The organism is Streptomyces sp. NPDC036764 (genome assembly GCF_055609385.1).
Map to the genome: position 1 here is coordinate 1 of NZ_JBVJPT010000006.1, position 163749 is coordinate 163749.

Here is a 163749-nt window from a genome sequence, read left to right on the forward strand (position 1 = left end):
AGTTCTCAAGGAACGGACGCTTCCTTTGTACTCACCCTCTCGGGCTTTCCTCCGGGCGCTTCCCTTCGGTCTTGCGTTTCCGACTCTATCAGATCCTTTTCTCGATCCGATTCCCTGTCGGCGGGATTGCCTTGGGGCTTGGGCTTTCGCCCGTCGCCCTTTCGACATTCACTACGTTAGCCGATTCCCCCGCCCGATTCATAATCGGGGTTCCGCGGATTCGAATTCGGGCATGCGGGCACGCCAGAATCGACCCCGCTGAGGGGTTGTCGTAGGTAGTGGGTTGGCCGCTCCGGCTGCTGACTTCGCAGTACCCGGTTCAGCGGCTCGGGCCACGTTACGCGTCCCGTCATGGCGCGTCAACTTGAGCGACGCTTGGGGACGTGAGCCCGATAGGGGCTGACCGTAGGGTCGTTGGCGATCCAGTAGCGCCAGGGGTGGAAGTCGCCGTTGCCCCCGTCACCTGCCACGCCGGTCCGTGGACCGTTCCGTACCTGGTCGGAGGGGAACGGGGTGCCGGTGAGGATCCTCAGCGGGGTCTCGCCGGAGGCGCAGGCGTCCGTGCCGTCCAGGGCTCGGTCCACGTCCAGGGCGGTGGCCAGGCGGGCCGGGCCTTTGGCCAGTTCCTTGTCGTTGCGGGCCGAGAGTCGACGTGTGCGGGCGAGCTCGGCGCCCTCCACGATCTCGCCTGCGCGCAACAGGACCGCGCTCGCCCGGCCTACGGGACCGCACACCAGGTTCATGCAGTGCCACATGCCGTAGGTGAAGTAGACGTAGACGTGTCCGGGGGGACCGAACATCACGTCGTTGCGGGGTGTGCGGCCGCGATAGGCGTGGGAGCCGGGGTCATTAGGACCGTCGTAGGCCTCTACCTCTGTGAGGCGGATGGCGATCGGACCGTCCGGGGTGGTGCGTACGAGGATGCGGCCCAGGAGGTCGGGGGCGACCTCCAGGACGGGGCGGTCGAAGAAGTCCCGTGGCAGGGGCGTACGGTCGGGGGTCGCGATCATGCCGTCCGAGGGTAGTGGAGACGGGTGGTCGCGACGGGGGTGGTCAGGAAGCGTGCGCCTTGCCAGGGTGGTCGCGGAACCGGCCACGGCCGGATCGCGTTTGTAGGGATCAGGGATCCACTCTGAGAAGAGGAGAGTCATGGCGTTCAAGAAGCTGCTCGCGAGCCTGGGGGCCGGCGGTGCTTCGGTCGAGACGGTGCTGACCGAGGTCAACGTCGTTCCGGGCGGTGTCGTCCAGGGTGAGGTGCGGATTCAGGGCGGGTCCGTGAGCCAGAACATCGAGGGCCTGTCCGTGGGTCTTCAGGCGCGTGTCGAGGTCGAGAGCCAGGACTCGGAGTACAAGCAGGACATCGAGTTCACGAAGATGCAGCTCGGCGGTGCCTTCGAGCTTCAGCCCGGGGCGGTGCACGCGGTGCCGTTCGGGCTGGAGATCCCATGGGAGACGCCGGTCACGACGATCGACGGTCAGGCGCTGCGCGGCATGAACATCGGTGTGACGACGGAGCTGGCGATCGCCCGGGCCGTGGACTCCTCCGACCTGGACCCGATCAACGTGCACCCGCTGCCCGCGCAGAAGGCGATCCTCGACGCCTTCATCCAGCTCGGCTTCCGCTTCAAGAACGCGGACATGGAGCGCGGCCACATTCGCGGTACGCGCCAGAAGCTGCCGTTCTACCAGGAGATCGAGTTCTTCCCGCCGCAGCAGTACCGCGGGATCAACCAGGTCGAGCTGAGCTTCGTCGCCGACGGCAACGCGATGGACGTCGTCCTCGAGATGGACAAGAAGCCGGGGCTGTTCAGCGAGGGCAGTGACACCTTCCGTTCGTTCCAGGTGGGTCTGAACGACTTCCACGGGACCGACTGGGCGGCGTACCTCAACCAGTGGCTGTCCGAGGTCGGCAGCAAGCGCAACTGGTTCTAGGCTCGGAACTGCTGATTCCACTGTTTCGTCAGGAGGTATCGAAGTGACCGAGCCCAAGCGGCGGCCGCTGCCCCACGACTTCCATCCGCCCGTGCCGTCCTTCACGGTCACGAGCGAGGATGTCGCGGCCGGCGGGACCCTCAAGGACGCGCAGGTCCACGCGGCCGGCAACACCTCGCCGCAACTGCGCTGGGAGGGCTTCCCGGCCGAGGCCAAGAGCTTCGCCGTGACCTGCTACGACCCGGACGCCCCTACGGGGAGCGGGTTCTGGCACTGGGTCCTCTTCGACATCCCGGCCTCCGTGACCGAGCTGCCTGCGGGTGCGGGCAGCGGCAAGTTCGAGGGGCTGCCGGAGGGTGCCGTACAGGCGCGGAACGACTACGGGTCGAAGGACTTCGGGGGTGCCGCGCCACCGCCCGGTGACGGGCCGCACCGCTATGTGTTCACGGTGTACGCCGTGGACCAGGAGAAGCTCGGTCCGGACTCGGACGCCAGTCCGGCCGTGGTCGGCTTCAACCTGCGGTTCCACGCGCTCGCGCGTGCGCATGTGATCGCCGAGTACGAGGTGCCCGCCGAAGCCTGACGTTCATGGAACGTTTGCCCGCCCCCGGTCATGGAAGTGATCGGGGGCGGGCATTTTTTATTTCGTTGTCCATCTCGGCGTGCCCGGCCAGAGTTGATCCCAGCCCGCCAGGGGGTGGGCAGGTGCGCACGGGAGGTGGGCTGCAATGCGGGACACGCTGGTACTGAACGCGAGCTTCGAGCCGCTGTCGACGGTGACGTTGAATCGAGCCGTCGTTCTGGTGCTTCAGGACAAGGCCGTCGTCGAGCAGGCCCACCCCGAACTGCGTATGCGTGGAGCGGAGGTCGACATACCCGCGCCCCGGGTGATCAGGCTGTGCAGGTACGTACGGGTGCCGTTCCGAAGACAAGCGCCGTGGTCGCGGCGGGGTGTTCTGGTGCGGGACCGGCACCGGTGCGCGTACTGCGGGCGCCGGGCCACGACCGTGGACCATGTGGTGCCGCGGTCGCGGGGTGGGCAGGACACTTGGCTGAATACGGTCGCCTCGTGTGCGGAGGACAATCACCGCAAGGCTGACCGGACTCCTGAGCAGGCGGGTATGCCGTTGCTTCGGGAGCCGTTCGAGCCGACGCCTGCCGATGCGATGTTGCTGGCGCTGGGGGCCGAGGAGTTCGAGGCGCTGCCGGATTGGCTTGCCCGGGACGCTGCGTGACCAATCGCCGTAAGGACTGGGGTGGTTGGTCGGGTGCGGGCCGCTCGTGGCTTGTCGCGCGGGTCCCCGCGCCCCTGAACGGCGTTGGGGCCCGCCTTCCTTGAGAAGGCGGGCCCCTTTGTCGTACGACGAACCGTGCGTCAGTCGATCGACGGCTTCTCTCGGCGTTCCGAGCCGGAGGAGCTGTTGCCGCCTGAACCTCCGCCCAGGCCGCCCAGGTTGCCCATGGCGCCGGAGAGGCCCTTGAGGGCGTCGCCGATTTCGCTGGGGACGATCCAGAGCTTGTTGGCGTCGCCCTCGGCGATCTTCGGGAGCATCTGGAGGTACTGGTAGGACAGGAGCTTCTGGTCCGGGTCGCCGGCGTGGATGGCCTCGAAGACCGTGCGGACCGCCTGGGCCTCGCCTTCCGCGCGCAGGGCGGCTGCCTTGGCCTCACCTTCGGCGCGCAGGATCTGGGACTGCTTCTCGCCCTCTGCGGTGAGGATGGCGGCCTGGCGCGTACCTTCCGCGGTGAGGATCGCGGCGCGCTTGTCACGGTCGGCGCGCATCTGCTTCTCCATCGAGTCCTGGATGGAGGTGGGCGGTTCGATCGCCTTGAGCTCGACGCGGTTGACGCGGATGCCCCACTTGCCCGTCGCCTCGTCGAGGACGCCGCGCAGGGCCGCGTTGATCTCCTCGCGGGAGGTCAGGGTGCGCTCCAGGTCCATGCCGCCGATGATGTTGCGGAGTGTGGTGACCGTGAGCTGCTCGATCGCCTGGATGTAGCTGGCGACTTCGTAGGTGGCCGCGCGGGCGTCGGTCACCTGGTAGTAGATGACGGTGTCGATGTTCACGACCAGGTTGTCCTGGGTGATCACCGGCTGCGGCGGGAACGGCACGACCTGTTCACGCAGGTCGATGCGGTTGCGGATGGTGTCGATGAACGGGACCACGATGTTGAGGCCCGCGTTGAGTGTCCGCGTGTAGCGGCCGAAGCGCTCGACGATGGCCGCGCTCGCCTGCGGGATGACCTGGATCGTCTTGATCAGGGCGATGAAGACCAACACCACCAGAATGATCAGGACGATGATGACCGGTTCCATCGTCGTTCCCCGTATCCCTTCTCCGCTGCGGCAACTTCGGCAGATCTTATGCTTGTTGAAGATCTTGCTGGTCGAGTCTGACAGACCGTCGCGTACACCGTGGCCGTTCGCGCCAGATACGTCGTGCGAGGTCACGGTGCGAGGTCACATGACGATGGCCGTGGCCCCCTCGATGTCCACGACGTCCACTTCCTGACCTACTTCGTAGGCGCGGCCGGTGTCGAGGGCGCGTGCCGACCAGATCTCTCCGGCCAGCTTGATCCGGCCGCCCGAGGCGTCGACGCGCTCCAGAACGACGGCCTGTTTGCCCTTCAACGCCTCGATGCCGGTGGCCAGTTGGGGCCGTTGTGCGCGATGCCGGTTGGCGATGGGCCGTACGACGGCGATGAGTGCGGTCGAGACGACGACGAAGGCCACGACCTGGACGACGGCGTCACCGCCGAAGATGCCGGCCGCCACCGCGGCCGCGACGGCGCCGACCGCGAGCATGCCGAGTTCGGGCATCGCGGTGATCACGAGCCCGATGCCGAGCGCTGCCGCGCCGATCAACCACCAAACCCACGCGTCGATTTCCACATGGTCATGGTAGGACCGCAGGCCCTGTCGCCGACAGGGCGCCGATCGTTTGAAAGGCCCTTCTTACCGGGGTTCTCCACTGGGGTTTCGCGGGGTGAAGGAGCGGGTCAGGAGAGCGGGAGGCCCTGTGCCGTCCAGCGGTCGCCGACCTGTTCGACGACGAGGGGGAGGCCGAAGCAGAGGGAGAGGTTGCGGGAGGTGAGTTCGAGCTCCATGGGGCCGGCGGCGAGGACCTTGCCCTGACGGATCATCAGGACGTGGGTGAAGCCCGGGGGGATCTCCTCGACGTGGTGGGTGACCATGAGCATCGAGGGGGCGATCGGGTCGCGGGCGAGGCGGCCGAGGCGGCGGACGAGGTCCTCGCGGCCGCCGAGGTCGAGGCCGGCGGCGGGCTCGTCGAGCAGGAGCAGCTCGGGGTCGGCCATCAGGGCGCGGGCGATGAGGGTGCGCTTGCGCTCGCCCTCGGAGAGGGTGCCGAACTTCCGGTCGGCGTACTCGGTCATGCCGAGGCGGTCGAGGAAGGCGCGGGCACGCTGCTCGTCGATCTCCTCGTAGTCCTCGTTCCAGGTGGCGGTCATGCCGTACGCGGCGGTGAGCACCGTCTGGAGGACGGTCTGGCGCTTCGGGAGCTTCTCGGCCAGGGCGATGCCGGCCACACCGATGCGCGGGCGCAGCTCGAAGACGTCGGTGCCGGGCTTGCCGAGGGTCTCGCCGAGGATGGTCGCGGTGCCCTTGGTGGGGTAGAGGTAGCTGGACGCGACGTTGAGGAGGGTGGTCTTGCCGGCTCCGTTCGGGCCGAGGATGACCCAGCGCTCGCCCTCCTTGACCGACCAGGAGACCTGGTCCACCAGAGCCCGGCCCTCACGGACCACAGATACGTCCTGAAGCTCCAGAACATCGCTCATGAGCGCGTTGTCTCCCCTTGCAGTGTGACCGGTCTCGGCGTCTCAGTGGTCGCGTGCGCCCGTGGGCGCAGCCCTCAACGAAATCTACGCCACCGGTCCACCCCTTCATTCCATCGGTCCGGTCCTTAGGCTGGGGGCATGCTTTCGGAACCACGTTCAGGACGTCTTGCCGCTTGGGGAAATGCCCTTTTGGCCGGGCTTGTCTCACCGGATGACGCCGTGCAGGAGATCGTCGGCGACGACGCCGCGCACCGGGTGGAGGGGTTGCCCGGCGAGTCGGCGCCCGTGGGGCTCACGCTGGGGTTGGGACGGCTGCGGACGCTCGGGGTGAGCGCGCTGCGGGTCGCGCTGCCCGCGCCGGGGCACCCGCTGGGGCTGAGCGGGCCTCCGGAGTTCAACGCGCGGGCGATGGATGCCGAGGAGGCGGTGATCTGCCACGGTGCCGCGCTCGGGCTGGTGCCGGAGGTGTACGAGGCCGGGCCCGACGGTGATGTGCATGCCGAGGTCGTCTGGCAGGTGCTGCCGGTACGGGAGGCGCCGCCCGCGGACGTGCCGTCGCTGGGTGAGGCCGAGCGGGAGCTGGCGGAGGGCCTGCGGGAGGCGACCGAGGTGCTGTCCCGGCTTGATGTGGCCGGATCGGGGCCGGTGGCCGAGGCGGCGATCGATGCGTACCGGGCGCGGGCCGAGCGGGGGCGGGAGATGCTGGCGCCGGGGTATCCGCCGCGGGCGGTGCGGGTGCTGGAGCTGGCTCAGCGGGTGGGGATGCTGCTGTCGCTGGCGCGGGAGAACGGGCACGGGGGTGCGGTGAGCTCCGCGGAGATGGTGGCTCGGACGGAGGCGTTGCGGCCGGTGGAGCGGGTGGCTCGGCGGGCGCAGGTGGCTGCGTACAACTCCGTTGTGGAGGAGCGGGAGCGGGGCGTGCGGTGAGTGTCGGGTTCTTGGTGCGGCGTTCGTGTGAGCGTGCCTGGGGGCTCTGCCCCCAGGCCCCCGTGTCGGCCCTGAAGGGGCCTCGTCCTCAAACGCTGGACGGGCTGGGGTGTGACTGACCGGCGCTGAGAGGGACCCGCCCCTCGAGACCCGGCCCCCCGTCGACGCAGACCGGCCCCCCGGGGAAACCCGGGGGGCCGGAGGTCACTGCCTGTTTTGGGGGGTCGTCACTTGTTGACGGCCAGGTTGCCGAAGGCGGGGTTCAGGATGCCGACGACGTTCACGCTGTTGCCCGAGACGTTGACCGGGATGTGGACCGGGGCCTGGACGAGGTTGCCCGAGGCGATGCCCGGGGAGCCCACGGCCTGGCCGTCGGCGTGCGCGCCGTCGGTGGCGGAGGCCATTCCGGCACCGGCGGCCAGCAGGCCACCCGCCACCATCGTCACGGCCGCTGCCTTCTTCAGGTTCTTCACTTCTAAGCCCTCCTTGCGATTGCCGCGGCAGTCGCCGCAGCACGCACTGGAGAACGGCGGAGATCCGCGAAGGATGCGCCATCCGGGGGACATTCCCACGACGGTATGAATCTCAGTCCGGAGCGGAACCCTCCGTATTGCCGTCCGTGATGCCGTGCGGAGAGCGTTTCAGCCGGTCACGCCATGGCGTACGGCCCACAGGGCGGCCTGGGTGCGGTCTGCGAGGTCGAGCTTCATCAGGATGTTCGAGACGTGCGTCTTGACGGTCTTCTCCGACAGGACCAGGGCTCTGGCTATCTCGCGGTTCGAGCGGCCGTCCGCGATGAGGCTGAGCACCTCGCGCTCCCGCTCCGTGAGCGATCCCCCTCTCCCCTGCCCCGAGTTGGCCTCCTCCTGGGACAGCAGGGCGCCGGCGACCTCGGGCTGGAGCAGGATGTGGCCGGCGTGGACCGAGCGGATGGCTCCGGCGAGCGCGTCCGGGTCGACGTCCTTGTAGACGTACCCGGCGGCGCCCGCGCGCAGGGCCGGGATCACCGTGCGCTGTTCGGTGAAGCTGGTGACGATGAGCACGCGCGCGGGGTTGTCCAGCTCGCGGAGCTTGCGCAGGGCGTCGACGCCGTCCATCCCCGGCATCTTGACGTCCATGAGGACGACGTCCGGCCTCAGCTCCTCGGCGCGGGCCACTCCTTCGGCGCCGTCCGCGGCCTCGCCCACGACCTCGATGTCGTCCTGCACCTCGAGGAAGGTGCGCAGGCCCCGGCGGACCACCTGGTGGTCGTCGACGAGCAGCACCTTGATTGCGTCAGCCACCGGGGACCTCCATCTCGATCACGGTGCCCTTGCCGGGCGCCGATTCCACGGTCAGCGTGCCGCCGACGCCGCTCGCCCGGTCCCGCATGGAGACGAGGCCCAGGTGGCGTCCGGCACGGCGGATCGCCTTCGGGTCGAAGCCGCTGCCGTCGTCCGTGATACGCAGCACGGCTCCGCTGCCGCGCCGGTCCAGCGTCACGTCGACGTGCTCGCCGCCGGAGTGCCGCAGGGCGTTGTGCAGGGCCTCCTGGGCGACGCGCAGCAGTGCCTCCTCCTGGGAGGAGGGCAGAGCCTTCACGCCGCGGCCGGCGAAGGTGACGCGGGCGGTGTGGGCGCGGTCCAGGACCTGTATCTGGGTGCGCAGGGTGGCGACGAGGCCGTCCTCGTCGAGGGCTGCGGGGCGCAACTCGACGACCGCGGCGCGCAGTTCGTCGGCGGCCTCGGCGGCGAGCGCGGCGACCTGGTGCAGCTCGCCCTTGGCGCGGGACGGGTCGCGGTCGATCAGGGCGGTGGCGGCCTGGGCCGTCAGGCGCAGCGAGAACAGTTTCTGGCTGACCGCGTCGTGCAGTTCGTGGGCCAGGCGCGAGCGCTCCTCGGCGATGGTCAGCTCGCGGCTGCGCTCGTACAGGCGGGCGTTGGTCAGGGCGATCGCGGCGTGCTGGGCGAGGATGGAGAGGAGTTCCTCGTCCTCCTCGGTGAAGCCGCAGCTTCCTTCCGGCTTCGGGCTCGGGGGGTGTGGGGGGTGTCCCCCCACAGAACGCAGCTTGTTCGCGAGGAACAGGGCGCCGATGACCTCGTCGCCGTCGCGGATCGGCAGGCCGAGGAAGTCGGACATGTCGGGGTGCGCCGACGGCCAGCCCTCGAAGCGGGGGTCCTTGCGGACGTCGGCGAGGCGCTCGACCTTGGCGTCCTGGAGCATCGCGGCGAGGATGCCGTGCTGGCGGGGCAGCGGGCCGATGGCCTTCCACTGGTGGTCGCTGACCCCGTCGACGACGAACTGGGCGAAGCCTCCGTGGTCGTCCGGCACGCCGAGTGCGGCGTACTGCGCGTCGAGCAGTTCGCGGGCCGAGGCGACGATCGTCTTGAGGACGTCGCGCACCTCCAGATGCCTGCTCATGGCCAGCAACGCGGAGCTCACCGCGGCTAGGCCGGACCTGGGGGCTTGACTCATGCCCTCACGGTACCGGCGGGGTGTGACAGCCGGATCGGACCTGTGGTGCCGGCCGGCCAGGACCGTGGTCCTAGTCCTTTGGTCCCCCGATCGGCGGCGTAGGTCGAACGTCCCGGGTGCGCGGCTTAGGACGAAGGGCCCCGCGATGTTGCGGCCCGCGTCCGAGGCGGGGCCGGCGGGCCCGTTCCTACGTTGAGGGCACCGCCGATCCGAGGCGGCTGGGACGAGGGGACGGTTGTCATGCCGGTAGCGATCATCACGGGGGCCTCGAAGGGGCTGGGGCGGGCGCTCGCCGAGGCGCTGGCCGCGCGCGGCTGGGATCTGGTGCTGGACGCCAGGACGCCGGAGGTACTCCAGGAGACGGCGGCCGGGCTACGGGACGCGCACGGCACGCGCGTGACGGCCGTGCCGGGGGACGTCACGGACGCCGGGCACCGGGCCGCTCTGGTGGCGGCCGCCTGGAGGCTGGGCGGCGTCGATCTGCTGGTGAGCAACGCCAGCGCACTGGGCGCCGAGCCGCTTCTGCGGCTGGAGGCGCTGCCGCTGGAGGGGCTGCGGCGGGCGCTGGAGGTGAACGTGGTCGCCGCGCTGGCCCTGGTGCAGGAGGCACTGCCGCTGCTGCGGGCGGCCGGGACGGGCGCCGTGATCACGGTCAGCTCGGACGCGGCCGCCGAGGCGTACGAGACATGGGGCGGGTACGGGGCGTCGAAGGCGGCGCTGGACCATCTCGCGGCCGTGCTCGGCGAGGAGGAGCCCGGGCTGCGGGTGTGGGCGGTCGACCCCGGGGACATGGCCACGGACCTGTACACGGCGGCCGTACCGGACGACGACGATCCGCGGCCCGCGCCGGCCAGTGTGGTGCCGGCGTTCCTGCAGTTGCTGGACGAGCGTCCGGCGAGCGGCCGCTACGGGGCTCCCGCTCTGCTGGAGGGGCGGCGATGACGCTGGCGGTGAGGGTGCCGGAGGAGTTGTCGGCGCGGGTTCCCGCCGAGCAGCGTGGACCGGGGCTGGGCCGGGACGCCGTACGGCTGCTGGTGTCGCGGGGCACCGCGGTGTCGCACCACGCGTTCGCTGAGCTGCCGCGGCTGCTGCGGGCCGGGGATCTGCTGGTCGTCAACACCTCGGAGACGCTGGCCGCGGCCGTGGACGGGCGGATCGGGCACGCACGCGTGGTGGTGCACTTCTCCACGCGCGGGGATGACGGGCGGTGGGCCGTCGAGCTGCGCGATCCCGACGAGCGGGGCACCACGCGCGCGCGTGCGGGAGCGCCCGCGGGTACTGAGGTGCGGCTGCCGGGCGGGCTGCGGCTGGTCCTGGAGGAGCCGGTGAGCGCGGGGAGCGAGCGGCTGCGGTGGGCTCGGGTCGCCGGGGCCCTGGGGAGTGGGCGTGCGGACCGTCACAGGCCAGGGGGCGAGGCGGCTCCCTCGGCGGCCGGTGCGGGCTCGGGGATCCTCGGGCTCATGCGGGAGCACGGGCGGCCCATCCGTTACTCCTATACCGAGCGTGATCAGCCGCTGTCCGTGTACCAGACGGTGTTCGCGCTGCCGTCGGCCGATGGTGCGGGCAGCGCGGAGATGCCGAGTGCGGCGCGGCCCTTCACGGCCGGGATGGTGACGGAGCTGGTCAGCCGGGGTGTGCAGATCGCGCCGATCAGTCTGCACACCGGGGTGGCCTCGGCCGAGGCGCACGAGCCGCCGTATCCGGAGCGGTTCGCGGTGCCGGAGGCGTCCGCGCGGCTGATCAACGCGGTGAAGGCCGGGGACGGCCGGGTCGTCGCCGTAGGGACGACGGCCGTGCGGGCCGTGGAGTCGGCGGTGGACGCCGACGGGGTCGTACGCGCGCGTGAGGGGTGGACGGATCTCGTCGTGACGCCGGAGCGGGGGGTGCGGGTGGTGGACGGGCTGCTGACCGGGCTGCACGAGCCTGAGGCATCGCATCTGCTGATGCTGGAGGCGGTCGCCGGGCGGGCCGCGATCAGCCGTAGTTACGAGGAGGCGCTGCGCGGGCTCTACCTGTGGCACGAGTTCGGCGACGTGCACCTCATCCTCCCGGCGGAGAACCCTCACGCAGAGCATTGCTCCAGCAACTGTTGGTGAGACCGATACACGCCTGATGTGAGCCCGCGCATAGGGCCCACATCACGTACGAAAGTCCGTAGTAGGTAGTGACGTCCCTTTTGAGCGGCACAGACGGCCCTGTCTGTCCTATTTTGCCCTTCCTGGCTCCACTATCGGGGATCGTACGTCACACCTTTGCCAGGCAATTTTGCGGCCGCTAACAATGGCTCTCGTCGCTCAGCGCCGTGGGTTCAGCCCGCGGCGTTTGTGCAGGAAGCACCCGTGTCCCGCGTCGGACAACGAGCGACCTCCGCGCTATTCGAAGAGGTCCTACTGCCATGCTCAAGAACGCCAAGAACCGTGGTCTGAGTCGTTCCATCAACAAGCGTCAGAAGATCGCGATCGCTGGTGTCACCACTCTCGGTGCCGCCGCCCTGGCAATCTCCGCCGTACCCGGAAACGCCCAGACGACCACGGCCGAAGCCCCCGCGGGCAAGGTGGCCTACAGCAACGAGCAGATCAAGGACGTCAAGGGCAGCGTCACCGACCAGCTCGCCGCCGACAAGGTGAAGGCCGAGGCGCTGGTGGCCAAGCACAAGGCCGCCGTGGCCGCCGCCAAGCACCAGGCCGCCGTGGCCCACGACAAGCACGTGGCCGCCAAGGCCGCCGCCAAGCAGCGGGCCGGCAAGGCCGCCGCCGCGAAGAAGGCCGCTGCCGAGCGCAAGGCGAAGGAGGCCGCGAGCCGGTCCGCCAAGCGCGCCGCGGTCAAGCCGGTCGCCGTCAAGAAGAGCTACGCCAACAACCTCGACGGCTGGATCCGTGAGGCCCTGGACATCATGAAGAAGCACAACATCCCGGGCACCTACCACGGCCTGCACAAGAACATCATCCGGGAGTCCTCGGGCAACCCGAACGCGATCAACAACTGGGACATCAACGCCCAGAACGGCGTCCCGTCGATCGGTCTGCTCCAGGTCATCAAGCCGACCTTCGACGCGTACCACGTCCCGGGCACGGCCTGGAGCCAGTACGACCCGGTCGCGAACCTGACCGCCGCCGCCAACTACGCGGCCGACCGGTACGGCTCGATCGACAACGTCAACAGCGCGTACTGAGCGAGGTAGGCGCGGGCCTCTGATCCGTACGCCGAAGGGCGGCACCCTCCTGACGGGGTGCCGCCCTTCGGGCGCTGTACGAGGACGGCTACTTGCGCATGACCTCGGGCTCGTGGCGGCGCAGGAAGCGGGCCACGAAGATGCCGCAGATCACGCCCAGGACGATCAGGGCGATCATGTCCATGGCCCAGACGCCGACCGCGTGCTCCCACAGCGGGTCGTTGCTCTCGCCCTGGCCCGGCGGGCTGATCTTGTTGAAGTCCAGCGTGGCGCCCGCGGCGGCCACCGCCCAGCGCGACGGCATCAGATACGAGATCTGGTTGGCGCCGATCGAGCCGTTGAGGGCGAAGAGGCAGCCGGTGAACACCACCTGGATGATCGCGAACATGACCAGCAGCGGCATGGTCTTCTCGGCGGTCTTCACCAGGGCCGAGATGATCAGGCCGAACATCATCGAGGTGAAGCCCAGCGCCATGATCGGCACCGACAGCTCCAGCAGCGTCAGCTTGCCGAAGACGAGGCCCTCCTCCGGGATCTCCCGGCTGGCGAAGCCGATGACGCCGACCATCAGGCCCTGGAGCACGGTGATGAAGCCGAGCACGAAGACCTTGGACATCAGGTACGCCGAGCGGGACAGGCCGGTCGCGCGCTCCCGCTCGTAGATGACCCGTTCCTTGATCAGCTCACGCACCGAGTTCGCGGCGCCGGCGAAGCAGGCGCCGACCGCGAGGATCAGCAGCACGGTGGTGGCCGTGCCGTTCGGGATGATCCGGCCGGTCTGCGGGCTGGGCGGGTTGGGCAGCAGGCCCTTGCCCGAGTCGATGAGCAGGCTCACCGCGCCGAGCACGCCCGGCAGGATCACCATCAGGGCCAGGAAGCCCTTGTCGGACGCGATCACCGACACATAGCGGCGCACCAGCGTCAGGAACTGCGACAGCCATCCCTGCGGCTTCGGCGGCTTCATCGCCTGCATCGGCGGCATCTGTACGGACTGCGGCGCAATCGCGTCGATGTCCGCGGCGTACATCTGGTAGTGCTGCGAGCCCTTCCAGCGTCCGGCCCAGTCGTAGTCGCGGTAGTTCTCGAAGGCGGAGAAGACGTCGGCCCAGGTGTCGTAGCCGAAGAAGTTCAGCGCCTCCTCGGGCGGGCCGAAGTAGGCGACCGCGCCGCCCGGCGCCATCACCAGGAGCTTGTCGCACAGCGCCAGCTCGGCCACCGAGTGGGTGACGACGAGGACCGTACGGCCGTCGTCGGCGAGGCCGCGCAGGAGCTGCATGACGTCGCGGTCCATGCCCGGGTCGAGGCCCGACGTGGGCTCGTCCAGGAAGATCAGCGACGGCTTGGTCAGCAGCTCCAGGGCCACCGAGACGCGCTTGCGCTGACCGCCGGAGAGGGACGTGACCTTCTTGTCCTTGTGGATGTCGAGCTTCAGCTCGCGCAGCACCTCGTCGATGCGGGCGTTGCGCTCGGCCCCCGTGGTGTCGGCCGGGAAGCGGAGCTTGGCCGCGTACTTGAGGGCCTTCTTGACGGTCAGCTCCTTGTGCAGGATGTCGTCCTGCGGGACCAGACCGATGCGCTGGCGCAGCTCGGCGAACTGCTTGTAGAGGTTCCGGTTGTCGTAGAGGACGTCGCCCTGGTTGGCGGGGCGGTAGCCGGTGAGTGCCTTGAGCAGGGTCGACTTGCCCGAGCCGGACGGGCCGATGACCGCGATGAGCGACTTCTCCGGGACGCCGAAGGAGACGTCCTTGAGGATCTGCTTGCCGCCGTCGACCGTGACCGTGAGGTGGCGGGCGGAGAAGGAGACCTCACCGGTGTCGACGAACTCCTCGAGGCGGTCGCCGACGATCCGGAACGTGGAGTGACCGACGCCGACGATGTCGGCGGGGCCGAGGAGCTGCGAGCCGCCCTTGGCGATCGGCTGGCCGTTGACGTACGTGCCGTTGTGGGAGCCGAGGTCGCGGATCTCCATGCGGCCGTCGGGTGTCGAGTGGAACTCGGCGTGGTGCCGGGAGACCTGGAGGTCGGAGACGACCAGCTCGTTCTCCAGCGCACGGCCGATGCGCATGACGCGGCCGATCGAGAACTGGTGGAACGTGGTGGGGCTGCGGTCGCCGTAGACCGGCGGCGCCCCCGCGCCACCGCCGGGACCCTGCTGCTGCGGGATGTGCGCGGCCTGCTGCGGCTGCTGCCAGCCGGCCTGCTGCGCCTGCTGCTGGGGCTGCTGCTGCGGCGGGGCCTGCTGGGCCCAGCCCGGCTGGGCGCCCTGCGCGGCATACGGCTGCTGTTGTGGCTGGACCTGCGGCGTGGCGACGGAGGCCGCGGTGCCGGAGAGGTCCAGGCGCGGTCCGTCGGTCGCGTTGCCCAGGTACACGGCCGCGCCCGGGCCGATCTCCAGGTGATGGATCCGCTGACCCTGCACGAACGTGCCGTTGGTGCTGCCGTGGTCCTCGATGACCCAACTGCGGCCGCTCCAGCTAATCGTGGCATGCCGCCAGGACACCCTGGCGTCGTCGAGCACGATGTCACCCTGCGGATCGCGTCCGAGGGTGTAGGGCCTGGACGCATCGAGCGTCCAGGTCCTTCCATTCAATTCCAGTACGAGTTCCGGCACTCCATGCCCCACTGAGTAGTCCCCCGAGTTACCCCCAACACAGGGAGTCTAGGGATGTCGAACATCGTCGGGAACTATTTCAGGCTCCGCCCCCTGACCGAAAGCCGGGCCTTGTGTGGACCGCGCCCACGCGCTTCGACTGGTTCCGTTGACGGGGTTGAAACCAGCCCGGAGAGTGGTAATCCACGCGAGGGGGACATGCGCGGCGAACGGCCGCGCAGCGGATCGGGGGGTCTGCCATGAGCGCGTCCACGTACGTCGAGGCATCGAAAGGCGCGAGGCTGCCGTGGGGAGACATCCTGCTCTCCGCGATAGCCGCCGTGAGCTGGGCGTTGATCGGGATGGCGGGCACCGCGGCGCTCGGACTCCATCTGCTGGAGGCGGACTCGGCGAGTTCGCTCGGCCCGATGACCGCGGCTGTGGTGGCCCTTGGGGCCGGTGGTTCCGTCACACCGTCCGGGGATGTGTCCGCCTTCGGCTTGACCGGCGCCCAGGCGGCGACCGCCATCGAGATCACGCCACTCGGGGTGAGCCTCGTCGGCGCGGTCCTGCTGTCGTGGTTCTTCTTACGGTCGTTGCGGGGCGCGGGAGTTGTGATCGCGCCGGCCGAACTCCTCGCGCGCGGGGGCACGGTGGTCGCGCTGTTCGTCGCGATGCTGGGCGGCCTGGCGTGGGCCGGGCACGACGTCATCACGATCGACGGGAGCTCGCTGGGGCTGGACGACCTGCCGGGCGGGGGTGGCGGCGGCGGTCTCGAGATCCCCGGAGTCGGCGACATCGGCGGGCTGCTCCCCGACCAGGTCGGCGACCTCATCGACGCCAAGGCCGCGGTCGGCTTCACCGTGGACACGGCGCCGACGCTGCTCGGCGGGCTGGGCTGGTCCGCCGGCATCCTGCTGATCGCCCTGCTGGCCTCGCGCCGCACCCCGCTCCCCCGCGCCTGGGGCGCGGTGCACCGTGTCGTACGGCCCGCCGTGTCCGCCCTCGTCACGGTGCTGCTGGCGGCGGTCGTGGCCGGTCTCGCGGCGGCGGCGTACGCGGCGATCGGCGACGACCATCCCAAGCGGATCGCGGGCGCCGCGCTGCTCGGTGCCCCGAACGGCGTATGGCTCGGCATCCCGATCGGCCTGTTCGTGCCGTTCGACGGCCGGGCGACGGGAGTGCTCGTGGGCCTGCTCCCGGATCCCCTGGACGACCTCCTGAACAGCGGCACCGACCAGTCCGTGACGCTGAGCCGACTGGCCGACCTGGACAGCCGGGTGTGGCTGCTGGGCGTCGCCGCGGCGGTGATGATGCTGCTCGCCGGGGTGCTGACGGCTGTGCGGACGCCGGTGGTCCACGGGGGCGGCTGGGGGGCCGGGTCGGCGGCCGGATCGGGGGCCGGGTCGGTTGGTGGCCCGGGTGCCGGGTCGGTTAGTGGCTCGGGGGCCGGGTCCATAGGGGGCTCGGGTGACTACGGGGGCGTACGGGATCCGGGCGTCCTGCGTTTCGCCGGGCGGTGTGCGCTGCGGCTCGGGGTCGTCACCGCGTTGGCCCTGCCGTTGCTGGCGTGGCTGGCGGAGGTGTCCGTGGACGCCTCGCTGTCGGTGCTGGGCTTCGACGCGTTCGGCGCCGGGGTGGAGCTGCGGGGGAACCTCGGCATGGCGCTGGTCCTCGGGGCGGTCTGGGGCGCGGGGGCGGGTGCCGTGGGTGCGCTGCTGGCCCGCGCGACCGGGGCCGCGGGACAGCGGGCGACGCCGTTGGCCCGGGGGGCGACGGTGGGTGCCGTGGAAACGGCGGGCGCGGGCGGTCATGCGGGTACCGCGGGCGCGGGCGGTCATGCCGGTACGGCGGGCGCAGGCGGTCATCCGGGTGCGGCGGGCGCGAGCGATCATCCGGGTACGGCCGCCGAGGGCCGCGGTGCTTCCGGGCACACCGGCCGGTCAGGGCCGTACGCGCCCGGCACGCCGTACCGGCCCCCGAACCCCGCCACGAACCCTTACCTGCGGGTGCCGGAGGAGTTGCGCGAGCCGGAGGATGCCCGGCCGCCGGGCGGTGACCGCACGACCGATGAGCCCCCGCCCGACCGGGGCGACGACATCTACGGCGCGCCCACGGTCATGCGGCCGTTCACTCCGCCGCCGAGGTCGCCCCGGACCTCCCGGCGGCGTGGGAACGGGTCGTCGCCCGGGACGGGCGACGGGCCGCCGCCTCCGCCGCCACCTCCTCCTGCCCCGCCGCCGAGGAAGCCGAAGGGACGCCCGTGAGGTTCCGGCAGGCGTTCGGCACGTGGCCGTGAGGTGTCGGGCCACAGGTGCTCGTGGGGCGGTTCACAGCCACTGGTGCAGAGGTGTCCGGAACGTAAGGCCCTCGCCACCCGGTCGACACCCAGAGTTCCGTGTCCGCTAGACGGACCTCAGGGGCGGCAGGCACTGGGTGCCGGATACGGTGGAAGCACCATGAGCGCTTCGCAGACCTCAGAGATCCCCGCCGTCCCCACTCTTCTCGTCAAGATCTTCGGGAAGGACGGGCCGGGTATCACCGCCGGCCTCTTCGACACGCTGGCCGCCTACTCGGTCGACGTGGTCGACATCGAGCAGGTCGTCACCCGAGGCCGGATCACGCTGTGCGCGCTCGTGACGCAGCCGCCGGCCGGCATGGAGGGGGATCTGCGGGCGACCGTCCATAGCTGGGCGGAGTCCATGAAGATGCAGGCGGAGATCATCTCCGGCCTCGGCGACAACCGCCCGCGCGGCCTCGGACGCTCGCTGGTGACCGTGCTCGGGCACCCGCTCACCGCGGAGGCGACGGCCGCCATCGCGGCCAGGATCACCAAGTCCGGCGCCAACATCGACCGTATCTTCCGGCTCGCCAAGTACCCCGTGACCGCGGTGGAGTTCGCGGTCTCCGGCGCGGAGACCGAGCCGCTGCGCACCGGCCTGGTGACGGAGTCCGCGGCACTGGGTGTCGACATCGCGGTCGTCGCGGCCGGACTGCACCGCCGGGCCCAGCGTCTGGTCGTCATGGACGTGGACTCCACGCTCATCCAGGACGAGGTGATCGAGCTCTTCGCCGCGCACGCCGGCTGCGAGGACAAGGTGGCCGAGGTGACGGCGGCCGCGATGCGCGGGGAGCTGGACTTCGAGCAGTCGCTGCACGCGCGTGTGGCGCTGCTGGCGGGGCTGGACGCCTCGGTGGTGGAGAAGGTGCGCAGCGAGGTGCGGCTGACGCCGGGCGCGCGCACGCTGATCCGTACGCTGAAGCGACTCGGCTACCAAGTGGGAGTCGTCTCGGGCGGGTTCACGCAGGTCACCGATGACCTCAAGGAGCGGCTCGGGCTGGACTTCGCCCAGGCGAACACGCTGGAGATCGTCGACGGGAAGCTCACCGGCAAGGTGACCGGCGAGATCGTGGACCGGGCGGGCAAGGCGCGGCTGCTGCGCCGGTTCGCCGCGGAGGCGGGGGTGCCGCTGTCGCAGACGGTCGCGATCGGTGACGGGGCCAACGACCTGGACATGCTCAACGCGGCCGGGCTCGGCGTCGCCTTCAACGCGAAGCCGGTGGTGCGGGAGGCCGCGCACACGGCGGTGAACGTGCCGTTCCTGGACACGGTCCTGTATCTGCTCGGCGTCACCCGCGAAGAGGTCGAGGCCGCGGACATGCACGACGACGAGGACTGACGACCCGCACCCCCGGCCGGCCCGTACGACGGCCGGACGGCCGATGTGCGAAGGGGCCCGGCACCGTGACGGCGCCGGGCCCCTTGGTGCGGGTCGGTCACTCGGACGGAGCCCAGTAGTCGAGCAGCGTGGCCACGCCGGGCTCCAGCGTCTTCCAGGTGCCGCTGAAGGACAGGACGGCGAAGGCGGCGGCCGGGAAGCCGCGGCGGCTCATCCGCTCGCGCGCATCACCGTCGGCCGAGCCGGACAGGACGTCGGCGAGGCCCTGTACGCCGGGGTTGTGGCCGATCAGCAGGACGTTCTGCGCGTCGTCCGGGGTTTCGTTGAGCAGGGCGATCAGCTCGCCGGGCGAGGCCTCGTAGATCCGCTCTTCGTAGACGGTTTTCGGCCGGTGCTGGAACTCGTGGACGGCGAGCTTCCAGGTCTCCCGGGTCCGGGTCGCGGTGGAGCACAGGGCCAGGTCGAAGGGGATGGCGGTGTCTGCCAGCCTGCGGCCGGCCTCCGCCGCGTCCATGCGGCCCCGCTCGGCGAGCGGCCGCTCATGGTCGGTCACCTGTGGCCAGTCGGCTTTCGCATGCCGGAAGAGGACGATCCTGCGGGAATCTGCGACGCTCATGAGATCCAGCTTCGCACGAAACAGGCCATGGGGCGCAGGTAGTTGACGGGAGCCTCCGGGGGCGCTCAGTGCGTGATGAGCTGCTGGATGCGCTCGAAGAGCTGGGTGATCGCGGGCTCGGCGCTGGCGGCCTGCGCGTCCGCCGGGTTGAGGATCAGCGTCAGCAGCGTGATGAACGCGAGCGTCGGCAGGGCGAGCGCCCACCAGGGCAGCCGGATCTCGGCACGGCCCGTGGACGCCGGCTGGGGCGGGGTGTGCGTACGGGCCGACATGATGCCTCCGCGGATCTTCGAGTGGTCGGTGCCCGCCTGTCGCGGCCACACTTCGAAGTTACGGACCGATCGGCCTTCAACCCATCCGGTGATCCACCCAGTTGACCCTGACACTCACCCCCTAGGGGATGGTGGTGCTAGCCCCACCATCGGCCGCCGGCGTGTGCCTGGGGACGTCCGTCGGGGACCCTTTTAGGGTGAGGCGATCGTCGCGATGATGCCGATGATCACGAAGATGGCGAAGAACGCGCCGAAGACGAGCAGCAGCTTCTTCTGGCCGTTCTGGGGGTTCGGGTCGAGCACTGGCATACCGGAAGTCTCCCACCCGCCGCCCGTGCCCGCCTCGCCGGGGTGAGGTCAGCGGGCCGCCTCGTCCTCCACGGTGCGATTGCGTCCCGCGAGGACGCCTACCGCCATCTGCGGGATCATCAGGCCGGCCATGAGGGCGATCGGCAGCCCCCAGCCGCCGCTGTGCTGGTAGAGCACGCCGACCAGGAGCGGGCCGGGGATGGAGATCAGATAGCCGGTGCTCTGCGCGAAGCCCGAGAGCTGGGCCACTCCCGCGCTGGACCGGGCGCGCATGCCAACCATGGTGAGGGCGAGCGGGAACGAGCAGTTGGAGACGCCCAGCAGCACGGCCCAGACCCAGGCACCGGAGACCGGGGCGAGGTACAGGCCGGCGTAGCCGACGAGGCCGCAGGCGCCCAGCGCGAGCACGATCGGCCCCTGCTGGGGCAGCCTGGTGGCGAGGCGCGGGATGACGAAGGCCAGCGGCACGCCCATCACCATGGTGACGGCGAGCAGCAGCCCCGCCTTGCCGGCGTGCACGCCGGAGTCCCGGAAGATCTGCGCCATCCAGCCCATCGTGATGTAGGCCCCGGTGGCCTGGAGGCCGAAGTAGACCGCGAGGGCCCAGGCGGTGCGGCTGCGGGTGATGCGCAGCGGGGGCGCGTCCACGCGCGCGTGCCTCTCCCGGGCGGGCGCGCCGGGCGCCTCGCCCCGGTCCCGCACGAAGGGGATCCACGGCACCACCGCGGCCACCGCGAGGCCCGCCCACACCGCGAGGCCGCTGTGCCAGTTCCCGCCCAGCAGATCGGTCATCGGCACCGTCACGGCCGCCGCGGACGCGGTGCCGAGGGCGAGAGCCATCGAGTACAGGCCGGTCATGGAGCCGACCCGGTCGGGGAACCAGCGCTTGACGATGACCGGCATCAGGACGTTGCTGACCGCGATGCCCATGAGGGCGAGCGCGGTGGCGGCCAGGAAGCCGGCCGTGCTGCCCGCGTACGGCCGTACGAGCAGGCCCGTGGCGATGGCGACCATGCCGGCGCACACCACGGCGCCGGGGCCGAAGCGACGGGCCAGGCGGGGGGCCGCAACGCCGAAGAGGGCGAAGCACAGCGGGGGCACGGAGGTGAGGACTCCGGCCACGCTGCCGCTCATGCCGAGCCCGTCACGGACCTCTTCGAGAAGGGCGCCGAGGCTGGTGATGGCGGGGCGGAGGTTCAGTGCGGTCAGCACTATGCCGGCGACGAGCAGCCGCATCGTCCACGCGCGCGTGGGGGGTTCCGAGAGGGTGTGTGGCTCAGGGGTGCGTATGCGCATGGACGTCACCGTCCGGGTTTCCTCGCTTGCCATGAGACCCATCATAGAATCATAGGATGATTGGTTGTCCACCCCCGGGCCACCCGGATCCGGTCCTGACATGCGAAGGTGTGCCATGCCCCTGAGCAACCCCCGCCGCTCGGCACTGTCCGAGCAGGTCATCGCGGCCTTGCGGAACCAGATCGCCTCGGGCGAATGGCCCGTCGGCTCCCGCATCCCGACCGAGCCCGAGCTGGTCGAGCAGCTCGGCGTGGCCCGCAACACCGTCCGCGAGGCGGTCCGCGCCCTCGCGCACAACGGCCTGCTGGACATCCGCCAGGGCTCCGGCACCTACGTGGTGGCGACCAGCGAGCTGGCCGGCGTCATGCACCGCCGCTTCACCGACGCCGACCCGCGGCACATCGCCGAGCTGCGCTCCACGCTGGAGTCGGGGGCCGCCAAGCTGGCCGCCGTGCGGCGCACCGAGAAGGACCTCAAGCAGCTCGACACGCTGCTCGCGCGACGCGAGGAGGCCTGGGAGTCGGGCGACACGGAGGCGTTCGTGGCAGCGGACGCGACCTTCCACCTGGCGGTCGTCGCGGCCTCCCACAACGACGTGATGACCGCGATGTACGCGGACCTGGGCGAGGTGCTGCTGGACTGGCTGCGCGACGACGTCGGCACCGAGCTGACGCCGGAGGCGTACCTGGACCACGCGGGGCTGGTCGACGCGATCCGCACGGGCGACGCGTCCGCTGCCGCGGACGAGGCGGCGGGATATCCGTTCCACTGCCGCCCGGGCCGCGTCAGCCCTCCCGCCGGTGGCTGACCCACACCGAGTCGATCTCCTTCCAGCAGCGCGCGGTCAGCCGCACGGTCTGCGCCGGCTCGGCTTCCACCGGGGAGCCGTCGCTGTCCAGGTCCCACCAGCGGGCGCACTCCACGTGCAGGGTCACGCTGTCGGTCTCCGGATACGGGTTGTGGCAGTACGCGGTGACCCGGGAGCCGGTGACATCTATCCGGCACGCGGCACCGAACGGCTCCCCGGGCTCCGTCTCGGCGGCCGTTTCCGCGGGGTGCACACGCGCGTGGGCTATCGCCGCGCAGGACACAGGCAGTACGAGTGCGACGGCGACGGTCGTTGAGGCCAAGCGGCGGGACAAGCGCACAACGGGACCTCCTCGGCCGTACGGGAGAGGGGTTCGCGTGAGGAACGCGTACTTCAGGGTGCGCGGCCGCCGGCCCCGCCCGCCTCGCCGGATGGGCCGAACGGGTGACGCCCCGCTCCCCGCGCGGCGGCGGGAAACGGGGCGTCGACGACGTACGGGAGATCAGGCGCCGATGGCGTGCAGGCCGCCGTCCACGTGGATGATCTCGCCGGTGGTCTTCGGGAACCAGTCGCTCAGCAGGGCGACGATGCCCTTGCCGGCCGGCTCGGGGTCCTTGAGGTCCCACTCCAGCGGAGAGCGCTCGTCCCATACGGCGGCCAGGTCGCTGAAGCCCGGGATGGACTTGGCGGCCATGGAGCCGATCGGGCCGGCCGAGACGAGGTTGCAGCGGATGTTCTGCTTGCCCAGGTCACGCGCCATGTAGCGGCTGGTGGCCTCCAGGGCGGCCTTGGCCGGGCCCATCCAGTCGTACTGCGGCCAGGCGTACTGCGCGTCGAAGGTGAGGCCGACGACCGAGCCGCCGTTCTGCATCAGCGGCAGGCAGGCCATGGTCAGCGACTTCAGGGAGTACGCCGAGACGTGCATGGCCGTGGCGACCGACTCGAACGGCGTGTTCAGGAAGTTGCCGCCGAGGGCGTCCTGCGGGGCGAAGCCGATGGAGTGCACGACGCCGTCGAGGCCGCCGAGCTCCTCGCCGACGATGTCGGCCAGGCGCCCGAGGTGCTCGTCGTTCGTCACGTCGAGCTCGATGACCTTGGTGGGCTTCGGGAGCTTCTTGGCGATGCGCTCGGTCAGCGTGGGCCGCGGGAACGCGGTGAGGATGATCTCGGCACCCTGCTCCTGGGCCAGCTTGGCGGCGTGGAAGGCGATGGAGGACTCCATCAGCACACCGGTGATCAGGACGCGCTTGCCCTCGAGAATTCCGCTCATGGTGATCAGTGACCCATTCCCAGTCCGCCGTCAACAGGGATGACGGCTCCAGTGATGTACGAGGCGTCGTCCGAGGCGAGGAACCGCACCGTCGCGGCGATCTCCTCCGGCTGCGCGTAACGACCGAGTGGCACCTGCTTCACGATGCCCTCGCGCTGCTCGTCGGTGAGCACCTTGGTCATGTCGGTGTCGACGAAGCCGGGCGCGACGACGTTGAAGGTGATGTTGCGCGAGCCCAGCTCACGGGCGAGGGAGCGCGCGAAGCCGACCAGTCCGGCCTTGGAGGCGGCGTAGTTGGCCTGGCCGGGACCGCCGAACAGCCCGACGACCGACGAGATCAGCACCACGCGGCCCTTCTTGGCGCGCAGCATGCCGCGGTTGGCGCGCTTGACCACGCGGAAGGTGCCGGTGAGGTTGGTGTCGATGACCGAGGTGAAGTCCTCCTCGGACATGCGCATCAGGAGCTGGTCCTTGGTGACACCGGCGTTGGCGATCAGCACCTCCACCGGGCCGTGCTCGGCCTCGATCTCCTTGTAGGCCTGCTCCACCTGCTCGGTGTCGGTGATGTCGCACTTGACAGCGAGGAAGCCGGCCGGCGGCTCACCCGAGCGGTATGTGATCGCGACCTTGTCGCCGGCGTCGGCGAAAGCGCGGGCGATGGCGAGGCCGATGCCCCGGTTGCCTCCGGTGACGAGAACCGAGCGGCTCAACGGATCACCCTTTCGATAGGGGTCTGACACACCCGCCCGGACAGCTCGGTGACAGGCGGCTTCTCCGAAAACCTATCGGTCGCGCCCCGGCCGCGGACATTCGGGCACCGACAGTGGCGTACGGGAGTCCCTGTCGGGTCCCTACAGAAAGGTGCCGACTCCAGCCGGAAACGTGTGGTCCACCGGCCCGCCCGCGCGACATGATCGGTGCCGACAGGCCACGACAGCAGGGAGACCTCCGTGCCTCATACGATCGATGAAGCCTTCACGGCGCTTCCGCTACGCGCCCTGGCCGACGCGGCGCTGGCACGCGCGCGTGCGCTCGGGGCAGAGCATGCGGACTTCCGGTTCGAGCGGGTGCGCAGCGCGTCCTGGCGCCTGCGGGACGCCCGGCTCGCCGGGTCCTCGGACACCACCGACCTCGGCTACGCGGTGCGCGTGGTGCACGGCGGGACCTGGGGTTTCGCGTCCGGGGTGGATCTGACGCTGGACGCCGCCGCCAAGGTCGCGTCGCAGGCGGTGGCCATGGCGAAGCTTTCCGCCCAGGTGATCAAGGCGGCGGGGTCGGACGAGCGGGTGGAGCTCGTCGGGGAGCCCGTGCACGCCGAGAAGACATGGATCTCGTCGTACGAGATCGACCCGTTCGCCGTGCCCGACGAGGAGAAGTCGGGGCTGCTGGCGGACTGGAGCGCGCGGCTGCTGGCGGCGGACGGCGTCAATCACGTGGACGCCTCGCTGCTGACCGTCCACGAGAACAAGTTCTACGCCGACACCGCCGGGACCGTGACCACGCAGCAGCGCGTGCGGCTGCACCCGCAGCTCACCGCCGTGTCGGTCGACGAGTCGAGCGGCGAGTTCGACTCCATGCGCACAATCGCGCCGCCGGTCGGCCGGGGCTGGGAGTACCTCACGGGGACCGGCTGGGACTGGGAGAGCGAGCTGGAGCAGATCCCCGGGCTGCTCGCCGAGAAGATGCGCGCGCCGAGCGTGGAGGCGGGGCCGTACGACCTCGTCGTCGACCCCTCCAACCTGTGGCTGACCATCCACGAGTCCATCGGACACGCCACCGAGCTGGACCGCGCCCTCGGCTACGAGGCCGCCTACGCCGGCACCTCCTTCGCCACCTTCGACCAGCTCGGCAAGCTCCGGTACGGCTCGGACCTGATGAACGTCACCGGTGACCGCACCGCCGAGCACGGCCTCGCGACGATCGGCTACGACGACGAGGGCGTCGCGGGCCAGTCCTGGGACCTGGTGAAGAACGGCACCCTGGTCGGCTACCAGCTCGACCGGCGCATCGCGAAGCTGACCGGGTTCGAGCGCTCCAACGGCTGTGCGTTCGCCGACTCCCCCGGGCATGTGCCGGTGCAGCGCATGGCCAACGTCTCGCTCCAGCCGGATCCGGCCGGGATGTCGACCGAGGATCTGATCGGCAGCGTCGACCGCGGGATCTACGTCGTCGGCGACCGGTCCTGGTCGATCGACATGCAGCGCTACAACTTCCAGTTCACCGGGCAGCGCTTCTTCAGGATCGAGAACGGGCGGATCACCGGCCAGCTCCGGGACGTGGCCTACCAGGCGACGACCACCGACTTCTGGGGCTCCATGGCGGCGGTGGGCGGTCCGCAGACGTACGTCCTCGGCGGCGCCTTCAACTGCGGCAAGGCCCAGCCGGGCCAGGTCGCGGCGGTCTCGCACGGCTGCCCGTCGGCCCTCTTCAAGGGCGTCAACATCCTCAACACCACGCAGGAGGCCGGTCGATGAGCGCCCGTACCAACAAGCCGCACGAGATCGTCGAGCGGGCCCTGGAGCTGTCGCGGGCGGACGGGTGTGTCGTCATCGCCGACGAGCAGTCGACCGCCAATCTGCGCTGGGCCGGCAACGCGCTGACCACGAACGGCGTCACGCGCGGGCGGACGCTCACCGTCGTGGCGACCGTCGACGGCAAGGAGGGCACGGCTTCCGGTGTCGTGTCCCGGTCGGCCGTGACGGCGGAGGATCTGGAGCCGCTGGTGCGGGCCGCCGAGGCCGCCGCACATTCCGCCGGGCCCGCCGAGGACGCGCAGCCGCTGGTGACGGACGTACCGGCGTCCCAGGACTTCGGCGACGCCCCGGCCGAGACGTCGTCCACCGTGTTCGCCGACTTCGCCCCGGCACTCGGCGAGGCGTTCGCACGCGCGCGTGCGGGCGGAAGGGAGCTGTACGGCTTCGCCAACCACGAGATGGTGTCGACGTACGTGGGCACGTCCACCGGGCTGCGGCTGCGGCACGACCAGCCCAACGGGACGCTGGAGCTGAACGCCAAGTCGCCGGACCGCACCCGCTCGGCCTGGGCGGGGCGCGCCACCCGGGACTTCAAGGACGTGGACCCGACGGCGCTGGACGCCGAGCTGGCCGTACGCCTCGGCTGGGCCGAGCGGCGCCTTGAGCTGCCGGCCGGCCGGTACGAGACGCTGCTGCCGCCGACCGCCGTGGCCGACCTGCTGATCTACCAGCTCTGGTCGGCGTCGGGCCGGGACGCGGCCGAGGGCCGGACCGTGTTCTCCAAGCCGGGCGGCCGGACGCGCATCGACGAGAAGCTGAGCGAGCTGCCGCTGACGCTGCGCAGCGATCCGAACGAGCCGGGCCTTGAGTCCGCGCCCTTCGTGATCGCGCACTCCTCCGGGGGCGACCAGTCGGTGTTCGACAACGGGCTGCCGCTCGCGGCCACCGACTGGGTGCGCGAGGGCGAGCTGAAGCACCTCACGACCAGCCGGCACAGCGCGGGGCTGACCGGTCTGCCCCTGGCGCCGGCGATCGACAACCTGATCCTGGACGGCGGCGAGGACCGCTCGCTGGAGGAGATGGTCGCGAACACCGAGCGGGGGCTGCTGCTGACCTGCCTGTGGTACATCCGCGAGGTCGACCCGGCGACGCTGCTGCTCACCGGCCTGACCCGGGACGGGGTGTACCTCGTCGAGAACGGCGAGGTGACCGGCGAGGTCAACAACTTCAGGTTCAACGAATCGCCGGTGGATCTGCTGGGGCGGGCGAGCGAGGCCGGCCGCACGGAGAAGACGCTGCCCAGGGAGTGGGGCGACTACTTCACCAGGGCCGCGATGCCGGCGCTGCGCGTCCCCGATTTCAACATGAGCTCTGTCAGTCAGGGCGTATAACCTCGTAGTCGGCTGTCACCCGACTGCCCGAGATCATCAAGGAGACACGAGAACCGTGACGGACATCGTCGACGAGCTGAAGTGGCGTGGCGTGATCGCCCTGTCCACTGACGAGGACGCATTGCGCAAGGCGCTCGCGGACGGTCCCGTCACGTTCTATTGCGGTTTCGACCCGACCGCGGCCAGCCTGCACGTCGGCCACCTGGTCCAGGTCCTCACCATGCGCCGCCTCCAGCAGGCGGGTCTGCGCCCGCTGGCGCTGGTCGGCGGCGCGACGGGCCAGATCGGCGACCCGCGCCCGACGGCCGAGCGCACGCTGAACGACCCGGAGACGGTCGCGAACTGGGTGAACCGCCTGCGCGCGCAGATCGAGCCCTTCCTCTCCTTCGAGGGCGACAATGCGGCGACGATGGTCAACAACCTGGACTGGACGGCCGGCCTGTCGGCCATCGAGTTCCTGCGGGACATCGGCAAGCACTTCCGCGTCAACAAGATGCTCACCAAGGACTCCGTCGCCCGGCGGCTGCAGTCCGAAGAGGGCATCAGCTACACGGAGTTCAGCTACCAGCTCCTCCAGGGCATGGACTTCCTGGAGCTGTACCGGCGGCATGGCTGCACGCTCCAGCAGGGCGGCAGCGACCAGTGGGGCAACCTCACGGCGGGTCTGGACCTGATCCACCGACTGGAGCCGCATGCGGGCGTGCACGCGCTGGCGACTCCGCTGATGACCAAGGCGGACGGCACCAAGTTCGGCAAGACCGAGGGCGGCGCCATCTGGCTCGACCCGGAGATGACGACGCCGTACGCGTTCTACCAGTTCTGGCTGAACGCGGACGACCGGGACATCTCGAACTACATGCGCATCCTGTCCTTCAGGTCCCGTGCGGAGCTGGAGGAGCTGGAGAAGCAGACGGAGGAGCGTCCGCAGGCGCGGGCCGCGCAGCGTGCGCTGGCCGAGGAGCTGACGACGCTGGTGCACGGCGCCGACCAGACGGCCGCCGTGATCGCCGCGTCCCGCGCGCTCTTCGGGCAGGGCGAGCTGACGGAGCTGGACGATGCGACGCTGGCGGCGGCGCTGTCCGAGGTGCCGCATGTCCAGGTCGGCGAGCTCGGCCCGGTGGTCGACCTGTTCGCCGAGGTCGGGCTGGTGGCCAGCAAGTCGGCCGCTCGGCGCACCGTGAAGGAGGGCGGGGCCTACGTGAACAACGTGAAGGTCGCCGGTGAGGACGCGGTGCCCGCGAAGGAGGACCTGCTGCACGGGCGGTGGCTGGTGCTGCGACGCGGGAAGAAGAACCTGGCGGCGGTGGAGTTCACCGGCGCGTAGCGCTCCGCTGGGGGCGCCGGATCGGGGTGCGGTGGTCTGCGGGCTGCGGCTTTCGTCGTGGTTGATCGCGCCCCGCGGCGGAGCCGCAAATCGATACAGCCCCGCGCCCCTTTGGGGCGCTGCCCCTAAGGGCAGCGCCCCAACGTGCGTTGATCGGTTACGTCTGTTGGATCTTCTTCTTGCCGATCGTTGCCACGTAGAGCATGTCGCCCAGGTACACGATGATCACCGCGGCGACGATCTGGAAGATGTGCCGGCTCCAGTCGATGCCGCGGGTCGATTCGACGCCGAAGGCGCGGGCGATGGAGTTGCCGACGATGGCGCCGAGAATGCCGAAGATGGTGGTCAGCCAGAGGGGGCTGTGCTGCTTGCCGGGGATGATCAGCTTGGCGAGCAGGCCCAGCACGAATCCCACGATGATCGCCCACAACCAGCCCATGGCTGCCTCCTCGTACGGCTCGGGTGAGCAGTACGCCCAGTCTTGGTCCGGCCCTGGTACGCCGCATGCCGGGTACCGCCGTACGCGTTACGGCTCACCGCGTTCCCCCAGGTGGCAGGGGCCCCGGTCTCGTAGGCGGCGGAGGCGAGGCGTACCGTGGACAGTGTCCCGGCCCGGGCCCCCGACCGGGGACGGAGGGGTGCCGGCAGGGGGAGAGTCCGATGCGGGCGGATGGTGGAATGTGATGCGGAAGCTGCACGCGGGCGGCAACACCGAGGTGTTCCGGATCACCGGGGCCCGGACGGGCCTCCAGGAGGATGTGCGCGGCCGGCAGCGCCGGTACATCATCTCGATGTCGATCCGTACGATTTCGGTGATCCTCGCGGCCTCGCTGTGGAACGTCGAACGGCATGTGGCGATCGTGGCGTTGGTGTTCGGCGCGATCCTTCCGTACATAGCGGTGGTGATCGCCAACGCGGGGCGGGAGAATGCGCCGGGTCTGCCGTCGACGTTCGTGAGCGCGCCGATGCGGCCGATGATCACGCCGCCGCGGACGAACGACGGTTTCGCGGAATCGGCCCCGGAAGATGTTGCGGACGACGCGGAGACCGGCGCACAAAGCAAACCGCGCGACGGTGCTTGACGCTGCGGACCGATAGGTTCCGAAAGACGACTCCGCGCCAAGCTCAGGAAAAGCTCAGATCAATAGTGTTGTTCCGGTGCCGGGCGGCGGGTTACCCGTGACATACTTCGTAGGCGCTCCGCATCCCCCGTCGGAGCGACGGACCGACGCCGGGCAGCTCCCCCCGTGGCTGCTCGGCGTCGCCTTTTTGTGTGCGACTTGTGAGACGAATCTGTGAGTGACACGCCCATCTGTTCCGCCAAGGGATGTCGTGCCGATGCCGTGTGGGTGCTGGCGTGGAACAATCCCAAGATTCATACACCGGAGCGGCGCAAGACATGGCTCGCGTGCGAGGAGCATCGTGAGCATCTTTCGCAGTTTCTCGGCGTACGGGGGTTTTTGAAGGACGTTGTCCTGTTGAAGGAATGGGAAGCGCGGGACGTTTGATGTCTTCGGCCGCGGGCCCGGTAGGAGCTGATCGCGCAGTTCCCCGCGTCCCTTGGGAGCGTTTCCCTTAACCGCCGATTGCGGACATCGGCCGGTCCGGCTGGACGAAGGACGGATCGTCGAGGCCCGCGCCCGCCTTCTTGCCCCACATCGCCAGGCGCCAGATGCGGGCGATCTCCTCGTCGGGTGCGCCGGAGCGCAGGGCGGCTCGCAGGTCCGTCTCCTCGGTGGCGAACAGGCAGGTGCGGACCTGGCCGTCGGCCGTCAGGCGGGTGCGGTCGCAGGCCGAGCAGAACGGGCGGGTGACCGAGGCGATCACGCCCACGACATGTGGGCCGCCGTCCACCAGCCAGCGCTCCGCCGGGGCCGAGCCGCGCTTGTCAGCGCCCTCGGCGGTCAGCTCGAAGCGGGTGCGCAGGGAGGTCAGGATGTCCCCGGCGGTGATCATGCCGTCGCGCTTCCAGCCGTGCTGGGCGTCCAGGGGCATCTGCTCGATGAACCGCAGCTCGTAGTGGTTCTCCACTGCCCAGGCCAGCAGGTCGGGGGCCTCGTCATCATTCAGGCCCGGCATCAGTACCGAGTTGACCTTGACCGGGGTCAGGCCCGCGTCGCGGGCGGCGTCGAGGCCCTCGATGACGTCCTTGTGGCGGTCGCGACGGGTGAGGGTCTTGAAGGCATCGGGGCGCAGGGTGTCCAGCGAGACGTTGACCCGGTCCAGGCCGGCGGCCTTCAGTGCGGCCGCCGTGCGCTTGAGACCGATGCCGTTGGTCGTCAGGGACATCTGGGGGCGCGGGGCCAGCGCGGCGACGCGCTCGACTATGCCGACCAGGCCCGGGCGCAGCAGGGGCTCGCCGCCGGTGAAGCGGACCTCCTCGATTCCGAGGGAGGTGACGGCGATGTCGATCAGGCGGACGATCTCGTCGTCGGTGAGCAGGTCCGGCTTGGCCAGCCACTGCAAGCCCTCCTCGGGCATGCAGTACGTGCACCGCAGATTGCAGCGGTCGGTCAGCGAGACTCTCAGGTCGGTGGCCACCCGGCCGTAGGTGTCGATGAGCACGTGGGCCCCCTCCCTCGACGCGACCAGTTTCAACTTCCGTCACCTGTGAGCCTACGTGACCGCACTGACAGCGAGACAGGCCCGATCCCACGACGTACGACGCGGCCGCGTCGTAGGGATCTACGACGCGGCCGCTTGAGGGGGCCTGCTCAGTGGGCGCCGGTGCCGGTCAGGGACCGGACCTCCAGCTCCGCGTACTTGCCGGCGTCGGGCTCCTCCTTGGACAGGACCGTGCCGAGCCAGCCCATGAGGAAGCCGAACGGGATGGAGATGATGCCCGGGTTCTTCAGCGGGAACCAGGCGAAGTCGACGTCAGGGAACATCGCCTTCGGGTCGCCGGAGACGACCGGCGAGAACAGCACCAGGCCGACGGCGACGATCAGACCGCCGTAGATCGACCACAGCGCGCCCTGGGTGGTGAACCGCTTCCAGAAGAGGCTGTAGAGGATCGTCGGCAGGTTGGCGGAGGCGGCGACCGCGAAGGCCAGGGCGACCAGGCCGGCGACGTTCAGGTCGCGGGCGAGGGCGCCGAGCAGGATGGACACGGCGCCGATGCCGATGGTGGCGAGGCGGGCCGCCCTGACCTCCTCCTTCTCGGTGGCCTGGCCCTTCCTGATCACGTTCGCGTAGATGTCGTGGGCGAACGAGGAGGACGAGGCCAGCGTCAGACCGGCGACGACCGCGAGGATCGTCGCGAAGGCGACGGCCGAGATGGTGGCGAGCAGGATCGCACCCCAGGCCGAATCGACGCCGCCGAGGTGCAGGGCGAGCAGTGGCGCCGCGGTGTTGCCGGACGGGTTGGAGGCGATGATCTCGTCCTGGGAGATCAGCGCCGCGGCGCCGAAGCCGAGGGCGATGGTCATCAGGTAGAAGCCGCCGATGATGCCGATCGCCCAGTTCACGGACTTACGGGCGGCCTTGGCGTTGGGCACCGTGTAGAAGCGGATCAGGATGTGCGGCAGGCCGGCGGTGCCGAGGACCAGGGCGATGCCGAGCGAGATGAAGTCCAGCTTGGAGGTGCCGGTGGCGCCGTACTGGAGGCCGGGCTCCAGGAAGGCGGCGCCCTTGCCGCTGTTCTCGGCGGCCTTGCCCAGCAGATCAGAGATGTTGAAGTTGAACTTCAGCAGCACCAGGAACGTAATGAGGATCGTGCCGCTGATCAGCAGGACGGCCTTGACCATCTGGACCCAGGTGGTGCCCTTCATGCCGCCGATGGAGACGTACACGATCATCAGGACGCCGACGAGGGCGACGATGAGGATCTTGCCCGCGTCGGTGGTGATGCCGAGCAGCAGCGAGACCAGGACACCGGCACCGGCCATCTGGGCCAGGAGGTAGAAGATCGACACGACGATCGTGGAGGTGCCGGCCGCCGTGCGCACCGGGCGCTGGCGCATGCGGTACGCGAGCACGTCACCCATCGTGTAGCGGCCGGAGTTCCTGAGCGGCTCGGCCACCAAAAGCAGCGCGACCAGCCAGGCGACCAGGAAGCCGATGGAGTACAGGAAGCCGTCGTAGCCGAAGAGGGCGATGGCGCCCGCGATGCCGAGGAACGACGCGGCGGACATGTAGTCGCCGGAGACGGCGAGGCCGTTCTGGAAGGCGCTGAACGACCGGCCGCCCGCGTAGAAGTCGGCGGCGTCCTTGGTCTGGCGGCCGGCCCAGACGGTGATGAACAGGGTCGCAACCACGAAGCAGGCGAACAGGGTGATGATCAGCGGCCGGTGCTCGCTGGCCTCGTTCGCGGCAAGGGTCATCGCGGGGCTCATGCGCCGCCCTCCATACGGGTCTTGATGGCCTCGGCCTTGGGGTCGAGCTTGGTACCGGCGTGGCGCGAGTACCACCAGGCGATGAGGAACGTGGTGAGGAACTGGGCGATACCGAAGACGAACGCGACGTTGATGTTGCCGAACAGCTTGGTGCCCATGAAGTCGCCCGCGTAGTTGGACAGCAGGACGTACAGCAGGTACCAGGTGATGAAGGCGACGGTCAGCGGAAAGGCGAAGGAGCGGTAGGAGCGGCGCAGTTCACCGAACTCCGCACTCTGCTGCACCTCGGTGAACTCCTCGGTGGAGGGGAGTTTGTGTTGCTCTTTCGAGGGGGGCGGTGCGTCGGTAGCCACGGAGTCTCCTCGCGTTGCGGGCGCTGTTGCGACGGTGGACGGGGACGGTTGGGGGGTCGGGGACGGTTCGGGTGCGGACATGGCGGCTCTGTTCTTCGCAGTGACATGGATCACTTGAGCCGGCTGGCGATGTTAGGGCCCCGGCGCGTGATCCAACAGGGGGCTCGATCGTGCTCGCGCCTCCTGTCCAAGGTCACGGCGCCACGCGAGGACCGGTTCAACTCCCGGGGCTTCTTTCCGAAGTCGCCTCGGCCGGATTGCTGGCCAGGAGGTTCAGGGATAGCTTCGCCCCAGCACCACTCGTCATGTACCTGCCCGAGCCATACGCGGCTCGGGCGGTTCCGGTTCCGGATGATGTGGAGATCCCATGGCTCATCTGCGGTCCAGACGGCGACTCGCCCTCGCCGTCCCGCTCGTTCTGTCGCTGACCGCCTCCCTCGGCTTCCTGCCGACGGCGGCCTCGGCGGCACCGTCCACGGAGCCCGTCGCACAGGCCGCGGACGGGCCCAACCTGGCCTATGTCGTCAATACCAGGCCGGACCGCCGCACGATCGAGTCGGTACGGAAGGCGATCGAGGCGGCCGGGGGGACCGTCGTGATCGCGTACGACCGGATAGGCGTGATCGTCGTCCATTCGGCGCACTCCGACTTCGCCGCCGTGATGCGCAAGGTGCGCGGCGTGCAGTCGGCGGGCGTGACGCGCACGACGCCGCTGACCGCCGCCGGGACGACGGACGAGGGTCCAGTCCAGGTCCTGACGGAGCAGCAGGCCGCGAGGACAGCGCGGGCGTCGAACGCGGCGGGCGACGCCGAGCCGCTCGAGGCCGACCAGTGGAACCTGCGCGCCATCGGCGCCGACAAGGCCGCCAGGATCAACCCGGGCAGCCCGAAGGTGACCGTCGCCGTGATCGACAACGGCGTCGACGACACCCACCCGGACCTCGCGCCGAACTTCTCCGCCGGCCAGTCCGCGAACTGTGTCGGCGGCAAGGCGGACACCGGCGCGGGCGCCTGGCGGCCGTACACCACCGCCGACTCCCACGGCACGCACGTGGCCGGTGAGATCGCCGCGCCCCGCAACGGCATCGGCATCGCGGGCGTCGCCCCCGGGGTGAAGGTCTCCGCCATCAAGGTGAGCGACCCGGTCAACGGCCTCTACTACCCCGAAAGCGTCGTGTGCGCCTTCGTGTTCGCGGCCGACCACGGGGTGGAGATCACGAACAACAGCTACTACGTCGACCCGTGGCTCTACAACTGCGTGGACGACCCGGACCAGCGCGCCATCGTGGACGCCGTCAACCGGGCCCAGCTCTACGCCCAGCACAAGGGCACCCTCAACCTCGCGTCGGCCGGCAACTCCAACCACGACCTCGACTCCGACGCGCTCGTCGACGACAGCAGCCCCGACGACTCGACGCCGGTCGAGCGCACCGTCGACCCGCACAAGTGCTTCGACGTGCCGACCCAGCTTCCGGGCATCGTCACGGTCAGCGCGACGGGCGTGAAGAACCTCAAGTCGTACTACTCCTCGTACGGTTACGGCGTGGTCGACATCGCCGCTCCCGGCGGCGACCGGCTGTACCAGATCCCCGACACGCCGTCGAAGAACGGCCGCATCCTGGCCACCCTCCCGAACAACCAGTACGGCTACCTCCAGGGGACGTCGATGGCCTCCCCGCACGCCGCGGGCGTCGCCGCGCTGCTGAAGTCCCGTTACCCGAGCGCGACTCCGGCCCAGTTGCAGGCGCTGCTGAAGGCGCAGGCGGACAACCCGGGCTGCCCGGAGTCGTACGACCAGAACGGCGACGGCACACCGGACGCGGTGTGCGTGGGCGGCAAGCGGGTCAACGGCTTCTACGGGTTCGGGATCGTGAACGCCCTGGACGCCGTCGACTGAGACCCGTACTGCATAGTGCGGTCATGACTGCACTCGGTACTGCCTGGACCGCGGTGGGCGGCGATGCCGCCCTGCTGCCGCGGGTGTCGACCGTGGTGCGGGAGGGTGCGCTCGACGCGCGCCTTCCCGTACGGGAGCTGGCGCGCGCCTGTGTGGGCGCGTGCGCGCTGGCCGCCGCCGAGCTGGGGGCGCGGCGGGCCGGGCGCGCCGAGGTGCCGCGGGTGCGACTGGACGACGGGGCGGTCGCCACGGCGTTCGTCAGTGAGCGGCATCTGCTGGTCGACGGGCGCGCGCCGGTCTGGTTCGCGCCGCTGTCCCGGTTCTGGCCGACGGCGGACGGCTGGGTGCGCACGCACGCGAACTATCCGCATCACCGGGCCGGGTTGCTGGCCGGGCTGGGGGTGACGCGGGAGGATCCGGACGTCGTCGGGGCGGTGCTCGCCGAGCGGTCCTCGCACGAGGTGGAGCAGGCCGTGTACGCGGCCGGCGGGCTGGCCGTCGCGCTGCGTACGCCCGAGGAGTGGGCGGCGCACGAACAGGCGGCCGAGGTGGCCCGGCGGCCGCTCGTCGAGCACGAGCGGCTGGACACGGCACACGCGCGTGCGCTGCCATCCCTCGACGGCACTCCCCTGCTGCCCGCTGCCGGAGTGCGCGTCCTGGACCTGACGCGGGTCATCGCGGGACCGGTCGCCACCCGCACGCTCGCGCTGCTCGGCGCGGACGTGCTGCGCCTGGACGCGCCGCAGCGGCCCGAACTGGTCGACCAGCACACCGACACGGGCTTCGGGAAGCGCTCGGCGACGCTGGACCTGGCGGCCGACCGCCGCACCTTCGAGGAACTGCTCGCGGCGGCGGACGTCGTCGTCACCGGCTACCGGCCGGGCGCCCTGGACCGGTTCGGGCTGTCGGCGCGGGCGCTGGCGGAGCGACGGCCGGGCCTGGTCGTGGCGCAGTTGTCGGCGTGGGGCGCGTACGGGCCGTGGAGCGGGCGGCGGGGCTTCGACAGCCTGGTGCAGGTCGCCACCGGGATCGCCGCGAGGGAGGGGTCGGCCGGGCAACCCGGCGCCCTGCCGGCCCAAGCCCTCGACCACGGCACGGGGTACCTGCTGGCAGCGGCCGTCCTGCGGGCGCTGACCGAGCGGGCCGAACAGGGCGGCGGGCGTTGCGTACGGCTGGCGCTTGCGCGTACGGCTCGTTGGCTGACCGACGGGATCCGGCCGGGCCCGCAGGGGGACGTGGCCTACGAGGCGCCGGACGCCTGGCTCGGCGAGCGGGACAGCGCGCTCGGGCGGCTGCGGTACGCCCTGTCCCCGGTGTCGTTCGAAGGCGGCCCCGGCGACTGGGCGCGACCGCCCGGGGTGTGGGGCGCGGATCCGGCGCGGTGGGACTGAGCGCCGACAACGCCGGAGCCGTACCCAGGGGCGGAATGCCGTACCCAGGGGCGGAATGCCGTACCCAGGGGCGGAATGACTTAGCCGGAGACGGAATGCCGTAACCGGCGGCGGAATGCCGTGCCCTCACTTGTTTTCCGGCACTTGCCCGGCTCTGCGTTGTTTTGTGAAGATCTTGAGGTGACGTTGACAAGATCCTCCCCCGGTGTGTCCGACGGGAGCGCGCCCGGACCCAGCACCGGCATGGTGCGGGCCGTCGCCGTGGTCGCCCTGGTGGCGCTCGCGGCGCTGATACCGCTGCTCGGGCCTTCGGCCGCGCTGCACGGCACCGGGGAGGCCGCCGCGCCCGGCACGGGCGGCATCGCGCTGCTGCGTGCGGTGCTCTTCGCGGCGCTGTGCGTCCCGCTGGGGGAACTGTTCGTGGACCGGCTGGCCCGCTCCGTGCCCGGCGCTCCCGCGGCCCGGCCGCGCGTCTGGGCGCCGTACGCGACGGCCGTCGGCTTCGTCGCCGCCCTCGGGCTCGCGTCGGTCGTCTCCTCCGGCAACCTCGTGCCGCACAGCCCCGCCGACCTCGACATCGGCGGCCTGTACGCCTCACGCGACGGCAGGCTCGCGCTGCTGGAGGTCAACGCCTTCGCCGCGGCCGGCCTGTGCGCCCTCTCGCGCCGGCCGGCCTCCCAGGTCTGGCCGCTGGCCGCGGTGGTGGTCGCCGAGGCGCTGCGCGCGCACCCCACGACGGAGTACGGCCCGCTGCTCGGCTCGGGTCTGACGCTGGTGCATCTGACCTGCGCGTCGCTCTGGGCGGGCGGACTGCTGTACGCCCTGCGGACCCTGCGCGGGTGGGGCGCCGGCGAGGCGGGCGCGGCGCTGCTGGGGCTCTACGCGCGCGTGGCGGCCGTACTGCTGGCCGCCATCACGGCGACAGGGGTGTGGAGTTCGCTGCGCCGGATGCCGTCGGACACGATCCTCGACCAGCTCACCGGGACGGCGTACGGGCGGGCATTGCTGGCCAAGGTGCTGCTGGTGGCGGCCGTCGCCGCGCTGGCGCTGTGGGCGCGGATCCGGCTGAGCCGCGCGACCGACCCGCTGACCGCCTGCACCCCCGCGCGGGCGGAGGTGGTCGCCCTGGGCGTGGTGGTCACGCTGTCGGGGCTGCTGACGGCGCTGCCGGTGCCGATCCGCTGGTGAACCGTCACCGCCGTCAGCCGGCCCCGCGCCGGGCTCAGTTGGTGACCAGGACCTTCAGGGCGGTGCGCTCGTCCATCGCCTTGTAGCCGGCCGGGACTTCCTCCAGGCCCACGGTCAGGTCGAAGACCGGCGACGGGTCGATCGTGCCGTTCAGGACGTCGGGCAGCAGCTCGGGGATGTAGGTGCGGACCGGCGCGACGCCGCCGCGCAGCGCGATGTTCTTGTCGAACATGACGCCGAGGTCGAGCCCGGTGCCGCTGCCGTGCGGCACGCCGACGAAGCCGATCGCGCCGCCGTCGCGGGTGACGTTGACGGCCGTGCGCATGGACTGTTCGGTGCCGACGGCCTCGACGACGGCGTGCGCGCCCTGTCCGCCCGTCAGCTCGCGCACGGCCTCGACGGCGGCGTCCCCGCGCTCGGCGACGACGTCGGTGGCGCCGAAGCGGCGGGCGATGTCGGTACGGACCTGGTGGCGGCCGAGCGCGATGATCCGCTCGGCGCCGAGCCGCTTGGCCGCGAGCACCGCGCACAGCCCGACGGCACCGTCCCCGACGACGGCGACCGTGGCACCCGGGCGGACCCCGGCGCCGAGAGCGGCGTGATGGCCGGTGCCCAGGACGTCGGACAGGGTCAGCAGGGCGGACAGCAGGTGCTCGTCGGAGGCGGCGTCCTTGGGCAACCGGACGAGGGTGGCGTCGGCGAAGGGGACGCGCACGGCCTCGCCCTGGCCGCCGTCGGAGCCGACGGAGCCCCAGAAGCCGCCGTGCTCGCAGGAGGTCGTCAGGCCCTCGCGGCAGTAGTCGCAGACACCGTCGGACCACATGAAGGGCGCGACGACGAGGTCGCCCCGCTTCACACCGCCCACCTCGGAGCCGGTCTCCTCGACGATGCCGAGGAACTCGTGGCCGATCCGCTGGCCCGGCTGCCGGGCCGCCTCGCCCCGATAGGCCCACAGGTCGCTGCCGCAGATGCAGGCCCGCAGCACCCGGACCACGGCGTCGGTGGGCTCGTGCACCGCGGGGTCGGGCACGTCCTGCACGCGCATGTCGAAGGGGGCGTGAATGGTGGTGGCGCGCATGGCGAGGATCCTTCTCGTCTTTCGTCGTACGAGCGCTCAAGGGGTGGTGAGCGCGTCTCTCACGGTACGTCGCGGTCGGCACCCGGCGCGCTTCGAGGGTGCCGGGTGCGGCGCTGAGCTGCACAAACGGCGCCGGGGATCGGCCCCCAGCACTACGCTCCCGCCACGTCCAGCAGCGACCCCGCCGCATAGGTGATCCCCATGGCGAGCGCGCCGCCCGCCACGTTGCGCAGCATCGCCCGGGCCGGGGCGGCAGCACCGAGGCGGGCGCTGCTCCAGCCGGTCAGGGTGAGCGCGGCCAGGACGGAGACGACGGTGACCGTCAGCCGCCAGTCCGCCGGCGGCAGCACCATGGCCAGCAGCGGCAGCAGCGCCCCGGCCGTGAACGCCAGGAAGCTCGCCCACGCCGCGTGCCAGGGGTTGGTCAGCCGGTCGGGGTCGATGCCGAGCTCCACGCGCGCGTGCGCCTTCAGCGCGTCACGTTCCGTCAGTTGGACCGCGGCCTCCCGGGCCACGTCCCGGGACAGCCCCCGGTGCTCCAGCAGTTGCGTCAGCTCCTGAAGCTCCGCCTCCGGCTGCTCCAGCAACTCCCGCTTCTCCTGGGCGAGCGCGGCCTTCTCCGAGTCGCGCTGCGTGGAGACCGAGACGTACTCCCCCGCCGCCATCGACATCGATCCGGCGAGCAGTCCGGCCAGGCCGGCCGTGAGCAGGGCGGAGCGCTCGTCCGTCGCGCCGGCCACGCCGACGACGAGGCCCGCGGTCGACACGATGCCGTCGTTCGCCCCGAGGACGGCCGCCCGCAGCCAGTTCAGCCGCTCCCCCAGCGCGACGCCGCGTGCCTCGCCATGCGTCGGTTCGGTCATATACGGAGGATCGCACCGCACGGGGCATCGGGGACATACCGACGCTCCACGGCAACGGCGGGTGCCCGCCGGGCGGTTGGCGTTCCCACGTTCGCCTGGCTCGAACAGGCAGGCGGGGCAAGGCACCTGACGGCGAGGACTGTCGGTGGCGGCCCGTATCCTCAATGACCATGCTCGAAGACCGTACGACCGCAGCGTCGTCCCCCACAGCGTGGCCGGCCGCGTATCCCCAGGGGTACGCGGTCGTTGACGTGGAGACCACCGGCCTGGCCCGCGACGACCGGATAATCTCCGCGGCCGTCTACCGGCTGGACGCGCGCGGCGAGGTCGAGGACCACTGGTACACACTGGTCAACCCGGAGCGCGACCCGGGCCCGGTCTGGATCCACGGTCTGACGAGCGACGTGCTCGAAGCGGCGCCTCTCTTCCAGGACATCGCCGAGGAGTTCTCCACCCGGCTCGACGGCCGGGTGCTGGTCGCGCACAACGCCGTCTTCGACTGGCAGATGATCGCGCGGGAGTACGCGCGCGCGGAGCGCGAGGCCCCGGTGCGGCAGCGGCTGTGCACCATCGCGCTGTCCAAGGAGCTGGCGCTGCCGCTGCCGAACCACAAGCTGGAGTCGCTGGCGGCGCACTTCGGCGTCGTCCAGCAGCGGGCGCACCACGCGCTGGACGACGCGCGCGTGCTGGCCGAGGCCTTCCGGCCGAGCCTCAAGGCCGCGGCGGCGGGCAGCATGCGGCTGCCGCTCCAGGAGTGCCGGCCGCTGACCGAGTGGCGGGACACCGCCACGCCCCGGATCGGGCAGCAGGCGGGGGGCTACGGCGGCGGCTATCGGCCGACGAGTTGGCGCCCGTCCCGCAAAAGGCCCGCCTGCCCCTATCCCAACCCAGGCCGTTACGAAGAGGGCAAGAGGCTCAAACAGGGCATGCGGGTGGCCTTCTCCGGTGACACGTCGATCGAGCGCGACCTGCTGGAGGACCGCGCGGTCGAGGCCGGGCTGCATGTGGCGACGAGCCTGTCCCGGCTGACCAGCCTGCTCGTGACGAACGACCCGGACTCGGGCACCTCGAAACTGGTCAAGGCCCGGCAGTTCGGGACGCCGGTGGTGGACGAGGCGGCATTCGGACAGCTCCTGCGGGACGTGGAACCGGCATCGGAGCAGTAGACCGTACGGACGGGTGATTGCCGGGCGACTCGCCCGGGGCCGTCCCGCTCCGCGCCGCGGGGAGCGCTCACCCTGTGGCGCATGGCGACATGTGAAGTCTGCGGAAACGACTACGGCATGACCTTCGAAGTGCACGCGCAGGGCGCGGTGCACGTCTTCGACTGCTTCTCCTGTGCGATCCACCGCATGGCACCCATCTGCGAGCACTGCCGTGTACAGATCATCGGGCAGGGCGTCGAGGTCGACGGTCAATGGTTCTGCGGCGCCCACTGCGCCCGCGCGGAAGGAAAGGCGGGGATCGTCGACAAGGTGTGAGCAGGTACCCGGCTGAGAGCACCCCACGACCGAGTTGTACGGTCGTGGGGTGTACCGCTTCCTGTTGTCCCGGCAGTGGGTGATCCTCACGCTGGTCACCCTGATCCTCATCCCCACGATGATCCGGCTGGGCTTCTGGCAGATGCACCGCTACGAGGAGCGCAGCGCCCGCAACCAACTGGTCGCCGACGCGCTGGAGGCGAAGCCGCTACCGGTGGAGAAGCTGACGTCGCCGGGGCACACGGTCACCACCAAGGAGCGGTACCGCACGGTGACCGCGCAGGGCCGCTTCGACTCCGACCGGGAGGTCGTGGTCAGGCGGCGCGTCAACGCCGACGAGGAGGTCGGCTTCCACGTCCTGACGCCCCTGGTGCTGACGGACGGCAAGGTGCTGCTGGTCAACCGCGGCTGGATCCCCGCCGACGGTCCGAGTCAGACGGCCTTCCCCAAGGTCCCCGCCGCGCCGAGCGGCACCGTCACGGTCACCGGGCGGCTGATGCCGGACGAGACGACCGAGGCGAGCGGCATCAAGAACCTCAAGGGCCTGCCCGACCGGCAGGTCATGCTGATCAACAGCGAGCAGGAGGCCGGCCGCCTGGGTGCCCGGGTACTGGGCGGTTACGTCGTCCAGACGGCTCCCGAGCCCAAGGGCGACACTCCGGAGCTGATCGGCAAGCCCGGCAACGAGAACGCTGCGCTGAATTACGCGTATGCCTTGCAGTGGTGGTTGTTCGCGGGCGGGGTTCCTCTCGGGTGGGTGATTCTGGCTCGGCGGGAGGCGCGGGAGCGGGGGGCTGCCGCCGCCGTGCCGGAGGAGTCGACGCCGGCTGTCGTGTAGCGGTTTCGCCGGGTCGGGTTCTGACTTCGGGCGGCTGCGGGTCGTCTGTGGCCGGTCGCGCAGTTCCCCGCGCCCCTGAAGGTACGTCCGGTGCACCTACTCAAGGGGCGCGGGGAACTGCGCGAGCAACCACGAACCACCCGCAGCCGCCCCCCGGCATCAGCAGCAGCGGCCCTCCGGCCGGCCCTCCCGGTGCCGCAGGCTCAGTACGGCCGTCAGCTCACGCACATACCAACGCACCCATCGCACCGCCCTCATGACCGGACCCCCACCAGCGGCTCGTCCTCCCGCTCGGGTACGTCGAGGCGGGACTCGACGTACGGCACCTCGGCCGTCGGCAGTGGCTCGGGGGCGCGGACCGCGCGGACGCACACCACCGCGCAGTTGACCAGGACCGTGAGGACCAGGAGCAGGAAGATCGCCATGAGGACGCCGTCGACCGTGTTGTTGAGCACGATGGTGTGCATGTCGTCCGTCGTCGTGGCGCCGGGCAGGAGCTGACCGGCCTCGATCGCCTGCGCGTACTTGTCCCGCAGGGCGAAGAAGCCGATCGCCGGGTTGTCCGAGAAGATCTTCTGCCAGCCGGCGGTGAAGGTGACGGCCACGTCCCAGGCCAGCGGGATGCCGGTGACCCAGGCCCAGCGCAGCCTGCCGGACTTGATCAGGACGGTGGTGGTGACGGCCAGGGCGACGGCGGCCAGGAGCTGGTTGGCGATGCCGAACAGCGGGAAGAGCTGCTTGATCCCGCCGAGCGGGTCGGTGACACCGGCGTAGAGGAAGTAGCCCCACGCGCCGACGACCAGGGCGCTGGTGATCCAGATGCCGGGCTTCCAGGTGACCCGGCCGATCGGCTTCCAGACGTTGCCGAGCATGTCCTGGAGCATGAAGCGGCCGACGCGGGTGCCGGCGTCCACCGTGGTCAGGATGAACAGCGCCTCGAACATGATCGCGAAGTGGTACCAGAAGGCCTTCATCCCGGCGCCGCCGAGCACCCCGGAGAAGATCTCCGACATGCCCACGGCGAGGGTGGGCGCGCCGCCGGAGCGGCCGACCAGCGTCTCCTCCTCGACCGCCTTGGCCGCGGCGGTCAACTGGTCCGGGGTGATGGTGAAGCCGAGGTTCTTCACCGCCTCGGCGGCGCTGTCCACGGTGGGGCCGAGCAGCGCGGCCGGTGAGTTCATGGCGTAGAACAGGCCCGGTTCGAGCACGCAGGCGGCGATCAGCGCCATGACGGCGACGAAGGACTCCGTGAGCATGGAGCCGTAGCCGATCAGCCGGACCTGGGACTCCTTCCGGATCAGCTTCGGCGTCGTACCCGAGGAGACCAGGGCGTGGAAGCCGGACAGGGCGCCGCAGGCGATGGTGATGAAGAGGAACGGGAAGAGGGAACCGGCGAACACCGGGCCCGCGCCGGTCGAGGCGAAGTCCGTCACCGGCTCGGTCCTGAGGTTCGGGGCCGCGATCACCACGCCGACGGCCATCAGGGCGATGGTGCCGACCTTCATGAAGGTCGACAGGTAGTCGCGGGGTGCGAGGAGCATCCACACCGGCAGCACCGAGGCGACGAAGCCGTAGCCGACCAGGCAGAAGACCAGGGTCTCGGGGCTCCAGACGAAGTACTCGGCGAGTGCGGAGTCCTGGATCCAGCCGCCGCCGAGGATGGCGAGCAGCAGCAGGGCCACGCCGATGAAGCTCGTCTCCACGACCCGGCCGGGCCGCAGGTAGCGCAGGTAGAAGCCCATGAAGAGGGCGATCGGGATGGTCATGGAGACCGAGAAGGTGCCCCACGCGGACTCCGCGAGCGCGTTGACGACGACCATCGCCAGCACCGCGAGCAGGATGATCATGATGGCGAAGACGCCGATCAGCGCGGCGGCGCCGCCCACCCTGCCGATCTCGTCCCGGGCCATCTGCCCGAGGCTCTTGCCGTCCCGGCGCATGGACAGGAACAGGACGATCATGTCCTGCACCGCTCCCGCGAAGATCACGCCGGCGATGATCCAGATCGTGCCGGGCAGATAGCCCATCTGTGCGGCGAGGACCGGGCCGACCAGCGGGCCGGCGCCCGCGATGGCCGCGAAGTGGTGGCCGAACAGCACCCGCTTGTCGGTGGGGTGGTAGTCGACGCCGTCCTCCAGGCGTTCGGCGGGGGTGGCGCGGGTGTCGTCGACCTGCAGGACCTTGCGGGCGATGAAGCGCGAGTAGAAGCGGTAGGCGATCGCGTACGAGCCGAGGGCCGCCACGACCAGCCAGACCGCCGAGATCTCCTCGCCCCGGGACAGGGCGAGCACGGCCCAGCCGAGGGCGCCGGCGAGGGCGACGGCGGTCCAGATCGCGACGGACTTGGGCGACATCCGTGACTTTTCCGGCGCGGAACGACCGGATTCGGGCATGGCTGATACGGGCATGGCGGCTCCTGACCTGAACAGGCGGGGTGTGAAGCGGAAGGGGACGTACGGCTCAGCGATGTCGATGTCGATGTCGGCGCCGACGGCTGCTCCGGTCCGTCAGCGCGTACGCGGCGAGCAGGCAGAGGCCGCAGCCCGGCACCCAGGCGAGCTGGTACCAGTAGAAGAACGGCGTCCCGGCCAGCCGTGGCCCGGCACCGGCGTACCAGGGGACCCACAGCAGACCCGCGGCGGGCGCCAGGAGCAGTACGGCGATCGCGACGCGCCGTAGCCGGTGATGACCGGTCCGTGCCATGACCTGCGCTCCTCTCCCGCTCGCTGAGGGTCTGTGCAAGAGTTGCCCACCCCCTGGAACCGGTTGACAGCGAGATTCCGGGAAAATTCGCGCCGGTTTCCTGTCCTCCGTTCCGCCGGTTCGCGCAACTCATGCGCAGGGGTACAGGCACACCAAGGACGGTGACCCATGGCCGACGGCGCCATGACCGCGACGTTTCTCGCCGTGATCGGCGGAGCGTCGCTGCTCGCCGTCACCGCGCGGCGTCTCAGCCCGAACGACCGGCTGCCGTCCCTGGAGGGCTGGGCACTGGCCGACCGCAGCCTCGGCCCGCTGTGGACCTGGCTGCTGCTCGGCGGCACGATCTTCACCGCGTACACCTTCGCCGCCATACCGGGACTGGCGTACGGCAACGGCGCGCCCGCCTTCTTCGCGGTGCCGTACACGGTGATCGTCTGCCCGCTGGCCTTCGTGCTGCTGAGCCGGCTGTGGAGCGTGGCCCGCCGGCACGGCTATGTCACGGCGGCCGACTTCGTGCGCGGCCGGTACGGTTCACCGCCGCTGGCCCTGGTGGTCGCGCTGACCGGGATCCTCGCGACGATGCCGTATCTGGCGCTGCAACTGCTCGGGATACGGGCGGTGCTGGCGGCCGGCGGCGTGTATCCGCGGGGTGCGGCCGGTGATCTGATGATGGTGGCGCTGTTCGCGGGGCTGGCCGTGGCCACCTACCGGCACGGGCTGCGCGCCCCGACCGTCATCTCGGCGCTGAAGGCCGTGGCCGTCTTCGTGTCGCTGACCGCGGTGACCTGGCTGGTCCTCGACCGGCTCGGCGGCCCGGGTCCCGTCTTCGACGGCGCGGCCGAACGCCTCGGCGGCCCGGCGCTGCTCCTGACCCCCGAGCAGCAGCCCGCCTACGCCACCCTCGCGCTCGGCTCGGCGCTCGCGCTGCTGATGTACCCGCATGTGCTGACCGCCGGCTTCGCCGCCGACGGCCCGCGCACCCTGCGCAAGGTGTCCGTGGCGCTGCCCGCCTGGACCGGGCTGCTCGCGCTGTTCGGCTTCCTCGGCATCGCGGCCCTCGCGACAGGCGTCCGCGCCCCGGCGGGCGGGGCCGAGGCGGCCGTACCGATGCTGGTGGACCGGCTGATGCCGGCGCCGCTCGCCGGGCTGGTGTTCGGCGCGATCACCGTGGGGGCACTGGTCCCGGCGGCGGTGATGTCGATCGCGGCCGCCACGAGCTTCGTACGCAATGTGTATGTCGAGTACGTCCATCCGACGGCCACGCCCAAGCGGCAGGTGCGTATCGCCAAGGCGGTCTCCCTGACCGCGAAGGTGGGCGCGGTGGCGTTCGTCTTCGGGCTGCGCGACCAGGACGCCATCAACCTCCAGTTGCTGGGCGGGGTCTGGATCCTGCAGATCTTCCCGGCCGTTGCGATCGGGCTGTTCACCGCGCGGCTGCATCCGCGGGCGCTGCTCGCCGGGTGGGGCGTGGGCATGGTGGCGGGGACCTTCATGGTCGTACGGCAGGGCTTCTCGTCGATCGTGCCGCTCGGCTCGGGGCCGGAGATCTACGCCGGGCTGGCCGCCCTGTTCCTCAATCTGACCGTCGTCGTGGCCGGGACCGCGGTGCTCGAACGCCTCGGCGTCCCGCGCGGCGCCGATCTGACCGACCTGCCGTCGCGCCTGAGCGTCGGGCGGCGCCCCGAGACGGGAGCGAACAACCCGTGAGACAGCATCTGAGACCCGACAGCGGCACTCCCCTGCCTGCCGTCCCGCTCGCCCCCGCGGTGAGCGACCCGGCGGACGCGGCACGCGAGGCCGGCCTGGCCCGCCTGTTCGAGCTGCACTACTCCTCGATGCTGCGCCTGGCGGTCCTGCTCGGCGCCGACGATCCGGAGAACGTGGTCGCCGAGGCCTACTACCAGATCTACCGCAAATGGCGCCGGCTCAGGGACGCCGAGGCGGCGGAGGCGTATCTGCGCTCCACCGTGTGCAATCTGACGCGGATGCGGATACGGCACCTCCAAGTGGCCCGCAAGCACGTCGAGAAGCCGGCCGACGAGGTCGTCGCGTCCGCCGAGAGCACCGCGCTCCTGCGTGACGACCAGCGCGTCCTGATCGACGCGCTCCAGCAGTTGCCCGCCAGGCAGCGCGAGGCGCTGGTGCTGCGGCACTGGCTCGGGCTGAAGGAGAGCGAGATCGCCGCGGCGATGGGGATCTCCTGCGGCTCCGTCAAGACCCATACGGCACGCGGCCTCGCCGCCCTGACCCAGGCGATGGAGGCCCGGCGATGACGCATCGAGACACGACCGGGTCGCAGGGCACCTCTGCGGACCGCACCGAGCAGGAACTGCGCGAGGCACTCGCCGCGCTCGCCGGCGGAGTGCCGGACGCCACGCCCGACGCCTATCGCACGGCGCGCGGCGAGTGGCTGCGCCGGGAACGCCGGCGCCGGCTCGTCCTCGCCGTCCTCATCGCGGTCGTGTTCGCCCTGGCCACCCTGATCGGACTGTGGGTCCTCAACCAGGCGCCCGCCCACCCCGGCGTCATCTTCTCCGGCACCGGGTCCGCGACGGCAAGTTCACTCCCCCGGCCCCACCCCTGATTGGCCCACCCGCCCTCGGGGAACCCGCAATTGCGTGCATCCGCGCATCGAGGACTACGCCCTGATCAGTGACGAGCAGACGGCTGCCCTGATCGGCAAGGACGGCTCCGTCGACTGGCTGTGTCTGCCCCGGTTCGACTCGGCAGCCTGCTTCGCCAGACTCCTCGGCGACAAGGACAACGGCCACTGGCGCATCGCCCCCAAGCACGCCAAGGGCCTCTGCTCCCACCGGGCCTACCGTCAGGACACCTTGGTCCTGGACACCGAGTGGGAGACCGACGAGGGCGCGATCCGGGTCACCGATCTGATGCCCCAACGCGACCGCGCCCCCGACCTCGTGCGCATCGTGGAGGGGCTGAGCGGCAAGGTCACCGTGCGCAGCACCCTGCGGCTGCGCTTCGACTACGGCTCGATCGTGCCCTGGGTGCGCAAGTCCCACGGCCACCGGGTGGCCGTCGCCGGCCCGGACTCGGTCTGGCTGCGCAGCGACCCCGCGGTGCCCACCTGGGGCGAGGACTTCGGCACGCACTCGGAGTTCACCGTCGAGGCCGGCGAGAAGGTCGCGTTCGTCCTGACCTGGCACCCCTCGCACGAACCCCGCCCAGCGATGGTCGACCCGTACAAGGCGCTGCACAACAGCATCCGGGACTGGCGCAAGTGGGTGGGGCACTGCCGCTTCGACGGCCCGTACCGCGACACCGTCGTCCGCTCCCTGATCACCCTGAAGGCCCTCACCTACCGGCCGACCGGCGGCATCGTCGCCGCCCCCACCACCTCGCTCCCCGAGGAGGTGGGCGGTGTCCGCAACTGGGACTACCGCTACTGCTGGCTGCGCGACTCCACCCTCACCCTCAACGTGGGCCTGTCCGCGGGCTACCGGATGGAGGCCGAGGCCTGGCGCGACTGGCTGCTGCGCGCGGTCGCCGGCGACCCGGCCGACCTCCAGATCATGTACGGCATCGCGGGTGAGCGCCGGCTGCCCGAGTTCGAGGTGCCGTGGCTGTCCGGCTTCGCGGGCTCCGCCCCCGTACGCATCGGCAACCAGGCGGTGGAGCAGCTCCAGTTGGACGTGTACGGCGAGGTCATGGACACGCTGGCGCTGGCGCGGGAGTCGGGGCTGCCCAGCAAGCCGCACATGTGGGCCATCCAGGTCGCCCTCGTCGAATGGCTGCGCTCGCAGTGGCGCCAGCCCGACGAGGGGCTGTGGGAAGTGCGCGGCGGCCGGCGGCACTTCGTGCACTCGAAGGTGATGGTGTGGGTGGCCGCGGACCGGGCGGTGCGCACCCTGGAGCGCAACCCGCAGATAGGGGGCGACCTCCAGGGCTGGCGGGAGTTCCGCGACGAGGTCCACCGCGAGGTGGTCGAGCGGGGCTACGACGCCGAGCGGAACACCTTCACACAGTCCTACGGCTCCCGTGAACTGGACGCCGCGCTGCTGCTCATCCCGCGCGTCGGCTTTCTGCCGCCCGAGGACCCGCGTGTCATCGGCACCATCGACGCGATCCGCGCCGAGCTCAGCCACCAGGGCTTCCTGCGCCGCTACAGCACCGACGAGGCGACGGTGGACGGACTGCCGGGCAGCGAGGGCACGTTCCTGGCCTGCTCGTTCTGGCTCGCCGAGGCGCTGCACATGACGGGGCGCAAGCAGGAGGCGCGCGAGCTGTTCGACCGGCTGGTGGGGCTCACCAACGACGTGGGTCTGCTGGCCGAGGAGTACGACCCGCTCTCCGGCCGCCAGCTCGGCAACTTCCCTCAGGCCTTCAGCCACATCGGCCTGGTGAACACCGCCCTCGCCCTGTACGGGGGCGACGGGGCAGGATAGAGGCCATGGATCTTGGACTGAAGGATCGGGTGTACGTCGTCACCGGGGCCACCCGTGGACTGGGCAACGCGGCGGCGCGTGAGCTGGTCGCCGACGGGGCGAGGGTCGTCGTGACCGGCCGGGACGAGAAGCGGGTCGCCGACGCGGCGGCCGAACTGGGGCCGAACGCGGTCGGGGTGGCCGTCGACAACGCCGAACCGGACGCCGCGGCCCGGCTCATCGCCGCCGCCCGCGACGCCTTCGGCGGATTCGACGGCATCCTGGTCAGCGTCGGCGGCCCGCCGGCCGGGTTCGTCGCGGACAACACGGACGAGCAGTGGCAGACCGCGTTCGAGTCGGTGTTCCTCGGCGCGGTGCGGCTCGCTCGCGCGGCTGCGGCGGAGCTCGACGAGGGCGGCGTCATCGGGTTCGTGCTGTCGGGGTCGGTGCACGAGCCCATTCCCGGGCTGACCATTTCGAACGGGTTGCGGCCCGGGCTCGCCGGGTTCGCCAAGTCGCTCGCGGACGAGTTGGGGCCGCGGGGGATCCGGGTGGTCGGGTTGCTGCCGGCCCGTATCGACACGGACCGGGTGCGGGAGCTGGACGGGCTGTCCGCGGACCCGGAGGCGACCCGGGCCGCGAACGCGGCACGCATTCCGTTGCGGCGGTACGGCTACCCGGAGGAGTTCGGGCGGGCGGCGGCGTTCCTGCTGTCGCCGGCCGCGTCCTACCTGACGGGAATCATGCTGCCCGTGGACGGCGGAATGCGGCACGGGTTCTGAGGAGTCGGCCCGAGCGAGGCTCAACTGACCCTTTCGGCACCGTGCTTGACGCCCTTCAGGCGGACCTCCGCCGGCAGTGACGCCAGGCCCGCCGAGTTGCGGGCGTGGGCCAGGGCCTGGCCGGTGAGGTCGTTCAACGCCGTTCCCGGGTTCACGTGCGGTGCCAGCAGGAGCCGTACCCGGGTCTCCGGGGCGCTGCGCCTGCCCGTCAGGTGGACGCGGGCTCGTTGGACGCCCTCCAGGCCCGCCGCCTCGTTCGCCAGCACGCTCTCCAGGGCCCGGCCCCGCAGCAGTGCGCCCTCGCCGTCCCCGGTGTCCACCAGAACCTCCGCGAGACGGCGTCGGCGCAGGTTCGCGGTCAGCCACCACAGGGCGAGCAGGACCAGGACGACCAGTACGGCGATGACCGTCGGCCACCACCAGCCGTCGTCGCGCCAGCGTGTCCGCTCGGCGTCGCTGAGCAGCACGTCGTGGCGGTCGTCGTGGATCCACCAGGAGGGAGCGGGGGCACCGAGGCCCACCGCGAGCACCGAGCCACCGATCACGAGCAGCACCAGTCCGACGAACCCGATCAGCACCCGGTTGACGACCCTGAGCACGGCACTCACCCCTTCCGTCCGAGCCGGCGTACATGCACCGAGAGCGCCGGCGGGCGGGACAGCCCCAGGCCCCTGATCGCGTCGGCGAGCGTGGCGTCCAGGTCGGCACGTACGTCGTCCAGGTCGCGGAAGTGCGAGACGGCCCGGACGTCGGCCTTGGCCCGGCGCATCCGTACCCGTACCGCCTGGACACCGGAGACCTCCATGGCGCGGTCGCGCAGCACCAGGGCGGCCAGGTCGCGGTGGAGTCCGGCGCGTACGTCGGTGTGGGTGCGCCGCATCGGCAGCACCCGGCGCAGTCCGGGCGTCGTGGCCAGGATGAGCAGCCACAGCCCGAGGACGGCGGCGACGCCCGCGCCGACCAGCACCCAGATGTCGTCGAGGGGACGCTCGGCGAGCTGGTCGGCCAGTTCCCGGCGCCAGCGCATGGCGGGCCGCTCGGCGCGCACGGAGGCGATGTCGTACAGGAAGACGCCCGCGAGGAACAGCAGCACGAGCGCCGTGATCACGGCCGGGATCCGGCGGGCGGACCAGAAGCGGCCCTCGCGGCCGCCGTCGCCGTCGAGCGCGGGCGGGGGCTCGTAGTCCGCCGCCGATGCCGACTGGTCGAGGGGCTCGGGCCCGGCGTCCTTCTCCAGGACCGGGAGTCGCCTCGTGGTGCCCTCGGACTCCTGGGACTCGCTCATCGCGTCCTCCCCGCTGCCGCGCCCTGTCCGGGCGCCGGGTACAGCCGCTCCACATGCACGGCGACCTCCGGCACCTCCATGCCCACCAACGCGCCTACCCGCTCCACGACCCGCCGACGCACGGCCGCGCACCGGGAACCGATGTCGGTGGGGTAGTCGAGTTCGACGTGGACGCGGACCCGGGCGGCGTCGACGGTGGTCCCCTGCGCGGCCTGGGGGCGCACGACGACATGGGCGTAGGGCCGGGCGGCGTCCTTGGGCAGCCGTCCCACGGCCTCGCGGGCCGCCTGGGAGGCGATCTTCGTGACGACCCGGTCGGCGATCCTGGTCGCCCCACGCTCACCGGCCGGGACGACGGCCGACGGTCTGCCGCTTTCCGTGGCCTCGGCGCTCACGGACCTCACCGCCGGTCGCGCCGGCCGTCACGCTGACGGAAGAAGTCGCCGAGTTCGTAGTCCCCTTCCAGGAACCGGCCGACAACGAACCCGACGGCACCGAGCGCCGCCACCAGCAGGAAGGCGCCGAACCCCCCGAAGTACCCGGCGAAGCCGAGCGCCATGCCGGCGATCATGCCGACCACGGCCATGCTCATGGTCCACTCCGTTCGGTCGTCAGTGCCGCAGGCCCCTCACCCCGTCCCGCGTCACTGGATCCGGGGCTGCGCCGGCTGTTCTTCCTCTTCCTCGGGAAGCTGCACATCACTCACCGCGATATTGACCTCGACGACTTCGAGGCCCGTCATCCGCTCGACCCCGGCGACCACGTTCTCCCGAACCTCCCGTGCCACGTCGGCGATCGACACGCCGTAGTCGACGACGATCTCCAGGTCGAGCGCGGTCTGCAGCTCGCCGACCTCGGCACTGACGCCTCGGGTCACGGACTTCGACGTGCCCGGCACCCGTTCGCGTACGGCGCCGAACGTGCGGCTGATCCCGCTGCCCATCGCGTGCACGCCGACCACGTCGCGGGCCGCCATTCCGGCGATCTTCTCCACGACACCGTCGGCGATGGTGGTCCGCCCGCGGCCTGCCGGGTCCCCTCCGGCGCGCTTGATCGTCTTGCGCGTCGACGCCGCGGTGTCCTCAGGGTTCTGCGTCCGGTTCTGCTCCATTTCGGTCATCGCCGTACGTCCCTTTCGGTATGTCGTTCCTTCCACCACCGTAAGCGCGGTTGCCCCACCTCGCTCCGGGGATGCGGCAGGCTGGACTAATGACGACGGCGGACAGGTGGACGCGAGCGGTCAGGGAACAGGTCGGCCTCGGCAGGCTGCTGCCGCTGGGCGACGCGCACGACGGTGCGTGGATCTACGAGAGGGCGGCCGCGGCCGTGCTGCGGCGCGCGGCCGGGGACATGCGCGGGGTGCATCTGGAGGTGCTGCGGATCGGGCTCAGTGACCCGGAGGAGGCCCACGAGGCCGTCGTGCCGGCACCGCCGAGCGCCCTGCCCCCGGGCGCGCTGCGGGTGACGGCCGACTTCGCGGCGACGGCGAACGAGCCGCTGCCGACGACGGCCGAGAGGCTGCGGGCACTGCTGACCGCGGCGGCGAGGGAGCGCCTCGGCCTGAGGGTGACGGAGGTGGACCTACGGGTGACGGCCCTGCTCGACGAGGATGCCGAGCCGGATTCCGTACCCCCGCCGGAGCCGGCGGGGGCCGCCGAGCCCGCGCACCCCGACGAGGAACGCGTCGCCGCCGCGGCCCTGGCGGTCCCGGGCGTGGGCCGGCTGACCGCCGCCATGGGCGGGTTGGGGCAGGCGGTGCACATCGAGGAACGGCAGGGCACGGCCGCCCTGCCGCACCGGCATGTGCGGGTGGAGATCGCGGTGAGCAGGGACCACCGGGCCCTGGACGTGGCCCGGGAGGTCCGCCGGAGGGTGCCCGAGGCACTGGCGGATCATCCGACGGTGGCGGTGCTGGTGACGGCCGTCGGCTGACCGCCCGCGGCTCACTCGCCGAGGCCGGCGAGATCCCGCAGCCGTCGCGCCTGCGCGGCCCGCTCGGCTCCCCGCTGCTCGTCGTACGTGCGGTCCACGGCACCACGGATCAGCGCCTTGGTCTCGATGACCGCGTCGCGCGGCGCGGCCACGATCGCCCCCGCCAGGTCCCGTACGGCGTCGTCGAGCTGGTCGGCGGGCACCGCGAGGTTGGCGAGGCCGCTGCTCACGGCCTCCTCGGCCAGCACGAAGCGCCCCGTCACACAGATCTCCAGCGCGCGGCCGTAGCCGACAAGACCGACGAGCGGATGCGTGCCCGTCAGATCCGGCACCAGGCCGAGGCTGGTCTCGCGCATGGCGAACTGCACGTCGTCGGCGACGACGCGCACGTCACAGGCGAGTGCGAGCTGGAAGCCCGCCCCGATGGCATAGCCCTGTACGGCGGCGATCGACACGATGTCGTTGCGCCGCCACCAGGTGAAGCCCTCCTGGAACTCGGCGATGGCAGCGTCGAGTTCACCGTCGCTGCTGCGCGCGAGTTCCACGAAGGAAGGCTCGCCCTCGATCCCCTCGGGGGTGAACATCTGCCGGTCGAGACCGGCGGAGAAGGCCTTGCCCTCACCGCGCAGCACAACGACCCGCACGTTGCCCGGCAGGACCTGCCCGGCCTCGGCGAGCGTCCGCCACATGACGGGGCTCTGCGCATTGCGCTTGGCCGGGTTCGTCAGCGTCACCGTGGCGATCGCGCCGTCGACGGTGAGCCGTACGCCGTTCTTGTCGAGCAGGGGAGCGAGTTCCTGGTCGGACGAAGCCATGCGGTGCCTCCGATGCGTGCGGTCATCCTGGATGCCGGAAGGCATCCATTAAGTGACTGCACAGTAACCACCCGGCCAGTCAGACGACCGACCGGGTGGCCACCATCGAAGCCGATGGGCCGCCCGGGCTCAGGACGAAGCGGCCTTCTTGCCCCGCGTCGCCCCGCCACGCCCACGGAGCGTGACGCCCGATTCGCTGAGCATCCGGTGAACGAAGCCATACGAGCGACCGGTTTCCTCGGCCAGCGCCCGAATGCTCGCACCGGAGTCGTACTTCTTCTTCAGGTCTGCCGCGAGCTTGTCGCGCGCGGCGCCGGTTACCCGGCTGCCCTTCTTCAGAGTCTCGGCCACCCGTGCCTCCTCATGGGAAGTGCGCTCTGGTCTCCTCATGATCACCCCTCCGGGGCTTCATGGCCACCCATTCGGCAAGGTCCGTGAGACATGGTTTTGACGACAGGAGCACATCCCCACATGCGGAATCTCGAATTCCGCTGCACCTTGTCCGTACGGCCGAACGGGTTCTTTTACGAAGCCCCAGGTCAGAGCAGTACGACGGCCGAGCCCTTGTCGATAAAGGACTCGGCCGCGAATTCGATGTAGCACACACCTCGGTACGAGGAGATCTCACACAGATGATGGATCACCGATGGGCCGAATGATCCATAGCCTGTTGATCACGCATTCGATCAAGCGAGGGCGACGAGATCCGCGTAATCGGCACCCCACAGGTCCTCGACGCCGTCGGGCAGCAGAATGATCCGCTCCGGCTGGAGCGCCTCGACGGCGCCCTCGTCGTGGGTGACCAGGACGACGGCGCCCTTGTAGGTGCGCAGCGCGCCGAGGATCTCCTCGCGGCTGGCGGGGTCGAGGTTGTTGGTCGGCTCGTCGAGCAGGAGGACGTTCGCCGACGACACCACGAGGGTGGCGAGGGCGAGGCGGGTCTTCTCGCCGCCGGACAGGACACCGGCGGGCTTGTCGACGTCGTCGCCGGAGAACAGGAACGAACCGAGCACCTTGCGGACCTCGACGAGGTCCAGGTCCGGGGCGGACGAGCGCATGTTCTCCAGGACCGAGCGCTCCGGGTCGAGGGTCTCGTGCTCCTGGGCGTAGTAGCCGATCTTGAGGCCGTGGCCGGGGATGACGGCGCCGGTGTCGGGCTGCTCCGCACCGGCGAGGAGCCGGAGCAGGGTGGTCTTGCCGGCGCCGTTGAGGCCGAGGATGACGACCCGGGACCCCTTGTCGATGGCCAGGTCGACGTCGGTGAAGATCTCCAGGGAGCCGTACGACTTCGACAGGCCCTCGGCGGTCAGCGGCGTCTTGCCGCAGGGCGCGGGCTCCGGGAAGCGGAGCTTGGCGACCTTGTCGGAGACCCGTGCCGCTTCGAGTCCGGCGAGCAGCCGGTCGGCGCGCTTGGCCATGTTCTGCGCGGCGACCGTCTTGGTGGCCTTGGCGCGCATCTTGTCGGCCTGCGAGTGCAGGGCGGCGGCCTTCTTCTCGGCGTTCTGCCGCTCGCGCTTGCGGCGCTTCTCATCCGCCTCGCGCTGCTGCTGGTAGAGCTTCCAGCCCATGTTGTAGACGTCGATCTGGGCGCGGTTGGCGTCCAGGTAGAACACCTTGTTCACGACCGTCTCGACCAGGTCGACGTCGTGGGAGATCACGATGAAGCCGCCGCGGTAGGTCTTGAGGTAGTCGCGCAGCCAGACGATCGAGTCGGCGTCCAGGTGGTTGGTCGGCTCGTCGAGCAGCAGGGTGTCCGCGTCCGAGAACAGGATCCGGGCGAGCTCGATACGGCGGCGCTGACCACCGGAGAGGGTGTGCAGCGGCTGGCCGAGCACCCGGTCGGGCAGGTTGAGCGCGGCGGCGATGGTGGCGGCCTCGGCCTCGGCGGCGTACCCGCCCTTGGTGAGGAACTCCGTCTCCTGGCGCTCGTACTGCCTGAGCGCCTTCTCGCGGGTCGCGCCCTGGCCGTTGGCGATGCGCTGTTCGTTGTCGCGCATCTTGCGGATCAGTAGGTCGAGGCCGCGGGCGGAGAGGATGCGGTCGCGGGCGAGGACGTCGAGGTCGCCGGTGCGGGGGTCCTGGGGGAGGTAGCCGACCTCGCCGGAGCGGGTGATGTTGCCGCCGGCGGGGATGCCCTCGCCGGCGAGGCACTTGGTGAGGGTGGTCTTGCCGGCGCCGTTGCGGCCGACCAGGCCGATGCGGTCGCCCTTGGCTACGCGGAAGGTCGCGGACTCGATGAGGACGCGCGCACCGGCGCGCAGCTCGATACCGGAGGCGGAGATCACGGACAGACTCCAGGCGGAAGGTGGGTGGCGGGATGGGCGGCTGAGGACGTTCCCGCCGTCTAATGCGCGAGGAGAATGGCCATGAGGCCAGTCTAACGGGGCCGTGCAACCACTTTTTCTGGGATCGGGCGTTCGACCGGGGGCTCGTGGCACTCCGTGGCAGGCCCGGGCCGTGAGGGGTGCCCTGCCGTGATGTGCGGCACGTTCCGGACCGGCCTCGTGCCGGGTACCCGGCCCTGGTTCACGGGCGCTGTCAGTGGTCGCTGCGAGACTGGGCGCATCCGTCAGAGGTGGGGATCACAAAGGAGTGATCGGCATGGCAGGCACGAGCGGTGGGCGTCCGAGCATCTATCCGACGCTGCGCTACGCGGACGCGAAGGCGGCGATCAAGCAGCTCACGGAGGCCTTCGGGTTCACGGAGCTCGCGGTGTACGAGGGCGAGGACGGCTCGGTGGCGCACGCCGAGCTGGCGCAGGGCAACGGCGCGGTGATGCTGGGTTCGAAGGGCACCGGCAGCACCTTCGACAAGGCGATGCGCGAGGGCACGACCGGGGTGTACGTCGTCGTGGCCGACGTCGACGCACACCACCGGCGGGCCGTGCAGCACGGCGCGGAGATCCTGATGCCGCCGACGGACCAGGACTACGGCTCTCGGGACTACATGGCCCGGGACCTCGAGGGCAATGTGTGGAGCTTCGGCACCTACGCCCCCGAGATCAAGGGCTGAGCGGCGGGCCGGCTCAGCTCCCCCCGGTGTGCACCTGGAAGGCGGCGCGACGCACCGCCTTGGCGAGGGCGGGGTCGGGGTGCGCGGCGGCGAGGGCGACCAGGACCTGAACGGTGCGGGGGTGTCCGACGGCACGCACCTCGTCCAGGAGCGCGGGGACGGTCGGCTGGAGCGCGGATTCCAGGTGCCGGACGAGCATCGGCGCCTCGCCGTGGTCGGTGACGGCGGCGGCGGTGTCGACCCACAGCCAGGTGGCCTCGTCCCGGGTGAGCACCTCGTGGGCGTCCTCGGGGTCCACGCCGTCGTACTCGGCGAGCCACAGCAGGGCGTACGGCCGCAGGGCGGGCTCGTCGACGACGGCGCGTACGTCGGGCTCGGCGGGGGCGCCGACGACGCGCAGCGCTTCGAAGGCGAGGCCGCGCAGGAGGGCGTCGTCGCCGCGGGCGGCGACCAGGAGTTCGGTCACGGCGCTGCCGACGGGGCGGGCGGCGAGCCAGGCGCGGTACTCGTCACGGGCGGCGTTCGGGCGGAGCTGGGCGCAGCCGCGGAGCATGTCCTCGGCGGCCTGCTCGATGTTCCCGGCGGGGCTCTGGGCGGCGACGCAGATCTGCTCCAGCTTGACCCAGACCGCCCAGCTCCCGAGCGGGGTGAGCGTGGCCTGTCCGTCGCCGCAGGTGAGGGCGCCGACGGAGGCGAGGGCGTGCAGAGCCCAGTCGAGGAGCGGGGCGAGCGCCGTGTCCTCGACGGCGACCGGGACGGTGACCGGCTCGGGCCGCGGCCCGTAGGGGATCTCGCACCTCTCGGTGCGAAGTTCGGTGACGCGCTGTTCTAGCAGGTCCAGCAACTGCTCCACAGGGACGGGCCCGGCGGAGAGCTGGAGGAAGGAGAGAACCTGCGGCAGGGCCGAGACGACGTCGGCGACCGCGCCGTGCTCGAAGTCGTCGGGTTCCGGGTGGGCGAGCGACCAGGCGTCGAAGAGGGCCACCCAGCCGCGCAGTACGGCGCTGTCGTCGCGGTCCCAGGCGCGCAGTCGCCAGCCGGGGCGGGCGCTGTCGCCGTGCACCTCGACGAGTCCGGCGAGCCGCGCGGTGTCCCAGTCGGCGCGCACCTGAGCCACGGTCAGGCCCAGGTCTGCGGCCGCCCGTTCGGCGGTCGAGTCGGAGAGGGTGCCTTTGCCGTCGGAGTCGGTGCCACCGCGGCCGGGGCGCAGCGCGGTGTCGGCCCAGTGGGCGACGCGGGCCGCGGCGGCCAGACCCGAGCGAGCCATTCTGGCCAGCTCGGCCCGGGCAGGTGTGCCCTCCGGGGGGCGCGGCGCGGGGCGGCGGGGGCGTCGCTGGTTCACGGCTCGGGGGGCGGCGGCCAGGGGTCGCGGGCGGACGAGTCGAAGCCTGGAGTCGCGCGGGATACGGGACGTCACGGGTGCAGTCTTCCGGTTGACGGTCCGAAAACCCAAACGGAATGTCACGAGGGGCGACGGGGATGGCCAACGCACGGGGTCCTGCGAGCGGCTGAGGGCCGATAACAGGCCACTGGTACGCCCTTAAACGGAATCCTTCGGACCGGTGCCGGAGAGGGGCCGCCGCGAGGGGATGCGGGGGCGGCCCACGCGGCCACCTCGCAGGCGGGCGGGCACGGCGGGTCGAACGGCGGACGGGCGGAGCGCCGACGAGGCACTGGCAGACGGAGATCACCGCACCCCGGGACGCGCGTCCCCGAGGCGTCACATGAGCGGCGTCATGAAGCGGCGCAGGGACTCCTCGTACGACTCGGGGTCGGCGTTCCACATGGCCGCGTGCGGGGCTCGGTCCACCCTCTGGAGGGTCACCAGGTTGGGGTGGGCGTCGGCCAGGCGGCGGGACAGGCCCCAGGGGGCCACCCTGTCGTCGGGGCCGTGGAAGACCAGGGTCGGGACGGTCAGCGGGGCAGCGGCCTCGCCGTCGGTGGCGCGGCCGGCGCTCATGCCGGTGCGGCCCTGTGCGGCGCGGACCGCGAGGGGCAGCAGCGCGCTCGGCGTGTGACGGGCCGTGGCGAGGGCGCGCAGCGTGGTCTCCCAGCTCAGGACCGGGGAGTCCAGCACGAGGCCGGAGACCTGGTCACGCAGTCCCGAGTGCGCGGCGGCCCGCAGCGCCATGGTCGCGCCGGTGGACCAGCCGAGCAGGACGAGCTGTTTGGCGCCGTACCGCACGGCGTAGCGCATCGCCGCGTCCAGGTCCCGCCACTCGGTCTCGCCGAGGTGGTTCAGGCCGTCCGGCGCGCGGGGTGCGCCCAGGTCGCCACGGTAGGCGAGGGCGAGGACCGGGAAGTGGCGGCCGCTGAGGAACCGCATGACGTTCATGGCATGTTCGCGGGTCGTGCCGAGACCGTGCACGGCGATGACCCAGGTCTCCCGGGCGCCCGGGACGAACCAGGCGGGCAGGGAGCCGAGTTCGCCGGGGATGTCGACGTCGGCGTGGTCGAGGCCGAGGGCGGCGCTCGGGTTGCCGACGTAGACGTTCGGGGTGAGCCAGACGCTGTCGCCGGGCTCGAGGGAGCCGTGCGTGACGCGTTCGAGGCGGCGTACGACGGTGTCGGCGGAGTGCTTCGCCGCGGCGAGGACGGGGCCGACGACCGCGTGCGAGCCGTCACCGGACAGGCCGTAGGTGCCGGGGCGCAGGGAGGCGAGGTCGCGGGTGAGCGCGATCTGGCCGGCGGCCGTGGCGTGCACGGTGAGGCGGGGTTCGGTGGGCAGGGGCCTGCCGGGGGGCGCCGTCAGTGCGGCGCCACTGGCGAACCGCCCGGCGGCGACGCTCGCGGCGCCGGCGGCCAGAGCCACGGTGACGGCAGCGGCCGTCGCTTTGACAGTGCGCACCCATCCAGTGTCCGGGCGGACGGGGGGAGCGGCCAGTGGGAGGGCGACTCGGAGTGAGGGGGCGGCGGGTTTCGGTGCCATCCCCGGCGCGTTCCTGGCCGGGGGCGTCGGTGGCACCGACCCCGCTCACCGGTCGCCCAGTCGGCCGTCACGCCCGCGCAGCCACTCACCCGCCGGAGTCGCCCGTCACGCCCGCTGTCCGTACCCCCGCAACCGCTCCCCCACCTCCGCCACCTGTTCCTCGGACAGCAGGTTCGGGGCGAGTCCAGGTACCGAGGACGCCGTCAGCCAGACGCGGCACATCCACTCCAGTTGGGCCGTGCGGTCGTAGGCCTGGTCCAGGGTCGCGCCGAAGGCGATCGTGCCGTGGTTCTGGAGGAGGCAGGCGGTGCGGTCGGTGAGGGCACGAAGCATGTTCTCGGCCAACTCCCGGGTGCCATACGTCGCATATGGGGCGACCCGGACCGGGCCTCCGAGGGCGGCGGCCATGTAGTGGATCAGCGGGAGCTCCGGCACCAGTGTCGAGACCGCCGTCGCGTGGACGGCGTGGGTGTGGACGACGGCGCCGGCGTCCGTGGCGCGGTAGATCGCCAGATGCATCGGCAGTTCGCTGGTCGGCACCAGCGACCCCAGCACCCGGTTCCCGTCCAGGTCGACCCCCGTCACGTCCTGCGGGGACAGCCGGTCGTAGGGCACTCCCGACGGCGTGACCAGCACCGTGTCCCCGACCCGCACCGAGACATTGCCGGACGTGCCGACGACCAGCCCCTCGGAGACGGTCCGGCGTGCCGTCGCCACGAGGGCCTCCCAGGCCTCCGCCTCCTCGGGGCGCACACTCCTGCCCCACGCCTCCCCCACTTCCTGTGCGCCGTCCCGCGCATCCCGCGTTCCCCGCTGGTCCCGCCGCTGCTCAGCCATGCGGCGATCCTGCCAGCCGGCGCGTCGAGGCGGCGTCAAGTCGCCGCCGGGGCGGGGCACTTTAGGGCGGAAGGCAGATCTCCGGAAGAGTGCATAAGGGGTCATATCCCTCGGGCCCCGCCCTTGGCCTGAGAACGATCGACTTTCAACGATCTTCCAGTACTGTCTGGGGGATTTGTCGTGCACGTCGCCATTCCGGGGGGAAATATGGCCCGTGATCGCAAACCGTCCCGTCACCGCTCCCGCCTCATAGCGATATCCGTGGCGGCCCTCACCCTCAGCGGAACCGCCCTCGCCGAGATCCCGGCGGCGGCCGCGAGCAAGCCCAAGGGGCACGACGTCTCTTCCCATCAGAAGAACGTCGACTGGCAGAGCTCGAAGTCGAAGGGCGCCAAGTTCGTCTACGTCAAGGCGACCGAGTCCCACACCTACCGCAACCCCTACTACAGCCAGCAGTACAACGGCTCACGCAACGCGGGCCTGATCCGCGGCGCCTACCACTTCGCGCTGCCGAACAAGTCGTCGGGCAGGACGCAGGCCGCGTTCTTCGTCCGCAACGGCGGCGGCTGGCGGTCGGACGGCTGGACCCTGCCGCCCGCCCTCGACATCGAATACAACCCGTACGGCAAGCAGAAGTGCTACGGACTGAGCAAGGCGAAGATGGTCGACTGGATCCAGTCCTTCAGCAACGAGGTGAAGCGGCTGACCGGCCGCCGCCCTGTGATCTACACCACGACCCACTGGTGGAACACCTGCACCGGCACCAGCCGCGCCTTCGCCTCGAACCACGCCCTGTGGATAGCCCGCTACAACTCGCCGACGGCCGGTTCGATGCCGGCCGGCTGGCAGTTCTGGACCTTCTGGCAGTACGACAACGGCGGCAGCCTGCCGGGTGATCAGAATCTCTTCAACGGCTCCATGACCCAGCTAAGGAAGTTCGCGCGAGGCTACTAGCCCCGCAGCGCACGGGCCGCGCGGCGAACCGCCGGGTCAAGGTCTCCTCATCCGGCCTTCCCGGACACCGCGCGGCCCCCCTCAGTTCACCTTTCGTTCACTCAGGTTACCTACGTTCGTCCAGCCAATGACCTCGAACGATTGCCTGGGTAAATGGAAAACTTCTCGCTGATCCTCGCGATTGTGGTGGTAACCGCACTCGCGTTCGATTTCACGAACGGTTTTCACGACACCGCCAACGCGATGGCCACCACCATCTCGACCGGTGCGCTCAAGCCCAAGGTCGCGGTGGCCATGTCCGCCGTACTGAACCTTGTCGGCGCCTTCCTCTCCGTGGAGGTCGCCAACACGATCTCCAAAGGTCTCGTCGACGAGACCGGCATACGTCCCGAGGTCATATTCGCCGCGCTGGTCGGCGCGATCCTCTGGAACCTGCTGACCTGGCTGGTGGGCCTGCCCTCCAGCTCCTCGCACGCCCTGATGGGCGGTCTGATCGGCGCCACCATCGCCTCGGCCGGCGTCGGCGCGGTCCACGGCGACGCGCTCGTCACCAAGGTGCTGATCCCGGCGATCGCCGCCCCGCTGGTCGCGGGCATCGCCGCGATGCTGGCCACCCGCCTGTCCTACAGCCTCGGCAAGAAGGCCGACGGCAAGGCCGCCGCCAAGGGCTACCGGACCGGGCAGATAGCCTCCGCCGGCCTGGTCTCCCTCGCTCACGGCACCAACGACGCGCAGAAGACCATGGGCATCATCACCCTCGCCCTGGTCGCCGGCGGCGCCGTCGCCCCCGACTCCGACCCGCCCATGTGGGTCATCCTCTCCGCGGGCCTGGCCATCGCGCTCGGCACCTACCTCGGCGGCTGGCGCATCATCCGCACCATGGGCAAGGGCCTGACCGACCTTCAGCCGCAGCAGGGCTTCGCCGCCCAGACCAGCGCGGCCACCGTCATCCTGGCCTCCTCCCACCTCGGCTTCTCCCTCTCCACCACGCACTCCGTCTCCGGCTCGGTGATGGGCGCCGGCCTCGGCCGCAAGGGCGGCGTCGTCCGCTGGTCGACGGCCACCCGGATGTTCGTCGCCTGGGGCCTGACCCTGCCGGCCGCCGCCCTGGTCGGCGCGCTCGCGGAGTACGTGACGGGCTTCGGCACCTGGGGCACGGCCGTGGTCGCCGTCTTCCTGGTCGCCTCCAGCGCCGCGATCTGGAAGATCTCCCGCCGCGAGGTCGTCGACCACACCAACGTCAACGAGACCGACGAGGCGCCCGGCGTGGTCACCACCGCCATCGCCGCCGTGACCCCTCCCCCGGCGGGCACGCCGGCCGAGGACCTCACGGCCACGATCCCGGCCCCGTCCACCGAGCCCGCGCCCTCGCAGGCCACCGTCTGACCCCGCCCTGTTACCCGGATATCCAGAAAGTAGAAGCATGAAGATCGACTGGGCGGCTCTCGGCTCCGTCTTCGGCGTCAGCCTCGTGGTCACCGTGGCCCTGGTGGGCCTGTTCACCCTCGGCGTCGCGGGCCTGTCCCGCCGCGAACGCGCGGTCGCCCAGGGCGACTCGGCCGCGCTCGCGGTCACGGGCGCGTACGCCTGCTTCGCGGCCTGCACGGCGGCGGTGGCGTACGGGATCTATCTGATCGTGGCCTGACGCTCACCGGCACACCACCGCTCTGTGCGGTCCGTTGCGACGGACCGCACAGAGCGGTTCTGTTTCCGGGCACGGACGGGCGGCCGCGATCTAGTCCGCCGGGCAGGGCGCGGTCTTCCGCGCCAGCTCCAGGTCGGGGGCGTCGCGGTGGGCGCGGCTGCCGGGACCGTCCAGGGCCGAGCACAGGGTGCGGTGCCATTCGGCGGGCGAGAGGCTGACGGTCACGTCGTCCCGGTAGCTGATCAGGCGCAGGGCATCGTCGCCGAGACCCCACGCGTCCAGGACGTCGGTCGACGGCTGATCGAGAACGCCCAGCAGTTCGCCGTCGTCCGCGGACCGCAGCTCGACCGTGCTGATGGAGTCGACGACCAGGGTCCCGTCCCGCATCACGCCGAGCAGTCCATCGACCTTCGGCAGGCTGCGGGTGGTGTGGTCCTCTCGCTGTTCGTCGTCCACCCGCCACCACGCCACCCGGGCGTCGCTTCGATCGCGGCAAGCCGGTCACCGTCGGGGGCGAACGCCACCCAGCCGACGGCGCCGTACTTGAGCGGAGGGCCTTCCAACCGGGCCACCCGCGTGCCGCGCCGCGCGTCCCAGACCTCGATCCGGCCGCGCTCCCGCCACCGCCCCAGCACCACCGCCACCTGGCCGGGGTGGCCCGGCCGCAACACGATCTGACCGCTCTCCTCGAAGAGAGCGCGTTCCTGCGGGCTGCGTTCGAGGTGGGCCGGCGCGCCGCTCTGCACCATGGTGCGCGGGTCGATGCGCACGAGACTGTTGCCCAGGCACAGCAGCAACAGGTCGCCGTCGGGCAGTTGGGCGAAGTCCTTCGGTGCGTTCCACGCGGGGCTGCCCTTTCTGCCGCAGTCCCAGGTGATGCTCTCCCCCTCGCCGAGCGTGTCCGCGCCGTACAGCCGCGCGTTGGTGGAGGACTCGGTCCACACCAGCAGCCCGTCCTCGCCCTTGCGGGCGACCCACATGAGGTTCAGGGAGAGGTTCTGTCGGCGGACACGCTCGGGAAGGAGCGTGCTGCGCACCCGGACACCGGGGCCGAGCACCTCCAGCCTGCCTTGGTAGAGGCGTGCGGTGCGCGAACCGTCGGGGGATGTGGTGAGTGCGGGGCCGGTCACCGAGCCGACTCTCGTGCGTGCCTCCAGTGGCAGGGGTACCGGCATGGCCCGCACCCGCAGCAGGGTGTCGCCGTCGGCCGCGAGCAGGGTGCGCGGTCCCCGGTCGCCGCCGGCCACGGCCACACCGATGTCCCCTTTCCCTCCCGGGACGGTGGCCCTCCAGTAGCGGCCGTCGCCTCCGGCGTCGATGACGGTGACGCGCCGGAACTGACCCCGCTGCGCCAGCGACGTCTCGTCCTGGTCGACCAGATACGACCCGGTCTGGTCCACGCTGCGCAGACCGCCCCTGAGAGTGCCGTGCGGCTGGTTCTCTCCCGGCACCACGGAGTACCACCGCTGGTCGCCGCTCGAGTCGGCGGGGTCCCCCAGCGACACCCAGACGCCGCGCCCCCGGTCGGCCGCGGACACCCCCAGACTCCGCACCGACTCGAACACCCGCCGCACGTGCTCGCCGGACGCCGTGTCATGTATGCCCAGGGAGTGGTACGAGACGGGATTCCTGACACCGCCCGTCGTCTCCTCACGCACGACGGCGATCCGGTCCCCGCTGCCCAGCAGCCAGGCCTGCTTCGGCTTCTGGCTGGCCAGGGGCCGCTGGGACACGGTCAGGGCGCGCCCGGTGCCCGGGTCCCACAGGCGCACCAGCGCGTGCCGCCCGCCGTCCTGCGGGCGCGGCGTCTCGAATCTGAGGAGGTTCAGCAGGCGGCTGCCGTCGTCGGAGAAGTCGAGGGACGTGCCGTAGACATCGCCGCGATCCGGCAGGGCGCCGGAGAGCTCGCGCGGGGCGGGCCGCGGTCCGGTCAGGTCCCAGAGCAGGACCTCTCCGTCGGGCCTCGACATCGCATAGCGGCGGCCGTCGTCGCTGACGGCGTTCCTGAAGCTCTCCATGGAGAGGTCGGTCGGCACGCCGTGCAGCCGCACGGCCCGCGGGCTGCCGTCGAGGGCGCCGGTCACGGCCGTGATCTCCAGCCCCGACCCGCCGTCCGGCTGGGAGGTCACCACCAGTGTGCGGCCGTCCGGGGTCGCCGTGACGGCTTGTGCCCTGCCCGGCCACAACCCGCTGTGCGAGGACACCACGTCCTGCGCCCGGACGTACTGTGCGAACAGTGCTTGCCGCGCCTGCGGCGTGTGTCGCAAGGACCAGGCGCTCGCCGCGTAGCGGAAGGAGCTGTCGGGTGACCGGTCCGCCGCCTGTTCGGACATTTCGCCCAGTTCCGCGGCGGCGGCGATCCGCAGCTCGTTCAGGTCCCGTTGCCGCGCCCGGTAGGTGTCCACCGCGAGAGCCGTGGCCACCAGGGCCAGGGTGGTGACCAGGCCGGTGACGGCCCACAGGCGGCGCAGTCCACGCCGTTGCCGCCGTCGGCCCGCCTCCAGGTAGGCACGCTCGGAATCGGTGAGGTCGCCCGCGCGGGAGCGCAGCCACTCCAGGCCCTGGGCCAGGCGTACTCCGTGCGGCAGCAGGCCCGCGGGTCTGCCCCGCGCCTCCCATTCGGCGGCGTCCCGCTCCGTCCGGTCCTGCCACTCGCGGAACTCGGCGCCGTCGCGCAGCCAGCCGGCCACCCGCGGCCACTCCTTGAGCAGTGCCTCGTGGACCACATGCACGGTGCCGTGGGAGTCCTGGTCCCCGGTGGGTTCCCGGACGTCCCAGACCAGGAGGCGGCGTCCGGCCAACGCGCGTGCCAGCTCGGCCTGCCCGGGCGGCAGCCGGTGGATCGGTACGGCACGACGTATGAACCCGCCCTGCCCGTCCGGCCGGGTCAGTTGCTGCAAGAGCCGACGGGCGGCGTCCTCGTCCACGCCGGTGTCCGCGAGGCACTCGTCCAGCGTGGTGTCGGCGTACGCGGCCAGCGCGCCGCCGACGCCACCGATGTCGTCGTAGGCGGCGTGGGTGAGGGTGCCGGCCTCGCGGCGCCGCCACAACTGGGTGAGCGCGAACTGCAGCAGGGGCAGGCAGCCCGGCTCGCCGACGGCGTCGTCCACGAGGCGCCGGCTCAGGCCGTCGGCCAGGCGGAGCCCGGGAACCGCCCTGACCGGTTCCTCCACGGCGCGGGCCAGCGCCTGAACGGTCATCGGCGCGAGCAACGTCACCGCGCGGCTCAGCCCGCCCGACGTGTCGGCCGCGGTGAGCACCTCCAGCGTGGCCGACCGGGCGGTCAGCACCACGCGCAGCCCGCCGCCCTGCGCGGGGTCGGGAGCCTGCGTCAGCGACGACAGCACACGGTAGGCCCGTAACGCACCGTGCGGCACGGCGGCGGCGTACTCCTCGAACTGGTCGAGGAGCAGTACGGCGCCACGCGAACCGACTTCGTCGCAGAGCCGGCCGCGCAGGGCGATCCGCTCGCTCTCCGGCCCGGTGCACGCCTCGCGCACCGCGTCGAACCTGTCCCGGCGGGCGGCGGCGTCGGGAGCGGCGGCCTGCCAGGCGGCGGTGACGGCCTCGGCCACCCAGGCGTCCGCGTCCTCGGCCGCGGCGTCTGCCGAGTCGGCGGGCTGCGGTATGCGCAGCGCGGTGGGCGTCCCCGCGCGCCGCAGTTCGGCCAGCAGCCCTGCTCTGAGCAGGGAGGACTTACCGCTGCCGGATGGGCCGACGAGGACGGTCATGGGCCGGGAGCCGAGGGCGTCGACGAGTTCGCGTGCCTCGCTCTCGCGCCCGTGGAAGTACCGGAAGTCCTCCTCCTCGAACCGGTCCAGGCCGCGGAACGGGCACTGCTGTGGCACGTCCGAGTCGATGATCCGGTCCGCCGGTATCAGGTAGGCGGTGCTGCTGATGCCATGACGGCCGCGTGTGATCAGCATCCCGACCACGGCGTCGCGCTCCACGTCCCACACGGCGGCCCCGCTGAAGCCGCGTCCGATGGCCACCCCCTGCGCCGCCAGGTCGAGTTGGAGGCGATCGGCGCGCTGCCGGCCGCGCAGCACGCCGGTGGCGTTCACTCCGCGCGGTGCGTCCTCGGGGAACCCGAAGGCGCGTATCGGCCTGCCCCACTCGTCGCCCGCCTCGTACGCGAACGGAAGCGGCTCCGTGTTCTCCACCGCGCGGGAGAGCCGCAGTACGGCGATGTCGTCGTCGGGCCGCCAGGAGACCACTTCGGCAGGGACGCCCGGGCCGGGGTCGGCTCCCGCCAGCAGCGGGAAGTCCACGGTCACCGGTCGTCGCGGCCGGCGTCCGTCCGCCTCCTGCACCACATGGGCGCAGGTGCACACCAGTCGATCGGCCACCAGGAACCCGGCGCCCGCGACCACTCCCTCGGAGTCGAACACGCGGGCAGCGCCCCGTTCGTACCGGGCACGCAGCGGTAACGCGTCAAGTGGCATCGGCTGCGCCCCCCACGCTGGCGTCCCATTCCACTCCCACGGTGAAGTGCGCCTCGGCGGCGGTTCTCGCCACGACCACACCGGCCTCGGCGGTCACCTTCACGCCGAACTCCAAAGTGATCCGGTCGGGACGCCGTGGCATGGTGCGAAGCGAGTCGACGATGTCCTGGACGGCCGGGCGCACTCGGTCGACGGCCTCGCGCAGGGTGTCGGCGGCTTCTCCGACGTTCTGCACGACGCGTGGCCGGCCGATGGGCTCGTACGCGTCGTCCGCGGTGGAGGACGACCTGGCGGGCGCGGATTGCGACGGGCCGGGCGCAGTGGTCTCCACGCGCAGCAACGAGCCGTCGTCGAGTTCGATCGTGGTGATGCCTGTCATGGAAATGCTGGACCTGTCCTGTGGTACGGAAGGAGCCGGTGGGACCACACGGTAGCTGCCGGCGATCGAGACGTCACAGCGATCAACACGCTGACCAGGCACCGGAGTTGGCACCGAAGGGAGTGGTCGGCCCCCGCTCGGGGCACGCTCCATCCGAGTGGGCCCGGACACACTCCTTCCTATGGGCCTGCGCACACTCCTCCGTCGCAGGTCAACGGCAAGTTGACGCCCCTCGGAACCCCGTGGTGGACTGCCGGGGCCAAGTACGGCGGCAGAAGAGGAAGCCGGTGTGAGTCCGGCGCGGTCCCGCCACTGTCACCGGGGTAGCAATCCCCGGGAGCCAGGAACTCTCGCCGCCGGTCTCGTCGAACCAGGGCGTGGACACCCTGAGTGAGGACACAACGCGATGCCCGCCTGCCGATCGACACGCAGTAGCAGACCCTCGTCTGACCTCACGGTCGGCTGACCCCGATGCGAGCCGATCGCGTCTTCGCGTACGGCGCCGCCGCCGGGCTCCTCGGTGATCTGCTGCTCGGCGACCCCCGCCGGGGGCATCCGGTCGCCGCGTTCGGACGGGCCGCGGCCGCCGTGGAACGGGTGCTGTGGCGCGACGACAGGGCACGCGGCGCGGTGCACACCGCCGTGTGCGCCGGTGGCGCTGTCGCGCTGGGTGCCGTCGCCGCCCGCGCCGTCCGCACCTCCCCGGCCGCCTCACTCGCGCTGACCGGCGCCGCCACCTGGGCCGTCGTCGGGGGCACCTCGCTCGCCCGGGAGGCCCGGGCCGTCGGGCGTGCCCTGGAGGCGGGGGACGTCGAGGGGGCACGCGCGCGGCTGCCGCATCTGTGCGGGCGGGATCCGCAGGCGCTGGACGCGGACGGGATCGCGCGGGCGGTCGTGGAGTCCGTCGCCGAGAACACCTCCGACGCCGTCGTGGGGGCCCTGGTGTGGGGGGCCGTCGGCGGCGTGCCCGGACTGCTCGGCTTCCGGGCCGTGAACACGCTCGACGCGATGGTCGGGCACAAGTCACCCAGGTACCGGCGCTACGGCTGGGCCTCGGCGCGGCTCGACGACGTGGCCGGCTGGCCGGGGGCGCGGCTGACGGCCGTACTCGCCACCGTCGCCGGCAGCGATCCCCGAGGGGCGCTGCGGGCCTGGCGTGCCGACGCCGACGCGCACCCGAGCCCGAACGCCGGGCCCGTCGAGGCCTCGTTCGCGGGGGCCCTCGGGGTACGGCTCGGCGGGACCCTCTCCTACGGCGGCCGGGTCGAGCACCGGCCCGTGCTCAACCAGAACGGGCGGGCCGTCGGCACCCACGACATCGAACGGGCCGTACGGCTGTCCAAGCGCATCGGTTGGCTGGCGCTCGGCGTCTGTGTCGCCGCGCGCCGCATCGCGAAGGGGCGAACCTCATGACGGGCGGTGGCCTTCTCGTCGCCGGCACCACCTCCGACGCCGGCAAGAGCGTCGTCACCGCCGGGATCTGCCGGTGGCTGGTGCGGCAGGGGGTGAAAGTCGCGCCGTTCAAGGCGCAGAACATGTCCCTGAACTCGTTCGTGACGCGCGAGGGCGCCGAGATCGGGCGTGCGCAGGCCATGCAGGCGCAGGCGTGCCGCGTCGAGCCGACCGCGCTGATGAACCCCGTGCTGCTCAAGCCGGGTGGTGAGCAGAGCAGTCAGGTCGTGCTGCTGGGCAAGCCAGTGGGTGAGCTGAGTGCGCGCGGGTACCACGGCGGGCGGCAGCAGCAGTTGCTCGGGACCGTGCTGGAGTGCCTCGCCGAGTTGCGGGGCACCTATGACGCGGTGATCTGTGAGGGGGCCGGCTCTCCGGCCGAGATCAATCTGCGGCGGACCGACATCGTCAACATGGGCATCGCCCGCAATGCCGGGCTCCCGGTGCTCGTCGTCGGCGACATCGACCGCGGCGGCGTCTTCGCCTCCTTCTTCGGGACCGTCGCGCTGCTGTCCCGTCAGGACCAGGAGCTGATCGCCGGGTTCCTCGTCAACAAGTTCCGCGGCGACGTCTCGCTCCTCGAACCCGGCCTCGACATGCTGCACGACCTCACCGGGCGGCACACCTACGGCGTCCTGCCCTTCCGGCACGGGCTCGGCATCGACGAGGAGGACGGGCTGCGGGTGTCCCTGCGGGGCGCCGTACGGGAGTCCCAGGTCTCCTCCCCCGTCGGTGAGGACGTGCTGCGGGTCGCGGTGTGCGCCGTGCCGCTGATGTCCAACTTCACCGACGTCGACGCCCTCGCCGCAGAACCGGGCGTCGTCGTGCGGTTCGTGGACCGGCCGGAGGAACTGGCCGACGCGGATCTGGTGGTGGTCCCCGGCACCCGGGGCACCGTCCGCGCCCTGGAGTGGCTGCGGGAGCGCGGGCTCGCGAGGGCCCTTACCCGCAGGGCTGCCGAGGGGCGGCCGATCCTCGGCGTCTGCGGCGGCTTCCAGGTCCTCGGCGAGCACATCGAGGACGACGTCGAGAGCCGGCGCGGGCAGGTCGAGGGGCTCGGGGTGCTGCCCGTGCGGGTGCGGTTCGCCCGGGAGAAGACCCTGACCCGGCCCGTCGGCGAGGCCCTCGGGGAGCAGGTCGAGGGGTACGAGATCCACCACGGGGTCGCCGAAATCACGGGGGGCGACGCGTTCATCTCCGATGACGATGGACACAGCTTGGACGGCTGCCGGGTCGGCCAGACCTGGGGCACGCACTGGCACGGCTCGCTGGAGTCGGACGGTTTCCGACGGGCGTTCCTGCGCGAGGTGGCGGCCGCCGCGGGCCGCCGGTTCGTGCCGGCGCCGGACACGTCGTTCGCCGCGCTGCGCGAGGAGCAGCTCGACCGGCTCGGCGATCTCATCGAACAGCACGCGGACACGGACGCGCTCTGGCGGCTCATCGAGTCGGGCGCGCCGCAAGGACTGCCTTTCATTCCACCGGGAGCGCCCGCATGAGCACTGTGTTGTTGTTGTCGACCGCCGACACCGATCTGCTGGCGGCCAGCGCCGCCTCCGGTGCCGACTACCGGATCGGCAACCCGACCCGCGTGGACGTCGAGAGCGAGCTGCCCGCGCTGCTCGACGGCGCGGACCTCGCCGTCGTCCGGCTGCTGGGCGGCAAGCGGGCCTGGGAGGACGGGCTCGCGAAGCTGAAGGCGTCGGGTGTGCCGACCGTGCTGCTGGGCGGCGAGGCGGTGCCGGACGCCGAGCTGATGGCCGAGTCGTCCGTCCCCGCCGGTGTGGTCGCCGAGGCGCTGAAGTACCTCGTCGAGGGCGGACCCGCCAACCTCACCGAGCTCGCGCGGTTCCTCTCCGACACCGTGCTGCTGACGGGCGAGGGGTTCGTCGAGCCGCAGAAGATGCCGCAGTACGGCGTCCACGGCGAGCGCACGTTCAGCGAAGGCCGCCCGACCGTCGGCGTGCTCTTCTACCGGGCCCATGAGCTCAGCGGCAACACCGCGTTCGTGGACACCCTGTGCGACGCGATCGAGGCGCACGGCGCCAACGCGCTTCCCGTGTACTGCGGTTCGCTGCGCGGCGCGGACGAGGGGCTGTACGAGATCCTCGGCAGGGCCGACGCCCTGGTCGCCACCGTCCTCGCGGCCGGCGGCACGCACGCCTCGCAGGCGTCGGCGGGCGGCGACGAGGAGGCGTGGGACATCGGCAGGCTGGCCGAGCTCGACGTTCCCGTGCTGCAGGGTCTGTGCCTGACGTCGTCCAAGAGCGCCTGGGACGAGTCCGACGCCGCGCTCTCCCCCATGGACGCGGCGATGCAGGTCGCCATCCCGGAGTTCGACGGCCGTCTGATCACCGTCCCGTTCTCCTTCAAGGAGCAGGGCCCGGACGACGTGCCCGTGTACGTGGCCGACCCGGAGCGGGCCGGGCGCGTGGCCGGGATCGCCGTACGGCACGCCCGGTTGCGGCACAAGCCGAACGCCGAGAAGAAGCTCGCGCTGGTCTTCACCGCCTACCCGACCAAGCACTCGCGCGTCGGCAACGCGGTCGGCCTGGACACGCCCGCCTCCGCGGTGCGGGTGCTGGACGCGCTCAAGCAGGCCGGTTACGGGGTGACCGAGTACCCGGACAACGGCGACGAGTTGATCCACCGGCTCATCGAGGCGGGCGGGCACGACGTCGAGTGGCTGACCGAGGACCAGTTGGCGTCGGCGCCCGCACGTGTGCCGCTCGCCGACTATCAGGCGTGGTTCGACAAGCTCGACGCGGAACTGAAGGACGCGATGACCGAGGCGTGGGGCGAGCCGCCGGGCGCGCTGTACGTCGACGGGGACGACATCGTTCTGGCCTCCCTGCAGTTCGGGAACGTCGTCGTGATGATCCAGCCGCCGCGCGGCTTCGGTGAGAACCCGATCGCGATCTACCACGACCCGGACATGCCGCCGTCGCACCACTACATGGCGGCGTACCGCTGGCTGGAGAACAGCTTCGGTGCCGACGCGATCGTGCACATGGGCAAGCACGGCACGATGGAGTGGCTGCCGGGCAAGGGGCTCGGGCTCAGCGGCGGCTGCGCCCCGGACGCCGTCCTCGGGGACCTGCCGCTGATCTACCCGTTCATCGTCAACGACCCCGGCGAGGGCACCCAGGCCAAGCGCCGCGGTCACGCCACCGTCGTCGACCACCTCGTGCCGCCGATGGCCCGCGCCGACACCTACGGCGACCTGGCCAAGCTGGAGCAGTTGCTCGACGAGTACGCGCTCGTCTCCGACCTGGACCCGACGAAGGCGCCGGCCGTGCGCGCGCAGATCTGGACGCTGGTGAAGGCGGCCGAGCTGCACCACGACCTGCACGTGGACGACCAGCCGGACGACGACGACTTCGACGAGTTCGTCATGCACATCGACGGCTATCTGTGCGAGATCAAGGACGTGCAGATCCGCGACGGGCTCCACATCCTGGGCGGCGGCCCGGTCGGCGAGCCGCGGGTGAACCTGGTGCTCGCCGTGCTGCGCGCCTCGCAGGTGTGGGGCGGGCAGGCGAACGCGCTGCCGGGGCTGCGGGCCTCGCTGGCCGAGCACTTCGGGCTGGTCGAGAAGGAGTTGCTCGCGGAGCCGGGTGCTCCGCTGAAGGTTCCGGTCGAGCTGAGCGAACTCGTCGAGGGCCCGTCCCGTTCGGCCGCCGACGCCATCGACCTGCTGGAGCAGTTGTGCCGCCGGATCGCGGAGGGCATGGAGGAGCGGGGCTGGGCGGTGGCCGAGAGCCGCTCGCTCGTCCGTGACGTCCTCGGCACCGAACTCCCCGACGCCATCGCCGTGCTGGAGTTCGCCTGCAACGAGGTCGTGCCGCGCCTCGCCCGCACCACGGACGAGATCGGTCACATCCTCAAGGCGCTCGACGGCGGTTACGTCCCGGCGGGTCCTTCCGGTTCGCCGACGCGCGGACTGGTCAACGTCCTGCCGACCGGCCGGAACTTCTACTCCGTCGACCCCAAGGCCATCCCGTCCAGGCTGAGCTGGGAGGTCGGGCAGTCGCTCGCCGACTCGCTGGTGCAGCGGTACCTCCAGGACACGGGTGAGTACCCGAAGTCCGTCGGCCTGACGGTCTGGGGCACCTCGGCGATGCGCACCCAGGGCGACGACATCGCCGAGATCCTCGCGCTGCTGGGCTGCCGCCCGGTGTGGGACGACGCCTCGCGCCGGGTGACCGGCTTCGAGATCATCGGCCTGGAGGAGCTCGGTCGCCCGCGCATCGACGTCACGGTCCGCATCTCCGGCTTCTTCCGGGACGCGTTCCCGCACGTCGTGGGCCTGATCGACGATGCCGTGCGCAAGGTCGCCGAGCTGGACGAGCCCGCCGAGCGCAACTACGTGAAGGCGCACGCCGACGAGGACACCGCCGAGCACGGCGACCGGCGCCGCGCGACGGCCCGTATCTTCGGCTCCAAGCCGGGCGCGTACGGCGCCGGTCTGCTGCCGCTGATCGACGCCCGCAACTGGCGCTCGGACGCCGACCTCGCCGAGGTGTACGCCGTCTGGGGCGGCTACGCCTACGGGCGCGGACTGGACGGGCGGGCGGCGCGCGGCGACATGGAGACCGCGTTCAAGCGGATCGCGGTCGCCGCGAAGAACGTCGACACCCGCGAGCACGACCTCGTGGACGCCGACGACTACTTCCAGTACCACGGCGGCATGGTCGCCATGGTGCGGCACCTGACGGGCACCAACCCCGAGGCGTACGTGGGTGACAGTGCCACCCCCGACCAGGTGAAGACGCGCACCCTCGGCGAGGAGACCCACCGCGTCTTCCGCGCCCGGGTGGTCAACCCGCGCTGGATGGCGGCCATGCGCCGGCACGGCTACAAGGGCGCCTTCGAGATGGCGGCGACCGTGGACTACCTGTTCGGCTACGACGCCACGGCGGGCGTGGTCGACGACTGGATGTACGAGAAGCTCAGCGCGGAATACGTCTTCGACGCCGAGAACCGGGACTTCATGAAGAAGTCCAACCCGTGGGCGCTGCGCGGCATCACCGAGCGGCTCCTGGAGGCCGCCGACCGCGGGCTGTGGGCCGAGCCGGACGCCGACACGCTGGAGCGGCTGCGCGCCACGTACCTGGAGCTGGAAGGCGACTTGGAGGGCGACGACAAGTGACCACTCCCTTCCCCTTTACGGCCGTTGTCGGCCAGGACGACCTGCGGCTCGCGCTGCTGCTGAACGCCGTGTCACCGGCGGTCGGCGGTGTGCTGGTGCGCGGCGAGAAGGGCACCGCCAAGTCGACGGCCGTACGGGCGTTGTCGGCGCTGATGCCCGAGGTCCCGGTGGTCCCCGGCTGCCGCTTCTCCTGCGACCCGACCGCCCCCGACCCCGCATGCCCGGACGGACCGCACGAGGAGACGGGCGCGGGCACGCGACGCCCCGCCCGCATGGTCGAACTCCCCGTCGGCGCCTCCGAGGACCGCCTGGTCGGCGCCCTGGACATCGAGCGCGCGCTCGCCGAGGGCGTGAAGGCCTTCGAGCCGGGCCTCCTCGCCGACGCCCACCGCGGAATCCTCTACGTCGACGAGGTCAACCTCCTCCACGATCACCTGGTCGACCTGCTGCTGGACGCGGCGGCGATGGGTGCGTCGTACGTCGAACGCGAGGGTGTCTCGGTCCGGCATGCCGCCCGTTTCCTCCTCGTCGGCACCATGAACCCCGAAGAGGGTGAACTGCGGCCGCAGTTGCTCGACCGGTTCGGGTTGACCGTAGAGGTCGCGGCCTCGCGGGAGCCCGACCAGCGGGTGGAGGTCGTACGGCGGCGTCTCGCATACGACGACGACCCGGCCGCCTTCGCTGCCCGGTGGGCCGACGAGGAGAGTGCCGTACGTCAACGCATCGTCGCCGCACGGGAGTTGCTGCCGTCGGTGCGGCTCGGTGACGGGGCACTCAGGCAGATCGCGGCGACCTGTGCCGCGTTCGAGGTGGACGGGATGCGGGCCGACATCGTGATGGCCCGTACGGCCACCGCGCTGGCCGCCTGGGCCGGGCGGACCGATGTGCTCGCCGAGGACGTCCGGCAGGCGGCGCTGCTCGCGCTGCCGCACCGCAGGCGCCGCAACCCCTTCGACGCGCCCGGCCTCGACGAGGACAAGCTCGACGAGACCCTCGAGGAGTTCGGGGGTTCCGAGGACGAGGACCCGGATCCCGGCCCGGACGGTCCCGGCGGGGGCGGCGGGCAGCCGCCGCAGTCCGACGACGGCCCCCAGGGCGGCGACACGGCCGCGCGTCCCGAGGCCGGTGAGGACGGGGAGCCGCAGGGCTCCGGGGCCGGCGAGCAGACTCCGGCGCGGGCGTCCGAGCCGTTCCGGACGAAGGCGCTGAGCGTGCCGGGTGTCGGAGAGGGCGGTGCCGCCGGGCGGCGTTCGCGGGCGCGGACCGAGCACGGGCGGACCACCGGGGCCCGGCGGCCCCGGGGGGCGCTGACCAAGCTGCATCTGGCGGCCACCGTGCAGGCGGCGGCACCGCATCAGCGGGCCCGGGGACGGTCGGGGCGCGGCCTCGTGGTGCGCCGGGACGATCTGCGGCAGGCCGTGCGGGAGGGGCGCGAGGGGAACCTCGTGCTGTTCGTGGTGGACGCCTCCGGCTCGATGGCCGCGCGGCAGCGGATGGGCGCGGTGAAGGGCGCCGTGCTGTCGCTGCTGCTGGACGCCTACCAGCGGCGGGACAAGGTGGGGCTCGTGACGTTCCGGGGGTCGGCCGCCGATGTGGCGCTGCCGCCGACCTCGTCCGTGGACGCGGCCGCGGCCCGGCTGGAGTCGCTGCCGACGGGCGGGCGTACGCCGCTGGCGGCCGGGTTGTTGAAGGCGCACGAGGTGCTGCGGGTCGAGCGGCTGCGGGATCCGGCCCGGCGGGCGCTGGTGGTCCTGGTGACCGACGGCAGGGCCACGGGTGGGCCGGAGCCGGTGGCGCTCGCGGGGCGGGCGGCCCGGTTGTTCGCGGCCGGCGCGGTCGCCTCCGTGGTCGTGGACTGCGAGTCGGGGCCGGTGCGGCTGGGGCTCGCGGGGCAGCTCGCGGGTGAGCTGGGCGGTACGGCGGTGACGCTGGACGAGCTGCGGGCGGACTCGATCGCGGGGCTGGTCAGGGATGTTCAGGGTGGGTCGAAGAGGAGGGCCGCGTAATGCCGCAAGGGCAGCCGAGTGTGGTGCCGGACGACGGGCTGACGACACGTCAGCGGCGTAATCGGCCGCTGGTGGTCGTGCACACCGGTATCGGGAAGGGCAAGTCGACGGCCGCGTTCGGGCTGGCGCTGCGCGCCTGGAACCAGGGGTGGCCCATCGGGGTGTTCCAGTTCGTCAAGTCGGCGAAGTGGAAGGTCGGCGAGGAGAACGCGCTGCGGGTGCTCGGTGCCAGCGGTGAGGGCGGGTCCGTCGACTGGCACAAGATGGGCGAGGGGTGGTCCTGGGTTCAGCGGGACTCCCAGATGGACAACGAGGACAAGGCCCGGGAGGGCTGGGAGCAGGTCAAGCGGGACCTGGCCGCCGAGACGTACAGGCTGTATGTGCTGGACGAGTTCGCGTACCCGATGCACTGGGGCTGGATCGACACCGACGAGGTCGTCGACGTGCTGCGCAACCGGCCCGGGACCCAGCATGTGGTGATCACCGGGCGCAACGCGCCCGAGAAGCTGGTCGACTTCGCCGATCTCGTGACCGACATGTCCAAGGTCAAGCACCCCATGGACGCGGGCCAGAAGGGCCAGAGAGGCATCGAGTGGTGACTGCTTCCGTCCCTCGGCTGGTCATCGCCGCGCCTTCTTCCGGCAGCGGCAAGACCACCGTCGCCACGGGGTTGATGGCCGCGTTCGCCGCGCGGGGGCTCGCCGTGTCCCCGCACAAGGTCGGGCCGGACTACATCGACCCCGGGTATCACTCGCTCGCGAGCGGGCGGGTGGGGCGGAATCTGGACGCGTATCTGTGCGGGCCCGAGCTGGTCGGGCCGTTGTTCCTGCACGGGGCGCGTGGATGCGACATCGCCGTCGTCGAGGGGGTGATGGGGCTGTACGACGGGGCTGCCGGGGAGGGCGAGCTGGCGTCCACGGCCCATGTGGCGAAGCTGCTGCGGGCGCCGGTCGTGCTCGTCGTCGACGCCTCGTCGCAGTCGCGGTCCGTGGCGGCGCTGGTGCACGGGTTCGCTTCCTGGGATCCGCAGGTGCGGGTCGGGGGTGTGATCCTCAACAAGGTCGCCTCCGACCGGCACGAGGAGCTGCTGCGGGAGGCCCTGGACTCGGCCGGGGTGCCCGTGCTGGGGGTGCTGCGGCGGGCGGCCCGGGTGGACACGCCTTCGCGGCATCTGGGGTTGGTGCCTGTCGCGGAACGGCACGCTGCCGCTGTGGAGGCGGTGGCGGCGATGGCGGCGCAGGTCTCCGACGGGTGCGATCTGGAGGCGTTGCTGGGGCTGGCTCGGAGTGCGGGTGCGTTGTCGTGCGAGGCATGGGAACCCCCGCTCACCACGACGGAGAAACGTGCGGTGGTCGCCGTCGCCGGTGGCCCCGCGTTCACCTTCTCCTATGCCGAGCATGCCGAGTTGCTCACCGCGGCCGGTGCCGAGGTCGTGCTCTTCGATCCTATTCGGGACGAGCAACTGCCGGACGGCACGGCCGGGTTGGTCATCGGGGGCGGTTTCCCCGAGGTGTACGCGTCCGAGCTGTCCGCCAACGAACCCCTGCGCAAGGCCGTCGCCGCGCTCGCGCAGGGCGGCGCTCCCGTGGCCGCCGAGTGTGCGGGGCTGCTCTATCTGTGCCGGGAGCTGGACGGGCTGCCCATGTGCGGGGTGCTCGACGCGAGCGCGCGGATGAGCGAGCGGCTCACGCTCGGCTACCGGGACGCCGTGGCCGTCGGCGACAGCTCGCTCGCGGTCGCGGGGACGCGGATGCGGGCGCACGAGTTTCATCGGACCGTCGTCGAGCCCGGCTCGGGGACGGCGCCCGCCTGGGGGGTCAGATCCCCTCAGCGCCGGGTCGAAGGTTTCGTACAGCAGGGCGTGCACGCGAGTTATCTGCACACGCACTGGGCATCGCAGCCCGGTGTCGCCCGTCGGTTCGTGGAGAGGTGCCGGACGTCATGAGCAGCAGGTTGATCGGAGTCGGGGTCGGTCCCGGTGATCCGGAGCTGGTGACCGTGAAGGGCGTCAACGCTCTGCGGGAGGCCGATGTCGTCGTCGTACCCGTCATGGACAGCGGAGAGCGGGGGCGCGCCGAGGCGACCGTGCTGCACTACGTGCCCGAGGAGAAGGTCGTGCGGGTCGTGTTCGCGCTGAACGAGCGCACCGACCGGGCCCGGCGCGAGGCCGCCTGGGACGCGGCGGGCGAGCGGGTCGCCGGGCTGCTGACCGAGCACCGTGCCGTCGCCTTCGCCACCATCGGCGACCCCAACGTGTACTCCACGTTCACGTATCTCGCCCAGACCATCGGCGAGCTGGTGCCCGGCACCGTCGTCGAGACCGTGCCCGGCATCACCGCCATGCAGGATCTCGCCGCGCGTTCCGGCGCGGTCCTCACCGAGGGGACGGAGCCGCTCACGCTGGTGCCCGTGACCGCCGGGTCGGCCGTACTGAAGGACGCGCTCGCCGGGCCCGGCACCGTCGTCGCCTACAAGTTCGGGCGGCAGGCGGCCGAGGTCGCCGAGGCGCTGCGGGAGACCGGGCGCATCGACGACGCGGTGTGGGGGTCGGCGCTGGGTCTCGCGGAGGAGTCGATCCGGCCGGCCGCCGAGCTCGACGACACCCCGCTCCCCTATCTGTCGACCCTCATCGCGCCCGCCCGGCGCGACGGCGGCCGGGGCGGCAAGCTCTGACGCCGGCCCCCGCACCCACCAACCCCCCGTACCTGTAGGAGAGGACCGAATCCCCATGGCCGATGCCCCCACCGGCAAAGTGACCTTCGTCGGTGCCGGCCCCGGCGCCGCCGATCTGCTGACGTTCCGTGCCGCGCGCGCCATCGCCGAGGCCGACGTCGTGATCTGGGCGGCCAGCCTGGTCCAGGCGGAGGTCCTCCAGCACGCGCGCGAGGACGCCGAGATCCTCGACTCGGCGACCATGTCCCTGGAGGACGTCGTCGGCGTGTACGAGCGGGCGTGGGCCGAGAACCTCAAGGTCGCCCGTATCCACTCGGGTGACCCGGCCCTGTGGGGCGGCACGCAGGAGCAGCTCGACCGATGCGCCTCGATCGGCATCGCCACCGAGGTCGTACCCGGCGTCTCCGCCTTCTCCGCCGTCGCCGCGCTCGCCCAGCGAGAGCTGACGATCCCCGAGGTCGCCCAGTCCGTGGTGCTGACCCGGCTCGGTGGCGGCAAGACGCCGATGCCGCCCGGCGAGGAGGTGCGGGAGTTCGCCAAGCACGGCACGACGATGGCGATCTTCCTGTCGGCCGCCCGCAGCGGGCAGCTCGTGCGGGAGCTGCTGGAGGGCGGGTATCCGACGTCCACGCCGGTCGTCGTCGCCTACCAGGCGACCTGGCCGGAGGAGCTGGTGGTGCGGTGCACCATCGAGACGCTGGAGGAGACCGTCAAGGAGCACAAGCTCTGGAAGCACACCCTGTTCCTGGTCGGCCCGGCACTCGACGCCCACGGCACGCGCTCGCACCTGTACCACCCCGGCCACTTCCACGGATACCGCAGGGCCGACCCGCAGGCCCGCAAGGCCCTGCGTGAGCGGGGAGCCGGTACGTGATCACCGTCGTAGGCACGGGGACCGGAGAGCCGCTGCCCGGGGACGTCCTCGCCGGGGCCGAGCTGGTCGTCGGCGGGGGGCGGCATCTGGACGCCGCCGGCCCGGCCGAAGGCGTGGCGCGGGTCGTGCTCGGGGCGCTGGCCCCGGCTCTGGACACCATCGCGGAGTACGTCGAGAAGGACCGGCGCGTGGTCGTGCTGGCCTCCGGCGACCCGGGGTTCTTCGGGATCGTGCGGGTGCTGGCCGAGCGGTTCGGGCCGGAGCGGCTCCAGGTGCGGCCGGGAGTGTCGTCCGTCGCCTCCGCGTTCGCCCGGATCGGGCTGCCCTGGGACGACGCGGTCGTCGTCAGCGCGCACGGGCGGGAGCTGCGTACGGCGGTGAACGTGTGCCGGGCCCGTCCGAAGGTGGCCGTGCTGACCGGTCCGGGCTCCGGGCCCGCCGAACTGGGCGCCGCGCTCGCCCGCAAGGCCGACACGCGGGTGCTCGTCGTGGCCTCCGCGCTGGGTACCGAGGACGAGCACGTGGAGCGGGTGACGCCTGTGGAGGCCGCCGCCCGTGACTGGGGCACGGCCGTGAGCGTCGTGCTGTGCCTGGACCCGGCAAGGGCGCTCGGTGGCGTGCGTACGGTCGCCGGGGCGGGCGCCAGGCCCGCCTCGTGGGCGCTGGACGAGGGCGAGTTCGCCCACCGCGACTCGATGATCACCAAGTTCGAGGTACGGGCGCTCGCGCTGGCCCGCCTCGGGCCGCGGCTCGGCGAGCTCGTGTGGGACGTCGGCGCGGGCTCCGGGTCGGTGGCCGTGGAGTGCGCGCGGCTGGGTGCCGCCGTCACCGCGGTGGAGAAGACCCGGGACGGGGTCGAACGGATCCGCGCCAACGCCGTCGCACACGGCGTCGACGTGCACGTGGTGCACGGGGCGGCACCCACCGTCCTGTCCGACCTGGAGGATCCGGACGCCGTGTTCATCGGCGGCGGGGGACGCGAACTGCCGGCCATCGTCACCGTGTGCGCGCGGCGCGCCCGGCGCGCGGTCGTCGTCGCGATGGCGGCGCTGGACCGGGTGCCGGCCGCCCGCGAGGCGCTGACCTGCGCCGGGTTCGACTGTGACGGGGTGCTGCTGCACTCGTCGCGGCTCGCGCCGCTGCCGGGGGATGTGACGCGGCTCGCGTCGACGAATCCGGTGTTCTTGCTGTGGGGTGTCAGAAAGCCCCTGGACCGTGAGGGAGTTGCTCAGTGATCGGCCTCATTTCCGCCACCTCGGCGGGGTCGGCGGCGCGGGACCGGTTGGCCGCGGCGTGGCCGGACCGGGTGCGCGTGTACGACGGGCCCGTCGGGGACGCCGTGCGGCGGGCGTTCGCGGAGTGCGAGCAGCTCGTGTGTTTCCTGGCGACCGGTGCGGTCGTACGGCTGATCGCGCCGATGCTGGGCGACAAGGCGAGCGACCCGGGTGTGGTGTGCGTCGACGAGGGCGGCCGGTTCGCCGTGTCGCTGGTCGGCGGGCACGGCGGCGGCGCGAACGAACTCGCGCGCGAGGTCGGGGAGTTGCTGAGCGCCGAGCCCGTCGTGACGACGGCCACCGACGCCGTGGGGGTGCCCGGTCTTGACACGCTCGGGCTTGCGGTCGAGGGCGATGTCGCCGGGGTCTCGCGGGCACTGCTCGACGGCGAGCCGGTGGCCTTGCGGGCCGAGGTGGCCTGGCCGCTGCCGCCGCTGCGGGCGGGCGCCGAAGGGGCGTACACGATCCGTGTGACGGACCGGCTGGTGGAGCCCGTCGAGCGGGAGGTCGTGCTGCGTCCGCCGTCGCTCGTCGTCGGCGTCGGGGCATCCAAGGGCGCCCCGGCCGACGAGGTGCTCGGGCTGGTCGAGAGCGCGCTGCGGGACGCCGGCCTGTCCCCCGCGTCCCTCGCCGAACTCGCCACCGTCGACGCCAAGGCCGGCGAGCCCGGCATCGTCGCGGCCGCCGAGCGCCTCGGCGTCCCCCTCGTCACCCACTCCGCCGACGAGCTGGCCGTGGTGGAGGTCCCCAACCCCTCCGCCGCGCCGCTGGCCGCCGTGGGCACCCCCTCGGTCGCCGAGGCCGCCGCTCTCGTGGACGGCGGTGAACTCCTCGTACCGAAGCGGAAGTCCGAGCGTGCCGACGGGCGGCCGGCAATGGCGACCTGTGCCGTCGTACGGCGGCCCGGGCGCGGGCGGCTCGCGGTCGTCGGGCTCGGACCGGGTGCCCGTGACCTGCTGACGCCGCGCGCGAAGGCGGAGCTGCGGCGGGCGTCGGTGCTGGTCGGGCTCGACCAGTACGTCGACCAGATCCGCGACCTGCTGCGGCCCGGCACCCTGATCCTGGAGTCGGGGCTCGGCGCCGAGGAGGAGCGGGCGCGCACGGCGGTCGAGGAGGCCCGCAAGGGGCAGGCCGTCGCGCTGATCGGCAGCGGGGACGCGGGCGTGTACGCCATGGCCTCCCCCGCGCTCGCCGAGGCGTCCGACGACATCGACGTGATCGGCGTACCTGGGGTGACGGCCGCGCTCGCCGCCGCCGCGATCCTCGGCGCCCCGCTCGGGCACGACCATGTGTCCATCAGCCTCTCCGACCTGCACACTCCGTGGGAGGTCATCGAGCGGCGGGTGCGGGCGGCGGCCGAGGCGGACATCGTGGTCACCTTCTACAACCCGCGCTCCCGGGGCCGTGACTGGCAGCTCCCCAAGGCGCTGGCGATCCTCGCCGAGCACCGCACGCCCACGACGCCGGTCGGGGTCGTACGGAACGCGTCGCGGCCGGACGAGTCCAGTCGGCTCACGACACTGGGCTCTCTGGACCCGGCGACGGTCGACATGATGACGGTCGTGACCGTCGGCAACACCGCGACCCGGGAGATCGCCGGGCGCATGGTGACGCCGCGCGGCTACCGCTGGCAGGCGTCGCAGGAGGGCCCGAGGTGAACCGAGTCGTCCATCCGATCGAGGTGGAGTCCTATCGGCGGCTGCGCGCCCGGCTGGACACCTCGCACTTCCCGCCGCTGAGCCGGGCGGTCGTGGAGCGGGTCATCCACTCCGCCGCCGACCTGGACTACGCGACCGATCTCGTCCTGGACGAGGGTTCCCTGGAGAAGGCGCATGCCGCGTTGCACGCCGGGGCGCCCGTGGTCGTCGACGTCGAGATGGTGGCCGCCGGGATCACCCGCCGGGAGACCGTCTGCCGGCTCAGGGACGCCGTCGCCGGTCCGGGGCTGACCCGGTCGGCGCACGCCATCCGGCTCGCGTACGAGCAGGTCGGTCCGGGCGCCCTCTGGGTGATCGGCAACGCGCCGACCGCCCTGGAGGAGTTGCTCACCCTCGACGTCTCCCCCGCGCTCGTCATCGGCCTGCCCGTCGGCTTCGTCGGCGCGGTCGAGTCCAAGGCCGCGTTGCGCGAGAGCGGGCTGCCCGCCGTGAGCAACGTGTCCGAGAAGGGCGGCTCGGCCGTGGCCTCCGCCGCGCTCAACGCCCTGCTGTACCACCCCGTTTCGCACTCCGAGGAGAAATCTTGACCACCCCGCCGCCCGCCCTGCTCATCGCCGGTCATGGCACCCGGGACGACGCCGGAGCCGAGGCGTTCCGCGACTTCGTCCGGGAGCTGGGGCGCCGCCACCCCGAACTGCCCGTCGCGGGCGGCTTCATCGAGCTGTCTCCGCCGCCGCTGGGCGAGGCCGTCACGGAGCTGGTCGAGCGCGGCGTCCAGCGGTTCGCCGCGGTGCCGCTGATGCTGGTGTCCGCCGGGCACGCCAAGGGCGACATCCCGGCCGCGCTGGCCCGCGAGAAGGAACGCCACCCCGGGATCTCCTACACCTACGGCCGCCCGCTGGGCCCGCACCCGTCGCTGCTGTCCGTGCTGGAGCGGCGCCTCGACGAGGCGCTCGGCACCGAGGGCAAGCGCACGCCCGGGGACCGGGCCGATGTGACCGTGCTGCTGGTGGGGCGCGGCTCGACCGACCCGGACGCCAACGCCGAGGTGCACAAGGCGGCGCGGCTGCTGTGGGAGGGGCGCGGTTACGCGGGCGTGGAGACGGCGTTCGTGTCGCTGGCGGCGCCGGACGTGCCGAGCGGGCTCGACCGGTGCGTGAAGCTGGGGGCGCGCAGGATCGTCGTCCTGCCGTACTTCCTGTTCACCGGCATCCTGCCGGACCGGGTGCGCCACCAGACCGAGGGCTGGGCGGCTGCCCACCCGGAGATCGACGTGCGCTCGGCGGACGTCATCGGTCCCGAGCCGGAGCTGCTGGACCTGGTGATGGAGCGCTACGAGGAGGCCGTGAAGGGCGATCTGCGGATGAACTGCGACTCGTGCGTGTACCGCATCGCGCTGCCCGGCTTCGAGGACAAGGTCGGCCTGCCGCAGCAGCCGCACTTCCACCCGGACGACGACGACCACCACCACGGGCACGGTCATCACCACCACGGCGCCCACTCACATGCCCACTGAGGCACACGACCTGCGCCATCACGGCGACGCCGAGGTCCGTGACGACGGCTCGGCGCTCGTCGACCTCGCCGTGAACGTCCGCGCGGACACGCCGCCCGCATGGCTGCGCGAGCGTATCGCCGGGTCGCTGGGCTCGCTCGCGGCCTACCCGGACGGGCGGGCCGCGCGGGCGGCCGTGGCGGCACGGCACGGGCTGCCGGCGGAGCGCGTGCTGCTGACGGCGGGGGCGGCGGAGGCGTTCGTGCTGCTGGCGCGCGCCCTGAAGGTGCGCCGGCCGGTCGTCGTGCACCCGCAGTTCACGGAGCCGGAGGCGGCGCTGCGGGACGCCGGGCACACCGTCGACCGGGTGCTGCTGCGGGAAGAGGACGGCTTCCGCCTCGATCCGGCGGCCGTCCCCGAGGATGCCGACCTGGTGGTGATCGGCAACCCGACCAACCCGACCTCGGTACTGCACCCGGCCGCGTCCATCGCCGAACTGGCCCGTCCCGGGCGGACGTTGGTGGTGGACGAGGCGTTCATGGACGCGGTGCCGGGCGAGCGGGAGGCGCTCGCCGGGCGGACGGACGTGCCGGGTCTGGTGGTGCTGCGCAGCCTGACCAAGACCTGGGGGCTGGCCGGGCTGCGGATCGGCTACGTCCTGGCCGCCCCGGACACGGTCGCCGACCTGGAGCGCGCCCAGCCCCTGTGGCCGGTCTCCACACCGGCGCTGGCCGCCGCCGAGGCCTGTGTTTCGTCCCAGGCGCTGGCGGAGGCGGCCCACGCGGCCCACCGCATCGCCGCCGACCGGGCGCATCTCGTCGCGGGACTGGCCGAGTTCGCGCCGGCCGGACTGCGGGTCGTCGAACCGGCCGAGGGCCCCTTCGTGCTCGTACGACTGCCGGGGGCGGCCGCGGTGCGCCGGCGCCTGCGCGACCTCGGGTACGCGGTCCGGCGCGGGGACACCTTCCCCGGGCTGGGCGAGGAGTGGCTGCGCCTCGCGGTGCGGGACCGCGGGACCGTCAACGGGTTCCTGCGGGCGCTGGAGCGTGCGGTGGACCCGGCGGCAGGCTGAGCGCTGCGGTGAACGTGCCCTGATACGCCGTCGTTCGTCCGCGGCGCCCTCGTGACCGGTCACGCCCACGCGGCGGAGCCGCATATCGATACGGCCCCGCGCCGGCGGATCGCAGTCGACTTCACCGCGTCCGCTCGGCCGGGTCCCGCCGGTCCCGGGGCGCGCTCGCGATCAGCTCCTGCGACGCCGCGCCAGCGCCACCGCGCCGCCGCCCGCCAGGAGCAGGACCACCGCGCCGCCGGCGATGTACGGCGTCATGGAGTTGCCGCCGGTCTCGGCGAGGCCCTCGCCGGCGGGCTCGCCCTGGGGCTTCACGTCGCCGACCGGATCCGTGCCCGGCTCGGCCTGCTGCTCGGGCTCGGCCGGGGTCTCGCAGGTCGCCTTCGCCAGCGTCAGGGTGCCCTCGACCTCGGCGACGTTCAGCTTCAGCGGGTTGACGGAGACCTTGAGTTCGAGCGCGGTGGCGGCGGCGGTGCGCGAGGTCTGCTCCGTCTTGGAGTAGTCGAGCCGCACCTCGCCGACGCCGGGAACCTCGACGTTCGTGGTGCCGCCTGCGGTCAGCGTGACCTTCTTGCCCAGCACGGTGACGTCGCCGAGCAGGTTGGAGGAGGCGGTCGGCTCCTTGCCGGCCTCGCAGGTCGCCCTGGAGGTGACCTGGCCGACCTCGATGAGCGACAGCAGCGGCAGACCGGGGACGTGGACCTTGGCGTGGGCGAGGTTGGTGTACCCCTCGGCCTTGCCGTCCTGGACCGTCGCCTTGGACCGGGCGACCTCGGCGTTCAGGACGCTGAAGGGCTCGCCGCCGTCGACGCCGTTCAACTGGGCGGTCAGTGTGGCCTTCTCGGCGCTCCGCGGCGCCTGGACCTCGTTCAGGGAGACCGCGAGCGGGACGTTCACGGTCTTGTTGAGCAGGGAGACGTCGAGCCCCGTACGGAGCACGACGGCGCTCGCGCGACCCTCGTCACCGGTCGCGTGCGCGGGGCCCGCGGCGCCCAGGACCACCGGAGCGGCGGTCAGGGCGGTGGCCGTCGCGACGGTGGCGAGACGGCGTGCGGGCAGGCGGAAGTTCTTGCCGTTCAAGGTGGGGACCCCCAGAGGAGACTTGCTCGGGACCCGGCAAGAATTGCGCACTGAGAGTGAAGAGTCAGCACTCCGGCGGGAGTTCACTCCAACGTGACTCTCCCGTGAAACTTTTCGAATCCCTGGGCACGGATGTTCCTCGAAGTCACCCCCGTACCCCCTTCTGTGCGAGCGCGCGCGTGGCGGCGTCGGCGCACTCCAGGAGCGTCGGGCGGCAACACGGTCCGGCCTCCGTCACGCTGAGTGAGCGAGCGGCTAGCCGACGACCCGCCCGTTGAGCACGATCCGCCGGGGTGCCGCGAGGACGCGGACGTCCGCGCGCGGGTCGGTCTCGTACATCACGAGGTCCGCTGCCGCGCCCTCCTCCAGGCCGGGGCGGCCGAGCCAGGTCCGGGCCGCCCAGGTCGTCGCCGCGAGGGCGTCGACGGCGGGGATCCCGGCGGTGACCAGTTCCGCGACCTCGGCGGCCACCAGGCCGTGCGGAAGGGTGCCGCCCGCGTCCGTGCCGACGAAGACCGGGATGCCGGCGTCGTAGGCCGCGCGGACCGTGTCGTAGCGGCGTTCGTACAGCCGGCGCATATGGGCCGACCAGCGCGGGAACTTGGACTCGCCGCCGTCGGCCAGCTTCGGGAAGGTGGCGATGTTGACGAGGGTGGGGACGACGGCCACCCCGCGCTCGGCGAACAGCGGGATCAGGTCGTCCGTCAGGCCCGTGGCGTGCTCGACGCAGTCGATGCCCGCCTCGACCAGATCCCTCAGCGAGCTCTCGGCGAAGCAGTGCGCGGTGACCCGGGCGCCCAGTCGGTGGGCCTCGGCGATACCGGCCTCGACCGCCTCGCGCGGCCAGGTGGGCGCGAGGTCGCCGAGGTCGCGGTCGATCCAGTCGCCGACCAGCTTGACCCAGCCGTCGCCGCGCCGGGCCTCCTGGGCGACGTAGGCGACCAGGTCCTCCGGCTCGATCTCGTGCGCGTAGCCGCGGATGTAGCGGCGGGTGCGGGCGATGTGCCGGCCGGCCCGGATGATCTTCGGCAGGTCGTCGCGGTCGTCGACCCAGCGGGTGTCGGAGGGCGAGCCGGCGTCGCGGATCAGCAGGGTGCCCGTGTCGCGGTCGGTCAGTGCCTGCTTCTCGGCGACGTCGTCGTCGACCGGGCCGTGCGCGCCGAGGCCGACATGGCAGTGCGCGTCGACGAGGCCGGGCAGGGCCCAGCCCTCGACGGTGCGGACGTCGCGGGCGCCGGCCGGACGGTCGTAGGAGATCCGCCCGTCGACGACCCACAGCTCGTCCCGGACGTCGTCCGGACCGACGAGAACCCGGCCCTTCACGTGCAGCACAGCGCGTTCGCTCATGACTGCACCTTAGTGAGCGGCTAGTCGCCCTTGCCGACCTGGTCGGAGGTCTCCTCCTCCACCTCGGCCATCGCCGGGTCCAGGAGCCGCGACAGGAAGTGGCGGGTGCGTTCGTGCCGGGGGTTGCCGATGACCTGGTCGGGGGCGCCGTCCTCGACGACCACTCCGCCGTCCATGAAGACGACCCGGTCGGCGACCTCGCGCGCGAAGGTCATCTCATGGGTGACGACCATCATCGTCATGCCCTCGTCGGCCAGCATGCGCATGACGGCGAGGACGTCGCCCACCAGCTCGGGGTCGAGCGCGGACGTCGGCTCGTCGAAGAGCATCACCTGCGGGCCCATGGCGAGGGCGCGGGCGATGGCGACGCGCTGCTGCTGGCCGCCGGAGAGGGACGCGGGGTACGCGGTCGCCTTCTCCGACAGGCCGACCCGCTCCAGGTTCTCGGCGGCGACCTTCGCGGCGGCCGCCTTGTCGCGTCCGAGGACCCTGCGCTGCGGCAGCGTGAGGTTCTCGGTCACCGTCAGGTGCGGGAACAGGTTGAACTGCTGGAAGACCATGCCGATACGGCGGCGTACGGCGTCGATGTCGACGTCCGGGTCGGTGAGTTCGGTGCCGCCGACGAAGACCTGGCCCTTGGTGGGCTCCTCCAGCAGGTTGACGCACCGCAGCAGCGTCGACTTGCCCGAGCCGGACGGGCCGATGACGCACACGACCTCGCCCTGGCGGATCTCCAGGTCGATGCCGCGCAGGACCTCGTTGTCGCCGAAGGACTTGTGCAGGCCTCGGACTTCGATCTCCGGGCCGGCCTTGCGAAGGCTCTCGCTCATTTCACGGCCTCCTGGGCCTTCGACTCCATACGGCGTACGACGAAGCCGAGCGGGATCGTGACCAGCAGATAGCACAGGCCCGCGACCAGGATCGGCGTGGAGTTGGCGGTCTGGCTGGCCAGGTCACGGCCGAACTTGGACAGTTCGCGCTCCTGAAGCGTCACACCGAGGAACAGCACCAGCGAGGAGTCCTTGAAGAGCAGGACGAGTTCGTTGGTGAGCGGCGGCAGGATGATGCGGAACGCCTGCGGGATGATGATCGAGATCATGGCGCGGGCGGGCGAGAAGCCCAGCGAACGCGCCGCCTCCATCTGCCCCTTGGGCACCGCCTGGATGCCCGCGCGGATCGTCTCCGCCATGTACGCGGCGGCGACCAGGCCGAGCGCGAGCGCGACCTTGCCGTAGGTGCCGCCCGGGATCTCCGTGCCGGGGAAGGCCAGCGGTACGGCCACACCGATGAAGATGAAGATCAGCAGGGCGGGCAGACCGCGGAAGATCTCGATGTAGACACCGGCGAGCCAGCGGTACGGCCCCACGGACGACAGCCGCATCAGCGCGATCACCATGCCGAGGACCAGTCCGACGACGAAGCCGGACACGGTGTAGAGCACGGTGTTCTTCAGCGCGAGGGTGATGACGTCCGGGAACATCTCCCGGGCGATCGTCCCCTGCGCGAACTGGTTCTTCAGCCGGCCCCAGTCGGCCGCGACCGCGAAGGCGATCACGGCCGCGACGAAGACGACGTACTGGACGCCGCGCGACAGGCTGCGCTTCTGGCGCCGGGTCAGGCCCTTTTTCTTCGGCTGGAGTTGTACGTCCGTGGCGGCCATGGGATCAGGCGGCGGGCGACGGAGAGGCGGCGGACTCGTCGTACGGGCCGATCCACTGCTCGTACAGCTTCTTGTACGTGCCGTCGGCCTTGGCGTCCTTGATCGCCTTGTTGATGGCCTCGCGGAGCTTGTCGTTGCCCTTCTTCACCGTGATGCCGTACTGCTCACCGGTGTTGATCTGCTCGGCGACCTCGAAGGCGGTCGCGTTGGCCTTGTCCTTCAGCCAGCCCTGGACGACCGGGTAGTCGATGACGACGGCCTCGACCTGGCCGGTGCGCAGGCCGTTGAGGACGGCGTCGGAGGACTCGAAGGAGACCGGGTCCAGGCCCTTGCTCTTGGCGTAGTCCTCGCCGGTGGTCTGCGCCTGGGCGCCGACCTTCTTGCCCTTGAGGTCCGCGAAGGAGGAGATGCCGCTCTTCTTGTCGACCAGGACGGCCTGGGTGGCCTCGAAGTACGGGTCGGAGAAGTCGACGTTCTTCTTGCGCTCGTCGGTGATGGTCATGCCGGCGGCGGCGAGGTCGCACTCACCTGCGTTGAGGAAGGCGCCCGTCTTGAAGTTCTCGAAGGGCGTGTCGAGGATCTCCTGCTTCACGCCCAGGTCCTTGGCGACCAGGTCGATCAGGGAGACGTCGAAGCCCTGCACCTTGCCGTCGATCTCCGACTGGAAGGGCGGGTAGGGCAGGTGGGTGCAGGTGGTGAGCTGGCCCGCCTTGACGAGCTCGACACCGCCGGCCGCGGTCTTCGTGCCGCTGCCGCCGTCGTCGTCGGAGGAGCAGCCGGCCACGAGCACCAGCCCTGCTGTCGCGGTGGTGGCGGCCAGAATGCGGGTCCGGCGCCCGAGGGTCGTCTTCACGGGGGGCCTCCTGTGAGGGAACTTTGGGTTCCGATTATAAGGATGAGTTTGAGCTACCCAAACCAAACCGATGGCTGTGGGGTCGCTCGACCTAAGATCGGTGGAGTAGACCTCCACAGAATGAAGCGAGCACGCCCATGACGCACCCCTTCCTGGACCTGGCACCGCTGAGCGCCGCCCGATTCACCGCCGTCGAGGACCGGGTGGCACGGCTGCTCGGGACCCGGCAGGACGTCGTGATCATGCAGGGCGAGGCGCTGCTGCCCCTGGAGGGGGCGATCCGCGGGACGGCCGGGCCCGGCACGACCGCGCTGAACGTGATCACGGGCCCGTACGGGCAGACCTTCGGGGACTGGCTGCGGGACTGCGGCGCGACCGTGATCGATCTGGCGGTGCCCTTCCACACGGCGGTCACGGCGGACCAGATCCGTGCCGCCTTCGCCGAGCACCCTGAGATCGACTTCGTGTCCCTGGTGCACGCGGAGGCGGCCACCGGCAACACCAATCCCGTCGCGGAGATCGGCGAGGTGGTGCGGGAACACGGGGCGCTGTTCTACCTGGACGCGGTGGCGTCGATCGGGGCCGAGCCGGTGCTGCCGGACGCGTGGGGCGTGGACCTGTGCGTCATCGGGGCGCAGAAGGCGATGGGCGGGCCGGCCGGGGTGTCGGCGGTGTCGGTGAGCGAGCGGGCCTGGGCCCGGATGGCGGCGAATCCGCGGGCGCCCCGACGGTCGTATCTGTCGCTGCTCGACTGGAAGGAGCGGTGGATCGACGGCGGGCGCAGGACGCTGCTGCACGCTCCCGCGCAGTTGGAGATGCTGGCGTTGGAGGCGTGCGTGGAGCGGATCGAGAGCGACGGTCTGGAGACGGTGATGGGCCGCCACCGGACCGCGGCACTCGCCACGCGGGCCGGTGCGGTGGCTCTGGGCGGGGGGCTGGAGCCGTATGTGTACGACGAGCGGGACGCCGCTCCCGTCGCGACGACGTTGCGGGTGCCGGCGGGAGTGGTCGCGTCGGAGGTGGTGTCCCGGGCACTGGCGTCGGACCCGGCGCTGCCGCTGGCCGCGGGAGGCGGGGCGCTGGCCAAGGAGATGGTCCGGGTCAATCACTACGGGACGGATGCGACGGCGGGGGCGGTACGGGGATCCCTGGCCGCACTGGGCGCCGCGCTGGCGGAGCGGGGGCTGGACGTGGACGTGGAGGGGGCGTTGCGGGGGGTGGACGGCGGCGGGTGGCGGTAGGGGGTTTCTCGCCCCCGCCGCCCGTCCCACCCTGAAGGGGCTCCGCCCCTTCGACCCCGGCCGGGGGCTCCGCAACGGCCACGTCGACATTCTGCGAGAGCACATCGAAGGCGTTACCGGAGCATGAATTCGGCGTAATTCTGGAATTCTTTTCCAGGGCAGCTCCCCATACTCTTCTGCCCGCTTTCTTCGACCCTAAACGCAAAGATTCCGCGAACACCAACCGCACTAATTCGGGCAGATCTCGTGAGAGTTACATGCCTGTGACGCGTTCCACATTGCGTCCGGTTTGTATGGTATTAAGGGGGCAGAATGGGGCGTATCGCAGCACCTCAAGGGCTTTCCTCACGCCCGCGTGATAACACACCCCTGCGCCACACGTAACCCCTCACGGCCATGCAATTTCGAATTTCCCTCGGTAAATTCAATTCGCATGACTGCCGCACAAGCAGACCTGCAAATCGACCGTCCGGCGGTGGCCGACGGGGCCGCGCTGTGGCGGATTGCCAGAGACTCCAAAGCCCTCGACCTCAACTCGTCGTACAGCTATCTGCTGTGGTGTCGCGACTTCGCCGGAACGTCGGCCGTCGCGCGGGACGAGCGCGGGGAGCCGGTCGGCTTCGTCACCGGGTACGTACGCCCGGACCGTCCGCGCACCCTGCTCGTCTGGCAGGTGGCCGTGGACGACGCGTACCGCGGGCGCGGCATCGCCGCCGCGCTGCTCGACGGACTCGTCGCGCGGGTCAGCGGCGAGTACGGCATCACGAGCGTCGAGACCACCATCACGCCCGGCAACACCGCATCCGATCGGCTCTTCGACTCCTTCGCCGAGCGGCACGGCGCCGCCCTGGAGCGGGACGTGCTCTTCCCCACCAGCCTGTTCCCGGACGGACCGCACGACCCCGAAGTGCTGTACCGCATCGGCCCCCTCTCCCTCTGACACCCCCCACGCAACAAGGAGCGATTCGTCGTGACCATCACCCAGCCCGACCTCAGCGTCTTCGAGACCCTCGAGTCCGAGGTGCGCAGCTACTGCCGCGGCTGGCCCACCGTCTTCGACCGCGCCCGGGGCAGCCGCATGTACGACGAGGACGGCCACGAGTACCTGGACTTCTTCGCCGGCGCCGGCTCGCTGAACTACGGGCACAACAACCCCGTCCTGAAACGGGCGTTGATCGACTACCTGGAGCGCGACGGCGTCACGCACGGACTCGACATGTCCACCAGCGCCAAGCGGGCCTTCCTGCAGACCTTCCAGGACCTGGTGCTGCGCCCGCGTGACCTGCCGTACAAGGTCATGTTCCCGGGCCCGACCGGCACCAACGCCGTGGAGTCCGCGCTGAAGCTTGCGCGCAAGGTGAAGGGCCGCGAGGCCATCGTGTCGTTCACCAACGCCTTCCACGGCATGTCCCTGGGCTCGCTCGCCGTCACCGGCAACGCCTTCAAGCGGGCCGGCGCCGGCATCCCGCTGGTGCACGGCACCCCCATGCCGTTCGACAACTACTTCGACGGCACGGTCGAGGACTTCCTGTGGTTCGAGCGGCTCCTGGAGGACCAGGGCTCGGGGCTCAACAAGCCCGCCGCCGTGATCGTGGAGACAGTGCAGGGCGAGGGCGGCATCAACGTCGCCCGTCCGGAGTGGCTGCGGGCGCTCGCCGAGCTCTGCGAGCGGCAGGACATGCTGCTCATCGTCGACGACATCCAGATGGGCTGCGGGCGTACGGGTGCCTTCTTCTCGTTCGAGGAGGCGGGCATCACCCCCGACATCGTCACCGTGTCCAAGTCCATCAGCGGCTACGGACTGCCCATGTCGCTGTGCCTGTTCAAGCCCGAGCTGGACATCTGGGAGCCGGGCGAGCACAACGGCACCTTCCGCGGCAACAACCCGGCCTTCGTCACGGCCACCGCCGCCCTGGAGTCCTACTGGGCCGACGGCAGCGCGATGGAGAAGCAGACCCGGGCCCGCGGTGAGCAGGTCGAGCAGGGCCTGATCGCCATCTGCGAGGAGAACCTCGCAGATGTGAAGGAGTACCGGGGCCGCGGGCTGGTGTGGGGCATGGAGTTCCACGACAAGGAGCGGGCCGGCCGGGTCGCGCGCCGCGCCTTCGAACTCGGACTGCTCGTGGAGACGTCCGGCCCGGAGAGCGAGGTCATCAAACTGCTGCCCGCCCTCACCATCACCCCGGACGAGCTCGACGAGGGGCTCCGCGTCCTGGCCCGCGCCGTCACCGAGACCGCCTGACCGGCGCCGAAAGACCCCCGGCCGACGGACGGCCCGCCCGATGGGCCGTCCGTCCGGGAGCACCGAGTACACCCCCACCTAGGAGGCATCGCAACACCGTGATCGTCCGTTCGTTCAAGGACATCGAAGGCACCGACCGCCATGTGAAATCGGCGTCCGGCACCTGGGAGAGCAAGCGCATCGTCCTCGCGAAGGAGAGGGTCGGCTTCTCGCTCCACGAGACGATCCTGTACGCGGGTACGGAGACGTCGATGTGGTACGCGAACCACATCGAGGCCGTCGTCTGCGTCGAGGGCGAGGCCGAGCTGACCGACCACGAGAGCGGGCTGACCCACTCGATCACGCCCGGGACCATGTACCTCCTGGACGGGCACGAGCGGCACACGCTGCGGGTGAAGGAGGACTTCCGCTGCATCTGTGTCTTCAACCCGCCCGTGACCGGCCGCGAGGACCACGACGAGAACGGGGTGTACCCGCTGCTCACCGAGCCCGAGGAGGTGTGAGAAACCCATGACCACCGCCATCACCGGAAACGTCACCGATCTCTACCCCAGCCGCGCCGCCACCGAGGTGTCGACGCCGCGCCAGGACCCCGTCGTGTGGGGCGCCCCTGACACCCCGGGCCCGATCACGACCGGCGACCTGCAGTCGTTCGAGCGTGACGGCTTCCTGGCCATCGACCAGTTGATCGGCGCGGACGAGGTGGACGTCTACCACCGCGAGCTGGAGCGGCTGATCGCCGACCCGGCGATCCGCGCGGACGAGCGGTCGATCATCGAGCCGAAGTCCAAGGAGATCCGGTCCGTCTTCGAGGTGCACAAGCTCAGCGAGGTGTTCGCCGCGCTGGTGCGCGACGAGCGGGTCGTCGGCCGGGCACGGCAGATCCTCGGCTCGGACGTGTACGTCCACCAGTCGCGGATCAACGTCAAGCCGGGCTTCGGCGCCAGCGGCTTCTACTGGCACTCGGACTTCGAGACCTGGCACGCCGAGGACGGTCTGCCGAACATGCGGACGGTGTCGGTCTCGATCGCGCTGACCGAGAACCACGACACCAACGGCGGGCTGATGATCATGCCCGGCTCGCACAAGACCTTCCTCGGGTGTGCGGGGGCCACGCCGAAGGACAACTACAAGAAGTCCCTCCAGATGCAGGACGCGGGCACGCCGTCGGACGAGGCGCTGACCGCGATGGCCTCCGAGTACGGCATCAAGCTCTTCACGGGCAAGGCCGGTTCGGCGACCTGGTTCGACTGCAACTGCATGCACGGCTCCGGCGACAACATCACGCCGTTCCCGCGCAGCAACGTGTTCATCGTGTTCAACAGCGTGGACAACGCGGCAGTGGAGCCCTTCGCCGCTCCGATCCGGCGCCCCGAGTTCATTGGGGCACGGGACTTCACCCCGGTGAAGTGAGCCTCACGCAGGTGAGCTTCACAGCCACGCCAGCGACGCGGCCCGCTCCAGTACGTTCCGTACGGCGGCCGCGTCGCCCGTGGTGCCCCTGGGCACCGTCTCGGGGGCGTGCCGTCCGCCGACCAGCAGGCAGAAGTCGTACGGATCGAGGCTGAGTTCGGCCTGTACGGGCTCGTCCGCGGAGCCCAGCACCCATTCCTCGCCCCCGGTGACCGAGAACAGCACCGGGGGCGCGGTGGGTCCCAGGGCCAGTCCGAGGACGCGGACGGCGAGGCGGACCAGCCGCTCCAGGTGCTCCGGCGGCGGCAGCGGGACGGCGAGGCCGAGGGCGCGGCCGAGGTCGTCGGTGTGGATCCACGTCTCGAAGCCGCGTACCAGGAAGTGGTCGGCGACGGGCAGCCGCATCCCCATCAACGTCACGGCCCGCGCGGCGAGTTCGGCGTCCCGGGCCTCGGGCGTGCCGAGGAGCCGGCCGGCCTGCGCGGCCCAGTCGGCCACGGTCTCCTCGGGCGTACGGCCGTGCTCGTGGGCGATGACATCGGCACTGCGGCGGTTCCAGGCGTCCTCCCAGTGCGCGCCCTCCTCGATGTGCGAGGGCGGCACGCGCGCGTCGACGCCGAGCCGGCCGGCCAGGTGCTCGTCGGCGGCCAGGAGGTGGGCGACGGTGGCGTGCGCGTCCCAGTCGTGCACGACCGGTGTGGCCCAGCGTCCCGCCAGCTCGGGCAGCAGCGCCTTGAGCCCGGCGACGGCGGCGGCGTAGGGGGCGGCGTGGGCGGCGACACCGGCCACGGACGGCCGGGTGCGCAGGGCGAGGGAGAGCACCCCGTCGGGCGACCGGGTGGAAGCGGTGAGCGGCGACCCGTCGAGCAGCCGTACCGTCTCCTTCAGCCTCGCCGCCTCCGCGGCGCAGCTCCCGCAACCGGCCAGGTGCGCCGAGACGGTCTCCGCGTCGGCCGGGTCGAGGGCGCCGAAGGCCCAGGCGGCCAGCAGATCAGGTACGGACCCGTGTCCGTCGGTCATCGCGCGCCTCCTCTGCGTGCCCGTTGCCCGCGAGAACCTCGCTCGGCCTTCCTGCGGGTACCCCTCTCGCCATCATGCGCCCCTTTCGAGCGCCGGGTCGGGCGGGTCGGCCAAAGTTTCCGCCAAGGAGCGCAGGGCGCTGCGCAGCCGGGTCTTGGCGGTGCCCTCGGGTATGCCCAGCTCCACGGCGGCCTGCCGGTAGGTGCGGCCGGCGAAGTAGGCGAGGTGCACCACCTCGCGCTGCGGCTGCGGGAGTTCGGCGAGGGCGGTGTGCAGCAGCATGGAGCGCTCGCGGTCGACGACCGTCTCGTCGGGACCGGGACCGGCGTCCGGGATGGCCTGGAGCGCGGAGTCGTCGGCGCCGGCGTCCTTGCGGTGCCGGGCCTCGCTGCGCACCCAGTCCACGGCCCGCCGGTGGGCGAGCACGGACAGCCAGGTGCGCAGCGAGCCACGGCGCGCGTCGAAGGTGTACGGCCGGCTCCACAGATGGGCGAAGACCTCCTGCGCCACGTCCTCGGCGGCACCCGGCGAGCGTGTCACGCGCACGGCGACCCGCCGCACCAGCCCGCCGTACGCCGCGTACACCTCGGCCAGCGCGGACTCGTCGCCGTACACCAGCCGCCGGTGCACCTCCGCGTCGGCAGGCGGCGGTGCGGAGGTAGCGCCCGTGGACTCCACGTGCCCTTCCTAGCGTCCCGGCCGGGCCCGCGCCAGTGGTTCAGGCAGACAGGACGTCGAGCAGACGGTCGACATCGGCGGGCGTGTTGTAGAGGTGGAACGCCGCGCGCAGGTTGCCCGCGCGGTCGGAGACCTCCACTTGGGCGCTGCTCAACTCCGCCTGGCGGCGGCCGAGTCCGGGCACGGAGACGATCGGCGAGCCGGGCGACGGGACGGGCTCGTGACCGAGGGAGGCAAGGCCCGCGCGGAACCGGTCGGCGAGGGCGAGGTCGTGCGCGCGGACGGCGTCCACACCGAGCTCCTCCAGCAGTTCCAGGGAGCGGCGGGCGCCGGCGTAGGAGAAGAGGGCGGGACTCTCGTCGAACCGCCGTGCGGAGTGGGCGAGTTCGTCGATGGGGCCGTAGCACGCGTCCCAGGGGCGCTCCCCCGCCACCCAGCCGGCGAAGAGCGGGGTGAGCCCGCCGAGGTCCTCCGGGACGACCAGGAAGGCCACGCCGCGCGGGCAGACGAGCCACTTGAAGGCGACGGAGGCGGAGTAGTCGTAGGCGTCCGCGTCGAAGTCCAGCCATCCGCTTGCCTGGGACGCGTCGATGTACGTACGCGCCCCGTGCCGGCGGGCCGCCTCCCGGATCGCGGGCAGGTCGGCGACCCGGCCGTCGGCGGACTGCGCGGCGCTGACCGCGACCAGGGCGGTGCCGGGTCGCACCGACTCGGCGACCCGCTCCAGCGGCACGGTGCGCACCTTGAGGTCGGTGCGGACGTGGAAGGGGTTCACAACGGAGCTGAAGTCGCCCTCGGCGGTGAGGACTTCGGCGCCCTCCGGGAGGGAGGCCGCGATCAGGCCGCTGTAGACCGCGACGGAGGCCCCGGCCGCCACCCGGCGCTCGGGCACCGAGACGAGCCGTGCGAAGCAGGCGCGGCTCGCCTCGACGTCCGCGAACATGTCGGTCGGCTGCCCGGCGGCCGCGGCCTGAACCGCGGTCCGCATGGCGGCGACGGTGCGGGCCGGCAGCAGGCCGGTACTGGCCGTGTTCAGGTAGGTGTTCTTCGGCGCGAACTCGGTACGGACGAGGCTCTCGAAGGTCTCCATGGCTCCACTGTGGGCCCCGGAGAACTAACAGTCCATTGACTATTTTTACGTGGTTTCCCTAAGCGGCACTTATAGGTCGGCCGCCACCTGCGCTTTTACTTCTGCGGTACCGCGCACCCGTCGGGGCCGCACGCGTCCGCGTCACCCTGGTCGATGAGCCGAAGCGGCGACCGCTCGCCCCACGCCTGCGTCAGGGCCTGCTCGAAGACCTCGGCGGGCTGGGCGCCGGAGACGCCGTACTTGCGGTCGAGGACGAAGAAGGGCACGCCGTTGGCACCGAGCTCGGCCGCCTCGCGCTCGTCGGCCCGCACGTCGTCGGCGTAGGCGGACGGGTCGGCGAGCACCTTGCGGGCGTCCTCGGCGTCGAGGCCGGCGGCCACGGCCAGCTCCACGAGGCGCTCGTCGCCCTCGGAGAAGACGGACCGCTCCTCGGCGAAGTTCGCCTTGTACAGGACCTGGATGAGCTCGTCCTGCTTGCCCTGTTCCTTGGCGAGGTGCAGGAGCCGGTGCATGTCGAAGGTGTTGCCGTGGTCGCGGCCCTCGGTGCGGTACGCGAGGCCCTCCGCGGCGGCCTGCGCGCCCAGGTTCTCCTCACCGGCCTGCGCCTGCGCGGCGCTCATGCCGTACTTCTTGGTGAGCATGGTGATCACGGGCTGGATGTCGCCCTTGGCGCGCCCGGGGTCCAGCTCGAAGGAGCGGTGCACGACCTCGACCTGGTCGCGGTGCGGGAAGGCGTCGAGCGCCTTCTCGAAGCGGGCCTTGCCCACGTAGCACCAGGGGCAGGCGATGTCGCTCCAGATCTCGACGCGCATGTCTACGGCTCTCTCCAGGTCGTGCGGATACGGAGACACCCTCCGCAGACTGGATGAACGTTCAAGCAGCGGGCTTCATTCCCGCTCGGGTTCACTCCCGCTCGGGTTCACTCCCGCTCGGGTTCACTCCCGCTCGGGTTCACTCCCGCTCGGGTTCACTCCCGCTCGGGTTCACTCCCGGTTCGGTTCGTCCCCCGTCACGAGAAAGCGCAGGTTCAGGTGGTGGTCCCCGTCGGTGGGCGGGTTCTCCGGGTCCGGATGCCAGCCCCGGCCGGCGTAGAAGGTCCGCGCCCGCCGGTTGTCCACGTGGACGTCGAGCACGGCCGTGCGCATGCCGTCGGCCCGCCACTCCTCGACGCAGGCCGCGTGCAGGGCCGTTCCGACGCCACGGCCCCAGTGGTCGGGGTCGACGTGGAACTGGAACAGCTTGACCCTGTCGGCGGGGCCGCCCTCGGGCCGGCGGAAGGACGCGAGGCCGACGATCCGGCCGTTCTCCACCACGCACAGCACATGCCCGTCGGGCCGCTCGATGGCGCCGCGCCAGGCGGCGGACCAGTCGGTGCCGTCGTCGGGGAGCCCGTCCGGGTAGTACGTCGCCCTGGCGCGCGCGTGCAGGGCGGCGACCGTCTCCGCCTCGGCGGGCAGAACGGTACGGATCATCCGGTGCGCGGTCACTCGGTCATTGATCATGCAACGGAGGACGTGACCCCGGCCGCCCCGGTTCCGAGCCGGCTGAACTGCGCCCGGTAGGCGCTCGGCGTCAGCCCCGTGCGGCGGACCAGATGGCCCCGCAGCGAGTCGGCCGTGCCCAGACCGCCGGCGCGGGCCACCTGGTCCATCGGCAGGTCCGTGGTCTCCAGTAGTTCCTTGGCACGCTCGATGCGCTGGTGCAGCAGCCACTGGAGCGGGCTCACCCCGCTCTCGGCGTGGAAGCGGCGGGTGAGGGTGCGCACGCTGACGCCGGCGTGACGGGCCAGGTCGGTGAGGGTGAGCGGCTTGTCGAGGTTGCGCATGGCCCAGCCGCGGGTGTCGGAGCAGGCGTTGCCGCGCTCGGGCGGCAGCGGGGTCTGCGTGAACTGGGTCTGGCCGCCCGGCCGTACGGGTGCGACCAGAGCACGCCGGGCGACCTCGTTGGCGACGGCTGCGCCGTAGTCGGTGCGGATGATGTGCAGGCACAGGTCGATGCCGGCGGCGTAGCCGGACGAGGTGACGTAGGGCCCGTCCTGGACGTAGAGCACGTCTCCGCGCAGGTCGACCTGCGGGTAGCGGCGGCGCAGCTCCTCGGCGTGCGCCCAGTACGTGGTGGCCCTGCGGCCGTGCAGCAGGCCCGCCTCGGCGAGCTGGAAGGCGCCGGTGCACAGGGAGGCGATGCGCTTGCCGGCGGCGGCCGCCTCACGCACGGCGGCCACGATCCGCCCGTCCGGCTCGAAGGGTTCCCCGGTCCCGGCGACGAGCAGCGTGTCCGCGGTCGGTACGACGTCGAGTCCGTGCCGCACATACAGGTCGAGCCCGCCGCTGGTCGGCACCGGTCCCGGCTCGGCCGCGCAGATGACCACCTCGTAGCCGGCGCGTCCGTCGACCTCGACCTTGCCGAACAGCATCTCCGGGATGGCGAGGTTGAACATCGACACGGGCGAGGGCGCGACGACCGCGATGCGGTGCGGTGCGAGCTGCTGGGACATGGCCAGAACCTCCGGCTGCATGGCATTTTGGCCACTACTGTACGACGGCTGCGATCCGCAGCATGGAGGCATGTCGACGAACGTGACGCGCGATGGCATCCAACTCGCCTCTGCTCAGGACGAGTTGATGTCGTCGAAGCCCAAGGAACCCAAGACGCCCTCCGCCGCTCTCACCCTCACCGCCGGACTTCTCGGCTTCGCGCTGGTCTGCCTCGACGCGTCCATCGTGAACGTGGCCCTGCCCGCGATGGGCTCCTCCCTGGGTGGCGGGATGGCCGGCCTGCAGTGGGTGGTCGACGCCTACACGCTCGCGTTCGCCGCGCTGATGCTGTCCACCGGGGCGTTCTCGGACCGGGCGGGGGCGACCCGGGCGTACGCACTGGGCGCCGGCGTCTTCACGCTCGCCTCGGCGGCCTGCGGTCTGGCGCCGAACCTGCCCGCCCTGATCGGCGCGCGGGTCGTGCAGGGTGTCGCGGCGGCCGTGGTGCTGCCGGCCTCGCTTGCGCTGGTGCGGCAGGCGTACGCCGATCCGGCGCGGCGGGCGCGGGCGGTGGCGGTGTGGGCGGCCGGGGGTTCGGCGGCGGTGGCGCTGGGGCCGGTGGTGGGCGGTGTGCTGACGACGGCCTGGGACTGGCGCGGGATCTTCTTCGTCAACCTGCCGGTGGGCGCCCTGATTCTCGTGCTGCTCGTCCGGGCCCCGCGCTCGCAGCGCCGGCCGGCGCCGCTCGACCTGCCCGGCCAGGTGACGGCGGTGGTGGCGCTCACCGCGCTGACGTTCGCGGTGATCGAGGGCGGCACTGCGGGCTGGGCGGCGCTCGCGGTGGCCGTGGTCGCGGCCGGCGCGTTCCTGCGGATCGAGGCGCGTCGACCGCACCCGGTCGTCCCGCTCGGGCTGTTCCGCAACCGGACCGTCGCGGTGACGGTGGCCACGGGAGCGGCGGTCAGCGTCGCCTTCTACAGCATGGTGTTCGTCTTCTCGCTCTTCTTCCAGCAGGTCCAGGGCCGTTCCGCACTCCAGGCCGGGCTGATGTTCCTGCCGATGACGGGCCTGATCGCGGTGACGAACGTGGTGGCGGGCAAGCTCGCCGGACGGTACGGCGCCCGGCTGCCCATGGTGGTGGGCCAGGGCCTCGCCGTCGTCGGGCTGCTCGTGATGCTGTTCGTCGACGCCGGCACGCCCCCGGTCGTGGTGGCGCTGCTCCTGGTCCCGATGGCGCTGGGCTGCGCGCTGACGGTGCCGCCGCTGACGGCGGCGATGATGGACGCCGTGCCCGCCGAGCGGGCGGGACTCGCGGCGGGCGTCCTCAACGCGGCGCGGCAGATGGCCGGGGCGCTGGGCATCGCCGTCTTCGGGGCGCTGGTCTCCGACGGCTTCGTGGCCGGGATGCGGCTGAGCCTGGTGATCAGCGCGGCCCTGCTCGCGGTGACGGGCCTGCTCAGCTTCCGTCTCGCAGGTCCTTCGGCCAGTTCGGCCTGAACTCCAGGTGGTCGTAGGTCACCACGCATCCCTCCCCCAGCGGCGACTGCGTCATGAAGCCGACCAGGGCGGCGCCGGTCTCCTTCTCGTCGCCGAGCGTGAACAGCCGCACGAAGGTCCACCGTTCACCGTCGCGCGAGGCGTGGAAGGCGAAGGCTCGGCCGGTGCGGCTCACCCGCAGCCACACCGAGCTGCCCTCCACGGTGAAGGAGTTGGCGTCGTCGGAGTGGCCCCGGGTGACGACCGTGCAGACGGTGGGCACGTCCGGGGAGTACTCCAGGCACAGCTTGGCCCAGGCCCGCTCGCCGACGTGGACGTACAGGACGCCGGCGTCGAAGGCGCCCGCGAAGCCGACGGTGACGCGGGCGATGAGCTGGAAGTCGCCCTCGGGCGCGCCGAGCAGCCGGGGCGCGTCGGAGGCGGCGTCCAGGGCCTCGCCGGTGGGCGGCACGAAACGGTCCTGCCGGGGGCCGGCCCATCCGGAGAGGATGCCGTCGTCCTCGTAGGACCAGTGGCCGTCGGGGCCGTAGGTGCGCAGCGGGAAGGGGAGTTCGGGGATTTTCAGGTCCATGGCGGGATTCTTCCAGGCCGTCCCCCGTACCGCGCGCCCGAGGGGAGTTCCGGTCAGCGGGACTGGAGCGCGTCCAGGGCGACGGCCTGGGCGATGGCGAGGCGCAGGTCGAGATCGGGCGAGGCCACGTCGAGCAGATAGCGGTCGCGCAGCCCTATCTTCTTGTCGACCTTCATGACCGGCTTCTCGCCCGAGGCGAAGTCGAAGTGGTACGGCCACGCGAACGGCACGAGGTCCAGCGGCAGCAGCTCCCAGACCCGGCGCAGCACGGCCACGAACCGGTTGCGCTCGGTCCCGACGGCGGCGACGGAACCCGGCTGCTCCAGTTCCCAGGTCGAGCGCAGCAGGGAGGCGGCGAACTTCTTGCGGAACGTGCCGACGTGGTTGCCCATCGCGTCGCGCACGTCGTACGAGGCGCCGACGTCGAGGACCTGACGGGCCTTCGCGGTGAACAGCACGCGGTCCCTGGACTCGTCGGTGTAGAAAGTCATCTGCTCCTTGAGTGCCATCCGCTTCTGCTCGGCGAAGGCGACGACCTTGCCGTCGGAGCCGTCCGGCAGCGTCTCGGTCACGACGTACCGGTTGATCATGAAGGTGGTCTTCTGCCGGATGGTGAATCGCTCGTTCGCCTGCGGTCGCGCGCTGTCCACTGTTCTTCTCCCCGTGCCGGTGGGTGGTGGCCGCCGGCGTTCCCGTCCGGCGGATCCATGCTCACCGGGCGCACCGGTCCGGGGCAGTCCTCGTAAGTCGTCATCCGCAGCGACCAAAGATGACGGGTGGGGCGGTGGGCGGGTGTCGACTTTCGTCGTTCGGGACCGCGCCGAAGGGCGGATGCGGGCGCCCTGGGCTCACTGACTATCGTCTGCGCGTGGACGCTGCACAGACACCCCGCACGGACCGGCCGCTCCGCTCCCGGCTCCTCGCCGCCTCCCCCTGGCCCCGTAGGCGGATCGTCGGGGAGAGCGTGCTCGCCGTCGTGCTCGCCGGGATGGCGGGCCTCTTCAACGACCAGGACGGTTTCGGGGCGTGGACCGTCGTCCTCGTCATGTCCGTCGCCGTACTGTCGCCGGCCCGCCGCTCGCTGCCGGCGACGGTGCTGCTCATCTCGTCGGCCATGGCCGGGCTGGTGGCGGGCGGGGTTCCGCTGCTGATGTGCGCGAGCTGGTCGGCGGGCAGCCGGATCATGCGCCCCGGGCGAGCGCTGGCCGCGTACGGCGCCGCGTTCGTGCTCTACTTCGCCGTCGGCTCCTACCAGGCGGCCGATGAGGACTTCCGGGTGTCGCTGCCGGTGACGGCCGTGCTGGCGGCGGGCTCGTTCCTGGCGCTGGTGATCGTGCCGGGCCTCGCCTCCCGCTACCGCGCCCAGCGCCACGCGCTGCTCGACGCGCTGCGGCGGCACAACGCCCAACTGGTGCGCGAACAGGCGATGGTGGCAGGGCAGGCCCGGCTCCTGGAGCGTCAGCGCATCGCCCAGGACATGCACGACAGCGTCGGCCACCAGCTCGCCCTGATCGCCGTGCACGCGGGCGCGCTGGAGGTGGACCCGGAGCTGGGCGACCGCCATCGGGAAGGGGTGGGCATCCTGCGGGAGGCCTCCCGGACGGCGATGCGGGAGCTGCGCGAGGCGGTGGGCATCCTGCGCGACGACCTCGGCGAGGCCGCGGGGCAGCGTCCGGACCCGGCCGACGCCGAGCAGCCGCCGGCCCGGGTGGCGGCCGCGGTCGACGCTCTCGTCGAGTCGTCGCGGGCCGCGGGCGTGGCCGTGGAGCTGCACCGTTCCGGGAACGTACGGCCCCTGGCGCCGGCCGCCGACCACGCGGCGTACCGCATCGCCCAAGAGGGCCTGACGAACGCGCACAAGCACGCGCCGGGCGCCCCGATCACGGTGGCGCTGCGCTATGAACCGGACAGCCTGGTGGTCGAGGTGGCCAACGGGCCCGTGCCGGCCGGGGCACCGGCGGCCCCGTCCGCGATCAGCGGCGGCCAGGGCCTGGCGGGCCTGCGGGAACGGGCGCGGCTGGTCGGCGGCATGGTGCACACCGGTCCCACGCCCGACGGCGGTTTCCGGCTGGCCGGTGTGCTGCCCTACGGCGGTGGCGAGACCCTGCCCCACCCCGAAGGCGCGACCTCCGTCGCGGCGGACGACGACTTTCGGGGGCAGCCCGGCGAGGGCACCGCGGGCGACGGTGGAGCGGTCATCGACCGTTCCGATCCGCAAGGGGAGTTCGCCGCCATCATGAGCAGCAAGAAGAAGGTCGCCCTCGGCTGCGCCGTAACCGCCGTCGTCCTGGTCGTGGGTGTCGTAGCCCTCGGGGCGTGGGGTCTGAAGGCGCTGTGGGACGAGGTGGAGAGCGGCACGATATCGGCCGACGTGTACAAGTCCGCGAAGATCGGCGACGCCGAGGCGGATGTGCAGGCCAAGCTGCCCGAGGGCAGTTCACTGCTCACCGACGGCCAGGAGAAGCACGGCCCGCCGCTGCCGAAGGACGCGACGTGCCGTCACTACCTGGACATCGACGACGACATCGTCTACCGGTTCTGCTTCCGCGACGGGAAGCTGGTCGCGAAGGAGACCTTCGAGGACAAGGTATGACCGGCGGCACGTGATCGCCCCCGGGACCGGATCGGGCATGATGACGGGGCTCCGTCATCCGTACATCGCACCGACACCGCGCAGGAGGCCACGTGATCCGGGTCCTCGTCGCCGACGACGAGCCGCTCATCAGGGCCGGCATCAGGATGATCCTCACCTCGGCCGACGACATCGACGTCGTCGCCGAGGCGGCGGACGGGCGGGAAGCGGTTCGGACCGCCCGGAGCACCGCGGTCGACGTGGCCCTGCTGGACATCCAGATGCCGGTCATGGACGGGCTGACGGCGCTGGCCGAGATGGGCCGGGCCGCGCCGAATGTGCGGGTGCTGATCCTGACGACGTTCGGCGAACGCGAGAACGTGCTGCGGGCGCTCGGCCACGGCGGCGCGGGCTTCCTGCTGAAGGACTCCGCGCCGCAGGAGCTGATCCACGCGGTCCGGGCGGCGGCGGCCGGCAACGCCTACCTCTCCCCGGCCGCCACCCGGCACGTCGTGGACACCCTCGCCTCCCCCGCCGCCACCGCGCGCGGCGAGGAGGCCCGCCGCCGGCTGGCCGGCCTGACCGCCCGCGAACGCGAGGTGCTGGCCCTGCTGGGCGAGGGCCTGTCCAACGCGGACGCGGGCGCCCGTCTGCACATGAGCGAGGCCACGGTGAAGACGTACGTCAGCCGCATCCTGACCAAGCTCGACTGCGAGAACCGGGTCCAGGCGGCCCTCCTGGCCCGGGACGCGGGCCTGGAGTCGAACGCGGGCTGACCACCACCGAAGCGCCCCCAAGGGGCGCGGGCTGTCTCGACATGCGGTTCGGCAACGCCCCAAAGGGGCGCGGGGAACTGCGCGACCGGCCACGACGGAGCCGCGGACGAGCAACGACATGACGCGGCACCCCCAGCGGAGCGCTACCGCTCCAATGCGCCGTTGAACCTCCGAGGCAGCCCCAGCGGATTCTCATCCCGAAGCTCCGCCGGAAGCAGCGCCGCCGGCGCCCCCTGATAAGCCACCGGCCGCAGCCACCGCTCGATGGCCGTGCCGCCCACCGAGGTCGAGGTCGACGTCGTCGCCGGGTAGGGACCGCCGTGGTGCTGGGCCGGTGCCACGGCCACACCCGTCGGCCAGCCGTTGACCAGTACGCGCCCGGCCAGCGGCGTCAGTTCCGCGAGGATCTCCGCGCCGCGTCCCTCGCCGGCCGCCTCCTCGCTCGACAGGTGGACCGTCGCGGTGAGGTTGCCGGGCAGCCGGGACAGCACGGCCTGCGCCTGCGCGTCGTCGTCGTAGCGGGCCACCACCGTGACCGGGCCGAAGCACTCCTCCAGGAGCAGGTCGTACGCGCCCTCGCCGGCGAGCTTCTCGGCCGCGACCGTCAGGAACCCGGCGCTGACCGTGTGCTCGCCGCCCGCACCCGGCGTCACCGGCGTCTGAACGTCCGGCAGTTCGGCGCGCTCGGCGACCCCGGCGACGAAGTTGTCCCGCATGCGGTGGTCGAGGAGGACACCGGCGTCGGTGTCGCTGACGGCGTCCGTGAGGGACTTGAGCAGGCCGTTGCCCGCGGCGCCGGACGGCACCAGCACCAGGCCCGGCTTCACGCAGAACTGCCCGACGCCCAGCGTCATGGACCCGGCGAGGCCCGTGCCGATCGCCTCGCCGCGCTCGGCCGCGGCCGCCTCGGTGATCACGACCGGGTTCAGGGAGCCCAGCTCGCCGTGGAAGGGGATCGGGACCGGGCGGGCGGCGGCCGCGTCGAAGAGGGCACGCCCTCCTCGTACGGAGCCCGTGAAGCCGGCCGCGGCGACCAGCGGGTGCCTGATCAGCTCGATGCCGGACTCGAAGCCGTGCACCAGACCGACGACGCCCGCGGGGATGCCGTGCTCGGCGGCGGCGGTGCGCAGCACCTTGGCGACGAGCTCGGACAGCGCAGGGTGGTCGGGGTGGGCCTTGACGACGACCGGGCAGCCCGCGGCCAGCGCGCTGGCGGTGTCGCCGCCGGCGACGGAGAAGGCGAAGGGGAAGTTGGACGCCGAGTAGACGGCGACGACGCCGAGGGGCACCTTGTAGCGGCGCAGGTCCGGGATCGGCGGGGTCGCGGTGTCGTCGGGGTGGTTGATGACGACGTCCAGGAAGGCGCCCTCGTCGACGATGTCCGCGAACGCCCTGAGCTGGTAGCAGGTGCGGGCGAGTTCGCCGGTGAGGCGGACCGGACCGAGCGCGGTCTCGGCGTCGGCGGCCTCGACGAGCTGGTCCTTGGCAGCCTGGAGCCGGTCGGCGGCGGTGCGCAGGAACGCCGAGCGGACCGTGCGGTCGGCGAGGGAGCCGCGGGCCTCGTGCGCGGCACGGACGGCGGTGTCCACCTCCTGGGCTGTGGCCTCCACCGCAACCTGCTCACGCTGCTTCCCGGTTCGGGGGTCGACACTCCAGACTGGTGCTGCTGCCACCGCGGGTCCCTCCACATGTATTGCCGCAGTACTGGGTCATCCACCAGGTGTGTTCGATATACTGAACACTGTCTCTGATGATGAATACGCTGTCGGAGACTATTTCCCGTCGAACGAAGGGGTCAAGGGCGATGTCGGCAGGCGAGACGGGCGGCGGAGCGCAGGTCAAGTCCGCGGTACGGACGGTTGAACTGCTCGAATACTTCGCCGGGCGCCCCGGCATGCACTCCCTCGCGGCGGTCCAGGAGGCCGTCGGATACCCCAAGTCCAGCCTCTACATGCTGCTGCGCACGCTCGTCGAGCTGGGCTGGGTGGAGACGGACGCCACGGGCACCCGTTACGGCATCGGCGTACGGGCGCTGCTGGTCGGCACCTCGTACATCGACGGCGACGAGGTGGTCGCGGCGGCCCGTCCCACGCTGGACCGGCTGTCGGACGACACGACGGAGACGATCCACCTGGCGCGTCTGGACGGCACGAACGTCGTCTACCTCGCCACCCGTCAGTCCCAGCACTACCTGCGCCCCTTCACCCGGGTCGGCCGCCGGCTGCCCGCGCACTCGACGTCCCTGGGCAAGGCGCTGCTGAGCACCTACTCGGACGAACAGGTCCGCAAGATGCTCCCGGAGACGCTGCCCGCGCTGACCGAGAACACGATCACGGACCGCGAGAAGCTCATCGAGGAGCTCCACCAGGTCCGCGAGCAGGGCTTCGCCGTGGACCGTGAGGAGAACACCCTCGGACTGCGCTGCTTCGGCGTCGCGATCCCGTACCGCACCCCCGCCCGCGACGCGATCAGTTGCTCGGTGCCGGTGGCCCGGCTGACGCCCGCGCACGAACAGATGGTGAAGGACGCACTGTTCGACGCGCGGGACCGGCTGACGCTCGCCACTCGTAGGCTCTGACTCCATGGATGTGGAACTGCGCGCGGTACACGACAGCGATCTGCCGGTCTTCTACCGGCAGATGAACGACCCGGAGGCCCTGCGCATGGCGGCCTTCACCCCCAAGGACCCGGCCGACCGGGACGCCTTCGAGGCGCACTGGAGTCGGATCCGGTCCTCCCCGGACGTGCTTCGCACGATCCTGGCCGACGGTGACGTGGTGGGGAGCACGGCGGTGTACGGGGAGCCCGGCGAGCGGGAGGTGACCTACTGGGTCGACCGCGCGTACTGGGGCCGGGGCGTTGCTACAGCGGCACTGCGCGGGCTGCTCGTCGAGGTGCCCGAACGCCCGCTGTACGCACGGGCGGCGGCGGACAACGAGGGCTCGCTGCGGGTGCTGGCGAAGTGCGGCTTCGAGGTCAGGGCCCGGGCCCGGGGGTTCGCGAACGCACGGGGCGAGGAGATCGAGGAGCTGGTCCTGGCGCTGGAGGGCTGAGCGGGCCTCCCCCGTGCGGCGGAGACGGATCACCGTCGCGCAGGAGGCGGTCCGCCGGCGCCGCGCGGGAGCGTGGACGCATGACGCAGACGCTCGCTCCCGACTCAGAGACCGACCGCGCAGGATCCGGCGGGACCGGCCGGCCCCGCCGGATCCTGCGGGCCCTCGCCATCGTCTCGTGCGTGCCGTATCTCGGGCTCAAGGCCGCCTGGATCGCCGGTAGTCACATCGGGATCCCGGACGGCAGCTCGCTGCTGGAGCACCGTGTCGCCATGGCGGTGGCCAACAGCGTCTCCGTGCTGCTGGACAGTGCCGTCATCGTGCTCGCGCTGGTGCTGACCCGGCCGTGGGGGCTGCGGGTGCCCGCGTGGCTGCTCGCCTTCCCCGCCTGGGTGGCCACCGGGCTGCTGGCGCCGATCATGGCCGGATTCCCGCTCCAGCTCGTCGTGCGGGCGTTCGGCGGGGGCGGCCACCGCGGCCCCGCGGGCGAGCCCTTCCTCGACGAGTGGGTGTTCGCCGTCGTGTACAGCGGGTTCATCGTGCAGGGGCTCGCCCTGGGAGCGCTGTTCGCGCTGTACGCACGGGACCGCTGGGGCCGTCTGTGGCGGGGGCGCGTGTGGGAGCTGCCGGTCAGTGTGATCGGCCCGGCCCAGCGGGTGACCGCCGTCGCCGCCGGAATCCTCGCGCTGTTCCCGCTCACCGTGCACCTGCTGTGGGCGTGCGGCGGCACGGCCGGGCTCAGCGAGGGCGGGACGGACGAGGCGACCGCCGACTTCCAGATCCTGGAGGTCATGTACGTCGTCTTCCTCCTGGCCGCCGCAGCGGGGGCCTGGCAGCTCGCCTTCCGCCGCGGGTGCGCCCTGCCCGTCCTCGTGCCGCTGGCCCTGGCCTGGGTCGGCTCGGCGGCCGTCGCCTGCTGGGGCGGCTGGCTGTCGCTGGCCTCGCTGGGCGGCGTCGACGACATCGCCGACCGCCCGACGCAGCTCATGAACCTCACCTACGCTGGCCAGATGATCGTCGGCATCCTCGTCGCCGGCCTCGGCGTCCACTTCCTCGCGGAGCGCTCGGCGAGGGCCAAGTGCCGTACCGCGTGAACGACTTCGCGCGCCGGCTCTTCGGCCGACGGGCGCGGCTGCGCTGGATCCATCTGATCCTCGGCGGCGCGCTCGCCATGCCGTACGTCTTCGTGGGCCAGCTCGTCGTGGGCCCCGCCATGGACTCCCGGTACGTCTTCAACGACCTGCCCCTCCAACTGCTCTCCTTCGCCGTCGGGTTGCCCCTGGCCACCGTCACCGCAGCCGTGTTCCCGCTGACCCGGCCCCTGGAGTCGGGTGCCGTGCGGTCGCTGTGCGGTGTCGAGGCGGACCGGCTCGCCTACGGCCCCGCGCGGACGTGGGCGGCAAAGAGACGTGCGGCGGCCTGGTTCACGCTGCATCTCGGGTTCGGCGGGGTCATCTCCGGGATGTCGCTGGCGGTGCCGCCGTTCGCCGGATTCCTGACGGCGCTGCCGCTGCTCGTGTGGCTGGGCGGGGCCGAACTCGTCGAACTGCCCGAGTACCTCGACCACACCTGGGTGCTGGCGCTCGCGCCGGTCGCCGGCGTGGCGACGCTGCTGGCGCTGGCCGGCTGCGCGGCGGTCGGCGGCACGCTGCTGGCCCGCTGGGCGCCCGCCCTGCTCGGGCCGGCGCCGGAGGACCGGCTCGCGGCTGCCGAGGCGCGCGCCGCCGACCTCGCGGTGCGCAACCGGCTCGCGCGTGAGCTGCACGACTCCGTGGGCCATGCGCTGAGCGCCGTCACCCTCCAGGCGAGCGCGGCCCGTCGGGTCCTCGACACCGACCCGGAGTTCGTCCGCGAGGCCCTCGCCGCGATCGAGGACACGACCCGGCGCACGGTCGGCGAACTCGACGCCGTGCTCGGCGTGTTGAGAGACGGCGACGCACCCGGCACGGCGCCGGCGCCCACGCTCGTCGGCGACCTCGGCGGCCTGCTGCGTCGCACGCGCGCGGGCGGGCTGCGGGTGACCGCCACGGTCGGCATCGACGCGGAGGCCCTACCGCCCGTCCTCTCCCGTGAGGCGTACCGCATCGTGCAGGAGGGGCTGAGCAACGCCCTCAAGCACGCCGGTGACCGCACGAGTGTGACCCTGCGCATCGAGATCGCCGACGGGCATCTGGAGATCACCGTCGAGAACCCGCTGGAGCGCGCCCCGTCCTGCCGCCCCGGCGGCGGTCACGGACTGCGGGGCATCGCCGACCGGGCGCGACTGCTGGGCGGTACCGCCGGGGCCGGGCCCGCCGAGGGGACGTGGCGGCTGCACGTACGACTGCCCATGAAGGGACCCGCATGACGACCTGCCCGCCCGTCCGGATCGTCCTCGCCGACGACGAACGCATGGTGCGCACCGCCCTGCGCGCCATCCTGTCCGCCGAGCCGGACCTGGAGGTCGTCGGCGAGGCGGCGACCGGGGCCGAGGCCGTGTCCGTCGTGCGGGAGCTGCGGCCGGACGTCGTCCTCATGGACGTCCGGATGCCGGAGATCGACGGCATCCGGGCCACCGAGCAGATCCTGGCCACGCTCGACGATCCGCCCCGGGTCGTCGTCGTCACCACCTTCGAGAACGACTCCTATGTGTACGACGCGCTCAGAGCCGGGGCCGCCGGGTTCCTGCTGAAGCGGGCGGAGGCCGACGCGCTCGTCCAGGCCGTACGGCTGGTCTCGCACACCGACACCCTGCTGTTCCCGTCGGCCGTGCGCGCCCTCGCCGCCGAGCACGCGCGCGCGTACCCCACGCCGCCGCCCTGGGTGGCGCGGCTCACAGGCCGGGAGAGCGATGTGCTGCGGCTGATGGCGCAGGGCCTGACCAACGCGGAGATCGCGCGGCGGATGGACGTGGGTCCGGCCACCGTGAAATCGCATGTGGCGGCGGTTCTGGCGAAGACCGGCACCCGGGACCGCACCCAGGCGGTGATCGCCGCGTACGAGGCGGGCTTCATGAACGCCCGATGAGAAAACGGGGCGCGGGGGAACGATGGCCCCCAGCCTGATCGTCCTTGAGTGTGGGATGAACAAGACGATCAGGCGGGCGTCCGTCTTCACGCTGCTGCTGGTGTTCGCTCTGCTGGTCAGGGCGACCTGGGTGCAGTACTACGACGGCCAGGCACTCGCGGACGACAAGGACAACCGACGGAACACGATCGCGCTGTACAGCGAGCCGCTCGGCAACATCGTCGTGGGCGGCGAGTCGGTCACCGGCTCGGCGCGCACGAAGAGCGGTGACCTCGCGTACAAGCGGACGTACACGGACGGCTCGCTGTACGCCGCCGTGACCGGGTACAGCTCGCAGGCGTTCGGCGCCACCCAGTTGGAGGGCATCTACCGCGACCTGCTCGACGGCACCGACAACCGGCTCAAGAGCGTGCTGGACACGGTCACCAACAAGCGGTCCGAGCCGGGCAACGTGATCACCACGATCGACCCGGATGTGCAGAAGGCGGCGTACGACGCGCTCGGCGACAAGAAGGGCGCCGCCGTCGCGATCGACCCGGCCACGGGCAGGATCCTGGCGGTCGTCTCGACCCCGTCGTACGACCCGTCGCGGATCACCACGGGCGACTCGGACGCCTGGAAGCAGCTCACCAAGGACTCCGACAAGCCGATGACGAACCGCGCGCTGCGTCAGCCGCTGCCGCCGGGTTCGACGTTCAAGCTGGTCGTGGCGGCGGCCGCACTGGAGGACGGGCTGTACTCGTCGGTGGACGAGAAGACGGACAGCCCGGACCCGTACCCGCTGCCGGACTCCAGCAGCGAGCTGACGAACGAGAACCCGTCCGCTCCCTGCGAGAACGCCTCGATCCGGGTGGCCCTGCAGTACTCGTGCAACAACGTCTTCGGCGGCCTGGCCATCGATCTGGGCCAGGACAAGGTGCGGGCGATGGCCGAGAAGTTCGGCTTCAACGACGACTCGCAGGACGTGCCGGTGCGCGCGTACGAGAGCGTCTACCCGAAGGACATGGACAAGGCGCAGACCGGGCTGTCCGGCATCGGCCAGTTCGACGTCACCGCCACGCCGCTGCAGATGGCCATGGTGTCCGCCGCCATTGCCAACGACGGCAAGCTGGTCTCGCCGCACATGGTGTCGCAGATCACCGACAGCGGCGGCAATGCGCTGGAGAACTACGACGACGCGGCCGACACCACGGAGATCGTCAGCTCCTCGACCGCCGAGCAGCTCCAGTCGGCGATGCAGACGGTCGTGGAGGACGGCACCGGCACCAACGCGCAGATCCCGGGCGTGACGGTCGGTGGCAAGACGGGCACGGCCCAGCACGGCGAGAACAACAGCAAGACGCCGTACGCCTGGTTCACGTCCTACGGCAAGGCCGACGGCAAGGAGGTCGCCGTGGCGGTCCTCGTCGAACAGTCGAACGCGTCCCGCTCGGAGGTCAGCGGCAACGGCCTGGCGGCCCCGGTGGCCAAGGCCGTGATGAAGGCGGCGTTGCGTTAGCGCGCCCCTTCAGGGGCGCGGCGAGCTGCGCGACCGGCCACGACGAACCCGGACCGGCCGCGCAGCGTCCCTCACTTCACGCCGAGAATCTGCTCGATCGGATTGATCGCGAAGTACACCAGGAACAGCACCGAGGTCCCCCACATCAGCCAGTGGATCTCCTTGGCCTTCCCCAGCACCGTCTTGATCAGGACGAAGGCGACGAAGCCGGCGCCGATGCCATTGGTTATCGAGTAGGTGAACGGCATCACGGCGATGGTCAGGAACGCCGGGATGGCGATCTCGTACTTGTCCCAGTCGATGTGCTTGACCTGGGTCATCATCAGGAAGCCGACGGCGACCAGGGCGGGGGCCGCGGCCTGGAGGGGGACGATGGTCAGCAGCGGGGTCAGGAACAGGGCCAGGGCGAAGAGACCGCCGGTGATCAGGTTGGAGAAGCCCGTGCGGGCGCCCTCGCCGACGCCGGCCGCCGACTCGATGTAGGAGGTCGCCGAGGACGCCGAGGCCGCGCCGCCGGCGGCCGCCGCGGCACCGTCGATGAGCAGTACCCGGCCGAGGTTCGGCACCTTGCCCTCCTCGTCGAGGAGACCGGCCTCCGCGCTGACGCCGACGACGGTGCCCATGGTGTCGAAGAAGTCCGACAGCACCAGCGTGAAGATCAGCAGCACGACGGTCAGAGCGGTGGTCTCGCCGAACGCCCCGAACAGGCTGAAGTCGCCGACGAGCCCGAAGTCCGGGGTGTCCACCACCTTGTCGGGCCAGGCGGGCGTGGTCAGGCCCCAGGCCTTTATGTCGGCGACCGAGTTGATGATCATCGCGAGGGCCGTCATCGTCACGATGCTGATCAGGATCGCGCCCTTCACCTTGCGGGCGAGCAGCGCGATGGTCAGCAGCACTCCGAGGCAGAACACGAGGATCGGCCACCCGGTGAGCTGCCCTGTGCCGCCGAGCTGGACCGGCACGGTGGTGTTCGCGGCGTCCGGGATCCGGCTGACGAACCCGGCGTCGACGAAGCCGATGAACGCGATGAACAGCCCGATGCCCACGCTGATCGCCTGCTTCAGCGGCTGCGGGATGGCGTGCATGACGGCCTCGCGCAGCCCGGTCACCACCAGCACGCAGATCAGCAGGCCTTCGAGGACGATCAGGCCCATCGCGTCGTCCCACGCCATGAGCGGGGCGATCTGGAAGGCGACGACGGCGTTCAGGCCGAGGCCGGCGGCGAGCGCGAGCGGCAGGTTGCCGCCGACGCCCATGATGATCGTCATGACGGCGGCCACCAGGGCGGTGGCGGTGGTGAGTTGGACCGCGTCGAGCTGGTGGCCGAACTTGTCCTTGGCGCTGCCGAGGATGATGGGATTCAGGACAAGGATGTAGGCCATCGTGAAGAACGTGGCGAAGCCGCCCCGTATCTCACGGGCGAAGGTGGATCCCCGTTCGGAGATCTTGAAGTACCGGTCGACGCTGTTCGCGCCTGACGGCGGGGCACTTGACCGGTCGGCCACCTTCTGCGATTCGGACATGGCGGTAACTCCTTGTTGCCTGGTTGATCGATGTGCGGATGCTGGCTGGATTGTTCCCGCGTTGAACGTGTTTCAGGTTTTCTCCGTGTTACGGAATCAGAGCTGCTCATGTGCGAGGTACCACACGGTGTTCGAGGGCCCGTACGAAAGGAGCCTTCGAACGCTGCTACGCTTCCGGATCCTGACCGGATGATCGCGAAACGATCGCCGGACGATCACACGTCATCCACACGTCACTTCGCAGGCAGAAGGGGTCGCCCGTGGGTACGGTCGTCGACGACGCCGCCTCCGTGGAGTTCCACGCCTTCTTCGAGCGCCACTACGCCGAACTCTCGCGTCTGGCCCATCTGTTGACGGGCGAGGCGGACGCCGCCGACGACCTCGCGGCGGACGCGCTGCTCGCTCTGTGGCACCGCTGGGACCGGGTGCGCGCGACCGACCACCCGGCCGCCTACGCCCGAGGGGTCGTGGCCAACCTGGCCCGCACGAAGATCCGCAGCGCGGTCAGGGAGCGGCGGCGGGTGGCCCTGTTCTGGTCGCAGCGCGAGGAAAAGACGGAGAACCCGGACATCGCGGGCGTCGTCGACGTCCAGGGGGCGTTGCGTAGACTTCCGTTCCGCAAACGCGCCTGTGTGGTGCTGCGGCACGCGTTCGACCTGTCCGAGAAGGACACGGCGCTCGCCCTGGGCATCTCCGTCGGTACGGTGAAGAGCCAGACCTCGAAGGGGATGGCCGAGCTTCAGCGGCTGCTGGGGTCGCAGGGCGCTCCGCTCAAGGTGCATGCCGCGGCGATGGCCCGCACCGGGGACGCCGGAGAAAGGAACCGATGATGCGGCGGGACGTGCACGACGAACTGCGTGCCCGGCTGCACGAGGCGGCCGAGGCGCACGAGCCCGCCCGCGAGCGGATCCTGGCCCGCGTCGAGCGCGGCATGGCCGAGCAGACCCGCCCCGACCACCGGGCGACCCGTCCGCCGGTGTACGGCTGGTTCCGGGTGGTGACCGCCACGGCCGCGGTCGCCGGCGTTCTCGCGGTCGGCGGCTACGCGGTGGCGTCCGCCGTGAAGGAGGACGGCCCGCAGCAGACGGTGGCCACGTCGCCCACGCCGGCCCCGTCCCCGTCCCCGGACTCCACGAGCCGTGCCCCGGTACCGCCCGTCTCTTCGTCGGATCCGACGCCGGAGAGGACGCCCGGGTCCCGCGAGACGACGAAGGCACCGACACGACAGCCCGCCGGCACGCCCGAGCCGTCCGCCGGCGAGGGCGCACAGGACGGCCCGCTGTGGTCGGACGGGGCGGTGGACCCGCACAGCAACGACTTCTGGGCGCAGAGCAATCTGACCCTGCGCACCAGCGAGCAGCTCACCGCGCTCACCGTCCGGTTGATGGTCGCGCAGACCGGCGGGGTCACCTCGACCGGCACCTGGCGCGCGCTGCCGGAGGACGACTTCACGCTGACGGTCGAGGAGAAGGACGGCTTCCTCGTCCACACGTGGGTGCTCAAGGAGGGCCGCACGGTCCCCGTGGGCGAGTGGGTGTTCGCGGGGCAGTACGACCATGAGCGCGGCGGCCGGGACGCGAAGGACGACAGCTACGCGATCACGGCGACCGCGGGCGGCGAACAGCTCTCCGTGGCGGGCGACTTCGCGGCGAACGACGACAAGGACCCGGCAGCCGGCGGGGATTCATAAGGGGTAGCGGTGCTGACGGAACCTCCTGCAGGTTCTCGTCATCTGACATCACGTACCAGTGAGCACGCTGGCAACAGGCCTGCTGGCCTGAGCCCCCCTCGGTCAGCAGTGGAACGCCCCCGCCGGTGACGACCGGCGGGGGCGTTCGCGATCCAAGGGGCGGCCACTCAGTTCATCGTCGACCCGATCGTCTCCGACCCGGTGGTCAGGAACGTGGTCGCCGGCAGTGCCCCGCTCGCCCGCCGGGAGGCATACGCGGTGGTCGCGTCGGTCGAGACGAACGACGGAGTACGGACGCCGGCGTCCCAGTTGTTCGCCGCCGACACGGTCGAGGAGCCAGGCTTCGCGGGGCCCTTCTTGTTGCCGACGGCGAGGTTGCGGGCCAGTCGTGCCGTGCCGGTGGCGAAGTAGAACCCGGTCTCGGCGTTGGCGTACGCCGTGTTGCGGTTGAGGACGATCGCCCCGGTGTTGGAGTTCTCGGTGAACCCGTGCAACGTGTTGTCCCAGGCCGCGTTGTTTTTGACCACATGGGCGACCGAGGCGCCCCCGCCGCCGAGCTTGAAGCCGTTGCCGTTGCCCTCGAAGGCGGGGTCGGACCACCGGTTCCTGCCGTTGCCGAAGGCCCAGGTGTGCTCGACGGTGACGGGCGAGGAGAACTGCCAGAGGTCGAGGCCGTCGTCGGAGTTGTCGTACAGGCGCGTCCCGGTGATCCGGTTGCCCGTCCCGGAGCCGAACTTCACCGCGATCCCGTCGGCGTTCTGACCGTGCCCGGCCGGGTCGTAGTTGCCGTGGCTGTCCAGGTTCTCAACGAGGTTGCCGGTGGTGCCGTCCCCCCGGAGCGTGAACCCGGAGTCGCCGTTGTCCGCCGTGACGAGGTTCTTGAAGACGCCGCCCACGGACGAGGTGGCGACGAAGCCCTGGGCCGGGGAGTTCTGGAAGGTGAGGTTCTGCACGCTCCAGTAGTCGCCGTAGATCCCGGCCAGCCAGGAGCCGGGCGGCAGCTCGGACCCGTCGATCGTGACCTTCTCGCCGCCGTACGCCCGCAGCGTGATCCGGGCCGAACTCGTGCCGTTCGCGGCGGACTTGAGGGTGGCCGACGGGGTGTACGTGCCGCCGCGGACCTGGATGGTCGTACCGGCGGTCGCGCCGGCCACGGCCGACTCGAGCTGAGCGGTGGTGGAGACGGTGACCGTCGTGGCGGCGGCCTGGGCGCCGCCGCCCGACAGGCCGAGGTGGACACCGCCCGCCCCCGCGGCCACGGCGACCGCCGCGGCGAGGGAGAGGGTGCGGGTCCGGCGGTGGCGTCCGGTGCTGTGACGCACGGGGCGTTCCTTTCCTGGGGGACGGGACTGCCCTGCTGTCGTCGCCATGGCCGGACGAGGTTGCCGCGCGCCGCCGAAAGGGAGCGAAACTTTCGCTCGCCCTCCTCGCCCGCTCACCGATTGACGTGCTGTTTCCCGCTGGTGACACTCCGAAGGCGCCACGCCGTGATCACGACACCGCCCGGTTCCGGGCCGTGATCACCACACCGCCCGGTTCCGCCTCTCAGGAGCGCCACCCGTGAAGCAGCCCCAGTACGCCGGCTATCTCTTCGCCTACTTCACCGGCGAGGACACGGCCGACGGCGAACAGATCCGCTACGCCCTCAGCCGGGGCGACGACCCGCTGCACTGGCGGGAGCTGAACCGGGGCAGGCCCGTGCTGACCTCCGCCCTCGGCGAGAAGGGGCTGCGCGACCCGTTCGTGATCCGCTCACCCGAGGGCGACCGGTTCTATCTGCTCGCCACGGACCTGCGAATGTACCGCGACAGCAGCGGCGGTTGGGACGAGGTCCAGCGGTACGGCAGCAGGTCGATCATGGTCTGGGAGTCCGCCGACCTGGTCCACTGGACCGACCGGCGCCTGGTGGAGGTCGCCCCGGACAGCGCGGGCAACACCTGGGCGCCGAAGGCCCACTGGGACGACTCGCTCGGTGAGTACGTCGTCTTCTGGGCGTCGAAGCTGTACGCCGCCGATGACCCCGACCGCACCGGACCGACGTACAACAGGATGCTGTACGCGACCACGAAGGACTTCCGCGCCTTCGGCGAACCGCAGGTGTGGCACGACCCAGGCCACTCGGTCATCGACTCGACGGTCGTGCGGCACGGGGAGACCTACTACCGGTACACCAAGGACGAGCGGGACCCCGGCTCCGCGGGCCCGTGCGCGAAGTTCATCACCGCGGAGAGGTCGACGAACCTGACCGCCACCTCGTACGACTTCGTCGCGGACTGCATCGGCGGCGGAGCCGTCGAGCGCGGTGAAGGGCCGGTGGTCTTCAAGTCCAACACCGAGGACAGGTGGTACCTGTTCATCGACGAGTACAGCGGTCGCGGCTACGTCCCCTTCGAGACGACCGACCTCGACTCGGGCAGGTGGACCCCGTCGACGGACCACCGGCTGCCCGCCGGTTCCCGGCACGGCTCGGTGCTCGCGGTGACACGGGAGGAGTACGACCGGCTGCTGGCCGCGTACCCGGCGAGCCCCGCCTCGATCGTGGACGCGACGGCCGAGGACCTGAAGGGGTACGCGATCGTCACCGACGGCGCCGGCAAGGTCGTACTGCCCATGCGGCCGGACGCCGACCTCTCGCGCCTGGCCCCTGAGCTCCATGCCGGTGCGGGCGCCACGATCAGCCCGCCCTCCGGCACCCGGCGCGACTTCCGCGAGCCGCAGACGTACACGGTGACGGCCGCGGACGGGACGCGACGCACCTGGACGGTCGAGGCCGTTCCGATGCGCAGCCCGGTCCTGCCCGGCCTGACCGCCGACCCGGACGTGCACCATCTGAACGGCAAGTACTGGATCTACCCGACGACGGACGGCTTCCCGGGCTGGGGCGGCACCCGGTTCAAGGCGTACTCGTCCGGGGACCTGGTCCACTGGACGGACCACGGCGTCATCCTGGACCTGGGCGCGGACGTCTCCTGGGCCGACAGGTACGCCTGGGCCCCGGCGGTCGCCGAGCGCGAGGGCAGGTACTACTTCTACTTCTGCGCCGAGCAGCAGATCGGCGTGGCGGTGGCCGACTCGCCGGCCGGCCCGTTCCAGGACGCGCTGGGCAAGCCGCTGGTCGCCAAGGGCGGGGCCTGGGGCGGGCAGATGATCGACCCCGCGGTCTTCACGGACGACGACGGCCGGGCGTATCTGTACTGGGGCAACGGCCGCGCGTACGTCGTCCCGCTGAACGACGACATGGTGTCGTTCGAGGCGTCCGAGGTCCGGGACATCACCCCCGCCGACTTCCGCGAGGGCTCCTTCGTGATCAAGCGCGAGGGCACCTACTACTTCATGTGGTCCGAGGACGACACCCGCAGCGAGAACTACCACGTCGCCTACGCCACGGGCCCGTCCCCGCTCGGCCCGTGGACCGAGCGGGGCACGATTCTCAGCAAGCGCCCCGAGTACGGGATCCTCGGCACCGGCCATCACTCGGTGGTCAACACCCCCGGCACCGACGACTGGTACGTCGTCTACCACCGCTTCGCCCTCGACGGCCCCGGAAGGCCGGGCGGTGACGGCACGCACCGGGAGACGACGGTCGACCGCCTCGAGTTCGCGGCCGACGGCACGATCCGGCCCGTGACACCGACCCTGGAGTCGGTCGCACCCGTACGGCGGTGAGGCTCAGCTCACGAAGTACGTCGGGTTGGGCAGCTTGTACGTGCGGTCGGCGTACCCGCCCTCCAGGTCGCTGTACTGGTCGCCGAAGTTGGCGACGATCTCGTAGCCGAGGTCGTCCTCGATGTGCTGCCGGGTGCCGGACTTGTACTGCACGGTCGTGCAGTTCCAGGCGCCCGGCGTGGCGCACTCGGCGAGGTAGGCCGGCGGGTTCGCCTTGTCCTTGAGGAACATGTGGCCGGCGTCGAGGTTCACGTCGGCGCCGGTCTTCTTCAGGTTCTCGACGGCAGCGGAGCGCTGCGCTTCGCTCAGACCGGAGTTGTAGAAGACCTCGACGCCCTTGGCCTCGGCGTACCGGACCAGCTCCGGGCTGCCGAAGACGGCCGGCCGGTCGGCCTTGTTCACGTACTCGGCCCACGTGGTGCCGTTGTACGTGTAGTTGGTCTTCTTCTCGTAGTCGAGGCTGAGCAGCAGCGTGTCGTCGATGTCGAAGACGACGGCCGGCTTCTCGCCGTGGTGGCGTGCCTTGCGGGCCGCCTTGTCGATGTACTTGCGCGCGGCGGCGTCGATCCGGGCGAGGTCCTTGGCGTACGGGCTGTCCGGGGATGCCTGGTACACGCCGTCCGCGCCGAGCGTGGTGCCGTAGTAGGTGTCGATGTCCTTGGTGAGCAGACCTATGTTGTAGGGCTCGTGGGTGCTGTTCGCGGTCGACTGTCCGGCCGTGGCGGCGCCGGCGCCGTACAGGGCGGCACCGGCGACGGCACAGGCGGTGGCGACGGCCGCGATTCGCAGTGTTTTATGCATGACAAAGATTTCTACGCGCGTCACCCCGGCGAGCGCGAGACCCGTTGCCCGATCTTTACCTGCCCCGTGGACAGACGGGCCCCGCGCCGCCACCCGCGGGTCAGTCCATCGTCGCCCCGATGGTGGTACCGCCGGTGGTCAGGAAGGCCGTCACCGGCAGCGAGCCGTCGGACCGGCGGGAGTTGTAGGTGGTGGAGGCGTCGGTGGAGCGGAACGCCGGGGTGGGGATGCCGGAGTCCCAGTTGTTGCCGGCCGAGACCACCGAGCCGCCCTTGCTGACCGGCCCGCTGCCGTTGCCGACGGCGAGGTTCTTCCCGAGCCTCGCCGCGCCCGTGGCGAAGTAGTGGCCCCACTTGCCGTTGGCGTACGCCGTCGTGCGGTTGATGACGATGGCGCCGGTGTTGGAGTTCTCGGTGAAGCCGTTGCCGGCGTTGTCCCAGGCGGCCGAGTTGTTGACGGCGTGCGCGACGACCTCGCCGTCGCCGCCCAGCTTGTAGCCGTTGCCGTCGCCCACGAAGGCGGAGTCGGACCAGCGGTTCCTGCCGTTGCCGAAGGCCCAGGTGTGCTCGACGGTGACGGGCGAGGAGAAGGACCAGAAGTCCAGGCCGTCGTCGGAGTTGTTGTACAGGCGGGCCCCGGTGATCAGGTTTCCGGTGCCGGAGCCGAACTTCACGGCGACCCCGTCGGCGTTCTCACCATGGTTGGCGGCGTCGTAGTGACCGTAGGAGTCGAGGTTGCGGACCGTGTTGTTGACGGTGCCGTCCCCGGTGAGGGTGAAGCCGGAGTCGCCGCCGTTGATGGTCTTGACGTTGTTCCAGTTGGTGCCGGTGCAGGACTGGCAGACGACCGCGCTGTCCGGGGAGTTCTGGAAGGTGATGCCGGAGACGTTCCAGTAGTCGGCGGTCAGCTTGAAGATCCAGTCGCCGTCCGGGAGGTTCGACCCGTCGATCTTCACTGTCTCCGAGCCGTACGGGGTGAGCGTGATGGGCGACGACGAGGTGCCGTTGGCCGTGGACTGGAGGGTGGCCGTCGGGTAGTAGGTGCCGCCGCGGACCTGGATGACGGTGCCGGCGGTGGCGTTCCTGATGGCGTTGGACAGGTCGGTCGAGTTGCTGACGACCACGGTCGCGGCCTGGGCCTGGGCGGGGAGCACGGCCAGGCCGGCGCCCAGGGCGAGGGCCGTCAGGGCGGCGCGGGCGGTACGACGGGACATGGGGAGCGGTTCCTTTCTCGTGCGGGTGGGGGGACTGTTCACAGGACGGGGTCGGGCCGGGCGAAGACCTCGTCCTGGGCGCGGTGAAGAGTGCGTTGGCGCATCTCAGCGGCCCCGCTTCCATGGCGTCCACTCGCCGAGGTACGTCTCACGGGTCGCCGACTTCGCCTGCTCGGCGGTGAGTTGGGGCCGGTTGGCGGGGACGGCGACGACCGCGCCGGGACCGGTGTTGCGGTACTCCGCGAAGCGCTGGTCCTGCCACGGGAAGCCGTCCGACATGTTGGTGTAGGGCGCGAGCGCGTCGATGCCGGGGCCGAGGTGGGTGTCGCGGACGGTGAGCGCCGGGTGGGCGGCGGGGTCGGAGCTGGGCACCCACGGGCGGGCCAGCTTGTAGTAGGCGTCCGGGGCCTCGCTGGTGAGACGGCCGCGGATCACCAGGAAACCGTGCGGGTTGGCGACGGCCGTCGAGGGGGCGAAGACGAAGCCGTACGGGGCCGAGGGCAGGTCGGTCCGGGCCAGGGTCCGGAAGTGGCAGTGCTCGAAGACGGCGGTGCCCCGGCCGAAGACGAAGTCGACGTCGCCCTCCACGTAGCAGTGCGCGAAGTACTGCCGGGCGAAGACGCCGAGGGCCATGGAGTCGGCGTACAGAGTGTCCTGGTGCCCGAGGAACCGGCAGTGGTGGAACGCGGACCGGTCGCCCTGCACCTTGATGGCGACGGCCTGGGTGCCGCTGATGCCGGGGTGGTCGGCGCGCAGCCAGTCGTTGGCGAAGGTGATGCCCTGCGCGGTGAATCCGTCGGCCTGGACGAGGGTGGTCGCGGAGCCGGTGGTGCCGTAGGTCCCGCCGCCCGGTCTGGGGGTGCCGGCCGCGTTGTCGTACACGATGACGACGGCGCGCGGGTCGTCGCCGGCCCCGATCCAGGTCAGGTCGGTCCGGGTCGGGTCGACGGCGACCGTCTCCCGGTAGGTCCCCGGCCCGATGACCAACGTCCAGCCGCCCCCGCTCACCGAGGTCACCGCGGCCTGGACGGAGGTGAAGTCGCCGTGGCCGGCGGCGTGGACGTACAGCGTCTTCGGGGTGAGGCGGGCGGCGGGTGAGCCGTACCGGCCGAAGGGGCGGGGCCCGGCTCCGGTGGTGGCCCACGCGGGTGGCGTGAGGGCGAGCGCGACTGCGGTGCCTGCCGTGAGGAATCCCCTCCTGGACAGGGGAAGTCGGACGCGGTGGTGCGAGGGCATACGGGTGCTCCTTCGCGAGGCGGATCTGCTGGGTTGCCGGGAAGGGGCGGGCGGTGTCCGCCGAGCGCCCCTCCCCCGCCGGGTGGGTCAGCGCAGGCGGCCGGCGCCCGCGCGGTGCTCGACGATCCCCGGGACCGCCCTGGGGTTGTCGACCTTCGTCCGCAGGGTCGGCGTCCACCCCGCACCGGACTGGAGGGTCTCCCCCGGGATCTCGGCGTTGTGGACGGCGATGAGGTCCGTCAGCTTGCCGTTGACGTAGTTGTTCTCCGCGGTCAGCGGTGCCTCGTTCCACTTCTTCAGCGCCTTGCCGACGCTGACACCCGAGGCCAGCGACAGGGCGTTGTGCGTGGCGTACAGCCGCGAGGAGGCGCCGACGCCGAAGACGTACGCGAAGTTCTGGCCCTTGGTGACGACGAAGTGGTTGTTGTACGAGTCGACCTGCCCGAACCGCACGCGCGGCGCCCGCTCGACGATGCCCTCGAAGCGGTTGTGGTGCAGGGTGACCCTGAGCTTGCCGGTGTCGGTGGAACCGGCGCTGTCGCTGTTGCCGATCAGCATGGTCTTGTCGTGGTCCTGGAAGGAGTTCCAGGACACGGTCACGTGGTCGGCGCCGCGCACGACGTCGAGGAGTCCGTCGTGCTGCTGGTAGACCTTGCCGAAGTACGACGGCAGGGAGCTGTCGGGGTAGCGGCCGTCGGTGAGTGTGTTGTGGTCGATCCACACATGGGTGGAGCCGTACACCACCACCGCGTCGTATTCGGAGTTCCAGGCGCCGGTCCTGTTGTCGTCGGTCGGGTCCCACTGCGGGAAGCAGTCGACGGGGGCCTCGATGGTGAGGTTGCGCAGGACGACGTTGTCGACGCCCTTGATCTGGAGGCTGCCGCCGAGGATGCCGGAGCCCCTGCCGACCCCGACGATGGTGGTGTTGGCGGGGACGTTCGCCTTGATGGCCTTGTCCTGGTCGGCGGCGGACGCGGCCCGCAGATCCTCCTGCACACCGCTGACCGGGACGTCGTGCCCCCACACCGCCGGGTCGTAGTCGGCGAGGTACCGCTGGAAGTCGTATCCCTCGGCCGCGAAGGCGTCACACCCCTCCGAGACGGCGTCGATCATGCCCTTCACCTGGATGATCTTCGGCGCGCTGCCGCCGTCGGCGAGCGCCTGCCGGAACTGCGCCCAGGTGGTGACGGTGTGGACGTGCGCGGCGTCGGCGGCCGACCCGCCGGTCGTGCCCGCACCCTCCGAGGCCCAGCCGTCACCCGCGGCGAGGACCTCACGCCCGAGGTCCCGCGCCTGGTCCGCGCCGCCCCGGTCCCGGCCTCCGGCCTGCGCTGCCCCGGTCCCGGTGAGGCCGAGCACCAGCGCGGTGCAGCCGATCAGGACGGCAGCCTTGTCTATGGCATGCCCATGCCATTTCTGTGTGTTCATCGTGCGGCTCTCTCTTCCATGGTCAGGGGGTCAGGGAGCTATGCGGTGGCGGTGGCCTGCGGCCAGGTGATCCACGACTCCGGGATCTCGTCGTCCAGCCGGCACACGTCCCACGCGCTCAGCACACGCGTGCGCACCAGCTCCCGTGCGACGAGCCGCGCCACGGCGATCGCGCCCGGCGGATTGAAGTGGGTGTTGTCCTGCTCGGTGGCGGTCCAGTTGAAGTACGTCTTCGTCCCCTCGACCCCGAGCTCCTGCCACAACGCGAGCGACAGCGCCTGGATGTCGAGCAGCGCGACGCGCTCCTCGCGGGCGAGCGCGCGCATCGCCGCCGGATAGTCGCCGTGGGTCGGCACGGGGTTGCCGCCCGCGTCGAACCTCCGCCGCTCGACGGCGGTGGCGAGCACGGGCCGAGCACCCCGTGCACGGGCGCCGTCGACGTAGACCCGCAGGTAGTCCTGGTACGTGGACCAGGGCTCGGTGTACCGGGTCGGATCGGTGTCCTTCTCGTCGTTGTGCGCGAACTGGATCAGCAGGACGTCCCTGGGACGGACGGCGGCGAGAACGGCATCCAGCCGCCCTTCGTCCACAAAGCTCTTCGAACTGCGCCCGTTCACCGCGTGATTGGAAACGGCGAGCTGCTCACGCAGAAAGAAGGGCAGCGCCATGCCCCACCCGGTCTCGGGCGCGGCGTCGGCGAATTTCTGGGCGGCGGTGGAATCGCCGGCGATGTAGAGGGTGCGGCGGCGCTGACTTGCCTGGGCGGCACCGATGCCCGAGAGGGCGAGAGGAACGGCGGCGACGGCCGCCAGACCGACCTGTCTGCGCGTAAGAGACACAGGGGTGCCTTTCAACAGGGTCGAGTTTTCCCACCTGGGGGCGCGAGGCTGTATCGATTTGCGGCTCCGCCGCGTGGGCGCGACCAGCCACAAACGACCCGCAGCCGGCCGCGCGGCAAAAGGACCGAGCTCTCAGCCGTTGCGCGAAGTCCACTCAGCCTGAGCCTCATTCAACTCACCGGCCATGGTGTCGAGGAACTCCTTCGCGCTCATGTCCCCGTTCAGCACCTTCTGAAAGTTCGGCTCGTTGTCGGCCTTGGAGATCGTGTTCCAGTCAGGCAGGTAGTACGGAAGCTGCACGATCGTCGTCGACCCGTCGGTCAACGCCGCGGCCGCCAGCTTCGTGGGCTCGGCCTGCGAAATCCACGCGTCCTTCGCGGCGTCGTTGTTCGACGGCACCTGCCCGGCCGCCTTGTTGAACTTCGAGTTCTCGTCGTGCGACGTGGCGAACTCGATGAACTTCCAGGCGGCGTCCTTGTTCTTGGAACTCTTGAACAGGCCCATCCCGTCGACGGGGTTGGACACCTGCACCCGCTTGCCGCCGGAGCCGACCGGCTGCGGAATGCCCCGGAACTTCTCCGTCCCCAGCGCCTTCACATGGTCCTGGTACGACCCCAGGTTGTGGTTCAGCATTCCGATCGTGCCGGAATCCCACTGGGCGACCATCTTGGTGAAGTCGTTGTTGAGGTCGGCGGCCGGAGTGACCTTCTTGAACAGTGCGGCGTACTTCTCCAGCGCCGCCACGTTCTTCGGGTCGTTGACGGTCGTCTTCTCCCCGCCGGCGTCCCAGAAGGAAGTGATCCCGGACTGTCCGTACATGGCGTCGAGCGCCTGCGCGATGGAACCCGCCCCACCACGGATGGTGTAACCGAACTCGTTCTTACCGGAGTTGGTCAGCTTGTCCGCGGCGGCGTAGAACTTGTCCCAGGTGGTCGGCGCGTCCAGCCCGGCCTTCTTGAACAGATCGGTGCGGTAGTACAGCACACCGTTGTTCGCGGAGGTCGGAATCGAGTACAGCTTGCCGTCACCGCCGCCGGCGGCCGTCAGCGAGGTGACCATGTCCTTGTTGAGCTTGCCGTTCAGGGAAGATGCCGCGAGCCGCTCGTCCAGCGGCTCCAGCGCGTTCTGCGCGGCGAACCCGGCGAGCATGGCCGCGCCGACACCGCCGACGTCCGGCAGGCCGCCGCCCTGGATGGCGGTGTCGACCTTGGACTGGTAGTCGGTGGACGGGATCCCGACGTACTCCACCTTGATGTCCGGGTTCGCCTTCTCGAAGTCGGCGATGATCTCCTTCCAGATGTCGGTGCGGACACCGCCGTTGTTGTCCCAGAAGACGATCTTTCCGGTGCCGCTGCCGTCGGCGCCCTTGTCGCCGCCCGCGCTGCTGCCGTCGTCACCGCAGGCGGTGGCGGTCAGGGCGAGGACGGACCCGAGGGCGACGGCCATCGCGGCGCGCCTGGTTCTGCGAATGCTGATCTTCATTGGTCGGCTCTCTTCTTCTGGATCCAGCGGGTACATGCAGGTGCGGCCGAGGTTCTGCCGGCGGCTCGTTCGTCGGTGTACGTCTCGGCGGTCACTGGCTCACCGCCTTGCGGACCAGGGCCGCGGCTTCCAGTCGGCCGATCCGGCCGTCGGCGACGACGGTGACGATCCGGCGTACGGCGGTCTCGCCGGGCGGGATCGGCAGGCGTTCCCGTGAGGCGAGGGAGGAGCCGACGCCGGGATACTCCTCGGCGCGCACGAACCACGGGTCACGGCGGGTCTGTTCGGTTGCCCCGGCGAAGATCAGCGTCCAGGTGGAGCCCACCAGGGCCACCCACGGCGCGACCCTCCCGTGGATCTCCCCCTCGCCCTCACGGTCGACGGTGAACACCTGCGGCGCCGACGCCTCCTTGCGGGCCCGCCAGAAGAAGCCGCCGTACGCCGCGCCGGGGCGGCCGTTGGTGGCGGGGCTGCCGATGGACAGCGGGCCGGAGGTCACGTTGGTCAGGGAGAAGGTGACGTCCAGCGCCCAGGCGAACCGGGTGAGTTCGGCGGCGGCGACCGTACGGCGCTCGCGCAGCAGCTCGGTCCCGGCCGCCACCCAGCGCAGTTCCTCGACGAAGCCGTCGGGGTCGCGCAACTGGAAGGCGGTGTGCCGCTGCGCGCCGTGGTTGTCGAGCTCGGTCGGGCCTTGGCCCCGGACGAAGGTGCGCCCGCCCCAGAAGTTGGACCCCTCGACGTCGGGAACGGCTACACCGACGCCGAGGTGGTGGATGTGGTCGGCGGGGCTGAGCTCGGTGACCGCCGTGCCGGCCAGGGTGGTGACGGGGTGCAGATACGGGCGCGGGGCGAGGCGGGCCGGCAGTTCGGGCCGGGTGACGTACCGGCCGACCGGCCGGCCCGCGACGCGCAGCACCGCGGTGTCGTGGGGAGTCATCAGGTGCTCACCTCTTTCGTTCGCGCCGGGTCGGCCCAGGGGGCGCCCAGCTCGGAGTAGAGGGCGAGGGTGTCGGCGGCGGCCGCGACCAGGCCGTCGATGCCGGGCACGACCCGGCGCCGCTCGTCGGGGAGCAGGTGCCAGGCGCCGGCGGGCAGCGGGGCCGGGTCGGGAGCCAGTCGGATCGCTTCGACGACCTTCATGAAGGCGCCGGTCACCTCGGGCGTGACCAGCAGGTCGGCGCCGTCGACAAGGTGCTCGACGAGGTTCTCCAGCAGGTCGGTGCGACCGTACTCGAACTCCTCGGGGCCGCGGCCGGCGCGCTGGAGCAGGACGCGGTCCTGCTTGTACCAGAAGGTGATGCGGCCGCGGTCGCCGTGGACGACGACGTACGGCTCGTCGGGGTCCTCGGCGCACAGCGTCGCGGCGACGACGACCGGGCGGTCCTGCGTGGTGCTGACGCGGACGCAGGAGGTGTCGTCGGACTCGATGTCGTTGGCGCGCAGCAGCTCGGTCTCGACGGCGGTGACATCGCCGGCCCGCTCGGTGCCGTTCAGGGCGAGTGCGGTGGCGACGGCGTGGGCGAGCGGGTTGGTCAGGGCGCCGTCGATGACGTCGACGCCGTTCAGCCTGCGCCTGCCCGCCCAGGGGGCGCGCCGGTAGTACGACTCGGGCCGCGACCAGGCGCCCGCCCCGCCGATGCCGACGATCTCGCCGATCGCACCCTCGGCCATCATGGTCCGGATCGCGGGCAGGGCGTGCGAGCCCAGCGACTGGAAGCCGATCTGGCAGGCGACCTGGGCCGCGGAGACTCCGTCGGCCATGCGCCGGTACTCGGCGTACGACGGGGCGGGCGGCTTCTCCAGCAGCAGGTGCACGCCCCTGCGGGCGGCCGTCAGCACCAGGTCTGTGTGGGTCGGGATCGGCGTGCAGATCACCGCGACGCGGGCGCCGGTGGAGTCGAGGAGGGCGCCGAAGTCGGCGGACTGCTCCGCCGAGCCCAGGCCCTCGGGGAGCTCGTCCTCGCCCAGCGGGGTCAGCTCGCAGATCCCCGCGAGCCGCACGATGCCCTTGTCCTGGAGCCGGCGGATGTTGTCGAGGTGCCACCGGCCGTGGCCGCGCGCGCCGGCCAGCACGATGGGTACGGCACTGCTCATGAGAACCTCCCTGCGCCCACGCCACGGGCCGCCGCTCGGTCGGCCGTCTCGGCGCTGTCGATCTTTGTGTGCAGGGTAGGTGTCCAGCCGCCGTCGCCCGCGAGGTCGCGCTCGCTCAGCGGGCCGGGCGCTGCGGCGCCCCTAAGGGGCGCGGGGAACTGCGCGACCAGCCACGACGGCGCCGCAGACGACCGACGGCGTCTCATCCCTTCACCGCCCCTGCACTGAAGCCCGTGATCAGCCACTTCTGGATGAAGGCGAACACGATCACCACCGGCACGGCCGCGATGATGCCGCCCGCGGCGAGCGCACCCAGGTCCACACTGTCCGCGCCCATCAGGGTGTTGAGCCCGACCGGGATGGTCTGCTTCTCCTGGTTGTTGAGGAACATCAGGGCGAACAGGAAGTGGTTCCAGGAGTGCACGAAGGCGAAGGAGCCGACGGCGATCAGACCGGGCCGCAGCAGGGGCAGGACGACGATCCTGAACGCCGTCATCCGGTTGCAGCCGTCGACCCAGGCCGCCTCCTCCAGGGAGTACGGCACGTTCTTGATGAAGTTGCTGATCAGGATCATCGACAGCGGCAGTTGGAACACCGTCTCGGCGATGATGACGCTGCCCAGCGAGTTGATCATCCGGAGTTCGGCGAAGATCTCGAACAGCGGCACCAGCAGCAGCGCGCCGGGCACGAACTGGGAGCACAGCAGGGCGAGCATGAACGCCCGCTTGATCTTGAAGTCGAAGCGCGCGAGGGCGTAGCCGCCGGCCAGGGCGACGAGGGTCGTCATCAGCAGGGTGACGACGCCGACCAGCACGCTGTTCTGGAAGTACGTCCCGAAGCTCCGCTCCGTCCAGACCTTCTCGAAGTGGTCGAGGGTCACCGGCCAGGGCACGAGCGAGGTCGAGCCGGCCGGGCGCAGGGAGAACAGCAGGATCCAGTAGAAGGGGATGAGGGTGAAGAGCAGGTAGACCGACAGCGGGAGATAGATCTGCCAGCGCGGGACCTCGTCCCAGGCGCGGTGCCGCTTCGTCGGACGCGGCGGCTCGGGACTGGCGTGCATCGGCGCGGGCACGGCCCTGGTGGCTTCCTTCACGCTCACTTGTCCTCACCTCCGAACTTGCTCAGCCGCAGATAGACCACCGAGCAGAAGAGCAGGATCACGAACGCGACCGTGGTCAGGGCCGACGCGTAGCCGAAGTTGTGCGCGTCGACGCTGGTGTTGGCGATGTAGAGCGGCAGGGTCGTGGTCACTCCCGCCGGGCCGCCGCCGGTCAGCGTGTAGAGCAGGTCGACGTTGTTGAACTCCCACACCGCGCGCAGCAGCGTGGACAGGACGATCGCGTCCTTCAGATGGGGCAGCGTGATGTACCAGAACTGCTTGATACGGCTTGCCCCGTCGACCTCCGCCGCCTCGTACAGGTCCTTCGAGACGGACTGGAGGTCGGCGAGGATGAGGATCGCGAAGAACGGCACGCCGCGCCACAGGTCGGCGACGATCGCCGCGGGGAAGACGGTCGAGGTGTCCGACAGCCAGCTCGTGCCGTACGAACCGATGCCCGCGTCCGCGAGGTAACGGGTGATGCCCGTCTGGGAGTTGTAGAGCAGCACCCAGATCGCCGACGTCAGCACGCCGGAGACGGCCCACGGGGAGAACACGAGCGCACGGCCCAGCGCCCGCCCCACGAAGGTCTGGTTGACGATCAGCGCGAGCGCGAGCCCGAACAGCAACTGGAGTCCGACCTCGACGAACACCCACTTGGCGCTGAAGACCAGCGTGTCCCAGAACAGCGGGTCGTCGGTGAAGGCGTGGACGAAGTTGTCGAGGCCCGCGAAGCCGTTCCGCCACGGCTTGGTGGGGTTGTACTCCTGAAGGCTGTAGTAGAAGACGCTGATGACCGGGTAGGCGATGAAGCCCAGCATGAGCAGGGCCGCCGGGGCGATCAGCAGATACGGGAGCCTGCGCGGCGTGGCGGAGGCACGGCGTCGCCGGGGTGGCGCGGGCGGTTTCGCCACGGCTGCGGCTTGGGCCATGACTGTTCTCCGTTCTCGTACGTCGTGCGTGCGTGGTGCGGGTGTGCGTACGTCGTTCGGGAAGCGCTTTCTCGCAGTGCAGAGCGGTGCAGGGCTGAGCAAGGCCGTGCGGGCTGTACGAGGTGGTGCGGGGCTGTACGAGGTCGTGCCGCCGGTCAGCCGGCGTGGGGATCCGCGGCTTTGCCCGGCCGGGCGAGGAACTCGAAGTCGCAGCCGGTGTCGGCCTGGGTGATCTGTTCGTTGTAGAGCGCCCCGTAGCCGCGCTCGTAACGCGTGGGCGGCGGCGTCCAGTCCGCCCGGCGCCGCTCCAACTCCTCGTCGTCCACGTGGAGATGGAGGGTGCGTGCCTCGACGTCGAGGGTGATGAGGTCCCCGGAGCGGACCAGGGCGAGCGGTCCCCCGACGTACGACTCGGGCGCGATGTGCAGCGCGCACGCGCCGTAACTCGTGCCGCTCATACGGGCGTCGGAGATCCGCACCATGTCCCGCACACCCTGCTTGAGCAGGTGGTCCGGGATCGGCAGCATGCCGTACTCGGGCATGCCCGGACCGCCCTTGGGCCCGGCGTTGCGCAGCACCAGCACGCTGTCGGCGGTGATGCCGAGCGACGGGTCGTCGATGGTCCGCTGCATGTCCTTGTAGTCGTCGAAGACGACCGCGGGCCCGGTGTGAGCGAGCAGGTGCCGCTCGGCGGCGATGTGCTTGATGACGGCGCCGTCGGGGCAGAGGTTGCCGCGCAGCACGGCGACCCCACCCTCGTCGGCGACCGGGTTCTCGCGGGTGCGGATGACGTCGTCGTCGTGGACGACGGCACCCTGGAGCTGCTCCCGCAGGGTGCCGTTCACGGTCGGCCGGTCCAGGTGCAGCAGGTCGGTGATCCGCGAGAGGAAGGCGGGCAGGCCACCGGCGAAATAGAAGTCCTCCATGAGGTACGTCCGACCGGCGGGGCGGACATTGGCGAGCACCGGCACCGTACGGGCGATGCGGTCGAAGTCGTCGAGGGTGAGAGGGACTTGGCAGCGTCCCGCCATGGCGATCAGGTGGATGACCGCGTTGGTGGAGCCGCCGAGCCCGAGCACCGTGGTGACGGCGTCCTCGAAGGCCTCTCGGGTGAGGATCCCGGACGGCCCGAGCCCGGTCCAGGCGAGCTCCACGGCGCGCCGCCCGGAGGCTGCGGCCATCCGCTCGTGCCCCGAGTCGACGGCCGGTATCGAAGAGGCGCCCGGCAGCGTCATCCCGAGGGCCTCGGCCGCCGCGGTCATCGTGGAAGCGGTCCCCATGGTCATGCAGTGACCCGGCGAACGCGCCAACCCGCCTTGGAGCTCGCGTAGTTCACAGTCCGTCAGGTTGCCGGCGCGGTGCTCGTCCCAGTACTTCCACATGTCGGTACCGGACCCGAGCGTCTCGCCGCGCCAGTGCCCCGGCAGCATCGGCCCCGCGGGAACGAAGATCGACGGCACGTCGGCCGAGGCGGCGCCCATGAGCAGCGCCGGCGTCGACTTGTCGCAGCCCCCGAGCAGCACCGCCGCGTCGATCGGATACGACCGCAGCAGCTCCTCGGTCTCCATCGCCAGCAGGTTGCGGTAGAGCATCGGGGTCGGCTTCTGAAAGGTCTCCGAGAGCGTGGCGACCGGGAACTCGAGCGGGAAGCCACCGGCCTGCCACACCCCCCGCTTGACCGCCTCGGCGCGCTCACGCAGGTGGACGTGGCAGGGGTTGATGTCGGACCAGGTGTTGAGGACGGCGATCACCGGACGGCCCCGGTACTCCTCGGCCTCGTATCCCAGTTGGCGCATGCGGGCGTTGTGCGACCAGGTGCGCAGCCGGCCCTCCGTGCCGTACCACTGATGGCTTCTGAGTTCCTCCGGGCGCCTTCTGCCGGTCATGCTGACCACCCGGCGGCTATGGCGGCGACCTCGGCGCGCTCATCCTCGGGCAGTTCCCTGCTGGGCGGGCGGACGTCGCGGCGGCACAGGCCGAGCGAGGCGAGGGCCTCCTTGACGACGGTGACGTTGTTGGCGGAGCCGTTCGCGGCGCGCAGCTCCTCGAAGCGGCGGATCTGTTCCCAGACCTTCATGGCGGCCGGGTAGTCACCGGATCGAAGCGCTTCCATCATGTTCAGCGAGACGGACGGGGCGACGTTCACCAGCCCGGAGGTGAAGCCGGTGGCGCCCGCGGAGAAGTACGAGGGTGCGTACGGCTCGGCGAGTCCGGCGACCCACACGAAGCGGTCGTGTCCCGCGTCCCGTGCGAAGGCGGCGAACTTGGCGGCGTCCGGGACGGCGTACTTCACGCCGATGACGTTCGGGCAGGCTTCCCCGAGTTCGGCGAGGCGGGCGCCGGCTAGCTGGGCGTTGCGGATGTACGGGACGACGCCGAGCTCGGGCACGGCCGCGGCGATGGCGCGGTGGTAGTCGACCCAGCCGCTCTGGGAGACGTAGGGGTGGACGGGCTGGTGGACCATCACCATCCGGGCGCCGAGTTCACGGGCGTGCCGCGCGGAGGCGACGGCGGTGGGCACGTCGTGGCCGACGCCGACGAGGACCGCGGCACTTGCGCCGGCCTCGTCGACGGTCAACTCGGTGACGAGGCGGCGCTCTTCGGGGGTGAGGGTGTAGAACTCGCCGGTGTTGCCGTTGGGGGTGAGCGTGGTGACGCCGCCGTCGAGCAGACGACGCAACAGGGCCCGGTGGGCGTCCTGGTCCACGCTGCCGTCCTCGGCGAACGGGGTCACCGGGATCGCCACGACATCGGCCAGGGCCGTCCGCTGAGACTCGAACGTCGTCGTCATGCCGGACCGTCCTCTCCCGGGGCCTCGACTCCCGCGTCCGGGAAGGCCCGTCGCACGAACGACGCGATATGGGCGTGCAGGGCGCGCGCGGCGCCGTCCGCGTCGCCTTCGAGCGCCAGCCGCAGGATCTCCCGGTGCTCGCCGGCCTCGCGCTCCCAGGAGGGGGAGGCGGCCCAGGCGACGGCGGAGACGAGGGCCGCCTGGTCGCGGACCTCGTCGAGCATCCGGCCGAGCAGCGGGTTGCCGCACGGCAGGTACAGGGCGCGGTGGAATTCCCGGTTGGCGAGGGAGCGTTCGGCGGTGTCGGCGGCCGCGTCGGCACGGGTCAGCGCGTCACGGGCGGCATCGAGGGAGGCCCCGCGCCGGACGGCCCGCTTGAGCGCCTCGGGCTCCAGCAGCAGCCGCACGTCGTAGACCTCGCGCGCCATGTCCGCGTCCACCATGCGCACCGTGACGCCCTTGTACTGGCTCATCACGACCAGCCCGGTCCCGGCCAGCGTCTTGAGCGCCTCGCGCACCGGGGTCTTCGACACCCCGAACTGTGCGGCGAGATCGGTCTCCACCAGGGCCTGACCCGGCGTCAACTGGCCGGTGAGGATGCGGCGTTTGATCTCCTCCAGCACGAACTGCGTGCGGGAGGGGATCGGCGTGGGCACAGAGGTCATGCGCGCCTCTCGGATCTTCGCGGGATCGGATCTCGCGTATGGGATCTCACGTATCGCGTCTCATATATGACGTACGAGGTACGACGCGATGAAGGTAGGAGGGGCGCTGTGTTTCGTCAATGCTTCTGACAGAAGCAAGTCGGGGAATTAGCGGGGACGTTGAGGTACGGAGACTGTGTGCGCTCCCGACGATCCGGCCCCGAGCCGCGCGGACCGGGCCCTCGCGCGGCCGGGGCCGACGGGGCACGTGACTCGTCCTGGGCGTTCGGTCTCCGCCCTACGAACCCCGCTTCCAGCCCGGATCCCGCCCGCTCAGCCCGACCGCGCGGTCGAGCAGGGGCGCCTCGTCCGGTACCGGGACGACGGGGCCGAAGATGCCGCCGCCGCGGTCGCCGGCGTCGGCCGCTGCGCGCAGGAAGTCGTGGGACATCCGGAGGGCGGCCGGGTCGGGGGTGTACGGCTGTCCCGTGGCGACGGCCAGGTCCCAGGCGTGGATCACCAGCTCGTCCACGGCCACCGCGCCGGCGACGGCACCGGGCAGGTCGACGCCGCCCGCGCGGGTCATGCCGGTCCACGCGTCCGGGGCGCGCCACACCTCGCCCAGTTCGTCGAGCACCTTGGACAGCTCCTCACGCCAGCCGGCCCCGATGTCCGGGACGACGGAGCCCGGGTCGGTGTCGGTCGTGGCGCCCAGGTCCTTGCGGGCGGCGTCACGAAAGGCGACGGACAGGCCGAGCAGGTGACCCAGCAGATTGTGCACAGCCATCTCGGGGCAGGGCGTCGGCGCCGAGAGCTGTTCGTCGGTGACGGCCTCGGCGAGCCGGGCGACGACGCGGGTCTGCGGTCCGAGGTCGATGGTCGGGTCGGTCATGGGCGGGCTCCTCACAGATCTGTTCCTGAAAGGTGGACCGGCCGGGGCGGCGAAACTCATCGCCGACGGGCGAGTCGATCCGGCACCGGTGACCTGGCAACCGATCAGCCCTGCACGCCGGCCGCCCCGACCTCCGGCTCCCCCACCGCGGCCTCACCCCCCGGCGCCGCGCCCTCCGACTCCCCCGACCGGGCCTTCTCCCCCGGCGCCGCGCCCTTGCGCCCCCTGGCCTCCCGCGCCCACGCCGACAACTCCCTCGGCGTCCTCCCACCCGCGAAGCACCACAGTGCGATCACCGGGTCACAGATCGCACACCCCAGTGATGACGTGTGGGCGAAGGGGATGATCGGGTTTCCCTTGATGTGGTGGACGATGTCCCACGCGGTGTGCAGCAGCCAGGCGACACCGATGAAGGCCCACGAATCCAGGCCGCGATAGGCGACGTAGGTGACCACCGCGGTGAACGCGAATTCCCAACCGCCGAGCCCGCCGCCGCTCAGATAGGCGGCGCCCGCCCCGGCGACCATGACCGCGTTGAAACGCCGCCGGTGCGGTTCACGGATCAGGGACATCAGCAGGGCGTACAGGAGACCGACACCGATCGGTGCGACGTATTGCATGGGAAGTGCCTTTTCCAACGGGGTGACTCGACCGGCTCACCACGCTATGACCGGCTTCCCACCCACCCCAGAGCCTGAACCGCCAGCTTCCAACGGATTCCCGCCGCCGTCAGAGGAACGCACCCTGTGCGGGCCGAGTTGCGCAAGGCAGCGCTACGGGGCGCCTTGAGATTCCCGGCAGGGCAGATGCCTCAGTTACCCAGTCCCGCCATCGGGTTGGGCTCCTTCTCCAGCAGACGGGAGATCCCGGCTTGTTCAGCCCTGGCTCGGCGTTCCGGGTCAGCCTGGGCGCGTTCCGAGGCGAACTTCTCCCAACCCGCAGGCTGCAGGAAGAAGAGGTCGCGCGTGCCGGGCACGATCATGACTCCGCCGAACGCGGGATCACCGGCGAACCAGGCACCCTCGCTCTCCCCGCCCTCGGGCCACCGGCGGACGGTCGATGCGTTCACGGCCCTCATGGAGGGTGCGCCGTGCTGACCTCGAACCGAGAGCTTGACGGTGTGTACATCGCCGAGCAGCAACCGCTGGGACTGCTTCTTGACCACCCGAGAGCGGTACTCCAGCGGATAGGTACGCAACACCTTTTCGCATACCTTGAGCCGTCGTCCAAGGCCGACCCGGAGATAAAGAAAGAACAGGAGGAACAGACCGGGGACAATCGGCAGCACGGTGAGAGTGGAGACGGAGATGCCCGCAGCCTGCAACACGAACGGGAGAGCGACGAGTGCGACGCCAAGGGCGAGTCGGGCCGATACGTGCCTGGCCATGACCTTTCTGTTGTGCCGGAGAACCTGGTCCACATCCGGTGGCACAGACGCCTGAGTCATCCGAAGTCGCTCCTTATCGCCGCTCCGGCAGAACCAGCTTCGGGTGCCCCGCCCTGGCCGCTGCCTTCGTCCGGCTCGTTCGGATCGGTGAAGGTGAAGGTGTGCGCGATGCCAAGCAGAATGTCCCGGTAGGTATCTCCGAACTCCACAGCGGGCGTAACCATCTGGATCACGATGACCTCCGATCCACGCCCGGCGATACCGACTGTGCCCTGCCAGACTTCTCCCATGGGTGAATCGGCTCTGTCAGCACCAGGTTGTCGGCCCGGTGCGGCCATCTTCCGCTTCTCCTCGGAGAGGTAGCCGAGTCCGCTGGGCAGCTCCAGTGGGATTACACCCGAATCAGCCGTGCCTTCTGCGGCTGCGGCCAGACCTGCCACAGCCAGCTTTGCGTTGCCGGGAGTCGTGACGGTGGAGAAGGTGAGCACGGAGAAGACCGGGTCACCTTCTTCGTCAGGGTGCATGCCGAACAGGCAGGCCAGCACGCCCTCGGCGTTCATGGAGGAGACTAGACCGGCGTAGAACCTCAGCACCCGTTCGGCCTGATCGCGCCGATCTGCCGGCAGCGAAAGAACTCGTGCGATCAGGGCTTCGATCTGCTCGACGGGAGGGTCCAGGTCGAGTGGGATGTAACCGTGGGGGATCAGGTACCAATAGTCGGGCTTGGACTCGCTCGTGGCTGCGGGGGCAACCTGCGAGTTCCCACGGTCGACCGTCACAGCAGTCCTCGCAGCCGTGCGATGCCGTATGCGCCAACGCCCGCCTTGGTATCTTCCGCTGCGTTGTGCGACGCGCCTTCCTCCGGTAGGTGACCCTCTTCCTCCATCGAGGTCACCAGGTTCGCAGCGACGTTGAGGCCGTTGGCGGACAAGTCACCCATGAGTTGGGCAGAACCCTTGAAGCTCTCGCCGGCAGCCTCCCACATGCCATAGGAGCCTTCGCGCGCCGCGCTTCTGTAGAGCCCGCCGAACTCCCTGCCGAACTCAACGGTCTTCTCCCAACGACTCACCTGTACGCCCATCTCGCTCGCCATTTGCAGGCCGTCTCGCAGCTCTTTGCCTGCCATGCCGACCAGGCGCGCGCCCGGCACCATCCCCAGAATGTCGCCGCCCACGGACGCCCATGCGGAAAACATGTCCATTCCGCCGTCCTGGCCGATCAGATCCCCGAGGAAGTCCGTGTCGGTGAGGTTCTTGTACATGGAGAGGGCGCTTGCGCCAATGGCGATGCCGGCGAACACGGGAGCCAACGGGGTGGGCAGCAGGGCGAGGAGACCGGCAATGGCGCCGATTGTTCCCGCATGCGTCTTGAGGAACTCCCAGACGCCTGAGATGACATCGCCGACCTTGTCCCAGAAGCCGGGCTCGTCCGGGGCGGCCTTCGTGGAGTCGTCCAGGGCCTTGGCAATGGTCTCGGCCTCGCTGGTGTGCTCGACCTCCAGCGCCTTGACCTTGCTGTCGAGGGACTCGTACTCGGCGTTGGCCTTGGTGAGAGCCACGCTCGCCTCATTCAACTCCCGCTCGGCGGAGCGCAGTCGCGCGGTCGCTGCGTCGGCCTCCTCCTGTGAAGGGAAGGTCTGGTTCGCGAGCTTGAGGTCGGGATGCTGGGCGGCCTGGTCGTACGCGTTCTTGGCCTTGCCGGCCTCCGCCTTCTTCTCGGCCATGGCGGCGTCGTACTTCTTCGCCAGTTCCCGGTTGGAAGTCAGGTGCCCGTCCCACTTATGAAGATGGGTCGCTGCGGCACGCAACGAAGAGGCAGCGTCCTTGATGTACTTCGGGAGGTCGCCGTCGAGCGTGGTGCGGAACTTCTCCGCTGCGTCGCCTTCCCAATAGCTGCTCTCACTCGTCAGCTTCGTCAACTGTCGATGGGTGTTCTCCAGCGCGGTAGCGGCTGCCGCCACCTTCTGCTGGAGCTTCGTGACCTCTGCGGGGATTCCTGGTACGGGATTCCAGCCGATGCTGGGGTACGGGTTCGCGGCCACTACTTACCGCCCCCGTTGCCACCCGAGGTGCTCGTGTCCGCGATCTGCTTGAGGGCCTTCTCCAAGGCTTCCTCGACCTCTTGATAAGCCTTCTTGTTGGACTGGACGCCCTCTTTGACAGCGTCGATCATTTCCTTGGTTTTGTCGGACCCGTACTTCCACTCTTGCTGGAACTTGTCACACGCCTCGTCGAGCCGGGCGGTGCCGATCTGGTCGGCACGCACGTGGTCGAGGGCTGACCGGGCCTCGTTCAGCTCGTCGACGCATCTCTCCAGATTCGTCAGGAACTGCTCGAGTTGCCCGATGTCCGTCTTGAAGTGGTCCCCCATGGGCCGGCTACTTCCCCTTCGGCTCTGGATGCGTCGGGCCCGGCCGACCTCAACTGATCGTCAGGCCTCCTCGGCACCATACATGCACTGGCTGAGCGCCTCTCATCACGGCTGCGCAGCCCTTCGGCAGCCGCCGCCTTCGCGCTCGGTCATAAGGTCCTCAGGACCGATCCATCTCATTGCGTCAGCCCGCTGTAAGGCACTTCCCCGATCCCCAAGCCCCCGCCTTAGCAACACAGTGGCCCGACATGACGACCATCACCACCTGGGCGCTCCCGCCCGTCCTGCGCGATCGCAATTCCGGGCTCTATCTCGCCGGGGTCGTGGTCTCCGGCTTCGGCACCTCGGCGTTATGGCTGGTTTCCGGCGTATGGGTCAAGGACCTCACCGGTTCCGACGGACTGGCCGCGCTGTGCATGCTCGCCATGTGGGCGCCGACCCTCGCCGGGCCGCTCCTGGGCACGCTCGCCGACCGCGCTCGCCGCAAACCCCTGCTGATCGGCGTGAACCTGCTTCTCGCCGCGCTGCTGCCCACCCTCTTCGCGGTCGACTCGGCGGACCGGGTCTGGCTGGTGTTCGCGGTGCTGTTCGTCTACGGCGCCGCGGGCGTCGTCCATGACGCCGCCGAGTCCGCCTTGGTCGCCGGCGCCGTCCCCACGCCCCTGCTCGGCGACTTCAACGGGCTGCGAATGACGGCCAACGAGGGCATGAAACTGCTCGCCCCGCTGGCCGGCGCCGGCCTCTACGCGGCGTACGGCGGCCCGAGCGTCGCCCTGCTCGACGCGGTCACGTTCGTGCTCGCCACCGGCCTGTACGCCTGCCTGCGGGTGCGCGAGAGCAGTCCCGAACCCCCGGCGGGCAACTGGCGGCGGCAGACCGCCGAGGGCGTCCGCTACCTGTGGACCCATCCCGTGCTGCGCCCGCTCGTCCTGGCCGGCGGCACCACCATGCTGTTCGCCGGGCTCAGCGGGGCGCTGCTCTACGCCGTCATCGACGGCCTCGGGCACGACCCCGCGTACGCCGGCGTGCTGTACGCCGTCCAGGGCGCCGGTTCGGTGGCGATCGGGCTGCTCTCGGGGCCGGCGTTGCGCCGCCTCGGCGAACGCCGCTTCGCCGGGTACGGCATCGCCCTGACGGCCGTCGCGGTCGGCCTGCGCGCGATCCCGTCCGACCCGGTGGCCCTGGTGTGCAGCGCGGCGATCGGCGCGGGCCTGCCCTGCGTCCTGATCGCCGCGCTCACGGCCGTGCAGCGCGAGACACCGGACGCGCTGCTCGGGCGTACGGCCGCGACTGCCAACACGCTCGTGTTCGCGCCGAACGTCGTCGGGCTGGCGGCCGGTGCCGTCCTGGTCGAACTGCTCGACGTACGACTGGTGCTGGTCGCCCTGGGGGTGCTGTGGCCGGCGAGCGCCGTACCGCTGCTTCAGAGCGCGGCGAGGCCCTCCCGTACCGCCTCCAGGTCCCCGTCCGACGCCAACCCCGCGTGATAGAGCCGGATCTCGGTGGCTCCCAGCTCACGCGCGCGTGCCGCGTCCGACGCGAGCGTGCCCGGGCTGCCGCCCATCCCGGAGACCACACCGAGGTTGGCGGCGACGACCGCGTCCGCGCGCTCCTGTTCGGCGAAGGGCGCGAGCAGTTCGGGGCCGCCCGCGCAGGGCACGACCACGCCGTCCGCGACGGACAGGATGTGCGCGGGGTCGACGCCGGCGTTGGCGCCGACGTGGTAGGTCACGGGGTCGGCGTGCAGCAGGATCCGGAACCCGTCGGGGGCGGCTTCGCGGACCGCGCGTACGGCCGCCTCCTGGAGCGTGCGGGCGGTCTCGTCACGCCACGCGCGCGTGGCCGCCGCCGTCCGCGCACCGAGCAGCTTCTCGACGCCCGCCCAGCCCCCGTCGTCCGGCGTTCCCTGCCACAGCGGCTCCAGGGCGTCCCGTACGGCGGCCGCCAGCTCGTCGGCGTCCAGGCCCTGGGCGCCGTAGCCCTGCTTGCAGACCGGGCAGAAGCAGAGCGCCATCAGGTAGTGCCCGGCGTCCCCGAGCGGGACTCCGGCGGTCTTGTCGTGGGCGTGCAGATGCTGCAGCCCGTACCAGCCGAGGGACTCCAGCTCGGTGCCGCGTGCCCCGGGCCGTACCGCGGCCTCGGCGGCCAGGTCGACGAGGTACGCGCGCGTGGCGGGCTGCGCGATGCACGGGGCCCACGGGTAGCGGTCGCCGTAGGCGTTGGCGACGGAGGTGTCCGGATGGTCGGCGCCCATACGGGAGTTGTGCGCGAGGACCACCCAGGTGTGCACCTCAAGACCTGCGTCCGTGAGCGCGGCGGCGGCTTCGCCGAAGGCGTCGCCGGGCGCCCAGTCCCCGGCCGGGTACGGGCGCAGCGCACGCCCCTCCCAGCGGCCGTCGGTCGGGTACAGCACGGCCGCGTGCTCGGCGGTGACGATGCGGTGGCGCGGGTGGCGGGGGGTGAGGGCGCGGGTGGAGTGGTAGGCGGCGGCGAGCGTCACCTGGCGCACGCCGAGGGCGGCGATCCTCCCGGGTGCCTCGGGATCTCCGTTGACGTCCCAGGGGTAGAGGAATGTCGACGCCTTCACTTGGTCTCCTCCGGATCCTGCTCCAGCAGCGCGTAGCCGCGCTCGATGACCTGGGCGAGCTGCTTGACATGGTCCTCGCCGGGCTCGTGCAGCGGCGGCCGCACCTCCCCCACGTCCAGGCCGCGCAGCCGTACGCCCGCCTTGACGAGCGCGACGGCGTATCCGCGGCCCTGGGCACGCAGTTCGACGAACGGCCGGTAGAAGCCGTCCAGGAGGCGGTGGACGGTCGCGTCGTCGCCCGCCTCCAGCGCCCGGTAGAAGGCGAGAGCGATCTCCGGGGCGAAGCAGAACACCGCGGAGGAGTACAGCGTGACGCCGAGGGCGCGGTAGGCGAGCTGGGTCTGTTCGGCGGTCGGCAGACCGTTGAAGTAGAGGAACTCGCCGGGGAAGTCGGTGCGTACGGCGCTGACGATGCGCTGCATGAGGTCCAGGTCGCCGAGGCCGTCCTTGAGGCCGATGACGCCGTCCGTACGGGCCAGTTCGACGACGGTCGCCGGGGTGAACACGGCGTTGTCGCGCTGGTAGACGATCACGGGGAGCGAGGTCGCCGCGGCGACCTCCCGGTAGTGCCGCAGCAGCCCCTCCTGCCCGGCGACGACGAGATACGGCGGCATCGCGAGCAGCCCGTCCGCGCCGGCGCCCTCGGCGAGCCGCGCGTACCGCACGGCGAGGGCGGTGCCGTACCCGGCGCCTGCGACGACCGGCACCCGGCCCTGCGCCGCCTCTACGGCCGCCCGCACGCACGCCTCGTACTCCTCGGGCGTGAGGGCGTGGAACTCGCCGGTGCCGCAGCAGGCGAACACGGCGGCGGCCCCGGCCTCGACGCCGCGGCGCACATGGGTGCGGTAGACGTCGAGGTCGACCGAGCCGTCGGGGCCGTAGGCGGTGACGGGGAAGAACAGCGGCCCGCCGGGGATGCTCAGGCGTGCGGCGAGAGGGGCTGGCGTCACGGGCTCTCCCTAGAACAGGCGCTCACGTTTCTGATCCACGTCTACATTCTTGAACAAGTCCAGCCTATGGAGCCCATCGAGGCCGGTCAAGCGCACGAACCGGCAACTCACCGGCGGATTCCCCGACCGCGCGGGACACTTGACGTGATCGGCGGGCGATCCTTAGCGTGTCCATGCATATGAATACCGTCCACGCATGCGGTCACTGACGCGAGCTGCACCACGCCCAGCCGAGCCACGCCGAGCCCTGCCGAGTCAAGGAGCCCCGAGGATGCCCGCACCCCGCACCGTTCTGCTCACCGGCGCCGCCGGCGGCCTCGGCACCCTGATGCGGGACCTGCTCCCGGCATACGGCTACGAGCTGCGGCTGCTCGACCTGCGCCCCATCGAGGGCGAGCCGGACGCGATCGTCGCCGATCTCGCCGACCGGGACGCGCTGCGCGAGGCCGTGCGCGGCGTCGACGCGATCATCCACCTCGCCGGAATCTCCTTGGAAGCCCCGTTCGAGAAGATCCTCCGGGCGAACATCGAGGGCACGTACAACCTGTACGAGGCCGCCCGCCAGGAGGGCGTCGGACGGATCGTCTTCGCCTCCTCCAACCACGCGGTCGGCTTCACGTCCCGCCCCCAGGGCGACGACCCCCTCATCCCCATCGACACCCCGCGCCGTCCCGACACCTTCTACGGACTGTCCAAGTCCTTCGGCGAGGACCTCGCGCAGTTCTACTGGGACAAGCACGGCCTGGAGACGGTGTCCGTGCGCATCGGCTCGTGCTTCCCCGAGCCGACCAGCGTGCGCATGCTCTCGGTGTGGATGAGCCCGGCCGACGGCGCCCGCCTCTTCCACGCGGCCCTGACCGCCGAGAACGTCGGGCACACGGTCGTATACGGCTCCTCCGCGAACACCCGCCTGTGGTGGGACCTGACCTCCGCCCGCTCCCTCGGCTACGACCCCCGGGACGACTCCGAGCCGTACGCCGGGAAACTGATCGCCGAGCAGGGCGAGCTCGACCCAGGCAACATCGCGCACGCCTACCTGGGCGGCCACTTCGTGAGCGACCCGCCGATCTGGCCGTACTGACCGAAACGGGTTGGCGCGAAACGGCGGGCGGGCACCGAACGGGCCCGCCCGCCCCCGTATTCGGGCGCCGCACCCGCCCGATCTCACGCGTCCCGCCACAACCACGCAGGTCCGAGACGGGCACAGCACACGGTGAACGGGCACACACGGGCAGCATCGGACCTGCAACAGACCTGGTCAGTGCCGGACACCCGCTGTAGAACTTCCCCCATGGGCCTCACCGGGCCCGAACGGGCAGCGAAGCGGAAGGCAGGTGTCGGCATGAGCACGAAAACGGCGGAAGAACGCCAACGCGAGATCGTGCTGGCCGCACGCCGTGACGGCTCGGTCGACGTCACCGCGCTCGCCGCCGAGCTGGGCGTGGCGAAGGAGACCATACGCCGGGACCTGCGCGTCCTGGAGGACCACGGACTGCTCCGCCGTACCCATGGCGGCGCCTACCCCGTGGAGAGCGCCGGCTTCGAGACGACGCTCGCCTTCCGCGCCACCAGCCATGTCCCCGAGAAGCGCCGGATCGCGTCCGCCGCGGCCGAGCTGCTGGGGGACGCCGAGACGGTCTTCGTCGACGAGGGCTTCACCCCGCAGCTCATCGCCGAGGCCCTGCCGCTGGACCGGCCGCTGACCGTGGTCACCGCGTCCCTGCCGGTCGCGGGCGCGCTCGCCGAGTCCGAGCACGCCTCCGTGCTGCTGCTCGGCGGCCGGGTACGGTCCGGCACCCTCGCCACCGTCGACCACTGGACGACGAAGATGCTGGCCGGCTTCGTCATCGACCTGGCGTTCATCGGCGCCAACGGCATCTCCCGCGAGCACGGCCTGACCACCCCCGACCCGGCCGTCAGCGAGGTCAAGGCGCAGGCCATCCGGGCCGCGCGCCGCACGGTGTTCGCGGGTGTGCACACCAAGTTCGGCTCGGTCAGCTTCTGCCGGTTCGCGGACATCGGCACGCTGGAGACGATCGTGACGAGCACGCTGCTCCCGGCGGCCGAGGCACACCGCTACTCACTCCTGGGACCCCAGGTCATCCGCGTCTGAACCACGAACCCACTCCCCCCGGGGGCGCGCATACGCCCTCGCATGCCCTTTATCTCCTTGTAAATCCCTTCCACAGACCTCCACTTGTACATCCCTCCCCACACCTCCCCTTTCCCTCCATCCCCCCATACGTCCAGGAGCGATCCATGCGAACCCAGAGCCGTCGACGGCCCAAGCGAGCCACGCTCGCCACGGCCGCCGCAGGGACGCTGCTCGCCCCGCTGCTCTCCGGCTGCTGGGTCGGCGCCGGCGGGGCGGGGTCGGGCGGCAACTCGATCAACGTCCTCATGGTCAACAACCCCCAGATGACCGAGCTGCAAAAGCTCGCCCCCCGCTTCACCGAAGAGACCGGCATCAAGGTCAACTTCACCGTCCTGCCCGAGAACGACGTCCGCGACAAGATCAGCCAGGACTTCGCCAACCAGGCGGGCCAGTACGACGTGGCCACGCTCTCCAACTACGAGATACCGATCTACGCCCGCAACGGCTGGCTCCAGGAGATGAACTCCTACGTCGCCAAGGACCCCGGCTACGACGAGCAGGACGTCCTCAAGCCGATGCGCCAGTCCCTGACCGGCGACGACGGCAAGCTCTACGGCCAGCCCTTCTACGGCGAGTCGTCCTTCCTGATGTACCGCAAGGACATCTTCGAGAAGGAGGGCCTGACGATGCCCGCGCATCCCACCTGGCAGCAGGTGGCGGACCTCGCCGCACGGGTGGACGGCGCCGAGTCGGGCATGAAGGGCATCTGCCTGCGCGGCCTGCCCGGCTGGGGCGAGGTGATGGCCCCGCTCACCACCGTCGTCAACACCTTCGGCGGAACCTGGTTCGACAAGGGCTGGGCGGCCCGCCTGAACTCCCCCGAGTGGAAGGAGGCGACGAAGTTCTATGTCGACCTGGTCCGCGAGCACGGTGAGTCGGGAGCCGCCCAGTCCGGCTTCGCCGAGTGCCTGAACAACATGACCCAGGGCAAGGTCGCCATGTGGTACGACGCCACCTCCGCGGCCGGTTCACTGGAGGCGGCGAACAGCCCGGTCAAGGGCAAGGTGGGCTACGCGCCCGCACCCGTCGAGAAGACGGAGTCCTCCGGCTGGCTCTACACCTGGGCCTGGGGCATCCAGCAGGCGTCCCGCAACCCGGACAAGGCCTGGCAGTTCGTCTCCTGGGCGTCGGGCAAGAAGTACGAGCAGTTGGTCGGCGACGAGATCGGCTGGTCCAACGTCCCGGCCGGCAAGCGCGCCTCCACCTACGCCAACCCGGCGTACCGCGAGGAGGCGGCGGCCTTCCAGGAGATGACGAAGGAGGCCATCGAGGGCGCCCGCCCGAACGACCCCGGCGTGCAGGCACGTCCCGCGCCCGGCATCCAGTTCGTCGGCATCCCCGAGTTCACCGACCTCGGCACCAAGGTCTCCCAGGAGATCAGCGCGGCCATCGCCGGACGCCAGTCCGTCGAGTCGGCCCTGAAGAAGTCCCAGCAGCTCGCCGACGAGATCTCCGAGGAGTACGAGGGGCGATGACAGCGACGACAACGGCCCCCCTGGCCACGACTCCCGTGCGTACGACCCGTCCGCCCTCCGCCAAGCTGCGCGCCTGGGCGACCCGGGCGCCCCTGCTGCCGGCGCTGATCTTCATGATCGCGGTGACCCAGTTGCCGTTCGTGGCCACGCTGGTGATCTCGTTCTTCGACTGGAACTCCCTCTACCCCGACGCCCGGCACTTCGCCGGCCTGGACAACTACCAGGAGGTCCTCACCGACGCCGATCTGCGCCAGTCGGTGTGGACGACCGTGCTCCTGACGGTCGCGGTGGTGCTGGCCAGCCTGATCCTCGGCCTGGTGCTGGCCCTGCTCCTGGACCGCAGGTTCAAGGGCCGGGGTGTGGTGCGCACCCTGCTGATCGCCCCGTTCCTGGTGGTCCCGGTGGCGGCGGCCCTGCTCTGGAAGCATGTGCTCTACAACCCCGAATACGGCCTGTTCAATGGGTTGTTGCACTATGTGGGCGGCCCACAGCCGGACTGGATATCCAACACCCCGCTGCTCGCGGTGGAGGCGTCCCTCGTCTGGCAGTGGACACCGTTCATGATGCTGATCCTGCTGGCCGGCCTCCAGAGCCGCGACCACGAGCAGATCGAGGCGGCCCGCGTCGACGGCGCGAGCGACTGGCAGATCTTCCGCCACCTCACGCTCCCGCACCTGCGCCGCTACCTCGAACTCGGCGCCCTGCTGGGCTCGATCTACATCGTGCAGAACTTCGACGCGGTCTTCACGATCACGTCCGGGGGCCTGGGCACCGCCAACCTCCCCTACACCGTCTACCAGAGCTTCTACCAGGCCCATGAGAACGGCCTCGCCTCGGCCGCGGGCGTCCTGGTGGTCATCGGCTCGATCATCATCGCGACCTTCGCGCTGCGCGTGGTGTCGTCCCTGTTCCGCGAGGAGGTGTCGCGCGCATGAGTGCAGTTGCCGTACGACTTCGCAACCGCCGCAAGGGGGCCGGCCTGGGCCTCGTGGCCTGGCTGCTCGGGATCGCCTTCTTCCTGCCGATCGCGTGGATGGCCCTGACGTCCTTCCACTCCGAGCAGGACGCGGCGACCAACCCGCCGTCCTTCGCCGCGTCGCTGACGCTGGACGGCTACCGCGAGTTCTTCGGCGCGGGCGGCGGCGCGAGCCCCTGGCCGGCGCTGATCAACTCGACGGTGGCGTCGGTGGCCTCGACGCTGTTCGTCCTGGTGCTCGCCCTCCCGGCGGCCTACGCCCTGTCGATCCGGCCGGTGAAGAAGTGGACCGACGTCCTGTTCTTCTTCCTGTCGACGAAGATGCTGCCGGCCGTGGCGGGCCTGCTGCCGCTGTACCTGTTCGCGAAGAACACGGACATGCTCGACAACATATGGCTGCTGGTCATCCTCTACACCTCCATGAACCTGCCGATCGCGGTGTGGATGATGCACTCCTTCCTCGCCGAGATCCCGGTCGCGATCATCGAGGCGGCCCGGGTGGACGGCGCGAGGCTGCCGACGATCCTCACGCGCGTGGTGGCCCCCATCGCGCTCCCCGGCATCGCCGCGACGTCCCTGATCTGCTTCATCTTCAGTTGGAACGAGCTGTTGTTCGCCCGAGTCCTGACCGGCGTGGTGGCCGAGACCGCGCCCGTCTTCCTGACCGGCTTCATCACCAGCCAGGGCCTGTTCCTGGCGAAGGTGTGCGCCGCGTCGCTCGTCATCTCCCTGCCGGTGCTCGCCGCGGGGTTCGCCGCTCAGGACAAGCTGGTCCAGGGCCTGTCGTTGGGAGCCGTGAAATGAAGGCCGCCGTCATCGAGTCCGTGGGCAGGGCCGTCGTCGCCGAGGTCCCGGACCCGACGCCAGGGCCGCGCGAGGTCGTCGTCGAAGTGGCGGCCTGCGGGCTGTGCGGCACCGATCTGCACATCCTCCAGGGCGAGTTCGCGCCGAAGCTGCCGATCGTGCCCGGGCACGAGTTCGCCGGCGCGGTCGTCGGGGTCGGCACCCAGGTCACCGAGGTGGCGGTGGGCGACCGGGTCGCGGTCGACCCGTCGCTGTACTGCTTCGAGTGCCGCTACTGCCGTGCGGGCCACAACAACCTCTGCGAACGCTGGGCGGCGATCGGCGTGACCACGGCCGGCGGCGCGGCGCAGTACGCCGTCGCCCCGGTGGCGAACTGCGTGAAGCTCCCCGAGCACGTCCGCACCCAGGACGCGGCCCTCGTGGAGCCCCTGTCCTGCGCGGTGCGCGGCTACGACGTCCTGAAGTCCCGCCTCGGCGCCCACGTGCTGATCTACGGCTCCGGCACGATGGGCCTGATGATGCTGGAGCTGGCCAAGCGGACCGGCGCGGCCAGCGTGGACGTGGTGGACGTGAACCCGGCCCGCCTGGAGACGGCACGCAGGCTCGGCGTCTCGGCCTCCGCCGCGAACCCCGACGAGCTGGACCGTCCCCAGGGCTGGGACCTGGTGGTCGACGCCACCGGCAACGCCGCCGCGATCCAGGACGGCCTGGACCGGGTGGCGAAGGCGGGAACGTTCCTACAGTTCGGCGTGGCGGACTACGCGACGCGAGTGACGATCGACCCGTACCGCATCTACAACCAGGAGATCACCATCACGGGCTCCATGGCCGTCCTGCACAGCTTCGAGCGGGCGGCGGAGCTGTTCGCGAACGGTGTCCTCGACCCCGAGGTCTTCATCAGCGACCGCATCCCGCTGGAGCGGTATCCGCAGGCCCTGGAGCAGTTCGCGTCCGGGGTGGGCCGCAAGATCGTGGTCGTTCCGTAGGCCGGCGGGCGGGGGCTGCCGCACCCGTGCCACCCGTTTGCCGGGTAAGGGAACGGTAAAGCGCCCCCGCTCGTTCACGGGTCATGACAGCTATGACCCCCGGCTCGAACATCCCTCTCTCCACCGCGCGCGTGACGGTGGACGTCGCCGCCCCGGTGCGGCTCGACGTATCGGGCCTGCTGCTCACCGCCGACGGCAAAGTGCGCTCCGACGACGACTTCATCTTCTACAACCAGCCCAGCGGCCCGGGCGTGACGTACCGCTCGGGCGGCGGCACCTCCCCCGACGCGATCACGGTCGACACCACGGCCGTGCCGCCCGGCATCGAGAAGATCGTCGTCACCGCCAGCCCGGACGCCGCCGGCCAGACCTTCCAGGGCATCGAGCCGACGGCCACCATCCGCAGCGCCGACGACAACGCCGTCCTGGCCACCTTCACACCCCCGCAGCTCGGCTCCGAGACGGCACTGGTGGTCGTCGAGATCTATCTGCGCAACGGCGCCTGGAAGGCCCGCGCGGTGGGCCAGGGCTATTCCAACGGCCTGGCCGGCATCGCCACCGACTTCGGCGTCTCGGTCGAGGAGCCCGCCCCGGCCGTCCCCGTGGCCCCGCCGCAGCCCACCATGGCACCCCCGGTCGCCCCGCCGGCCCCGCCGGTGTCCGCTCCGGCCGCTCCCCCGGCCCCCGCGGCGCCGCCCGCCCCGCCCGCGCCCGGCGCCGGCAAGATCAACCTCGACAAGGGCCGCGTCAGCCTCCAGAAGAACCAGACCGTCTCCCTGATGAAGGGCGGCCGCCCGCTGCTCTCGCAGGTCCAGATGGGCCTCGGCTGGGAGCCGGCGTACCGCGGCAAGGACATCGACCTCGACGCCTCGGTCATCGCCTACGGCCCGCAGCGCAACCACATCGACAGTTGCTACTTCGGCAAGCTCCAGATCGTGAACGGCGCCATCCGCCACTCCGGCGACAACCTCACCGGCGAGGGCGGCGGGGACGACGAGGTCATCACCGTCGACCTCGGCCGCCTGCCGCAGGACGTCACCGGTCTGGTCTTCACGGTCAACTCCTTCTCCGGCCAGAAGTTCACCGAGGTCGCCAAGGCCTACTGCCGGCTGATCGACGCCCAGTCCGGCGAGGAGCTCGTCCGCTTCGACCTCACCAGCGCCGAACCGCAGACGGGCGTGCTGATGGCGAAGCTCATCCGCCAGTTCTCCGGCGAGTGGGAGATGACGGCGATGGGCGACTTCGTGAAGTCCCGCACGGTCAGGGGCATGGTGAAGCCGGCGGCACAGGCGCTGTAGTCGGCGGTACGACGTCCAGGGCGCCCCCGCTCCGAGGGGCGCCCGGCACGACCGGGGCCGTCATGTCTTCGTGGCGCCCGCCGAGTGCCGTCAGCGGACCGGTCCGGGCGCGTCAGGCGGAAGCCCGCACCACCAGTTCGGGGACCACCGAGGCGTCGGCGCCGTTCATCGGCTCCTCCCCCGCCCGCAACCGCGCCACCTGCTCCACGGCCAGCCGCCCGAGCCGGCGCTTGTCGATGTGCAGCGTGGTGAGACCCGGGTCGACCAGCTCGCCCAGCGACAGCCCGTCGAAGCCCAGCACGGCCAGGTCGTCCGGCACCCGCCGGCCCCGGCGCCGGGCCGCGCGCATCGCGCCGACCGCGATCAGGTCGTTGAAGCCGAACACCGCCGTGATCTCGGGCCGTGCGTCCAGCAGTTGCTCCATGCCCGCCTCGCCGCCCGCCACACTGTGCTCGGGACACATGGCGATCCAGCCGTCGTCCACGGGCAGTCCATGTCGCCGGGCCTCCGCGAGGAAGGCACGCCGCCTGGGGGAGGGCCCGTGCACGCCGTCCAGCATGCCGATACGGCGATGCCCCGCGCCGACCAGATGGGCCATGCCCCGTTCCAGACCGGCCTCGGCGTCGATGCCCACGGCCGCGAAACGGGTCGGCTGCGGGCCGCGTTCCAGCAGCACCAGCGGTACGCCGCCGAGGTGGCGGGCGAGTTCGTCGTCCGGGCTCTTGAAGTAGCCGATGACCGCGTCCGCCTGGTGGGAGAGCACGTCGAGCGCCTCCCGCTCCCGGGCCTCGTCGGTGCGCGAGTCCCACACGACCACCTGCCAGCCGCGCTGCTCGGCGGCCTCCAGCACTCCGGCGGCCACCTCCGGGAAGAAGGGGTTCATCAGGTCCGGGATCACCAGCCCGGCCGTCACGGTCCCCTTGCGCACCAGGCCGCGCGCGAACCGGCTGGGCCGGTAGTCCAGCAGCCGCGCCGCCTCCAGGACGCGCTCCTTGGTCCCCGGGTCGATCTCGCCCTTGTCGTTCACCGCACGGGACACCGTCTGGCGCGACACCCCGGCCAGCTTGGCGACGTCGTGGATCGTGGCCCGTCGACGGGCATCACCGGCCCGGTCGGCACCCGTCTCCCGCTGCTGGTCGTCGGCCAACACGCTGAGCACCTTATCCCTGCCGGGGGGAGCCGACGTGTGCGACTACGAGGGTGTGTGACTTGTGGTTCGTCGGCTGCGGCCCCGTGGGGGGGGCTGGTCGGGCCCACGCGGCGGAGCCGCATATCGATACAGCCCCGCGCCCCTCAAAGAAGGGGCGCTGCCGAGCGGACCGCTAGAAGAGTGCGCTGTACGCGTTCAGTGCCGGCTGGCCGCCCAGGTGGGCGTAGAGCACCGTGGAGTCCCGGTCGATCTCTCCCCGTGCGACCAGGTCGATCATCCCGGCCATCGACTTGCCCTCGTAGACCGGGTCCGTGATCATCCCCTCCGCCCGGGCCGCCAGCCGCATCGCCTCCAGGGTCGTCTCGTCCGGGATGCCGTAGATGCCCGCGTGGTAGCGCTCGTCGAGTTCGACGTCGGCCTCGGTCAACTCGCGCTTGACGCCGATGAGTTGACCCGTGTTGTGGGCGATCCGGGCGATCTGCTCGCGGGTGGTGGCGGGCTTGGCGGAGGCGTCGATGCCGAGCACGCGGCGCGGCCGGCCGCCCGCCTCCTCCAGGGCGGCGAAGCCGGCGACCATGCCGGCCTGGGTGGAGCCGGTCACCGAGCAGACGATCACCGTGTCGAAGAAGACGCCCGACTCCCTTTCCTGCTCGGCGACTTCGTACGCCCACCCGGCGAAGCCGAGGCCGCCGAGGGGGTGGTCGGAGGCGCCGGCCGGGATGGCGTACGGCTTGCCGCCGGACTCCTCGACCTCCCGCAGCGCCTGCTCCCAGCTCTCCTTGAAGCCGATCCCGAACCCGGCGCGCACGAGCCGTACGTCGGCTCCGGCGAGGCGGCTGAGGAGGATGTTGCCGACCTTGTCGTAGACGGAGTCGGGCCAGTCCACCCAACTCTCCTGGATGAGCACGCACTTGAGCCCGGCGCGGGCGGCGACGGCCGCGACCTGGCGGGTGTGGTTGGACTGCACGCCGCCGATCGAGACGAGCGTGTCGCAACCCTGCGCGAGCGCGTCGGCGACCAGGTACTCCAGCTTGCGCGTCTTGTTGCCGCCGTACGCGACACCGGAGTTGCAGTCCTCGCGCTTGGCCCACAGGGCGGCGCCGCCGAGGTGGGCGGTCAGGCGCTCCAGGGGGTGGACCGGCGAGGGGCCGAAGAGCAGCGGGTAACGGTCGTACGAGGAAAGGGACATGGGTCCTCCCGGGTCAGTCGTCGTCGGCCAGGTCCTGGTCCACGAGGTCGGCGAGGCTGCGCCAGATCTCCGCGGTGACACCGACCGCGGTGTCCGTGTCTCCGGACGCGCAGGCCGCGATCAGCCGTTCGTGCAGTCCGGCCGAACGGCAGTTGCCGCCCTCCCCGAAGCGACGTCGCTCCAGGCGGCGGATGAGCGGGGTGTAGCGGGCGACGGTGGCGGCGGCGGCGCGGTTGCCGCTCACCCGCACCAGTACGTCGTGCACCTCGTCGTCGGCTCGCAGCGCGAGGTCCACCTCACCGGCCGCGACAGCGGCGGCGAAGCGCTCGTTGGCGGCCCGCATGACGTCCAGGTCCGCGGCCGTGAGCCGGGGTACGGCGACCCTGGTCACCAGCTCGTGCATGGCGCCGACCACGGCGGCCGCGTCCCGTACGTCGGCGGCGACGACCGGTGTCACCCGGGTGTAGCTCTGCGGCTTGCTCTCCAGCAGCCCCTCGTCCACGAGCCGGGAGAACGCCTCACGCACCGGCGCCCGGGACAGCCCCAACCGCTCGGCGAGATCGGCGTCCCGTACCACCGCGCCGGGTTCGATCTCCCCGGCCACGATGGCGTCCCGGATCGCCGTGTACGCCCGGTCCCTGAGCAGGGTCCGGCCCACGGGTCGTAGCGCCTCCACAAACTGAAATGTTAGATGTCAGTCTGGAGACGGACAAGAGAGTGGCCCGCACTCCCCACGTGGTGCGGGCCACTCTCGCCCGAGGCGCTCTCGCCTCGGGCCGCTCTCAGCTCATGCCACCCAGGGCCAGTCGGCGTCCCGCGCGGCCTCCAGCAGCGGCACCATCCGGAAGGCCGCGTCGGACAGGCCGCCGAAGGTGTGCCGGTTGCCCGTGCCCGACGGGCCGTGGCCCGCCCGGTACCCGGCGAGGTTCCAGGTGTAGACCGGCACGTCGGCCGGGACCTGCTCGGTCGGGTCGCCGTGATGGCTGGGCGCGTACTGCTCGTCGGTGACGATCAGCACCCGGTCGTGCCTGCGGTAGTGCCGGCGCACGGCCTCGGTGGTGTTGGTGCCGCCGAGGTCCCCGAAGCGCTCCAGGATCTTCAGCACCGACTCGCCCTTGCGGAAGGCGATCTCGCCGCTGTCGGAGCCGAACTGCACAAGGTCCGCGTCCGCCGCCCGCAGCGCGAGCGCCGTGCCGAAGATCGCCGCCGCGTCGGCCCGGTTGAGCTCCGAGCGGTCGGACAGCCGCGACCAGAACATCGAGCCCGAGCGGTCGACGAGCACCAGGGTGCGGCCCGGCAGCCTGGGCACGTTGGCCAGCGAGTGGCCGAGCGCCTGCTCCAGCGGGTACGCCCAGCGCAGCGAGGGCGCGTGCTGGTACGCGGCGAGGTACCGGAAGGGGAACTGCCGCGAGCGCGCGACCTGAGCCGGGTCGCTGATCCGCGCCGCGACCTCGGCCGCGACCTCGTCGGACACACCGGCCTCGTCGAAGTTCCGCAGGTTCCGTACGAGCGCCATGGCGCCCATCGACGGAATCACGGCCTCCCAGGCCTCCTTGTCCATCGGCCCCTGGAGCCAGCCCGCCAGCGCCTCCCACGTCATGCCGGCCGCCGCCAGCCGCTCGGCGCCGCCGTCCGACGTGACGACCGTCCGCCGCCGGTCGACGGGCAGCGCCATCAGCTCGCGGTGTGCGGTCAGGACGTCGCTCGACGCGGGCGGCAGCGCGGTGTCCGGGTTGTGCCGCCGGTCGAGGGCGTACCGGAAGAGCTCGCCCTGCCACGGCTTGTCCGGGTCCGGTGCCGCGTGCACCAGGTTGAGGATGTCGCCGAAGCGGTAGCCCTTGGACGCGGTGTCGTACTTCAGCAGCGACTTGCCGCTGTACAGACGCCGTACGGCGTCGGCGATTCCGCGCTTGACGGGCTTGGGGACGTTACGGCCGTACAGCGCCGTCCAGTACGCGAGCAGCTCGCCGGGCTCGTCCGGCCGCTGGAGGACGGAGGCGACGACCTGCCGGTTCGACGGGCCGTCGGTGGCGCCGGCGTCCAGGCGGGCCTTGACGTACTCGGCGGCGCCCACGATGGAGGCCGTACGGAGGTTGCCCTCGCCGCGCAGCCAGCCGAGCAGGCCGGCCGTCCACTGCGGGTCGGTGACGGCGAGCTCGCGCACGAGGCGCGCGTAGCGGTCGTCACGGTCGGCGCCGGTCTCGTAGAAGGTCTGCTGCGAGACGAAGTTGGAGACGGCGAGCAGGAAGAGCTCGGAGCGCGTGTCGCGCTCACGGCCGCGGCCGCCCTCGTAGGTGCGCAGCACTCGCCCCGTCGAGGTGACCCGCGAGGTCCCACGCGCCTTGGCGGCGCGCGTGTTGAATCGCGCCATGATGAATTCCCCCCGAATTCGTTCGTGTTCGTTCGTGTTTCGGAGGAAGACGCAGCAAAAGATGGGTGCCCGAGATCAGGAGTCGGCGACGGACTTTAGCCTGGTGCTCTACCGAATTGAGCTACACCGACCCGAAGTCGATGACGGGATTCGAACCCGCAACCGCCAGATCCAATGAAGTAACCGTTGCCTGCGCACCGGGCACCCACCATGAGCTGCGCCTCCCGAGATCAAGTCGGCGGCGGCGTGGGATTCTCTGGGAAAGAAGTAGCCGCTGCCATCGCACCGGGAGGTGCGTGACGTTGTGATCTCACTGTAGGAGGCGCAGCTCCGGCCAAGCGAACGAATTAACGGCCGGTGTCGGCGTATTACCGCCGCTGCCGCTTCCAGGGCCCTGTGATGGCGAGCATGATGCCGGGCGTCTGGATGTTGGCGTAGAGGGTGCGGCCGTCGCAGGAGAAGGTGACGCCGGTGAACTCGCTGTATTCCGGCTTCTCGGCGGTGCCGATGTTCAGTTCGTTGCGGGCGATCGGGTAGGTACGGCCGCTGTCGGTGGCGCCGAACAAGTGCTGGATGCCCTCGCCGTCCTCGGCGATGACGAGGCCGCCGTAGGGGGAGACGGTGATGTTGTCGGGGCCGTCGAAGGCGCCGTCCTTGGACGGGTCGGGGTTGACGCCGATCAGGACCTTCAGGGTCAGGGTGCGGCGCTTGGGGTCGTAGAACCAGACCGAGCCGTCGTGCGGCTGGCCGGGGCTCTCGGCGCGGGCGTAGGAGGAGACGATGTACACGCCGCCGTCACCCCACCACATGCCTTCGAGCTTGCGGGCGCGGGTGACCTGGCCGGCGGTGAACTGCTTGCGCACGGACGTCGTGCGCCCGTCGCGGTCGGGTACGTCGACCCAGTCGACGCCGAACACCGTGCCGATCTTCGTGGCGCGGGAGAGGTCGTCGACGAACTTGCCGCCGGAGTCGAAGCACTTGAACGCCTGGAGCCGGCCCGCGTCGTCGGCGAGGTGCGCAGTTTGCCGCGGCCGTGGTGGAAGTGCTCGGGCGGGGTCCAGCGGAAGAGCAGGCCGTTGGGGTTGGAGGCGTCCTCGGTGAGGTAGGCGTGGCCGCGCTTGGGGTCGATGACGACGGCCTCGTGGGCGTAGCGGCCGAGCGCCTTGATGGGCTTGGGGTTCTTGTTGGCCCGGTGGTCGGCGGGGTCGACCTCGAAGACGTAGCCGTGGTCCTTGGTCATGCCGTTGGAGCCGGCCTTGTCCTCGGTCTCCTCGCAGGTGAGCCAGGTGTCCCAAGGCGTGCTGCCGCCCGCGCAGTTCGTGGCGGTGCCCGCGATGCCGACCCATTCGGCGACGCGGCCGTCGGGGCGCACCTCGACGACGGTGCAGCCGCCGGAGGCGGCCGGGTCGTAGACGAGGCCCTCAGTCAGCGGCACCGGGTACGGCCACTGGGCTCGGGGGCCGCCGAGCTCGTGGTTGTTGACCAGGAGGGTGGTGCCGCGCGGGCCGTCGAAGGCGGCCGTGCCGTCGTGGTTGGAGGGGGTGAACTCCCCCGACTCCAGCTTGGTCCTGCCGCTGTAGGTGATGACGCGGTACTTGAATCCGGCGGGCAGCGCGAGGAGGCCATCGGGGTCCGGGACGAGCGGTCCGTAGCCGACGCCGCCACCGTGGGCGTCCGCGGACTCCTCGCTCGCGATCTCGGACTCGGTGGAGGCGAGCGCGTTCGGCGCGGTGGCGAGGACGCCGGCGCTGCCTGCCAGCGCGACACCGGTGACCGCGGATGATCTGGCGAAGTCCCTGCGGGTGAGCGACATGGTGTCTCCTGTGACAGAGGGTTGCCGTGGAGGGTGGCGGACTACGCGACGGCGCCACAATTCCGCCCACGCCTTAACACCGGTTGAACAACGCCCTAAGGGGCGCGGGCGTCTGTCGATATGCGGCTCCGCCGCGTGGGCGCGACCGGCCACACTCAACCCGCACCCCGAACAGACATCAACCCCCCTGCTGCGACCGCGCCTTGAACGCGGCCTTCCGCGCCTCCTTGGCGACCTTCTTGTCCGGATGCAGCCGCCCCATCGCCTCCAGCACATCCGCCGCGGCCGGATGATCCACCCGCCAGGCGGCCGCGAAGAACCCGCTGTGCTGCGCGGCGAGCCCCTCCACCAGCGCCCTCAGCTCCTCGGAGTTCCCCTCGGCGGCCAGTTGCGCGGCGACGGTGTCGACGGTCAGCCAGAAGACCAGCTCCTGGGACGGCGCGGGCACGTCGGAGAACCCGGCCTCGGTCAGCCACACCCGGGCCAGCCCGCCCAGCTCCGGATCGTCGAGGACCTCCCGCAACGCGGGCTCGGCCTCCGGGCCCACCAGGGACAGCGCCTGCTGGCAGCGCAGCCGCCGCAACGGCGCCCCGGCGTCCGCACCCCGTGCCGCCGCCAGCAACTCCCGTGCCGCGGCGAGGGACTCGCGGCGGGCCAGCCACTGCTCGGTCTCGGTCCGCGCGGCGGTCTGCGGGAACATGGCCGTCCCGTCGAGCAGCGCGTCGGCGCCCTTGTCCGCGAGATCCCCGACCGCCGGCGCGTCGAACCCGGCCTCCAGCAGCCGCGCCCGCATGCCGTACAGCCCGAGCGGGGTCAGCCGCACCATGCCGTAGCGCGACACGTCGGTGTCGTCGATGCCGCCCGGCAGTTCCTCGGCGGCCTCGGCGTCGGCCATCAGCGCCTCGTCCACCGGCTGATACGCCACCAGACCGACCGGGTCCAGCAGCCGGAACTGGTCGTCCAGGCGCATCATCGCGTCGGAGACCTGCTCCAGTACGTCGTTGGTGGGCTCGCCCATGTCGCTGGGCACGATCATCGACGCGGCGAGGGCGGGCAGCGGCACGGGCCCCTCGCCCGGTCCGTCCTCACTGACCGTCAGCAGGTACAGGTTGCCGAGCACCCCGTCGAGGAACTCCGCCTCGGCCTCCGGGTCCCACCCCAGTCGGGAGAGGTCGACCTCGCCGCCCTCGTCCATGGCGTCGACCAGGTCGTCGAGGTCGGGCACGCTCGCGTCCGCGAGCACCGACTCCAGCGCGCCGAGCCACACGGCGAGCACGTCCTGCGGCGCACCGCCGGTCAGCAGCGCCAGATCCGCGCCGGCCGCGACGGTGCCCTCCTCCTCGTCGACGATCTCGACCAGTCCGGTGTCGACGGCGATCCGCCAGGCCTCGCCGGCGTACGCGGCGGCGTCGTCCCCGCTCAGTCCGAGCTCCCCGGCGGCGGCCGGCAACTGCTCGTCGACGAGCTCGCCTCCGGCGTCCACCCGGGTGTCGGGCCCCGCCCAGCGGGCCAGCCGCGCGGCACGCGAGAGCAACGGCGTGGACAGGGCGTCCCGCGCCAGCTCCGTTTCGGGGTGCAGCCGTACCGGCGGCAAGGGGGCGCTGTCTGACATCGGATGGTTCTCCTAGGCGCTTTCACGGCCGTACGCGGCACGGCTCGGCCGCTGCACATCGCGGCTCAGTCGCTCAGCCTAGACGGATTTCCACCCATGCCGCCCGGTTCATATCCCTGTCGGCCGGTGTACATGGCCGAAACCTTGACAAGTGGCGTGACCAGGCAGGAGATTACGCGCGTAGAAATCTGGCGGACATCTGTTCACTGTATTTTCTACGCGCGTTGCCGCCCCACCGGCCGCGACCGACCGGTCCCATGCTCCACCCGTATTCCACCTCGTCCCGGCACCCACGCATGTCCCCGGAGGGATCCCGTTGCCGAGCAAGAAGTCCGCGCGTCTCGCCGCGCTCACCGTCGCCGCCGTCTGTTCCGCGGCGTCCACCGTCATCCTCACGGCGCCCGCGCACGCCGACTCCGTGCGCATCCATGACGTCCAGGGCAGTACCCGAATATCCCCGTACGCCGGCAAGCAGGTCACGGACGTGGCCGGAATCGTCACCGGCGTACGCACCTACGGGTCGTCCAGAGGCTTCTGGATCCAGGACCCGACCCCGGACGACAACCCGGCCACCAGCGAGGGCGTCTTCGTCTTCACCAGCTCCAACCCGAAGGTCGCCGTGGGCGACTCGGTCCTGGTCTCGGGCATCGTCTCCGAGTACGTCCCGGGCGGCGCCACCTCCGGCAACCAGTCGCTGACCGAGATCACCAAGCCGGTGATCACCGTCGTCTCCAGCGGCAACGCCGTCCCGGCCGCCAAGGTGATCGACGCGAAGTCGGTGCCGGCCGCCTACAGCCCCGAGGGCGACACCGCCGCGGGCGGCTCCGTCAACGGCCTGGCCCTGGAGCCCCAGAAGTACGCCCTGGACTACTACGAGTCCCTGGAGGGCGAGAACGTCCAGGTCGCCGACACCCGCGTGGTCGGCGCCACCGACCCGTACACCGAGCTGTGGGTCACGGTGAAGCCGTGGGAGCACCGCAACCACCGCGGCGGCACTGTCTACGGCTCGTACGACTCCCAGAACACCGGCCGGCTCCAGATCCAGTCCCTGGGCAAGCCCGCCGACTTCCCCACCGCGAACGTCGGTGACGTCCTGGAAGGCGCCACGGCGGGCCCGCTGGACTTCAACCAGTTCGGCGGCTACACCCTGGTCGCCAACCAGCTCGGCACGCTGAAGAGCGCCGGTCTGAAGAGGGAGTCCACGCAGAAGCAGTCGCGCGGCGAGCTGGCGGTCGCCACGTACAACGTGGAGAACCTGGACCCGTCCGACGCCACGTTCACCGAGCACGCGTCCGCGATCGTGAACAACCTCCAGTCGCCCGACATCGTGTCCCTGGAGGAGATCCAGGACAACAACGGCGCGACGAACGACGGCACGGTCGCCGCCGACCAGACGATGACCAAGCTGATCGACGCGATCGTCGCCGCGGGCGGCCCGAAGTACGACTGGCGCTCGATCGACCCGGTGAACAACGCCGACGGCGGCGAGCCGGGCGGCAACATCCGCCAGGTGTTCCTGTTCAACCCGGAGCGGGTGTCCTTCACCGACCGTGCGGGCGGCGACGCCACCACCGCCGTCGGTGTGACGAAGGTGCGCGGCAAGGCCGCCCTGACGGTCTCCCCCGGCCGGATCGACCCGGCGAACGCGGCCTTCGGCAACAGCCGCAAGCCGCTGGTCGGCGAGTTCGTCTTCCGCGGCAAGACCGTCTTCGTGATCGCCAACCACCTCAACTCCAAGGGTGGCGACCAGGGTCTGACGGCGCAGTACCAGCCGCCGGCCCGCAGCTCCGAGGTCCAGCGCCACGCGCAGGCCACGGCGATCCACACCTTCGTCAAGGACGTCCTCGACACGCAGAAGAACGCGGATGTCATCGCCCTCGGCGACATCAACGACTTCGAGTTCTCCGACACCGTGAAGATCCTCGAGGGCGACGGCGAGCTGTGGTCGGCGATCAAGTCGCTGCCGAAGAGCGAGCGTTACTCCTACGTCTACCAGGGCAACGCCCAGACGCTGGACCAGATCCTGGTCAGCCCGTCGATCCGGCGCGGCTGCGACTTCGAGTACGACAGCGTGCACGTCAACTCGGAGTTCAACGACCAGATCAGCGACCACGACCCGCAGGTGCTGCGGTTCCGCCCGTAACCTCCGGTGCGCTCAGGGCTGGCTGAATGCCGAGGTCCGGGAGTCGCGGCCGGGTGGCGCTCGGGAGGTTCGTCTCGGGTCCGGTGGCGGCCCAAGCGCCTCCTGTGGCGAGTGAGACGTCCGCCTGACATGGATCTCCCCAGATCCTCCCCAGAGAGCTCCTCAAGAGCCACCACCGTGCCGTAGTTGCAGGTCAGGCGGATACCAACGCCTCAGGGCTGGCTGAACACTCCGTTCAGCCAGCCCTTCCACATGTCCTCGTCCGCCTTGGCGTCGGCGTCCGGCGCGAAGTCGTGCACCGACATGCCGACCATGTAGCCCCAGTGGTTGCGGCCGAAGAAGCGGATGAGCGCGTCATCCGTGCGCAGCCCGAGGAAGTACGGGTTGCGGAAGTCGACGACGGCGTCCAGGGTCTGCCCCTCGGGTCCGCGCACCTGCACACGCGCACCCTCTGCCGTGTCGTCGGCGAGGCCGAGCGCGCGGCCCACGGTGACGAACGCGTCGGACGCCTTGGACGCCTCGGGTCCGTCGAAGGTCGCGAAGGCGGTGACCGGGCGGCCCCGGAATCCGGTGAGGTACTGGCGCAGGGTGTGCAGATAGAACTCGGTGTGCCGCTTGGCGCCGTCGTACTGGTTGTCCCAGTCGTCGACGAAGATGCCGCTGTGCACGTAGCGCACCCAGGCGCGACGGCCCTCGTCACGCGGCTCGATGGTGTAGTCGAGCTGGTTGAGGGTCTGCTCGGAGATGCCCTCGACGTCCTCGACGCGGTTGGTGTAGCGGTGCGGCGGGTCCCAGGCGGTCACGGTGGAGCCGAAGGGGCCCTTGCCGCCCTCTCGGGGCTCGGGTGCCTCCATCGGCCACAGCCAGCCGCCGGTACCTGCGGTCACGGCCTCCCACACCTCCTGCGGTGTGGCGTCGACCTCGAACTCGTCGGCGATCTCGAATTCCTTGGACATGGTGGGCTCCTGGTACTACGGGTTCAGTTCCGGGGTTTCCGTCGCCTCGGGGGTGGCCGACGGGGGTTTGACCGTGGGGTGGACGGCGACGACGATCCGGTGATCGCGGCCGCCCTCGGCGCCGGGCGCGTCGTACTTGCGGATCAGAGCGCTCACTCCGGCCGTCAACTCCTCGATGAACGCAGCCCGTTCGGCGGCCGAGGCGAAGCGGACCTCGCCGTCCAGCGCGTAGGTCGCCAGCCGCTTGCGGGCCTTGGCCGCGCCGGTGATCAGCGAACCGACGTCCCGCACGAGGCGGGCGCCGAGCGCGAGCAGCCAGCGGGCGGAGAGCTGGTCGCGGAAGCGGTCCGGGTCCGGCTGCACCGCGGCGAGCGCGAGCGGTGAGATCACGTACGACGCGGCGGTCGCCCGCATCAGCCGCTCGGTGACGTTGCCCTTGCGGCGCTCGCCGGCCAGCTCGACCAGGCCGTGCCGCTCCAGGGCCTTGAGGTGGTAGTTCACCTTCTGCCTGGGCAGCCCGACCTTGGCGGCCAGCATGGCGGCCGACGCGGGGCCGGCCGCCAGCTCGGCGAGCAGCCGGGCCCTTATGGGGTCCAGGGAGACGGCTGCGGCCTCGGGGTCCTCGATCACGGTGACGTCCAGCATGGGTCCACCGTCTCACCGAAAACTTTTTTTGTCCAGGAGGCTGAAGTTTTCGGTGGCGGGGTCAGCCGGGAATCAGGCCGAGCGCGTACTCGTACCGGCTCACGGTGCTGCTCTTCAGCCCGGGCCAGTTCTGCACCCGCTCCCACCGCTCCGTCGCCGAGCCGATCCCGTCGCCCGGGGCGGCGAGGGCGTCGATGTGGGCCTGGGCGCTCTCCCACTCGGCGTAGTTGAGGACCCCGGTGCCGTCGGTGCCGAGGTGGAAGTGGGCGGAGATGCCGCCGGGGTGGGGAGCGGGCTCGGTCTCCAGCGCCTCGATGACGGCGTCCACCCAGGCGCGCCGGCTGTCGGAGGCGGATTCCTCGAACTCGATGTCGACGATCACGATGCAGCCGGGGACACGGGTGTCGTCCGGCCGGCGGACGCTGCGGTAATGGCGGTACCGGTCGAGTCCGAGCCGCTCGATGCCCGGCACGGCGGTGTCGATCTCGTCGACGCGCTCCTGCCGGTGCGTCTTCACGAAGGCCTCGTAGGCCTGCTCGCTGCGCCACTGCGAGTGGTGCAGGAGGGTGGAGCCGTCCTGGCCGGTGTAGACGTAGTAGCCGAGCAGCCCGTCGGCGGGCCAGGGGCGACGCTCCCACGTGGCGCCGATCGCCTCGACGGTCTGCCGCTGCCGGAGCGGGGTGCCCACGCTCCAGGTGCTGAACAAGGGGGCACCGGCCTCGGGGCGGGTGAGGTCGGGGTGGGCGTCGGTACGACGGGTCATGGCGGCCTCCAGGGCTCGGCGGTCGGTGTGTGCACCGATCACCCTTCGTCCTCAAGCGGACTTGAGGTCAAGTGGGCCCTGAAGGGGACGGGTTGTCGTCCCCGGACGATGCCCCGGGGTCGACGGGTCCGGCACACGGCGGTGGGGGGGGGGGGGGGGGGGGGGGGGGGGGGGGGGGGGGGGGGGGGGGAGGGGGGAGGGGCAGGGGGGGGTGGGGAGCGAAAGAACG

151 protein-coding genes, 2 pseudogenes and 1 riboswitch are annotated in these 163749 nt (G+C 71.1%); of the genes and pseudogenes, 70 read left to right on the forward strand and 83 right to left on the reverse strand.

The window, feature by feature from the left end:
• Positions 1 to 359: 359 nt before the first annotated feature.
• Positions 360 to 1010, reverse strand: a complete 651-nt coding sequence (locus tag ACZ69Q_RS22775; protein ID WP_471044706.1) for a DNA-3-methyladenine glycosylase — start codon at positions 1008 to 1010, stop codon at positions 360 to 362.
• A 139-nt stretch (positions 1011 to 1149) separates the two neighbouring features.
• On the opposite strand from ACZ69Q_RS22775, the gene ACZ69Q_RS22780 reads away from it, so the two are divergent.
• The 3 genes from ACZ69Q_RS22780 to ACZ69Q_RS22790 all read left to right on the forward strand — a co-directional run bounded on the left by ACZ69Q_RS22780 (position 1150) and on the right by ACZ69Q_RS22790 (position 3167).
• Positions 1150 to 1932: a sporulation protein gene (locus tag ACZ69Q_RS22780; protein WP_471044708.1), complete on the forward strand. Its 783-nt coding sequence runs from the start codon at positions 1150 to 1152 to the stop codon at positions 1930 to 1932.
• A gap of 43 nt (positions 1933 to 1975) precedes the next feature.
• The gene (locus ACZ69Q_RS22785) at positions 1976 to 2515 is read left to right on the forward strand and encodes a YbhB/YbcL family Raf kinase inhibitor-like protein (protein ID WP_471044711.1); all 540 of its coding nucleotides are present in this window, start codon (positions 1976 to 1978) and stop codon (positions 2513 to 2515) included.
• Between the two features lie 145 nt (positions 2516 to 2660).
• The gene (locus ACZ69Q_RS22790) at positions 2661 to 3167 is read left to right on the forward strand and encodes an HNH endonuclease (protein ID WP_471044713.1); all 507 of its coding nucleotides are present in this window, start codon (positions 2661 to 2663) and stop codon (positions 3165 to 3167) included.
• 140 nt (positions 3168 to 3307) lie between these two features.
• On the opposite strand, the gene ACZ69Q_RS22795 is transcribed toward ACZ69Q_RS22790, so the two are convergent.
• From ACZ69Q_RS22795 to ACZ69Q_RS22805, 3 genes are all read right to left on the reverse strand, one after another.
• Positions 3308 to 4249 carry an SPFH domain-containing protein gene (locus ACZ69Q_RS22795; RefSeq protein WP_471044716.1) on the reverse strand — a complete coding sequence of 314 codons (942 nt, stop codon included), beginning with the start codon at positions 4247 to 4249 and terminating at the stop codon, positions 3308 to 3310.
• Between the two features lie 144 nt (positions 4250 to 4393).
• Positions 4394 to 4825: an NfeD family protein gene (locus ACZ69Q_RS22800; RefSeq protein WP_471044718.1), complete on the reverse strand. Its 432-nt coding sequence runs from the start codon at positions 4823 to 4825 to the stop codon at positions 4394 to 4396.
• Positions 4826 to 4932: 107 nt separating this feature from the next.
• Positions 4933 to 5730: an ABC transporter ATP-binding protein gene (locus ACZ69Q_RS22805; protein WP_471044720.1), complete on the reverse strand. Its 798-nt coding sequence runs from the start codon at positions 5728 to 5730 to the stop codon at positions 4933 to 4935.
• A 138-nt stretch (positions 5731 to 5868) separates the two neighbouring features.
• Here ACZ69Q_RS22805 and ACZ69Q_RS22810 point away from each other — a divergent pair, with 138 nt between their 5' ends.
• The gene (locus ACZ69Q_RS22810) at positions 5869 to 6657 is read left to right on the forward strand and encodes a hypothetical protein (protein ID WP_471044722.1); all 789 of its coding nucleotides are present in this window, start codon (positions 5869 to 5871) and stop codon (positions 6655 to 6657) included.
• Between the two features lie 227 nt (positions 6658 to 6884).
• Here ACZ69Q_RS22810 and chpE read toward each other — a convergent pair whose 3' ends face one another.
• The 3 genes from chpE to ACZ69Q_RS22825 form a co-directional block, all read right to left on the reverse strand.
• The gene (chpE, locus tag ACZ69Q_RS22815) at positions 6885 to 7130 is read right to left on the reverse strand and encodes a chaplin ChpE (protein WP_147996851.1); all 246 of its coding nucleotides are present in this window, start codon (positions 7128 to 7130) and stop codon (positions 6885 to 6887) included.
• A gap of 168 nt (positions 7131 to 7298) precedes the next feature.
• Positions 7299 to 7940, reverse strand: coding sequence for a response regulator (locus tag ACZ69Q_RS22820; protein ID WP_471044725.1), 642 nt, complete (start codon positions 7938 to 7940; stop codon positions 7299 to 7301).
• On the reverse strand, positions 7933 to 9111 hold the full coding sequence (locus ACZ69Q_RS22825; protein ID WP_471044728.1) for a GAF domain-containing sensor histidine kinase: 1179 nt from the start codon (positions 9109 to 9111) through the stop codon (positions 7933 to 7935). Before ACZ69Q_RS22825 ends, ACZ69Q_RS22820 begins: the two co-directional genes overlap by 8 nt.
• Positions 9112 to 9351: 240 nt before the next feature.
• On the opposite strand from ACZ69Q_RS22825, the gene ACZ69Q_RS22830 reads away from it, so the two are divergent.
• The 3 genes from ACZ69Q_RS22830 to ACZ69Q_RS22840 all read left to right on the forward strand — a co-directional run bounded on the left by ACZ69Q_RS22830 (position 9352) and on the right by ACZ69Q_RS22840 (position 12283).
• The gene (locus ACZ69Q_RS22830) at positions 9352 to 10053 is read left to right on the forward strand and encodes an SDR family NAD(P)-dependent oxidoreductase (protein ID WP_471044730.1); all 702 of its coding nucleotides are present in this window, start codon (positions 9352 to 9354) and stop codon (positions 10051 to 10053) included.
• Entirely contained in the window at positions 10050 to 11207 is a 1158-nt protein-coding gene (locus ACZ69Q_RS22835; protein ID WP_471044733.1) for an S-adenosylmethionine:tRNA ribosyltransferase-isomerase, read from the forward strand. Before ACZ69Q_RS22830 ends, ACZ69Q_RS22835 begins: the two co-directional genes overlap by 4 nt.
• 299 nt (positions 11208 to 11506) lie before the next feature.
• Positions 11507 to 12283, forward strand: coding sequence for a transglycosylase SLT domain-containing protein (locus ACZ69Q_RS22840; RefSeq protein WP_471044735.1), 777 nt, complete (start codon positions 11507 to 11509; stop codon positions 12281 to 12283).
• Positions 12284 to 12371: 88 nt separating this feature from the next.
• Here ACZ69Q_RS22840 and ACZ69Q_RS22845 read toward each other — a convergent pair whose 3' ends face one another.
• The gene (locus ACZ69Q_RS22845; protein WP_471044737.1) at positions 12372 to 14894 is read right to left on the reverse strand and encodes an ABC transporter ATP-binding protein/permease; all 2523 of its coding nucleotides are present in this window, start codon (positions 14892 to 14894) and stop codon (positions 12372 to 12374) included.
• Positions 14895 to 15133: 239 nt separating this feature from the next.
• Between ACZ69Q_RS22845 and ACZ69Q_RS22850 the strand changes: the two genes are divergently transcribed.
• Both ACZ69Q_RS22850 and serB read left to right on the forward strand, forming a co-directional pair.
• Entirely contained in the window at positions 15134 to 17140 is a 2007-nt protein-coding gene (locus tag ACZ69Q_RS22850) for a streptophobe family protein (protein WP_471044739.1), read from the forward strand.
• Between the two features lie 192 nt (positions 17141 to 17332).
• Positions 17333 to 18553 carry a phosphoserine phosphatase SerB gene (serB, locus tag ACZ69Q_RS22855; RefSeq protein ID WP_471044741.1) on the forward strand — a complete coding sequence of 407 codons (1221 nt, stop codon included), beginning with the start codon at positions 17333 to 17335 and terminating at the stop codon, positions 18551 to 18553.
• Between the two features lie 97 nt (positions 18554 to 18650).
• Here serB and ACZ69Q_RS22860 read toward each other — a convergent pair whose 3' ends face one another.
• From ACZ69Q_RS22860 to ACZ69Q_RS22875, 4 genes are all read right to left on the reverse strand, one after another.
• Positions 18651 to 19169, reverse strand: a complete 519-nt coding sequence (locus ACZ69Q_RS22860) for a SixA phosphatase family protein (RefSeq protein WP_471044744.1) — start codon at positions 19167 to 19169, stop codon at positions 18651 to 18653.
• A 65-nt stretch (positions 19170 to 19234) separates the two neighbouring features.
• Entirely contained in the window at positions 19235 to 19441 is a 207-nt protein-coding gene (locus ACZ69Q_RS22865; RefSeq protein ID WP_471044747.1) for a hypothetical protein, read from the reverse strand.
• A 192-nt stretch (positions 19442 to 19633) separates the two neighbouring features.
• Complete coding sequence (locus tag ACZ69Q_RS22870; protein ID WP_093745518.1) at positions 19634 to 19750, reverse strand: SGM_5486 family transporter-associated protein; 117 nt, start codon at positions 19748 to 19750, stop codon at positions 19634 to 19636.
• 48 nt (positions 19751 to 19798) lie between these two features.
• Positions 19799 to 21091, reverse strand: coding sequence for a CynX/NimT family MFS transporter (locus ACZ69Q_RS22875; protein WP_471044750.1), 1293 nt, complete (start codon positions 21089 to 21091; stop codon positions 19799 to 19801).
• Between the two features lie 70 nt (positions 21092 to 21161).
• Between ACZ69Q_RS22875 and ACZ69Q_RS22880 the strand changes: the two genes are divergently transcribed.
• The gene (locus tag ACZ69Q_RS22880; protein ID WP_471044753.1) at positions 21162 to 21854 is read left to right on the forward strand and encodes a FadR/GntR family transcriptional regulator; all 693 of its coding nucleotides are present in this window, start codon (positions 21162 to 21164) and stop codon (positions 21852 to 21854) included.
• Here ACZ69Q_RS22880 and ACZ69Q_RS22885 read toward each other — a convergent pair.
• From ACZ69Q_RS22885 to fabG, 3 genes are all read right to left on the reverse strand, one after another.
• Positions 21832 to 22194, reverse strand: a complete 363-nt coding sequence (locus ACZ69Q_RS22885; RefSeq protein WP_471044756.1) for a hypothetical protein — start codon at positions 22192 to 22194, stop codon at positions 21832 to 21834. The genes ACZ69Q_RS22880 and ACZ69Q_RS22885 overlap by 23 nt on opposite strands.
• A 162-nt stretch (positions 22195 to 22356) precedes the next feature.
• Entirely contained in the window at positions 22357 to 23124 is a 768-nt protein-coding gene (gene fabI / locus ACZ69Q_RS22890) for an enoyl-ACP reductase FabI (protein WP_471044759.1), read from the reverse strand.
• A 5-nt stretch (positions 23125 to 23129) separates the two neighbouring features.
• Entirely contained in the window at positions 23130 to 23834 is a 705-nt protein-coding gene (gene fabG, locus ACZ69Q_RS22895) for a 3-oxoacyl-[acyl-carrier-protein] reductase (RefSeq protein ID WP_093907345.1), read from the reverse strand.
• Positions 23835 to 24074: 240 nt separating this feature from the next.
• On the opposite strand from fabG, the gene ACZ69Q_RS22900 reads away from it, so the two are divergent.
• Genes ACZ69Q_RS22900 through tyrS form a run of 3 tightly spaced genes read left to right on the forward strand, consistent with a single transcriptional unit; the run spans position 24075 to position 28313 of the window.
• Positions 24075 to 25598, forward strand: a complete 1524-nt coding sequence (locus ACZ69Q_RS22900; protein WP_471044761.1) for a TldD/PmbA family protein — start codon at positions 24075 to 24077, stop codon at positions 25596 to 25598.
• Positions 25595 to 26989 carry a metallopeptidase TldD-related protein gene (locus ACZ69Q_RS22905; RefSeq protein ID WP_471044763.1) on the forward strand — a complete coding sequence of 465 codons (1395 nt, stop codon included), beginning with the start codon at positions 25595 to 25597 and terminating at the stop codon, positions 26987 to 26989. The genes ACZ69Q_RS22900 and ACZ69Q_RS22905 overlap by 4 nt, the downstream gene beginning before the upstream one ends.
• Positions 26990 to 27044: 55 nt before the next feature.
• Positions 27045 to 28313, forward strand: a complete 1269-nt coding sequence (gene tyrS, locus ACZ69Q_RS22910) for a tyrosine--tRNA ligase (RefSeq protein ID WP_471044766.1) — start codon at positions 27045 to 27047, stop codon at positions 28311 to 28313.
• A gap of 157 nt (positions 28314 to 28470) precedes the next feature.
• Here the strand turns inward: tyrS and ACZ69Q_RS22915 are convergent, their stop codons facing one another.
• Positions 28471 to 28752 carry a GlsB/YeaQ/YmgE family stress response membrane protein gene (locus ACZ69Q_RS22915; protein ID WP_471044768.1) on the reverse strand — a complete coding sequence of 94 codons (282 nt, stop codon included), beginning with the start codon at positions 28750 to 28752 and terminating at the stop codon, positions 28471 to 28473.
• 244 nt (positions 28753 to 28996) lie between these two features.
• Here ACZ69Q_RS22915 and ACZ69Q_RS22920 point away from each other — a divergent pair, with 244 nt between their 5' ends.
• Positions 28997 to 29395, forward strand: coding sequence for a DUF3099 domain-containing protein (locus ACZ69Q_RS22920; protein ID WP_471044770.1), 399 nt, complete (start codon positions 28997 to 28999; stop codon positions 29393 to 29395).
• A gap of 213 nt (positions 29396 to 29608) precedes the next feature.
• Entirely contained in the window at positions 29609 to 29821 is a 213-nt protein-coding gene (locus ACZ69Q_RS22925; RefSeq protein ID WP_471044771.1) for a hypothetical protein, read from the forward strand.
• 67 nt (positions 29822 to 29888) lie between these two features.
• Here ACZ69Q_RS22925 and moaA read toward each other — a convergent pair whose 3' ends face one another.
• The 3 genes from moaA to ACZ69Q_RS22940 form a co-directional block, all read right to left on the reverse strand.
• Positions 29889 to 30878 carry a GTP 3',8-cyclase MoaA gene (gene moaA / locus ACZ69Q_RS22930; protein ID WP_471044774.1) on the reverse strand — a complete coding sequence of 330 codons (990 nt, stop codon included), beginning with the start codon at positions 30876 to 30878 and terminating at the stop codon, positions 29889 to 29891.
• A 149-nt stretch (positions 30879 to 31027) separates the two neighbouring features.
• Positions 31028 to 32647, reverse strand: coding sequence for a solute symporter family protein (locus tag ACZ69Q_RS22935; RefSeq protein ID WP_471044776.1), 1620 nt, complete (start codon positions 32645 to 32647; stop codon positions 31028 to 31030).
• Positions 32644 to 33000, reverse strand: coding sequence for a DUF485 domain-containing protein (locus tag ACZ69Q_RS22940; RefSeq protein WP_471044778.1), 357 nt, complete (start codon positions 32998 to 33000; stop codon positions 32644 to 32646). Before ACZ69Q_RS22940 ends, ACZ69Q_RS22935 begins: the two co-directional genes overlap by 4 nt.
• A 367-nt stretch (positions 33001 to 33367) precedes the next feature.
• Here ACZ69Q_RS22940 and ACZ69Q_RS22945 point away from each other — a divergent pair, with 367 nt between their 5' ends.
• From ACZ69Q_RS22945 to ACZ69Q_RS22955, 3 genes are all read left to right on the forward strand, one after another.
• Positions 33368 to 34897 (forward strand): S8 family serine peptidase, encoded by a 1530-nt coding sequence (locus tag ACZ69Q_RS22945; RefSeq protein ID WP_471044780.1) that lies wholly within the window; start codon positions 33368 to 33370, stop codon positions 34895 to 34897.
• Between the two features lie 23 nt (positions 34898 to 34920).
• The gene (locus ACZ69Q_RS22950) at positions 34921 to 36288 is read left to right on the forward strand and encodes a CoA transferase (protein WP_471044783.1); all 1368 of its coding nucleotides are present in this window, start codon (positions 34921 to 34923) and stop codon (positions 36286 to 36288) included.
• A gap of 243 nt (positions 36289 to 36531) precedes the next feature.
• Positions 36532 to 37476 carry a CopD family protein gene (locus ACZ69Q_RS22955; RefSeq protein ID WP_471045577.1) on the forward strand — a complete coding sequence of 315 codons (945 nt, stop codon included), beginning with the start codon at positions 36532 to 36534 and terminating at the stop codon, positions 37474 to 37476.
• Between the two features lie 34 nt (positions 37477 to 37510).
• On the opposite strand, the gene ACZ69Q_RS22960 is transcribed toward ACZ69Q_RS22955, so the two are convergent.
• Both ACZ69Q_RS22960 and ACZ69Q_RS22965 read right to left on the reverse strand, forming a co-directional pair.
• A complete protein-coding gene (locus tag ACZ69Q_RS22960; protein WP_471044786.1) occupies positions 37511 to 38554 on the reverse strand; it encodes a zinc-dependent alcohol dehydrogenase family protein in 1044 nt (347 codons plus the stop codon).
• 152 nt (positions 38555 to 38706) lie between these two features.
• On the reverse strand, positions 38707 to 39417 hold the full coding sequence (locus ACZ69Q_RS22965; protein WP_471044788.1) for a VIT1/CCC1 transporter family protein: 711 nt from the start codon (positions 39415 to 39417) through the stop codon (positions 38707 to 38709).
• A 170-nt stretch (positions 39418 to 39587) separates the two neighbouring features.
• On the opposite strand from ACZ69Q_RS22965, the gene ACZ69Q_RS22970 reads away from it, so the two are divergent.
• From ACZ69Q_RS22970 to ACZ69Q_RS22980, 3 genes are all read left to right on the forward strand, one after another.
• Positions 39588 to 40583 (forward strand): DEDDh family exonuclease, encoded by a 996-nt coding sequence (locus ACZ69Q_RS22970; protein ID WP_471044790.1) that lies wholly within the window; start codon positions 39588 to 39590, stop codon positions 40581 to 40583.
• Between the two features lie 81 nt (positions 40584 to 40664).
• Complete coding sequence (locus tag ACZ69Q_RS22975; protein WP_037873332.1) at positions 40665 to 40898, forward strand: hypothetical protein; 234 nt, start codon at positions 40665 to 40667, stop codon at positions 40896 to 40898.
• A gap of 49 nt (positions 40899 to 40947) precedes the next feature.
• A complete protein-coding gene (locus tag ACZ69Q_RS22980; RefSeq protein ID WP_471044792.1) occupies positions 40948 to 41736 on the forward strand; it encodes an SURF1 family cytochrome oxidase biogenesis protein in 789 nt (262 codons plus the stop codon).
• 254 nt (positions 41737 to 41990) lie between these two features.
• Here ACZ69Q_RS22980 and ACZ69Q_RS22985 read toward each other — a convergent pair whose 3' ends face one another.
• Positions 41991 to 44144: a carbon starvation CstA family protein gene (locus ACZ69Q_RS22985; RefSeq protein ID WP_471044794.1), complete on the reverse strand. Its 2154-nt coding sequence runs from the start codon at positions 44142 to 44144 to the stop codon at positions 41991 to 41993.
• Positions 44145 to 44196: 52 nt separating this feature from the next.
• The gene (locus ACZ69Q_RS22990) at positions 44197 to 44439 is read right to left on the reverse strand and encodes a DUF3311 domain-containing protein (protein ID WP_471044796.1); all 243 of its coding nucleotides are present in this window, start codon (positions 44437 to 44439) and stop codon (positions 44197 to 44199) included.
• A 168-nt stretch (positions 44440 to 44607) separates the two neighbouring features.
• Here ACZ69Q_RS22990 and ACZ69Q_RS22995 point away from each other — a divergent pair, with 168 nt between their 5' ends.
• Genes ACZ69Q_RS22995 through ACZ69Q_RS23015 form a run of 5 tightly spaced genes read left to right on the forward strand, consistent with a single transcriptional unit; the run spans position 44608 to position 49606 of the window.
• Entirely contained in the window at positions 44608 to 46146 is a 1539-nt protein-coding gene (locus ACZ69Q_RS22995) for a sodium:solute symporter family protein (protein ID WP_471044798.1), read from the forward strand.
• Positions 46143 to 46712, forward strand: coding sequence for a sigma-70 family RNA polymerase sigma factor (locus ACZ69Q_RS23000; RefSeq protein WP_471044800.1), 570 nt, complete (start codon positions 46143 to 46145; stop codon positions 46710 to 46712). Before ACZ69Q_RS22995 ends, ACZ69Q_RS23000 begins: the two co-directional genes overlap by 4 nt.
• Complete coding sequence (locus ACZ69Q_RS23005) at positions 46709 to 47023, forward strand: hypothetical protein (protein ID WP_471044802.1); 315 nt, start codon at positions 46709 to 46711, stop codon at positions 47021 to 47023. The genes ACZ69Q_RS23000 and ACZ69Q_RS23005 overlap by 4 nt, the downstream gene beginning before the upstream one ends.
• Before the next feature lie 34 nt (positions 47024 to 47057).
• Positions 47058 to 48845 (forward strand): glycoside hydrolase family 15 protein, encoded by a 1788-nt coding sequence (locus ACZ69Q_RS23010; protein ID WP_471044804.1) that lies wholly within the window; start codon positions 47058 to 47060, stop codon positions 48843 to 48845.
• Between the two features lie 5 nt (positions 48846 to 48850).
• Entirely contained in the window at positions 48851 to 49606 is a 756-nt protein-coding gene (locus tag ACZ69Q_RS23015; RefSeq protein ID WP_471044806.1) for an SDR family oxidoreductase, read from the forward strand.
• A gap of 20 nt (positions 49607 to 49626) precedes the next feature.
• Here the strand turns inward: ACZ69Q_RS23015 and amaP are convergent, their stop codons facing one another.
• The 5 genes from amaP to ACZ69Q_RS23040 are packed head-to-tail and all read right to left on the reverse strand — an operon-like array spanning position 49627 to position 52011.
• Positions 49627 to 50214, reverse strand: coding sequence for an alkaline shock response membrane anchor protein AmaP (gene amaP, locus ACZ69Q_RS23020; RefSeq protein ID WP_471044808.1), 588 nt, complete (start codon positions 50212 to 50214; stop codon positions 49627 to 49629).
• On the reverse strand, positions 50211 to 50891 hold the full coding sequence (locus ACZ69Q_RS23025) for a DUF6286 domain-containing protein (protein WP_471044811.1): 681 nt from the start codon (positions 50889 to 50891) through the stop codon (positions 50211 to 50213). The genes amaP and ACZ69Q_RS23025 overlap by 4 nt, the downstream gene beginning before the upstream one ends.
• Positions 50888 to 51286 (reverse strand): Asp23/Gls24 family envelope stress response protein, encoded by a 399-nt coding sequence (locus tag ACZ69Q_RS23030; RefSeq protein ID WP_471044814.1) that lies wholly within the window; start codon positions 51284 to 51286, stop codon positions 50888 to 50890. The genes ACZ69Q_RS23025 and ACZ69Q_RS23030 overlap by 4 nt, the downstream gene beginning before the upstream one ends.
• 5 nt (positions 51287 to 51291) lie before the next feature.
• Positions 51292 to 51483 carry a hypothetical protein gene (locus ACZ69Q_RS23035; protein ID WP_426535537.1) on the reverse strand — a complete coding sequence of 64 codons (192 nt, stop codon included), beginning with the start codon at positions 51481 to 51483 and terminating at the stop codon, positions 51292 to 51294.
• Between the two features lie 51 nt (positions 51484 to 51534).
• Positions 51535 to 52011, reverse strand: a complete 477-nt coding sequence (locus tag ACZ69Q_RS23040) for an Asp23/Gls24 family envelope stress response protein (protein WP_471044817.1) — start codon at positions 52009 to 52011, stop codon at positions 51535 to 51537.
• 89 nt (positions 52012 to 52100) lie between these two features.
• Here ACZ69Q_RS23040 and ACZ69Q_RS23045 point away from each other — a divergent pair, with 89 nt between their 5' ends.
• Positions 52101 to 52823, forward strand: coding sequence for a nucleopolyhedrovirus P10 family protein (locus ACZ69Q_RS23045; RefSeq protein WP_471044819.1), 723 nt, complete (start codon positions 52101 to 52103; stop codon positions 52821 to 52823).
• 11 nt (positions 52824 to 52834) lie between these two features.
• Here the strand turns inward: ACZ69Q_RS23045 and ACZ69Q_RS23050 are convergent, their stop codons facing one another.
• The 3 genes from ACZ69Q_RS23050 to ACZ69Q_RS23060 form a co-directional block, all read right to left on the reverse strand.
• Positions 52835 to 53638, reverse strand: coding sequence for an enoyl-CoA hydratase/isomerase family protein (locus ACZ69Q_RS23050; RefSeq protein ID WP_471044822.1), 804 nt, complete (start codon positions 53636 to 53638; stop codon positions 52835 to 52837).
• Between the two features lie 129 nt (positions 53639 to 53767).
• Positions 53768 to 53989 (reverse strand): helix-turn-helix domain-containing protein, encoded by a 222-nt coding sequence (locus ACZ69Q_RS23055; protein ID WP_004002281.1) that lies wholly within the window; start codon positions 53987 to 53989, stop codon positions 53768 to 53770.
• A gap of 335 nt (positions 53990 to 54324) precedes the next feature.
• Positions 54325 to 55923 (reverse strand): ABC-F family ATP-binding cassette domain-containing protein, encoded by a 1599-nt coding sequence (locus ACZ69Q_RS23060; RefSeq protein WP_471044824.1) that lies wholly within the window; start codon positions 55921 to 55923, stop codon positions 54325 to 54327.
• A 316-nt stretch (positions 55924 to 56239) separates the two neighbouring features.
• Between ACZ69Q_RS23060 and ACZ69Q_RS23065 the strand changes: the two genes are divergently transcribed.
• The gene (locus ACZ69Q_RS23065; RefSeq protein ID WP_471044826.1) at positions 56240 to 56650 is read left to right on the forward strand and encodes a VOC family protein; all 411 of its coding nucleotides are present in this window, start codon (positions 56240 to 56242) and stop codon (positions 56648 to 56650) included.
• A 13-nt stretch (positions 56651 to 56663) separates the two neighbouring features.
• Here the strand turns inward: ACZ69Q_RS23065 and ACZ69Q_RS23070 are convergent, their stop codons facing one another.
• The 3 genes from ACZ69Q_RS23070 to ACZ69Q_RS23080 form a co-directional block, all read right to left on the reverse strand.
• Positions 56664 to 58067 (reverse strand): hypothetical protein, encoded by a 1404-nt coding sequence (locus ACZ69Q_RS23070; RefSeq protein WP_471044829.1) that lies wholly within the window; start codon positions 58065 to 58067, stop codon positions 56664 to 56666.
• Between the two features lie 303 nt (positions 58068 to 58370).
• The gene (locus ACZ69Q_RS23075; protein WP_471044832.1) at positions 58371 to 59498 is read right to left on the reverse strand and encodes an alpha/beta hydrolase; all 1128 of its coding nucleotides are present in this window, start codon (positions 59496 to 59498) and stop codon (positions 58371 to 58373) included.
• 186 nt (positions 59499 to 59684) lie between these two features.
• On the reverse strand, positions 59685 to 60416 hold the full coding sequence (locus tag ACZ69Q_RS23080; RefSeq protein ID WP_471044833.1) for a class II aldolase/adducin family protein: 732 nt from the start codon (positions 60414 to 60416) through the stop codon (positions 59685 to 59687).
• A 207-nt stretch (positions 60417 to 60623) separates the two neighbouring features.
• On the opposite strand from ACZ69Q_RS23080, the gene ACZ69Q_RS23085 reads away from it, so the two are divergent.
• From ACZ69Q_RS23085 to ACZ69Q_RS23095, 3 genes are all read left to right on the forward strand, one after another.
• Complete coding sequence (locus tag ACZ69Q_RS23085; RefSeq protein WP_471044836.1) at positions 60624 to 61370, forward strand: lysozyme; 747 nt, start codon at positions 60624 to 60626, stop codon at positions 61368 to 61370.
• A 153-nt stretch (positions 61371 to 61523) separates the two neighbouring features.
• Complete coding sequence (locus ACZ69Q_RS23090; RefSeq protein ID WP_471044838.1) at positions 61524 to 62756, forward strand: inorganic phosphate transporter; 1233 nt, start codon at positions 61524 to 61526, stop codon at positions 62754 to 62756.
• 37 nt (positions 62757 to 62793) lie between these two features.
• The gene (locus ACZ69Q_RS23095) at positions 62794 to 63015 is read left to right on the forward strand and encodes a hypothetical protein (RefSeq protein WP_471044840.1); all 222 of its coding nucleotides are present in this window, start codon (positions 62794 to 62796) and stop codon (positions 63013 to 63015) included.
• Positions 63016 to 63105: 90 nt separating this feature from the next.
• Here ACZ69Q_RS23095 and ACZ69Q_RS23100 read toward each other — a convergent pair whose 3' ends face one another.
• From ACZ69Q_RS23100 to ACZ69Q_RS23110, 3 genes are read right to left on the reverse strand one after another with little or no spacing between them, the layout of a single operon-like run.
• Complete coding sequence (locus ACZ69Q_RS23100; protein WP_471044841.1) at positions 63106 to 63402, reverse strand: hypothetical protein; 297 nt, start codon at positions 63400 to 63402, stop codon at positions 63106 to 63108.
• On the reverse strand, positions 63402 to 67406 hold the full coding sequence (locus ACZ69Q_RS23105; RefSeq protein ID WP_471044842.1) for an nSTAND1 domain-containing NTPase: 4005 nt from the start codon (positions 67404 to 67406) through the stop codon (positions 63402 to 63404). Before ACZ69Q_RS23105 ends, ACZ69Q_RS23100 begins: the two co-directional genes overlap by 1 nt.
• A gap of 43 nt (positions 67407 to 67449) precedes the next feature.
• Entirely contained in the window at positions 67450 to 67839 is a 390-nt protein-coding gene (locus ACZ69Q_RS23110) for a CU044_2847 family protein (RefSeq protein ID WP_471044844.1), read from the reverse strand.
• 229 nt (positions 67840 to 68068) lie between these two features.
• Positions 68069 to 68208, forward strand: a riboswitch (cobalamin riboswitch).
• Positions 68209 to 68310: 102 nt separating this feature from the next.
• Between ACZ69Q_RS23110 and ACZ69Q_RS23115 the strand changes: the two genes are divergently transcribed.
• From ACZ69Q_RS23115 to cobC, 13 genes are read left to right on the forward strand one after another with little or no spacing between them, the layout of a single operon-like run.
• The gene (locus ACZ69Q_RS23115; protein ID WP_471044847.1) at positions 68311 to 69252 is read left to right on the forward strand and encodes a cobalamin biosynthesis protein; all 942 of its coding nucleotides are present in this window, start codon (positions 68311 to 68313) and stop codon (positions 69250 to 69252) included.
• Positions 69249 to 70784, forward strand: coding sequence for a cobyric acid synthase (locus ACZ69Q_RS23120; RefSeq protein ID WP_471044849.1), 1536 nt, complete (start codon positions 69249 to 69251; stop codon positions 70782 to 70784). Before ACZ69Q_RS23115 ends, ACZ69Q_RS23120 begins: the two co-directional genes overlap by 4 nt.
• The gene (cobN, locus tag ACZ69Q_RS23125; protein WP_471044852.1) at positions 70781 to 74437 is read left to right on the forward strand and encodes a cobaltochelatase subunit CobN; all 3657 of its coding nucleotides are present in this window, start codon (positions 70781 to 70783) and stop codon (positions 74435 to 74437) included. Before ACZ69Q_RS23120 ends, cobN begins: the two co-directional genes overlap by 4 nt.
• Positions 74434 to 76443 (forward strand): putative cobaltochelatase, encoded by a 2010-nt coding sequence (locus ACZ69Q_RS23130; protein ID WP_471044854.1) that lies wholly within the window; start codon positions 74434 to 74436, stop codon positions 76441 to 76443. The genes cobN and ACZ69Q_RS23130 overlap by 4 nt, the downstream gene beginning before the upstream one ends.
• Positions 76443 to 77042: a cob(I)yrinic acid a,c-diamide adenosyltransferase gene (gene cobO / locus ACZ69Q_RS23135; RefSeq protein WP_471044855.1), complete on the forward strand. Its 600-nt coding sequence runs from the start codon at positions 76443 to 76445 to the stop codon at positions 77040 to 77042. The genes ACZ69Q_RS23130 and cobO overlap by 1 nt, the downstream gene beginning before the upstream one ends.
• Positions 77039 to 78388 (forward strand): cobyrinate a,c-diamide synthase, encoded by a 1350-nt coding sequence (locus tag ACZ69Q_RS23140; protein WP_471044857.1) that lies wholly within the window; start codon positions 77039 to 77041, stop codon positions 78386 to 78388. The genes cobO and ACZ69Q_RS23140 overlap by 4 nt, the downstream gene beginning before the upstream one ends.
• Positions 78385 to 79116, forward strand: coding sequence for a precorrin-2 C(20)-methyltransferase (gene cobI / locus ACZ69Q_RS23145; RefSeq protein WP_471044860.1), 732 nt, complete (start codon positions 78385 to 78387; stop codon positions 79114 to 79116). Before ACZ69Q_RS23140 ends, cobI begins: the two co-directional genes overlap by 4 nt.
• Before the next feature lie 55 nt (positions 79117 to 79171).
• A complete protein-coding gene (gene cobM, locus ACZ69Q_RS23150; protein ID WP_471044863.1) occupies positions 79172 to 79990 on the forward strand; it encodes a precorrin-4 C(11)-methyltransferase in 819 nt (272 codons plus the stop codon).
• Positions 79987 to 81225: a precorrin-6y C5,15-methyltransferase (decarboxylating) subunit CbiE gene (gene cbiE / locus ACZ69Q_RS23155; protein ID WP_471044866.1), complete on the forward strand. Its 1239-nt coding sequence runs from the start codon at positions 79987 to 79989 to the stop codon at positions 81223 to 81225. Before cobM ends, cbiE begins: the two co-directional genes overlap by 4 nt.
• Positions 81222 to 82922: a precorrin-3B C(17)-methyltransferase gene (gene cobJ, locus ACZ69Q_RS23160; protein WP_471044868.1), complete on the forward strand. Its 1701-nt coding sequence runs from the start codon at positions 81222 to 81224 to the stop codon at positions 82920 to 82922. The genes cbiE and cobJ overlap by 4 nt, the downstream gene beginning before the upstream one ends.
• Positions 82919 to 83509: a precorrin-8X methylmutase gene (locus ACZ69Q_RS23165; RefSeq protein ID WP_471044870.1), complete on the forward strand. Its 591-nt coding sequence runs from the start codon at positions 82919 to 82921 to the stop codon at positions 83507 to 83509. The genes cobJ and ACZ69Q_RS23165 overlap by 4 nt, the downstream gene beginning before the upstream one ends.
• Positions 83506 to 84438: a sirohydrochlorin chelatase gene (locus tag ACZ69Q_RS23170; RefSeq protein ID WP_471044872.1), complete on the forward strand. Its 933-nt coding sequence runs from the start codon at positions 83506 to 83508 to the stop codon at positions 84436 to 84438. The genes ACZ69Q_RS23165 and ACZ69Q_RS23170 overlap by 4 nt, the downstream gene beginning before the upstream one ends.
• The gene (gene cobC / locus ACZ69Q_RS23175; RefSeq protein WP_471044875.1) at positions 84428 to 85489 is read left to right on the forward strand and encodes an Rv2231c family pyridoxal phosphate-dependent protein CobC; all 1062 of its coding nucleotides are present in this window, start codon (positions 84428 to 84430) and stop codon (positions 85487 to 85489) included. The genes ACZ69Q_RS23170 and cobC overlap by 11 nt, the downstream gene beginning before the upstream one ends.
• Positions 85490 to 85660: 171 nt before the next feature.
• Here the strand turns inward: cobC and ACZ69Q_RS23180 are convergent, their stop codons facing one another.
• From ACZ69Q_RS23180 to ACZ69Q_RS23200, 5 genes are all read right to left on the reverse strand, one after another.
• Positions 85661 to 86569, reverse strand: coding sequence for an SCO1860 family LAETG-anchored protein (locus tag ACZ69Q_RS23180; protein WP_471044877.1), 909 nt, complete (start codon positions 86567 to 86569; stop codon positions 85661 to 85663).
• Positions 86570 to 86824: 255 nt separating this feature from the next.
• The gene (locus tag ACZ69Q_RS23185; RefSeq protein ID WP_471044880.1) at positions 86825 to 87916 is read right to left on the reverse strand and encodes an amidohydrolase family protein; all 1092 of its coding nucleotides are present in this window, start codon (positions 87914 to 87916) and stop codon (positions 86825 to 86827) included.
• A gap of 20 nt (positions 87917 to 87936) precedes the next feature.
• A complete protein-coding gene (locus ACZ69Q_RS23190) occupies positions 87937 to 88746 on the reverse strand; it encodes an amino acid ABC transporter ATP-binding protein (protein ID WP_471044883.1) in 810 nt (269 codons plus the stop codon).
• Entirely contained in the window at positions 88743 to 89576 is an 834-nt protein-coding gene (locus ACZ69Q_RS23195; protein ID WP_471044885.1) for an amino acid ABC transporter permease, read from the reverse strand. The genes ACZ69Q_RS23190 and ACZ69Q_RS23195 overlap by 4 nt, the downstream gene beginning before the upstream one ends.
• Positions 89577 to 89580: 4 nt before the next feature.
• Positions 89581 to 90429, reverse strand: coding sequence for a basic amino acid ABC transporter substrate-binding protein (locus ACZ69Q_RS23200; RefSeq protein WP_471044887.1), 849 nt, complete (start codon positions 90427 to 90429; stop codon positions 89581 to 89583).
• Positions 90430 to 90566: 137 nt separating this feature from the next.
• Between ACZ69Q_RS23200 and ACZ69Q_RS23205 the strand changes: the two genes are divergently transcribed.
• The 5 genes from ACZ69Q_RS23205 (at position 90567) to thpD (ending at position 95325) form a co-directional block, all read left to right on the forward strand.
• Positions 90567 to 91670: a pyridoxal-phosphate-dependent aminotransferase family protein gene (locus tag ACZ69Q_RS23205; protein WP_471044889.1), complete on the forward strand. Its 1104-nt coding sequence runs from the start codon at positions 90567 to 90569 to the stop codon at positions 91668 to 91670.
• Positions 91671 to 92103: 433 nt separating this feature from the next.
• Positions 92104 to 92610: a diaminobutyrate acetyltransferase gene (ectA, locus tag ACZ69Q_RS23210; protein ID WP_471044891.1), complete on the forward strand. Its 507-nt coding sequence runs from the start codon at positions 92104 to 92106 to the stop codon at positions 92608 to 92610.
• A gap of 30 nt (positions 92611 to 92640) precedes the next feature.
• Positions 92641 to 93912 (forward strand): diaminobutyrate--2-oxoglutarate transaminase, encoded by a 1272-nt coding sequence (gene ectB, locus ACZ69Q_RS23215; protein WP_471044893.1) that lies wholly within the window; start codon positions 92641 to 92643, stop codon positions 93910 to 93912.
• 98 nt (positions 93913 to 94010) lie between these two features.
• The gene (locus tag ACZ69Q_RS23220; RefSeq protein ID WP_471044894.1) at positions 94011 to 94415 is read left to right on the forward strand and encodes an ectoine synthase; all 405 of its coding nucleotides are present in this window, start codon (positions 94011 to 94013) and stop codon (positions 94413 to 94415) included.
• Positions 94416 to 94422: 7 nt separating this feature from the next.
• Entirely contained in the window at positions 94423 to 95325 is a 903-nt protein-coding gene (gene thpD / locus ACZ69Q_RS23225; RefSeq protein ID WP_471044895.1) for an ectoine hydroxylase, read from the forward strand.
• A gap of 18 nt (positions 95326 to 95343) precedes the next feature.
• Here the strand turns inward: thpD and ACZ69Q_RS23230 are convergent, their stop codons facing one another.
• The 6 genes from ACZ69Q_RS23230 to ACZ69Q_RS23255 form a co-directional block, all read right to left on the reverse strand.
• On the reverse strand, positions 95344 to 96345 hold the full coding sequence (locus ACZ69Q_RS23230) for a maleylpyruvate isomerase family mycothiol-dependent enzyme (protein ID WP_471044896.1): 1002 nt from the start codon (positions 96343 to 96345) through the stop codon (positions 95344 to 95346).
• 72 nt (positions 96346 to 96417) lie between these two features.
• Positions 96418 to 97023, reverse strand: coding sequence for an RNA polymerase sigma factor (locus tag ACZ69Q_RS23235; protein WP_471044898.1), 606 nt, complete (start codon positions 97021 to 97023; stop codon positions 96418 to 96420).
• Between the two features lie 40 nt (positions 97024 to 97063).
• Entirely contained in the window at positions 97064 to 98113 is a 1050-nt protein-coding gene (locus ACZ69Q_RS23240) for an aminotransferase class V-fold PLP-dependent enzyme (protein WP_471044900.1), read from the reverse strand.
• A gap of 95 nt (positions 98114 to 98208) precedes the next feature.
• On the reverse strand, positions 98209 to 98925 hold the full coding sequence (locus tag ACZ69Q_RS23245; protein WP_471044901.1) for a DsbA family oxidoreductase: 717 nt from the start codon (positions 98923 to 98925) through the stop codon (positions 98209 to 98211).
• A gap of 171 nt (positions 98926 to 99096) precedes the next feature.
• On the reverse strand, positions 99097 to 99615 hold the full coding sequence (locus tag ACZ69Q_RS23250) for a GNAT family N-acetyltransferase (RefSeq protein WP_471044903.1): 519 nt from the start codon (positions 99613 to 99615) through the stop codon (positions 99097 to 99099).
• A complete protein-coding gene (locus ACZ69Q_RS23255) occupies positions 99612 to 100607 on the reverse strand; it encodes a GlxA family transcriptional regulator (protein ID WP_471044904.1) in 996 nt (331 codons plus the stop codon). The genes ACZ69Q_RS23250 and ACZ69Q_RS23255 overlap by 4 nt, the downstream gene beginning before the upstream one ends.
• A gap of 70 nt (positions 100608 to 100677) precedes the next feature.
• Between ACZ69Q_RS23255 and ACZ69Q_RS23260 the strand changes: the two genes are divergently transcribed.
• Entirely contained in the window at positions 100678 to 102084 is a 1407-nt protein-coding gene (locus tag ACZ69Q_RS23260; protein WP_471044906.1) for an MFS transporter, read from the forward strand.
• Here ACZ69Q_RS23260 and ACZ69Q_RS23265 read toward each other — a convergent pair.
• Together ACZ69Q_RS23265 and ACZ69Q_RS23270 are read right to left on the reverse strand one after the other, a co-directional pair.
• Positions 102044 to 102655 carry a DUF1349 domain-containing protein gene (locus ACZ69Q_RS23265; RefSeq protein ID WP_471044909.1) on the reverse strand — a complete coding sequence of 204 codons (612 nt, stop codon included), beginning with the start codon at positions 102653 to 102655 and terminating at the stop codon, positions 102044 to 102046. The two genes, ACZ69Q_RS23260 and ACZ69Q_RS23265, sit on opposite strands and share 41 nt — an antisense overlap.
• Before the next feature lie 53 nt (positions 102656 to 102708).
• Positions 102709 to 103305, reverse strand: a complete 597-nt coding sequence (locus ACZ69Q_RS23270; RefSeq protein ID WP_471044912.1) for an LURP-one-related family protein — start codon at positions 103303 to 103305, stop codon at positions 102709 to 102711.
• Between the two features lie 218 nt (positions 103306 to 103523).
• Between ACZ69Q_RS23270 and ACZ69Q_RS23275 the strand changes: the two genes are divergently transcribed.
• Together ACZ69Q_RS23275 and ACZ69Q_RS23280 are read left to right on the forward strand one after the other, a co-directional pair.
• A complete protein-coding gene (locus ACZ69Q_RS23275; protein WP_471044915.1) occupies positions 103524 to 105248 on the forward strand; it encodes a sensor histidine kinase in 1725 nt (574 codons plus the stop codon).
• A 92-nt stretch (positions 105249 to 105340) separates the two neighbouring features.
• On the forward strand, positions 105341 to 106003 hold the full coding sequence (locus tag ACZ69Q_RS23280) for a response regulator transcription factor (protein ID WP_471044917.1): 663 nt from the start codon (positions 105341 to 105343) through the stop codon (positions 106001 to 106003).
• Positions 106004 to 106146: 143 nt separating this feature from the next.
• Here ACZ69Q_RS23280 and ACZ69Q_RS23285 read toward each other — a convergent pair whose 3' ends face one another.
• On the reverse strand, positions 106147 to 107676 hold the full coding sequence (locus ACZ69Q_RS23285) for an aldehyde dehydrogenase (NADP(+)) (protein ID WP_471044920.1): 1530 nt from the start codon (positions 107674 to 107676) through the stop codon (positions 106147 to 106149).
• A 131-nt stretch (positions 107677 to 107807) separates the two neighbouring features.
• On the opposite strand from ACZ69Q_RS23285, the gene ACZ69Q_RS23290 reads away from it, so the two are divergent.
• From ACZ69Q_RS23290 to ACZ69Q_RS23315, 6 genes are all read left to right on the forward strand, one after another.
• Positions 107808 to 108581, forward strand: a complete 774-nt coding sequence (locus ACZ69Q_RS23290) for an IclR family transcriptional regulator (RefSeq protein ID WP_030956770.1) — start codon at positions 107808 to 107810, stop codon at positions 108579 to 108581.
• 4 nt (positions 108582 to 108585) lie between these two features.
• Complete coding sequence (locus tag ACZ69Q_RS23295) at positions 108586 to 109056, forward strand: GNAT family N-acetyltransferase (protein WP_471044923.1); 471 nt, start codon at positions 108586 to 108588, stop codon at positions 109054 to 109056.
• A gap of 80 nt (positions 109057 to 109136) precedes the next feature.
• On the forward strand, positions 109137 to 110150 hold the full coding sequence (locus ACZ69Q_RS23300) for a hypothetical protein (RefSeq protein WP_471044926.1): 1014 nt from the start codon (positions 109137 to 109139) through the stop codon (positions 110148 to 110150).
• Entirely contained in the window at positions 110147 to 111403 is a 1257-nt protein-coding gene (locus ACZ69Q_RS23305) for a sensor histidine kinase (protein ID WP_471044928.1), read from the forward strand. The genes ACZ69Q_RS23300 and ACZ69Q_RS23305 overlap by 4 nt, the downstream gene beginning before the upstream one ends.
• Entirely contained in the window at positions 111400 to 112062 is a 663-nt protein-coding gene (locus ACZ69Q_RS23310; RefSeq protein WP_471044930.1) for a response regulator, read from the forward strand. The genes ACZ69Q_RS23305 and ACZ69Q_RS23310 overlap by 4 nt, the downstream gene beginning before the upstream one ends.
• A gap of 55 nt (positions 112063 to 112117) precedes the next feature.
• Positions 112118 to 113560: a peptidoglycan D,D-transpeptidase FtsI family protein gene (locus tag ACZ69Q_RS23315; RefSeq protein WP_471044932.1), complete on the forward strand. Its 1443-nt coding sequence runs from the start codon at positions 112118 to 112120 to the stop codon at positions 113558 to 113560.
• Between the two features lie 71 nt (positions 113561 to 113631).
• Here the strand turns inward: ACZ69Q_RS23315 and ACZ69Q_RS23320 are convergent, their stop codons facing one another.
• Positions 113632 to 115083, reverse strand: a complete 1452-nt coding sequence (locus ACZ69Q_RS23320; protein ID WP_471044934.1) for an NCS2 family permease — start codon at positions 115081 to 115083, stop codon at positions 113632 to 113634.
• Between the two features lie 260 nt (positions 115084 to 115343).
• Here ACZ69Q_RS23320 and ACZ69Q_RS23325 point away from each other — a divergent pair, with 260 nt between their 5' ends.
• Both ACZ69Q_RS23325 and ACZ69Q_RS23330 read left to right on the forward strand, forming a co-directional pair.
• Positions 115344 to 115913, forward strand: coding sequence for a SigE family RNA polymerase sigma factor (locus ACZ69Q_RS23325; protein ID WP_471044936.1), 570 nt, complete (start codon positions 115344 to 115346; stop codon positions 115911 to 115913).
• Positions 115910 to 116773, forward strand: coding sequence for a hypothetical protein (locus ACZ69Q_RS23330; RefSeq protein ID WP_471044937.1), 864 nt, complete (start codon positions 115910 to 115912; stop codon positions 116771 to 116773). The genes ACZ69Q_RS23325 and ACZ69Q_RS23330 overlap by 4 nt, the downstream gene beginning before the upstream one ends.
• A gap of 167 nt (positions 116774 to 116940) precedes the next feature.
• Here ACZ69Q_RS23330 and ACZ69Q_RS23335 read toward each other — a convergent pair whose 3' ends face one another.
• Entirely contained in the window at positions 116941 to 118095 is a 1155-nt protein-coding gene (locus ACZ69Q_RS23335) for a right-handed parallel beta-helix repeat-containing protein (RefSeq protein WP_471044940.1), read from the reverse strand.
• Positions 118096 to 118289: 194 nt separating this feature from the next.
• On the opposite strand from ACZ69Q_RS23335, the pseudogene ACZ69Q_RS23340 reads away from it, so the two are divergent.
• Positions 118290 to 120439: pseudogene (locus ACZ69Q_RS23340) on the forward strand (glycoside hydrolase family 43 protein).
• Between the two features lie 3 nt (positions 120440 to 120442).
• Here the strand turns inward: ACZ69Q_RS23340 and ACZ69Q_RS23345 are convergent.
• The 19 genes from ACZ69Q_RS23345 to ACZ69Q_RS23435 form a co-directional block, all read right to left on the reverse strand.
• Entirely contained in the window at positions 120443 to 121240 is a 798-nt protein-coding gene (locus ACZ69Q_RS23345) for an HAD family acid phosphatase (protein ID WP_471044942.1), read from the reverse strand.
• Positions 121241 to 121340: 100 nt separating this feature from the next.
• The gene (locus ACZ69Q_RS23350) at positions 121341 to 122453 is read right to left on the reverse strand and encodes a right-handed parallel beta-helix repeat-containing protein (RefSeq protein WP_471044944.1); all 1113 of its coding nucleotides are present in this window, start codon (positions 122451 to 122453) and stop codon (positions 121341 to 121343) included.
• Positions 122454 to 122558: 105 nt separating this feature from the next.
• Complete coding sequence (locus ACZ69Q_RS23355) at positions 122559 to 123689, reverse strand: pectinesterase family protein (protein WP_471044946.1); 1131 nt, start codon at positions 123687 to 123689, stop codon at positions 122559 to 122561.
• An 87-nt stretch (positions 123690 to 123776) separates the two neighbouring features.
• Positions 123777 to 125117: a pectate lyase family protein gene (locus tag ACZ69Q_RS23360; protein ID WP_471044948.1), complete on the reverse strand. Its 1341-nt coding sequence runs from the start codon at positions 125115 to 125117 to the stop codon at positions 123777 to 123779.
• Between the two features lie 38 nt (positions 125118 to 125155).
• Positions 125156 to 125956: a rhamnogalacturonan acetylesterase gene (locus tag ACZ69Q_RS23365; protein ID WP_471044951.1), complete on the reverse strand. Its 801-nt coding sequence runs from the start codon at positions 125954 to 125956 to the stop codon at positions 125156 to 125158.
• A gap of 132 nt (positions 125957 to 126088) precedes the next feature.
• Positions 126089 to 127438: an ABC transporter substrate-binding protein gene (locus ACZ69Q_RS23370; RefSeq protein ID WP_471044954.1), complete on the reverse strand. Its 1350-nt coding sequence runs from the start codon at positions 127436 to 127438 to the stop codon at positions 126089 to 126091.
• Positions 127439 to 127529: 91 nt separating this feature from the next.
• Positions 127530 to 128375: a DUF6807 domain-containing protein gene (locus tag ACZ69Q_RS23375; protein WP_471044956.1), complete on the reverse strand. Its 846-nt coding sequence runs from the start codon at positions 128373 to 128375 to the stop codon at positions 127530 to 127532.
• On the reverse strand, positions 128375 to 129532 hold the full coding sequence (locus ACZ69Q_RS23380) for a Gfo/Idh/MocA family protein (protein ID WP_471044958.1): 1158 nt from the start codon (positions 129530 to 129532) through the stop codon (positions 128375 to 128377). Before ACZ69Q_RS23380 ends, ACZ69Q_RS23375 begins: the two co-directional genes overlap by 1 nt.
• 202 nt (positions 129533 to 129734) lie before the next feature.
• Positions 129735 to 130631 (reverse strand): carbohydrate ABC transporter permease, encoded by an 897-nt coding sequence (locus ACZ69Q_RS23385; RefSeq protein ID WP_471044960.1) that lies wholly within the window; start codon positions 130629 to 130631, stop codon positions 129735 to 129737.
• Complete coding sequence (locus ACZ69Q_RS23390; RefSeq protein ID WP_471044962.1) at positions 130628 to 131563, reverse strand: carbohydrate ABC transporter permease; 936 nt, start codon at positions 131561 to 131563, stop codon at positions 130628 to 130630. Before ACZ69Q_RS23390 ends, ACZ69Q_RS23385 begins: the two co-directional genes overlap by 4 nt.
• A 155-nt stretch (positions 131564 to 131718) precedes the next feature.
• Entirely contained in the window at positions 131719 to 133449 is a 1731-nt protein-coding gene (araD, locus tag ACZ69Q_RS23395; RefSeq protein ID WP_471044964.1) for an L-arabinonate dehydratase, read from the reverse strand.
• Entirely contained in the window at positions 133446 to 134354 is a 909-nt protein-coding gene (locus ACZ69Q_RS23400) for a dihydrodipicolinate synthase family protein (RefSeq protein WP_471044966.1), read from the reverse strand. Before ACZ69Q_RS23400 ends, araD begins: the two co-directional genes overlap by 4 nt.
• A complete protein-coding gene (locus ACZ69Q_RS23405) occupies positions 134351 to 135019 on the reverse strand; it encodes a GntR family transcriptional regulator (protein ID WP_471044968.1) in 669 nt (222 codons plus the stop codon). Before ACZ69Q_RS23405 ends, ACZ69Q_RS23400 begins: the two co-directional genes overlap by 4 nt.
• Before the next feature lie 277 nt (positions 135020 to 135296).
• Positions 135297 to 135890: a TIGR03086 family metal-binding protein gene (locus ACZ69Q_RS23410; RefSeq protein ID WP_471044970.1), complete on the reverse strand. Its 594-nt coding sequence runs from the start codon at positions 135888 to 135890 to the stop codon at positions 135297 to 135299.
• A gap of 104 nt (positions 135891 to 135994) precedes the next feature.
• Positions 135995 to 136510 carry a DUF6010 family protein gene (locus ACZ69Q_RS23415; protein WP_471044973.1) on the reverse strand — a complete coding sequence of 172 codons (516 nt, stop codon included), beginning with the start codon at positions 136508 to 136510 and terminating at the stop codon, positions 135995 to 135997.
• Between the two features lie 191 nt (positions 136511 to 136701).
• The gene (locus ACZ69Q_RS23420) at positions 136702 to 137337 is read right to left on the reverse strand and encodes a hypothetical protein (RefSeq protein WP_471044975.1); all 636 of its coding nucleotides are present in this window, start codon (positions 137335 to 137337) and stop codon (positions 136702 to 136704) included.
• Complete coding sequence (locus ACZ69Q_RS23425) at positions 137334 to 138056, reverse strand: hypothetical protein (RefSeq protein WP_471044978.1); 723 nt, start codon at positions 138054 to 138056, stop codon at positions 137334 to 137336. The genes ACZ69Q_RS23420 and ACZ69Q_RS23425 overlap by 4 nt, the downstream gene beginning before the upstream one ends.
• The gene (locus ACZ69Q_RS23430) at positions 138053 to 139318 is read right to left on the reverse strand and encodes a zinc ribbon domain-containing protein (RefSeq protein ID WP_471044980.1); all 1266 of its coding nucleotides are present in this window, start codon (positions 139316 to 139318) and stop codon (positions 138053 to 138055) included. Before ACZ69Q_RS23430 ends, ACZ69Q_RS23425 begins: the two co-directional genes overlap by 4 nt.
• Complete coding sequence (locus tag ACZ69Q_RS23435; protein ID WP_471044982.1) at positions 139318 to 139647, reverse strand: hypothetical protein; 330 nt, start codon at positions 139645 to 139647, stop codon at positions 139318 to 139320. Before ACZ69Q_RS23435 ends, ACZ69Q_RS23430 begins: the two co-directional genes overlap by 1 nt.
• 248 nt (positions 139648 to 139895) lie before the next feature.
• Here ACZ69Q_RS23435 and ACZ69Q_RS23440 point away from each other — a divergent pair, with 248 nt between their 5' ends.
• Positions 139896 to 141134, forward strand: coding sequence for an MFS transporter (locus ACZ69Q_RS23440; protein WP_471044984.1), 1239 nt, complete (start codon positions 139896 to 139898; stop codon positions 141132 to 141134).
• Here the strand turns inward: ACZ69Q_RS23440 and ACZ69Q_RS23445 are convergent.
• Together ACZ69Q_RS23445 and ACZ69Q_RS23450 are read right to left on the reverse strand one after the other, a co-directional pair.
• The gene (locus ACZ69Q_RS23445) at positions 141071 to 142234 is read right to left on the reverse strand and encodes a hypothetical protein (RefSeq protein WP_471044986.1); all 1164 of its coding nucleotides are present in this window, start codon (positions 142232 to 142234) and stop codon (positions 141071 to 141073) included. The two genes, ACZ69Q_RS23440 and ACZ69Q_RS23445, sit on opposite strands and share 64 nt — an antisense overlap.
• Positions 142231 to 143184, reverse strand: a complete 954-nt coding sequence (locus tag ACZ69Q_RS23450; RefSeq protein WP_471044988.1) for a 5-dehydro-4-deoxyglucarate dehydratase — start codon at positions 143182 to 143184, stop codon at positions 142231 to 142233. The genes ACZ69Q_RS23445 and ACZ69Q_RS23450 overlap by 4 nt, the downstream gene beginning before the upstream one ends.
• 271 nt (positions 143185 to 143455) lie before the next feature.
• Between ACZ69Q_RS23450 and ACZ69Q_RS23455 the strand changes: the two genes are divergently transcribed.
• The 7 genes from ACZ69Q_RS23455 (at position 143456) to ACZ69Q_RS23485 (ending at position 150878) form a co-directional block, all read left to right on the forward strand.
• Entirely contained in the window at positions 143456 to 144265 is an 810-nt protein-coding gene (locus ACZ69Q_RS23455) for an NAD-dependent epimerase/dehydratase family protein (RefSeq protein ID WP_471044991.1), read from the forward strand.
• 261 nt (positions 144266 to 144526) lie between these two features.
• Positions 144527 to 145297 carry a DeoR/GlpR family DNA-binding transcription regulator gene (locus ACZ69Q_RS23460; protein ID WP_471044994.1) on the forward strand — a complete coding sequence of 257 codons (771 nt, stop codon included), beginning with the start codon at positions 144527 to 144529 and terminating at the stop codon, positions 145295 to 145297.
• A 146-nt stretch (positions 145298 to 145443) separates the two neighbouring features.
• Entirely contained in the window at positions 145444 to 146814 is a 1371-nt protein-coding gene (locus tag ACZ69Q_RS23465) for an ABC transporter substrate-binding protein (protein WP_471044995.1), read from the forward strand.
• Complete coding sequence (locus ACZ69Q_RS23470; protein WP_471044998.1) at positions 146811 to 147749, forward strand: carbohydrate ABC transporter permease; 939 nt, start codon at positions 146811 to 146813, stop codon at positions 147747 to 147749. The genes ACZ69Q_RS23465 and ACZ69Q_RS23470 overlap by 4 nt, the downstream gene beginning before the upstream one ends.
• Positions 147746 to 148594 carry a carbohydrate ABC transporter permease gene (locus ACZ69Q_RS23475; RefSeq protein WP_471044999.1) on the forward strand — a complete coding sequence of 283 codons (849 nt, stop codon included), beginning with the start codon at positions 147746 to 147748 and terminating at the stop codon, positions 148592 to 148594. The genes ACZ69Q_RS23470 and ACZ69Q_RS23475 overlap by 4 nt, the downstream gene beginning before the upstream one ends.
• A complete protein-coding gene (locus tag ACZ69Q_RS23480; RefSeq protein ID WP_471045001.1) occupies positions 148591 to 149580 on the forward strand; it encodes a zinc-dependent alcohol dehydrogenase family protein in 990 nt (329 codons plus the stop codon). The genes ACZ69Q_RS23475 and ACZ69Q_RS23480 overlap by 4 nt, the downstream gene beginning before the upstream one ends.
• Positions 149581 to 149672: 92 nt before the next feature.
• The gene (locus tag ACZ69Q_RS23485; protein ID WP_471045578.1) at positions 149673 to 150878 is read left to right on the forward strand and encodes a TerD family protein; all 1206 of its coding nucleotides are present in this window, start codon (positions 149673 to 149675) and stop codon (positions 150876 to 150878) included.
• A 112-nt stretch (positions 150879 to 150990) separates the two neighbouring features.
• Here ACZ69Q_RS23485 and ACZ69Q_RS23490 read toward each other — a convergent pair whose 3' ends face one another.
• The 6 genes and pseudogenes from ACZ69Q_RS23490 to ACZ69Q_RS23515 all read right to left on the reverse strand — a co-directional run bounded on the left by ACZ69Q_RS23490 (position 150991) and on the right by ACZ69Q_RS23515 (position 159013).
• A complete protein-coding gene (locus ACZ69Q_RS23490; protein WP_471045003.1) occupies positions 150991 to 152028 on the reverse strand; it encodes a LacI family DNA-binding transcriptional regulator in 1038 nt (345 codons plus the stop codon).
• Positions 152029 to 152200: 172 nt separating this feature from the next.
• Positions 152201 to 153217: a 1-aminocyclopropane-1-carboxylate deaminase gene (locus ACZ69Q_RS23495; RefSeq protein ID WP_471045005.1), complete on the reverse strand. Its 1017-nt coding sequence runs from the start codon at positions 153215 to 153217 to the stop codon at positions 152201 to 152203.
• Between the two features lie 13 nt (positions 153218 to 153230).
• Positions 153231 to 153893: a GntR family transcriptional regulator gene (locus ACZ69Q_RS23500; RefSeq protein ID WP_471045008.1), complete on the reverse strand. Its 663-nt coding sequence runs from the start codon at positions 153891 to 153893 to the stop codon at positions 153231 to 153233.
• Positions 153894 to 154004: 111 nt separating this feature from the next.
• Positions 154005 to 155588, reverse strand: coding sequence for a TROVE domain-containing protein (locus tag ACZ69Q_RS23505; RefSeq protein ID WP_471045011.1), 1584 nt, complete (start codon positions 155586 to 155588; stop codon positions 154005 to 154007).
• A 368-nt stretch (positions 155589 to 155956) separates the two neighbouring features.
• Positions 155957 to 157401: pseudogene (locus ACZ69Q_RS23510) on the reverse strand (alkaline phosphatase PhoX).
• Positions 157402 to 157579: 178 nt separating this feature from the next.
• Complete coding sequence (locus tag ACZ69Q_RS23515) at positions 157580 to 159013, reverse strand: hypothetical protein (RefSeq protein ID WP_471045013.1); 1434 nt, start codon at positions 159011 to 159013, stop codon at positions 157580 to 157582.
• 316 nt (positions 159014 to 159329) lie between these two features.
• Between ACZ69Q_RS23515 and ACZ69Q_RS23520 the strand changes: the two genes are divergently transcribed.
• Positions 159330 to 161156 carry an endonuclease/exonuclease/phosphatase family protein gene (locus ACZ69Q_RS23520; RefSeq protein ID WP_471045015.1) on the forward strand — a complete coding sequence of 609 codons (1827 nt, stop codon included), beginning with the start codon at positions 159330 to 159332 and terminating at the stop codon, positions 161154 to 161156.
• A 212-nt stretch (positions 161157 to 161368) separates the two neighbouring features.
• Here ACZ69Q_RS23520 and ACZ69Q_RS23525 read toward each other — a convergent pair whose 3' ends face one another.
• The 3 genes from ACZ69Q_RS23525 to ACZ69Q_RS23535 all read right to left on the reverse strand — a co-directional run bounded on the left by ACZ69Q_RS23525 (position 161369) and on the right by ACZ69Q_RS23535 (position 163520).
• Positions 161369 to 162112: an SRPBCC family protein gene (locus tag ACZ69Q_RS23525; RefSeq protein ID WP_471045017.1), complete on the reverse strand. Its 744-nt coding sequence runs from the start codon at positions 162110 to 162112 to the stop codon at positions 161369 to 161371.
• Between the two features lie 15 nt (positions 162113 to 162127).
• Positions 162128 to 162757 (reverse strand): ArsR/SmtB family transcription factor, encoded by a 630-nt coding sequence (locus ACZ69Q_RS23530; RefSeq protein ID WP_471045020.1) that lies wholly within the window; start codon positions 162755 to 162757, stop codon positions 162128 to 162130.
• Between the two features lie 61 nt (positions 162758 to 162818).
• The gene (locus tag ACZ69Q_RS23535; RefSeq protein WP_471045022.1) at positions 162819 to 163520 is read right to left on the reverse strand and encodes an antibiotic biosynthesis monooxygenase; all 702 of its coding nucleotides are present in this window, start codon (positions 163518 to 163520) and stop codon (positions 162819 to 162821) included.
• Positions 163521 to 163749: the final 229 nt, after the last annotated feature.

What these genes read in the sequence shown, in the direction of transcription:
- ACZ69Q_RS23310 (WP_471044930.1), top strand. Translation starts at nt 111,400, where the DNA reads ATGACGACCTGCCCGCCCGTCCGGATCGTCCTCGCCGACGACGAACGC.
- ACZ69Q_RS23265 (WP_471044909.1), bottom strand. Translation starts at nt 102,655, where the DNA reads ATGGACCTGAAAATCCCCGAACTCCCCTTCCCGCTGCGCACCTACGGC.
- thpD (WP_471044895.1), top strand. Translation starts at nt 94,423, where the DNA reads ATGACCACCGCCATCACCGGAAACGTCACCGATCTCTACCCCAGCCGC.
- ACZ69Q_RS23040 (WP_471044817.1), bottom strand. Translation starts at nt 52,011, where the DNA reads ATGACCGAAATGGAGCAGAACCGGACGCAGAACCCTGAGGACACCGCG.
- ACZ69Q_RS23360 (WP_471044948.1), bottom strand. Translation starts at nt 125,117, where the DNA reads ATGAACACACAGAAATGGCATGGGCATGCCATAGACAAGGCTGCCGTC.
- ACZ69Q_RS23470 (WP_471044998.1), top strand. Translation starts at nt 146,811, where the DNA reads ATGACAGCGACGACAACGGCCCCCCTGGCCACGACTCCCGTGCGTACG.
- ACZ69Q_RS23455 (WP_471044991.1), top strand. Translation starts at nt 143,456, where the DNA reads ATGCCCGCACCCCGCACCGTTCTGCTCACCGGCGCCGCCGGCGGCCTC.
- ACZ69Q_RS23090 (WP_471044838.1), top strand. Translation starts at nt 61,524, where the DNA reads ATGGAAAACTTCTCGCTGATCCTCGCGATTGTGGTGGTAACCGCACTC.
- ACZ69Q_RS22835 (WP_471044733.1), top strand. Translation starts at nt 10,050, where the DNA reads ATGACGCTGGCGGTGAGGGTGCCGGAGGAGTTGTCGGCGCGGGTTCCC.
- ACZ69Q_RS23245 (WP_471044901.1), bottom strand. Translation starts at nt 98,925, where the DNA reads ATGCGCGTCGAGATCTGGAGCGACATCGCCTGCCCCTGGTGCTACGTG.
- ACZ69Q_RS23255 (WP_471044904.1), bottom strand. Translation starts at nt 100,607, where the DNA reads ATGTCCCAGCAGCTCGCACCGCACCGCATCGCGGTCGTCGCGCCCTCG.
- ACZ69Q_RS23390 (WP_471044962.1), bottom strand. Translation starts at nt 131,563, where the DNA reads ATGGCCCAAGCCGCAGCCGTGGCGAAACCGCCCGCGCCACCCCGGCGA.
- ACZ69Q_RS23110 (WP_471044844.1), bottom strand. Translation starts at nt 67,839, where the DNA reads ATGACAGGCATCACCACGATCGAACTCGACGACGGCTCGTTGCTGCGC.
- cobO (WP_471044855.1), top strand. Translation starts at nt 76,443, where the DNA reads ATGCCGCAAGGGCAGCCGAGTGTGGTGCCGGACGACGGGCTGACGACA.
- ACZ69Q_RS23435 (WP_471044982.1), bottom strand. Translation starts at nt 139,647, where the DNA reads ATGGGGGACCACTTCAAGACGGACATCGGGCAACTCGAGCAGTTCCTG.
- ACZ69Q_RS22850 (WP_471044739.1), top strand. Translation starts at nt 15,134, where the DNA reads ATGAGCGCGTCCACGTACGTCGAGGCATCGAAAGGCGCGAGGCTGCCG.
- ACZ69Q_RS22945 (WP_471044780.1), top strand. Translation starts at nt 33,368, where the DNA reads ATGGCTCATCTGCGGTCCAGACGGCGACTCGCCCTCGCCGTCCCGCTC.
- ACZ69Q_RS22950 (WP_471044783.1), top strand. Translation starts at nt 34,921, where the DNA reads ATGACTGCACTCGGTACTGCCTGGACCGCGGTGGGCGGCGATGCCGCC.
- ACZ69Q_RS23350 (WP_471044944.1), bottom strand. Translation starts at nt 122,453, where the DNA reads ATGTCCCGTCGTACCGCCCGCGCCGCCCTGACGGCCCTCGCCCTGGGC.
- ACZ69Q_RS23460 (WP_471044994.1), top strand. Translation starts at nt 144,527, where the DNA reads ATGAGCACGAAAACGGCGGAAGAACGCCAACGCGAGATCGTGCTGGCC.
- ACZ69Q_RS23295 (WP_471044923.1), top strand. Translation starts at nt 108,586, where the DNA reads ATGGATGTGGAACTGCGCGCGGTACACGACAGCGATCTGCCGGTCTTC.
- ACZ69Q_RS22825 (WP_471044728.1), bottom strand. Translation starts at nt 9,111, where the DNA reads ATGAGTCAAGCCCCCAGGTCCGGCCTAGCCGCGGTGAGCTCCGCGTTG.
- ACZ69Q_RS22870 (WP_093745518.1), bottom strand. Translation starts at nt 19,750, where the DNA reads ATGCCAGTGCTCGACCCGAACCCCCAGAACGGCCAGAAGAAGCTGCTG.
- ACZ69Q_RS22865 (WP_471044747.1), bottom strand. Translation starts at nt 19,441, where the DNA reads ATGTCGGCCCGTACGCACACCCCGCCCCAGCCGGCGTCCACGGGCCGT.
- ectA (WP_471044891.1), top strand. Translation starts at nt 92,104, where the DNA reads ATGACTGCCGCACAAGCAGACCTGCAAATCGACCGTCCGGCGGTGGCC.
- ACZ69Q_RS22955 (WP_471045577.1), top strand. Translation starts at nt 36,532, where the DNA reads ATGGTGCGGGCCGTCGCCGTGGTCGCCCTGGTGGCGCTCGCGGCGCTG.
- ACZ69Q_RS22995 (WP_471044798.1), top strand. Translation starts at nt 44,608, where the DNA reads ATGGCCGACGGCGCCATGACCGCGACGTTTCTCGCCGTGATCGGCGGA.
- ACZ69Q_RS23190 (WP_471044883.1), bottom strand. Translation starts at nt 88,746, where the DNA reads ATGAGCGAGAGCCTTCGCAAGGCCGGCCCGGAGATCGAAGTCCGAGGC.
- ACZ69Q_RS23345 (WP_471044942.1), bottom strand. Translation starts at nt 121,240, where the DNA reads ATGCATAAAACACTGCGAATCGCGGCCGTCGCCACCGCCTGTGCCGTC.
- ACZ69Q_RS23475 (WP_471044999.1), top strand. Translation starts at nt 147,746, where the DNA reads ATGAGTGCAGTTGCCGTACGACTTCGCAACCGCCGCAAGGGGGCCGGC.
- ACZ69Q_RS22875 (WP_471044750.1), bottom strand. Translation starts at nt 21,091, where the DNA reads ATGATGGGTCTCATGGCAAGCGAGGAAACCCGGACGGTGACGTCCATG.
- ACZ69Q_RS23065 (WP_471044826.1), top strand. Translation starts at nt 56,240, where the DNA reads ATGGCAGGCACGAGCGGTGGGCGTCCGAGCATCTATCCGACGCTGCGC.
- ACZ69Q_RS23535 (WP_471045022.1), bottom strand. Translation starts at nt 163,520, where the DNA reads ATGACCCGTCGTACCGACGCCCACCCCGACCTCACCCGCCCCGAGGCC.
- ACZ69Q_RS22795 (WP_471044716.1), bottom strand. Translation starts at nt 4,249, where the DNA reads ATGGAACCGGTCATCATCGTCCTGATCATTCTGGTGGTGTTGGTCTTC.
- ACZ69Q_RS23405 (WP_471044968.1), bottom strand. Translation starts at nt 135,019, where the DNA reads ATGACCTCTGTGCCCACGCCGATCCCCTCCCGCACGCAGTTCGTGCTG.
- ACZ69Q_RS22960 (WP_471044786.1), bottom strand. Translation starts at nt 38,554, where the DNA reads ATGCGCGCCACCACCATTCACGCCCCCTTCGACATGCGCGTGCAGGAC.
- ACZ69Q_RS23230 (WP_471044896.1), bottom strand. Translation starts at nt 96,345, where the DNA reads ATGACCGACGGACACGGGTCCGTACCTGATCTGCTGGCCGCCTGGGCC.
- ACZ69Q_RS23015 (WP_471044806.1), top strand. Translation starts at nt 48,851, where the DNA reads ATGGATCTTGGACTGAAGGATCGGGTGTACGTCGTCACCGGGGCCACC.
- ACZ69Q_RS23005 (WP_471044802.1), top strand. Translation starts at nt 46,709, where the DNA reads ATGACGCATCGAGACACGACCGGGTCGCAGGGCACCTCTGCGGACCGC.
- ACZ69Q_RS23515 (WP_471045013.1), bottom strand. Translation starts at nt 159,013, where the DNA reads ATGTCAGACAGCGCCCCCTTGCCGCCGGTACGGCTGCACCCCGAAACG.
- ACZ69Q_RS22990 (WP_471044796.1), bottom strand. Translation starts at nt 44,439, where the DNA reads ATGGCACGGACCGGTCATCACCGGCTACGGCGCGTCGCGATCGCCGTA.
- ACZ69Q_RS23525 (WP_471045017.1), bottom strand. Translation starts at nt 162,112, where the DNA reads ATGTCCAAGGAATTCGAGATCGCCGACGAGTTCGAGGTCGACGCCACA.
- ACZ69Q_RS23485 (WP_471045578.1), top strand. Translation starts at nt 149,673, where the DNA reads ATGACCCCCGGCTCGAACATCCCTCTCTCCACCGCGCGCGTGACGGTG.
- ACZ69Q_RS22965 (WP_471044788.1), bottom strand. Translation starts at nt 39,417, where the DNA reads ATGACCGAACCGACGCATGGCGAGGCACGCGGCGTCGCGCTGGGGGAG.
- ACZ69Q_RS23505 (WP_471045011.1), bottom strand. Translation starts at nt 155,588, where the DNA reads ATGGCGCGATTCAACACGCGCGCCGCCAAGGCGCGTGGGACCTCGCGG.
- ACZ69Q_RS23045 (WP_471044819.1), top strand. Translation starts at nt 52,101, where the DNA reads ATGACGACGGCGGACAGGTGGACGCGAGCGGTCAGGGAACAGGTCGGC.
- ACZ69Q_RS23050 (WP_471044822.1), bottom strand. Translation starts at nt 53,638, where the DNA reads ATGGCTTCGTCCGACCAGGAACTCGCTCCCCTGCTCGACAAGAACGGC.
- ACZ69Q_RS23370 (WP_471044954.1), bottom strand. Translation starts at nt 127,438, where the DNA reads ATGAAGATCAGCATTCGCAGAACCAGGCGCGCCGCGATGGCCGTCGCC.
- cobC (WP_471044875.1), top strand. Translation starts at nt 84,428, where the DNA reads ATGCCCACTGAGGCACACGACCTGCGCCATCACGGCGACGCCGAGGTC.
- ACZ69Q_RS23035 (WP_426535537.1), bottom strand. Translation starts at nt 51,483, where the DNA reads ATGAGCATGGCCGTGGTCGGCATGATCGCCGGCATGGCGCTCGGCTTC.
- cobN (WP_471044852.1), top strand. Translation starts at nt 70,781, where the DNA reads ATGAGCACTGTGTTGTTGTTGTCGACCGCCGACACCGATCTGCTGGCG.
- ACZ69Q_RS22970 (WP_471044790.1), top strand. Translation starts at nt 39,588, where the DNA reads ATGCTCGAAGACCGTACGACCGCAGCGTCGTCCCCCACAGCGTGGCCG.
- ACZ69Q_RS23260 (WP_471044906.1), top strand. Translation starts at nt 100,678, where the DNA reads ATGTCGACGAACGTGACGCGCGATGGCATCCAACTCGCCTCTGCTCAG.
- ACZ69Q_RS23330 (WP_471044937.1), top strand. Translation starts at nt 115,910, where the DNA reads ATGATGCGGCGGGACGTGCACGACGAACTGCGTGCCCGGCTGCACGAG.
- ACZ69Q_RS23415 (WP_471044973.1), bottom strand. Translation starts at nt 136,510, where the DNA reads ATGCAATACGTCGCACCGATCGGTGTCGGTCTCCTGTACGCCCTGCTG.
- fabI (WP_471044759.1), bottom strand. Translation starts at nt 23,124, where the DNA reads ATGAGCGGAATTCTCGAGGGCAAGCGCGTCCTGATCACCGGTGTGCTG.
- ACZ69Q_RS23355 (WP_471044946.1), bottom strand. Translation starts at nt 123,689, where the DNA reads ATGCCCTCGCACCACCGCGTCCGACTTCCCCTGTCCAGGAGGGGATTC.
- ACZ69Q_RS22790 (WP_471044713.1), top strand. Translation starts at nt 2,661, where the DNA reads ATGCGGGACACGCTGGTACTGAACGCGAGCTTCGAGCCGCTGTCGACG.
- ACZ69Q_RS22975 (WP_037873332.1), top strand. Translation starts at nt 40,665, where the DNA reads ATGGCGACATGTGAAGTCTGCGGAAACGACTACGGCATGACCTTCGAA.
- ACZ69Q_RS22780 (WP_471044708.1), top strand. Translation starts at nt 1,150, where the DNA reads ATGGCGTTCAAGAAGCTGCTCGCGAGCCTGGGGGCCGGCGGTGCTTCG.
- ACZ69Q_RS23530 (WP_471045020.1), bottom strand. Translation starts at nt 162,757, where the DNA reads ATGCTGGACGTCACCGTGATCGAGGACCCCGAGGCCGCAGCCGTCTCC.
- ACZ69Q_RS23100 (WP_471044841.1), bottom strand. Translation starts at nt 63,402, where the DNA reads ATGCGGGACGGGACCCTGGTCGTCGACTCCATCAGCACGGTCGAGCTG.
- ACZ69Q_RS23185 (WP_471044880.1), bottom strand. Translation starts at nt 87,916, where the DNA reads ATGAGCGAACGCGCTGTGCTGCACGTGAAGGGCCGGGTTCTCGTCGGT.
- ACZ69Q_RS23320 (WP_471044934.1), bottom strand. Translation starts at nt 115,083, where the DNA reads ATGTCCGAATCGCAGAAGGTGGCCGACCGGTCAAGTGCCCCGCCGTCA.
- ACZ69Q_RS22880 (WP_471044753.1), top strand. Translation starts at nt 21,162, where the DNA reads ATGCCCCTGAGCAACCCCCGCCGCTCGGCACTGTCCGAGCAGGTCATC.
- ACZ69Q_RS23480 (WP_471045001.1), top strand. Translation starts at nt 148,591, where the DNA reads ATGAAGGCCGCCGTCATCGAGTCCGTGGGCAGGGCCGTCGTCGCCGAG.
- ACZ69Q_RS23465 (WP_471044995.1), top strand. Translation starts at nt 145,444, where the DNA reads ATGCGAACCCAGAGCCGTCGACGGCCCAAGCGAGCCACGCTCGCCACG.
- ACZ69Q_RS22810 (WP_471044722.1), top strand. Translation starts at nt 5,869, where the DNA reads ATGCTTTCGGAACCACGTTCAGGACGTCTTGCCGCTTGGGGAAATGCC.
- ACZ69Q_RS22920 (WP_471044770.1), top strand. Translation starts at nt 28,997, where the DNA reads ATGCGGAAGCTGCACGCGGGCGGCAACACCGAGGTGTTCCGGATCACC.
- ACZ69Q_RS23410 (WP_471044970.1), bottom strand. Translation starts at nt 135,890, where the DNA reads ATGACCGACCCGACCATCGACCTCGGACCGCAGACCCGCGTCGTCGCC.
- ACZ69Q_RS22915 (WP_471044768.1), bottom strand. Translation starts at nt 28,752, where the DNA reads ATGGGCTGGTTGTGGGCGATCATCGTGGGATTCGTGCTGGGCCTGCTC.
- ACZ69Q_RS23240 (WP_471044900.1), bottom strand. Translation starts at nt 98,113, where the DNA reads ATGGAGACCTTCGAGAGCCTCGTCCGTACCGAGTTCGCGCCGAAGAAC.
- ACZ69Q_RS22840 (WP_471044735.1), top strand. Translation starts at nt 11,507, where the DNA reads ATGCTCAAGAACGCCAAGAACCGTGGTCTGAGTCGTTCCATCAACAAG.
- cobM (WP_471044863.1), top strand. Translation starts at nt 79,172, where the DNA reads ATGGCCGATGCCCCCACCGGCAAAGTGACCTTCGTCGGTGCCGGCCCC.
- ACZ69Q_RS22775 (WP_471044706.1), bottom strand. Translation starts at nt 1,010, where the DNA reads ATGATCGCGACCCCCGACCGTACGCCCCTGCCACGGGACTTCTTCGAC.
- ACZ69Q_RS23495 (WP_471045005.1), bottom strand. Translation starts at nt 153,217, where the DNA reads ATGTCCCTTTCCTCGTACGACCGTTACCCGCTGCTCTTCGGCCCCTCG.
- ACZ69Q_RS23195 (WP_471044885.1), bottom strand. Translation starts at nt 89,576, where the DNA reads ATGGCCGCCACGGACGTACAACTCCAGCCGAAGAAAAAGGGCCTGACC.
- ACZ69Q_RS22860 (WP_471044744.1), bottom strand. Translation starts at nt 19,169, where the DNA reads ATGAGCGTCGCAGATTCCCGCAGGATCGTCCTCTTCCGGCATGCGAAA.
- ACZ69Q_RS22805 (WP_471044720.1), bottom strand. Translation starts at nt 5,730, where the DNA reads ATGAGCGATGTTCTGGAGCTTCAGGACGTATCTGTGGTCCGTGAGGGC.
- ACZ69Q_RS23420 (WP_471044975.1), bottom strand. Translation starts at nt 137,337, where the DNA reads ATGACTCAGGCGTCTGTGCCACCGGATGTGGACCAGGTTCTCCGGCAC.
- ACZ69Q_RS22985 (WP_471044794.1), bottom strand. Translation starts at nt 44,144, where the DNA reads ATGCCCGTATCAGCCATGCCCGAATCCGGTCGTTCCGCGCCGGAAAAG.
- ACZ69Q_RS23290 (WP_030956770.1), top strand. Translation starts at nt 107,808, where the DNA reads ATGTCGGCAGGCGAGACGGGCGGCGGAGCGCAGGTCAAGTCCGCGGTA.
- araD (WP_471044964.1), bottom strand. Translation starts at nt 133,449, where the DNA reads ATGACCGGCAGAAGGCGCCCGGAGGAACTCAGAAGCCATCAGTGGTAC.
- ACZ69Q_RS23300 (WP_471044926.1), top strand. Translation starts at nt 109,137, where the DNA reads ATGACGCAGACGCTCGCTCCCGACTCAGAGACCGACCGCGCAGGATCC.
- ACZ69Q_RS23315 (WP_471044932.1), top strand. Translation starts at nt 112,118, where the DNA reads ATGAACAAGACGATCAGGCGGGCGTCCGTCTTCACGCTGCTGCTGGTG.
- ACZ69Q_RS23440 (WP_471044984.1), top strand. Translation starts at nt 139,896, where the DNA reads ATGACGACCATCACCACCTGGGCGCTCCCGCCCGTCCTGCGCGATCGC.
- ACZ69Q_RS23375 (WP_471044956.1), bottom strand. Translation starts at nt 128,375, where the DNA reads ATGACTCCCCACGACACCGCGGTGCTGCGCGTCGCGGGCCGGCCGGTC.
- ACZ69Q_RS22905 (WP_471044763.1), top strand. Translation starts at nt 25,595, where the DNA reads ATGAGCGCCCGTACCAACAAGCCGCACGAGATCGTCGAGCGGGCCCTG.
- ACZ69Q_RS23085 (WP_471044836.1), top strand. Translation starts at nt 60,624, where the DNA reads ATGGCCCGTGATCGCAAACCGTCCCGTCACCGCTCCCGCCTCATAGCG.
- ACZ69Q_RS23205 (WP_471044889.1), top strand. Translation starts at nt 90,567, where the DNA reads ATGACGCACCCCTTCCTGGACCTGGCACCGCTGAGCGCCGCCCGATTC.
- ACZ69Q_RS23400 (WP_471044966.1), bottom strand. Translation starts at nt 134,354, where the DNA reads ATGACGACGACGTTCGAGTCTCAGCGGACGGCCCTGGCCGATGTCGTG.
- ACZ69Q_RS23380 (WP_471044958.1), bottom strand. Translation starts at nt 129,532, where the DNA reads ATGAGCAGTGCCGTACCCATCGTGCTGGCCGGCGCGCGCGGCCACGGC.
- ACZ69Q_RS22830 (WP_471044730.1), top strand. Translation starts at nt 9,352, where the DNA reads ATGCCGGTAGCGATCATCACGGGGGCCTCGAAGGGGCTGGGGCGGGCG.
- ACZ69Q_RS23250 (WP_471044903.1), bottom strand. Translation starts at nt 99,615, where the DNA reads ATGATCAATGACCGAGTGACCGCGCACCGGATGATCCGTACCGTTCTG.
- ACZ69Q_RS23120 (WP_471044849.1), top strand. Translation starts at nt 69,249, where the DNA reads ATGACGGGCGGTGGCCTTCTCGTCGCCGGCACCACCTCCGACGCCGGC.
- ACZ69Q_RS23025 (WP_471044811.1), bottom strand. Translation starts at nt 50,891, where the DNA reads ATGAGCGAGTCCCAGGAGTCCGAGGGCACCACGAGGCGACTCCCGGTC.
- ACZ69Q_RS22935 (WP_471044776.1), bottom strand. Translation starts at nt 32,647, where the DNA reads ATGAGCCCCGCGATGACCCTTGCCGCGAACGAGGCCAGCGAGCACCGG.
- ACZ69Q_RS23115 (WP_471044847.1), top strand. Translation starts at nt 68,311, where the DNA reads ATGCGAGCCGATCGCGTCTTCGCGTACGGCGCCGCCGCCGGGCTCCTC.
- ACZ69Q_RS23080 (WP_471044833.1), bottom strand. Translation starts at nt 60,416, where the DNA reads ATGGCTGAGCAGCGGCGGGACCAGCGGGGAACGCGGGATGCGCGGGAC.
- ACZ69Q_RS23095 (WP_471044840.1), top strand. Translation starts at nt 62,794, where the DNA reads ATGAAGATCGACTGGGCGGCTCTCGGCTCCGTCTTCGGCGTCAGCCTC.
- cobI (WP_471044860.1), top strand. Translation starts at nt 78,385, where the DNA reads ATGAGCAGCAGGTTGATCGGAGTCGGGGTCGGTCCCGGTGATCCGGAG.
- serB (WP_471044741.1), top strand. Translation starts at nt 17,333, where the DNA reads ATGAGCGCTTCGCAGACCTCAGAGATCCCCGCCGTCCCCACTCTTCTC.